The sequence below is a fragment of the Shinella sp. H4-D48 genome (assembly GCF_022637395.1).
Lineage (GTDB): Bacteria > Pseudomonadota > Alphaproteobacteria > Rhizobiales > Rhizobiaceae > Shinella > Shinella sedimenti.
The window spans coordinates 1,494,473-1,721,512 of record NZ_CP093337.1 but is presented as its reverse complement, the minus strand read 5'-3'; the positions used below and the strand labels follow the sequence as shown (position 1 = coordinate 1,721,512).

At 63.3% G+C, this 227,040-nt stretch carries 214 protein-coding genes and 2 riboswitches (2 of these 216 only partly in view); of the genes, 100 read left to right on the top strand and 114 right to left on the bottom strand.

Annotation, left to right across the window (positions count from 1 at the left end):
* From trkA to dusB, 6 genes are all read right to left on the bottom strand, one after another.
* Nucleotides 1-422, bottom strand: the 5' end (the start) of a protein-coding gene (gene trkA / locus MNR02_RS08305) for a Trk system potassium transporter TrkA (protein ID WP_241948783.1). The gene continues 955 nt to the left of window position 1, outside the view; only the first 422 of its 1,377 coding nucleotides appear in the window; it begins with the start codon at nucleotides 420-422; the stop codon falls past the left edge of the window.
* 29 nt (nucleotides 423-451) lie between these two features.
* Complete coding sequence (locus MNR02_RS08300; RefSeq protein ID WP_134652132.1) at nucleotides 452-1,816, bottom strand: sigma-54 dependent transcriptional regulator; 1,365 nt, start codon at nucleotides 1,814-1,816, stop codon at nucleotides 452-454.
* The gene (locus MNR02_RS08295) at nucleotides 1,806-4,079 is read right to left on the bottom strand and encodes a PAS domain-containing sensor histidine kinase (protein WP_241595583.1); all 2,274 of its coding nucleotides are present in this window, start codon (nucleotides 4,077-4,079) and stop codon (nucleotides 1,806-1,808) included. Before MNR02_RS08295 ends, MNR02_RS08300 begins: the two co-directional genes overlap by 11 nt.
* Before the next feature lie 200 nt (nucleotides 4,080-4,279).
* On the bottom strand, nucleotides 4,280-5,734 hold the full coding sequence (ntrC, locus tag MNR02_RS08290; RefSeq protein WP_134652136.1) for a nitrogen regulation protein NR(I): 1,455 nt from the start codon (nucleotides 5,732-5,734) through the stop codon (nucleotides 4,280-4,282).
* Complete coding sequence (locus MNR02_RS08285) at nucleotides 5,734-6,873, bottom strand: nitrogen regulation protein NR(II) (protein WP_241595580.1); 1,140 nt, start codon at nucleotides 6,871-6,873, stop codon at nucleotides 5,734-5,736. The genes ntrC and MNR02_RS08285 overlap by 1 nt, the downstream gene beginning before the upstream one ends.
* The gene (gene dusB / locus MNR02_RS08280) at nucleotides 6,870-7,895 is read right to left on the bottom strand and encodes a tRNA dihydrouridine synthase DusB (RefSeq protein WP_241948782.1); all 1,026 of its coding nucleotides are present in this window, start codon (nucleotides 7,893-7,895) and stop codon (nucleotides 6,870-6,872) included. The genes MNR02_RS08285 and dusB overlap by 4 nt, the downstream gene beginning before the upstream one ends.
* On the opposite strand from dusB, the gene MNR02_RS22905 reads away from it, so the two are divergent.
* From MNR02_RS22905 to MNR02_RS08270, 3 genes are read left to right on the top strand one after another with little or no spacing between them, the layout of a single operon-like run.
* On the top strand, nucleotides 7,872-8,000 hold the full coding sequence (locus MNR02_RS22905) for a hypothetical protein (RefSeq protein WP_256464532.1): 129 nt from the start codon (nucleotides 7,872-7,874) through the stop codon (nucleotides 7,998-8,000). The genes dusB and MNR02_RS22905 overlap by 24 nt on opposite strands.
* 40 nt (nucleotides 8,001-8,040) lie before the next feature.
* Entirely contained in the window at nucleotides 8,041-9,252 is a 1,212-nt protein-coding gene (locus MNR02_RS08275) for a bifunctional 2-C-methyl-D-erythritol 4-phosphate cytidylyltransferase/2-C-methyl-D-erythritol 2,4-cyclodiphosphate synthase (protein ID WP_241948781.1), read from the top strand.
* 2 nt (nucleotides 9,253-9,254) lie between these two features.
* Complete coding sequence (locus tag MNR02_RS08270; RefSeq protein WP_241948845.1) at nucleotides 9,255-9,749, top strand: CinA family protein; 495 nt, start codon at nucleotides 9,255-9,257, stop codon at nucleotides 9,747-9,749.
* Here the strand turns inward: MNR02_RS08270 and MNR02_RS08265 are convergent.
* From MNR02_RS08265 to MNR02_RS08205, 13 genes are all read right to left on the bottom strand, one after another.
* Nucleotides 9,738-10,202, bottom strand: coding sequence for a type II toxin-antitoxin system RatA family toxin (locus tag MNR02_RS08265; protein ID WP_241595570.1), 465 nt, complete (start codon nucleotides 10,200-10,202; stop codon nucleotides 9,738-9,740). The two genes, MNR02_RS08270 and MNR02_RS08265, sit on opposite strands and share 12 nt — an antisense overlap.
* 9 nt (nucleotides 10,203-10,211) lie before the next feature.
* Complete coding sequence (locus MNR02_RS08260; RefSeq protein WP_241948780.1) at nucleotides 10,212-10,772, bottom strand: AAA family ATPase; 561 nt, start codon at nucleotides 10,770-10,772, stop codon at nucleotides 10,212-10,214.
* A gap of 72 nt (nucleotides 10,773-10,844) precedes the next feature.
* A complete protein-coding gene (gene lipA, locus MNR02_RS08255; RefSeq protein WP_241948779.1) occupies nucleotides 10,845-11,822 on the bottom strand; it encodes a lipoyl synthase in 978 nt (325 codons plus the stop codon).
* Nucleotides 11,823-11,911: 89 nt separating this feature from the next.
* The gene (lpdA, locus tag MNR02_RS08250; protein ID WP_241948778.1) at nucleotides 11,912-13,357 is read right to left on the bottom strand and encodes a dihydrolipoyl dehydrogenase; all 1,446 of its coding nucleotides are present in this window, start codon (nucleotides 13,355-13,357) and stop codon (nucleotides 11,912-11,914) included.
* An 82-nt stretch (nucleotides 13,358-13,439) separates the two neighbouring features.
* On the bottom strand, nucleotides 13,440-13,700 hold the full coding sequence (locus MNR02_RS08245) for a YdcH family protein (protein WP_241948777.1): 261 nt from the start codon (nucleotides 13,698-13,700) through the stop codon (nucleotides 13,440-13,442).
* Between the two features lie 85 nt (nucleotides 13,701-13,785).
* Nucleotides 13,786-14,427: an SGNH/GDSL hydrolase family protein gene (locus MNR02_RS08240; RefSeq protein WP_241948776.1), complete on the bottom strand. Its 642-nt coding sequence runs from the start codon at nucleotides 14,425-14,427 to the stop codon at nucleotides 13,786-13,788.
* Between the two features lie 16 nt (nucleotides 14,428-14,443).
* Nucleotides 14,444-15,793 (bottom strand): pyruvate dehydrogenase complex dihydrolipoamide acetyltransferase, encoded by a 1,350-nt coding sequence (locus MNR02_RS08235; protein ID WP_241948775.1) that lies wholly within the window; start codon nucleotides 15,791-15,793, stop codon nucleotides 14,444-14,446.
* 14 nt (nucleotides 15,794-15,807) lie between these two features.
* Complete coding sequence (locus tag MNR02_RS08230) at nucleotides 15,808-17,202, bottom strand: pyruvate dehydrogenase complex E1 component subunit beta (protein WP_241948774.1); 1,395 nt, start codon at nucleotides 17,200-17,202, stop codon at nucleotides 15,808-15,810.
* A 16-nt stretch (nucleotides 17,203-17,218) separates the two neighbouring features.
* Nucleotides 17,219-18,265 carry a pyruvate dehydrogenase (acetyl-transferring) E1 component subunit alpha gene (gene pdhA / locus MNR02_RS08225; RefSeq protein WP_241595548.1) on the bottom strand — a complete coding sequence of 349 codons (1,047 nt, stop codon included), beginning with the start codon at nucleotides 18,263-18,265 and terminating at the stop codon, nucleotides 17,219-17,221.
* 148 nt (nucleotides 18,266-18,413) lie between these two features.
* Nucleotides 18,414-18,722: a septum formation initiator family protein gene (locus MNR02_RS08220; RefSeq protein WP_160872407.1), complete on the bottom strand. Its 309-nt coding sequence runs from the start codon at nucleotides 18,720-18,722 to the stop codon at nucleotides 18,414-18,416.
* Nucleotides 18,723-18,860: 138 nt separating this feature from the next.
* A complete protein-coding gene (eno, locus tag MNR02_RS08215; protein WP_241948773.1) occupies nucleotides 18,861-20,135 on the bottom strand; it encodes a phosphopyruvate hydratase in 1,275 nt (424 codons plus the stop codon).
* 127 nt (nucleotides 20,136-20,262) lie between these two features.
* On the bottom strand, nucleotides 20,263-21,102 hold the full coding sequence (gene kdsA, locus MNR02_RS08210; RefSeq protein ID WP_241595544.1) for a 3-deoxy-8-phosphooctulonate synthase: 840 nt from the start codon (nucleotides 21,100-21,102) through the stop codon (nucleotides 20,263-20,265).
* Nucleotide 21,103: 1 nt separating this feature from the next.
* Nucleotides 21,104-21,997, bottom strand: a complete 894-nt coding sequence (locus MNR02_RS08205; protein ID WP_241948772.1) for a VOC family protein — start codon at nucleotides 21,995-21,997, stop codon at nucleotides 21,104-21,106.
* A gap of 58 nt (nucleotides 21,998-22,055) precedes the next feature.
* Here MNR02_RS08205 and MNR02_RS08200 point away from each other — a divergent pair, with 58 nt between their 5' ends.
* Entirely contained in the window at nucleotides 22,056-23,387 is a 1,332-nt protein-coding gene (locus MNR02_RS08200; protein ID WP_241948771.1) for an FAD-binding oxidoreductase, read from the top strand.
* Between the two features lie 200 nt (nucleotides 23,388-23,587).
* Nucleotides 23,588-24,739: a ceramide glucosyltransferase gene (locus tag MNR02_RS08195; RefSeq protein WP_241948770.1), complete on the top strand. Its 1,152-nt coding sequence runs from the start codon at nucleotides 23,588-23,590 to the stop codon at nucleotides 24,737-24,739.
* A 6-nt stretch (nucleotides 24,740-24,745) separates the two neighbouring features.
* Here MNR02_RS08195 and MNR02_RS08190 read toward each other — a convergent pair whose 3' ends face one another.
* Nucleotides 24,746-25,339 (bottom strand): TetR/AcrR family transcriptional regulator, encoded by a 594-nt coding sequence (locus MNR02_RS08190; protein ID WP_241948769.1) that lies wholly within the window; start codon nucleotides 25,337-25,339, stop codon nucleotides 24,746-24,748.
* A 115-nt stretch (nucleotides 25,340-25,454) separates the two neighbouring features.
* Between MNR02_RS08190 and MNR02_RS08185 the strand changes: the two genes are divergently transcribed.
* Complete coding sequence (locus tag MNR02_RS08185; RefSeq protein ID WP_241948768.1) at nucleotides 25,455-26,678, top strand: MFS transporter; 1,224 nt, start codon at nucleotides 25,455-25,457, stop codon at nucleotides 26,676-26,678.
* A 45-nt stretch (nucleotides 26,679-26,723) separates the two neighbouring features.
* Here MNR02_RS08185 and MNR02_RS08180 read toward each other — a convergent pair whose 3' ends face one another.
* The 4 genes from MNR02_RS08180 to MNR02_RS08165 form a co-directional block, all read right to left on the bottom strand.
* Nucleotides 26,724-28,352 (bottom strand): CTP synthase, encoded by a 1,629-nt coding sequence (locus MNR02_RS08180; protein WP_134652182.1) that lies wholly within the window; start codon nucleotides 28,350-28,352, stop codon nucleotides 26,724-26,726.
* Nucleotides 28,353-28,497: 145 nt separating this feature from the next.
* Complete coding sequence (gene secG / locus MNR02_RS08175; RefSeq protein WP_241595523.1) at nucleotides 28,498-29,019, bottom strand: preprotein translocase subunit SecG; 522 nt, start codon at nucleotides 29,017-29,019, stop codon at nucleotides 28,498-28,500.
* Between the two features lie 131 nt (nucleotides 29,020-29,150).
* Entirely contained in the window at nucleotides 29,151-29,921 is a 771-nt protein-coding gene (gene tpiA, locus MNR02_RS08170) for a triose-phosphate isomerase (RefSeq protein WP_241948767.1), read from the bottom strand.
* A gap of 98 nt (nucleotides 29,922-30,019) precedes the next feature.
* The gene (locus tag MNR02_RS08165; RefSeq protein WP_241948766.1) at nucleotides 30,020-30,904 is read right to left on the bottom strand and encodes an alpha/beta hydrolase; all 885 of its coding nucleotides are present in this window, start codon (nucleotides 30,902-30,904) and stop codon (nucleotides 30,020-30,022) included.
* A 208-nt stretch (nucleotides 30,905-31,112) separates the two neighbouring features.
* Here MNR02_RS08165 and parE point away from each other — a divergent pair, with 208 nt between their 5' ends.
* Together parE and MNR02_RS08155 are read left to right on the top strand one after the other, a co-directional pair.
* Nucleotides 31,113-33,170 (top strand): DNA topoisomerase IV subunit B, encoded by a 2,058-nt coding sequence (gene parE, locus MNR02_RS08160; protein ID WP_241595514.1) that lies wholly within the window; start codon nucleotides 31,113-31,115, stop codon nucleotides 33,168-33,170.
* A 69-nt stretch (nucleotides 33,171-33,239) separates the two neighbouring features.
* Nucleotides 33,240-33,668 carry a hypothetical protein gene (locus MNR02_RS08155; protein WP_241948765.1) on the top strand — a complete coding sequence of 143 codons (429 nt, stop codon included), beginning with the start codon at nucleotides 33,240-33,242 and terminating at the stop codon, nucleotides 33,666-33,668.
* 48 nt (nucleotides 33,669-33,716) lie between these two features.
* Here MNR02_RS08155 and MNR02_RS08150 read toward each other — a convergent pair whose 3' ends face one another.
* Nucleotides 33,717-34,844 (bottom strand): DUF2336 domain-containing protein, encoded by a 1,128-nt coding sequence (locus MNR02_RS08150; protein WP_241948764.1) that lies wholly within the window; start codon nucleotides 34,842-34,844, stop codon nucleotides 33,717-33,719.
* Nucleotides 34,845-34,971: 127 nt separating this feature from the next.
* Between MNR02_RS08150 and MNR02_RS08145 the strand changes: the two genes are divergently transcribed.
* Nucleotides 34,972-35,595: a hypothetical protein gene (locus tag MNR02_RS08145; protein ID WP_241948763.1), complete on the top strand. Its 624-nt coding sequence runs from the start codon at nucleotides 34,972-34,974 to the stop codon at nucleotides 35,593-35,595.
* A gap of 7 nt (nucleotides 35,596-35,602) precedes the next feature.
* Here the strand turns inward: MNR02_RS08145 and MNR02_RS08140 are convergent, their stop codons facing one another.
* Nucleotides 35,603-36,211 (bottom strand): flavin reductase family protein, encoded by a 609-nt coding sequence (locus tag MNR02_RS08140; RefSeq protein ID WP_241948844.1) that lies wholly within the window; start codon nucleotides 36,209-36,211, stop codon nucleotides 35,603-35,605.
* 4 nt (nucleotides 36,212-36,215) lie between these two features.
* Entirely contained in the window at nucleotides 36,216-36,800 is a 585-nt protein-coding gene (locus MNR02_RS08135; protein WP_241948762.1) for a nitroreductase, read from the bottom strand.
* A gap of 241 nt (nucleotides 36,801-37,041) precedes the next feature.
* Here MNR02_RS08135 and MNR02_RS08130 point away from each other — a divergent pair, with 241 nt between their 5' ends.
* A complete protein-coding gene (locus MNR02_RS08130) occupies nucleotides 37,042-38,037 on the top strand; it encodes a hypothetical protein (RefSeq protein ID WP_241948761.1) in 996 nt (331 codons plus the stop codon).
* Here the strand turns inward: MNR02_RS08130 and MNR02_RS08125 are convergent, their stop codons facing one another.
* The 4 genes from MNR02_RS08125 to prmB form a co-directional block, all read right to left on the bottom strand.
* On the bottom strand, nucleotides 38,038-38,874 hold the full coding sequence (locus MNR02_RS08125) for a lysophospholipid acyltransferase family protein (protein ID WP_241948760.1): 837 nt from the start codon (nucleotides 38,872-38,874) through the stop codon (nucleotides 38,038-38,040).
* A gap of 74 nt (nucleotides 38,875-38,948) precedes the next feature.
* Complete coding sequence (gene thrS, locus MNR02_RS08120) at nucleotides 38,949-40,922, bottom strand: threonine--tRNA ligase (RefSeq protein ID WP_241948759.1); 1,974 nt, start codon at nucleotides 40,920-40,922, stop codon at nucleotides 38,949-38,951.
* A gap of 615 nt (nucleotides 40,923-41,537) precedes the next feature.
* A complete protein-coding gene (locus MNR02_RS08115; protein ID WP_241948758.1) occupies nucleotides 41,538-42,794 on the bottom strand; it encodes an AAA family ATPase in 1,257 nt (418 codons plus the stop codon).
* A gap of 1,261 nt (nucleotides 42,795-44,055) precedes the next feature.
* Entirely contained in the window at nucleotides 44,056-44,973 is a 918-nt protein-coding gene (gene prmB / locus MNR02_RS08110) for a 50S ribosomal protein L3 N(5)-glutamine methyltransferase (RefSeq protein ID WP_241948757.1), read from the bottom strand.
* 98 nt (nucleotides 44,974-45,071) lie between these two features.
* On the opposite strand from prmB, the gene MNR02_RS08105 reads away from it, so the two are divergent.
* Entirely contained in the window at nucleotides 45,072-45,926 is an 855-nt protein-coding gene (locus MNR02_RS08105; RefSeq protein WP_241948756.1) for a pseudouridine synthase, read from the top strand.
* On the opposite strand, the gene MNR02_RS08100 is transcribed toward MNR02_RS08105, so the two are convergent.
* Genes MNR02_RS08100 through MNR02_RS08090 form a run of 3 tightly spaced genes read right to left on the bottom strand, consistent with a single transcriptional unit; the run spans nucleotide 45,910 to nucleotide 47,280 of the window.
* On the bottom strand, nucleotides 45,910-46,455 hold the full coding sequence (locus tag MNR02_RS08100) for a DUF1697 domain-containing protein (protein ID WP_241948755.1): 546 nt from the start codon (nucleotides 46,453-46,455) through the stop codon (nucleotides 45,910-45,912). The two genes, MNR02_RS08105 and MNR02_RS08100, sit on opposite strands and share 17 nt — an antisense overlap.
* A 3-nt stretch (nucleotides 46,456-46,458) precedes the next feature.
* The gene (yidD, locus tag MNR02_RS08095) at nucleotides 46,459-46,827 is read right to left on the bottom strand and encodes a membrane protein insertion efficiency factor YidD (RefSeq protein WP_241948754.1); all 369 of its coding nucleotides are present in this window, start codon (nucleotides 46,825-46,827) and stop codon (nucleotides 46,459-46,461) included.
* A 6-nt stretch (nucleotides 46,828-46,833) separates the two neighbouring features.
* Complete coding sequence (locus MNR02_RS08090; protein WP_241948753.1) at nucleotides 46,834-47,280, bottom strand: iron-sulfur cluster assembly scaffold protein; 447 nt, start codon at nucleotides 47,278-47,280, stop codon at nucleotides 46,834-46,836.
* 344 nt (nucleotides 47,281-47,624) lie between these two features.
* Between MNR02_RS08090 and folE the strand changes: the two genes are divergently transcribed.
* The 3 genes from folE to MNR02_RS08075 all read left to right on the top strand — a co-directional run bounded on the left by folE (nucleotide 47,625) and on the right by MNR02_RS08075 (nucleotide 50,040).
* Nucleotides 47,625-48,236 carry a GTP cyclohydrolase I FolE gene (gene folE / locus MNR02_RS08085; RefSeq protein WP_241948752.1) on the top strand — a complete coding sequence of 204 codons (612 nt, stop codon included), beginning with the start codon at nucleotides 47,625-47,627 and terminating at the stop codon, nucleotides 48,234-48,236.
* Between the two features lie 36 nt (nucleotides 48,237-48,272).
* Nucleotides 48,273-48,725 carry a phosphoribosyl-AMP cyclohydrolase gene (gene hisI, locus MNR02_RS08080; RefSeq protein WP_241599226.1) on the top strand — a complete coding sequence of 151 codons (453 nt, stop codon included), beginning with the start codon at nucleotides 48,273-48,275 and terminating at the stop codon, nucleotides 48,723-48,725.
* A 349-nt stretch (nucleotides 48,726-49,074) separates the two neighbouring features.
* Nucleotides 49,075-50,040, top strand: coding sequence for a patatin-like phospholipase family protein (locus MNR02_RS08075; protein WP_241599214.1), 966 nt, complete (start codon nucleotides 49,075-49,077; stop codon nucleotides 50,038-50,040).
* A 105-nt stretch (nucleotides 50,041-50,145) separates the two neighbouring features.
* On the opposite strand, the gene MNR02_RS08070 is transcribed toward MNR02_RS08075, so the two are convergent.
* Nucleotides 50,146-50,574 carry a CBS domain-containing protein gene (locus MNR02_RS08070; RefSeq protein WP_241599212.1) on the bottom strand — a complete coding sequence of 143 codons (429 nt, stop codon included), beginning with the start codon at nucleotides 50,572-50,574 and terminating at the stop codon, nucleotides 50,146-50,148.
* A gap of 188 nt (nucleotides 50,575-50,762) precedes the next feature.
* Nucleotides 50,763-51,503, bottom strand: a complete 741-nt coding sequence (locus MNR02_RS08065; RefSeq protein WP_241948751.1) for a rhomboid family intramembrane serine protease — start codon at nucleotides 51,501-51,503, stop codon at nucleotides 50,763-50,765.
* A 292-nt stretch (nucleotides 51,504-51,795) separates the two neighbouring features.
* On the opposite strand from MNR02_RS08065, the gene MNR02_RS08060 reads away from it, so the two are divergent.
* From MNR02_RS08060 to MNR02_RS08030, 7 genes are all read left to right on the top strand, one after another.
* A complete protein-coding gene (locus MNR02_RS08060; RefSeq protein WP_241948750.1) occupies nucleotides 51,796-52,425 on the top strand; it encodes a PAS domain-containing protein in 630 nt (209 codons plus the stop codon).
* Between the two features lie 149 nt (nucleotides 52,426-52,574).
* Nucleotides 52,575-53,186 carry a PilZ domain-containing protein gene (locus tag MNR02_RS08055; RefSeq protein WP_241948749.1) on the top strand — a complete coding sequence of 204 codons (612 nt, stop codon included), beginning with the start codon at nucleotides 52,575-52,577 and terminating at the stop codon, nucleotides 53,184-53,186.
* Nucleotides 53,187-53,665: 479 nt separating this feature from the next.
* Nucleotides 53,666-54,265, top strand: a complete 600-nt coding sequence (locus MNR02_RS08050; RefSeq protein WP_241599190.1) for a transglutaminase-like cysteine peptidase — start codon at nucleotides 53,666-53,668, stop codon at nucleotides 54,263-54,265.
* A gap of 236 nt (nucleotides 54,266-54,501) precedes the next feature.
* Nucleotides 54,502-55,263 (top strand): hypothetical protein, encoded by a 762-nt coding sequence (locus tag MNR02_RS08045; RefSeq protein ID WP_241948748.1) that lies wholly within the window; start codon nucleotides 54,502-54,504, stop codon nucleotides 55,261-55,263.
* 105 nt (nucleotides 55,264-55,368) lie between these two features.
* The gene (locus MNR02_RS08040) at nucleotides 55,369-56,835 is read left to right on the top strand and encodes a D-alanyl-D-alanine carboxypeptidase (protein ID WP_241948747.1); all 1,467 of its coding nucleotides are present in this window, start codon (nucleotides 55,369-55,371) and stop codon (nucleotides 56,833-56,835) included.
* Nucleotides 56,836-56,994: 159 nt separating this feature from the next.
* On the top strand, nucleotides 56,995-57,267 hold the full coding sequence (locus tag MNR02_RS08035; RefSeq protein ID WP_134650758.1) for a hypothetical protein: 273 nt from the start codon (nucleotides 56,995-56,997) through the stop codon (nucleotides 57,265-57,267).
* 59 nt (nucleotides 57,268-57,326) lie between these two features.
* Nucleotides 57,327-58,358, top strand: coding sequence for an AraC family transcriptional regulator (locus MNR02_RS08030; RefSeq protein WP_241948843.1), 1,032 nt, complete (start codon nucleotides 57,327-57,329; stop codon nucleotides 58,356-58,358).
* Here the strand turns inward: MNR02_RS08030 and MNR02_RS08025 are convergent.
* From MNR02_RS08025 to MNR02_RS08015, 3 genes are all read right to left on the bottom strand, one after another.
* On the bottom strand, nucleotides 58,330-59,388 hold the full coding sequence (locus MNR02_RS08025; protein WP_241948746.1) for an alpha/beta fold hydrolase: 1,059 nt from the start codon (nucleotides 59,386-59,388) through the stop codon (nucleotides 58,330-58,332). The genes MNR02_RS08030 and MNR02_RS08025 overlap by 29 nt on opposite strands.
* A gap of 60 nt (nucleotides 59,389-59,448) precedes the next feature.
* Complete coding sequence (locus MNR02_RS08020; RefSeq protein ID WP_241948745.1) at nucleotides 59,449-59,886, bottom strand: DUF1489 family protein; 438 nt, start codon at nucleotides 59,884-59,886, stop codon at nucleotides 59,449-59,451.
* Between the two features lie 73 nt (nucleotides 59,887-59,959).
* On the bottom strand, nucleotides 59,960-61,360 hold the full coding sequence (locus MNR02_RS08015) for an L-serine ammonia-lyase (protein ID WP_241948744.1): 1,401 nt from the start codon (nucleotides 61,358-61,360) through the stop codon (nucleotides 59,960-59,962).
* 562 nt (nucleotides 61,361-61,922) lie between these two features.
* Between MNR02_RS08015 and MNR02_RS08010 the strand changes: the two genes are divergently transcribed.
* The 3 genes from MNR02_RS08010 to MNR02_RS08000 all read left to right on the top strand — a co-directional run bounded on the left by MNR02_RS08010 (nucleotide 61,923) and on the right by MNR02_RS08000 (nucleotide 64,211).
* On the top strand, nucleotides 61,923-62,612 hold the full coding sequence (locus tag MNR02_RS08010) for a DUF599 domain-containing protein (protein ID WP_241948743.1): 690 nt from the start codon (nucleotides 61,923-61,925) through the stop codon (nucleotides 62,610-62,612).
* Between the two features lie 101 nt (nucleotides 62,613-62,713).
* The gene (locus MNR02_RS08005) at nucleotides 62,714-63,733 is read left to right on the top strand and encodes a heparan-alpha-glucosaminide N-acetyltransferase (RefSeq protein ID WP_241948742.1); all 1,020 of its coding nucleotides are present in this window, start codon (nucleotides 62,714-62,716) and stop codon (nucleotides 63,731-63,733) included.
* A gap of 4 nt (nucleotides 63,734-63,737) precedes the next feature.
* Complete coding sequence (locus MNR02_RS08000; protein WP_241948741.1) at nucleotides 63,738-64,211, top strand: isoprenylcysteine carboxylmethyltransferase family protein; 474 nt, start codon at nucleotides 63,738-63,740, stop codon at nucleotides 64,209-64,211.
* A 52-nt stretch (nucleotides 64,212-64,263) separates the two neighbouring features.
* On the opposite strand, the gene MNR02_RS07995 is transcribed toward MNR02_RS08000, so the two are convergent.
* On the bottom strand, nucleotides 64,264-64,650 hold the full coding sequence (locus MNR02_RS07995) for a MerR family DNA-binding transcriptional regulator (RefSeq protein ID WP_134650764.1): 387 nt from the start codon (nucleotides 64,648-64,650) through the stop codon (nucleotides 64,264-64,266).
* Between the two features lie 86 nt (nucleotides 64,651-64,736).
* Nucleotides 64,737-66,167, bottom strand: a complete 1,431-nt coding sequence (gene mgtE / locus MNR02_RS07990; RefSeq protein ID WP_241948740.1) for a magnesium transporter — start codon at nucleotides 66,165-66,167, stop codon at nucleotides 64,737-64,739.
* Between the two features lie 302 nt (nucleotides 66,168-66,469).
* On the opposite strand from mgtE, the gene MNR02_RS07985 reads away from it, so the two are divergent.
* The 5 genes from MNR02_RS07985 (at nucleotide 66,470) to gcvP (ending at nucleotide 72,098) form a co-directional block, all read left to right on the top strand.
* Nucleotides 66,470-66,964 (top strand): peptide deformylase, encoded by a 495-nt coding sequence (locus MNR02_RS07985; RefSeq protein WP_241948739.1) that lies wholly within the window; start codon nucleotides 66,470-66,472, stop codon nucleotides 66,962-66,964.
* Between the two features lie 75 nt (nucleotides 66,965-67,039).
* Nucleotides 67,040-67,273 (top strand): DUF2171 domain-containing protein, encoded by a 234-nt coding sequence (locus tag MNR02_RS07980; protein ID WP_241948738.1) that lies wholly within the window; start codon nucleotides 67,040-67,042, stop codon nucleotides 67,271-67,273.
* Nucleotides 67,274-67,442: 169 nt separating this feature from the next.
* A riboswitch (glycine riboswitch) is annotated at nucleotides 67,443-67,545 on the top strand.
* Nucleotides 67,546-67,763: 218 nt separating this feature from the next.
* Nucleotides 67,764-68,837, top strand: coding sequence for a glycine cleavage system aminomethyltransferase GcvT (gene gcvT / locus MNR02_RS07975; RefSeq protein ID WP_371746741.1), 1,074 nt, complete (start codon nucleotides 67,764-67,766; stop codon nucleotides 68,835-68,837).
* 37 nt (nucleotides 68,838-68,874) lie between these two features.
* Nucleotides 68,875-69,237, top strand: a complete 363-nt coding sequence (gcvH, locus tag MNR02_RS07970) for a glycine cleavage system protein GcvH (protein WP_241599154.1) — start codon at nucleotides 68,875-68,877, stop codon at nucleotides 69,235-69,237.
* Nucleotides 69,237-72,098: an aminomethyl-transferring glycine dehydrogenase gene (gene gcvP, locus MNR02_RS07965; protein ID WP_241948736.1), complete on the top strand. Its 2,862-nt coding sequence runs from the start codon at nucleotides 69,237-69,239 to the stop codon at nucleotides 72,096-72,098. The genes gcvH and gcvP overlap by 1 nt, the downstream gene beginning before the upstream one ends.
* A gap of 68 nt (nucleotides 72,099-72,166) precedes the next feature.
* On the opposite strand, the gene MNR02_RS07960 is transcribed toward gcvP, so the two are convergent.
* The 9 genes from MNR02_RS07960 to MNR02_RS07920 form a co-directional block, all read right to left on the bottom strand.
* The gene (locus tag MNR02_RS07960) at nucleotides 72,167-72,574 is read right to left on the bottom strand and encodes a response regulator (protein ID WP_241948735.1); all 408 of its coding nucleotides are present in this window, start codon (nucleotides 72,572-72,574) and stop codon (nucleotides 72,167-72,169) included.
* Nucleotides 72,540-74,423, bottom strand: a complete 1,884-nt coding sequence (locus MNR02_RS07955) for an ATP-binding protein (protein ID WP_241948734.1) — start codon at nucleotides 74,421-74,423, stop codon at nucleotides 72,540-72,542. Before MNR02_RS07955 ends, MNR02_RS07960 begins: the two co-directional genes overlap by 35 nt.
* A gap of 106 nt (nucleotides 74,424-74,529) precedes the next feature.
* On the bottom strand, nucleotides 74,530-74,919 hold the full coding sequence (sufA, locus tag MNR02_RS07950; protein ID WP_241599145.1) for a Fe-S cluster assembly scaffold SufA: 390 nt from the start codon (nucleotides 74,917-74,919) through the stop codon (nucleotides 74,530-74,532).
* 107 nt (nucleotides 74,920-75,026) lie between these two features.
* The gene (locus tag MNR02_RS07945; RefSeq protein WP_241948733.1) at nucleotides 75,027-75,407 is read right to left on the bottom strand and encodes an SUF system Fe-S cluster assembly protein; all 381 of its coding nucleotides are present in this window, start codon (nucleotides 75,405-75,407) and stop codon (nucleotides 75,027-75,029) included.
* Between the two features lie 11 nt (nucleotides 75,408-75,418).
* Entirely contained in the window at nucleotides 75,419-76,657 is a 1,239-nt protein-coding gene (locus MNR02_RS07940) for a cysteine desulfurase (RefSeq protein WP_241948732.1), read from the bottom strand.
* A 66-nt stretch (nucleotides 76,658-76,723) separates the two neighbouring features.
* The gene (gene sufD / locus MNR02_RS07935; RefSeq protein WP_241948731.1) at nucleotides 76,724-77,998 is read right to left on the bottom strand and encodes a Fe-S cluster assembly protein SufD; all 1,275 of its coding nucleotides are present in this window, start codon (nucleotides 77,996-77,998) and stop codon (nucleotides 76,724-76,726) included.
* 22 nt (nucleotides 77,999-78,020) lie between these two features.
* Entirely contained in the window at nucleotides 78,021-78,776 is a 756-nt protein-coding gene (sufC, locus tag MNR02_RS07930; protein WP_241599137.1) for a Fe-S cluster assembly ATPase SufC, read from the bottom strand.
* 74 nt (nucleotides 78,777-78,850) lie between these two features.
* Complete coding sequence (sufB, locus tag MNR02_RS07925) at nucleotides 78,851-80,320, bottom strand: Fe-S cluster assembly protein SufB (RefSeq protein WP_241948730.1); 1,470 nt, start codon at nucleotides 80,318-80,320, stop codon at nucleotides 78,851-78,853.
* A gap of 137 nt (nucleotides 80,321-80,457) precedes the next feature.
* Nucleotides 80,458-81,615, bottom strand: a complete 1,158-nt coding sequence (locus MNR02_RS07920) for a cysteine desulfurase family protein (RefSeq protein ID WP_241948729.1) — start codon at nucleotides 81,613-81,615, stop codon at nucleotides 80,458-80,460.
* A gap of 212 nt (nucleotides 81,616-81,827) precedes the next feature.
* Between MNR02_RS07920 and MNR02_RS07915 the strand changes: the two genes are divergently transcribed.
* A complete protein-coding gene (locus MNR02_RS07915) occupies nucleotides 81,828-82,505 on the top strand; it encodes an alpha/beta hydrolase (protein ID WP_134650779.1) in 678 nt (225 codons plus the stop codon).
* A 63-nt stretch (nucleotides 82,506-82,568) separates the two neighbouring features.
* Here the strand turns inward: MNR02_RS07915 and MNR02_RS07910 are convergent, their stop codons facing one another.
* On the bottom strand, nucleotides 82,569-83,747 hold the full coding sequence (locus tag MNR02_RS07910) for a diguanylate cyclase (RefSeq protein WP_241948728.1): 1,179 nt from the start codon (nucleotides 83,745-83,747) through the stop codon (nucleotides 82,569-82,571).
* Between the two features lie 90 nt (nucleotides 83,748-83,837).
* Complete coding sequence (locus MNR02_RS07905) at nucleotides 83,838-84,971, bottom strand: anhydro-N-acetylmuramic acid kinase (protein WP_241948727.1); 1,134 nt, start codon at nucleotides 84,969-84,971, stop codon at nucleotides 83,838-83,840.
* Between the two features lie 114 nt (nucleotides 84,972-85,085).
* Between MNR02_RS07905 and tyrS the strand changes: the two genes are divergently transcribed.
* Both tyrS and MNR02_RS07895 read left to right on the top strand, forming a co-directional pair.
* Complete coding sequence (tyrS, locus tag MNR02_RS07900; RefSeq protein WP_241599126.1) at nucleotides 85,086-86,339, top strand: tyrosine--tRNA ligase; 1,254 nt, start codon at nucleotides 85,086-85,088, stop codon at nucleotides 86,337-86,339.
* Between the two features lie 10 nt (nucleotides 86,340-86,349).
* On the top strand, nucleotides 86,350-86,841 hold the full coding sequence (locus MNR02_RS07895) for a hypothetical protein (protein ID WP_241948726.1): 492 nt from the start codon (nucleotides 86,350-86,352) through the stop codon (nucleotides 86,839-86,841).
* Between the two features lie 43 nt (nucleotides 86,842-86,884).
* Here MNR02_RS07895 and MNR02_RS07890 read toward each other — a convergent pair whose 3' ends face one another.
* Entirely contained in the window at nucleotides 86,885-90,274 is a 3,390-nt protein-coding gene (locus MNR02_RS07890; protein ID WP_241948725.1) for a DUF3971 domain-containing protein, read from the bottom strand.
* 151 nt (nucleotides 90,275-90,425) lie between these two features.
* Between MNR02_RS07890 and MNR02_RS07885 the strand changes: the two genes are divergently transcribed.
* The 5 genes from MNR02_RS07885 (at nucleotide 90,426) to MNR02_RS07865 (ending at nucleotide 95,325) form a co-directional block, all read left to right on the top strand.
* Nucleotides 90,426-90,893 carry a peroxiredoxin gene (locus tag MNR02_RS07885; protein ID WP_241948724.1) on the top strand — a complete coding sequence of 156 codons (468 nt, stop codon included), beginning with the start codon at nucleotides 90,426-90,428 and terminating at the stop codon, nucleotides 90,891-90,893.
* A gap of 22 nt (nucleotides 90,894-90,915) precedes the next feature.
* Nucleotides 90,916-91,743: a ferritin-like domain-containing protein gene (locus tag MNR02_RS07880; RefSeq protein WP_241948723.1), complete on the top strand. Its 828-nt coding sequence runs from the start codon at nucleotides 90,916-90,918 to the stop codon at nucleotides 91,741-91,743.
* A gap of 132 nt (nucleotides 91,744-91,875) precedes the next feature.
* A complete protein-coding gene (locus tag MNR02_RS07875) occupies nucleotides 91,876-93,150 on the top strand; it encodes a M23 family metallopeptidase (RefSeq protein WP_241948722.1) in 1,275 nt (424 codons plus the stop codon).
* Between the two features lie 193 nt (nucleotides 93,151-93,343).
* The gene (locus MNR02_RS07870) at nucleotides 93,344-94,834 is read left to right on the top strand and encodes a DEAD/DEAH box helicase (RefSeq protein ID WP_241948721.1); all 1,491 of its coding nucleotides are present in this window, start codon (nucleotides 93,344-93,346) and stop codon (nucleotides 94,832-94,834) included.
* Nucleotides 94,835-94,887: 53 nt separating this feature from the next.
* Entirely contained in the window at nucleotides 94,888-95,325 is a 438-nt protein-coding gene (locus MNR02_RS07865; protein WP_241948720.1) for an NUDIX domain-containing protein, read from the top strand.
* Here MNR02_RS07865 and MNR02_RS07860 read toward each other — a convergent pair.
* Both MNR02_RS07860 and MNR02_RS07855 read right to left on the bottom strand, forming a co-directional pair.
* Nucleotides 95,298-95,615 carry a TfoX/Sxy family protein gene (locus MNR02_RS07860; RefSeq protein WP_241948719.1) on the bottom strand — a complete coding sequence of 106 codons (318 nt, stop codon included), beginning with the start codon at nucleotides 95,613-95,615 and terminating at the stop codon, nucleotides 95,298-95,300. The two genes, MNR02_RS07865 and MNR02_RS07860, sit on opposite strands and share 28 nt — an antisense overlap.
* Nucleotides 95,616-95,646: 31 nt before the next feature.
* Nucleotides 95,647-96,129, bottom strand: a complete 483-nt coding sequence (locus MNR02_RS07855; protein WP_241948842.1) for a flavin reductase family protein — start codon at nucleotides 96,127-96,129, stop codon at nucleotides 95,647-95,649.
* 185 nt (nucleotides 96,130-96,314) lie between these two features.
* Here MNR02_RS07855 and MNR02_RS07850 point away from each other — a divergent pair, with 185 nt between their 5' ends.
* The 8 genes from MNR02_RS07850 to MNR02_RS07815 all read left to right on the top strand — a co-directional run bounded on the left by MNR02_RS07850 (nucleotide 96,315) and on the right by MNR02_RS07815 (nucleotide 105,104).
* Entirely contained in the window at nucleotides 96,315-97,391 is a 1,077-nt protein-coding gene (locus MNR02_RS07850; protein WP_241948718.1) for an ABC transporter substrate-binding protein, read from the top strand.
* Nucleotides 97,392-98,393: a P1 family peptidase gene (locus tag MNR02_RS07845; RefSeq protein ID WP_241948717.1), complete on the top strand. Its 1,002-nt coding sequence runs from the start codon at nucleotides 97,392-97,394 to the stop codon at nucleotides 98,391-98,393.
* Between the two features lie 78 nt (nucleotides 98,394-98,471).
* Entirely contained in the window at nucleotides 98,472-99,149 is a 678-nt protein-coding gene (gene rpe / locus MNR02_RS07840; RefSeq protein WP_241948716.1) for a ribulose-phosphate 3-epimerase, read from the top strand.
* The gene (locus tag MNR02_RS07835; RefSeq protein WP_241948715.1) at nucleotides 99,146-99,880 is read left to right on the top strand and encodes a DUF2259 domain-containing protein; all 735 of its coding nucleotides are present in this window, start codon (nucleotides 99,146-99,148) and stop codon (nucleotides 99,878-99,880) included. Before rpe ends, MNR02_RS07835 begins: the two co-directional genes overlap by 4 nt.
* A 118-nt stretch (nucleotides 99,881-99,998) precedes the next feature.
* Nucleotides 99,999-100,424 (top strand): hypothetical protein, encoded by a 426-nt coding sequence (locus tag MNR02_RS07830; RefSeq protein ID WP_371746740.1) that lies wholly within the window; start codon nucleotides 99,999-100,001, stop codon nucleotides 100,422-100,424.
* A 64-nt stretch (nucleotides 100,425-100,488) separates the two neighbouring features.
* A complete protein-coding gene (gene purB / locus MNR02_RS07825) occupies nucleotides 100,489-101,796 on the top strand; it encodes an adenylosuccinate lyase (protein WP_241948713.1) in 1,308 nt (435 codons plus the stop codon).
* Nucleotides 101,797-101,887: 91 nt separating this feature from the next.
* On the top strand, nucleotides 101,888-102,442 hold the full coding sequence (locus MNR02_RS07820; protein WP_241948712.1) for an alpha/beta hydrolase: 555 nt from the start codon (nucleotides 101,888-101,890) through the stop codon (nucleotides 102,440-102,442).
* Between the two features lie 73 nt (nucleotides 102,443-102,515).
* On the top strand, nucleotides 102,516-105,104 hold the full coding sequence (locus tag MNR02_RS07815; protein WP_241948711.1) for a bifunctional diguanylate cyclase/phosphodiesterase: 2,589 nt from the start codon (nucleotides 102,516-102,518) through the stop codon (nucleotides 105,102-105,104).
* Nucleotides 105,105-105,169: 65 nt separating this feature from the next.
* On the opposite strand, the gene MNR02_RS07810 is transcribed toward MNR02_RS07815, so the two are convergent.
* The gene (locus MNR02_RS07810) at nucleotides 105,170-105,490 is read right to left on the bottom strand and encodes a DUF1476 domain-containing protein (protein ID WP_241599071.1); all 321 of its coding nucleotides are present in this window, start codon (nucleotides 105,488-105,490) and stop codon (nucleotides 105,170-105,172) included.
* Nucleotides 105,491-105,717: 227 nt separating this feature from the next.
* On the opposite strand from MNR02_RS07810, the gene purC reads away from it, so the two are divergent.
* From purC to MNR02_RS07785, 5 genes are read left to right on the top strand one after another with little or no spacing between them, the layout of a single operon-like run.
* Nucleotides 105,718-106,482 carry a phosphoribosylaminoimidazolesuccinocarboxamide synthase gene (gene purC, locus MNR02_RS07805; protein WP_134650796.1) on the top strand — a complete coding sequence of 255 codons (765 nt, stop codon included), beginning with the start codon at nucleotides 105,718-105,720 and terminating at the stop codon, nucleotides 106,480-106,482.
* Nucleotides 106,483-106,509: 27 nt separating this feature from the next.
* On the top strand, nucleotides 106,510-106,752 hold the full coding sequence (purS, locus tag MNR02_RS07800) for a phosphoribosylformylglycinamidine synthase subunit PurS (protein WP_160872458.1): 243 nt from the start codon (nucleotides 106,510-106,512) through the stop codon (nucleotides 106,750-106,752).
* 19 nt (nucleotides 106,753-106,771) lie between these two features.
* Complete coding sequence (locus MNR02_RS07795; protein ID WP_241599069.1) at nucleotides 106,772-107,029, top strand: hypothetical protein; 258 nt, start codon at nucleotides 106,772-106,774, stop codon at nucleotides 107,027-107,029.
* Nucleotides 107,026-107,697, top strand: coding sequence for a phosphoribosylformylglycinamidine synthase subunit PurQ (purQ, locus tag MNR02_RS07790; RefSeq protein ID WP_241599067.1), 672 nt, complete (start codon nucleotides 107,026-107,028; stop codon nucleotides 107,695-107,697). Before MNR02_RS07795 ends, purQ begins: the two co-directional genes overlap by 4 nt.
* Before the next feature lie 47 nt (nucleotides 107,698-107,744).
* Nucleotides 107,745-108,137: a hypothetical protein gene (locus MNR02_RS07785; protein WP_241948710.1), complete on the top strand. Its 393-nt coding sequence runs from the start codon at nucleotides 107,745-107,747 to the stop codon at nucleotides 108,135-108,137.
* A gap of 5 nt (nucleotides 108,138-108,142) precedes the next feature.
* Here MNR02_RS07785 and MNR02_RS07780 read toward each other — a convergent pair whose 3' ends face one another.
* A complete protein-coding gene (locus tag MNR02_RS07780) occupies nucleotides 108,143-108,358 on the bottom strand; it encodes a DUF1127 domain-containing protein (RefSeq protein WP_241599063.1) in 216 nt (71 codons plus the stop codon).
* A gap of 95 nt (nucleotides 108,359-108,453) precedes the next feature.
* Between MNR02_RS07780 and MNR02_RS07775 the strand changes: the two genes are divergently transcribed.
* From MNR02_RS07775 to MNR02_RS07745, 7 genes are all read left to right on the top strand, one after another.
* The gene (locus MNR02_RS07775) at nucleotides 108,454-109,872 is read left to right on the top strand and encodes a PLP-dependent aminotransferase family protein (RefSeq protein ID WP_241948709.1); all 1,419 of its coding nucleotides are present in this window, start codon (nucleotides 108,454-108,456) and stop codon (nucleotides 109,870-109,872) included.
* Between the two features lie 103 nt (nucleotides 109,873-109,975).
* Nucleotides 109,976-112,213, top strand: coding sequence for a phosphoribosylformylglycinamidine synthase subunit PurL (gene purL / locus MNR02_RS07770; RefSeq protein ID WP_241948708.1), 2,238 nt, complete (start codon nucleotides 109,976-109,978; stop codon nucleotides 112,211-112,213).
* Nucleotides 112,214-112,229: 16 nt separating this feature from the next.
* Nucleotides 112,230-112,463, top strand: a complete 234-nt coding sequence (locus MNR02_RS07765) for a BolA/IbaG family iron-sulfur metabolism protein (RefSeq protein ID WP_117366205.1) — start codon at nucleotides 112,230-112,232, stop codon at nucleotides 112,461-112,463.
* Nucleotides 112,464-112,468: 5 nt separating this feature from the next.
* Entirely contained in the window at nucleotides 112,469-112,732 is a 264-nt protein-coding gene (locus tag MNR02_RS07760) for a hypothetical protein (RefSeq protein WP_241599057.1), read from the top strand.
* A 39-nt stretch (nucleotides 112,733-112,771) separates the two neighbouring features.
* Nucleotides 112,772-113,179, top strand: coding sequence for a hypothetical protein (locus tag MNR02_RS07755; RefSeq protein ID WP_241948707.1), 408 nt, complete (start codon nucleotides 112,772-112,774; stop codon nucleotides 113,177-113,179).
* Between the two features lie 117 nt (nucleotides 113,180-113,296).
* The gene (grxD, locus tag MNR02_RS07750) at nucleotides 113,297-113,632 is read left to right on the top strand and encodes a Grx4 family monothiol glutaredoxin (RefSeq protein WP_241599052.1); all 336 of its coding nucleotides are present in this window, start codon (nucleotides 113,297-113,299) and stop codon (nucleotides 113,630-113,632) included.
* 124 nt (nucleotides 113,633-113,756) lie between these two features.
* Nucleotides 113,757-114,962 (top strand): multidrug effflux MFS transporter, encoded by a 1,206-nt coding sequence (locus MNR02_RS07745; RefSeq protein ID WP_241948841.1) that lies wholly within the window; start codon nucleotides 113,757-113,759, stop codon nucleotides 114,960-114,962.
* An 80-nt stretch (nucleotides 114,963-115,042) separates the two neighbouring features.
* Here MNR02_RS07745 and MNR02_RS07740 read toward each other — a convergent pair whose 3' ends face one another.
* The 8 genes from MNR02_RS07740 to MNR02_RS07705 all read right to left on the bottom strand — a co-directional run bounded on the left by MNR02_RS07740 (nucleotide 115,043) and on the right by MNR02_RS07705 (nucleotide 122,453).
* Complete coding sequence (locus tag MNR02_RS07740) at nucleotides 115,043-115,864, bottom strand: inositol monophosphatase (protein ID WP_241948706.1); 822 nt, start codon at nucleotides 115,862-115,864, stop codon at nucleotides 115,043-115,045.
* Entirely contained in the window at nucleotides 115,861-116,721 is an 861-nt protein-coding gene (gene ttcA / locus MNR02_RS07735) for a tRNA 2-thiocytidine(32) synthetase TtcA (RefSeq protein WP_241948705.1), read from the bottom strand. Before ttcA ends, MNR02_RS07740 begins: the two co-directional genes overlap by 4 nt.
* Before the next feature lie 31 nt (nucleotides 116,722-116,752).
* Nucleotides 116,753-117,679: a glutaminase gene (locus tag MNR02_RS07730; protein ID WP_241948704.1), complete on the bottom strand. Its 927-nt coding sequence runs from the start codon at nucleotides 117,677-117,679 to the stop codon at nucleotides 116,753-116,755.
* 75 nt (nucleotides 117,680-117,754) lie between these two features.
* Entirely contained in the window at nucleotides 117,755-118,372 is a 618-nt protein-coding gene (gene rpsD / locus MNR02_RS07725; RefSeq protein ID WP_241599036.1) for a 30S ribosomal protein S4, read from the bottom strand.
* Between the two features lie 219 nt (nucleotides 118,373-118,591).
* Entirely contained in the window at nucleotides 118,592-120,103 is a 1,512-nt protein-coding gene (locus MNR02_RS07720) for an ATP-binding protein (RefSeq protein WP_241948703.1), read from the bottom strand.
* Between the two features lie 121 nt (nucleotides 120,104-120,224).
* Nucleotides 120,225-121,016: a glutamate racemase gene (gene murI, locus MNR02_RS07715; protein ID WP_241948702.1), complete on the bottom strand. Its 792-nt coding sequence runs from the start codon at nucleotides 121,014-121,016 to the stop codon at nucleotides 120,225-120,227.
* The gene (locus MNR02_RS07710) at nucleotides 121,003-121,836 is read right to left on the bottom strand and encodes an RNA methyltransferase (protein WP_241948701.1); all 834 of its coding nucleotides are present in this window, start codon (nucleotides 121,834-121,836) and stop codon (nucleotides 121,003-121,005) included. The genes murI and MNR02_RS07710 overlap by 14 nt, the downstream gene beginning before the upstream one ends.
* 59 nt (nucleotides 121,837-121,895) lie before the next feature.
* Nucleotides 121,896-122,453 (bottom strand): hypothetical protein, encoded by a 558-nt coding sequence (locus MNR02_RS07705; RefSeq protein WP_241948700.1) that lies wholly within the window; start codon nucleotides 122,451-122,453, stop codon nucleotides 121,896-121,898.
* A 212-nt stretch (nucleotides 122,454-122,665) separates the two neighbouring features.
* Between MNR02_RS07705 and MNR02_RS07700 the strand changes: the two genes are divergently transcribed.
* The gene (locus MNR02_RS07700; RefSeq protein WP_241948699.1) at nucleotides 122,666-123,880 is read left to right on the top strand and encodes an NADP-dependent isocitrate dehydrogenase; all 1,215 of its coding nucleotides are present in this window, start codon (nucleotides 122,666-122,668) and stop codon (nucleotides 123,878-123,880) included.
* 78 nt (nucleotides 123,881-123,958) lie between these two features.
* Here MNR02_RS07700 and MNR02_RS07695 read toward each other — a convergent pair whose 3' ends face one another.
* The 4 genes from MNR02_RS07695 to recA all read right to left on the bottom strand — a co-directional run bounded on the left by MNR02_RS07695 (nucleotide 123,959) and on the right by recA (nucleotide 130,380).
* Entirely contained in the window at nucleotides 123,959-124,831 is an 873-nt protein-coding gene (locus tag MNR02_RS07695; protein ID WP_241948698.1) for a GyrI-like domain-containing protein, read from the bottom strand.
* Nucleotides 124,832-124,964: 133 nt separating this feature from the next.
* Nucleotides 124,965-126,200 carry a GGDEF domain-containing protein gene (locus MNR02_RS07690; RefSeq protein WP_241948697.1) on the bottom strand — a complete coding sequence of 412 codons (1,236 nt, stop codon included), beginning with the start codon at nucleotides 126,198-126,200 and terminating at the stop codon, nucleotides 124,965-124,967.
* Nucleotides 126,201-126,320: 120 nt separating this feature from the next.
* On the bottom strand, nucleotides 126,321-128,981 hold the full coding sequence (gene alaS, locus MNR02_RS07685) for an alanine--tRNA ligase (protein ID WP_241948696.1): 2,661 nt from the start codon (nucleotides 128,979-128,981) through the stop codon (nucleotides 126,321-126,323).
* Between the two features lie 310 nt (nucleotides 128,982-129,291).
* A complete protein-coding gene (gene recA / locus MNR02_RS07680) occupies nucleotides 129,292-130,380 on the bottom strand; it encodes a recombinase RecA (RefSeq protein WP_241599010.1) in 1,089 nt (362 codons plus the stop codon).
* A 234-nt stretch (nucleotides 130,381-130,614) separates the two neighbouring features.
* Here recA and MNR02_RS07675 point away from each other — a divergent pair, with 234 nt between their 5' ends.
* Both MNR02_RS07675 and MNR02_RS07670 read left to right on the top strand, forming a co-directional pair.
* A complete protein-coding gene (locus MNR02_RS07675) occupies nucleotides 130,615-131,562 on the top strand; it encodes a carbohydrate kinase family protein (RefSeq protein WP_241948695.1) in 948 nt (315 codons plus the stop codon).
* Nucleotides 131,563-131,596: 34 nt separating this feature from the next.
* Nucleotides 131,597-132,523, top strand: coding sequence for a pseudouridine-5'-phosphate glycosidase (locus tag MNR02_RS07670; RefSeq protein WP_241948694.1), 927 nt, complete (start codon nucleotides 131,597-131,599; stop codon nucleotides 132,521-132,523).
* A gap of 512 nt (nucleotides 132,524-133,035) precedes the next feature.
* Here MNR02_RS07670 and cckA read toward each other — a convergent pair.
* Nucleotides 133,036-135,648, bottom strand: coding sequence for a cell cycle histidine kinase CckA (gene cckA, locus MNR02_RS07665; RefSeq protein WP_241948693.1), 2,613 nt, complete (start codon nucleotides 135,646-135,648; stop codon nucleotides 133,036-133,038).
* Nucleotides 135,649-135,943: 295 nt separating this feature from the next.
* Between cckA and MNR02_RS07660 the strand changes: the two genes are divergently transcribed.
* Nucleotides 135,944-136,960, top strand: coding sequence for a flagellar biosynthetic protein FliO (locus MNR02_RS07660; protein ID WP_241948692.1), 1,017 nt, complete (start codon nucleotides 135,944-135,946; stop codon nucleotides 136,958-136,960).
* Nucleotides 136,961-137,107: 147 nt separating this feature from the next.
* Here MNR02_RS07660 and dksA read toward each other — a convergent pair whose 3' ends face one another.
* The gene (dksA, locus tag MNR02_RS07655; protein ID WP_241948691.1) at nucleotides 137,108-137,527 is read right to left on the bottom strand and encodes an RNA polymerase-binding protein DksA; all 420 of its coding nucleotides are present in this window, start codon (nucleotides 137,525-137,527) and stop codon (nucleotides 137,108-137,110) included.
* 425 nt (nucleotides 137,528-137,952) lie between these two features.
* On the opposite strand from dksA, the gene MNR02_RS07650 reads away from it, so the two are divergent.
* From MNR02_RS07650 to MNR02_RS07635, 4 genes are all read left to right on the top strand, one after another.
* Nucleotides 137,953-138,477 (top strand): histidine phosphatase family protein, encoded by a 525-nt coding sequence (locus MNR02_RS07650; RefSeq protein ID WP_241948690.1) that lies wholly within the window; start codon nucleotides 137,953-137,955, stop codon nucleotides 138,475-138,477.
* Between the two features lie 78 nt (nucleotides 138,478-138,555).
* Nucleotides 138,556-140,025, top strand: coding sequence for a YcjX family protein (locus MNR02_RS07645; RefSeq protein ID WP_241948689.1), 1,470 nt, complete (start codon nucleotides 138,556-138,558; stop codon nucleotides 140,023-140,025).
* A complete protein-coding gene (locus MNR02_RS07640) occupies nucleotides 140,022-141,086 on the top strand; it encodes a YcjF family protein (RefSeq protein WP_241948688.1) in 1,065 nt (354 codons plus the stop codon). Before MNR02_RS07645 ends, MNR02_RS07640 begins: the two co-directional genes overlap by 4 nt.
* A 145-nt stretch (nucleotides 141,087-141,231) precedes the next feature.
* Nucleotides 141,232-141,780, top strand: a complete 549-nt coding sequence (locus MNR02_RS07635; RefSeq protein WP_241598983.1) for a hypothetical protein — start codon at nucleotides 141,232-141,234, stop codon at nucleotides 141,778-141,780.
* On the opposite strand, the gene folK is transcribed toward MNR02_RS07635, so the two are convergent.
* The 3 genes from folK to folP are packed head-to-tail and all read right to left on the bottom strand — an operon-like array spanning nucleotide 141,773 to nucleotide 143,548.
* Entirely contained in the window at nucleotides 141,773-142,291 is a 519-nt protein-coding gene (gene folK / locus MNR02_RS07630) for a 2-amino-4-hydroxy-6-hydroxymethyldihydropteridine diphosphokinase (RefSeq protein WP_241948687.1), read from the bottom strand. The genes MNR02_RS07635 and folK overlap by 8 nt on opposite strands.
* Entirely contained in the window at nucleotides 142,281-142,649 is a 369-nt protein-coding gene (gene folB / locus MNR02_RS07625; RefSeq protein WP_134649952.1) for a dihydroneopterin aldolase, read from the bottom strand. The genes folK and folB overlap by 11 nt, the downstream gene beginning before the upstream one ends.
* Nucleotides 142,646-143,548: a dihydropteroate synthase gene (folP, locus tag MNR02_RS07620; RefSeq protein WP_241948686.1), complete on the bottom strand. Its 903-nt coding sequence runs from the start codon at nucleotides 143,546-143,548 to the stop codon at nucleotides 142,646-142,648. The genes folB and folP overlap by 4 nt, the downstream gene beginning before the upstream one ends.
* A 147-nt stretch (nucleotides 143,549-143,695) precedes the next feature.
* Between folP and MNR02_RS07615 the strand changes: the two genes are divergently transcribed.
* The gene (locus tag MNR02_RS07615; protein ID WP_241598977.1) at nucleotides 143,696-144,304 is read left to right on the top strand and encodes a DUF922 domain-containing Zn-dependent protease; all 609 of its coding nucleotides are present in this window, start codon (nucleotides 143,696-143,698) and stop codon (nucleotides 144,302-144,304) included.
* Nucleotides 144,305-144,732: 428 nt separating this feature from the next.
* On the opposite strand, the gene MNR02_RS07610 is transcribed toward MNR02_RS07615, so the two are convergent.
* Entirely contained in the window at nucleotides 144,733-145,053 is a 321-nt protein-coding gene (locus tag MNR02_RS07610) for a 2Fe-2S iron-sulfur cluster-binding protein (RefSeq protein WP_134649955.1), read from the bottom strand.
* Between the two features lie 173 nt (nucleotides 145,054-145,226).
* Nucleotides 145,227-145,595, bottom strand: a complete 369-nt coding sequence (locus MNR02_RS07605) for an Hpt domain-containing protein (protein WP_241598975.1) — start codon at nucleotides 145,593-145,595, stop codon at nucleotides 145,227-145,229.
* Nucleotides 145,596-146,125: 530 nt separating this feature from the next.
* Between MNR02_RS07605 and MNR02_RS07600 the strand changes: the two genes are divergently transcribed.
* Nucleotides 146,126-151,831, top strand: a complete 5,706-nt coding sequence (locus MNR02_RS07600; protein ID WP_241948685.1) for a kinesin — start codon at nucleotides 146,126-146,128, stop codon at nucleotides 151,829-151,831.
* Nucleotides 151,832-152,010: 179 nt separating this feature from the next.
* On the top strand, nucleotides 152,011-152,985 hold the full coding sequence (locus tag MNR02_RS07595; RefSeq protein ID WP_241948684.1) for a Tim44 domain-containing protein: 975 nt from the start codon (nucleotides 152,011-152,013) through the stop codon (nucleotides 152,983-152,985).
* Between the two features lie 61 nt (nucleotides 152,986-153,046).
* Here MNR02_RS07595 and MNR02_RS07590 read toward each other — a convergent pair whose 3' ends face one another.
* From MNR02_RS07590 to MNR02_RS07575, 4 genes are all read right to left on the bottom strand, one after another.
* Nucleotides 153,047-153,664: an ABC-type transport auxiliary lipoprotein family protein gene (locus MNR02_RS07590; RefSeq protein ID WP_241948683.1), complete on the bottom strand. Its 618-nt coding sequence runs from the start codon at nucleotides 153,662-153,664 to the stop codon at nucleotides 153,047-153,049.
* Between the two features lie 133 nt (nucleotides 153,665-153,797).
* The gene (locus tag MNR02_RS07585) at nucleotides 153,798-155,168 is read right to left on the bottom strand and encodes an MlaD family protein (protein ID WP_241598966.1); all 1,371 of its coding nucleotides are present in this window, start codon (nucleotides 155,166-155,168) and stop codon (nucleotides 153,798-153,800) included.
* A 61-nt stretch (nucleotides 155,169-155,229) separates the two neighbouring features.
* Nucleotides 155,230-156,009: an ABC transporter ATP-binding protein gene (locus MNR02_RS07580; RefSeq protein ID WP_241598965.1), complete on the bottom strand. Its 780-nt coding sequence runs from the start codon at nucleotides 156,007-156,009 to the stop codon at nucleotides 155,230-155,232.
* 8 nt (nucleotides 156,010-156,017) lie between these two features.
* A complete protein-coding gene (locus MNR02_RS07575) occupies nucleotides 156,018-157,205 on the bottom strand; it encodes an ABC transporter permease (RefSeq protein WP_241948682.1) in 1,188 nt (395 codons plus the stop codon).
* A gap of 94 nt (nucleotides 157,206-157,299) precedes the next feature.
* Here MNR02_RS07575 and dgcA point away from each other — a divergent pair, with 94 nt between their 5' ends.
* Entirely contained in the window at nucleotides 157,300-158,283 is a 984-nt protein-coding gene (dgcA, locus tag MNR02_RS07570) for an N-acetyl-D-Glu racemase DgcA (RefSeq protein ID WP_241948681.1), read from the top strand.
* Here the strand turns inward: dgcA and MNR02_RS07565 are convergent.
* Both MNR02_RS07565 and MNR02_RS07560 read right to left on the bottom strand, forming a co-directional pair.
* The gene (locus MNR02_RS07565; RefSeq protein WP_241948680.1) at nucleotides 158,253-159,470 is read right to left on the bottom strand and encodes an MFS transporter; all 1,218 of its coding nucleotides are present in this window, start codon (nucleotides 159,468-159,470) and stop codon (nucleotides 158,253-158,255) included. The genes dgcA and MNR02_RS07565 overlap by 31 nt on opposite strands.
* A gap of 143 nt (nucleotides 159,471-159,613) precedes the next feature.
* Entirely contained in the window at nucleotides 159,614-160,459 is an 846-nt protein-coding gene (locus tag MNR02_RS07560) for a UDP-2,3-diacylglucosamine diphosphatase (protein ID WP_241948679.1), read from the bottom strand.
* Between the two features lie 232 nt (nucleotides 160,460-160,691).
* Here MNR02_RS07560 and MNR02_RS07555 point away from each other — a divergent pair, with 232 nt between their 5' ends.
* Nucleotides 160,692-163,004 carry an NADP-dependent malic enzyme gene (locus tag MNR02_RS07555; protein ID WP_241948678.1) on the top strand — a complete coding sequence of 771 codons (2,313 nt, stop codon included), beginning with the start codon at nucleotides 160,692-160,694 and terminating at the stop codon, nucleotides 163,002-163,004.
* 59 nt (nucleotides 163,005-163,063) lie between these two features.
* On the opposite strand, the gene MNR02_RS07550 is transcribed toward MNR02_RS07555, so the two are convergent.
* Nucleotides 163,064-164,653: an ABC-F family ATP-binding cassette domain-containing protein gene (locus MNR02_RS07550; RefSeq protein WP_241948677.1), complete on the bottom strand. Its 1,590-nt coding sequence runs from the start codon at nucleotides 164,651-164,653 to the stop codon at nucleotides 163,064-163,066.
* A 258-nt stretch (nucleotides 164,654-164,911) separates the two neighbouring features.
* Between MNR02_RS07550 and MNR02_RS07545 the strand changes: the two genes are divergently transcribed.
* Complete coding sequence (locus MNR02_RS07545) at nucleotides 164,912-166,000, top strand: DUF2865 domain-containing protein (RefSeq protein ID WP_241948676.1); 1,089 nt, start codon at nucleotides 164,912-164,914, stop codon at nucleotides 165,998-166,000.
* On the opposite strand, the gene bluB is transcribed toward MNR02_RS07545, so the two are convergent.
* The 3 genes from bluB to MNR02_RS07530 all read right to left on the bottom strand — a co-directional run bounded on the left by bluB (nucleotide 165,993) and on the right by MNR02_RS07530 (nucleotide 169,538).
* On the bottom strand, nucleotides 165,993-166,679 hold the full coding sequence (bluB, locus tag MNR02_RS07540) for a 5,6-dimethylbenzimidazole synthase (protein WP_241948675.1): 687 nt from the start codon (nucleotides 166,677-166,679) through the stop codon (nucleotides 165,993-165,995). The genes MNR02_RS07545 and bluB overlap by 8 nt on opposite strands.
* Nucleotides 166,680-166,723: 44 nt before the next feature.
* A riboswitch (cobalamin riboswitch) is annotated at nucleotides 166,724-166,939 on the bottom strand.
* Between the two features lie 48 nt (nucleotides 166,940-166,987).
* The gene (locus tag MNR02_RS07535) at nucleotides 166,988-167,731 is read right to left on the bottom strand and encodes an NYN domain-containing protein (RefSeq protein ID WP_241948674.1); all 744 of its coding nucleotides are present in this window, start codon (nucleotides 167,729-167,731) and stop codon (nucleotides 166,988-166,990) included.
* 127 nt (nucleotides 167,732-167,858) lie between these two features.
* Nucleotides 167,859-169,538: an NAD+ synthase gene (locus tag MNR02_RS07530; RefSeq protein WP_241598927.1), complete on the bottom strand. Its 1,680-nt coding sequence runs from the start codon at nucleotides 169,536-169,538 to the stop codon at nucleotides 167,859-167,861.
* Between the two features lie 305 nt (nucleotides 169,539-169,843).
* On the opposite strand from MNR02_RS07530, the gene MNR02_RS07525 reads away from it, so the two are divergent.
* The 4 genes from MNR02_RS07525 (at nucleotide 169,844) to MNR02_RS07510 (ending at nucleotide 174,613) form a co-directional block, all read left to right on the top strand.
* Nucleotides 169,844-171,748, top strand: a complete 1,905-nt coding sequence (locus MNR02_RS07525; protein WP_241948840.1) for an LTA synthase family protein — start codon at nucleotides 169,844-169,846, stop codon at nucleotides 171,746-171,748.
* A 55-nt stretch (nucleotides 171,749-171,803) separates the two neighbouring features.
* On the top strand, nucleotides 171,804-172,334 hold the full coding sequence (locus tag MNR02_RS07520) for a DUF1003 domain-containing protein (protein WP_241598924.1): 531 nt from the start codon (nucleotides 171,804-171,806) through the stop codon (nucleotides 172,332-172,334).
* A 139-nt stretch (nucleotides 172,335-172,473) separates the two neighbouring features.
* A complete protein-coding gene (locus MNR02_RS07515) occupies nucleotides 172,474-172,896 on the top strand; it encodes a TadE/TadG family type IV pilus assembly protein (protein WP_241598922.1) in 423 nt (140 codons plus the stop codon).
* 1 nt (nucleotide 172,897) lies between these two features.
* On the top strand, nucleotides 172,898-174,613 hold the full coding sequence (locus MNR02_RS07510; protein ID WP_241948673.1) for a pilus assembly protein TadG-related protein: 1,716 nt from the start codon (nucleotides 172,898-172,900) through the stop codon (nucleotides 174,611-174,613).
* 14 nt (nucleotides 174,614-174,627) lie between these two features.
* On the opposite strand, the gene MNR02_RS07505 is transcribed toward MNR02_RS07510, so the two are convergent.
* The 3 genes from MNR02_RS07505 to MNR02_RS07495 all read right to left on the bottom strand — a co-directional run bounded on the left by MNR02_RS07505 (nucleotide 174,628) and on the right by MNR02_RS07495 (nucleotide 176,952).
* Nucleotides 174,628-175,023 carry a GFA family protein gene (locus tag MNR02_RS07505; protein ID WP_241948672.1) on the bottom strand — a complete coding sequence of 132 codons (396 nt, stop codon included), beginning with the start codon at nucleotides 175,021-175,023 and terminating at the stop codon, nucleotides 174,628-174,630.
* A 144-nt stretch (nucleotides 175,024-175,167) separates the two neighbouring features.
* Nucleotides 175,168-176,541: a class II 3-deoxy-7-phosphoheptulonate synthase gene (locus MNR02_RS07500; RefSeq protein ID WP_241948671.1), complete on the bottom strand. Its 1,374-nt coding sequence runs from the start codon at nucleotides 176,539-176,541 to the stop codon at nucleotides 175,168-175,170.
* 183 nt (nucleotides 176,542-176,724) lie between these two features.
* The gene (locus MNR02_RS07495) at nucleotides 176,725-176,952 is read right to left on the bottom strand and encodes a hypothetical protein (RefSeq protein ID WP_241948670.1); all 228 of its coding nucleotides are present in this window, start codon (nucleotides 176,950-176,952) and stop codon (nucleotides 176,725-176,727) included.
* Between the two features lie 147 nt (nucleotides 176,953-177,099).
* Here MNR02_RS07495 and MNR02_RS07490 point away from each other — a divergent pair, with 147 nt between their 5' ends.
* The gene (locus MNR02_RS07490) at nucleotides 177,100-178,002 is read left to right on the top strand and encodes a LysR family transcriptional regulator (protein WP_241948839.1); all 903 of its coding nucleotides are present in this window, start codon (nucleotides 177,100-177,102) and stop codon (nucleotides 178,000-178,002) included.
* Here MNR02_RS07490 and gor read toward each other — a convergent pair.
* Nucleotides 177,980-179,368 (bottom strand): glutathione-disulfide reductase, encoded by a 1,389-nt coding sequence (gor, locus tag MNR02_RS07485; RefSeq protein ID WP_241948669.1) that lies wholly within the window; start codon nucleotides 179,366-179,368, stop codon nucleotides 177,980-177,982. The two genes, MNR02_RS07490 and gor, sit on opposite strands and share 23 nt — an antisense overlap.
* A gap of 248 nt (nucleotides 179,369-179,616) precedes the next feature.
* Between gor and MNR02_RS07480 the strand changes: the two genes are divergently transcribed.
* Nucleotides 179,617-179,952, top strand: coding sequence for a hypothetical protein (locus MNR02_RS07480; RefSeq protein ID WP_241598911.1), 336 nt, complete (start codon nucleotides 179,617-179,619; stop codon nucleotides 179,950-179,952).
* Nucleotides 179,953-180,022: 70 nt separating this feature from the next.
* Here MNR02_RS07480 and MNR02_RS07475 read toward each other — a convergent pair whose 3' ends face one another.
* The gene (locus tag MNR02_RS07475) at nucleotides 180,023-180,562 is read right to left on the bottom strand and encodes a DUF2059 domain-containing protein (RefSeq protein WP_241948668.1); all 540 of its coding nucleotides are present in this window, start codon (nucleotides 180,560-180,562) and stop codon (nucleotides 180,023-180,025) included.
* A gap of 17 nt (nucleotides 180,563-180,579) precedes the next feature.
* Nucleotides 180,580-181,278 (bottom strand): ribose-5-phosphate isomerase RpiA, encoded by a 699-nt coding sequence (gene rpiA, locus MNR02_RS07470; protein WP_241598907.1) that lies wholly within the window; start codon nucleotides 181,276-181,278, stop codon nucleotides 180,580-180,582.
* 191 nt (nucleotides 181,279-181,469) lie between these two features.
* Between rpiA and MNR02_RS07465 the strand changes: the two genes are divergently transcribed.
* Nucleotides 181,470-182,144 carry an HAD family hydrolase gene (locus tag MNR02_RS07465; protein ID WP_241948667.1) on the top strand — a complete coding sequence of 225 codons (675 nt, stop codon included), beginning with the start codon at nucleotides 181,470-181,472 and terminating at the stop codon, nucleotides 182,142-182,144.
* A gap of 77 nt (nucleotides 182,145-182,221) precedes the next feature.
* On the opposite strand, the gene MNR02_RS07460 is transcribed toward MNR02_RS07465, so the two are convergent.
* Complete coding sequence (locus MNR02_RS07460; protein WP_241948666.1) at nucleotides 182,222-184,111, bottom strand: murein L,D-transpeptidase; 1,890 nt, start codon at nucleotides 184,109-184,111, stop codon at nucleotides 182,222-182,224.
* A 477-nt stretch (nucleotides 184,112-184,588) separates the two neighbouring features.
* Between MNR02_RS07460 and fumC the strand changes: the two genes are divergently transcribed.
* The 3 genes from fumC (at nucleotide 184,589) to MNR02_RS07445 (ending at nucleotide 188,238) form a co-directional block, all read left to right on the top strand.
* Complete coding sequence (gene fumC, locus MNR02_RS07455) at nucleotides 184,589-186,040, top strand: class II fumarate hydratase (RefSeq protein WP_371746739.1); 1,452 nt, start codon at nucleotides 184,589-184,591, stop codon at nucleotides 186,038-186,040.
* 162 nt (nucleotides 186,041-186,202) lie between these two features.
* On the top strand, nucleotides 186,203-187,273 hold the full coding sequence (locus MNR02_RS07450; protein WP_241598899.1) for a GGDEF domain-containing protein: 1,071 nt from the start codon (nucleotides 186,203-186,205) through the stop codon (nucleotides 187,271-187,273).
* A gap of 320 nt (nucleotides 187,274-187,593) precedes the next feature.
* Nucleotides 187,594-188,238, top strand: a complete 645-nt coding sequence (locus MNR02_RS07445) for a L,D-transpeptidase (protein WP_241948664.1) — start codon at nucleotides 187,594-187,596, stop codon at nucleotides 188,236-188,238.
* Between the two features lie 6 nt (nucleotides 188,239-188,244).
* On the opposite strand, the gene MNR02_RS07440 is transcribed toward MNR02_RS07445, so the two are convergent.
* From MNR02_RS07440 to MNR02_RS07425, 4 genes are all read right to left on the bottom strand, one after another.
* Complete coding sequence (locus tag MNR02_RS07440; protein WP_241948663.1) at nucleotides 188,245-189,042, bottom strand: M15 family metallopeptidase; 798 nt, start codon at nucleotides 189,040-189,042, stop codon at nucleotides 188,245-188,247.
* Nucleotides 189,032-189,418 (bottom strand): hypothetical protein, encoded by a 387-nt coding sequence (locus MNR02_RS07435; protein WP_241948662.1) that lies wholly within the window; start codon nucleotides 189,416-189,418, stop codon nucleotides 189,032-189,034. Before MNR02_RS07435 ends, MNR02_RS07440 begins: the two co-directional genes overlap by 11 nt.
* A 78-nt stretch (nucleotides 189,419-189,496) precedes the next feature.
* Nucleotides 189,497-190,105 (bottom strand): pyridoxamine 5'-phosphate oxidase family protein, encoded by a 609-nt coding sequence (locus MNR02_RS07430; protein ID WP_241598893.1) that lies wholly within the window; start codon nucleotides 190,103-190,105, stop codon nucleotides 189,497-189,499.
* A 71-nt stretch (nucleotides 190,106-190,176) separates the two neighbouring features.
* Nucleotides 190,177-191,085, bottom strand: coding sequence for an alpha/beta hydrolase (locus MNR02_RS07425; protein WP_241948661.1), 909 nt, complete (start codon nucleotides 191,083-191,085; stop codon nucleotides 190,177-190,179).
* A gap of 47 nt (nucleotides 191,086-191,132) precedes the next feature.
* Between MNR02_RS07425 and MNR02_RS07420 the strand changes: the two genes are divergently transcribed.
* Nucleotides 191,133-191,603 (top strand): MarR family winged helix-turn-helix transcriptional regulator, encoded by a 471-nt coding sequence (locus tag MNR02_RS07420; RefSeq protein ID WP_241948660.1) that lies wholly within the window; start codon nucleotides 191,133-191,135, stop codon nucleotides 191,601-191,603.
* Nucleotides 191,604-191,648: 45 nt separating this feature from the next.
* Here MNR02_RS07420 and MNR02_RS07415 read toward each other — a convergent pair whose 3' ends face one another.
* Entirely contained in the window at nucleotides 191,649-193,475 is a 1,827-nt protein-coding gene (locus tag MNR02_RS07415) for a monovalent cation:proton antiporter-2 (CPA2) family protein (protein ID WP_241948659.1), read from the bottom strand.
* 49 nt (nucleotides 193,476-193,524) lie between these two features.
* On the bottom strand, nucleotides 193,525-193,899 hold the full coding sequence (locus MNR02_RS07410) for a gamma-butyrobetaine hydroxylase-like domain-containing protein (RefSeq protein ID WP_241598885.1): 375 nt from the start codon (nucleotides 193,897-193,899) through the stop codon (nucleotides 193,525-193,527).
* Nucleotides 193,900-194,099: 200 nt separating this feature from the next.
* Between MNR02_RS07410 and moaA the strand changes: the two genes are divergently transcribed.
* The gene (moaA, locus tag MNR02_RS07405; RefSeq protein WP_241948838.1) at nucleotides 194,100-195,086 is read left to right on the top strand and encodes a GTP 3',8-cyclase MoaA; all 987 of its coding nucleotides are present in this window, start codon (nucleotides 194,100-194,102) and stop codon (nucleotides 195,084-195,086) included.
* 4 nt (nucleotides 195,087-195,090) lie between these two features.
* On the opposite strand, the gene mobB is transcribed toward moaA, so the two are convergent.
* From mobB to MNR02_RS07390, 3 genes are read right to left on the bottom strand one after another with little or no spacing between them, the layout of a single operon-like run.
* Nucleotides 195,091-195,603, bottom strand: coding sequence for a molybdopterin-guanine dinucleotide biosynthesis protein B (mobB, locus tag MNR02_RS07400; protein ID WP_241948658.1), 513 nt, complete (start codon nucleotides 195,601-195,603; stop codon nucleotides 195,091-195,093).
* Complete coding sequence (mobA, locus tag MNR02_RS07395) at nucleotides 195,600-196,235, bottom strand: molybdenum cofactor guanylyltransferase MobA (RefSeq protein WP_241948657.1); 636 nt, start codon at nucleotides 196,233-196,235, stop codon at nucleotides 195,600-195,602. Before mobA ends, mobB begins: the two co-directional genes overlap by 4 nt.
* 54 nt (nucleotides 196,236-196,289) lie before the next feature.
* Nucleotides 196,290-197,195, bottom strand: coding sequence for a DMT family transporter (locus MNR02_RS07390; RefSeq protein WP_241948656.1), 906 nt, complete (start codon nucleotides 197,193-197,195; stop codon nucleotides 196,290-196,292).
* Between the two features lie 385 nt (nucleotides 197,196-197,580).
* On the opposite strand from MNR02_RS07390, the gene MNR02_RS07385 reads away from it, so the two are divergent.
* The gene (locus MNR02_RS07385) at nucleotides 197,581-200,124 is read left to right on the top strand and encodes a methyl-accepting chemotaxis protein (protein ID WP_241948655.1); all 2,544 of its coding nucleotides are present in this window, start codon (nucleotides 197,581-197,583) and stop codon (nucleotides 200,122-200,124) included.
* Between the two features lie 85 nt (nucleotides 200,125-200,209).
* On the opposite strand, the gene MNR02_RS07380 is transcribed toward MNR02_RS07385, so the two are convergent.
* Entirely contained in the window at nucleotides 200,210-202,351 is a 2,142-nt protein-coding gene (locus MNR02_RS07380) for an OmpA family protein (RefSeq protein ID WP_241948654.1), read from the bottom strand.
* Between the two features lie 340 nt (nucleotides 202,352-202,691).
* Here MNR02_RS07380 and MNR02_RS07375 point away from each other — a divergent pair, with 340 nt between their 5' ends.
* From MNR02_RS07375 to MNR02_RS07345, 7 genes are all read left to right on the top strand, one after another.
* On the top strand, nucleotides 202,692-203,471 hold the full coding sequence (locus tag MNR02_RS07375) for an ABC transporter substrate-binding protein (protein ID WP_241598873.1): 780 nt from the start codon (nucleotides 202,692-202,694) through the stop codon (nucleotides 203,469-203,471).
* Between the two features lie 165 nt (nucleotides 203,472-203,636).
* Nucleotides 203,637-204,440, top strand: coding sequence for an ABC transporter permease (locus MNR02_RS07370; RefSeq protein ID WP_241598871.1), 804 nt, complete (start codon nucleotides 203,637-203,639; stop codon nucleotides 204,438-204,440).
* On the top strand, nucleotides 204,437-205,270 hold the full coding sequence (locus MNR02_RS07365) for an ABC transporter permease (RefSeq protein ID WP_241948653.1): 834 nt from the start codon (nucleotides 204,437-204,439) through the stop codon (nucleotides 205,268-205,270). The genes MNR02_RS07370 and MNR02_RS07365 overlap by 4 nt, the downstream gene beginning before the upstream one ends.
* Nucleotides 205,271-205,416: 146 nt before the next feature.
* The gene (locus MNR02_RS07360) at nucleotides 205,417-205,683 is read left to right on the top strand and encodes an usg protein (protein WP_241948652.1); all 267 of its coding nucleotides are present in this window, start codon (nucleotides 205,417-205,419) and stop codon (nucleotides 205,681-205,683) included.
* A 51-nt stretch (nucleotides 205,684-205,734) separates the two neighbouring features.
* A complete protein-coding gene (locus tag MNR02_RS07355) occupies nucleotides 205,735-206,550 on the top strand; it encodes a class I SAM-dependent methyltransferase (protein WP_241948651.1) in 816 nt (271 codons plus the stop codon).
* A gap of 68 nt (nucleotides 206,551-206,618) precedes the next feature.
* Nucleotides 206,619-207,491, top strand: a complete 873-nt coding sequence (locus MNR02_RS07350; protein ID WP_241948650.1) for an NAD(P)-dependent oxidoreductase — start codon at nucleotides 206,619-206,621, stop codon at nucleotides 207,489-207,491.
* Between the two features lies 1 nt (nucleotide 207,492).
* Nucleotides 207,493-207,867 (top strand): hypothetical protein, encoded by a 375-nt coding sequence (locus MNR02_RS07345; protein ID WP_241948649.1) that lies wholly within the window; start codon nucleotides 207,493-207,495, stop codon nucleotides 207,865-207,867.
* A 6-nt stretch (nucleotides 207,868-207,873) separates the two neighbouring features.
* Here the strand turns inward: MNR02_RS07345 and MNR02_RS07340 are convergent, their stop codons facing one another.
* Genes MNR02_RS07340 through MNR02_RS07330 form a run of 3 tightly spaced genes read right to left on the bottom strand, consistent with a single transcriptional unit; the run spans nucleotide 207,874 to nucleotide 209,644 of the window.
* Nucleotides 207,874-208,362 carry an Lrp/AsnC family transcriptional regulator gene (locus MNR02_RS07340; protein WP_134650010.1) on the bottom strand — a complete coding sequence of 163 codons (489 nt, stop codon included), beginning with the start codon at nucleotides 208,360-208,362 and terminating at the stop codon, nucleotides 207,874-207,876.
* Between the two features lie 59 nt (nucleotides 208,363-208,421).
* Nucleotides 208,422-209,066, bottom strand: coding sequence for a uracil-DNA glycosylase family protein (locus MNR02_RS07335; protein ID WP_241948648.1), 645 nt, complete (start codon nucleotides 209,064-209,066; stop codon nucleotides 208,422-208,424).
* An 11-nt stretch (nucleotides 209,067-209,077) separates the two neighbouring features.
* Complete coding sequence (locus MNR02_RS07330; RefSeq protein ID WP_241948647.1) at nucleotides 209,078-209,644, bottom strand: thermonuclease family protein; 567 nt, start codon at nucleotides 209,642-209,644, stop codon at nucleotides 209,078-209,080.
* A 168-nt stretch (nucleotides 209,645-209,812) separates the two neighbouring features.
* On the opposite strand from MNR02_RS07330, the gene MNR02_RS07325 reads away from it, so the two are divergent.
* Entirely contained in the window at nucleotides 209,813-211,348 is a 1,536-nt protein-coding gene (locus tag MNR02_RS07325) for a HAMP domain-containing sensor histidine kinase (RefSeq protein ID WP_241948837.1), read from the top strand.
* 3 nt (nucleotides 211,349-211,351) lie between these two features.
* Here the strand turns inward: MNR02_RS07325 and MNR02_RS07320 are convergent, their stop codons facing one another.
* Both MNR02_RS07320 and cobT read right to left on the bottom strand, forming a co-directional pair.
* Entirely contained in the window at nucleotides 211,352-211,729 is a 378-nt protein-coding gene (locus MNR02_RS07320; protein WP_241948646.1) for a diacylglycerol kinase, read from the bottom strand.
* Between the two features lie 85 nt (nucleotides 211,730-211,814).
* The gene (cobT, locus tag MNR02_RS07315; protein ID WP_134650015.1) at nucleotides 211,815-212,831 is read right to left on the bottom strand and encodes a nicotinate-nucleotide--dimethylbenzimidazole phosphoribosyltransferase; all 1,017 of its coding nucleotides are present in this window, start codon (nucleotides 212,829-212,831) and stop codon (nucleotides 211,815-211,817) included.
* Nucleotides 212,832-212,961: 130 nt separating this feature from the next.
* Here cobT and MNR02_RS07310 point away from each other — a divergent pair, with 130 nt between their 5' ends.
* From MNR02_RS07310 to MNR02_RS07300, 3 genes are read left to right on the top strand one after another with little or no spacing between them, the layout of a single operon-like run.
* The gene (locus MNR02_RS07310; RefSeq protein ID WP_241948645.1) at nucleotides 212,962-213,744 is read left to right on the top strand and encodes an adenosylcobinamide-GDP ribazoletransferase; all 783 of its coding nucleotides are present in this window, start codon (nucleotides 212,962-212,964) and stop codon (nucleotides 213,742-213,744) included.
* Between the two features lie 36 nt (nucleotides 213,745-213,780).
* Nucleotides 213,781-214,002 carry a DUF1289 domain-containing protein gene (locus MNR02_RS07305; RefSeq protein ID WP_134650017.1) on the top strand — a complete coding sequence of 74 codons (222 nt, stop codon included), beginning with the start codon at nucleotides 213,781-213,783 and terminating at the stop codon, nucleotides 214,000-214,002.
* Entirely contained in the window at nucleotides 213,999-214,697 is a 699-nt protein-coding gene (locus MNR02_RS07300; RefSeq protein WP_241948644.1) for a TIGR02281 family clan AA aspartic protease, read from the top strand. The genes MNR02_RS07305 and MNR02_RS07300 overlap by 4 nt, the downstream gene beginning before the upstream one ends.
* A gap of 50 nt (nucleotides 214,698-214,747) precedes the next feature.
* On the opposite strand, the gene MNR02_RS07295 is transcribed toward MNR02_RS07300, so the two are convergent.
* From MNR02_RS07295 to MNR02_RS07275, 5 genes are all read right to left on the bottom strand, one after another.
* Nucleotides 214,748-215,125, bottom strand: coding sequence for a VOC family protein (locus MNR02_RS07295; RefSeq protein ID WP_241948643.1), 378 nt, complete (start codon nucleotides 215,123-215,125; stop codon nucleotides 214,748-214,750).
* Between the two features lie 131 nt (nucleotides 215,126-215,256).
* On the bottom strand, nucleotides 215,257-216,018 hold the full coding sequence (locus tag MNR02_RS07290; RefSeq protein WP_241948642.1) for an ABC transporter permease: 762 nt from the start codon (nucleotides 216,016-216,018) through the stop codon (nucleotides 215,257-215,259).
* On the bottom strand, nucleotides 216,015-216,941 hold the full coding sequence (locus MNR02_RS07285; protein WP_241948641.1) for an ABC transporter ATP-binding protein: 927 nt from the start codon (nucleotides 216,939-216,941) through the stop codon (nucleotides 216,015-216,017). Before MNR02_RS07285 ends, MNR02_RS07290 begins: the two co-directional genes overlap by 4 nt.
* Nucleotides 216,942-217,033: 92 nt before the next feature.
* On the bottom strand, nucleotides 217,034-217,855 hold the full coding sequence (locus tag MNR02_RS07280) for a sulfite exporter TauE/SafE family protein (RefSeq protein ID WP_241598844.1): 822 nt from the start codon (nucleotides 217,853-217,855) through the stop codon (nucleotides 217,034-217,036).
* A gap of 318 nt (nucleotides 217,856-218,173) precedes the next feature.
* A complete protein-coding gene (locus MNR02_RS07275) occupies nucleotides 218,174-219,361 on the bottom strand; it encodes an extensin family protein (protein ID WP_371746738.1) in 1,188 nt (395 codons plus the stop codon).
* A gap of 290 nt (nucleotides 219,362-219,651) precedes the next feature.
* Between MNR02_RS07275 and MNR02_RS07270 the strand changes: the two genes are divergently transcribed.
* From MNR02_RS07270 to MNR02_RS07260, 3 genes are all read left to right on the top strand, one after another.
* Entirely contained in the window at nucleotides 219,652-220,038 is a 387-nt protein-coding gene (locus MNR02_RS07270) for an acyl-CoA thioesterase (protein ID WP_134650024.1), read from the top strand.
* Nucleotides 220,039-220,058: 20 nt separating this feature from the next.
* Nucleotides 220,059-220,652 (top strand): hypothetical protein, encoded by a 594-nt coding sequence (locus MNR02_RS07265; protein WP_241598840.1) that lies wholly within the window; start codon nucleotides 220,059-220,061, stop codon nucleotides 220,650-220,652.
* Between the two features lie 108 nt (nucleotides 220,653-220,760).
* On the top strand, nucleotides 220,761-222,761 hold the full coding sequence (locus MNR02_RS07260) for a bifunctional diguanylate cyclase/phosphodiesterase (protein WP_241948639.1): 2,001 nt from the start codon (nucleotides 220,761-220,763) through the stop codon (nucleotides 222,759-222,761).
* A 61-nt stretch (nucleotides 222,762-222,822) separates the two neighbouring features.
* Here the strand turns inward: MNR02_RS07260 and MNR02_RS07255 are convergent, their stop codons facing one another.
* The gene (locus tag MNR02_RS07255; protein ID WP_241948638.1) at nucleotides 222,823-223,395 is read right to left on the bottom strand and encodes an NAD(P)H-dependent oxidoreductase; all 573 of its coding nucleotides are present in this window, start codon (nucleotides 223,393-223,395) and stop codon (nucleotides 222,823-222,825) included.
* Nucleotides 223,396-223,483: 88 nt separating this feature from the next.
* On the opposite strand from MNR02_RS07255, the gene MNR02_RS07250 reads away from it, so the two are divergent.
* Both MNR02_RS07250 and uvrB read left to right on the top strand, forming a co-directional pair.
* Nucleotides 223,484-224,392, top strand: coding sequence for a LysR family transcriptional regulator (locus MNR02_RS07250; RefSeq protein WP_241948637.1), 909 nt, complete (start codon nucleotides 223,484-223,486; stop codon nucleotides 224,390-224,392).
* An 89-nt stretch (nucleotides 224,393-224,481) separates the two neighbouring features.
* On the top strand, nucleotides 224,482-227,040 hold the 5' portion of the coding sequence (uvrB, locus tag MNR02_RS07245; protein WP_241948636.1) for an excinuclease ABC subunit UvrB. It continues 612 nt past the right edge of the window; the window shows 2,559 of its 3,171 coding nt (coding positions 1-2,559); it begins with the start codon at nucleotides 224,482-224,484; its stop codon lies off the right edge, out of view.

The following is a 227,040-nucleotide window of genomic DNA, read 5'->3' as shown; positions in this document are numbered from 1 at the left end:
GGAAACGAGATGCGCCGCAGCACCATCTTGCCCACCTCCACCTCCGGCGAGATGGTCACGTCGATGGGCATGTTCTCGCGCGAGAAGAGGTCGGAATATTCCGGCGCAAGATAGCTCTGAGAGCGGATGCGGGCGATCTTGGTCGGCACGTTAAACAGAGAATGCGCCACCTGGCAGGCGACCATGTTGATCTCGTCGTACAGCGTGACGGCGATGATCATGTCGGCCTGGTCGGCGCCGGCCTTGGCCAGCACCTCCGGATGCGCGCCGTGTCCCACGACACCGCTGACATCGAGCGTCTCGGTGATGGCGGAGATCAGCGAGGCCTTGTTGTCAATGACCGAGACATCGTTGCCCTCCTGCGAGAGGCGTTCCGCGATACCGTAGCCGACGCGTCCGGCGCCGCAGATGATGACCTTCATGCCCTGAACCCCAGAATCGCCTTAAGGCCTTATACGCCAAGCGATTTCAGTTTGCGATGGAGCGCCGAGCGCTCCATGCCGACGAATTCAGCCGTGCGGGAGATGTTGCCGCCGAAGCGGTTGATCTGGGCGATTAGGTAATCGCGCTCGAACATTTCGCGGGCCTCGCGTAGCGGCAGCGTCATGATGTGCTGGTCGCCCTGCGTGGAAATCTTCGGCAGCATGTCGCCCACTTCGGTTGGCAGCATGTCGGCCGAAATCGGGGTATCCGGGCCGTCGCTGCGGGCGAGAATCATCAGACGCTCGATATTGTTACGCAGCTGGCGGATGTTGCCCGGCCAGTCATGCGCCTGGAGCACCGCCAGCGCATCGTCACCGATCTTGCGCGCGCGGATACCGGCCTGCTCGCTGACCTGGCGCATGAACATGTCGACGAGGAAGGGAATATCCTCGCGCCGCTCGGCAAGCGGCGGCACGCGCAGCGGCACCACGGCAAGCCGGTGGTAGAGGTCCTCGCGGAAACCACCTTCGGCGATCAGACTTTCGAGATTGTAAGCGGTGGATGAGATGATGCGCACATCCACCTTGACCCGCTTGGAGCCGCCGACGCGCTCGAATTGCTGATCGACAAGCACGCGCAGGATCTTGTTCTGCGTCTCGCGCGGCATTTCGCCAATCTCGTCGAGATAAAGGATACCGCCATGCGCCTCTTCGAGCACACCGGTCCGTCGCGGTTGGCCGGGCGTTCCCTCGGTCCCGAACAGCGCGATCTCCATGCGCTCCGGCGTGATCGCCGCTGCATTCAGTACGACGAAGGGCCCGTTTGCGCGGCTCGACTTGCGGTGGATCATGCGCGCCACCAGTTCCTTGCCGGAACCGGAGGGGCCAAGGATCATGATGCGGCTGTTGGTCGGCGAAACCTTCTCGATGTTCTGGCGCAGCTGCGAGACGGCGACAGACGTGCCGATCAACTCGACGGGGTCACCCGACCGCTTCTTCAGCTCCGTCACCTCGCGGCGCAGCTTGGAATTTTCGAGCGCGCGCTCCGCGATCAGGATCAGCCGGTCCGCCTTGAACGGCTTTTCGATGAAATCATAAGCGCCGCGCCTGATGGCGGAGACGGCGGTCTCGATATTGCCGTGGCCGGAAATCATCACGACCGGCAGGTCGGGGTGGCGGCTCTTGATCTCGTCGAGAAGCGCAAGACCGTCGAGCTTGCTGCCCTGCATCCAGATGTCGAGGAAGACGAGGCGCGGCACGCGGTCGCTGATGGCGGCAAGCGCGCTGTCGCTGTCGAAGGCGGTGCGTGTCTCGTGCCCCTCGTCCGAAAGGATGCCGGAAACGATTTCGCGGATGTCCTCTTCATCGTCCACTACGAGAATATCAGACGCCATGGCTTACTTCCTTGCTCTTATTCTTGTCCGCATCGATGGCCACCGTTTCCTCGTAGGGCAGGATCACGCGGATCATCGCCCCATGGCCTTGATCGAAATCCGAGGGGGCATCGTGCAATTCCAGCTGCCCCCCATGGTCTTCGATGATCTTCTTCACGATGGCGAGGCCCAGGCCCGTGCCCTTCTCGCGCATCGTCATATAGGGCTCGAGAATCCGATGCCGGTTTTCGGTCGGCAGGCCCTTGCCGTTATCGATCACGTCGACGACGAAACGCCGGCCCGGATCGTCTGCGATCGCACGAACGAACACCTTCGGCTGCGCACGTCCGGCATCCGGCGGCACGGCCTCGATGGCCTCGACGGCGTTCTTGATGAGGTTGCCGAAGGCCTGTCCGAGCATGCGCTGATCGAAGAGCCCCGTGAGCGGCACCTCGCCAAAATCCTTCTCGAAAGAGACATGGTTGTTACCCATCTCGCGCAGGAATACGGCGTCCTTGAGGATGGTGCGCAGGTCCGAGCGCTCCTTGGTCGGCTTGGGCATGCGCGCAAAGGACGAGAATTCGTCCACCATGCGCCCGATATCCTCGACCTGCCGCACGATGGTATCCGTACACTGATCGAACACCGCGCGGTCTTCCTGGTCGATCTGCTTGCCGTAACGGCGGCGGATGCGCTCGGCCGAAAGCTGGATCGGCGTCAGCGGGTTCTTGATTTCGTGCGCGATGCGGCGCGCCACATCCGCCCAGGCAGTCGAGCGCTGAGCGATGACGAGATCGGTGATGTCGTCGATGGTGACGACGTGCGAGTCCTGCGCGTCCTTGGTTTCCTCGCGCGTCACTTGAACGTTCAGCGTCCGCTCCTTGCCGCCATGCATGATGTTGATCTGCCGCCGGTGGTCGTTGCGATAGCGCGTGGCGCCCTCGGCCAGCACCGCCGCGATTTCCGGCGCCACCTCCGACAGCGGCTTGCCGATGAGGTCGGCCGCGTCCCGTCCGAGCAGGATTTCGGCCGACGTGTTGACGATGGTCACCCGGCCGTCGCCCTCCACGCCGATGACCGCCGCCGTCACGCCCGACAGCACGGCCTCGATGAAGCGGCGGCGGTCGTCGACCTCGTCCTTCGCATCGAGAATCTGCTCCTGCTGGATGCGGATTTCCGAAATCATCTTGTTGAAGGTGCGCGAGAGATTACCGACGTCGCCGTCGGCCGTGCGGACCGGAACGGACACGTCGAGATTGCCCGAGGCAACGCTGTCGGCCGCGCCGATAAGCTGGCGGATGGGTCGAACGATACGGTCGGCAATCGCGATGGCGGTCCAGATCGCGGCGAGCAGCACGATCAGCGCGAAGCCGAGATAGAGCAGCCCGAAGGCGACCTGAAGCGGTGTGCGGCCGGATTCCAGTGCGCGGTACTCCGCGGTGTTCTCCTCCATCAGCCGCATGGAGCGCATCACCTCGGGGTCGACGGTGCGGATCGTATAGAGAAACGCATCCGAGATGTTTTCCAGCTTGATGATCGCGCCGACCAGATTGGTCATGCCCGGCGGGATCAGCGTCGGCTGGCCGGCGGCAGACGCGCGCAGCGCATCTGAGGGAACCGGCGGAAGCTCGCCCTCCACCTGGATATTGGCCTGCAGGATCGGGGAGCCATCGGCCCTGAGCAGAAAGGCGCCCAGCATGCCGCGCCCCCGCGCCTGCCGCGTCATGAGTTCGATGAAGCCGGAGCGGTCTAGGCTGTAGAGCTGGCGATTGCGGTCGAGGTCGTTCGCCATCGAGACGGTCTGGCCCTGCAGATAGCTGGCATTTTCCAGCATATACGCCTGCGCCACATTGAGCGAGGAACTGACGATCGACTGCGTGCGGATGGAGAACCAGCGGTCGAGGCCGACATCCAGCGTGATCGAGGCGAAGATCGCGACCAGCACAGCCGGCGTGATCGCCACGATGGAGAACAGCGCGACGATGCGCACATGCAGGCGCGCCGCCGCGCGGCCACGCCGGCGTGCGCGCAACAGGCGGGCGATTTCCCGGCCGATCAGGAACATCAGGCCGACGATGAAGATGGCATTGATCGCCGCCGAGGCGATGACGACGTTTGGTTCCGGCCGGATCGGCGTCAGGCCGAGCAGAATGAAGAGCGAGATCGTGGCGGCAACGAGTGCGCCGCCTGCAAGCAGAAGCCCCGGCAGCGCGAACGAAGCCCGGCGATCCGCGATGACCGTTCCGGTCTCGCCCTGCGAAAGCACGTCAACGTCTTCCGTCATCTGCCGCATCGCTTCCCCGGCCACGCGCCTGTTCGGCGCGACGGCTTTATCTCGTGTTTTCCGGGATGTACCGACCGCATGTCAGGCGCCCGCCCGCGCCCGTGTCATGACGGGCGGGCGCGCGAGCCTGTTCGACCGCCTCCCTCTGTTACCCTCAAGCAACAGATTGTGGCCAAAATGCAACGCCTTCGTCAGACAAGTCAAGCCGAGCGGGAGCTTCTGTAGACGGAAACACCGAGTTCGCGGATTTTCTTGCGCAAGGTATTGCGATTGAGGCCGAGCAGGTCGGCGGCCTTGATCTGGTTGCCGCGGGTCGCGGTCAATGCGGCGAGAATCAGCGGATACTCCACCTCGGCCAGCACGCGGTCGTAAAGGCCCGATGGCGGCAGGCCGTCGCCGAAACTCGCAAAATACTGCCGCATGTTCTCCTCGACCGCCTGCGAAATCGACAGCGGGCCGGAGCGCACAACAGCCTTTTCCATGGGGCTGTCGGGAATATCGGCCCTGAGCTCCGTCTCGATGATCTCACGCGTTATCACGTCCTGCGGATAGAGCGCGGTCAGCCGGCGCACGACGTTTTCCAGCTCGCGCACGTTGCCGGGCCAGGGATGCGCCTTCATCAGCTCCAGCGCCTCCTGGTCGAAGCGCTTGGCGTCGAGCCCTTCCTTCTCGGCCTGCTGCACGAAATGGCGAACGAGATCGGGAATGTCCTCCGCCCGGTCGCGCAGCGGCGGCAGGCGCAGCGGCACGACATTGAGACGATAATAGAGGTCCTCGCGGAACAGGCCCTGGTTGATGGACTGTTTCAGATCCTTGTTGGTCGCCGCAACGATGCGTACATCGGTGCGGATCGGTGTCCGGCCGCCGACGGTGGTGTATTCGCCCTGCTGGAGCACGCGCAGGAGGCGCGTCTGCGCATCCATCGGCATGTCGCCGATCTCGTCGAGGAACAGCGTGCCGCCCTCGGCCTGCTCGAAGCGGCCGGTCGAGCGGTTCTGCGCACCGGTAAAGGCACCCTTCTCGTGGCCGAAGAGTTCGGATTCGATAAGGTCACGCGGGATCGCCGCCATGTTGATGGCGACGAAGGGGCCGTTGCGGCGTTTGCCGTAGTCATGCAGCGCGCGGGCGACCAGTTCCTTGCCGGTGCCCGACTCGCCGGTGATCATCAGCGTCAGGTCCGTCTGCATGAGGCGAGCAAGTACGCGGTAGATTTCCTGCATGGCCGCCGAACGGCCTACAAGCGGCATACCGTCCTGCGTATCGTCGTCGAGCCGCGCGGGCTTGCGCTTCGGTTCGGCCAGCGCCCGGCCGATGATGGCGATGAGCTCGGTCAGATCGAACGGCTTCGGCAGATAGTCGTAAGCACCCTTCTCCGAGGCCTTGATGGCCGTCATGAACGTGTTCTGCGCGCTCATCACGAGCACCGGAAGATCGGGCCTTGCCTTCTTGATGCGCGGCAGGAGGTCGAAGGCGTTCTCGTCCGGCATCACGACATCGGTCACGACGATGTCGCCCTCGCCGGCGGCGACCCAGCGCCACAGCGTTGCCGCATTGGAGGTGATGCGCACGTCGTAGCCGGCGCGGCTCAGCGCCTGGTTGAGCACGGTGCGGATTGCGGCATCGTCATCGGCAACGAGGACTGTGGCGCCTGTCATCAATCATGTCCTTTGGTCTTGGAAAAGTCGTCGTCTTCGCTGACGCCGCGCGAGGCGGGCATCAGCACGCGAAAGGTGGTGCGGTTGGCCTGGCTGTCGCATTCCACGATGCCGCCATGCCCCCCGATGATCTTGGCGACCAGCGCAAGGCCCAGGCCTGATCCGTTGGTCTTGGTGGTGATGAAGGGATCGAACAGGTGCGGCAGCAGGTCCGCCGGTACGCCGGGCCCGTTGTCGTGCACGCAGAATTCCAGCGGCAGCGAAATCTTTTCGCGTGTTCCCGCGACAGAAAGGCGGATGCCCGGCCGGTACGCGGTCGTTAGCTGGATTTCGCCGTCGCCCCGGTCGCCTACGGCCTCGGACGCGTTCTTGATGAGGTTCAGGAACACCTGCACCAGCTGGTCGCGATTGGCAAAGACCGGCGGCAGCGACGGGTCGTAGAGTTCCGTGATCTTGATGTTACGCGCAAAGCCAGCCTTGGCGACAGCCTTCACATGGTCGAGCACGGAATGGATGTTGATCGGCAAGCGATCGACCGGCCGCTCGTCCGAAAACACCTCCATGCGGTCGACCAGCGAGACGATGCGGTCCGTCTCGTCACAGATCAGCCGTGTCAGAGCGCGATCCTCATCGATGACGGAGGTTTCCAGCAGCTGTGCGGCGCCGCGGATGCCCGACAGCGGGTTCTTGATTTCATGCGCCAGCATCGAGGCAAGGCCGGTCACGGAGCGCGCGGCAGCGCGGTGCGTCAGCTGGCGGTCGATCTTGTCCGCCATCGAGCGCTCCTGGATCACCACGACCACGGAGCCCGGATCGGTCGTGACGGGCGCAACATAGAGGTCGACGAGCTTGTCGGCGCCCAGCCGTGGTGAACTGAGGTCCACACGGTATTCACTGACTGGCGCCCGGCGTTCGCGCACCTGGTCGATCAGCGTCAGCAGGGGGCTGCCGAAGGGAATGACGCTCGCCACATTGTGACGGGCGAGATAACCTGCACTTGCCCCAAAAAAGGATTCCGCCTCCCAGTTGGCGAAGGCGATGAGCCCGGCGCCATCGACCATTATCACCGGGTTCTGGATGGCGTTCAGCACGGCAAGTGCCAGGTCCGGCGCATTCGGGTTTGCGGCCTTCTCCGTCATGCGGCCTCTCCGAGTTTGACCACGGGACCGTTCAGGATAGCCGACGCCAGCCTGTCGGCAACGAAAGAGCTATCACGCGCGGTCATGATCGCTGCCTTGTCCGCACCGGCGAGACCCGGTGCAAAGCGCTCCAGATACCAGCCGACATGCTTGCGCGCATGGCGCAGGCCCGCCTCGACGCCGTAGAAATCCAGCATCATGCGATAATGCTCGACCGCAACAGACGCGCATTCTTCCACGCCCGGATGCGGGCATGCGCCAGCCAGCACCGCAGGATGCCATGGGCGACCCTGTGCGGAACGGCCGACCATGACGGCGTCTGCGCCGGAACGCCGCAGGATTTCCCGCGCATCATCCGTTGTATCGACATCGCCATTGGCAACGAGCGGGATGGAAAGCACGTCACGCACGGCGCGGATGGCGTCCCAGTCGGCGCGTCCTTCGTAGAATTGCATGCGCGTGCGGCCATGCACGGTGATCATCGCGACACCGGCGGCCTCGGCGCGCGAGGCGATATGCGGCGCATTCAGCGAATCGTGGTCCCAGCCGAGCCGCATCTTCACCGTCACCGGCACCTTCACGGCGTTGACGGTCGCCTCGATGAGGGCCAGCGCATGATCGGGATCGCGCATCAGCGCAGAGCCGGAATAGCCGCCGATCACCTTCTTGGCGGGGCAGCCCATATTGATGTCGATGATGTCGGCGCCCTCGCCTTCGGCGATCTTCGCCGCTTCCGCCATCCAGTGCGCCTCGCGCCCGGCAAGCTGCACCATATGCGGGCGGATACCGCAATTGCGGATGCGCGACCAGCTTTCGCGCGCGTTCAGCGCCAGTTCGCGGCTTGCCACCATCTCCGTCACGACCAGCCCGGCCCCGAAACGCCAGGCAAGATCGCGGAACGGTAAATCCGTCACGCCGGACATCGGCGCAAGGACAACCCGGTTCCTCAGGGTCTGGCCACCGACCGCAAGCGGCGCTGACAGGGCTGGAAGTACCAAATGCTCATCTTTCAAGCAGGTCATATCTCTGCATCATTTTTAGCCATTATTGTCGTTCTTGCCAAGCCGCAATCACGGTCGGCGGCATTTTTCCTGTCAGCGCTGGAATTGCGGCATCCTTCCGGCTAAACCACCCCAAAACGCTTTGAAACGGGAGGCAAGGAGCCGAATGCAGGCGGAAAATACCCTATCCTGCGGTGTGGTGATCGTTGCCGCCGGTCGCGGCGAGCGGGCCGGCAGCCATGCCGAAGGCCCCAAGCAGTACCGTCGCATCGGCGGAAGGCCGGTGATCTCCCACACGCTCGATCTGTTTGTCAATTGGCAGCCCGCCAAGCATATAGTGGTCGTGATACATCCCGATGACGCAGCACTCTTCGAGATGGCGCGCGCGGCGGCATCGCCGGCCGGCAGCCGGCTGAGTGTTGTTCACGGCGGCGCCACGCGCCAGCAGTCGGTGTTGGCCGGGCTTGATGTCCTGGCAGACCACGCCGTCAGCCATGTTCTCATCCAGGATGCCGTGCGCCCCTTCGTCGAGCCCGCCATCCTGGACCGCACGCTCACCGCCTTCAGCCATGGCGCGCGCGCCGTTCTGCCCGCCGTCGCGGTCGCCGACACGTTGAAGCGGGCCGATGCTAACGGCAATGTCGCCGAGACGGTCTCCCGCTCGGGCCTGTTTGCCGCCCAGACACCGCAGTCCTTCCATTTCGAAACGATCCTGGAGGCGCATCGCCGCGCGGCCGCATCGGGACGCACCGATTTCACCGACGATGCCTCGATTGCCGAATGGGCCGGGGTCCGGGTGCACCTCGTCGAAGGCAGCGCCGGTAACGTCAAGCTTACATTGCAGAAGGATATCGCCATGGCCGACCAGCGCCTTTCACACGCTCTACCGGACGTGCGCACCGGAAACGGCTACGACGTGCACCAGCTCGTCGAGGGCGACGGCGTGACGCTGTGCGGCCTGTTCATCCCGCACGACCAGACGCTGTCGGGCCATTCCGATGCCGACGTCGCGCTGCACGCGCTGACCGACGCCCTGCTCGCCACCTGCGGCGCCGGCGATATCGGCGATCATTTCCCGCCATCGGATCCGCAGTGGAAGGGAGCTGCCTCGCGCATCTTCCTCGAACACGCCGCTGAAATCGTGCGCAAGGCCGGCGGCACCATCATGAATGCCGATGTCTCGCTGATCGCCGAAGCGCCCAAGGTCGGCCCCCATCGCGATGCGATGCGCCGCAATCTCTCGGAATTCCTCGGCATTTCCCTGGAGCGCTGCTCGGTGAAGGCGACGACCAACGAAAAGATCGGCTTCATCGGCCGCCGCGAGGGCATCGCCGCCATCGCCACCGCAACGGTCGTCTACAGTGGAAGCGAAGCATGAGAATCTGGCCTCAGGACATCGAAGACGCCGCCCGCGCCATCGTCGCGGATTTCGGGCCGAAGAACCTGCTCATCGCCACGGCCGAATCCTGCACCGCCGGCCTGATCGCCGGCGCCATCACCGAGATCGCGGGCTCCTCCACGGTCTTCGACCGCGGCTTCGTCACCTATTCGAATGAAGCCAAGCGCGAGATGATCGGCGTCGCCAACGCCACGCTCAAGGCGCATGGCGCGGTGTCGCGCGAGACGGCGCTGGAGATGGCCGAAGGCGCCATCGGCAATTCCGGCGCCAACATCTCGGTCGCCGTGACGGGCATAGCCGGCCCGGGCGGCGGCTCGGATGAAAAACCCGTCGGCCTTGTGCATCTCGCCGCCGCCCGCACCGGCCGCAAGACGCTGCACCGCGAGATGCGTTACGGCGATATCGGCCGCAGCGCCGTCAGGCTCGCCACGGTGCGCACCGCACTCGAAATGCTGGTGGAAATCTCAGCCGACTGAGGAGGCGCCGCCATAGATGGTCGCGGCGCGTTTTTCGAAGGCGTCCGTGAACATGCGGAAGGCCCGGTCGAACATCGAGCCCATCAGCGCGCCGAGAATGCGACTTTTGAACTCGTAGTCGATGTAGAAATGCACCGAGCAGCCGCCTTCCGGCAGTGCATCGAAGCGCCAGCGGTTGTCGAGATAGCGGAACGGCCCGTCGATATATTTGACGTCGATCGCCCGTTCGGCCGCATTCAGCAGCACCTGTGTGGTGAACGTCTCGCGGATCGCCTTGTAGCCTACCGTCATGTCCGCCACGAGCAGTTCCTTGCCGTCGCGCTCCTTGCGCGAGCGCACCGAAAGGGCTTCGCAAAGCGGCAGGAATTCCGGATAGCGCTCGACATCGGCGACGAGCGCATACATCTCTTCAGGCGTGTGAGGAACCGGGCGACGGGTTTCGAACTGAGGCATGGCCGAGAGCTAATGAACCCCGCGAACTCTTGCAAGTAGGCGGTCATTCTCGCGCCGCGATTTCAACACGCAAACAGGCACGTCGCGGCCATAAGCCGCAAGGTTCTCTTCGATCTCCGGGCTCTCGGTCTTCTCGAAATTCCAGATGTAGCGAAGGAAATCCGCATCGATCCGCTCGGGGCAACCGTCGGCCATCTCGGGCCGCGACCGACCGCGGTAGCGTAGCCAGCGCGAGATCACGCCGTAGAGCGAAACGAGCCGCGGCGGACGCAACCAAAGAACGAGCTGCGTGCGCGGCAGCCGCAGCGGCAGCGTACCGGGGCTGGTGCCGTCCATGATCCAGCGCTCCTTCGCCACGAACGCCTTGAGCCTGTCCAGCGCTTCGGCCCGCGGCCGCTGCTGCCAGCCGGGCATCCAGAAGATTTCCCGGTCCATGGGAATATGCGGCAGCGAAAGATGATCCGAAAGCTGCCGCGCCAGCGTGCTCTTGCCGCTGCCCGAGCAGCCGATGACCAGCACGCGCTCCGCGGTTTTCAGCCGTCCGGCCGCCTCTTCCAGCGCAATCGTCATCTCAGCCTCCTGAAACCAAAAACCCCGCCGTCGAGCAGGACGGCGGGGCTTAAAGCATGGAGGCGGAAAAGTCTATTCGGCTGCGGCCAGCAGCTTCTTCTCCCGCGCGGCGCGCAGGCGGGCGAAATCGTCTCCGGCATGGTGCGAGGAGCGCGTCAGCGGGCTCGAGGAGACCATCAGGAAGCCCTTGGAATAGGCTACCGTCTCATAGGACTTGAACTCGTCGGGCGTTACGAAACTCATGACGGCATGATGCTTGCGGGTCGGCTGGAGATACTGCCCGATGGTCAGGAAGTCGACATCGGCCGTGCGCAGGTCGTCCATCAGCTGGAGCACTTCGTTGCGCTCCTCGCCGAGCCCCACCATGATGCCCGACTTGGTGAACATGGTCGGGTCCAGCTCCTTCACGCGCTGCAAAAGCCGCACGGAGTGGAAGTAGCGCGCGCCCGGACGCACCGTCAGATAGTTGCCCGGCACGGTCTCCATATTGTGGTTGAACACATCGGGCTTGGCAGCGACGACACGCTCCAGCGCGCCCGGCTTCTTGAGAAAGTCGGGGGTGAGGATCTCGATGGTCGTTGCGGGGGAAGCCGCGCGAATGGCCCAGATCACCTTCTCGAAATGCTCGGCGCCACCGTCGTCCAGATCATCGCGGTCGACCGAGGTGATGACGACGTGGGAAAGCCCCATCTGGCGCACGGCCTTGGCGACATTCTCCGGCTCGGCCATGTCGAGCGCGTTCGGCTTGCCGGTCGCGACATTGCAGAAGGCGCAGGCGCGGGTGCAGATCTCGCCCATGATCATGAAGGTGGCGTGTTTCTTGTCCCAGCACTCGCCGATATTCGGGCAGCCGGCTTCCTCGCACACCGTCACCAGCTTGTGGGAGCGCACCAGCTCGCGCGTCTCCTGGTAGCCCTTGGAGACCGGCGCCTTGACGCGGATCCATTCCGGCTTGCGCAGCACTTCCGTATCCGGCTTGTGAGCCTTTTCCGGATGGCGCACGCGCGGCGCGTTCGGATCGAGATTGGTGCGGTCGAGAATGGTGACCATGTCTTTTCCACTTTCCTGGCCGGCGTCCGTGCCTGCCCTTGAGCTCGAAAAGGTGAGCCCGCCTCATGTGGAGGCGGGCTTTAGCACGTTCAAGCGTTCAGCGCACGCCCATAGGCATCCAGAACGCTTTCCTTCAAAGTTTCGGAAATCGTCGGGTGCGGGAAGATGGTGTGCATCAACTCTTCCTCGGTCGTTTCGAGGTTCATGGCGATGACGAAGCCCTGGATCAGTTCCGTCACTTCCGCACCGACGAGATGGGCGCCCAGGAGTTCGCCGGTCTTCTTGTCGAAGATCGTCTTGACGAGACCCTGGTCTTCACCCAGCGCAATGGCCTTGCCGTTGGCGACGAAGGGGAACCGACCGACGCGGATGTCGCGGCCCTGTTCCTTGGCTTTCGCTTCCGTCAGACCGACGGAGGCCACCTGCGGGTGGCAATAGGTGCAGCCCGGGATCTTGGCCTTGTCCATGGGGTGGACGTTCGGCAGGCCGGCGATCTTCTCGATGCAGATGACGGCCTCGTGCTCCGCCTTGTGGGCGAGCATCGGCGGGCCGGCCACGTCGCCGATGGCGTAGATGCCGGGCACGTTGGTCTTGCCGTAGCCATCGATTGCGATGAAGCCGCGGTCGGTCTTCACGCCCAGCGCCTCAAGACCGATATTCTCGATATTGGCCTGCACGCCGACGGCGGAGATCATGCGGTCGGCGGTGATCTTCTCGACCTTGCCGTCCTTCATCTCGACATGCGCGGTGATCGAATTAGCACCCTTCTCCACCTTGGCGACCTTGGCCTCCAGATGGATCTTCATGCCCTGCTTTTCGAACTGCTTCTTGGCGAGCGCGGAGATTTCCGCGTCCTCGACCGGCATCACCGTCTTCATTACCTCGACAACAGTCACATCGACGCCGAGCGTGCGATAGAAGGAGGCGAATTCGATGCCGATGGCGCCCGAGCCCATGACGAGCAGCGACTTGGGCATTTCCGCAGGCTTCATTGCTTCAAAGTACGTCCAGATCAGCTTGCCGTCCGGCTCGATGCCGGGCAGCGCGCGCGGGCGTGCACCGGTGGCGATGACGATGTGCTTGGCGGTATAGGTGCCTTCGGGCAGCACGTTCTTCGGCACAGGCGCCTGCGGCTGCTGGATCGCCTTGGTCGTCGTGGACACCACGATCTCGCCCGGCTTGGTGAGCTTGGCCTCGCCCCAGATGATGTCGACCTTGTTCTTCTTCATCAGGAAGCCGACGCCGCCATTCATGCGCTGGGCGATGCCGCGCGAGCGCGCGACGATGGCCGGAAGGTCCGGCGTCACCGTACCCTCGATCTTCACGCCATAGTCACCCGGATGCTGGGCATAGTGGAAAATTTCGGCAGAGCGCAGCAGCGCCTTGGTCGGGATGCAGCCCCAGTTGGAGCAGATGCCGGCGAGATGCTCGCGCTCCACGATGGCCGTCTTCAGGCCGAGCTGGGCGGCACGGATAGCGGCAATGTAGCCACCCGGACCCGACCCGATAACGATGACGTCGTAAGCATTCGACATGAGCGCTTCCACTCCTCTGTTGTTCTTCTGCGCCGCGCGGTTTTTCCGCTGCGGCATGACGAGAAGCGGAAGCAACCGCTCCTCAGGGATTGTCCGCCACCTTTTCCGGCCGCGTCAGCATCCCGTAGATTTCATCCTTGAGCCGCATCCGCTCCTTGCGCATGTCGATCATGCTGAGGTCGGCGACGGGCTCGATATCCGTTTCTGCGCGATGAATGGCGAGATTCACCGCCTGATAGTCTTCGCAGATCCGGTGAAAGTGACCGTCGACCTCGCGCAGGTGGCGAATCTTGGCCAGATGCTCCGGAAATTCCTCTGCAAGCTGGTGCGGGGTGTTCGACATGTCCATCTCCTTTTCGGTTGATGGTGTCAGCCTAGCCTGCCCGCCCCTTCACTCCTTGATCCCTGTCAAACCCGCCGCGATACTGTCAAAGCCCGAGCATCATACGCACGACCGGCTCGAGGCCTTTGCCGATCGCCCGGGTGTTTTCGGCATCGAGATGCACGCCGTCGAGCGGTGTCGTTTCGGCGACAGAGCCCGCATCGAAGAAACCGCAGCCACGCTCGTCGGCGAGGTCTGCATAAAGCGTCGCCAGCATGGCCGATTGCTCGACCCCGCCGGCGAACATCGCCGCAAACGCGGTGTTCGCTGTCTCGCAGAGCGGCGGCGGCGAAACGATCAGCACATCCGGCCCCTCGTCGGTCTCGAAGGACCAGGCGTGATGCCGCACCAGCTCCACCAGCCGCTCCATGCCCTGCACGGCGCCGAAGGCCGTGCCGCAGATCGCCGGCTTCATGTCGTTGGCGCCGAGGAACAGGATGACGAGGTCGATCGGGTCGTGACTGTGCAGGATGGTCGGCAGGATGCGCGCGCCGTTGCGATCGCAATCCGCCAGATGATCGTCATAGGCGGTGGTGCGGCCGTTGAGACCCTCCGCGATCACGTTGACATCGGGCCCCAGCGCCTTGGCTAGCACGCTCGGCCAGCGATCCCCGAAGGCATGCCGGTCGAGCGTTTCCGCGTTGTAACCCCAGGTCAGGCTGTCGCCGTAGCAGAGAACCGTCTTCATGGCCGCACCCCGCTTGTCAGACGAGCATCCCCATCGGGTTCTCGATATAGCGCTTGAAGGCACCGAGCAGTTCGGCGCCGAGCGCGCCGTCCACGCAGCGATGATCGGTGGAAAGCGTGACCGTCATCGCATTGACGATGACCATCTGCTTGTTCTTCACCACCACGCGCTCCTCGCCTGCGCCGACCGCAAGGATCGTCGCATGCGGCGGGTTGACGACGGCGGCGAAGTTCTTGACGCCCATCATACCCATGTTGGAGACCGCAGTCGTGCCGCCCTGGTACTCCTCGGGCTTCAGCTTGCGTTCCTTGGCGCGCTTGCCGAGGTCCTTCATCTCGTTGGAGATGGTCGACAGGCTCTTGGTTTCCGCCTTGCGGATGATCGGCGTGATCAGCCCGCCCGGGATGGAAACGGCGACGCCGACATCCGCGTGCTTGTGCTTGACCATGTTCGTTTCCGTCCAGGAAACGTTGGCATCCGGCACATCACGCAGCGCGAGCGCCAGAGCCTTGATCACCATGTCGTTGACCGAGAGCTTGTAGGCCGGACGGTCGTCCTTGCGCGGCGCGCTGTCGTTGATCTGCGCACGCAGCGCCAGAAGCGCGTCGAGCTCGACATCGACGGAGACATAGAAATGCGGAATCGTCTGCTTGGATTCCTGCAGGCGCTTGGCGATGGTCTTGCGCATGCCGTCATGCTGCACAAGCTCGTAGGAGCCTTCGTCGAAGAGCTTGAGCACGGCATCGTCGGACATGCCCTTGGGCGCAGCGGACGCGGCGGCAGCCGGTGCAGCGGCCGCAGGCTTCGCACCACCGGTCGCAACGGCCTTTTCGACGTCGCTTTTGACGACACGGCCATGTGGCCCGGAACCGGAAACGGCGGAAATGTCGATACCGGCTTCCTTGGCGATACGGCGGGCCAGCGGCGATGAAAACACGCGGTTGCCGTCGCGGGCAGGTACTGGACCAGCCGATGCGGTGGCAGCAGGTGCCGGAGCGGCCGCGGCGGCAGCCGGCTTTTCGGCTTCCTTCGGCGCCTCAGCCTTCGCTTCGGAAGGCTTGCTTTCGGCCGGCTTGGCGTCTGCCTTCGGGGCGGAGCCGGCGGCGGCAGCCGCAACATCCTCGCCATCAGCGGCGAGAATGGCGATCAGGCTGTTGACCTTCACGCCTTCCGTACCGGCCGCCACGACGATCTTGGCGACAACGCCCTCGTCGACGGCTTCGACCTCCATCGTCGCCTTATCGGTCTCGATCTCGGCGATCACGTCACCGGATTTCACGGTGTCGCCTTCCTTCACCAGCCACTTGGCGAGGTTGCCCTCTTCCATGGTGGGGGAAAGGGCGGGCATCGTAATGTTGATCGGCATTTCGCGCCCTCCCGTTACTTGTAGCAGACGGCCTTCACCGCCTCGACGACTTCACCCACATTCGGCAGCGCCAGCTTTTCGAGATTGGCGGCGTAGGGCATGGGAACGTCCTTGCCGGCAATCGTGACGACAGGCGCATCGAGATAGTCGAAGGCTTCGCGCTGGATGCGGTTGGCGATGTAATCGCCGACCGACGACTGCGGGAAACCTTCCTCGACAGTCACGAGGCGGCCGGTCTTCTTGACCGATTCGATGACGGTCGGCAGGTCCATCGGACGAATGGTCCTGAGGTCGATCAGCTCGACGTCGATGCCCTGCTTCTCCAGTTCCGCCACGGCCTTGACCGCATAGGTCATGCCGATGCCGAAGGACACCAGCGTCACATCCTTGCCCTGGCGGTGGATGCGCGCCTTGCCGATCGGCAGCACGAAATCGTCGAGCTTGGGAACCTCGAAGCTGTGGCCGTACAAGATCTCGTTCTCGAGGAAGATGACCGGGTTCGGATCGCGGATCGCCGCTTTCAGCAGGCCCTTCGCGTCGGCTGCCGTATAGGGCATGACGACCTTGAGGCCCGGAATATGGCTGTACCACGCCGCGTAGCACTGCGAGTGCTGGGCGCCAACGCGCGCCGCAGCGCCGCTCGGGCCGCGGAAGACGATCGGCGCGCCCATCTGGCCGCCGGACATGTAAAGCGTCTTGGCGGCCGAGTTGACGATATGGTCGATCGCCTGCATGGCGAAGTTGAACGTCATGAACTCGACGATGGGCTTAAGGCCGGACATGGCCGCGCCGACGCCGATGCCGGTAAAGCCGTGCTCGGTAATGGGCGTGTCGATCACGCGCTTGTCGCCGAATTCCTGCAGAAGGCCCTGGGTGATCTTGTAGGCGCCCTGATATTCGGCGACTTCCTCACCCATGATGAAAACGTCTCCATCGCGGCGCATTTCTTCCGCCATGGCGTCACGCAGCGCTTCACGCACCGTCATGCTCACCATCTCGGTGCCTTCAGGGACATCGGGATCGGCAGCCACTTCCGTCTTCGGTGCGGCCGGGACCGGCGCGGAGGCGGAACCCTGTTCCGTTGGCTTCTCGGCTTCCTCGACCTTCGGTGCGGCCGCTTCCGGCTTGTCGGCCGCCTTGGGCGCGGACATCGCATCGGCGCTTTCGCCATCCTGCAGCAGAACGGCGATGACGGAGTTGACCTTGACGCCTTCCGAGCCGGCCGGAACGACGATCTTGCCGATCACGCCCTCGTCGACGGCTTCGACTTCCATCGTCGCCTTGTCGGTCTCGATCTCGGCGATCACGTCACCGGACTTCACGGTGTCGCCTTCGTTCTTGATCCACTTGGAAAGCGTACCCTCTTCCATCGTCGGAGAGAGCGCGGGCATAAGAATATCTACGGGCATATAAGTCTCCCCCGGATCAAAGCAGAATGTCGGTGTAGAGCTCGGATACATCCGGCTCTGCATCGTTCTGGGCGAATTCGGCGCTGTCGGCGACGATGTCGCGGACGTCCTTGTCGATCTGCTTCAGATCGTCCTCGCTTGCCCAGCCCTGCTCGAGAAGACGGGCCTTCACCTGCTCCAGCGGGTCGTGCTCGGAGCGCATCTTCTGCACTTCGTCCTTGGAGCGATACTTCGCCGGGTCCGACATGGAGTGACCGCGATAGCGATAGGTCAGCATTTCAAGGATGTAGGGGCCCTTGCCGGCGCGGCAATGGGCGATGGCCTCGTCGGCTGCGGCCTTGACCGCGCGCACATCCATGCCGTCGACCTGCACGCCGGGAATGCCGAAGCCTTCGCCGCGCTTGGAGAAATTCGACTGCGCGGTGGAGCGCACCGTCGAAGTGCCCATCGCATAGCGGTTGTTTTCGATGATGTAGACGACCGGCAGCTTCCAGAGCGCGGCCATGTTGAAGCTCTCGTAGACCTGGCCCTGGTTGGCCGCGCCGTCACCGAAATAGGTGACCGACACCTGGTCGTTGCCGCGATACTTGTTGGCGAAGGCGAGACCCGTGCCGAGCGACACCTGGCCGCCGACGATGCCGTGGCCGCCGTAGAAGCCCTTCTCCTTGGAGAACATGTGCATCGAGCCGCCCTTGCCCTTCGACAGGCCGCCGCGACGGCCAGTCAGCTCGGCCATGACGCCGCGCGCGCTCATGCCGAGCGCGATCATGTGGCCGTGATCGCGGTAGGAGGTGATGACCTGATCGCCATCCTTCTGGGCCATCTGCATTCCGACGACGACCGCTTCCTGACCGATATAGAGATGACAGAAGCCGCCGATGACGCCCATGCCGTAAAGCTGGCCGGCCTTTTCCTCGAAGCGACGGATCATGAGCATCTCGCGATAGGCGTGAAGCTCTTCTTCCTTGGTGAATGTCAGACTGTTGGAACCAATTGAGTCGTTCCGTGCAGGCTTTGCCGTCGTTTTGCGGCTGGACGTGGACGCGGTCTTACGCGGAGCCATTCGATCCTCCCTATGTTTGCCTTTTGCCGAAAACATAGGGGAGAAAGGCCGCGTCAGCAATGCCATAATTGCATGGCTTATATTCCTTACAAGCTACTGACAAGTAAGCAATATTTACGATTAACCAGATTTCGGTTAATCGCATTTCTCAGTGGAAAATCACGATCTCGTCGGCACGCGACATGTTGAGGTAGGAGCGCGCCTTCTCGTCGAGCATGTCGCGCTCGAGCGAGCCGTCGCTCATCAGGGCCACTTCTTTTTCCAGGATCTGGCGCTGCCGCACGAGCACGTCCAGACGCGCCTGCCGTTCCATTCGTTGCCGCTCGAAATCCTCCATTCCGCGCAGACCGAAGTCGCCATGGACGGAATGATAACCGAAATAGGAAAGGAAAGCGACCGTAATCACCGGCAGAGCCAGCCGGCCGAATTTCCGCTTCTTATGATGCTTGGTCCACATGCAGGTGCCCCGATACGCAGTACAGCCAGACACTATCGGGAAGCGGTTAACCGACCATTGACCATGACCGATGGGCCAAGAAAAAACCCGCATCTTGCGATGCGGGTTTCATTATTCTGGAAAACTGTCTTTCCCGGCTCAGCCGCGCAGGATGCCGCGGCCGGCATATTTCGCCGCCGCACCCAGCTGCTCCTCGATGCGGATGAGCTGGTTGTACTTGGCGGTACGGTCGGAGCGGGCCAGCGAGCCGGTCTTGATCTGGCCGCAGTTGGTGGCGACCGCGAGATCGGCGATGGTGGAATCTTCCGTCTCGCCCGAGCGGTGCGACATGACGGCCGTATAGCTCGCCTTGTGTGCGGTCTCGACGGCGTCGAGCGTTTCGGAGAGCGAACCGATCTGGTTGACCTTGACGAGGATCGAGTTGGCGACGCCCATCTTGATGCCGTCGCGCAGGCGGGCCGAGTTGGTGACGAACAGGTCGTCGCCGACGAGCTGCACCGACTTGCCGATCTTGTCGGTCAGCGCCTTCCAGCCATCCCAGTCGTCTTCGGCCATGCCGTCCTCGATCGAGAAGATCGGGTACTTGGCGGCCAGTTCTGCAAGGTAATCGGCCATGGCGCCGGGCTCGAGCGTGCGGCCCTCGCCTTCCAGCACGTACTTGCCGTCCTTGAAGAATTCCGTCGAGGCGCAGTCGAGCGCGATATACATGTCTTCGCCCGGACGGTAGCCAGCCTTCTCGATCGACTTCATGATGAAGTCGAGCGCGGCGGGCGCCGAGGCGAGGCCCGGCGCAAAGCCGCCTTCGTCACCGACATTGGTGTTGTGGCCGTCGGCGGCTAGCTGCTTCTTCAGCGTGTGGAACACTTCCGAGCCCATGCGCACGGCATCGCGGATGTTGTCGGCGCCGACGGGAACGATCATGAACTCCTGGAAGTCGATCGGGTTGTCGGCATGCGCGCCGCCATTGATGATGTTCATCATCGGCACCGGCAGGATGCGGGCGTTCGGGCCTCCGACATAGCGGTAAAGCGGCAGGTTTGCGGCTTCGGCGGCAGCCTTGGCGACGGCCAGCGAAACGCCGAGGATGGCATTGGCGCCGAGGCGCGCCTTGTTCGGCGTGCCGTCCAGTTCGATCATCGTCTGGTCGACGGCGATCTGGTCTTCCGCGTCGAGGCCGCCAATGGCTTCGAAGATTTCACCGTTCACGGCAGCAACGGCGTTTTCCACGCCCTTGCCGAGGTAGCGGGTGCCACCGTCGCGCAGTTCGACGGCTTCATGCGCGCCCGTCGAGGCGCCCGACGGGACCGCGGCGCGGCCGAAACTGCCATCCTCGAGATAGACGTCCACTTCAACGGTGGGATTGCCGCGGCTGTCGAGGATCTCGCGGCCGATGATGTCGATGATAGCAGTCATGATATCGTCCTGGTTCGGGTTTATTAATCGATTAAAATCCACTTTTAATCGACCATGCGGAAATTACAATGGCGCTCTGCGCCGGAAGAACGGATGGCACATCTTCGTGTCATCCGTTTGATGGCGCTTACGCCTTGGCGATGTCGTCGAAGGCCAGAAGCTTTTCAAGAAGCCGCGGCATGTCCTTCAGGTAAACCATGTTCGGGCCGTCGGACGGCGCGTTGTCGGGGTCTTCATGCGTCTCTACGAACAGGCCGGCGACACCGACGGCAAGCGCTGCCCGCGCCAGGGTCTCGACGAATTCGCGCTGGCCGCCGGAGGAACCGCCCTGCCCGCCCGGCTGCTGCACCGAATGGGTTGCGTCAAAGACGACGGGCGCGCCAAGCGAGGCCATGATCGGCAGCGAGCGCATGTCGGAAACGAGCGTGTTGTAGCCGAAGGAGGCACCGCGCTCGCACAGAAGCACGTTCGGATTGCCGCTCTCGGTGAACTTCGCGAGCACGTTCTTCATGTCCCAGGGTGCAAGAAACTGGCCCTTCTTGACATTGATCGTGCGCCCTGTCTTCGCGGCGGCGACCAGAAGGTCGGTCTGGCGCGACAGGAAAGCCGGGATCTGCAGGATATCGACCGTCTCGGCGACAACCGCACACTGCTCTTCCGTGTGAATGTCGGTCAGTACGGGAAAGCCGAAATCCTTCTTCAGGTCGGCGAAGATTTCCATGGCGCTGTCCAGCCCGATGCCGCGCTTGCCGGAAATCGAGGTGCGGTTGGCCTTGTCGAAGGACGACTTGTAGACGAGACCGATGCCCAGCTTGTCGGTCAGTTCGACGAGCGTTCCGGCGATCATGTAGGCGTGGTCGCGGCTTTCCATCTGGCAGGGGCCGGCAATCAGCGAGAAGCGCTTGTCCTGCGCGAAGGTAACCTTTTTGGCGCCTTCGCCGACGACGACGGTGGAATTCGTTTTCATGTCATTCTCCAAAGACGAAGAGAGCACCCTGGCCCGGCGCCGGCGGCACCATGAGCCGGCCATCGCGCTCCGTAAAGACGACGCCCCGCTCGGTCAGCAGTTGGCGGCAGTCCGACAGGCTGGCAACCGTGAAGACGACCGCGCGGCCCTTCAGCCCACGATCCGTGCCGGCTTCGGGCGCGATCCCGTAAAACCCCTCCAGCCCGGCATCGTTGAGCACGGTAATGCGGCCGCGCGGTGTCGAGACCGACATGCCGAAGGACAGGGCCTCGATCTCACGCTCATCGGCGGCTTCCTGCACCAGATACTGGAAGTCTGTGGGATTCTGTTCGGACAGCACCACCTCGGAAAGCGCGGTTACGCCGTTCGCGTGCGCCTCGAGCGCCTTGCGGTCGGCGGGCAGCGGCAGGATGCGCTGCGAGGCGAGGAAGAGGAAGTCGGGGCTGCGCAGATCGGCCGCGAAAGCCAGCCGGAAGCTGCCGGTCGCGGACGTCCCGTCGGGCAGAACCATTTCGCGGGAGAATTCCAGCATAGCGCCGCCGGAAAGGCCGGCCGCGGAGTAGCGCCGGTCGTCGTCGCGCGCGTCGCTGGTCGCCATGGCAATGCCGGAAAAGCCATCCAGCCCGCGGCGGAAGCGGAAAGTCTGATCGCGCGCGACGAAGGCATTGCCCTCGCGCGCCGCTTCTTCGCATTCCTCGCGATTGGCAATGCCGAGCGGTTCCAGATAGCTGCCGTCCGACAGGAACACGCAACAGTTTTCGGTGCCGAAGGGGTGGCGCGCATCCTGGGCCACGGTAAATCCCAGCGCCGTCAGTCTTTCGCGGGCAATTGCGAGTTCGGACACCGGCAGCACCAGATGGTCGATCGGGCGGGGCGTTCTCGAACTCACGGTCATGGGCAGATAATCCGGTCGTGTTTCAGGCGCCCCGTGCTTTGCATGCTTTCGGCCCGCAATGCAAGCGCCGGCACAAGCGCGGCGCCGCATCGGGAACTTTTCCGCCACACCGACATTCCAACCGCGCATTTCAGCATCGGAGCCCGTCATTTCCAGTTCCCGCGACATTACCCAACAGCGCCAGCTGCACGAATCCCGGCCGCTCTGGGCCGACACGCCGCGCATCGGCATTCGCGCCGCACACACCCCGTCGAAGAGCGAGTATGACGTGATCGTGGTCGGCGCCGGCATTTCCGGTGCGCTCGCCGCACATGCGCTCACGGACGGGAGGCGTTCGGTTCTGGTCGTGGATCGCCGCACACCCGTTCGCGGCAGCACGCTTGCCAGCACGGCCATGATCCAGCACGAGATCGACATCCCCCTGCACAAGCTTGCCGGCATGATCGGCGTGGAGAAGGCCAATCGTGCCTGGCGCCGGTCGGCCCGCGCCGTCGAGCAATTGACGCGCATCGTCGCCGATCTTGGCATTTCCTGCGCCTTCGAGCGCAAGAAGACGCTGTTCCTGGCGGGCGACGAATATGGCAGCCGCGCGCTGCGCAGCGAGGTGGAGGCGCGGCATGTGGCAGGCATCGAAGCCGATTTCGTCGACGCCGCCGCGCTCGGCCAGCAATTCGGGCTCGACCGCACCGGCGCTATCCTCAGCGACATCTCCGCATCCGCGAACCCGGCCCAGATGGCCGCGGGCATTCTGCGCGCTGCGGTCGCACGCGGTGCCGAGCTGGTGAGCCCGCTCGAGATAACCGATCTGCGAACCACCGGCGACAGCGTCTTTCTCGCGACGGCGGAGGGCAAGATCCTGTCTGCCGGCCACGTCGTCTTCTGTTCGGGCTACGAATTTCTCAAATCGCTCGCTCAGGAGGACCATTCCGTCGTGTCCACCTGGGCGCTCGCCACTCCGCCCGGCACGGATGCGCCCGGCTGGCTGAAGGACTGCATCGTCTGGGAAGGTGCCGACCCCTATCTCTATCTTCGCAGTTCACGCGACGGTCGCCTGATCGTCGGCGGCGAGGACGAGGAGAGCGAAACCGCCTACGCGTCGCCCCAAAAGCTCGCGAGCAAGGCAAAGGTCATCCGCCGAAAGGCAGAAGCCATGCTCGGCACGGCCCTGCCCGATCCCGAATTCGTCTGGGCCGCCCCCTTCGGCACCACCCGCACGGGCCTGCCGCTCATCGGCGCCGTGCCCGGTCTCGACCGGGTCTTCGCCGTCATGGGCTTCGGCGGCAACGGCATCACCTTCAGCCAGATAGCCGCCGAAATCGTCTCCTCTGCCATCAGCGGCCACGGCGATACCGACGCCGACCTTTTCGCTTTCGGAAACGGCGCGCGCTGAAGAGCGATTCGCTGCAGTAGGTTGCCGGCAGGCAAGAGCCTGCACCAACCTACGCGCAACGCTGAGCGGCCTGTGATTTTCAGCGGATGACGGCCGGGAGATAGAACCGTCATTCCCGTGTCATGTGACAGTGATGTTTCTTCACGCGTAACCAACCCGGCGTCCGCCAGCCAGTGCGGCGCTCACAGGAGTTTGCGTGAATGGACATGGCTCAGGCCTTCGCCCTTGCCTCGGGCGCCCTCGTTGCGACCAATCTTGCCAGCATTCTCATCGCCGGCAGGCGGCTCAAGGCGACAGGCTTCCCACCACCGGACCTGCGCAAGAAACCGTCCGTCTCCATCGTCATTCCCGTTCGCGGCATCGAGAACTTCACGTCCGAGACGCTGTCGCGCGCCTTTCGCCTGAACTGGCCGAATTACGAGCTCCTCTTCTGCGTCGCCCACGGCAATGACCCGGTCATTGCCGAAATCGAGAAGACGGCAGCGGATTACCCGGCCGTTGCCGCGCGCATCCTCATCGGCGACGACCGCATCAGCGCCAATCCCAAACTCAACAATTGCGTGAAGGGCTGGCAGGCGGCGCGGCACGACTGGGTGATTCTTGCCGATTCCAACGTGCTCATGCCGGAGGATTACGTGCAGCACCTGATGGGCGGCTGGCGCAGCGATTCGGGCCTTGTCTGCTCGACGCCGCTCGGCTCGCGGGCGGATGGCTTCTGGGCGGAGGTGGAATGCACCTTCCTCAACACCCAGCAGGCCCGCTGGCAATATGCCGGCGAAGCGCTCGGGCTCGGCTTCGCACAGGGCAAGAGCATGCTGTGGTACAAGCCGATGCTGGATGCGAATGGCGGCATCCACGCGCTCAATGCCGAGATCGCCGAGGACGCCGCCTCCACCAAGCTGGTCAACCGCCTCGGCCTCAAGGTGCATCTGGTGTCCTCGCCTTTCGAACAGCCGCTCGGCCGCCGCACGGGCCACGACATCTGGTCGCGCCAGTGCCGCTGGTCACGCCTGCGCCGCGTCACCTTCCCCGGCTTTTTCGCACCGGAAATCCTGCTCGGCGTCCTGCCGCCGCTCTCTCTCGCCCTGATCGCCGTGGCGCTGGGCTACGGCACCCTGCCCTCTGCGATGCTGCTGGTGCTTGCGGGCATTTACCTGCCAGAACTCGCGCTCGCCTTCGCCAAGGGCTGGCGCCTGTCGCGCTGGTCGGTGCCGGCCATGATCGTTCGCGACGTCATGCTGCCGGCCATCTGGCTGCGCGCCTGGCTTGGCGGTTCCATCGACTGGCGCGGCAACACCATGACCATCGGCACCACTGCCTGCGAACTGGAGGAAGCGCCCGCAAGCCCTTGAGCGGGGTCACCCCTTGCCGGCGCGCAGTCCATCCAGCACCGTTCTGAACGCGTCGACGGCTTGCCGCGACGTCTCCTCGGGTGTCTGCGAATTGGCGATCCAAAGGGCGGCGTGACTGCTTGCGCCATTGATCAGCCGCGCCGCCGCTTCCGTATCGATCCCCACCATAAGGCCATCGGCCTTCAATTGCTCGATGCTGGAACTGAGCGCGGCAATGCAGCCGTTGCTGGTCGGCCACTGCGAGATGTCGCCCAGCACCGCCGGACCGTCGCGGAACATGATGCGCTGGATTTCCGGCTCCAGCGCCATTTCGATATAGGCGACGCATTCGTCCACGAAGCCTTGCCAGCGGTTCGGCGCGGCGGCGGAGATGCGGTTGAGGCGCGCCGTCATCTCCGCGTCGATCTGCCGGATGACAGCCTGGAGAAGCCCCTTCTTATCGCCGAAATGGTGGTACAGCGCGCCCCGTGTCAGGCCCGCCGCCGCCGTGAAGTCATCCATGGACGCGCCCGCATAGCCGACCGTCCCGAAGGCGTGGCGGCCGGCGGCGACGAGCTTTGCCCGTGTTTCCGCGATCATTTCCTCGCGCGGCTTGCGCATGGCATCTCCCTTCCACATACGCCTCGTATTTTATTTGACATACGTGGCGTATGCAATTACCCATTCACATACGCCTCGTATGTAGGTAATAATCATCAATAGGCAGGAGCAGGCCATGGCCAACCCCTACAAAGAAATTTTCAGCGTGCCCGGCACCAAAGGTTTTTCCGCAGCAGGCTTTTTCGCGCGTCTTCCCATCGCCATGGCGCCGATCGGCATCGTCGCCATGCTGTCGCAGGCGCATGGCGAATATTGGCTTGCCGGCGCCGTGTCGGCCACCTTCGCGCTCACCAATGCGCTGATCGCCCCGCAAGTCTCCCGGCTTGTCGATCGCTACGGACAGTCTGCGGTACTCACGCCCGCAACGGCCATCTCCGTGCTCGCCTTCCTGACGCTGATTGCAGCCACCAACCAGGGCTGGCCGGTCTGGACGCTCTTCGCCTCCGCATTTTTCGCTGCAACCATGCCCAGCATGCCGGCCATGCTGCGCGCGCGCTGGACCGGGCTTTTCCGCGACCGGCCGGAGATGAACACCGCTTTCGCCTTCGAATCGGCGGCCGATGAACTGGTCTATATCGCCGGCGCCTCGCTTTCGGTCGGTCTCGCCGTTGCGCTCTTTCCGGAAGCCGGCATGCTGGTCAGCACCGTGTGCCTCGCGCTCGGCACCCTCGCCTTCGTCCTGCAACGCGCGACGGAGCCTGCGATCCGCACGGCAAGTGGCAGCAGCCCGCAGACGTCGGCGATCCGCCTGCCCGCGGTACAGATCATCACGCTCGCGCTGGTCTTTGTCGGCGCCACCTTTGCCACGGCCGAGGTGAGTGCGGTGGCGATCACCAAGGATCTCGGGCAGCCCAACGCCGCCAGCCTCGTCATCGGCGTCTATGGCGTCGGCTCCTTCATCGTCGGCCTCCTGCTCGGCGCGATCAACCCGTCCATGCCGTTGCAAAAGCAGATGATGATTGCCGTGACAGTGCTCGGCCTCACCGCCCTGCCGCTGCCCTTTGCCGGTACGGTACCGGTGCTGGCAATCGCGTTGTTCATCAGCGGCATCGCGATTTCGCCCACCTTCATAACCGCCTTCGGGCTGGTTGAGCGCCGCGTGCCGGCAGCGATGCTGACGGAAGGTGTCACATGGGTCACGACGGGTATCGGCATCGGCATGGCGCTGGGCGCCTTCGTGGCCGGCTGGGCCGTCGATACGTTCGGCCCGCAAAACGGATTCTGGGTGTCCATCGCCGCCTGCGTCGGTGCCGTGCTGACGGTCGCACTCGGCCAGCGCACGCTCGCCGGAGGGGATTGTAACGATGGTGCCTGCCCGCTGCCGCAAGCAGCAGAATGACAAAAAGCCCGGCAGAAATGCCGGGCTTTTTTTTGAAATCCTACCTCAGACGAGGCGGCTCTGTTCCAGGGCCGCTTCGATGAAGCTGGCAAACAGCGGATGCGGATCGAGCGGGCGGCTCTTCAATTCCGGGTGGTACTGAACGCCGATGAACCACGGATGATCGGGGTATTCCACCGTTTCCGGCAGCACGCCATCTGGCGACATGCCGGAGAACACGAGGCCGCAGCTCTCCAGCTTGTCCTTGTAGTCGACATTCACCTCGTAGCGGTGACGGTGACGCTCGGAAATATCCGTCGAGCCGTAGATATCGGCAATCTTGGTGCCGCCCTTCAGCGATGCGCGATAGGCGCCAAGCCGCATCGTGCCGCCGAGGTCGCCCGACGCCGAACGCTTCTCAAGCTCGTTGCCCTTCACCCATTCCGTCATCAGGCCGACGACCGGCTCCGCCGTCTTGCCGAATTCGGTCGAGGAGGCCTTCTCGATGCCGGCGAGGTTGCGCGCGGCTTCCACGACGGCCATCTGCATGCCGAAGCAGATGCCGAAATACGGCACCTTGCGCTCGCGGGCGAAGCGCGCCGCGTTGATCTTGCCTTCCGAGCCGCGCTCGCCAAAGCCGCCGGGCACGAGAATGCCGTGCACCTTCTCCAGATACGGCGCCGGATCTTCCTTCTCGAAGACCTCCGACTCGATCCATTCGAGCTTGACCTTGATGTGGTTGGCGATGCCGCCGTGATAAAGCGCCTCGATCAGCGATTTATAGGCGTCCTTCAGGCCGGTATACTTGCCGACGATGGCGATCGTCACTTCGCCTTCCGGCGTGCTGATGCGGTCGGAAACGGTCTGCCAGGCTTCCAGGCGCGGCTTCGGTGCCGGCTCGATGCCGAAAGCGGCCAGAACCTCGTCGTCGAGGCCTTCCTTGTGATAGGCAAGCGGCACGTCGTAGATCGAGGCCACGTCGAGCGCCTGGATGACGGCGGTCGGACGCACATTGCAGAACAAAGAGAGCTTGCGACGCTCGGCTTCCGGAATTTCGCGGTCGGCACGCACCAGCAGGATATCGGGATGGATGCCCATGGCCTGCAATTCCTTGACGGAATGCTGTGTCGGCTTGGTCTTCAGCTCGCCGGCGGCCGGGATATAGGGCATCAGCGTCAGGTGAACATAAACGGCCGTGCCGCGCGGCAGGTCGTTGCCGAGCTGGCGGATCGCCTCCATGAAGGGCATCGCCTCGATATCGCCCACCGTGCCGCCGATCTCGCAAAGCACGAAGTCGTAATCGTCATTGCCTTCGGTGACGAAGTTCTTGATCTCGTTGGTGACGTGCGGGATGACCTGCACGGTCGCGCCGAGATAGTCGCCGCGGCGTTCCTTGTCGATGATGTTCTTGTAGATGCGACCGGTGGTGATGTTGTCGGTCTTGGTGGCCGAGCGGCCGGTGAAGCGCTCGTAGTGGCCGAGGTCGAGGTCGGTTTCCGCACCGTCGTCGGTGACGAACACCTCGCCGTGCTGCGTCGGGCTCATGGTGCCCGGGTCAACGTTGAGATAGGGGTCAAGCTTCCGAAGGCGAACGCGGTAACCGCGGGCCTGAAGGAGAGCTCCCAGTGCTGCTGCAGCGATGCCTTTTCCGAGGGAAGAAACCACGCCGCCTGTGATGAATACATATCGCGCCATGGGAGTCACCGGATACCTTTTCAAAATCGATTCCGCCACCGAAAAATCACCTTGGGTGTGATTTCGGAAGTCGCAATCGGCGTTTTACACAGAAGAAGGCCGGTTGGTTTTGCCAACCGGCCGGATTGTTTTTGCTTGCTTCGGCTTACTGGCCGCTCGGGACGCCGGTGTTGCCGCCGGTCTCCGCTGCGCCGCCCGTCGTGGCGGGCGTTTCGCCCGCGCCGGTGGTGGCGTTGCCGCCTTCGGTCGGAACGGCGTCGGTGCCGGTCGTTGCGGGCGTCTGGTTGGTGGTGTTGCCCGTGCCCTGGCCCTGAGTGCCCTGGTTCTGAGTGCCCTGGTTCTGCTGGGCGCCGCCGTCCTGCTGGCTCTGGCCGCCACCGAGCGCGTCGAGGACGCCGCCGGTGCCCGTCGTGCCGGGAATACGATCGAGAATGTCGGTCGGGCGCGTCTCGTAACGGGAGTAGATGCCCATGCCGAGCGCCAGAACGAAGAACAGCGTCGCGAGGATCGCCGTCGTGCGCGTCAGGGCATTGGCCGTGCCGCGCGCCGACATGAAGCCGGAGCCGCCGCCAATGCCGAGGCCGCCGCCTTCCGAGCGCTGGATCAGCACGACGCCGATCAGCGCGACGACGACCATGAGATAAATGACGAGCAAGATGGTCTGCATGTTTAGCTATCCCGGCCAAGCGGCCAAATTTCAGGTTTGCGGCTCAATATACCAAGCCGTGCGCCATTCCAAGCCCCAGCGGTCAATCCGCCTGCCCTTTTGCAGGCAGACGGAAGAGGCTGCAAAAGGGCTTATGCCGTCAGCGCTTCATAGGCGCGGTAGATGGCAAGGAAATCGTCCGATTTCAAGCTCGCCCCGCCGATCAGCGCGCCGTCGACATTGGCGACGCCCATCAATTCCCCAGCATTGCCCGGCTTGACGGAACCGCCATAGAGAATGCGCATCTTGGCGCCTTCGCCGGCAAAGCGTGTCGAAAGTTCCGCACGCATGAAGGCATGCGCCTCTTCCACGTCCCGTGCCGTCGGCGTCAGTCCCGTGCCGATCGCCCAGACCGGCTCGTAGGCGATCACGGTGTTTTCGGCCGTCGCCCCGTCCGGCACCGAGGCTGCCAGCTGGCTTTTCAGCACGTCCAGCGTCTTGCCCGCCTTGCGCTCGTCGCCCGTCTCGCCGATGCAGATGATGGCGACGAGGTCGTTGGCATGAGCGATTTCCGCCTTGGCGCGCACCAGCGCATCGCTTTCCTTGTGGTCGGTGCGGCGCTCGGAATGGCCGACGATCACATGGGTGCCGAAGCAGTCTGCGATCATTTCGGCGGAAATATCGCCGGTATGCGCACCGGATGCCTTTTCATGGCAATCCTGCGCGCCGATCAGCAGCGGGCTGTCGTCGCAAAGCGCCGTCGCCACATAAAGCAGCGTCGCCGGCGGGCAGATCAGCGTTTCCACCTTCTCGGAAAGCGGCCCCTTCACGCCTTCGGCCATCGCCTTGATCTGGTCGAGCGATGCGCGCGTGCCGTTCATCTTCCAGTTCCCGGCGACGAGCGGTGTTACATCCGGTGTCATGAGGCCTCCCTGTCCTTGAATTCTCGGGTCGCATGGGGCGTAGCAAATCGGCGTGGCCAAGGAAAGGCATGGCGCGAGCCTTCGCCCCCTATCCCGATTCAGCGTGCCAGCAGGAAATTCAGCGTTTCGCGCCAGTCGGTCATGCGCACCGGCGTGCCGTGGCCGCCGGTCTGGAACAGCACGAAGCGTGTCGGAATGCCGGCCTTGCGCAGCTTGCGGAACACCGCGATCTGGTCGTTGGCCGCATAGACCTTGTCGCTGTCGCCATGGGTGAAATAGACCGGCAGCTTGGCCTTGAAGGCCGGCGTCTTGGCATAGTCGCCATCCGCCGCCCCGCCCATCAGCACCATGCCGGACAGGCTTTTCACCGCCGTGGCGTCGCGCACCACACGCGCGCAGATGAAACTGCCCATGGAGGCGCAGGCGAGAATGACGGGCGCATCGGGCGAGAGCGCCTTGGCCCGCAGGATAAGGCCGGAAATGCGCGCCGCTCCGGCATCGTCGAACGACGGCACGCTCGGCGCGTAATAGACGCCACCGTTCTGCACCGCGAGGTTCTTCAGGCGGTTGAAGTTGCCGCCGAAGGTCCAGTCGTTGTTGCCGAGCCGCCGGTCGCCGCCGCGGCCGTGGATGAAGATCACGGTGAAGGCCGCCCCCTCGCCCTTGCCGGTCATGGCGACATCGAGCTTGCCGACCGGCGTATCGACCGTCACCGCCTGCGTCGCCTTCTTCACCGCCGTCGAGACATAGGCGGATTTCACGCGCCGCTCCGGCACCTGGTCGCGCCCGTTGATGTCGCGCATTTCCTGATAATCGACGACGCGCAGCGCCCCGTCATCGGCCGTTTCCACCACAGTGCCGTAGCCGAACAGCTCGTCCTTCCAAGGCTTGAGCGTGAGTGCCGACGCCTGATGGGCCGCCAGCCCGGTGAAAACGGCGGCCAGAACGAACCGACGAAGGCAATCAACTGTGGACTGAGCCATGAACACGCACTCCCTTGGGGTGGCGATACTTGCCATTCGCCCGGATGCAAAGCAATCCTCGTGGCGCGGACGGTGCAGCCCGAGTTCGCGAAAACCCGCAGAATCTGGCAGAGTCGCAAGTGATTCGCCGCCCACCTCACTCCGCCACGCCTCGCTCCGCAGGGATCGACGGCTGAAAGCGGCAGACGGAACAAACTCTGAACGGCCCATGCAAGACGACAGCAACGACCTTTTCGCCAGCCTGCCATCCCAGCCCGCCCCGGAACCCGTGGCGCGGGAGGAAAAGCCCATGCCGCGCGCCGTCGCGGTACCAGTGCCGGCCCCGCCGGCTGTCGGCGGCGATTACGACGCCTCGGCGATCCGCGTGCTGGAAGGGCTGGAGCCGGTGCGCATGCGTCCCGGCATGTATATCGGCGGCACGGACGAGAAGGCGCTGCACCACCTCTTCGCCGAAGTCATCGACAACTCGATGGACGAGGCCGTCGCCGGCCACGCCAATTTCATCGAGGTCCATCTCGATGCCGAGGGCTTCCTGACCGTCACCGACAACGGCCGCGGCATCCCGGTCGAGAACCATCCGCAGATGCCGGGCAAGTCGACGCTCGAGGTCATCCTCACCGTGCTGCATGCCGGCGGCAAGTTCGACGGCAAGGCCTATGAGACATCCGGCGGCCTGCACGGCGTCGGCGTGTCCGTCGTCAACGCGCTGTCGGATCAGCTCGAGGTCGAGGTCGCCCGCAACAAGAAGCTCTATCGCCAGCGCTTTTCGCGCGGCAAGCCGGTCGGCGGGCTGGAAGAGCTCGGCGACGTGCACAACCGCCGTGGCACGAAGGTTCGCTTCCACCCGGATCCGGAGATTTTCGGCGCGCATGCCCGCTTCGATCCCGGCCGTGTCTTCCGCATGGCACGCTCCAAGGCCTATCTCTTCGGCGGCGTCGAAATCCGCTGGAGCTGCGATCCCGCGCTCCTGCCCGAGGGATCCGAGACGCCCGAAAAGGCGGTCTTCCACTTCCCCGGCGGCCTGAAGGATTATCTGCAGGCCACGCTTGGCAAGGACTACACCGTCACGCGCGAAATCTTCGCCGGCAAGAGCGAGAAGTCGGGCGGCCACGGCTCGCTGGAATGGGCCGTCACCTGGTACGGTGGCGATTCGCTCATCCACTCCTATTGCAACACCATCCCCACGGCCGATGGCGGCACGCACGAGGCGGGCTTGCGCATCGCGCTCACCAAGGGCCTCAAGAACTACGCCGAGCTGACCCAGAACAAACGCGCCAAGGACGTCACCACCGACGATGTGATGATTTCGGCGGTCGGCATGCTCTCCGTCTTCATCCGTGAGCCGGAATTCGTCGGCCAGACCAAGGACAAGCTGGCTACCGTCGAGGCCCAGCGCATTGTCGAGAACGCGCTGCGCGACCCGTTCGACCACTATCTTGCCGATAACCCGGCCGAAGCCGCCAAGCTACTCGAATGGGTGATCGAGCGCGCCGAAGAGCGCATGCGCCGCCGCAAGGAAAAGGAAGTTTCGCGCAAGACCGCCGTGCGCAAGCTGCGCCTGCCCGGCAAGCTCGCCGACTGCTCGCAGAGCTCCGCCGAGGGTGCGGAACTCTTCATCGTCGAGGGCGATTCGGCCGGCGGCTCCGCCAAGCAGGCGCGCAACCGCGCCAACCAGGCCATCCTGCCGTTGCGCGGAAAAATCCTCAACGTCGCCAGCGCCGGCCGCGAAAAGCTCGGTGCCAACCAGCAGATTTCCGATCTGGTTCAGGCGCTCGGCTGCGGTACGCGCTCGAAATACCGCGACGAGGACCTGCGTTACGACCGCGTCATCGTCATGACCGATGCCGATGTCGACGGCGCGCATATCGCCTCGCTGCTCATCACTTTCTTCTATCAGGAGATGCCGGATCTGATCCGTGGCGGCCACCTCTACCTTGCGGTCCCGCCGCTCTACCGCCTCACACAAGGCGGCAAGACGCTCTATGCCCGCGACGATGCGCACCGCGAGGAGCTAATGCGCACCGAGTTCAACGGACGCGGCAAGGTCGAGATCGGACGCTTCAAGGGTCTGGGTGAAATGCTGCCGGCCCAGCTCAAGGAAACGACGATGGATCCGAAGAAGCGCACGCTTCTCAAGGTCGCCATCGATGACGTCGATTTCGAGGGCACCCGCACCGCCGTTGACGACCTGATGGGCACGAAGCCCGAGGCACGTTTCCGCTTCATCCAGGAGCGTGCGGTCTTTGCCGACAACCTCGATATCTGAGTCGGAAATGCCTTACTTTTGCGCGATTGCCGGCCTCTAACCGGCAGCACCGATCCCGGAGAAACGGCCATGAAAGCTGCGCTCATCGTCATGACGCTCATGGGCTGCGACGACAGCGCAACCCAGTGCCATTATATCGATACGGTCGACCGTTCCTGGCAGAGCGTGGCGCTCTGCGATGCGCAGGCGGAAACCTATATCAACCGCCATCAGGACAAGAACTATCCGGTCATCGTGGCAGTGTGTGAAACCGCCAGCGACCGCATGACGGCGGAAGTCACGCCGACACCCGATCCCACGCCCGCCGACACGACCGTCCAGACCCCGCTGCCAGTGCCGGCAGAAACGGTCGAGGCTCGTCAGGGCCTTGCGGCACGCACGCTGAGTTTCCTGAAGAAGGCCATTCCCGATCGCCAGTCCCTGAAGGCTGCCGTCACCACGCCGATACGCTATGCCGAGGACGGCTATTCCTGGGTCGCCAAACGCTTCGCCGACTGATTGCCTAAAAAACGATGTGCTGACGGCTGGATCGGACGAATCCTGTCGTCAGGCAGCCTCTCGCGTGGCGATCAGCGCATAGCTGCGCGCCGTCTGGCGCTGTTCGGCAATGGCAAGGCGCTCGACCAGTTCGAGCATCGCCTGGCAGGCGGCATTGCCCATGGCGCGGCTGCGCACCAAAAGCATCTCTGAAACGGAATGCAGCCCGTCCCCGCCCTTGGCCTCGCGCCGCCAGAGCATTGTCGCCTCGGCAAAGAGCGCGCTGACATCGGCGCCGAGCCCGGTGGTTTCGTAGAGCGCCCGCACGGCCGCCTCTCGGCCATCGGACAGGATGGAGCGAACCCGTCGTTCCTCCTGGCCGGACAGGTTGGCAATGGCGGCAACGAAGAATTCCGCACGGCCGGTGCACAGCGCATGCATCAGGAAAACCGGCGTCAGCCGGCCCGTGACGCGAAGATGTTCGACCAGCGCCGGCATTTCCGCGGCAGCAACTTCGGCCACTATGCCGATCGTCGCAACATCGCACGCTTCACGCGTGATACGCTCGACCCGGCCCGTTCCCACCGCCGCCTGGATGAGACCGAAGCCCGCAAGCGCCGTGCCGACCTTCTCGACAAGCCCATGTCGTGCATCGCTCGGCAGGTCATCGCGGTCGAGCAGCAGCGCGCGGATATCCGCGTCATGACCCAGCCGCTCGGCAATGCGCGTCAGGCTGCGACGCGATAGCATGGCGCCTTCGTTTTCCAGAAGCGCCAGCACGTCCTCGACGCCCCCCACCTCGGCAAGGGCGGCGGAGACCGCCCGCGAGACATGGCTGCGATTGGCGATCAGCATGCGCGTCACGTCGCTGCCCTTGGCGGCAAGATCGACCAGATCGGCATCCGTCAGCAGGCACGAACACAGAATGATATGGGCCGCGATCTCGGGCTGGTCCTCGGCAAGCGGCAGGATCACGGCACGCGGCGCGTCGGCGCAGGACGCAAGTGCCTCGGCCAACGCCAGCCGCACCTTGGGCGCGGGATCGTCGAGCAGGAAGATCATCGCCATCTCGGCGGCGCGCCGGTCACCGGGTGCAATGCGCGCCTTCGCATAGGCCCGCGCCAGAACGCTGGCAGCCTTGGCCCTGTCGGCTGCCCGCGCGGTCTCGATCCAACGGAGGAATGCATGAACGATCAATGGACGCCCCAAACGCCTGCGACTTCTAGTAAAATGACCCTATCGGCAAAGTGTTTAAGATTGGTTCACCATATCCGTTAACGCCCCGGTCATTGCCAGACAGAGGTCCCGCCCCTTAAGAAGAGGCATGAAAACGCTGCCCCGCGCCCTCTTCTTCATGCCCCTCGCCGCGCGCGCGGCAACGGCCAGCCGTGACCCCGGCCCAATAGAGACCGGGCACACCTTTCCCATCGTGGATAGCGAATCGACCGTGGAAGACCTGCGCACGATCCTTGCCGCCGGCACGCCGATGATCGGTCTTGCCGGCTGCCGGAATGGGGCCGACATCCAGCGCGTCGCAACCCTGCTTTCGGTGGCAGAAGCGCAACTGGAGCATGCGGATGGCACCACGCTCATCCTCGCCCTGACGAACGGAATCCTGCCTGCCCCGATAGCCCCCGACAGCCTCTCCGGAAAGTCGACACGGCTGGCCGCGCTGGTCTGGGATCGTTTCGCGCTGGAAAACGCACTCCCAACTGCAACGCCGCACACTGAAAACGGCGAGTGGACAGTTGCCTTCGCAGCGGCGCGCGGGGGAGTATTGCTCGCCGCAGCGGCCGCCGGCGTTCCCGCCTATGACGGCGCTATCGATCTCGAAGGCGGCGCCCTTCAGCGGAACTGTGAAATCTCGCAGGACGAGGGCTTCTACGGCCGGGTCGCACACAACGCAGCCCAGGCCGCCATTATCGAAGCGACCTATCACCGCGGCTGACGCGCCATCAGTCCGCCTTGGGGCGAACCATGGCGAAAACGCCCGTGCCGCCATCGGTGTAATCCATATAGCCCATGCGCCCGAGCGGCCGCGCCACGGCCATGTCGACCATGCCGTCGCGCAGGATTTCCGCGCTGATATGGATACCCACCACCTGGCCGAACACGACCCAGTTGTCCGTCTCGCGCCCCTCGAGATCGAGCGGCCGCAGGATCTGCGTCATGCGGCATTCGAGTGCCGCATAGGCCTCACCCACATGGGGGGCATCGACGAGCCGCGCGCTGACCGGCGTCAGCCCCGCGATCTCGAATTCGTCGACCCCGCGCGGCACGGCGATCGAGCTTGCATTCATCTCCTTCGCCAGATGATGGCTGGCGAGCGAGCAGGTGAAGACGCCCGTCTCTTCGATATTCGTCACGCTGTCCTTGTGGCCGCTGGAGGAGAACATCACCAGCTTTGGCCGGTCGGCCACCGCATTGAAGAACGAATAGGGCGAAAGATTCACCCGTCCGTCCGCGGCCTTGGTGCCGATCCAGCCGATCGGGCGCGGCGCGACGATCGCCTTGAAGGGATCGTGCCGCAGCCCGTGCGCGTTTTGCGCCGCCTCGTAGAACAGCGCGTCAGGCGTCATCGCCCACCCATGTCACGATATCCGAAAGCTCGGGACGCGGCCGCTCCGTCGGCGGCACGGTCGCCGTGCCGATATGGATGAAACCGGCGACCTTTTCACCTTCGTTGATGCCGAGGATCGGATAGGCGCGGGCGTCGAAGGCGTACCATTCGGTCAGCCAGTTGGAAGCATAACCGTGTGCGTTAGCCGCCATGACGAGGTTGAGGCAGACCGCGCCGGCAGACATGACCTGCTCCCATTCCGGGATCTTGAAATGCGGCGCGGCACGGCTGACGACGGCAACCACGACGGGCGCCCGGGTCAGCCGCGTCTTCTCCACCTTCACCATCTCCTCCGAGAGATCGGGCTTGTCGCCCATCGCGATCGTCGCCAGCGCCTCGCTGATGCGCTTGCGCTCCGCACCACGGTAGACGATGAAACGCCATGGCGCGAGCTTGCCGTGGTCGGGCACGCGCGAAGCAAGCGTCAGCATCGCCTCGACCTCCTCTTTGGAGGGGCCGGGCTCGCCCATCTGGAAGGCGGGAATGGACCGGCGGGTCGAAAGGTAGTCGATCAGCTTGATTTCGGTTTTCATCGGGAGAGAGTTCCAATACCTTGGCGCGCGAAAGCGGCCTTGAAAATGCCATTCGGGACTGTTTGGAAATGCGTCAGGGTCCGGCGAAATTGGGGATGCCGAGCATCGGAGCGAAGCGTACGAAAGTCCGCCCGCACCGGAAGCGCGGAAATCGCCATTTGCAGCCCGTCATCAAGCATTCACAACAGTCCCTGTGCCGGCTCCTCAAGTGGAGCCTTACAGTCAGGAAGTCAACCAGTCCATGCGCATGCCTCTCCATCCTGTCGCTGTCGTAAGTCTCGCCCTTGCGAGCCTTGCCTCCTCCCTCGCGCCGGTTTACGCGCAGGACACGGTCGAGAGCTTTTCCCAGATTTCCAAGCCCGCCGTGAAGGGTGGCAAGCTCACTTCCTTCAACCCCATCGTGACGGGAGAAGCGACGCCGAACAATCTGCGTGACGTCACCTGCGAGGCGCTGCTGACCAAGGACGGCCAGCCGATGCGCAGCGGCCTGACCTGGCGCGTCTTCTCGCCCATTCCGGCGGCCGACGGCAAATTGCCGCTGCTCGCGACCTCCGAAGGCGGCACGGCGGCTTTCCAACTCGTGCCGGGCGAATATTTCGTCAACGTCGCCTTCGGCCGCGCCGGCGCCACCAAGAAGCTTGTCGTTCCCGATCAGGGCAAGGTCGACAAGCAGGTGATGGTGCTCGATGCCGGCGGCATCATGCTGAATGCCGTCTCCGGCTCGGACGTCCGCATACCGCCGAAGGAACTGAGCTTTTCCGTCTATTCGTCGGAGGTCCGCGAGGATGGCGAACGCAACCTCGTCGTCGCCGATGTGAAGCCGAATTCCGTCGTGCGGCTCAACGCCGGCACCTACCATGTCGTCTCCGATTACGGCACGGTCAACGCGGTCATCCGCGCCGATATCCAGGTGGAGGCCGGCAAGCTGACGCGCGCCACCATCCAGCACCGCGCCGCCAAGCTGACGCTCAAGCTCGTCGCCGAGCCGGGCGGCGAGGCGATCGCGGATACCGCCTGGTCGATCCTCACCTCCTCGGGCGACACCGTGTCGGAAAGCGTCGGCGCCTTCCCGACGCTCGTTCTGGCGGAAGGCAGCTATATCGCCGTCGCCCGCAACAAGAATCACATCTACCAGCGCGATTTCAACGTGCAGGCCGGCGTCAACACGGATGTCGAGGTGCTGCTCGACGAGAAGGACAACGACCAGAAGGCCGCCGCCCAGGACGTCGTCGACTGATCAGCCGGCCCGCCTCAGGAACGACCGGCGCGCCGGCGCCATGACAAAGACCGCATCGTGCAGCCGCGCCATGATGCCCTTGCGGTCGCCTGCCGCAAGCGCGGCCCAGGGAATGGTCGCACCGATGCGCGCCGTGATCGTCGACCCGGATAGCCTGCGGAACTCACGGATCAACAGCGACAATCTCAGCGTCATCGATACCTTGCTGGCGAGATGGAAGAGCGGCCCGTTCTGCCCCTCGAAATAGACCGGAATGACATTGGCCTCTGCCGCCTGCACCAGCTTGGCCGGAAACATCTTCCACGGCAGGTCCTGCGCGCGGCCGAACACGTTTTTCGCCGTCGCCACGCCGCCCGCCGGAAACACCACGACCGTGGTGCCGGCCTTCAGCAGCCGCACCGCCTCGGTGCGTGTCGCCATGTTGAGCGCCAGCGCCGCTTTTGTCTCCTCGAAGGAGACCGGCAGCGCATAGGGCTGCATTTCCGGCACCTTGAGCAGATCGTTGTGGATCATCACACGGAAGGGACGGCCGAGCTGTTCGGCAAGCGCCAGCACCGCGATGCCGTCACCGATGCCGAAGGGATGGTTGGCGACGATTACCAGCGGCCCTTCCGGCAGGTCGACCGGCGGCCAGACACCGCGCACGGCCAGCCGCACGTCGATGAGGTCGAGCATGTCGCCGAAGACGCGTGCGCTGGTGCCGACGATGGATGTGCGCCAGATGTCGTAGAGCCGCGCATAGCGGTCGCGCCCGGCGAGCCCCTCCATGGAGCGGATGAACCAACGCTTGAGCCGCGGATCGTTCTCGTTGGCGTAGGACAGCTGCCTGAAACGCACGGGCATTCCCCAAAAAAATGATCCCGCACCACTAGCACGGGATCATGAAGGTTTTCAGACAGATGGCCGGGCGCTCACGCCCTGTCGCGCTTGCGCTTGAGATCCGGCGGCATCGCCTCGTCGGCAAGCGAGGCAATCGCCTCGTCGAGCGTCATCGACGTCTGGTTCTGCGAGCCGAGGCGGCGGATGTTGACCGTGCGCTCTTCCGCCTCCCGCTTGCCGCAGACGACGATAACTGGAACCTTGGTCACGGAATGCTCGCGGACCTTGTAGTTGATCTTCTCGTTGCGGAAGTCGGTCTCGACCGTCAGCCCTGCCTCGCGCAGCGCCTCGGCCACCTCGCGGCCGTAGTCGTCGGCCTCGGAGGTGATGGTCGCGACCACCACCTGCTGCGGGGCGATCCACAGCGGCATGTGGCCGGCAAAGTTCTCGATCAGGATGCCGAGGAAGCGTTCCATCGAGCCGCAGATGGCGCGGTGGATCATCACCGGCTGCTTCTTGTCGGAGTTCTGGTCGATATAGAAGGCACCGAAGCGTTCCGGCAGGTTGAAATCGACCTGCGTGGTCCCGCACTGCCATTCGCGGCCGATGGCGTCCTTCAGCGTATATTCGAACTTCGGTCCGTAGAACGCGCCCTCGCCCGGCAGGATGCCGGTCTTGATGCGTCCGCCGGACTGCGCCTCGATCTGCTTCAAGACATCCATCATGACGCTTTCGGCCCGGTCCCACAGTTCGTCGGAACCGACGCGCTTTTCCGGACGGGTGGACAGTTTCACCACGACCTCGTCGAAGCCGAAGTCCTTGTAGACCGAGAGGATCAGATCGTTGATGCGCAGGCATTCCGCCGCCATCTGCTCGTCGGTGCAGAAGACATGCGCATCGTCCTGCGTGAAGCCGCGCACGCGCATCAGCCCGTGCAGCGCGCCCGAAGGCTCGTAACGATGCACGTTTCCGAATTCTGCAAGGCGTACAGGCAGTTCGCGGTAAGACTTCAAGCCATGCTTGAAGATCTGCACATGGCCCGGGCAGTTCATCGGCTTCAGCGCAAAGACGCGCTCGTCGTCGGTCTCGTCGCCGGCGACGGTCACCTTGAACATGTTGTCGCGATACCAGCCCCAGTGGCCGGAGGTTTCCCACAGCGACTTGTCGAGCACCTGCGGCGCGTTCACCTCTTCATAGGTGCCCGCCAGACGCCGACGCATATAGGCGACGAGCGTCTGGAACATGCGCCAGCCCTTGCCGTGCCAGAACACGACGCCCGGCCCTTCCTCCTGGAAATGGAACAGGTCCATTTCGCGGCCGAGGCGACGGTGGTCGCGCTTTTCGGCTTCGGCGAGGATGTTGAGATAGGTGTCGAGCTCCTCCTGCGTGCGCCAGGCGGTGCCGTAGATGCGGGTCAGCATCGGGTTGTTGCTGTCGCCGCGCCAGTAGGCGCCGGCCACCTTCATCAGCTTGAAGGCCGTGCCGATCTGGCCGGTGGCGGCCATGTGCGGGCCGCGGCACAGATCGAACCAGTCGCCCTGGTAATAGATCTTGAGGTCCTGCCCCGCCGGGATCGCATCGACCAGCTCGACCTTGTAGGCCTCGCCCTTGTCGGCAAACACCTGACGCGCCTTCTCGCGCGACCACACTTCCTTGGTGAAAGGCTTGTTGCGCTGGATGATCTCCTTCATGCGCTTCTCGATCTTGGGCAGATCGTCCGGCGTAAAGGGCTCGTTCTTGGCGAAGTCGTAATAGAAGCCGTTGTCGATGACCGGGCCGATGGTCACCTGCGTGCCGGGCCAGAGCTCCTGCACGGCCTCGGCCATGACGTGCGCGGCATCGTGACGGATCAGCTCCAGCGCGCGGTCGTCCTCGCGGGTGACGATCTCGATCCGCCCGTTCGAAACGGGATCGGAGAGATCGCGCAACTCGCCGTCGAGCGCAATGGCAACCGCCTTCTTGGCCAGCGACTTGGAAATCGCCTCCGCCACATCACGCCCCGTCGAGCCCGCGGGATATTCGCGAACGGAGCCATCGGGAAATGTCAGGGAAACAGGTGCAGACATGAAATTCTCCTATCCAGTCCCGCCAACGAATGCGGGTGGTATGCGAAGGGAAATAGCCGGATGCCCCGGCGCGTGCGTCGCGCGGTATACGGGGATTTTAGCGGGATTGGAAGGTGGATACGCTGTCAAATTACCTTCAGCCCTGCCGTTAAAAAATCCGGTTATTTAAGTATGTTCTGTTTATGCTCGATATATGTGGCCTCTCGCGTGATCAAAATAAAGTCGCAATACCTATTTTCGACAACCTTATTTATACAGTCACGACAACGGGCGATCCGCTGATCAGCAGAGAATACATATTTAGTAGGCTTCTCGTATATCAGGGCGAATATATGTGGATCATCACATGCACCTTCATCCTGCCAATTTTTTAGTGAGGTCAACTTCTCGACGTGAACATCAGAACTCTCGGCAGAGACGTTATCTGTCCGGCCTTGGTCACTTAATCTTTTCATTAAGAGACCGAACCTCTTTGCATTTTCGTGCTCCTCGGCCAGTTTTCCGAATTTCGAATACGTAAAGCGTACAGCTCTGTTCTGAACAAGCTCAGTTAGAACTCGAGCTTTAAACCAGTCTTGAGACACAATCGAAACATCGACAAACACTCTCGCCATATCAGAACATTGTCCTCAATATCTCGTTCACGAAAAACTGGTTGTAGTTTTCCGGCGGATCGACCAACGTTCCATCGCGAGCAATATCTATAGAAGAGGCATGATTTCCAATTTTATCGCTGTAACAGTAAACAATACTCGCCTCATGCTCGCCAGAGTTTTCACGAATCCTAGCTCTATATCGATCTATCAGAAAATCACTATGAGTTTCTACAATAGAAACCAGACCACCAAGGCGCATCTCAAACAAAAAATCACCTACAGCTGCCTGCGCCACAGGGTGCAAATGCAACTCCGGCTGCTGAAGAAGCATTATAGGCTTATTTTTCTCGAAAGAGCCAAATATGCATTCTACAAGAATTGGAACAACTTGAGATACGCCAACACCCACCTGATTAAGAGAAAAATCTTTTCCGTTTCTTTTAACAATGACAGTTAGTGGAGATTCTTGGATTTTTTTAGATATAGGCGTGACATCTATGTCATCAAACAATCCGCTTGCTTTACCGAATTTTTGAATTGATTTATTAAGGTCAGAGGAATGATCAGCCTTCAAATCATGCCACATAGAAGCAAAATGCGTACCACTAGCCTTGTACTTGCGTTCAAAGCTATAATATCTCTCGGGCTGCGCACGAAGAGGTGCGCAATGCCTGGAAGTTTGATAATCAGAGGCAAATAGAGCGCGGTTTATATTATGATTTTTGCCGATTTCCGGATCAATTTGCATTATTGCCATGTAAGCAGTAACGGGAAAATTTACTGACTGATCGGGAAAATCAACGACCTCAAATCGAGTAAATCCTTTATCATCGCCAAATATTTCTTTTATATCATCTATACTATATTTTTTATTATTATTTCTTATTTTGCAGAAAAAGTATTGACCAGATTTCTTAAGAACAACACATAGACCCTCGTGGCAGAATAGAGCTCTCTTCACGTCCGGAGCTCCCTTTTTATCACGATGAAGTTCTACGAGTCGGGACGTAGTCTCGCCATCCTTGTTCGTGCTGCTAAAACCGATAGTGACCGGAGCGTAATTAAAATAAGGAGAAAAAAAGTCGTAAGGTCCAATCCCCATACTATCATCGAGAGTTGGGATACCATACAATCTTGATCCCATGACGTAATTAACCAAGTGCAGTATAGAGCTCTTACCTGAGCTATTATCACCTACCAAAAAAGTAGTTGCGCTTACGTCAATCTCGATTGACGGAAACCCCCGGTAGTTTGTCGCAAATATTGTTGTTGGCATTTCTCGCCCCAATTGATTTACAATTTTCTATTGCGATTCCAGGTTGAGGTCAACGAAATCGGCAAGGTCACACACACACCGGTTTGAGCTCAGAAAACCCCATCACAAATTCCAGGCACGTCGGGCGTGTGTGTATCTCCAATATGACGTGGTAGGTATGGCAAAATTGGCATCATCGCTACCAAACCCGGGGACGCCGTCACCGGAAAAACCCAATCATTCCAGTCCCAGCCGCCCTTTTCATCCGTAAATCATCCCCGCTCCCAACACCGCGCCTATCCTGAACCTCCTTCCGCCGCCGGACGGATCGCGTAACGTGTCGATGCGGGCGGGAGGAGGCGCTTTCGTTGTCTGCCGTAACGTGCGGCAGGGGCGAGAGAGGTTTGGAGCGACGAAGGGGTGACGCCCGTCGTCGTGCGGGGCTTCCCCCTTCCCCGGGTCACGGGGTCGGTTTGGGTCCGCCATGCAGGCAGAGTGGCAGCGCATATCCCCGAAAAGTGCGGAACGCGGTTTTCGGAAAAGGCATATGCGCCAACAAACTGCGCAGCGAAGCCCTGCCATGCCTGAAGGAGGACAAGACCGCCTCCGAAGAACGCCTGGGCCGCGCGAAAGCGAAGCCACCCATATCACCCATTCCCGAGGCAACGCTTTCGCGCGGTTCTCCGGTCCAGACATTTTTCAACCCGATGGGAAACCTGCGGGCCGTTCCGGCTGCCCGCAATCCGCCAGAGACCCCAGGAGAGAGACCCCAGGAGAGATCGATGACACCAGACAGGAATAGCGCCACCGCACCGCCCGAGGGCGACGATGCCGAAACGCTGGTCATCCGTCAGTTCGGGGCGACCGAGGCCGGCTTCTTCCGCACCTGCCGCCTGCCGCGTTGCCGGCGGGCGCGGCGCTGCGCCGGCAGCCCGCGGCCGGTCGGTGAAGCGGCCGATTTGCCAGACAGCACAACACTTCCGCCCTGCATCGTCACCGACGCGGATATCCGGCGCCTGATCGACGGCATCATGGACGTCCATCGCATATACCGCGAGGCCTGGGGGCTGGTTCCGGGCGAAGAAGACGACGATGTGGAAGACGATGCAGCGGCGGATGGTGCAGGCGATGGAGAACCCCTCGCCTTTCCGCCACCCGAAGGCCTGCCGCGCGCCCGCAAGCCGGGCCGGCACAATGGCCGGCGTGCCCGGCGCGGCCGGGCGAAGGCTCAGGAGACGTACAACGCTCAGGAGACGCGTTGCGCTCAGGAGACGCCGAGCGCTCAGGAGACGCCGAGCGCTTCGGCAGAAATCCAGAACACGGCGTCCTGCGACTCGGCCGTTTCCAGCCAGACGAAATCGAGATGCGGGAATTCCTCTTCCAGGATTTCCCGACCCGAGCCGATCTCGCAGATCATGCCGCCCTCGGGGTTGAGATAAACAGGCGCGTCGGCAAGGATGCGGCGCACCAGATCCAGCCCGTCCACGCCGCCGTCATGGGCCATTTCCGGCTCGGCGCGGAATTCCGGCGGGTAGCCCTCCAGAGCCTCATGGTCGACATAGGGCGGATTGGTGATGATGAGATCGTAGGTGCGGCCTTCGAGCGGTTCGAACAGATCGCCCTCGAAAAGCGTCACCTGATCCTCGACATCGTGTTCATCGAGATTGATCTTCGCCACCTCCAGCGCGTCAGCAGAGAGATCGACGGCATCGACCGTGGCATGCGGGAAGAATTTTGCCGCCAGCACCGCAAGGCAGCCCGAGCCGGTGCAGATGTCGACGGCGCTCGTCACCGTCATCGGATCGGGCAGGAAGGCCGAGCCGTTTTCGCCGAGATATTCGGCAAACAGGATCTCGCCGATATGCGAACGCGGCACGATCACCCGTTCGTCGACATGAAAGCGCACGCCCTGAATATAGGCGCGGCCGGTAATGTAGGACGAGGGCTTGCGCGTCGTCACCCGCGTCTCGATGCGCTCGGCGAGCAGCCGGCGCTCGTCGGGCAGCAGGCGGGCGTCGAGGAAGGGATCGAGCGCGTCGATCGGCAGTTCCAGACTGTCCAGCAGCAGATAGGCCGCATCGTCGCTCGCCGTCGTCGTGCCGTGGCCGTAGCTGAGATCGGCGGCGTTGAAGCGGGAGATCGCGTAGCGCCAATAGTCGCGCAGCGTCGTGAGTTCGCTCGTGATATCGTCCTTCGTCAACGGCAGCCTCGCTTGGCACTAGAATAAACTGGACGGATTGGGCTTTAGAATGGCAAGGGCTGGACGGTCAACCGACGTTCACCCGTTTTGAGGCAAGCATGGCGAAGGACACGCGCAAACGGCCAGCAAAGGCGCCCGCCCGCCGGGCCTCCGCCGCGCCGCGCCCGGCCGCGAAGGCGAAGCCCCAGCCGGCGGTGAAGTCCGCGCCGAAGCCTGGCGCCGATGGCAAACGCGTCACCCTGCCCCGCGCGCTTTCCAAGCTCGGCTTCTGCTCGCGCACGCAGGCGCAAGCCCTGATCGCCGAAGGCCGCGTGACGGTGGCCGGCCGCGTCGTCACCGATCCCGAGACATGGATCGACCTTGCGGAAACGGCGCTCGCCGTCGACGGCCGGCCGGTGGTCGCCGAGGCGCCGGTCTATCTCATGCTCAACAAGCCGCGCGGCCTCGTCACCACCCGCCACGATCCGGAGGGGCGCCCGACGGTCTACGATTGCCTCTCGGCGTTTGAGCACGCCCATCTCTCGCCCGTCGGCCGCCTCGACAAGGCAAGCGAGGGCCTGCTGCTCTTCACAAACGACACGCAGTTTGCCAACGCCCTGCTTGATCCCGAAACCCATGTCGCCAAGACCTATCACGTCCAGATCGACCGTCAGGCCGATGCCGCATTGCTCGAGGCGATGACGCGCGGCGTTATCCATGACGGCGACGTCCTCAAGGCCCGCCGGGTGCGGCAGCTGAGGGCGGGCGAAAAGAATGCCTGGCTGGAAATCGAGCTCGACGAGGGCCGCAACCGTCATATCCGCCGCATGCTGGAAACGCTCGGCGTGGAATGCCTGCGCCTCGTGCGCGTCTCCATCGGCGGCCTGCCGCTCGGCGATCTCGAAAAGGGCGCCGCGCGCCCGCTGAGCGAGACGGAAGTGCGCAACCTGCGCAGCCTCACCCGCCGCCGCTGACCAACGCGACCAACTTGGCGAGACCGTTGACGGTGTTGGCATTGCGCAGGGTGCCGATGCCGAGCTTGCGGGTCGTCAGATGCGAGAGCAGCCTCGTCTCGGAAGGCTTGCCGCCGAAGTTGACCCACAGGTCGCCGTTGACGATCTGCATGCGAACCTGCGGCCCGGCGAAGGCCTCCAGCATGGACAGGGCCTCGGGACCAAGCGGCCGGCGCATGATGCGAACGCCGACATCCTGGCCATTGCCGTCGTCAAAGGGATTTTGCGCCGCGACCTTCCTCCACGCCTGCGCCGTGCGCAGGATGATATCGACATGCTTGCCGAACCGCGCCTGAAACGCCGCCTCCAGGCGGGCCTCGATATCCGCAAGCGACGCGTCATCGGCCTCAAAGACGAGATTGCCGGTGGCGACGTAGGTTCGCGGCGCGTTAAAGCCGAGATCCCCGGCCATGGCCTTGAGATCCGCCATCACAAGCCGCCGGCCCGGCGCGAGCACGATGGAATGCAGCAGCGCGACATAGGTCGTCACGGCTCAGCCCCTGCCGGCGCGCGACACGCGCCAAAGCCGCCACGGCGCCCACCAGGCGAACCGGCGCTCCAGCGCCTCAGGCACAGGATCGAAGCCGTGCGTGCCCCCCGGGCCGCAGCGCGCGACGCGAAACAGCGTCATGAAACCGCCCCGCCACAGGCCGTGGCGTGCGATGGACTCATAGCCGTATTCCGAGCAGGTCGGCAGATGCCGGCAGGAATTGCCGATGAAGCCGGAAAGCGTCAGCTGGTAGAAGCGGATAAGGCCCATGCCGAAAAGCCGGCCCGGTGTCTTGCGGAACGGTCCCGACCAGTTGCGGCCCCTGGAAACAGAAGCCGGCGCGGCATGCCGGCACTCCGGGCCATCGCACATCGCCTCTCACCCGGCCGTTTCGAGCCGCTTCGCCTCGATCTGGCCGATGGCGTCCACCACCGCATCGAAGGTCAGCATGGTAGAGGCGTGACGTGCCTTGTAGTCCTTGACGGGCTTGAGGAAGCGCATTTCCTCGAAACGTCCGCTCGGGCCGTCGCCGTCCGCCTTCAGCATGGCAAGCATGTCCTCGCGCGCCCGGCGAATGTCCTCAACGGTCGTGCCGATAACATGGCGCGCCATGATGGAGGACGACGCCTGTCCCAGCGCGCAGGCCTTCACCTCATGCGCGAAATCACTGACGCGGTCGCCGTCGAGCTTGAGATAGACCTTCACGCGCGAGCCGCAGAGCTTGGAATGGGCGCCCGCCTCGGCATCCGCGTCGTCAAGCGTTCCGATCCGCGGAATGTTGCCGGCAAATTCGAGAATACGGCTGTTATAGATATCGTCCATCATGACCCTGCTTTTCGCACTTTTTGCGAAATCTTCAATGATCCGGGGATATTATTCCGGTCGGGTCGGGAAAAAAGCACGACGTGTCGCCTCACGCCTCTTTCGCGACCAGTGATCCATACTATATGATAGCTCGTATTGGGGTGAGTGTTTTGCAAGAAGCGAATTGGCGGAAAGCGGACACCACCTGTTGTTTGGGAAACCGTGCCGGACGGTCAGCGCACTGTTAAGCGAAGACCTGAAAGCCCCGGAGCCCGCCAACGGAACCCAAGCCTGCAGGGTTAGGCGAATGGCCAGTGGCGAGTCCGAATACACGTCAGATAACCTGCAGAAAGGTCTCCACGACCATGGACGCCATCGTAACGAATTTTCCGCGCTCCGAAGACCAGACGGATCGCCCCTCCCAGAAAGAAGCGGAGGATGCCGTTCGCGTCCTGCTTCGCTGGGCCGGTGACGACCCGGAACGCGAAGGCCTGCTGGACACGCCCAAGCGCGTGGCCAAGGCGTATCGCGAACTCTTCTCCGGTTACGAACTCGCCGCAGAGGACGTGCTGGGCCGCACCTTTGAAGAAGTCGCCGGCTACAACGACATGGTGCTGGTGCGCGACATCCCGTTCTTCTCGCATTGCGAACACCATATGGTGCCGATCATCGGCAAGGCGCATGTCGCCTATCTGCCGAACGGCCGGGTGCTTGGCCTCTCCAAGATCGCCCGTGTGGTGGAAATCTACGGCCGCCGCCTGCAGACGCAGGAAACCATGACGGCGCAGATTGCCAGATCGATCGACGAGACGCTCAATCCGCGCGGCGTGGCCGTGATGATCGAAGCCGAGCATATGTGCATGGCGATGCGAGGCATCCAGAAACAGGGCTCGACAACGCTGACCACCACCTTTACCGGTGCCTTCAAGACCGAACCGACCGAACAGGTCCGGTTCATGACCATGATACGAAGCTAGGCGAAACGGCCGGCTTCGCGAGACGGAGCCGCCGCCATGCCGATCACCTTCGACGCCCCCTCGAAAGACAAGGCCGAACTCGAGACCGGAGCCGCGTTTACACCGCGTTTCGACGAAAGCGGGCTTGTCACCGCCGTGGTGACGGATGCGAAGGACGGTGAGCTGCTGATGGTGGCGCACATGAACGCCCAGGCGCTGGCGTTGACCATCGAAACCGGCATCGCCCACTACTGGAGCCGCTCGCGCAACGCGCTCTGGAAGAAGGGCGAGACCTCGGGCAATCTCCAGACGGTGGTGGAACTGCGCACGGATTGCGATCAGGACGCCGTGTGGCTGAAAGTGTCGGTAGCCGGCCATGATGCCACCTGCCACACCGGCCGCCGCTCCTGCTTCTACCGCACGGTCTCGAACGGCCCGGACGGCGCTGTGCTGACCATCACCGGCGGTGAACCGCAGTTCGACCCGGCTGCCGTCTACAGCAAAAATTAAGCATCTGCGCGATTTTCGTTCAGCTTCGGGACGGATTCACCAATTGGAAACCGTTCGAACTGCCTAATGGATCACATGGCGGCTTTTGCCCCCGCCATGCGGATCATGAGATGGAAGCGCATCGCACTCTTGCGTCAAGACCGGTCTTAAGCGCCACTCCGTGGACGGCGGCATCCCTGCGGCGCCAGGCAAGCCCCCTTAAAATCGCGCATTCGCATCTTTTTTTCACGTTGAAAGTTCCCCGCGATACGCATCGCTCTTATCCTGCCCTATATCCTGTTGTTGCAGGTGTCGAAGCGGCGGAACCGTTTGCCTCACCGCGAATTCCTATAGGGAATGGAGGTCCGGAATGCTGAACTGGAGTTTCAACCGCAGCCTGATGCCATCGGACGCATCCAATCCCGGCGGCCCCTCCCTCGACACGCTCCCGCCCATGCCCGCACCGACCCCGCCGCGCAAGTCCAAGATCGCACTCGCGCTCGGCGGCGGTGCTGCACGTGGCTGGGCCCATATCGGCGTCCTGCGGGCGCTGGAAGAAGAAGGCATTGAAGTGGGCATGATCGCCGGCACCTCGATCGGCGCCCTAGTCGGCGGCTGCTACCTCGCCGGCAAGCTCGATGAGCTTGAAAGTTTCGCACGCTCGCTCACCATGCGCCGTATCGCCAGCCTGCTGGATTTCACCATTCGCGGCTCCGGCCTGTTCGGCGGCATGCGGCTGACCAAGCGCATGCAGGAACATCTCGAAAACCTCGCGATCGAAGATCTCGACCGTCCCTTCGTCGCGGTGGCGACGGAGGTCAATAGCGGCCATGAGGTGTGGATCAACGGCGGCTCGCTGATAACCGCCCTGCGCGCGTCCTACGCCCTGCCCGGCATTTTCGAACCGATCAAATGCAACAACCGCACGCTGGTCGATGGCGCCCTCGTCAATCCCGTCCCCGTCTCGGTCTGCCGCGCCTATGAGGAGCCGCTCGTCGTTGCGGTCAATCTCAACTACGATCTCTATGGCCGCTCGGCGGTGATCAAGCACAGCGCAAGCCAACAGAAGATCGACGAAAACAGGCAGGAGGACAGCGCCGCGCGGCTCGGCCTGACCGGCGTGATGGTACAATCGTTCAACATCATTCAGGACCGCATTTCCCGCGCGCGCCTTGCCGGCGACCCTCCGGATCTTGCACTGCATCCCAAGCTTTCCGATATCGGCCTTTCGGAATTTCACCGGGCCGGCGAAGCCATCGACCGGGGCTACCAGGAAGCCAAGGCGCGCATTGCCGAAATCCAGCGCATGCAGGAGGTGGCGCTCGCGGTGCGGTGAAGCCATGCGTTACGCGAGAAAGCTCAAGAGGATAAAGGCGGGCGGAACGGCTAGGATCGTTCCGCCCGAAATCGTCTCAAGGGCCGCGACCGGTTCGCGAGCGGGTCAGCTCGCGATATAGGCCTTGATCGCCTCGGCCTCGTGCTTGATCGCGCGCATATGGGCTTTCACCACGTCGCCGATGGAGATGATGCCGACCAGCCGCCCGTCCTTTTCGACAGGGATATGTCGCGCGCGCAACTTGCTCATCATTTCCATGATGTCTTCGACGGATTGCGCCTCACCGCAGCGGTGAACGTTACCCCACATGATGGAGGAAATCGGCTTTTCCAGGCATTCCGCCCCGTTCCGAGCCACGGCGGCCACGATGTCGCGCTCGGTCAGAATGCCGGCGATGCGGTCGTTCCGATCCACGATGACGATGGCACCAATGTGATTTTCATGAAGGTAGACGGCAGCCTGCCTGACGGTGAGCTGCGGACCGCCGGTCACGACGTTGCGGCCTTTTTCGTCCAGTATCGACTTTACATACATGCGTACCTCCCGTGTGCGTCATGACAGAGAGGCGGGGCACCCGTGCAGGAATGCCCTGCCAGTATGGTCAGACAGGCATCGCTTTCCTCCGTGCGTGTGCCAGTCCCTTCCGGTCTGCATGTGCGAACCGGAACTGTCTTATGGTGCGCCACGAAAACGGCGAATGCAAGACCGCGAATGCGGCCGCATCAATCCCGCCGATCCTCGCCGTCCAGCCGGTCGAAGATCGGGAAGAACAGGAACCCGAAAAGGAAGCCGCCGATATGAGCTTCCCAGGCAATGGCCCCGCCGCCGACCGAGCCGAAGACCTGACCGACGCCGACAAGGAAATTGGTGAGGAACCAGATGCCCGAGAAGACGAGCACCGAACGGTTCGACAGCGCCTCAGGGATCGAAAGGCGCCTGTTGAGATGGGCGAACTGCCGGCTGATGCGGCCGCTCGGCGAGAAGACGAAACGCGCCGCGGCCCCCATCAGGCCGGACACGACACCGGAAGCACCGACGACGAGGATCATCTCGCCCCAATGCAGCGCCGTGTGAAAGGCGACCGCCGCCACGGCGGAGAGGCACCAGAACATGAAAAAGCGCACCACGCCGATACGCCGTACGACCGGCGCGCCGAAGGCGACCATCCAGAAGCCGTTGAACAGCAGATGCTCCCAGCTGCCGTGCAGCAACGAATAGGTGATCGGGCTCCACAGCCAGCTCAGGTCCTGATCGGCCAGCGGAACGGCGTAGCGCGCAGGAATGAAGGCGAAGCGCAGCAGCACGCTCTCGTCGGCGGGCACCGACAGCACATAGGTGCGCACGGCGTGGATGAGCGTCAGCAGGCCGAGCACGAAGACGAGACTTCCGGGAAGGTTGAAGGCGGGCTCGTGCCTGCGCACGCCATTCTCCTCATCACGCATTTCAACGCCGTCGTCACGCATTGCCGAACCACCAACTCATACAAAGGGAATCGCGCTTATACAGATAAAAGAAAGGCCGTGCAGCTTTCGCCGACGGCCCGCGCCCCCAATCCCCGGGGCTTGAAAGATGTGCACTTAAACCACCCCTCGTAGAGGGATGTCCGGACTTTCCCCGAAGCCGGCCGGCCGCGCAATCGAAACCATTTATTAACCTTAATCGCGCGGTGGCACGAAACTCGCTCCTCTCACCTCAGACGCCCCGTCAGCCCCGGAATCCGATCCGGAACGGGACAGAACTGATTGGATGACGTGCATGCAGACCAAGGCCGCGACAACACTCTACGATTACTGGACGCGCCAGCGCGGCCGGCAGGCCTTGCCCCTGCGCAGCGCAATCGAACCGGCCGATATCGCCGGCATCCTGCCCGACGTCTTCATCCTGGAGCATGCCGAGGCGCAGGCCCCGCTGTTCCGGCTTGCGGGAACGCGCATCTGCGCGCAGTTCGCCCGCGAACTGAAAGGCACCGGCTTCGACCGGCTCTTCGCGCCGGACCTGCGCGACCGCGTCGCCCGGATCGCCGAGAATGTCATGGCCCAGACCGCTCCCGCCATCCTGCGCATCCAGCTCGTCGACGGTGCGCTGGAGACAACGCAGGCCGAGATCGTTCTGCTGCCGCTCGCCACCCAGGGCAGGACGGCCGACCGGATCATCGGCGCCTTCGCGCCCCTGCCCGGCCAGCGCCAGCCGCTTTCGGCCTTTCGCTACGCGACGATCGATACGCTCACGGTCATCGAACCCGACCGCACAGACACGCTCGCCGCCCCGCGCCCGTCGATTCCCGTGCCGACATCGATCATGACGATGCGGCCAGCCGGGATCGGCCAGGCGATGAGCCGCGTCATGCATCTGCGCATCTTCGAAGGCGGGCGCAAGACAGAGTGATGAAGGGCTGCGCGGGCAATACAACCTGAGACGCCCATAAGTTGTCGAAACACCTAACGAATACGAGATTTCCGGGGCGCGGCAAACCTTCTGTTAACCCAGAAAGATTAAACGTTGGAAAGAGATAGGATCATCAGGCACCCGCGCTCATGTACTCTTTCCAACAGGCATCGCCTGCCGCCCGGCAGCCCCAGAGCGACCAGCGCAACTTCCAGCGCGTCTCGGTCAACCTGTCCGGCCGGCTGATGACCGCCAATCACGACGAGTATGAATGCACGGTGCTCGACATGTCGCCGGGCGACGCGCATTTTACATGCGCGGCACGACCGCGCATGGGCGAGCGCATCATCGCCTATATCGATCATCTCGGCCGCATCGAAGGCAATGTCGCACTGCTCAACGACAGCGGCTTTGCCATCCAGCTGACCGCAACCGACAGGAAGCGCGAGAAACTGGCGGCACAGCTGACCTGGATCGCCAACAAGCACGAGCTCGGCCTGCCGGAAGACCGGCGCCATGATCGCCTGACGCCACGCAACACCCGCACGGAACTGACCCTCGACGATGGCCGGCGCTACCCCTGCCGGATCATCGACCTGTCGCTGTCGGGCGCTGCGGTGGATATCGAAGTGCGCCCTGCCCTCGGCACGCCGGTGCAGCTCGGCAGCATGAAGGGCCGTGTGGTCCGTCACTTCCAGGAGGGCGTCGCCATCGAGTTTTCCTCGGTGCAATCGAAGGAAGCGCTCACGTCGTTCCTGTAGCATTCCGCGACACCACACGACATAGACTGTACGAAAAAGGGCCCATCGGGCCCTTTTCTGTTTCAGAACGATGCACCTCTTCACAAGAAAAAACGCAAAAAAATTTTGGGCGGATGTCGGCGCAAAGTGCAAGTCGACGCCGCGCACCACGGCCGCGAGTGAAAATCCGGCGGCCGAAGCCTGGCATGAAGTGACCCATCGGATGGCGTAATGACCGGCTTGCCGAACCATTTCCGTTGAAAACAGCCCGGAAAATTCGAATGAAATCAGATAATTATTGCGGAATAGCCGGAAGCCGGCGAGCGCCGGATTCGTTACAATTTTAATCAAATTCGCCTCAAATACAGATAAAACAAAGCTCAAATTTTGTTTTCATTTTATACTTATGCAATCTTGATTTGAACTAACTTATACTTCGAGTTTTCGCGCAAGATCAAAACATGCCTGTCATTGTGACCCCATCAAACGGGGACGACACAATGACAAGAACACTCAAGACAGGGACATTTGCATTCCTCTTCTCGCTGGCCGCTGCGCAGGTCGCACTGGCCTTGCCGGCCAACATTCCGCTGGCCGGCGCCACCAACCAGCCGATCGGCCATTACGAGTTCTGCAAGCAGTACAGCAATGAATGCGGCCCGACCGGCAGGGACGCCGGCCCGCTGAAGCTGACGCCGGAGAACTGGAAGACGATCCTCAACGTCAACTACACGGCCAACACCGAATTCGTGCCGATGACCGACATGGAGATCTATGGTGTCGAAGAGCGGTGGGCCTATCCTGAAGCTGCGGCGGATTGCGAAGACTATGTGCTGATCAAGCGCAAGCGCCTGATGGAAGCCGGCATCGCGCCCTCCAACCTGCTCATCACCGTCGTTCTCCAGCCAAACGGCGAAGGCCATGCGGTACTGACCGTGCGTACCGACCGCGGCGACTTCGTGCTCGACAACATGCGCAACAAGGTCATGCTCTGGTCCGAAACCGAATACCGCTTCCTCAAGCGCCAGTCGTCGGTCCATGCCGGCAAGTGGGTCAAGCTGCAGGACGGCCGCGCCGAGGCTGTCGGTAGCGTCAAGTAACGCCGCCGGCGCCGGAAACGGCACGGCATGATAACAAGCTTGGCAATTCTGCCGGGCGCAGGAAAGGGCCCGGTCCGTCCCCCAATCCCCGTCACGACCATGGCCCTGCGGCCGGTTCCGTTGTCCCCGGAACCGGCCGCTTTCTTTTCACGACCAGAGTAAACGCCATCAACCAAAAATTAACCCTGTTCGCAGACGCTCCCGGAAGGTTCGACCCGATGAATCGCGAGGGAAAGATGGCTGCGGCAACGACCGGCGAGGAAACGCATGCGCCGCTGATTTCCAATCGCCTGCTGACGCGCCTTACCATCGGCGTTGCAGCGCTTGCGGCACTGACGGTCGCGATCAGCCTGGGCGGTCGCCTGATGGGCGAACGCATCGCACTGGCTGGCCACACCGAAAACACCGAAGTCCTTGATATCATCGTCGGCCAAGACCACGTTCGCCTGCCCGCGAACACCATCCGCTTCGAGGAACAGCGCAGGATCGGCCGCGCCGAGCGGATAGACCTTTACCTGACCTGGCCGGAAATGGCCGGTTATTCGAATACTGAGCGGCTTCGTTTCAACGATGCCAGCCGGCCGGAAGGTCTGGTCTTCCTCAACCTGTCGCAAAGCACGATGTCGAAGGACATGTCGGGGCGGCTCGGCCCGATCTACAGCCAGCTTTTCGATGAGCGCGCGGAGCCAGGCCCCGCCGGCCTCCTGCTGCGCCGCCTCAAGGGCGATTCCGCCTACGGCGACGAGGTTTTCTTTACAGGCACCCTGCCCGACGGCGCGGACTACGCGGTGCGCTGCATGATGCCGACGGACGAAAAGCAGTCGACCAGCGCCGATTGCCAGCGCGATATCCACATCGGCCGCGATCTTTCTGTGCTTTATCGCTTCTCGAGCAGACTTTTGCCGCAGTGGCAGGCCATCGAGGCCCGCATGCGCGATTATCTCGGCCGCGCCCTCGTCGAGGACGGTCGCGTCACCACCACCGCCAAAGCCCGATAAAAAAGTACAGGCATCAGCAACCAATGATTCATCATAAACCGATTGGTAACGCTGTGCCGCTACTGTGCCGGGATCAGTCGTCCGGAAACCTCCCATCCGGGCCACATGTGCAATCCGAGAATGAAGAGTAGCCTAGTGTCCCCTACCGTGTTCCTCGATTTTCTGCCTCGCTCTGTCCAGGCAATTGCCAATGCGGCGAAAAGTCTGGTGATGGTCGGAATAGTCGCCGCCACTGCGACCGTCGCTACGCCCGCTCAGGCCAATCCGAAATATGCCGGCATCGTCATCGACGCCAAGACGGGCAAGGTGCTCTACAGCGACAGCGCGGACGAACTGCGCTTTCCCGCGTCTCTCACCAAGATGATGACGCTGTACCTGACCTTCGAAGCCCTCGAAGCCGGCAAGATCAAGCTTAACACCCGCGTTCCGTTCTCCAAGAACGCCGCAAGCGAGCCGCCGACCAAGCTCGGCGTCGGCGTCGGCAACTCCATCACGGTCGAACAGGCCATGCTCGGCCTCATCACCCGCTCCGCCAACGATGCCTCCACGGCACTGGCCGAGATGCTGGGCGGTTCGGAAGAGCGCTTCGCACGCATGATGACACAGAAGGCTCGCGCGCTCGGCATGACGCGGACCGTCTACCGCAATGCCAACGGCCTTCCGAATTCGGCGCAGGTGACCACCGCCCGCGACCAGGCACGCCTCGGCATCGCACTGCGTCAGCACTTCCCGCAGTATTACGACTATTTCTCGGTCCGCAGCTTTCGCTTCGGAAAGCAGACCATCAATGGCCATAACCGCCTGCTCGGCAGCGTGCGTGGCGTCGACGGCATCAAGACCGGCTATACCCGCGCTTCCGGCTACAACCTCGTCACGTCCGCTCAGGCCGACGGCCGCAGCGTCGTCGGCGTGGTGATCGGTGGCCGTTCGGGCGCTGCCCGCGACCAGCAGATGCGTAAGCTCATCGCCACCTACATGCCGCAGGCCTCCCGTCGCGGCAATGGCGAGCTGATCGCCCAGACCAAGGCCGCGCCGACACTGACCGCGGAAGTGGCCTCCACCGCTGCAACGGCGTCCGTCGCGGGTGGCCTGGATCTGCCGGAAAACGGCCCCGTGCCGTCATACCGCTACCAGGAAAGCCGCATCGAGACGGCCTATGCCGCCACGACGGAGAGCAGTGCTGAAGTCGTCGGAAAGCGCGCACTGGCTGCCACGTTGAAGGTCCAGCGCGACGCCGTGTTGCCGCCTGAAGACCTGACCGAACAGGGCGGCGGCGTCGACCAGCTGACGACCTCGGCCGTCGCCAAGGCGACGCAGGCGCTGCCCGCAGGCTGGGTCATCCAGATCGGCGCCACGCCGGACCAGGACCAGGCCCAGAAGCTTCTGGCGAAGGCCAAGGACCAGGGCGGTCGCGCACTCTCTGCTGCAACCCCGTTCACGGTGGCCGTCAACAGCGGCAGCGCACAGCTCTACCGCGCACGCTTCGGCGGCTTCGACAATCAGGACCGTGCGGCAGCCGCCTGCAAGGCCTTGAAAAGGAAGGGCTTCGCCTGCTGGGCAAGCCAACAGTAACGAACAGGGGCCGCATCCCCGCGATGCGACCCACGAATAAAGCATTCATGCCGCACCAGCCCCGGACAGGTATTGCGTACCGGTGGCTGCGGATGAAGGCAGGTCGAAGCCGCGTACCGGCCCGGCCATCCTCGATAGGTATTGCGTACGAGGCAGATCATGGCGATGAACGAAAACCTCTTCGATGTCCCCTCCGCAGCGCGTGACGGAAAGCGCCGGCCGCTGAAGGGCACGCTCCACCCGCTGCACGAGGCAGCGATGCGGATCGCGGATATCGGGCTCGGCCGTTCCCGCAACAAGACGAAGGACCTGGTCGGGATGCTGCTGGCGCATGGTGCGCGGGCCTGGCGCTCCGGCCAGCCCTCCGCCGGCATCCACCTGCATGTCGGCGTCAACGAGCGACGTCATCCGGTGCGCCTGCGGCTTCGCTGATCCTTGGCGTCCCACCCCTCGGTCCACCCTAGAGGCGGGCCGAAATCTCCGTGCAGACTATGCCTGCCATTCCCCTTCCCTTCGTCATCGCGCTTCTGCTTGCCGTTCTTCTGATGCGGCTCGTGCTCACGCGCGAAACGGGGTTGCGCCCGGCCATCGGCTTCGTGACGGCCTGCATGATCGTCGCCGTCGCGGTCGGTCTGCGATGGACAGTGGACCTGCCGGTCGTGCGCTTCCTCCAGCCGGTTCTCGCCGCGATGCCGCCGCCGATCGCCTGGCTTTGCTTCACGCGAAGCCGGTCCCCGCTTCGCGCGGCCCGGTGGCGGCATTTCCTGCCGGTCGCAGTCGTCTTCGCGCTCTCCGCGGGCTGGCGCGTCTGGCAGTCGCCTCTCGATCTCGTTCTTGCCGGTCTCTATGTCGGCTATGGCATCGCGCTGCTTCGGCTTGCGCGCAGCGGACCGGATGGCTTTGCCGCAACGCGGCTGAGCGACGCGCCCGCAGCACGGATGGCGACGCTCGCCGCCGGTGCCATGCTGATCGTATCCGCAGTCGTGGACCTTTCGATCGCGGTCGACTTCGGCCTCTTCAGCGGCGGCCACGCCGCAGCCATCGTCACCATTGGCAACATCCTTCTGCTGCCGGTTCTGGCTTACGCCGTCGCGGTGATCGGCGGCAGCGTGCCTGGCGAAGACGCCCCCGAAGCCGCAGGGGCCGAACCGGCCAGGGCGGCGAACGAGGACGACGGGCGCATCGTCGCGGCGGTCGACCGGGTAGTGCGCGAGAGGATGCTGTTTCGCGATCCCGACCTCACCCTCATCAGGCTCGCACGGCGCGCGGGCATCCCCGCACGCCAGATTTCCAGCGCCGTCAACCGGCAACAGGGATGCAACGTTTCGCAGTTCATCAATGTCTACCGGCTCGAAGAGGCCAGGCGGCTTCTGGCGGAGACGGACATGCCCGTCACCTCGGTCATGTTTGAGGCCGGTTTCCAGACGAAGTCCAACTTCAATCGCGAATTCCTGAAAGCTACCGGCCTCACGCCGTCGGATTATCGCCGCTCCGTCACGGCAGGGCCTTCCCGAGAAAACTGACGACGCGGTCCGTCACCTCGCTGTGGATTTCCGCCCGCGTTCTTTTTCCGTGATCCTCGCAGACGATACCGTCTCCCGGCGTGTCGGCTTCAATCGGCGCCGCAGCACCCGGCTTGCAGATCTGCAGGAAACTGAAATGCATGGCGTCGGGAATGAGAACATAGTCGCTGCTGGCCTTGGGCAGGCCACGGGCCAGTGTGCCCGATTCAAGATCGGCCGGCATGTCACCGATATCGATGCCCGCGGCAATGACGAGGACGGGAGAATGAAGCGCCGCAAGACTTTCCGGCGTGAAGCTGCGTGCGAGGCCGAGATCGAGGGACACGACAGCGCTGATGCGCGGATCGTGAAGATCGCCTTCGATCCGGTCACGCTCCGCACTCGTTGGATCAAGGCCAAGCTCACCCGAGAGTTCGCAGGCGCGCGGGCTCGTGTTCACCTTGCAGTCTGCGGCGAAGCGTTCCGTATCGACACGAGCGCCGGCAAGCGCCATCACCGTCCAGCCACCCAGCGAATGACCGATGGCTGCGATGCGCCCGGTATCGATGCCGGCACCGACCTCCCTGTCGGCCACCAGCGCGTCGATAAGACGGCTGAGATCGTGCGGACGCTCGGAAAGCCGCGCAGCCTGCGCGGAGCTATGATCGAAGGTCGTGGTGCCGGGATGGTCTACCGCGGCGACGACGTAGCCGCGCGCAGCCAGTTCGCCCGCGAGCCAGCCGAGATTGCGCCAGTTTCCGCGATAACCGTGCGACAGCACGACCAGAGGATGGCGCTTGCCGTCCAGTGCAGCATTACGAACGGCCGACGTGCCGAGAAAGACGACATTTTCGCCGACAGATTCTCCCTTCCCGTCATCGTTGGTCGGATACCAGAGCACGGCGGAAAGTGGTCGGTCGGTGCCGGGCACCGCGATCTCACGGAAGCCGGTCGCGCCGGCATGAGAGGCTGTCGTCGCGGCCGAAAACAATGCGGCCGTCAAAAGAAGCGTCTTGAGCATGATATCCTCGTTGTTGAACGGGATCGTCATGCCGCAACGCGCCGGCTGCCGAGACCTGAAACGCGATCGAGGACGTGCGGTTCGGCGATTTCAGAGGAGGCCGAGTTCGGCGAGTTCGCGCCGCAGCTCCATCGGCAGGTCGGCGGTGCCTTCGCCCATGTTCCCGAGATCGCGCGGGGCGTCTTCGGCGGTCAGGTAGCGCCAGCCCTGAAAGGCGCGGCGCGGCTGAAACTCGGTCTCGATCACTTCGGAACCCAGCACCAGCTCACAGCGCGAGATACCGTCGACATCGGTGAAGGTCTTGATGTCGAGGAGGCGCTGGCGCGCCTGGACCTGTCCCTTGATGACCCAGTAGAGCGAGCCGCCGTCGAGCAGCTCCTGGTCCCGCTTTGGGATCATGCGGGTTATGTGGCTGGAATGAGCCTCCATGCCCGCCGCCATCGCGATCAGCGAGCGTTCGGACACCCATTCGCGCAGGTCGTCGATCGTATCGGCACCGACACAGAGTTTTATGAGATGAAGCGCCATGATGTCTTGAACGCCCTTGCGGCGGCCGGGTCAAGGGGCCGCCGTGTCGCATTCCACAGGCAAAGGTGGAGGCTCAGCACTCCACGACATTGACGGCAAGACCGCCGGTCGAGGTTTCCTTGTACTTCTCGTTCATGTCGACGCCGGTCTGGCGCATCGTCTCGATACAGGCGTCGAGCGGCACGAAATGCGTACCGTCGCCCTTGATGGCGAGCGATGCGGCCGTCACGGCCTTGACAGCACCAAGCGCGTTGCGCTCGATGCACGGCACCTGCACAAGGCCGCCAATCGGATCGCAGGTCATGCCCAGATGATGCTCGAGCGCGATCTCCGCGGCATTCTCGACCTGCTCGGGCGTGCCGCCCATGACGGCGGCGAGGCCTGCGGCGGCCATGGCGGACGCGGAGCCCACCTCGCCCTGACAGCCGACTTCGGCGCCCGAGATCGAGGCATTGTGCTTGATGATGCCGCCGATGGCGGCGGCCGTCAGCAGATAATCGCGAATGCCGTCCTGATCGGCATCCTCATGGAAATGCAGGTAATAGCGGATGGTGGCTGGCACGACGCCGGCAGCACCGTTCGTCGGCGAGGTGACGACGCGGCCGCCGGCGGCGTTCTCCTCGTTGACGGCCATGGCGTAGACGGACAGCCAGTCATTGGCCAGAAGCGGGTTCACCTTGTTGGAGCGCCACTCCTCCTGCAGCTTGTCATGGATCGAGCGCGCGCGACGGCGGACCTTGAGCCCGCCCGGCATGATACCCTCGTTCTTCAAGCCGCGGTCGATGCAGTTCTTCATCGCCTCCCAGATGCGGTCGAGGCCGGCATTCAGCTCCTCGCGCGACATCGCGGTTTCCTCGTTCGCGCGTTTCATCTGCGCGATCGTCATGTTGGCGCGTTCAGCCATTTCGAGCATTTGCTTTGCGGACGCGAAGGGGAACGGCACCTTCCTGTCGCTGGAGCGCGCCTTGCTGGCGCGCATCTGCTCCAGTTCCGTATCCGTCACGACGAAGCCGCCGCCAACGGAATAATAGACCCGCTTGAGAAGCAGCCGGTCGTCGCGGTCATAGGCTGAAAAGGTCATGCCGTTGGCGTGGCCCGGTAGCGGGTTCTTCTTGTCGAAGACCAGGTCGGTCTTCGGCTGGAAAGCGTAACCGGGATGGCCGGGCGGAGTCACGCGGCCGGTGCGCTCGACCTCTTCCACGATGGCATCCATACGGTCGGGATCGACCGTGTCAGGCTTTTCGCCCATCAGCCCCAGAATGACCGCGCGGTCAGAACCGTGGCCGACGCCGGTATAGGCGAGCGAGCCGTGCAGGCTCATGCGGACAGCCGCGACCTGCGCGCCGGACGGGCGCGGCCAGTCGCTGGAGAGAAGCAGATCCAGAAAACGGTTCGCCGCGGACATCGGCCCCATCGTGTGGGAGCTCGACGGACCGATACCGATCTTGAAGACATCAAAAACCGAAAGGAACATTCCCGGACTTCTCCTTGCCGCGGCAGGCTATGCTGTGACCGCCGAAGCTACGTTATCACGCGTTGCGTTCATGGCGATCGCCCGACATTGGGTTTTACGGGTGCGACATGCCCCAAAACAAAAGCAGCGCGTCTTGGAAGAGCGCGCTGCTTTATATAGGGGCTGTGGCCCGGTCTTTTCAGATGCCGCCAAACAGATGGGCGATGACCAGAATGATGCCAAAACCGAGAACTGCACGGACGGTGATGCCCCAGCAGGACTTCTGAACGGTACTTTCCATGATTTCCCCAAGTGGAAGATGTCGAGCGGCAGCCGTCATCGGCGCCGACGGGGTGCTTTTTAATGAAGATTTGATGAAGACGCAATCGGCAAAGATGGCCAAAGCAAGGCGCGATGAGCATAAGAGACCCGCGCCAGACGCATGACCTGTCGCAAAATCAGACGCTTGAGTGCGACGGGGCACATTATGCATCCGCCTCAATCCCGCCCCAGGTCTGAACGGCGCAAACGCGGCTTTCGCAGCCGCTTGCAAAATGCAAAAACCGTGGCACAACGCTTTAACATGAACACCCCGGATCTCGTCGCCCTCGCCATCTTCATCGTCCTGTGGATCGGGTATTCCTCGATCACCGACCGAAAGCGTCTGTTCAACCGCGTAAGCCTCACCCGCGCGATGAGTTCGCAGCGTGCGCGCTGGATCCGCAACGCCATGCAGCGCGACCTGCGCATGATCGATACGCAGATCATGGCGGGGCTTCAGAACGGCACGGCCTTCTTCGCGTCGACGTCGCTGCTGGCGCTCGGCAGCTGCTTTGCGTTGCTCGGTGCCACCGAACAGGTCTTTGCGATCTTCAACGACCTGCCTGGCGTGTTCCGCGCCAGCCGGGCCGGCTTCGAGATGAAGGTCGGCGGGCTCGCCGTGATCTTCGGTTACGCCTTCTTCAAATTCGGCTGGTCCTACCGGCTGTTCAACTACTGCACCATCCTCCTGGGCGCCATTCCGATGAGCGGCGAGATCCACAAGGATCCGGCCGGCGCCGATCTCGCCGCCGACCGCGTCATCCGCATGAACATCCTCGCGGCCAAGCACTTCAACATGGGGCTTCGGGCGATTTTTCTGTCAATCGGATATCTCGGCTGGTTCGTCAGCCCCTACCTCTTCATCGCGACGACCATCGGCATCATCATCGTGCTCGTGCGCCGGCAGTTCTATTCGGAAGCCCGCCTGGCTGTCCTTGAAAGTCTCGACTGAGGCTTTGTCATCTCCCGATTTGCCACCTTTCGGCCATCCGCCCGGCGCAAGCTTGGCGTGACATTCTATAATGGATCCATGCAATGCGGCGACCCCGACCCATGACGACGACGGTGATTGACGGAGATGCGCAGGAAACAGGCACGGCAAGCCGGCCGCTGCCGCGCATACCACTAATCGACCAGGCGCGCGGCGTCGCGCTGATCGCCATGGCGATCTACCATTTCACCTGGGACCTCGGCTATTTCGGCTATATCGACGCGGAAACGGCAACGACGGGCGGCTGGCGCATCTTCGCGCGCCTCATTGCCGGTAGCTTCCTCTTCCTGGTCGGCTTCAGCCTGGTACTTGGCCACGCCCGAGGGTTCCGGCCGAGGCCGTATTTCATCCGCCTTGGCAAAATCGCCCTTGCCGCAGCCGCCATCAGCGTGGCGACGTGGTTCGCCTTCCCGGACACCTTCATCTTCTTCGGTATCCTGCACGCCATCGTGGCAGCGAGCCTGATCGGCCTTGTCTTCGTGCGGCTGCCGGTCGTCGTGACGCTGCTGGCGGCGGCGGCCGCCGTGGTCGCACCGCTTTACCTGCGCGCGCCGCTGTTCGACCATCCCGCGCTATGGTGGGTCGGGCTCTCGATCGATATTCCGCGCTCGAACGACTATGTGCCGCTCCTGCCATGGATCGCGCCCGTGCTGCTCGGCATCGCGCTCGCCAGACTGTTCGTTGCAAGCGCGCTTCCCGCGCGTCTTGCCGGTTTCGGCCACACCACAAAACGCTGGTGGAAAACCCTTCTGGAGCAGGCCGGCCGCCACAGTCTCGCCATCTACCTTGTGCATCAGCCCCTGCTGATCGCGCTCGTCTATGGTGCCTTTCTCGTCATTCCGCCTGTTGCGGCGAATCCGATGGAAGCGTATACCAAGAGTTGCACGAAAACCTGCGAAAGCGAGCGCAGCCCCGGCTTCTGCCAGAGCTTCTGCAGCTGCACGCTGGACAGTCTTGTAAATGAGAACCTGTTCGCCGACCTCAACCGGGGCGCGATCAACGTGGCGACGGACGAGCGGATCACCCGCATGTCATCGCAGTGCACGGCGGCTGCAGAGGCGACGACCGACCTGAAGGAGTAGGATCATGAATGCCTATCGCATGAAACCGCTCGCCTTTCCCTGGCCGCCCTTCATCTATGGCGCGGCCATTGCGGCAGCCTTCCTGCTTCAGGCCTATTTCCCGCTGTCGGTGGCGGAAACCAATATCTGGATCGCGCGGGCGGCCGGCGGCGTGCTGATCGCCACGGCAGTCATTCTCGATGTCTGGGCGATGCGCACGCTGGTCGACTGCCACACGACGATCCTGCCGAACCGCTGCTCCACCCACCTCGTGACGTCAGGCCCCTATCGATTCACCCGCAATCCGATCTATCTCGGCTATACGCTGGCGACGGCCGGCATCGGTCTTGCGATGCTCAATCCCTGGTGCATCATGACGGCCATGGCCGCCGCGGCCCTGACCAGCCTCGTCGCCATCAAGCGCGAGGAACTGCACCTGCTCTCCCGCTTCGGCGTGGATTTCGAGCGCTACTGCCACCATACGACGCGCTGGATCTGAGCCGCGCGGTAAGCCGGCGACCGGTTTATAATCGTCGTCGTGAAGGCAAAGATTACGTGCCTACGCCGATCTCGGCGAGGCGCGTGAGACAGGCTTCCTCGACATTGTCGAGTTCGGCCAGTGTTTCCTCGATGTCGCGCCGCTTCTGGCGCAGCTCTTCCCGCTTTTCGCTGACCTTCGTCATCAGCAACTCGAGCTGCCCGATCTCGCCCGGCGGATCCTTGTAGACGCGAATGATGTCGCGGATTTCGGCGATCGTGAAGCCGATGCGCCGGCCGCGCAGGATTTCCTGAATGAGGCGGCGGTCAGCGGGGCGGAAAAGACGGGTCCGACCACGACGCTCGGGATTGATCAGCCCCTCGTCCTCGTAGAAGCGCAAGGTCCGGGTGGAGACGCCGAATTCACGCGTCAACTCGGTTATGGTATAGTATTTGTCCACGCCTGCTCCGATCCTCTATGGACCGGCATTCTATTGACTTTTACGTATAAGTCAATTTTTCCGTCTTCCCAACACCTTCGCGTCCCTTAGCGGACGGCAAACCACCAGGTCGCCAGCCCCAGAAAGGCGAGGAAGCCCACAATGTCGGTAACGGCGGTCACGAAGACGCTTGAGGAGACCGCGGGGTCGGCACCCGCGCGGTCGAGAAGCATGGGGATCATGATACCGGCAAGGGCGGCCGCGCACATATTGATCAGCATGGCGGCGGCGATCACGCCGCCGATATTCAGATCGTGGAACCAGAAGGCCGCGACCGAGCCGATGGCAAGTCCGAACGCCAGGCCGTGCAGGACGCCGACGCCCGCCTCACGCCGCACGACGCGCCAGGCGTTGTGAATGTCGAGGTCGCGCGTGGCGAGCGCCCGCACCGTGACCGTCATTGTCTGGGAAGCCGCATTGCCACCCATGCCGGCGACGATCGGCATCAGCACGGCAAGTGCCACAATCTCCTCGATGGTCGCCTCGAACATGGAAATGACGGAAGCGGCAAGGAAGGCAGTGAGCAGGTTGACCAGAAGCCAGGGTGCGCGCGACCGGACAGTGTCGATGGTGGTATCCGACAGCTCCTCGTCGCCGACACCGCCGAGGCGCATGAGGTCTTCCTCGGCCTCTTCCTGAATAACGTCCACCACGTCGTCGATGGTCAGAACGCCGACAAGGCGGCCGTTTTCGTCCACAACGGCGGCGGAGAGAAGGTCATACTGTTCGAAAAGCTGTGCTGCCTCTTCCTGGTCCATGTCGGCAGGGATGGGGTGGTTCGTCTCGCGCATGACCGTTTCGATCTTCGCGCTGCGCGCCGTGCGCAGAATGCGGTCGAGATCGATGGCGCCGAGCAGGCGGAAGGTCGGATCGATGACGAATATCTGCGAGAAGCTCTCCGGCAAGTCGGCATCTTCGCGCAGGTAATCGATGGTCTGGCCGATTGTCCAGAACGGCGGCACGGCGACGAATTCCGTCTGCATGCGCCGGCCCGCGGTGCTCTCCGGGTAATCCAGCGAGCGGCGCAGGCGGATGCGCTCGGTAAACGGCAGCTTGGACAGGATTTCGTCCTGATCGGCCTCGTCGAGGTCTTCCAGAATGTAGACGGCGTCGTCCGAATCCATCTCGCCGATGGCCGCGGCGATCTGCTCGTTGGGCATGTGCTCGACGATGTCGAGACGGATCGCCTCATCGACCTCCGTCAGCGCGGACAGGTCGAAATCGTCGCCCAGAAGCGAAACGAGCTGGTGACGCTGCTCCGGCTGGATGGCCTCGAGAAGGTCGCCCAGTTCCGATTCATGCAGCCGCAGCACATGTCGGCGCAGGAACAGGAGGTCTCGGTCGGCAATCGCCGCACCGACATGCATGAGGAAATCCGAGCGGATCGAGCCGTCCTCGGCATAGATATCCTCGGCCGGAAAATTGGCCTGCTCGGCCTGCCCATCGCGGATACGGTCGTCGTCACCGGTGTTTTCCATCGGGGCGCTCCTTGTATCGGCTCGTCCCGCGCGGCACTTCGGCGAAGCGGGAACGATTGGGATTGCTGGGCAGGGCTCGGCGCGAAGCCCCGGTCGGAAGAGCCTTGCTTTCCATCGTGCTAAAGCAAAGCGCCCGGCCGGTCCATTGCCGAACAAGGCAAATGGTAGGGCGGCAAAAGAATTTAACAAGCTGTTGCAAATCAACGCTATTCGCGTCGCATCGGCCGTCGGCGAGCGGCGCGCATTCCCCACATGGCGCAAACACGCTAGGAACGCGCCAGCAACACACGAGCGGAGCAATCATGGCGATCCTGCCCATCCTTCGTTTTCCTGATCCGGGCCTGCGTATTGCCTGCCGGCCTGTCACAGTCTTCGATAGCCGCCTGGCCACACTTGCCGGCGATCTTGCCGACACGATGCGCGCGGCACCCGGCATCGGGATCACCGCCGCCCATGTCGGCATTTACGAACGCCTCACGGTCATCGAGCTCGACGGCCCGGCCTCGCAACGGGTCTATGTCAACCCGCAGGTAACATGGTCATCGCCGGGCATGCAGCGCCACACGGAGGGAAGCGTCTCCATGCCCGGCGTGACCGACGAGGTGGAGCGCCCTGCCCGCATCCGCGTTTCCTGGCAGGATCTCCAGGGCCGAAGCCATGAGGAGGAAGCGGATGGCCTTCTGGCCGTGTGCCTGCAGCACGAGATCGACCAGCTCGACGGCATCTTCTGGATCGACCGCCTCTCTCGGCTGAAGCGGGAGCGCATCGTCAGGAAGTTCAGGAAGACCGGCGCCTAAAGCGCAAAAAGGTCGGAACCACGCGCGGGGCAACACGTTTCTGCTCTATCAATCCCCGTGAAAAGGAGAAGACCGATGGTCACTGCAAATCAGATTCGCGAACACATGGAAGTCAAGGCTGCCGATGGCCGCCATGTCGGCACGGTCGACCATATGGAAGGCGACAGCCGCATCAAGCTGACCCGCAACGATTCCGACGACGGCCAGCACCACCTCATTCCGCTCGACTGGGTCGATCACGTCGATTCCCATGTGCATCTCAACAAGGACGCCGAGGATGTGAAGCGCGAATGGTCGTCGATGAACTGACCACGCAGCTCGCAAAAGACCAGGGAAGCCCGCCGCAAGGCGGGTTTTCCGTATGTGGATGACGGAACGATCCTCGCCCGCATTGCCGCCGCTTCCCCTCAACGACAAAAAATTGCTCGACAGCGACGTGGCGCTCTTGCCAAAACACAGGCAAGGCCGTTATCTGGGATCGACCTCGCTGGGAGAAACCGGCTGCCTCGATGAAGGGTAGCGCCGGTGCCGAAGGAGCAACCGCCCCGGAAACTCTCAGGCAAAAGGACCAGCAAGGTGCCGTCGAAACTCTGGAGAGAAGCGCGTGAGCGCTCGCCGAAGGGATAACAATCTCAGGCGAAGGGACAGAGGGGGCTCAGGAGAACGGCGCAGCTGCGCCTGAATTGTGAGCCGGCGCCTGGAGGATCAGGCGCCCAACGACTGGAGGGCGCCTTTGGACGGATCGTCTGAACTCAAGAAAACCCCGCTTCACGCGCTGAACGTTTCGCTCGGCGGTCGTATGGTGCCGTTTGCCGGCTATGACATGCCGGTACAGTACCCCGCCGGCGTGATGAAGGAACATCTGCACACCCGCGCCGCGGCCGGCCTGTTCGACGTGTCCCATATGGGCCAGGTCACGGTACGCGCCCGCTCAGGCGATAATACGGATGCGGCCCGCGCGCTGGAAACGCTGGTGCCGGTCGATATTGTCGGCCTTGCCGAAGGCCGCCAGCGCTATGCACTCTTCACCAATGACGAAGGCGGCATCCGCGACGACCTGATGATCGCCAACCGCGGCGACCACTTTTACGTGGTCGTCAACGCCGCCTGCAAGGACGCCGACTTCGCCTATATGCAGGAGAAGATCGGCGACATTTGCGAACTCACGCTGCACGACGACCGCGCGCTGGTCGCATTGCAGGGACCGCATGCGGAGGCGGTGCTGGCGGAACTGTGGGGCGACGTGTCGGCCATGCGGTTCATGGACGTGCGCGCCTGCGACCTGCACGACGCCCACTGCATCGTCTCGCGTTCGGGCTATACCGGCGAAGACGGTTTCGAAATCTCCATTCCCGCCGATCTCGCCGAGACCGTTTGTCGGCGCCTGCTCGATCATCCCGACGTGCTGCCCATCGGGCTCGGTGCGCGTGATTCACTGCGTCTCGAAGCCGGCCTGTGCCTCTACGGCAACGACATCGACACCGTCACGACGCCCGTCGAAGCCGGGCTGGAATGGGCGATACAGAAGGTCCGCCGCACAGGCGGGGAGCGTGCCGGTGGCTTTCCGGGCGCCGGTGTCATTCTCGACCAACTCGAAAATGGCGCTGCGCGCCGCCGCGTCGGCCTGCGCGCCGAGGGCCGTGCACCGGTTCGCGCCGACGCGGTGCTTGCGACCGACCCGGAGGGGCAGGATATCGTGGGTACCGTCACATCAGGCGGCTTCGGCCCCACAATCGATGGTCCGGTCGCCATGGGATACGTCGCCGGCAAGGCAACGGCGCCCGGAACCCATCTCTATGCCGGCGTGCGCGGCAAATTCCTGCCCGTCACCGTTGTCGCCATGCCCTTCGTCAAGAACACCTTCAAGCGCTGAACGGCGCACACCATCCCCATTCGAGAGAGGAACAAACATGCTGAAATTCACCGAAGAACATGAATGGCTGAAGATCGAGAACGGTGTCGCCACCGTCGGCATCACGACGCATGCCGCCGAACAGCTCGGCGACCTCGTCTTCGTCGAACTGCCGGAAGTGGGCGCGACTTTCTCCAAGGGCGGCGATGCGGCGACAGTCGAATCCGTGAAGGCGGCTTCCGACGTCTATTGTCCGCTCGATGGAGAGATCGTCGAAATCAACGAAGCGATCACCGCCGACCCCTCGCTCGTCAACAGCGACCCACAGGGTGCCGGCTGGTTCTTCAAGCTGAAGCTTGCCAATGCCGCCGACGCCGAGAGCCTGATGGACGAAGCCGCCTACAAGGAGCTTGTCGGCTGATGAACCTTCCCAAGGATTTTGCCTTTACCGATTACCAGCCCTACGACTTCGCCAACCGTCGCCACATCGGCCCCTCACCGACGGAGATGGAAGCGATGCTGAAGGTGATCGGCTATGACAGCCTCGATGCGCTGATCGACGACACCGTGCCCAAATCGATCCGCCAGACGAAGGCGCTCGAATGGGGCGCGCCGATGACCGAGCGCGAGGCGCTCGACAAGCTGCGCGAGACCGCCAACCGCAACAGGAAATTCGTCTCGCTGATCGGCCAAGGCTATTACGGCACCATCACGCCGCCGGTCATCCAGCGCAACATCCTGGAAAACCCGGCCTGGTACACCGCGTATACGCCCTACCAGCCGGAAATCAGCCAGGGCCGCCTCGAGGCGCTCCTGAACTACCAGACCATGGTCTGCGACCTGACCGGCCTCGATGTGGCGAATGCCTCGCTGCTCGACGAGGCGACGGCGGCGGCCGAAGCCATGGCGATGGCGCAGCGCGTGGCGAAATCCAAGGCGACCGCCTTCTTCGTGGACGAGAACTGCCATCCGCAGACGATCGCGCTGCTCAAGACGCGTTCCGAGCCGCTCGGCTGGCAGATCATCGTCGGCGACCCCTTCACCGATCTCGATCCGGTCGATGTCTTTGGCGCGATCTTCCAGTATCCCGGCACCTATGGCCATGTGCGCGACTTCACCGGCCTGAATGCGCGGCTGCACCAGACTGGTGCCATCGCCATCATGGCGGCCGATCCACTGGCACTGGCGCTGCTCAAGTCGCCCGGCGACATGGATGCAGACATCGCCATCGGCTGCACCCAGCGCTTTGGCGTGCCGGTCGGCTATGGTGGACCGCATGCCGCCTACATGGCCGTCAAGGATGCCTACAAGCGCTCCATGCCGGGCCGCCTCGTCGGCGTCTCCATCGACGCACGCGGCAACCGTGCCTACCGCCTCTCCCTCCAGACCCGCGAACAGCATATCCGCCGCGAAAAGGCGACATCGAACATCTGCACCGCGCAGGTGCTGCTCGCCGTCATGGCCTCGATGTATGCTGTCTTCCATGGTCCGCAGGGCCTCAAGGCGATTGCCCAGAGCATTCACCAGAAGACAGTGCGCCTCGCCAAGGGCCTCGAAAAACTCGGCTTCACGGTCGAGCCGGACGTGTTTTTTGACACGATAACCTTCCATGTCGGCAAGCTGCAGGGCATCATCCTCAAGACCGCTGTCGCGGAAGAGGTGAACCTGCGGAAGATCGGCAACGACCGCATCGGCATCAGCCTCGACGAGCGCTCACGCCCCGTCACGCTGGAGGCCGTCTGGCGTGCCTTCGGCGGCGACTTCGAGGTCTCGGAGTTCGAGCCGGATTACCGCCTGCCGGGCGATCTGTTGCGCACCAGTGAATACCTGACGCATCCGATCTTCCACATGAACCGCGCAGAAACCGAGATGACGCGCTATATCCGTCGTCTGTCCGACCGCGACCTCGCGCTCGACCGGGCAATGATCCCGCTCGGCTCCTGCACGATGAAGCTCAATGCGACGGCGGAAATGCTGCCGATCACATGGCCGGAATTCGCCGAGATCCACCCCTTCGTGCCGGCCGACCAGGCGCAGGGCTACCGGCATCTCATCGAAGACCTGTCGCAGAAGCTCTGCGATATCACCGGCTATGACGCCGTCTCCATGCAGCCGAATTCCGGCGCGCAGGGCGAATATGCCGGACTGCTGACGATCCGCGCCTATCACCTCGCCAATGGAGACACGCATCGCGACGTCTGCCTCATCCCGACCTCCGCGCATGGCACCAACCCGGCTTCCGCCCAGATGGCCGGCATGAAGGTCGTCGTCGTGAAAGTGTCCGAGAACGGCGACATCGACATGGAGGATTTCCGAGCGAAAGCAGAGCAGTACGCGGAAAACCTCTCGTGCTGCATGATCACCTACCCGTCGACGCATGGCGTATTCGAGGAGAATGTGCGCGAGATCTGCGAAATCGTGCACAGCCATGGCGGCCAGGTCTATATCGACGGCGCCAACATGAACGCCATGGTGGGCCTTGCCCGCCCGGGCGATATCGGCGGTGACGTTTCCCATCTCAACCTGCACAAGACCTTCTGCATTCCGCATGGCGGCGGCGGCCCGGGCATGGGACCGATCGGCGTGAAGGCGCATCTGGCGCCCCACCTTCCGGAAAGCCCGCTGACGGGCGAGGCTGGCGCGGTTTCGGCAGCGCCTTTCGGCTCGGCCTCCATCCTGCCGATCTCCTGGAGCTACTGCCTCATGATGGGCGGAGCAGGCCTGACGCAGGCGACGAAGGTCGCGATCCTCAATGCGAACTACATCGCCGCCCGCCTGAAGGGCGCCTATGATGTGCTCTACAAGTCCGCCAAGGGCCGTGTGGCGCATGAATGCATCATCGACACGCGCCCCCTGGTCGACAGCGCCGGCGTGACCGTCGACGACATCGCAAAGCGCCTGATCGACTGCGGCTTCCACGCACCGACCATGAGCTGGCCGGTCGCAGGCACGCTGATGATCGAACCGACAGAATCGGAGACCAAGGCGGAGATCGACCGTTTCTGCGATGCGATGCTGGCAATCCGCGAGGAGGCTCGCGCCATCGAGGAGGGCCGGATGGACCGGGCCAACAACCCGCTGAAGAACGCGCCGCACACGGTGGAAGACCTCGTCGGCGAATGGGATCGCCCCTATTCGCGCGAGCAGGCCTGCTATCCACCGGGCGCCTTCCGCGTCGACAAGTACTGGTCACCGGTCAACCGTGTCGACAACGTTTATGGCGACCGCAACCTCGTATGCTCCTGCCCGCCGCTGGAGGACTACGCGGACGCGGCGGAATAGACTGCGACAAGCATTCGAACCCCGGCCGATCGATCGGCCGGGGTTTTTCCATTTCGGGCAGGGAAAGGTCAGGGCGAGACGGCGACGTCCACCCAGAAACGCGTGAAGCCCTCCGCGAATTCGCGGTAGCCGCTCAACGTCGAAGGTTTCACGGCATAGGCATTGGCGCCGCTCTCATAGGCGCGGTTGATATCGTTCATACTCGACGAAGAGGACAACATGATGACGGGCGTCACCGCCGTGCGCGGCTGGCTGCGCAGCCGCTTCAGGAGATCCACACCGCTGATGCCTGGCATGTTGATGTCGAGAAGGATGTAATCGAAGACCTCGGCGTCGAGGCGGTCGCTTGCGGCTTTCGCATCGGCGACATGGGTGATGTCGAGCGTGCTGCCGGCATCGCTGAAGGCGCGCAGGACGAAACGCACATCCACGGGATCGTCATCAACGACGATCAGTTTCCTCGCCAGACTTCCCACGATCGTTCCCCCTTGGCTTCGCAGTTTGCGGAAACGTCACGACGAAGCGTGCGCCCGGACCATAGCTCGTGTCAAGGGTGATCAAGCCATTGTGGCTCTCCGCGATCCGGCGTGCCAGAGCGAGGCCGATGCCCGTGCCCTGATAGACGGTTTCGTTGCGGTGCAACCGCTGGAACACTTCGAAGATGCGATCGACATGCTGCGGATCGATGCCGATGCCCTCGTCCTCCACGACGAAATCGAGCCCCGCCTCGTTTTCCCGGCAGTAGACACGCACGACCGGCGCGCATTCGGGGCGGCGGTATTTCAATGCATTGCCGATGAGGTTCTGCGCGAGGCGCTTCAGGAGTTCGCGGTCACCCATGACCGCGGGCATGGCGGCGACCTCGACGGTTCCGCCGCTTTCCTGCACGTGGCTTTCGAGCAGCGCCAGCGCATCGTGCACCACGCCGGACAGGTCCACCGGCTTGGGCGCGGCGATGCGGTAGGCGATCTGCGAATATTCCAGCAGGCTGTCGATGATGCGCCGCATGCGCGCCGCGCTCTTGCGCACATGATCGGCATAATTGGGCAGTTCGGCGAATTCCCCACGATGCAGGTCCTCCGAAATCATCTCGGCGAACATGGAGAGATGCCGCAGCGGCGCCTTGAGGTCGTGTGAGACGGTGGCGGTGAACTGGTCGAGCGCTTCATTCTTGCGGCGCAGCTCGTCGGCCTGCGCCTCCACACGGGCCTGTTGCCGCTTCGTCTCGGTAATGTCGCGGCCGATCGCCACCACCTCGCAGACGCCATCGTCATCGAAGGTCGCCACTGCCGTCCAGAGCATCCAGTCCTGCTCGCCATCCGCGCCCTGCGTAGAGATTTCCCGCGTCTTGACCGGCCGCTCCGGCGTGTAACCCGCGATATCGATCAAGGCGGCCGTCTGCTCGGGCGCACAGGCGACATCGCGCAGGCAGACCCCGATCAGCGCATCGGCGGTCGAGCCGACATGGTGTGCGTAGCTGTCATTGGCGAACAGGATGGAAAGGTTGCGGTCGAACCGCACGATCATGTCGGGCAGGATTTGCAGCAGCGAGAAGTACTCGCGCCGCTTCTCCTCCAGCGCCGCCTCGGTGCGCTTGAGCTCCGTTACATCGATGCGCAGCGCCACGATATCGCCGGTCTCGGCCACATGGCTTTCGGCGCGAAGCCAGCGGTCGTCACCGAAGCTGAAGACATCGCCGCCGCTGCCTGCGGTGCGATGGCTGGCCAGACGCGCACGCACGATGGCCTCGGCCTCCGACGTGCCCTCGCGAATGTCCGGAAACATGCCTGCGCGGATATTGGCGCGCACGATGCTCTCGAAGGTCGCACCGACACGCACCGCGTCCCGCGCCCTGCCACAGCGCTCGCGATAGGAGCGATTGAACAGGACGAGCCGCTCGTTCCGGTCGAAAATGGCAAAACCCTCTTCCATCGTGTCGAGGGCGGAGGCGATGCGCTGGCCGAGCAGGATCTGCTCGCCATGGCTGCCGCCACTGAGAAGGCTGCGCAGGAGAAGCGCGTAACGCGGCCCGTCCGCCTCGCCGGGCAGTGCGATGACATGAGCCGTGGCCTCGAGCCCGGCATTCGGGCCGACCTTGAAGAGGAAGGGATGGGCATTCTCCCGCCCGCCGGCGGCATGACGTGCGAAGATATCGGCAATTGCGGGGTCGTCGATGACGGGCGAGCCCGGTGCGCTTGCATCGCCCGCAACCCGGCCGAAGACGCGGGCGGCCGCGTCGTTGCAGGAGAGGATGCACGCCTGCGCATCAACGATCAGAACGGGAAACGGCAGATCCTGGTAAAGTGCGGCGGTAAAACCTGTCATTGCCCGCCCTCCTTCGCGCTCAAGCCGGCATCAAGCCCTTCGCCGGCTGCGGGAGCCTAGGCAAAACGGCTGGCGAAGGAAAGATGCCGGAAAGGCTTTTCGCAGCTCAGGCGCGCACGGTCGGCTGACCGGCAGCAGCCAGCGCGGCAAGGTCGGCAGGCTTCAGCTCGACCGATTCGCCGCATCCGCAGGCGGAAGTCTGGTTGGGATTGTGGAAAGTGAAGCCGGAGCGCAGCGTCGTCACCTCGAAATCCATCTCTGTGCCGAGCAGGTAAAGCACGGCTTCCGGCGCCACCCAGACACGGGCCCCGTTCTTTTCGATCAGGTCGTCCTTGGCATTGGCTTCGGTCACGAGGTCGATGGAATACTCCATGCCCGCGCAACCGCCCTTCTTGATGCCGACGCGGATGCCCGACGCGCCATCGCCGGCATTGTCGACGATGGCCTTTACCCGGTCCGCCGCCGCATCCGTGAGCTTCATAACTGCAAAGGCCATGGTCATTTCTCCTTCGCCGACCGGGTTCAAGGCCCGATGGTTCCGACTCTGAATCTAGTGCCGCCGGGTGCCGCGATCAATAGCGTAACGCCGCCGGGCGTTCGGCCTCAGTACCAGCCGACGGCGACCTGCGCCTCTTCCGACATGCGGTCGGGCGTCCACGGCGGATCGAAGGTCATGGAAACCTCCACGCCCGATACGCCTTCGACGGCGCCCACGGCGTTTTCCACCCAACCCGGCATTTCGCCGGCGACGGGGCAGCCCGGCGCCGTCAGCGTCATGTCGATCTTGACCATGCGGTCGTCTTCGATGTCGATCTTGTAGATCAGGCCGAGTTCGAAGATATCGGCCGGGATTTCCGGGTCATAGACCGTCTTGAGGGCGGCGATGACATCATCTGAAAGACGCGCCAGCTCGTCGGCCGGAATGGCCGAACGCACGATGCCTTCACGGACGTCGATCTTGTCTTCGGTTGTGTCGAGGGACATGTTCCACCTCCTCAGGCGAAGAATTTGCGAGCATGGTCGAGCGCGTCGGCCAGGGCATCGACTTCGGCGCGCGTGTTGTAAAGGCCGAACGATGCCCGGCATGTGGAGGTCACGCCGAAGCGTTTCAAGAGCGGCTGCGCACAATGGGTGCCGGCGCGCACCGCAACCCCTGCCCGATCGATGACCATCGAGACGTCATGGGCATGGATGCCTTCCAGTTCAAAGGAAAAGATCGAGCCCTTGCCGGGCGCCGTGCCGAAGATCTTCAACGAATTGATCGCCGACAGACGCTCATGGGCATAGTCACGCAGATCGGCTTCATGGGCCGAAATCGCCGCACGGCCGATGTTTTCCATATAGTCGAGCGCATAGCCAAGGCCGATCGCCTGCACGATGGGCGGCGTGCCGGCCTCGAACCGGTGCGGCGGGTCGTTGTAGGTGACGATGTCCTCGGTAACGTCGACGATCATCTCGCCACCGCCCTGGAAGGGACGCATCTCCTTCAGCCGATCCATCTTTCCGTAGAGCACGCCGATGCCCGAGGGGCCGTAGAGCTTGTGGCCGGTCATGACATACCAGTCGCAGTCAATGTCGCGCACATCCACCGGCATGTGCACCGCGCCCTGCGAGCCGTCCACCAGAACCGGAATGCCGCGCTCGCGGGCGATGCGGCAGATTTCCTTCACGGGAACGATGGTGCCGAGCGCATTCGACATATGCGTGATGGCAATGAGCTTGGTGCGCTCGCTGAGGCACTTCTCGAATTCTTCGATATGGAAGGCGCCCGCCTCGTCCACCGGCGCCCAGACGAGCTTGGCGCCCTGCCGCTCGCGGATAAAGTGCCACGGCACGATGTTGGAGTGATGCTCCATGATCGACAGCACGATCTCGTCGCCCTCGCCGATCTTCGGCATGCCGTAGCCATAGGCGACCGTGTTGATCGCCTCGGTCGAGGACTTCGTGAAGACGATCTCATCGACCGAAGAGGCGTTCAGGAAACGGCGCACCTTCTCGCGCGCCGCCTCATAGGCATCGGTCGCCGCATTCGACAGGAAGTGAAGGCCGCGATGCACATTGGCATATTCGTTCGAATAGGCGTGCGAGATCGCGTCGATTACCGACTGCGGCTTCTGTGCTGAGGCACCGTTGTCGAGATAGACCAGCGGCTTGCCATAGACTGTCTTCGACAGGATCGGGAAATCCTTGCGGATCGCCTCGACATCATAGGTCTTTGCCGGAACGTGTTCCATCTCGATGGTCCTTGCTTGCGCAATCCCGCAGGCAAGGGAGGGCCTGCCTGCCGGGATTGCTCAGGGTTACGCGTGCTTCTCGAGCCAGTCGGCGATCACGCCTTCCAGTGCTTCGACCAGCGGCTCGTCTTCCAGCTCCTCGACGATCTCGGCGACGAAGGCATTGACAAGCATGGCGCGTGCCTTGTTTTCCGGAATGCCGCGCGCCATCAGGTAATAGAGCTGCGTGTGGTCGATGTCGATCACGGTCGCGCCGTGGCCGCACTGCACATCATCGGCGAAGATTTCCAGTTCCGGCTTGGCGGAGAAGTCTGCCTCGTCGGAGAGCAGCAGCGTGTTGCACGACATCTTCGCGTCGGTCTTCTGGGCGTCTGGGGCCACACGGATCTGGCCCTGGAAGACGCCGCGAGCGCGATCGAAGATCACGTTGCGGATGACTTCCGTAGACGTCGTGTTCGGCACGTTGTGGCCGACGGTGAAGGTCACGTCGTTGTGCGTCTCGCCGCCGAGCAGGTTGATACCGCGCAGCACGAGATCAGAGCCCTCGCCCGACACCACGACGTGAATTTCCTGCCGCACGAGCTTGCCGCCCGCATTGATGACGTAGAGACGAAGCTTCGCATCGGTGCCCAGCGTGATGCGGATCTGGCCGAGATGCGTATCGGCACCGCCCTGCGCCTGGAAGATGATCCAGGTGATTTCTGCGCCATCGGACAGCGTGATGTCGCTGACGGTCGTGACGAAAGCGGCGTTCTCGCCGGTCGACACATGGCGCTCGATGACGGTTGCCTTCGACTGTGCGCCGAAGGTCGCCGGGAAACGCGTATGCGTCTGGCCGGCATTCTGCGTCGTCTGGATTTCAACGGGCGTCGTGAGTTCCGTGCCGGCGGGAATGTCGAGCACGAATCCATCGCGCACGAAGGCGCCGTTGAGGCGTCCGATCGTATCGTCAGCGTCGCGGGCAACGAGGCCCGCGGCTGCTGTGCCGTCCAGCAGCGCATCCGCAAAGCGGGTCACCGTCACGCCGTCGGCGGACGCCCGCTTGTCGGCAACGCCGTTGACGACCGACAGCACGCTTGCACCCTCGACGAGCGGCTCGATCCTGTCGGCGGAAGCCGCCGGATCGAAGGCCGGAACGGCGCGCAAAAGAGCCTTGAGATCGGTATAATGCCACGCCTCGACGCGACGTGTCGGAAGGCCAGCTTCCTTGAAATCGCTGATCAGCACATCGCGCGCCGCCAGCACGGCGCCATCGCCCGGCAATTCGCCGATGGCCTGGTCATAGGCGTCGCACAGCGCCGTTTCGGCGACAGAAAGCGTCTTGCCTGTCTGCATGTTCATGAGATCACTCCTTCGCGATGCTTCAGGCAGCAGCCCCGATGATGTCGGCATAGCCGTTTGCTTCCAGCTCATGTGCCAGCGTCTTGTCGCCGGACTTGATGACCTGGCCCTTGTAGAGAACGTGGACCGTATCGGGCACGATATAGTCGAGCAGGCGCTGGTAGTGGGTGATGACGATGACCGCACGGTCGGGCGAACGCAGCGCGTTGACACCATCGGCCACGATCTTCAGCGCATCGATGTCGAGACCGGAATCGGTTTCGTCGAGAACGCACAGCTTCGGCTCAAGCAGGGACATCTGCAGGATTTCGGCACGCTTCTTCTCACCGCCGGAGAAGCCGACATTGAGCGGACGGCGCAGCATTTCCGGCGCGATCTTGAGTTCGGCGGCCGCTTCCTTGACGCGGCGCATGAAGTCCGGCGTCGTCAGCTCGCCCTCGCCGCGCGCCTTGCGCTGCTCATTCATCGCGACCTTGAGGAACTGCATGGTGGCAACGCCGGGGATTTCGACCGGATACTGGAAGGCGAGGAAGATGCCCTTGGAGGCACGCTCGGCCGGGTCCAGTTCCAGGATGCTCTCGCCGTTATAGAGAATGTCGCCTTCGGTGACTTCGTAGTCTTCGCGGCCGGACAGGATGTAGGAGAGCGTCGACTTGCCGGAGCCGTTCGGGCCCATGATGGCGGCGACTTCGCCGGCCTTCACGGTGAGGTTCAGGCCGCGGATGATCTCGGTGCCGTCTTCGGCGATGCGGGCGTGCAGGTTCTTGATTTCAAGCATGGACATATCCTTCTCGGACGAATTCGTGGTGTGGCGCGCGGATTTTCGCGCGCCTGAACTTCAATGAATGGAGGTCAGCCGACCGAGCCTTCCAGCGAGATGCCGATGAGCTTCTGCGCCTCGACGGCGAATTCCATCGGCAGTTCCTGGATGACTTCCTTGACGAAGCCGTTGACGATGAGGGCAATGGCCGCTTCCGTCGGAATACCGCGCTGCAGGCAGTAGAACAGCTGGTCCTCGGAGATCTTCGAGGTGGTCGCTTCGTGCTCGAACTGGGCCGTCGCGTTCTTCGCCTCGATATAGGGCACGGTATGCGCGCCGCACTTGTCACCGATCAGAAGCGAGTCGCACTGGGTGAAGTTGCGCGCGTTCTCCGCCTTGCGGTGGGCCGAGACCTGGCCGCGATAGGTGTTGTTGGAGAAACCGGCGGAAATGCCCTTCGAGACGATACGGCTCGACGTGTTCTTGCCGAGATGGATCATCTTGGTGCCGCTGTCGATCTGCTGATGACCGTTGGAAACGGCAATCGAGTAGAACTCGCCGCGCGAACCATCGCCGCGCAGGATGCAGGACGGATACTTCCAGGTGATCGCGGAGCCGGTCTCGACCTGCGTCCACGAGATCTTGGAATTCTTGCCCCGGCAATCGCCGCGCTTGGTGACGAAGTTGTAGATGCCGCCCTTGCCTTCCTTGTCGCCCGGATACCAGTTCTGGACGGTGGAATACTTGATTTCGGCATCATCGAGCGCAACCAGCTCGACGACGGCGGCGTGCAACTGGTTTTCGTCGCGTTGCGGCGCGGTGCAGCCTTCGAGATAGGACACGTAGGCGCCCTCTTCCGCAATGATCAGCGTGCGCTCGAACTGGCCGGTGTTTTTCTCGTTGATACGGAAGTAGGTCGACAGTTCCATCGGGCAACGAACGCCCTTCGGCACGAAAACGAAGGAACCGTCCGTGAAGACGGCCGAGTTCAGCGTCGCGTAGAAGTTGTCGGTCGTCGGAACGACGGTGCCGAGATACTTCTTCACGAGGTCGGGATACTCGCGGATGGCTTCTGAGATCGACATGAAGATCACGCCGGCCTTTTTCAGCTCTTCCTTGAAGGTCGTGACGACCGAAACCGAATCGAACACCGCATCGACAGCGATCTTCGAGGTCTGCACGCCAGCAAGGATTTCCTGCTCGCGCAGCGGGATGCCAAGCTTCTCGTACATCTTCAGAAGCTCGGGATCGACTTCGTCGATGGACTTCGGGCCGCTCTGGTTCTTCGGCGCTGCATAGTAATAGAGATCGTTGAAGTCGACCTTCGGATACTCGACGCGCGCCCAGGTGGGCTCTTCCAGCGTCAGCCAGCGGCGATAGGCCTCAAGACGCCATTCGAGCATCCACTCGGGCTCGTCCTTCTTGGCCGAGATGAAACGGATGATCTCCTCGGAAAGACCCTTCGGGGCCTTCTCCATTTCGATGTTCGTTTCGAAACCGTATTTGTACTGGTCGACGTCAATCTGACGGACCTGATCGATCGTTTCCTGCACCGCAGGCATATCGTTCTCCAATCTTGCCGGATCCAAGGTCCGGCAGTTTGTCAACGTGTGGCGGTCTACCGCCGGTTATGTAAGGGCCAAAGGGCGCTTTTCACACCTTTTGGCAAGCAAAAACTTGCGTTCCCGCAAGTTTTGCATCAGGCGGCACGCCGGCGCGATACGACGCGCGAGAATGCAGCCAGAAAGCGTTCCACATCCGCCTCCGTCGAACCCGGTCCGAGCGAGACGCGAAGCCCGCCGAGCGCGGCATCGAAGCCCATCGCCGTCAGCACGTGGCTCTGCCCGACCTTGCCGGACGAGCAGGCCGAACCGGCCGAAAGCGCGATACCCTCCAGATCAAAGGCGATCTGGCCGGTCTCGGACTTCAGGCCCGGCAGGCTGAAGAACGAGGTGTTGGCGACACGCTCGACCTCGGCGCCATGAATGACCACGTCGTTGGTTGCCGCGCGCATGCCCTTTTCAAGCGCATCGCGAAGACCGGCAATGCGACTGTTGCGCGCGGCCGGCTCCTCGGTCGCACTTCGGGCGGCAGCGCCGAAGCCGGCGAGTGCTGCCGGGTTTTCCGTGCCGGAACGATGCCCCTTCTCCTGCCCGCCGCCGCGGATCAGCGGCACCGGCATCAGCACTTCGCCGCGCGAGACGAGCGCGCCAGCCCCCTTGGGGCCGCCGAGCTTGTGCGACGTCAGGATCAGGAAATCGGCGTCAAGCGCCTCGATGTCGACCGGTACGCGGCCGACAGCCTGAACCGCGTCAACGACGAGAAGGCCACCGTGGCGCCGCACGATCTCGGCCACCGCCTTCACAGGCTGGACGATGCCGGTCTCGTTGTTGGCAAGCATGACGGCGACCATCGGCAGGCCGGTCGCCTCGTCGTGGTTGTGCAGCAAGGTCTCGAGCGCGTCGAAGTCAACGACACCGGCACGCGTGACCGGAATGGTCGTCACGTTCTCGCGGGCAAAGCGGCCACCTTCGCGGATGGCCGGATGCTCGATTTCGCTGGCGTAGAGGTGCCCGATCGCGAGCGGCGTGCGTCCCATGCGATAATTTGGCGTGAGAACGAGGTTCGCTGCCTCGGTCGCACCGCTGGTGAAAATGACATTGGCGGGCGCGGCATTGACGAGCACAGCCACATCACGGCGCGCGGCCTCCACCAGCATGCGCAATGCACGGCCCTCGCCATGCACCGAAGACGGATTACCCACCATGTCGAGCGCCGCGACAAAGGCGTCACGCGCCGCCGGCAGCAAGGGCGCCGTCGCGTTCCAGTCCAGATATGTGCGCTCGGTTTTGGTCATTCTTTATCCGTGCCCGGCCGATCGAGATCGATGCGCGTGCATTTTTCTTGAAATTTCCGTCGGGCTTGCCTTATGACACCAAACTCACGGCGCCAACCTGGCGCCTCACAGTTTCGAATGGTTCTAAACTAGGTTCTAGAAAAGCTGACTGCTTTCGTCAAGACTTCAGTTGACAAGAATCCGTTTTCGGACCCGAGCTTGCCGGAGTAAGAATGCCCGAAATCATCTTCAACGGACCCGCCGGTCGCCTTGAAGGCCGTTACCAGCCGTCCAAGCAGAAGAACGCCCCGATCGCCATCGTGCTGCACCCACATCCGCAGTTCGGCGGCACGATGAACAACCAGATCGTCTACCAGCTCTTCTACATGTTCCAGAAGCGCGGTTTCACGACACTGCGCTTCAATTTCCGCGGCATCGGCCGCAGCCAGGGCGAGTTCGACCACGGTGCGGGCGAACTGTCGGACGCGGCCTCCGCGCTCGACTGGGTGCAGAGCCTGCATCCCGATTCCAAGAGCTGCTGGGTCGCCGGCTATTCCTTCGGTGCGTGGATCGGTATGCAGCTCCTGATGCGCCGCCCGGAGATCGAAGGCTTCATGTCGATCGCCCCGCAGCCGAACACCTATGACTTCTCGTTCCTCGCGCCCTGCCCTTCGTCCGGCCTCATCATCAACGGTGAAGCAGACAAGGTTGCGCCTGAAAAGGACGTCAACGGCCTCGTCGAAAAGCTGAAGACGCAGAAGGGCATCCTCATCACGCACAAGACCGTGCCGGGCGCCAACCACTTCTTCAACGGCCAGACGGAAACGCTGATGGCCGAGTGCGAGGATTACCTCGACCGCCGCCTCGCCGGTGAACTCACGCCGGAACCGGCCGCCAAGCGCATTCGCTAAGCGCCCGAAAGCATAAGAGAACAAAAAGCCCGATGGTTTTGCCATCGGGCTTTTTGTTTGCTGTCAGCTCGCCTGCTTGACGGCATGCAGCACCACAGCCGGCGGCTCAGCCTCGCGCACGCAGTCGCGCCCGGCATTCTTGGCGGCGTAGAGCGCGTCATCGGCGCGACGCATGGCAAAACGCAACGGCTCGTTCTGGCCGATTTCCGCCACGCCGAAGCTAGCGGTGACGCGAACGCCCTGCGGCAGGCCGGGCACCGGCGATACGGCCCGCGTCGCGCGCAATGCATGAGCAAACAACAGGGCCGCCTCCTTGCCGGTGCGCGGCAGGAAGAGCACGAACTCCTCGCCGCCAATGCGGGCGACGAGCGCACCTTCGGGAGAAGCGGCCTTCAGCATCTCGCCAAAGGCGCGGATCGCGGCGTCGCCACCCTCGTGGCCGTACGTATCGTTGACCGATTTAAAGCGATCCAGATCGCAGATCACGATGCTGTGCGGCCCCGATTGCGCCATCAGCGCATCGACGCGATTGTCGAAACCGCGACGGTTACACAAGCCGGAAAGCAGATCCACCTCGGCGTTCACCTTCTCGTCGGCAACGATTTCCAAGACGAGCACGCACAGCAGCATCAACCCGACGGCGACGATGAGAACAGCGCCCGTGCTCTGGGAGACGAGTGCAAACGGGCTGCTAAGATAGTCTTTCGCAGTCGCGCCCGCACCGGCAAACACGGCGGCAAAGCCTTTCAGGATAAAATGCAGGCTGGTGGCGACCAGCAACACGACAAGCGCCCGATCCACAAAGGATTTCACCGGTGCCCGCCATGCGGCCCAGGCACTCATGCCAAGCGCCACGGCAAAGGGCGCCTGATAGGGCAGCGCATGCTGAAGGGTGCCACGCGGCAGGTCATAGATCAAAGAACCAAGCGCCACGAAGCACAGATAGATCCCGGCGAGCGCGGTACGACTGGTCTTCAGATTGTAGAGATGGCCAATACCGATGCGCAACATGAACATGCCGGCGAGCATCGACGCGAAGGCAAGGAGCGCCCAAAGCCTCACCGGCGGGACATAGGCGATGAGGAATTCGAAGATTGCAGACAGCGAGGCGACCGCAAAGCTGCCAGCGAACCAGCGGGCGGCCACGCGATTGCGACTCCGGGCGGAGACCGCCAGGAAGAACATGAAGAAACATTGCGCGATGAGGAAATTCACCGCCAGCAGGAAGCCCGCGCCACTCATTGGCCACCTTACGCATTACACAGGAACCATTCCGTACATCGTACCCGGAATGACGGTTGACCATGCTAGGGACCGGCAGGAAAAATTGCGTTAACCGGAATTATCAGATTTCCGTAGCAGCCCGCCCGTCACCGGTGAATTGACGCCGGTGGTTCCCGGAAAGGTGAGTGGCAGGCCGGCGATCGATCGCACAGCCAGATAAGCCCAGGCCTCCGCCTCCATGCTGTCTCCGTCGAACCCCAGCGCCTCGGCGGTGACGACTTCGGCCTCTTCCCGTTCGGCAAGTGCGGCAAGATCCTCCATGATGACCGTATTCAGCCGGCCACCGCCGCAGATCACGTAGAGCGCGGGGCGTTCCGGCAGATGCCGGGCGGAACGCAGGATCGCGGCCGCCGTGACATGGGCGAGCGTGCGCGCACCATCCTCGAGGTTTGCGTCCGCTTGTGCCGGCGGGCGAAAATCGTTGCGGTCGAGCGAGCGGCGAACCGGATCGGTGAAGAAGGGAAGGTCGAGATAGCGTGCCGCCAGCGCGGGATCGATACGGCCCCTTGCCGCGATCCTGCCGCCTTCATCGAAGGCAATGCCTGCCCGTGCTTCGACCCATTGGTCGATCAACGTATTTCCCGGTCCCGTATCGTAGGCGACGATTTCTCCGCCGCTGCCGATGAAGGTGATGTTGGAGATGCCGCCGATATTGACGAAGACGACCGCCTTGCCGCGCGCATTGGCGTGGCTGGCCGCAAGCGCGGCGTGATAGGCCGGAACCAGTGGCGCGCCCTGCCCGCCATGCACCATGTCGTTGGCGCGCATGTCATAGACGACTGCAATGCCGGTCTCGGCGGCCAGCAGTCCGCCGTCACCGAGCTGTACGGTCAGCCCGTCATCCGGCCGGTGCAGCACGGTCTGGCCATGAAAGCCGATGACGTCGATATCGGCTGGAGACAGATTGTTCTGTGCGAGAAAGGCGTTGACGGCCTCGGCATGGCGCATCGTCAGCTCCCGCTCTATGGCGGCGAGATCGCCCGGCCGCTCGCTGCGGTCACGGATCGTCCTGGCGGTTTCCAGCGCGTCTTGCAGGCGCAGACGAAACGCAGCGTCATACGCCTGCGCCATGGCCGGACCACGTTCAACGCGCCCCTCACCATCTGTGCGCAGCAGAGCAACGTCTATGCCGTCGAGGCTCGTTCCGCTCATGAGGCCGATGGCCGTTTTCACTGCTGTCATGCGACATCTCCAGACTCACTTTTAAAGTGATTATGCCCGCAAACGATGTTAAACGCCCCGCTGTCCACCGGAAAACCATCTCCGGCCATCACGATTCCACCAGAGAGACAGGCCATGTCCGAATTCAAATCCGACTTCCTTCGCACGCTGAAAGAGCGCGGCTTCATTCATCAGATCTCCGATGAAACCGGCCTCGACGACCTTCTTGCCAAGGAAACCGTGACGGCCTATATCGGCTTCGATCCAACGGCGCCCAGTCTCCATGCCGGCGGACTCATCCAGATCATGATGCTGCACTGGTTCCAGAAGACCGGCCACCGTCCGGTTTCGCTGATGGGCGGTGGCACCGGCATGGTCGGCGATCCGTCCTTCAAGGACGAAGCGCGCCAGCTGATGACCCCGCAGACCATCAACGATAACATCGCCAGCATTAAAAAGGTCTTCTCGAACTACCTCACCTACGGGGACGGTCCGAAAGACGCATTGATGATCAACAATGCCGACTGGCTGCTGGGCATCAACTACCTCGAATTCCTGCGCGATGTCGGCCGGCATTTCTCGGTCAACCGCATGCTGGCCTTCGACAGCGTGAAGATGCGCCTGGAGCGCGAGCAGTCGCTGTCCTTCCTCGAATTCAACTACATGATCCTGCAGGCCTACGATTTCGTCGAGCTGAACAAGCGCTGCGACGTGCGCCTCCAGATGGGCGGTTCCGACCAGTGGGGCAACATCATCAACGGCATCGACCTCGGCCACCGCATGGGCTCGCCGCAGTTCTACGCGCTGACCTCGCCGCTTCTGACCACCGCATCGGGTGCCAAGATGGGCAAGTCGCTTTCGGGCGCCGTGTGGCTGAACCCGGACATGCTGTCGGCCTATGATTTCTGGCAGTACTGGCGCAACACGGAAGACGCCGACGTCTCGCGCTTCCTGAAGCTCTACACGACCCTGCCGATGGACGAGATTGCCCGCCTTTCGGCGCTTGGCGGTTCGGAAATCAACGAGGTCAAGAAGATCCTCGCCACCGAAGTCACGGCCATGCTGCATGGCCGCGAGAATGCCGAGCAGGCGGCCGAGACGGCGCGCAAGACCTTTGAGGAAGGCGCAATCGCCGAGAATCTGCCGTCCATCGACGTTGCCACGGGCGAACTCGAAGCCGGCATCGGCCTGCTCGCGCTGATCGTCAAGGCTGGCCTTGCCGCCTCCAACGGCGAGGCACGCCGTCACGTTCAGGGCGGCGCGGTGCGCATCAACGACACCGCGGTCTCCGACGAACGCCGCCTCGTCGGAACCGCGGATGTTTCGGCCGACGGCGTCATCAAGCTGTCGCTTGGCAAGAAGAAGCATATCCTCGTGCGCCCCGCCTAACGGCGCAACGATGGATCGCCGGGCAGACCTTTTCTTCGTCGCCTCGGCTACGAGGGCGTTCCTGAAACCCGCATGGGTTCGCTGGCAGCACGCGCGCGGCGAACCCATCGCGGAGGTGCTCTCGTCCAACACCTGCGGACGAAGCAGCCTGTTTCTGCGCAATGTGCTTCGCGCGGAGGGTTTTGCGGCGGAATGGGCGAATGGAACGCCCCGTTTGTCGGAAGACGGGCCGGACATCGGCCCCTTCGGTTTCTTTACCGGGCATCGCTGGGAGAGCCATGCCTGGGTGGTGAGCGGCGACCTTATTCTGGACATTACCGCAGACCAGTTCGGAGCGCCGCCCGTCATTGTCACCTCCGCTTCCGACGAACGCTATCGAACCGGGAGCGGAGACACCGCGCCGCCAAGCGCCATCGAGGCACGACGGGTGGCTGTGGAGACATTGTGGCCTGACTGGCTGTCTCATCGAGCGCAGCTCCAGCTCGGCCGGCTCGAAGATTGACCTTCAGACCCGCGTTCGTGATCTCAGCACCCGCTAATCGGTCCTACTGGAATTCGAAGATATTACGAAACACGCCCGGCGCGATGATCGAGAGCGGGTTGATGGTGAGATTGGGCTGTTCGACCGGCCCAGCAAGCTTGAAGGTGATGCCGATCAGACCGCGGTCGTTGCCGTTGCCGAGGATGATACCGATCAGCGGCAATTCGGCGAACAGCCGGTTGAGGCCATAGGCCGGCATGAAGGTGCCCGTCATGTCGATATTGCCATTGGCGTCGCGCACGATGCCCTGGAATGTCGCGCCCACGGTCTCGCCCCGCACGACGCCATTCGCCACACTGAGTGCGCCGCCGGCAGCGCGCACCTGGGCAAAGCCGCGGGAGAACTTCACAGCACTGACATCGATTTCCCGGCGGACCGCCTGGTTCAGGCTGCGGCCGTTTTCCCCGGCCGGTGTCGAGACGAGCGAACGCAGCCGCTCCTCGCCCACCAGCGCGAAATTGCGGACATCGACCGACCCCAGCCAGCCGTTCGCGCCCGTGTCACGCAGGCGGACATTGAGGAGCCCGCCCCTCATGTGACGGTAGACATCGGCAAAGCGTACGACGGCACCCGCATCGCCGCTGGTCAACTGGATCACGTCGACACCGTCGGTCTTTACAACCTGAGCCACGACAGGCGCGCCACCGGACGTGACGCCGGACAGGTTCAGCCCCGAAATGCGGCCGCCGGCCGTATCGTAGCGGAACTGAACGTTGGAAAGGCTCTCGCCGTTGAAACCCAACGCGCGCGACAGGCTCGCATCGACACTCACTGACTGCTTGTCGCCGCCACTGCCCCCGGTGGCGTTCTTGAGCCGGGCAAGCACCTGGCGTACATCCGCCGCTTCGCCATTGGCCGCCACCCGGTAGCCGGACTTGGAACGGTCGACCTTGATGCGGAAACTGTCATCGGCGGACAGGCGAACGGTTGATAAATTCGCCGAATCGAGCGAGGCACCGCGGAAATTCAGTGCGCCGGCGACATTGAAGCCGTCACCGACAAAACGGAAATCGGAAATCTTCGTCACACCATCGGCCGTATTGGCTGTGAGCGTCACCTTGCCGCCGATGCCTGCGCCCTTTGTCCAGCCAAGCCAAGGCACCGACACCGCCGCCTTGCCCATGTCGGCCTCTACGCTGCTTGGTCCGTTGCCCTCCTGCTCGACGCGTATGTCGACAGGCCCCTCGATGATCTCGTCCAGTCCAGGCAGCAGCGCGCGGCGATCCTTGTTGCCGATGGTCCCTGAAAGGGTCGTCTTGCGTTTGGCGCCGGTGGATTTGTCGACGGGTTCGAGCAACGCGATGTTGAGGCCTACGCCATCGATATCGGCTTTGGCATCGAGAGCAGCCAGCCGCGGATCGATCGCCAGCACGCCGCGCAAGTCCGTCACCTTGCGACCGGCGACCGGCTTGCGCACGTCCACGCCCTCTAGCGTCAGCGCCGCGTTCCATTCGGGCGGCGGCGGGCTATGCGCGGCGATCACGCCGAAATGCGCCTTGACCTTGGCCTTCACCGGCCCGGAGAAATCCTCGGGCACAAAGCCCGTCGCAGGCAAGGCGCGGATGGGGCGATAGGTGACGAGTTCGGCAATGGCGTCCGCGTCGCCCGAAACGTTGATATCCATGTCGGCCATCAGCGGCTTGGTATAGTTATCCGGGAGGATGAAGGTACCGCCGCTCAGGGCGACGGAACGGCCCGACGGGAAATAGGCCGTGCCGCCCTTGATGGAAATTTCGGTGCGCGGCCCGCGCAGGCGGAATTGGCCGGATGTATCGCGCAGTGGCGGGATTTCTCCTGCAACGTTCATGCGCGCGCCCTCGATATCGAAGTCGATTTTCAATTCGTCTTCGGTGAGGCGCATCGGCACGCCGGGCGTGCGTTCGCGTCCTTCGGCCAGGTAGAATTCAATGCGACCGTTCGTGACGGTACCGCCGAAGATGTTCTTGATCACCCAGCTTCGCGCGGTCTTGGCCATCCAGAACGGCCAAAACTGCTTGACCGCAGCCGATTCCAGTTCGCTGGCGATCATCACGAAGCTGACTTCCGGCTCCCGGTCGCCGAAGCGCATGGCAAGCGAACCCGCCACGTTGCCCTTGTCGCTCGACACCGCCATCTCGTCGAATTGCAGCTTCTTCGTCTTCGTCAGGAAGTAGCCGCTCGCCTTCGCATCGAAACGGATCGGCGCCTCGGTGGAATCGACCGGACGGCTGATCGCATTGCTGAAAACGAGATCAATGGCAAAGCCCTTGTCGGGCTTGTCGGACACGCGGTCGAGGTCGATGAGGCCTCCCGTAAAGGGGAAGTGCGACTGGCCGACGCTCGCATCCCTGGAGATGAGTTCGATGGAGCCCTTGTCGAAGTTGTAGCTTGCCTTGATCGTCGACGGGCGCAGCTCGGCCGGCACGCCGTCACCATAGACAGTACCGGCGGCGAGGCCGATATCCACCGTCAGCCTGGGCTTTGCGGTTTCGCCCTCGCGTCCGGCGCTGACGGTCACATCCATGGTGGTGGCCACACCCGCATGAACGTCGCCGTCCGGTGTGTGTGTCAGCAGGAGATTGCCGAAGGCGACGTTGCGGATGACGCCGTCGATCGTTCGTACCGATCCGCCTTCCGTCGCCGCGGTCAGGTCGATCTCGCCATCCTTCCCGTTCAGCAGGAACCGGCCGTCGATGGACATGGTGCCGCCGGCATCGCGCGAGAACTGGAGGTCGGCAATGGACAGCACGACGGGGCGTCCGCCCGGCCCCTGGAACGTCGCGCCGAAATCCGACAGATTGACGGCCTGCATGCCGCTCGAATCAAGCAGGCGGTCCATGCCGTCGAGCCGCTCAAACGCCGTTTCGAGATAATCGGGCACATCGGAAATGCGCAGATCGTCGAGATCGAGCGGCTTGCTTTCAGGCAGCAGCGCCGCATTGATCATGACGCCATCCACATCGAGCCGCGAAATGGCGACGCGTCCGACGACAAGGGCTGTGGGATCGAGCACCAGGCCGACAGCCTCGGTCGTCGCCATTTCCTTCTGCGAGTGCACATCGACGATGCGCACATTCTCTGCCTTCAGGACAAAGCCGCGCAGGCCGGCGACACGCAGCACCGTATGATCCACCGAGGCGCGGTATCGCGGTCCCAGGGCATCGTTGAGGGCGACGACGGCGCGCGCGTTCAGGGTGCTGTCGAAGACGCCCGCTTCCACAAGCGCGATAATGCCCGCGCCGATGAACAGGACGATGGCAACGACGACCGCAAGAATGCGGCACAAAAAGCCGGTTCGGCTGGTTTCCACGGCGTGCAGGACGATCGGCTCATGCGCCCGCGCAGACGGCAGTTCGTGCAGCGGAACGATATCCTGCTTGCGGAACACAACTTTCTCGCCGCGGATTTCTCCCATGAAGCGTTTGCTTTCCCCTGCCCTGGTCCGCCGTGCTATCCCGTGGAAAGGTAGCGTGCCGTCCGCTCTGCGCTGGACGATTCTGCCCGTCACTATATATGCGGAAAGCCCGGTCCCTGACTCAAAAAGCCGGCCAAAGAAAGGAAATCCCATGGCAGAACTGGCCCCAAGCATGAAAGCACCCGATTTCACGCTGCCGCGCGATGGTGGCGGCACCGTTTCCCTGCAGGATTTTCGCGGCAAGCCCGTCGTCCTGTTCTTCTATCCGAAGGACGACACGAGCGGTTGCACGACGGAGGCAAAGGACTTCACCGCCGCCCGGCCCGATTTCGACGCAGCCGGCGTCGCGCTGATCGGCATGTCGCCCGACCCGGTCAAGAAGCATGATTCGTTCGTCAAGAAGCACGGCCTCGACGTGCCGCTCGCCTCCGACGCAGGACTGGAGACCTTGCAGGCCTATGGCGTATGGAAGGAAAAGAGCATGTACGGCCGCGCCTATATGGGTGTGGAGCGCACCACTGTGCTCATCAATGCCGAGGGCAAGATTGCCGAGATCTGGAACAAGGTGAAGGTCCCGGGCCATGTCGCCGCCGTGCTGGACGCCGCCAAGAAGCTTTAAGCGACGCGATCAAGGCCCCGGAATGACTCATATTCCCCACATCGAAAGCCTGCGCGGCGGCGCTACCGCCGCCATCGCCTCCGCCGACCTCGATATGAAGGCGGATCTCGCGCAGGAAACCGCGCGCCGCTGGTTCGCCCGCACGCTCTCGATACGCTCGCCGCGCGATCCGGCCCTGCCCGCGCGGCCGGGTCGGCCGGACAAGCCGGATCTCGTGCCGCCGAGAAACATGGAGAAGCGTTCGCTGCACACCGAGAAGGGACGCATCGCGCTCCTGCATGCGCTCGCCCATATCGAACTCAACGCCATCGATCTCGCGCTCGACATCGTGGCGCGCTTCACGACCGAGCGGGTACCGCATTCCTTCTTCGACGGCTGGATGCAGGTGGCCTTCGAGGAGGCCAAGCATTTCCGGCTGATCCGCGACCGGTTGCGCGAACTCGGCGCCGACTACGGCGACCTGCCCGCCCATGACGGCCTGTGGCAGGCCGCGCACGACACACGCAACGACCTGACCGCGCGCCTCGCCGTCGTGCCGCTCATTCTGGAGGCGCGCGGCCTCGACGTGACGCCCACATTGCAGATGAAGATGCGCGAGACCGGCGACCACGCCAGCGCCGACATTCTCGACATCATCTACAACGACGAGAAAGGCCATGTCGCCGTCGGCGCGAAGTGGTTCCGCTTCCTCTGCGCGCGGGAAAAGAAGGACCCGTCGGCCACCTTCCAGGAGCTGGTGCGCACCAATTTCCGCAGTCCGCTCAAGGCGCCGTTCAACGATGTCGCACGCGCCGAAGCAGGTCTGACGCCGTCCTTCTACCGCTCCCTCGTTTCCGTGAGTCAGAGCTGATATTTCAGGCCGAAGCGGCCGCCGCGAAAGGCTTTATTAACCCTAACAGAGTGTAATCCCCGCCAAGAGTACAGCACCGCGAGTCACGGGTTGGCGCGATGGTGGCATGGCTGAAACGTCTGGGGGTCATCTGTGGCGGAGCGTCCTGAAAACCGCGTCTTCGGAAAACGCGCGCAGCAGCATGTCGTTATCCTGGCGAGCGGCGACAAGATCCGCCACATGACCATCCGTCCCTGGATGGCCGCCGTCACCTTCTGCTTTGCCGGCATGTTCACCGTCGGCTATCTCGCCGCCACTTCCTACCTCGTCCTGCGCGACGACCTGATCGGCGCCACGATGGCGCGGCAGGCGCGCATGCAGCACGACTACGAAGACCGCATTTCCGCGCTGCGCGCCCAGGTCGACCGTGTGACCAGCCGCCAGCTTCTCGATCAGCAGGTCGTGGAAGAGAAGGTCGAAAAGCTGATGCAGCAGCAGTTGGCGCTTTCCGCGCGCCACGGCAAGCTCGATGCCCTGCTCAATCGCGCCGAAACTGTTCCCCTGCCCGAAGAGAAGCCGGTGACGGACGGCCGCCGCGCCGATGCGGTCGGCGCGATCAACGCCATCATGGGCAACGTGGCCCCACAGAAGACAACGCAGCTCGCCTATGCCTCGACCGGCGAATCGGTCGCCGATCGGGCCGATCGCCTCTTTTCGCGCGTCACGCTGTCGCTGAAGGACCTCGAACACGACCAGCTGAACCGGATCCAGTCTCTGACGGCCGGCGCATCGGAAACCGCCGACGCCATCCAGACCATCCTGCGCCGCACCGGCTTCGATGTCACCGAGACGGCCGCCGCCGACGATCAGGCTGCCCAAGAGGGCGCGCAGACGGCCATCGGCGGTCCCTTCGTTGAGCCCGAGACCTTTTCCAATCCCTTCGAGGAATCCATCAACGACCTCGACGACGCGCTCGATCGTCTCGATGCAGCCCGCCGCACGGCGCGCAAGCTGCCTTTCGGCAACCCCTCGCCGGGCAGCAACATCACCAGCCGCTTCGGCAACCGCACAGATCCATTCCTCGGCAGGTTGGCGCTGCATGCCGGAATCGATTTCCGCGCGAGCACCGGCACGCAGATCCGATCCAGCGGCGCCGGCACCGTCACCGTTGCCGGCCGCAACGGCGGCTACGGCAACATGGTGGAAATCGATCACGGCGACGGCCTGACCACGCGCTACGCCCATCTTTCCCGCGTTCTCGTCAAGGTCGGCGATCACGTCGAGGCGTCCGATCCGGTGGGCCTGTCAGGCACCACGGGGCGTTCCACCGGCCCGCACCTGCACTACGAAGTGCGCCGTAACGGCAAGGCGATCGACCCGATGCGCTTCCTCACGGCGGGCATGAAGCTGACCACCTACATGGATTGACGAACGCCAGATCCGTTCCCCTTCGTATGACAAATTTGTCGTTCGGCAGCAGCAAATAGCCCGCCGGTTTTGTAGAAAAGCTGATTTCCTTGACTTTCCGGCACTTTCGGCATAAGTGCGCTGCATCCTAGCGGCGCATCGACCGCTACAACTCATTGTGTTCGCGAGAACCGGAACGGAAACTGTTTTTCCTTTGACCACTTTTGCTGATCTTGGCCTGAGCCAGAAAGTCCTGTCCGCCGTCACCGATTCGGGCTACACGATCCCGACCCCGATCCAGGCCGGCGCCATCCCGCCGGCGCTTGCGCGGCGCGACATTCTCGGCATTGCCCAGACAGGCACCGGCAAGACGGCCTCCTTCGTGCTGCCGATGCTGACGCTCCTCGAAAAGGGCCGTGCCCGCGCCCGCATGCCGCGCACGCTGATCCTCGAGCCGACACGCGAACTGGCGGCACAGGTTGCCGAGAACTTCGAAAAGTACGGCAAGAACCACAAGCTGAACGTGGCGCTTCTCATCGGCGGCGTCTCCTTCGATGAGCAGGACCGCAAGCTGGAGCGCGGCGCCGACGTGCTGATCTGCACACCCGGCCGTCTTCTCGACCATTGCGAACGCGGCAAGCTGTTGATGACCGGCGTCGAAATCCTCGTCATCGACGAGGCCGACCGCATGCTCGACATGGGCTTCATCCCTGATATCGAGCGCATCGCCAAGCTCATTCCGTTCACGCGCCAGACCCTGTTCTTCTCAGCCACCATGCCGCCGGAAATCCAGAAGCTGGCCGACCGCTTCCTGCAGAACCCCGAGCGCATCGAGGTGGCTCCGCCTTCCTCCACCGCCAAGACGGTGACGCAGCGCTTCGTCGCCACCCAAAGCAAGGATTACGAGAAGCGCGCCGTGCTGCGCGACCTCATCCGCGCCCAGGACGATCTCAAGAACGCGATCATCTTCTGCAACCGCAAGGTTGACGTCGCCGATCTCTTCCGCTCGCTCGATCGCCACGGCTTCTCCGTCGGCGCGCTGCATGGCGACATGGACCAGCGGTCCCGCACGACGATGCTGGCGAATTTCAAGGAAAACAAGCTCACGCTGCTCGTGGCCTCCGATGTCGCTGCCCGCGGCCTCGACATTCCCGATGTGAGCCACGTCTTCAACTTCGACGTCCCGATCCATGCCGAGGACTATGTCCACCGCATCGGCCGCACCGGCCGTGCCGGCCGCTCGGGCGCCGCCTTCACCCTCGTCTCCAAGCGCGACGGCAAGTTCGTCGACGCTATCGAAAAGCTGATCGATCAGAAGATCGAATGGCTGAACGGCTCGCTCGACGACCTGCCGCAGCAGGCCGAAAGCGAAGAGCGCGAACGCCCCCGCAACGGCCGCGATCGCGGCGGACGTGACCGCTCGCGTGGCCGTGGCAAGAGTGAAGCCCGTGCCCCGGAGCCCCGGGTCGAGGCAGTCGAGACCGAAGAAAAGGTGGACGTCGTGAAAGCTGAACGCAAGGCGGACGTACGGCCGCAGAATCCCGCACGCAATCCCCGCGCCGCAAACCATGCCGCGCCCCGCCCGGCCAACGATGACAGCCGTGACCGCCGCAACCGGTACCGCCGCGACGACGATGACGGCCCGACGCCGCTCGGCTTCGGCGACGAGGTGCCGGCGTTCATGCTGATTGCCGGCAAGGCCTGATCGAGCTGGTTTTGCGCAGACCCGCGCCAAACCATACTTGCTGGGATTCCTGAATGCCAATTCCTGGAATAGACGTGCCGGGCCTCGGTTGCGGCCTGGCTCTTTTGCGTGATGGAAAGCTGCTGCTCTATCGCCGCGCCAAAGCGCCGGAAGCAGGCTGCTGGAGCATCGTGGGCGGCAAGGTCGACCACATGGAGCACGCCATCGACGCCGCCCGCCGCGAGGCGGAGGAAGAGTCCGGCATCACCACGGACACCATCGACTTTCTCTGCATTTCCGAGCAGATCATCGCGCAGGAGCGCCAGCACTGGCTGTCGCTCATCTATGTGACCGATGATTTTTCCGGTGAGCCGCGCGTCATGGAGCCGGAAAAGCTGCCGGAATTCGGCTGGTTCGCGCTCGATGCGCTTCCGAGCCCGCTCTCGCGCTTTGCCGCGGATGCGGTTGAAGCGCTCATCCGCCGTCAGGCGGCGCGCAACGCAGCCTCATAGGCTCGCCGCACCCATATCGCCATCTCGTCGGGGTCGTCGAAGGCCGCCTCCGGCACCGACCAGTAAGGCATCTTCACCGGCGTGCCCTTCTTTCCTTCATACGTCCATTGCCGGCACCCGGCCGCCTCGAAATCGGGCGCGCTCACCGAATCGGCCTTGAGCAGGATCTCGTCGCGGAAATCGAGCGCCAGGATGCGGCCTTGATGGTAGATTCCCTTGCCGCCGAACATGCGCCGGATCGTCACCGGCCCGAGCACCTGGAACATTTCTTCAATCCCGTCGCGATCCAAGCTCCGCTCCTTTTTTCCCGTCCAGCACGCCCTACAGCGTGTGATAGCCCCGGTCCTTGTATATGAGCGCCGGGCGGTGTTCGCCGAAGGAGACGCCCATCACCTCGCCGATCAGCACCATATGGGTGGCCATTACCTGGAGTTCGACGAGCCGGCAATCGAACGCGGCCAGAGCATTCCTCAGCACCGGAGCCCCTGTTGCCAGCTCCTGCCAGTCGCCGAGAGCAAAACGCTGCTCCGACGTCATCAAGGGGTCTCGGCCCGAAAACGCGTTGGCGAGATCGATCTGGTCCGCCGACAACGCATTCAATGCAAAATGGCCGCTCTTTTCGAAGATCGCGTTCTTGGGGTTGGCAGCATTGACGCAGGCAAGCACCATGGCCGGGCTATCGGAAACCGAGCAGGCAGCGGTGATCGTAACACCGCGTTTCTCACCGTCATGCGCCGTCGTGACGATCTGAACATGGCCGGCATAACGGCTCATGGCATCGCGATATAGCGATGGATCCAGCATCGATCTGTCCAACACGGCATTCTCCTATGACACTGGAGATACATGGCGAAAATGAACGCAAATGTAACCCCCAAATGCCGAATTTTCCTGTCTCTTTCAGGACAAAGGCCAGGCTCGGGACTTTTCCCTTTGACGCCCGAAGCCCGATCCTTACAAAGGAAGCGATCGCGATCCATGGGTTGAAGATGAAGAGCGCCGTCCTTGCCAGCCTGTTTGCCGCCATCGGGGCCGTCCCCTCGCCTGCCCTTGCGGCCGGCCTGACTTTCGCCGTCGTGGCCCCGACGGAAGGACCGCTCGCCATTCTCGGCCAGCAGGTGCGCGATGGCGCGCGCTTTGCCGCCGCAGCCAATGGCGACACGGTGGTCGAGATTGCAGAGGCCTGCGACGAGACCGATGGCGAAGGCATCGCCGGGCAGATCATAGCCGCGGATGCGCGCTCCGCCATCGGGTTCCTCTGCACCGAGGGACTGGCCGCCGCCCTGCCGGCCCTTGCCGAAGCGAAGATCCCGTCCGTGACGCTCTCCGTGCGCTCCGGGATTCTGATGGAAGACGCGCTGAAGAAGGAATGGCCGCTGTTCCGGCTGGCACCCGGCCCGAAGGCGGAAGCGGACAAAGCGGTCGAGGTCATCACGCGCGACTGGAAATCGGAACCCTTCGCGCTCATCGACGACGGCACGATCCATGCGCGCGAACTGGTGGAGGCCGTGCGTCTCCAACTTGAGGAAGTCGGTATGAAGGCCGCCTTCGTCGACACGTTCCGCCCCGCCCAGGAACAGCAGCTGACCCTGGTTCGACGCCTTGCCAAGACCGGCGTCACCCGTGTCTTCGTCGGCGGCGACCGCACCGATATCGCCGTGATCGCACGCGACGCGAAGGCGGAGAAGGTCTCGCTCGCCCTGCTGGGCGGCGAAGCGCTCCTGGGCGCCGACCCGACCGTGCCGATGACGGACGGTGTGCAGGCGATCGCCCTGCCCGATTATCAGACCCTGCCGGATGGCAGCGCCGTGGCTGCAGCCATGCAGGCCAAGGGCATCGTGGCGGAAGGCTATGTGCTGCCGGCCCATGCCGCCGTGACCGCGGTGGCCGCTGCCGCGGCCGCAGGCGGCGACCTTATCGAAAAACTCTCCACCGGCACTTTCGCGACAGCGGTCGGCCCTGTCGCCTTTGGCAGCGACCATGAATTGCAGGACAATCCCTATCGACTGCTGGTGTGGCGCGGCGGCACCTTCATGCCGGCCGACACCGCACAGGAAGGCGAATAGATGCGCCCCGGCCTCAAGAACCGCATGACGGACGTGGCGGGCCTCACGGTTGGACATGCGACGGACCATGTCCTGCGCTCGGGCGTGACGGTCGTGCTGTGCGAGGAACCGACAATCGCTGCCGTCCAGGTGCTGGGCGGCGCGCCGGGCACGCGCGAAACGGACCTGCTTGAGCCGCACAACACGGTACAGACCGTCGATGCGGTAGTGCTTTCGGGCGGCTCGGCCTTCGGACTCGATGCCGCGTCCGGGGTACAGGCCGGACTGCGCGAGGCCGGACGCGGCTTTGCCGTCGGTCCGCACCGCATTCCCATCGTGCCGGCCGCCATATTGTTCGATCTCATGAACGGCGGCAACAAGGACTGGGGCCGCTACCCGCCCTATCGCGAGCTGGGTTATGCAGCGCTTGCGGCTGCGGCAGAAGATTTCGAGACGGGCAGCGTGGGAGCGGGAACGGGCGCGCTCACCGCGACCTTCAAGGGCGGACTCGGCTCCGCATCCAGCGTGCTCGATTCGGGGTTCACGGTCGGGGCGCTCGTCGCGGTGAATGCGCTCGGTTCGGCGACGGTCGGCGATAGCAGGCATTTCTGGGCGGCCCCGTTCGAGGAGGACGGCGAATTCGGTGGTCTCGGCCTGCCCGCTCCCTTGCCCTCGCAAGCACGGCTGCCGCGCACGAAAATGTCGCACCGCCCGACCGGCACGGAAAACACGACCATCGCCGTCATCGCCACCGACGCCGTCCTGACCAAGGCAGAGGCAAAGCGCCTTGCGATTGCCGCCCATGACGGCTTTGCCCGCGCACTGTGGCCTGCGCATACGCCTTACGACGGCGACCTCGTCTTCGCGCTTGCCACCGGCCGCAGCGGGCGCACGCCGGCACCGGAGGATTTCATCGAACTGGGCGCGGCCGCCGCGTCCACCATGGCACGCGCCATCGCGCGCGGCGTGAATGACGCCACGCCAATGGCGGGCGACATCATGCCGAGCTGGGCGACGGGCTAATTCGCCCGTTGTTCCCCCCTGCCGGGAATGATATGGCCACGCCGATATCCTGCCCCATCCTGTTCCGAGGAGCCTAACATGACCCTTCCCATCCGGATCGCGCCCTCCATTCTCGCCGCCGACTACGCCAAGCTCGGCGAGGAAGTGCGCGACGTCGTCGCCGCCGGCGCCGACTGGGTCCATCTCGACATCATGGATGGTCATTTCGTACCAAACATCTCTTTTGGCCCCGATGTCATCAAGGCGCTGCGTCCGCACACCGACGCATTCTTCGACTGCCACCTGATGATTTCACCGGCCGACCCGTATCTGGAGGCCTTCGCCAAGGCAGGCTGCGACAGCATCACCGTGCATGCCGAGGCCGGCCCGCATCTCGACCGCTCGCTGCAGGCGATCCGCGCGCTTGGCAAGCGCGCCGGCGTATCGATCAACCCGGCCACCTCCGAAAGCGTGCTCGACTACCTCCTGGACAAGATCGACCTCATCCTCGTCATGACGGTCAATCCCGGCTTCGGCGGCCAGAAGTTCATTCCGGCGATGCAGGAAAAGCTGCGCCGCGTGCGCAAAATGGTTGGCGAGCGGCCGATCGACATCCAGGTGGATGGCGGCATCGCCATCGACACCATCGCCATGCCCGCCGCGGCCGGCGCGAACGTCTTCGTTGCGGGCTCGGCCATCTTCGGCGGCGGCAACATTGACGCCTATCGCAAAACCATCGACACTCTGCGCGCCAATGCGGAGGGAGCCCGCGCTTGAGGATATTGCGGAACGCGGTGACGGCGCTTGCCGCCTGTCTTATGACGGCGACAGGCGCCACGGCCGGGGATTTCTCTACCTTCCAGTCCATCGGCTTCTCGCCCGACGGCAAGGTTTATGCCTTCGAGGAGTTCGGCGTTCAGGACGGCTCCGGCTTTCCCTATTCCACCATCTATTTCATCGACACGGAAAAGGACGCCTATCTGCCCGGCACGCCGGTGCGCGTGCGCATCGATGACGAACAGGCAGGACTTTCCAAGGCGCGAGCGGATGCGATGGCCAAGGCCGCGCCGATGATCGAAAAGAACAGGCTTCTCAACAATCCGGGCATCCTCGCCGCGTTCAATCCGATGGGCCAGCTCGGCGTAGACCGCAACCGCATCGATTATTACCCCTTCGCCATCGAGCCCATGCCGGGCGGAAGCTATGCGCTGGCGCTCGACGAGATCGCGCTGCCGCTGCCGGAAAAATGCCGGGCCATCACACCCTATGGCGGCAAGGGCTTCCGCCTGCGCCTCGTGCAGGATGATGGAAAGCCGGTGGACCGCATGGTCTATGAGGACAGAGAGGTTCCCGACAGCCGCAACTGCCCGCTCACCTATCAGCTTTCCGGGGCGCTCACCTTCCCCGTGCAGAATGGTGCGCGGGTTCATGTGGCGCTTGTGCTGGTCCGCAGCGTCGGTTTCGAGGGCGACAATGGCCGGTGGATCGCCGTGCCGTTCCGGCCCTGACATGAAGCAGGCGGCATCCGTGACGGGTTGGAACGATACAGGGCCCGACCATCCATTGCCGCCAGTTTTTCCATCGCTGGCACTCTGTCTTGGTGGCGCGCTCTGCTGGGGCGTCACGATGGCGTTGTGTGCCTATATCTCGCTGCTCACGCATGACCGGCTGCCGTCCTTTCACCTTCGGCAGCTTCTCTTGATCTATTTCGCCGGTGGCACCGTCGCCTGGCCGATCCTGCTTCCGATGGCACGCTTCCTGTCGCGCCGGCGCGGGATCGAGGCCCGCTTCGCAGCCCATTTCGCGCTGCTGAGCGTGGGAACCGTCGCAATCACGGCGCTCGCCTTCGCTCTGGATTACCGCCTGTTCTATGCCCAGTGGCACGAACCCTTCGGGACTGTCGTCTGGGCTTTCCAGTTCGCTTTCACCACGGCGGGCGCGGTCTACCAGTTCCTCGTCATGGGTCTCGGGCTTTATCTTCCGGTCGGCCTGCCGGTTCTTGCCGGTGCCAGCCTGTGGCTTGCCCGGTCCATGTCGCCCTCCATGCGTTGAGCTTGCCGCCCATCTTTGCTAAAGCGGCGGCAATTCCCACCTTCCCAAGGAAAGTCTAGAGCCGATGATCCCTCGCTATTCCCGACCGGACATGGTCGCCATCTGGTCGCCCGAAACGAAGTTCCGCATCTGGTTCGAGATCGAAGCCCATGCCTGCGATGCGCTGGCAGAACTCGGCGTCATCCCGAAATCGGCTGCCGAAACGATCTGGGAGAAGGGTGGCAAGGCCGAATTCGACGTCGCCCGCATCGACGAGATCGAGGCCGTCACCAAGCATGACGTCATCGCCTTCCTCACGCACCTTGCCGAATTCGTCGGTCCCGACAGCCGCTTCGTGCATCAGGGCATGACGTCCTCGGACGTGCTGGACACCACCTTCAACATCCAGCTCGTGCGCGCTGCCGATATCCTTCTGGCCGGCATGGACCGCGTTCTCGCGGCGCTGAAGGCCCGCGCCTTCGAGCACAAGGACACGATCCGCATCGGCCGCAGCCACGGCATCCACGCCGAGCCGACCACGATGGGCCTGACGCTCGCCCGCTTCTATGCCGAAATGGACCGCAACCGCGCCCGTCTCGTAGCGGCCCGCGCGGAAATCGCGACCGGCGCGATCTCCGGCGCCGTCGGCACCTTCGCCAATATCGACCCGCGCGTCGAGGAACATGTCTGCGCCAAGCTCGGCCTGGTGCCGGAGCCGGTCTCCACGCAGGTCATCCCGCGCGACCGCCATGCCATGTTCTTCGCTACGCTGGGCGTCATCGCCTCCTCCATCGAGAACGTCGCGATTGAAATCCGCCACATGCAACGCACGGAAGTCCTGGAAGCCGAAGAGTTCTTCTCGCCCGGCCAGAAGGGTTCCTCCGCCATGCCGCACAAGCGCAACCCGGTCCTGACGGAAAACCTGACGGGTCTCGCCCGCCTCGTGCGCATGGCCGTGACGCCCGCCATGGAGAACGTGGCGCTGTGGCATGAGCGCGACATCTCGCATTCCAGTGTCGAACGCGGCATCGGCCCGGACACGACCATCACCCTCGACTTCGCTCTGAACCGTCTGGCGGGCGTCATTGAGAAGCTGGTGATCTATCCGGACAACATGCTCAAGAATCTCAATAAGTTCCGCGGCCTTGTTCATTCGCAGCGCGTCCTGCTTGCCCTTACGCAAGCCGGAACCTCGCGCGAGGATGCCTATCGCCTCGTGCAGCGCAACGCCATGAAGGTCTGGGAACAGGGCAAGGACTTTCTCGAGGAGCTTCTGGCCGACGCGGAAGTGCGCGCAGCACTTTCCGAGGAGGACATCCGCGAGAAGTTCGACCTCGGCTATCACACCAAGCACGTCGATACGATCTTCCGTCGCGTTTTCGGCGCGGTCTGATCGATCCCGACAGATATGAAAAGGCGATGGCGCCGCACGTGCCATCGCCGCCCCCTTGAATTTCGCACGCACCGACAGCACATCCGCGCCCATGAAAGTTTCGGAAGCAGAAATACTCATCGTCCCCGGCTATACCAATTCGGGCCCCGACCACTGGCAGAGCCGCTGGGAGAACAAGCTCTCGACGGCGCGCCGTGTCGAACAGGCGGAGTGGGCAAAGCCGGTGCGCGAGGACTGGGTTCAGCGTGTGGTGGAAGAAGTTGCCGTGGCAACCAAACCCGTCGTGCTCGTTGGTCACTCGCTCGGCGTGACGGCAGCCGTCCATGCCGCGCCGCATTTCAAGAACAAGGTCGCTGGCGCGTTCTTTGTCGCACCGCCGGATGTCGCCAATCCCGATATCCGCCCCAAGCACTTCATGACGTTCGGGCCCTACCCGCGCGATCCGCTGCCATTTCCCTCCATCGTCGTGGCAAGCCGCAACGATCCCTTCGGCACCTATGAACACGCCGACGACATCGCCGCCGCCTGGGGATCCCTAGTCCTCGATGCCGGCGAAGCGGGACACATCAACGCACAGTCCGGCCACGGTCCCTGGCCGGAGGGAACGATGGTCTTCGCGCAGTTCCTGAGCAAGCTGAAAGCTTAGCAAGCCCTCATTAAGAGGAAATTCATAGAAATCCGCCAAGCTTGCGCCCTTGAGTTGAAAACAGGCGCATTTTATGGCCAAACCATCCGGTTCGCCCCACGAGGCCGTGCGAAAAACGGATCACATTCCGTTTTATCGCCGGCTTTTCGCGCGTTCCAGTTTCGCATTTGCCGCGCTCGACACAGAGCGGCGTGTCATCGACGCCAATGACGCTCTGCTGCGTGCCTTCGGTATATCGTCCATTGAAGAACTGCCGGCCTTCGATGTCTGCATCTCCCCAGCCCACCGCGCCATCCTGCCCTTCGCCACACGCCAGGAACTGACCGAGCAGGCACCGTGGGAAATCCGCCTGCAACGCCCTGGCGGCGATGAGTTCTGGGTACTTGCCTCCTTCATCGAGCCGCCCGCCCTTCCCGAAGACGATCTTGCGCCTGACATGATCGTGCAGTTCCTCGATGTGGATGAGCGCAAGCGCAATGCGCTGGAGCTCGCCGAGCGCGAGAGCCGCTGGAACCACGCGCTCGAATCCGCCGGCCAGGGCGTTTGGGATCACGATTTTGCGCGCGACCAGCGCTTCTACTCCCGACAATGGTGCACGATACGCGGCCGGCAGCCGCACGAGACCTACGATTCCGCGCTCGACGAATGGATCGGCAACGTGCATCCCGACGATCGAGAGCATGTGCTTGCGGCCATCGCCCGACAGGAAAGCGGCGAGGCGTCATTCAGCGTCTTCTGCTACCGCGAACGGCACAAACATGGTCACTGGGTCTGGATAGAAAGCCGCGGTGCCGTGGTGGAATATGGACCGGACGGCAAGCCGAGCCGCATCGCCGGCACCGACACCGACATCACCGATCGCAAGGAAGCAGAAGAGCGGCTGTCGCAAATGTCGCGCCGCCTGGAATTGGCACTCGACGTCTCGCGCGTTGGCGTGTTCGAGGTCAATCTCAGGAGCAATGAGGTGAACTGGGACGACCGCATGATCGAGATGTACGATCTGCGGGAGAAACCGGATATCGGCAGCTGGGAGCGATCACTGCATCCGGACGACAGGCATCTGGCGGAAAAGAAGGTCGCTGACGGGCTAGCGAACAATGCGGATTTCGCCAATGCATTCCGCATCATCAGGGGCGACGGGGAGATCCGGCATCTGCGCGGCCGCGCCGCCCCTTACACGGACATGGCCGGCGTGCCGCGGCTCATCGGCGCGAACTGGGATGTGACCGAGGATGTCCAGCTTCAGGAGGAACTGAAACACGCGAAAGACCTTGCGGAGGCGCGCAACGAGGCGCTGGAGGTCGCACGCGCACGTATAGAATACACGTCCCTGCATGACCACCTGACGGGACTGCCGAACCGGCGGTATCTCGATAGGGAGATTGAGGAGGCGGCCCGTCGCGCGGAACAGAACGGCAGTCGTCTGGCTGTCCTTCACATCGATCTGGACCGCTTCAAGGAGATCAATGACACGCTCGGCCACGACGCCGGCGACAGGATGCTGGTTCACGCCGCCAGCGTACTGGCCGAGCTCAAATCCGCCACGGACTTCGTCGCCCGCATCGGCGGGGACGAATTCGTCTTCCTTTCGGCGGGGCCGGCCGGACGCAACCTCGCGTCACTCGCCGAGGCGATCGTCACGGCCATGCGCAAGCCCGTCACCTTCAACGGGCATATCTGCCGGTTCGGCGCCAGTGTGGGCATTGCAAGCCAATCGGGCACGGCGATCGATGCGCGCCAATTGCTTATCAATGCCGACCTCGCGCTCTACCGGGCGAAGAACCGCGGCAGAAGCCGGCACGAATTCTTCACCAGCGATTTTCAGGCGCAGATCATCACCAACAAGCAGACGGCCGACGACATTCTCTCGAGTGTCGAACAGGGTCGCTTCCTGCCCTATTACCAGCCGAAATTCTGCGCCCGCACGCTCGACATTGTCGGCGTGGAAACGCTGGCGCGCTGGAACCACCCGACGCGTGGTATCCTGGCCCCGGACACCTTCCTGAAGATCGCGGAAGATCTGGACTGCGTGGCGATGATCGATCGTATCGTACTGGAAAAGTCCCTTGCCGACTTCGCGGAATGGCGGCGGCTCGGCATCAGTATCGACCAGATCTCGGTCAATGTGTCGTCCAAGCGTCTGCACGATCCCGAGCTCGGAAGGTCGCTTCGCACGCTGGATATTGCGCCGAAATCGCTGTCCTTCGAGTTGCTTGAATCGATCTTCCTGGATGATTGCGACCATGTCGTTCTGGAAAATCTCGCGGAAATCCGCAATCTCGGCATCGATATCGAAATCGACGATTTCGGCACGGGCCATGCCTCCATCGTCAGCCTGATGAAGCTGAGGCCGCGCCGTCTCAAGATCGACCGGCAGCTCGTCAAACCCGTCAGCCGATCGCCCGCGCAGCGCAAGCTTGTTGGCACGATCATCGAGATCGGCCGCTCGCTGGATATCGAGGTGATTGCGGAGGGTGTCGAAACACCTGCCCATGTCGCCATCATGCGCGATCTCGGCTGCGACAGTCTGCAAGGTTATGCGCTGGCGCGCCCCATGCCGGCTGAAGCGATCCCCGACTTCGTCCAGCAGCAGGAATGGCGCAAGGTGCCGGGCGGCATCCGCGACCCTCAGGACAGCAACCGTCGCACGACCATCAGCTAGGCCACAAAAAAGCCGCCGGGCGAAAGGCACGACGGCTTTCGAATACTCTTTGCAGTGTGTGTCGCTCAGCCGGCTTCGATCTGAGACACGGCGACGGCGAGAAGCTCGACCATCTGAAGGCGGATGTCGTCTTCGGTGCGAGCAACGCCGGCGGCGTCGAAATCGGCCTTTACCTTGCGCACGACATCCTCGTGGCCGGCTTCTTCGAAGTCCGCAGCCACCACTTCCTTGGCATAGGCGTCGGCCGCCTCGCCGCTCTTGCCCAGCAGGCCGGCAGCCCAGAGGCCGAGCAGCTTGTTGCGGCGTGCTTCCGCCTTGAAGCGAAGCTCCTCATCCAGCGCAAACTTGGCTTCGAAGGCCTTTTCCCGATCGTTGATGCTGGCCATAGATTACTCCCGTCGATTCTTTTGCCCCGTTTGGGCTTCCAAGCCCATAAATCAAAACGCCGGGAAAAGTGCAATGCGAACTTTTGTCCCGCCGTAACTTCACCGAAACGCCGGAAATCGGGGGATCGGGCGGAACGCCGATTGTTAAACTGCGGCATTTCGTTTATGGGAGCGCAAACGAACGACACCCGCGCAGCCCAAGAGCGCCAACAACCGAGATAAAAACCATGAACCGTCGCCGCCGTATCTACGAGGGCAAGGGCAAGATTCTTTATGAGGGTCCCGAGCCGGGCACACTGATCCAGTTTTTCAAGGACGACGCCACCGCCTTCAACAAGAAGAAGCATGACGTCATCGACGGCAAGGGCGTACTGAACAACCGGATCTGCGAATATCTCTTCACGCAGCTGAACAAGATGGGCATTCCGACCCATTTCATCCGCCGCCTCAACATGCGCGAGCAGCTGATCAAGGAAGTCGAGATCATCCCGCTCGAGGTTGTCGTGCGCAACGTCGCCGCCGGATCGCTGTCCAAGCGCCTCGGCATCGAGGAAGGCACCGTGCTGCCGCGCTCGATCATCGAATTCTATTTCAAGGCCGACGCGCTCGAAGATCCGATGGTCTCCGAGGAACACATCACGGCCTTCGGCTGGGCGAGCCCGCAGGAACTCGACGACATCATGGCGCTCGCCATCCGCGTCAACGACTTCCTGTCCGGTCTTTTCCTCGGCGTCGGCATCCAGCTCGTCGATTTCAAGATCGAATGCGGCCGTCTCTACGAAGGCGACATGATGCGCATAATCATCGCCGACGAGATTTCGCCCGACAGCTGCCGTCTCTGGGACATCGCGACCCAGGAAAAGATGGACAAGGACCGTTTTCGCCGCGACATGGGCGGACTTCTGGAAGCTTACCAGGAAGTTGCCCGCCGCCTCGGCGTCATCAATGAGAACGAACCCGTGCGCGGCACCGGCCCCGTTCTGGTGAAATAACACGCTCCCAAGGATGGAACGATAGACATGATCAAGGCACGCGTAACGGTTACGCTGAAGAACGGTGTTCTCGACCCGCAGGGCAAGGCGATTGAAGGCGCCCTCGGCAGCCTCGGTTTCGACGGCGTCGGCCAGGTCCGCCAGGGCAAGGTCTTCGACCTCGAGCTTGAGACCGCCGACCGCGCGAAGGCTGAGGCCGATCTCAAGGCCATGTGCGAGAAGCTGCTGGCCAACACGGTAATCGAGAACTATACTATCGCCCTCGCCTGACGGTTGAAGGGACGAAGCAATGACGGATATTTCGCAGGAGTTAATGTTCGAGCTCATGAAGCGTATCCAGTCTGACCTTACCACGCTTAAGGACGGACAGCGGGATATGCGGCAGGATATCGTGAGCCTGCGAAATCACATGCATGTCATGCAAGGGGACGTCAACAACCTACACAGCAGCATGGCTCAGGTGTTGACACGTCTCGACCGTATCGAAAACCGCCTCGAATTGCGTGAACTCGCCGAGGCCCAGGCAAGGTTTGAACCACACCCATGAAGTCCGCCGTCGTCCAGCTCCCCGGCCTTAACCGTGACCGCGACATGATCGCGGCGCTGACCAAGATTTCGGGCGTCGCGCCCGTCACCGTCTGGCAGACCGAAACGGACCTGCCGGATGTCGACCTGATCGTCATCCCCGGCGGCTTCTCCTATGGTGATTACCTGCGCTGCGGTGCCATTGCCGCGCGCATGCCCGTCATGCAGGCAATCAAGGCAAAGGCCGAGGCCGGCGTAAAGGTTCTCGGCGTCTGCAACGGCTTCCAGATCCTGCTCGAAGCGGGCCTCCTGCCGGGCGCGCTGATGCGCAATGCCTCGCTGAAATTCGTCTGCCGCGAGGTGAAGCTGGAAGTGGTGAATGCCGAAACGGATTTCACCCGCGCCTATGACAAGGGCCAGATCATACGCTGCCCGGTCGCTCACCATGACGGCAACTATTTCGCCGATGCCGAGACGCTCTCGACCATCGAAGGCAACGGCCAGGTCGTCTTCCGCTATGCAGACGGTACCAATCCGAACGGCTCCATCAACGACATTGCCGGCGTGATGAATGCCAAGGGCAACGTGCTCGGTTTGATGCCGCATCCGGAGAACCTCATCGAGGCCGCCCATGGCGGCTCGGACGGTCGCGCACTCTTCGCATCGGTCCTCGACGTAATCGCTGCTTAACCGGTCCTTGCTATCAAAGGCGCATGTTCGCTTCCGAAAGGCATCCCATGCGCCCTGTTCCGTCCGCAAAGCTCATCCTGCCGCTCGCCCTCGCTGCGGCTCTGGCCGGATGCCAGACGAAGACGCCGGCGCCGAAGCCGAACGGCGCGGCCCTGCCGACGATGGAGCGCGTCGCGCTCGGCGCCAATGCCTGCTGGTTCAAATCGGGTGATCCGGCCTTCAAGGCCTATAGCCTTGCGCCCGAACTGAATTCCTTCTCTGGCCGGCCGCGCATTCTTGTCGTCCACCGCAATTCGCCGGAATCGCGTCCACTGCTCGTCGTGCAGGCTGAAGGCAATCCCGCGAAGCTCGACGCATTCGGTCCGCTGATGAGCGAGCCGGTTGGCGCCCGCATTGCAACCGACGTCAGGCGTTGGGCGGCCGGCGGCAAGGGCTGCTGAGCCCCTCAGTTCCAGTAGAACGATTTTGCGACTTCCCGCCGCGCCTCGCTGCGCGAGATGCCGATATCCTCGAGCTGTGTATCCGTGAGTTCGAGGAGCGCATAGCGCGTGCGGCGCTTCATGGCCCAGTTCCGCAAGGCAAGCGATATCCGCACCAATAACGAGCGCACCGGGAACTCAGGCACCGTGGCGGCTTCCGATTGAATTGCATCGATTGTCATCGTCTAATCTCCTGAAATTCTCACAAGGAATGTGACAATTGGCGCATTCAGGAAATAATTGACTCCATCAGTGGTGCAACATATGAATTGGCACCATGACAAATTGGCTGCCCAATCTCCAGGCCACCGATGGCCCGCTCTATGTCCGCATTGCCGACCAGATCGAACAGGCGATCGGCATCGGTGCCCTTCCCGCCGGCAGCAAGCTGCCGCCGCAGCGCAATCTCGCCTATGACATCGGCGTCACCATCGGCACCGTCAGCCGCGCCTATGCGATGGTGCGCGAACGCGGTCTCGTCAGCGGCGAGGTTGGACGCGGAACCTATGTGCTAGGGTCGGGCGACAACGACAGCCCGGCCGTGGTCGATACGGTCAGCGCGCGCCTCAACGGCACTCGCGCGTCCAGCGCACCACCCGGCAAGCTGCGCTTCGACACGACGGCGGCGACCAATGTCGGTCAGTCCCTGGCGATCACGGATATCGTTGCAGCGATCTGCCGGGATCAGCCGAGCGAGATCGCGAGCTATACACGCAGTTTCCCGGCCGACTGGCTGGAGGCGGGGCGGCGCTGGTTGCAGCGCGGCGACTGGCAACCGGGCCATGACAGCATCGTTCCCACGCTTGGCGCCCACGCCGCCGTCATCGCTGCCGTTTCGGTCATCACCGCACCGGGGGACCGCATCGTCTTCGAACACGTCACCTATTCGCAGGTGAGCCGCGGCACGGCGCTGATCGGCCGTCAGAGCGTGCTGGTGGATTCCGATGCCGACGGCGTGCTCCCCGATGACTTCGAACGGGTCTGCGTCCAGCAGCATCCCAAGCTCGCCTTTCTCATGTCGTCGGCGCAGAACCCGACGCTCGCCACCATGCCGGAAGACCGGCGGCGAGCGATTGCCGCCATTGCCAAGCGGCACAATGTCTTTCTCGTGGAGGACAATCTCTATGGCGGGTCGACCGAAAACGGCCTGCCCCTTATCGCCGAGCTTGCGCCGGATCGCACGTTCCTCGTTGGCGGACTTTCAAAGAGCGTCGCCGCAGGTGTGCGCGGCGGTTGGATCGCCTGCCCGCCGCATCTCGCCCAGCGCGTGCGCATCGCCCACAAGATGGTGAGCGGCGGCCTGCCGTTCCTGCTCGCCGAACTTGCCGCACGGCTGGTGCTATCAGGCACCGCGGAAGCCATCCGCACGCAGGTTTCCGACGAGGTGATGGCGCGCGAGGCACTGGTCCGCGAGATTTTCGCCGGCCTCGAATTCAACTCGCATCCGCGCGTGCCTTTTGTCTGGCTCAAGCTGCCAGATCCCTGGCTTTCAGGCACCTTCCGGCAGGCTGCCTTCGCCGAGGACGTGCTCATCGACGACGAGGACGAGTTCAAGGCGGGTCGCTCCGAAAAGACCTTCCACCGTGTGCGGATCGGCATTTCCTCGCCGGAAAACCGGCAGGATGTGGTTGCCGGCCTCACAAGGCTGCGCAGACTCATCACTTCGGGACCAAGCGGCTATGACAGCCCGGCCTGAAAGCCGCGCCCGCCTGTGATTCCCGGTCATTTTCCTGTCGCGCTGCACGGCGGCATGCGGTAAAGAGACCGCAATCCTGCCCTCCACGACAAGACGAGCGACGATGACCATTTCGAACACCCGCCCGATCACTCCGGAGCTGATTGCCGCCCACGGGCTGAAGCCGGACGAATACGACCGCATCCTTTCGCTGATCGGCCGCGAACCCACCTTCACCGAGCTCGGCATCTTCTCCGCCATGTGGAACGAGCACTGCTCGTACAAATCCTCCAAGCGCTGGCTGCGCACGCTGCCGACCAAGGGTCCGCGTGTCCTGCAGGGCCCCGGCGAGAATGCGGGCGTGGTCGACATCGATGACGGCGACTGCGTCGTCTTCAAGATGGAGAGCCACAACCACCCGTCCTATATCGAGCCCTATCAGGGTGCGGCGACCGGCGTCGGCGGCATCCTGCGCGACGTCTTCACCATGGGTGCGCGACCGATCGCGGCCATGAACGCGCTGCGTTTCGGCGAGCCGGATCACCCGAAGACTCGCCACCTGGTTTCCGGCGTCGTCGCCGGTGTGGGCGGTTACGGCAATTCCTTCGGCGTGCCGACCGTCGGCGGCGAGGTCGAATTCGACCCGCGCTATAACGGCAACATCCTCGTCAACGCCTTTGCCGCCGGCCTTGCCAAGTCCAACGCCATCTTCCTGTCGGAAGCCAAGGGCGTCGGCCTGCCGGTCGTCTATCTCGGTGCCAAGACGGGCCGTGACGGCGTGGGCGGCGCGACCATGGCATCGGCCGAATTCGACGAAACGATCGAAGAGAAGCGCCCGACCGTGCAGGTCGGCGACCCCTTCACCGAAAAGTGCCTGCTGGAAGCCTGCCTCGAACTGATGCAGACCGGCGCCGTCATCGCCATTCAGGACATGGGTGCGGCCGGCCTTACCTGCTCGGCCGTGGAAATGGGCGCCAAGGGCGACCTCGGTATCGAGCTGAACCTCGATCTGGTTCCGGTCCGCGAAGAGCAGATGACCGCCTACGAGATGATGCTCTCGGAAAGCCAGGAGCGCATGCTCATGGTCCTGGAGCCCGCAAAGGAAGAGGTCGCCAAGGCGATCTTCGTCAAGTGGGGTCTGGCCTTCGCCATCGTCGGCCACACGACCGACGACCTGCGCTTCCGCATCCTGCACCAGGGCGAGGAAGTCGCAAACCTGCCGATCAAGGACCTCGGCGACCAGGCCCCGGAATACGACCGCCCGTGGCGCGAGCCGGGCAAGCCCGCACCGCTGCCGGCAAACCTCGTCGCTGAACCGGAAAACTACGGCGAGGCTGTGCTCAAGCTGGTCGGCTCGCCCAACCAGTCGAGCCGCCGCTGGGTCTACGAGCAGTACGACACGCTCATCCAGGGCAATTCGCTGCAGATCCCCGGCGGCGACGCCGGCGTGGTGCGCGTCGAAGGCCACGCCAGCAAGGCGCTCGCCTTCTCCTCAGACGTCACCCCGCGCTACGTCGAGGCCGATCCGTTCGAAGGCGGCAAGCAGGCCGTCGCCGAATGCTGGCGCAACATCACGGCGACCGGCGCCGAGCCGCTCGCCTCCACCGACAATCTGAATTTCGGCAACCCGGAAAAGCCGGAGATCATGGGCCAGTTCGTCAAGGCCATCGAAGGCATCGGCGAGGCCTGCCGCGCGCTCGACTTCCCGATCGTTTCCGGCAACGTCTCGCTTTACAACGAAACGAACGGCATCGCGATCCTGCCGACCCCCACCATTGCCGGCGTCGGCCTGCTGCCCGACTGGTCGGTCATGGCCAAGATCGGCGGCGCTAAGGACGGCGACCAGCTGATTCTCATCGGCACGGACGGCAGCCATCTCGGCCAGTCCGTCTATCTGCGCGATGTCGTCGGCCGGATCGACGGCCCGCCCCCCGAAGTGGACCTGCACGCCGAACGCCGCAACGGCGATTTCGTGCGCTCGGCCATCCGCAACGGCCAGGTCACCGCCTGCCACGACATTTCCTCCGGCGGCCTCGTCATCGCGCTTGCCGAAATGGTCATGGCCTCCGGCAAGGGCGCCAAGGTGGAAATTTCGGGTGCCAATGCCCCCGCACACGCCGTTCTGTTCGGCGAAGACCAGGCCCGATACGTGATCGCGGTTCCTGCCGACCTCGCAAACTTCATCTGCGCCAGCGCGGAAGGCGCAGGCATCCCGTTCCGCCGCCTCGGCACCGTGGGTGGCGATGCGCTTGCCGTGGATGGTCTGCTGTCGCTGTCGATTGAGCAATTGCGCAACACCCATGAATCGTGGTTCCCTGACTTCATGGATGGCAACGGCACCGCCGCTGCCGCCGCGGAATAAATAAGGGAGCATTTTCATGGCCATGTCACCGGGCGATATCGAAGACCTCATCAAATCCGGCATTCCGGGAGCGAAGGTGGTCATCCGCGATCTTGCCGGCGACGGCGACCATTATGCTGCCGAGGTCGTCGCGGAAGCCTTCCGCGGCAAGACCCGCGTGCAGCAGCACCAGATGGTCTATGACGCGCTGAAGGGCAATATGGGCGGCGTTCTGCACGCCCTTGCCCTCCAGACCTCCATTCCGGACTGACACCGATGGCCGGCCTTCTCAACGAACTCGTCAGCGGCGTTATCGATGCAGCCCTCAAGGAGGTGCTGAAGAAGACTGGCGTGCGCAAGGCCACGACGACCAAGCGCACGCGCCGCAAGACGACGACGCGCAAGAAGGCGTCCGGCGGGCTGCTCGGCGACATCATCGAAGCCGCCCTGAAACCGGCAAAGAAGCCGGCCAAGCGACCGCGCAAGCAGGTGAGCCGTCGTCGCACGGCCGCAAGCCGCAGCAGCCAGCGCAGCAGCTAGACGCGGCTTGCGCCGCTCTGCAAAGAAGGACGTCAGTACGTGACCGCAGACAACAGGTTGGCCGCAAGCGGGCAACCCAGCTTTCTTCTTGTTGCCCTCGGTTATATCGCCGCCGTTCTGACCGCGACAACCGTGGTGATTTTTCTGCTTTACTTCTGGGCGGGCGCGAGCGACGGCCTGTTTCAGATTTTCCTCGTCGGTCTTGCCTACACGTTCGGCTGCGCCCTTCCGGGCTTCATCGTCGCGGTCGTCCTTGCGCGTGTTCTCCAGATGAGAGCATGGCTGTTCTTCGTGATTGCCGGCGGCATCGACGGTCCGCTGTCGCTTGTCTTCTTCGATCGTTCGCTGCTGTACGACACCTTTGTTTTCATGATTCTTGCAGGCGGTCTGGCCGGTGGCCTCGCATACTGGCTGATCGCCTATCGCCGCACCGGCGCGTCTGCCTGAAAAGCACAGCAAGCATTTTTTGCATGCTACTTCTGGCAATTGTCACACGAGGTTGTTATCTAGGGCCCATGGTTCATCCCATCGGCCCTTGAAGCCGATCTGCTAGGGAATACGGAAATGAGCGGCATCCACGATTTCATCGACAACGAAGTCAAGACCAACGACGTCGTGCTCTTCATGAAGGGCACCCCGGAATTCCCGCAATGTGGGTTCTCCGGCCAGGTCGTGCAGGTGCTCGATTACGTCGGTGTTGACTACAAGGCCATCAACGTGCTTGCCGACGCCGATATCCGCCAGGGCATCAAGGACTATTCCAACTGGCCGACCATTCCCCAGCTCTATGTGAAGGGTGAGTTCCTTGGCGGTTGCGACATCGTGCGCGAGATGTTCCAGGCGGGCGAATTGCAGTCCCACCTTCAGGAACAGGGTGTTGCGATCAAGGGTGCTGCCTGACGGTATGCGGTCTTCAGACTGCCGATATTGCAAAGGCGCCGCATCCCAGCGGCGCCTTCTCTCATTTTTGGAATGAATTGATATGTCCGGACTTTCCCCCGACGCCGCCCAGCGCCTGAAAGGCATGGGCAAGATAGAATTCATCGCGCTCATGGCGCTGCTGATGGCGCTGAACGCGCTTGCCATCGACATCATGCTGCCGGGTCTGCAGGAGATCGGTGCGAGCCTCGGTGTCGAGAGCGAAAACCATCGGCAATATGTCATCTCGGCCTATCTGATCGGCTTTGCCTTCGCGCAGCTGCTGTACGGTCCGGTCTCCGACCGTTTCGGCCGGCGCATCCCCATGTTCGTGGGCCTTGCGATCTATGTCGTGTCGTCCCTTGCCGCGATCCTCGTTCCGAGCTTCACCGCCCTTCTCGTGCTGCGTTTCGTGCAGGGCATCGGCTCGGCGGCCATGCGCGTCATCACCGTGTCCATCGTGCGCGACATCTTCGGCGGCCGCGCGATGGCCGAGGTCATGTCGCTGATCATGATGGTGTTCATGGTCGTACCTGTCATGGCGCCCGGCATCGGCCAAGTGGTGATGATCTTCGGTGACTGGCACCTGATCTTCGTCTTCATGGCCGTGATGGCAGCGGCCGTCTGGGCGTGGATGTATTTCCGCCTGCCGGAAACGCTGCATGAAAACGATGTGCGCCCCTTCACGGTGCGCTCGGTGCTTGAAGGTTTCCGCATCGTGCTGACCGATCGCGTAGCGCTCTGTTACACCTTGGCGAGCACCTTCATCTTCGGGGCGCTCTTCGGCTTCATCAACTCAGCGCAGCAGATCTATGTCGGCATCTACGAACTCGGCGTCTGGTTCCCGGTGGCCTTTGCGGCGGTCGCGGCCTTCATGGCGCTCTCGTCCTTCGTCAATGCCCGCCTCGTCGGTCGCTTCGGCATGCGTCGCCTGTCACACGGCGCGCTCCTCGGCTTCCTCGGTGTGAATGCACTGTGGCTGGTGCTGACGCTGCTCTGGCCGACCCACCTGCCCTTTGCGCTGTTCATCACGCTGTTTGCGATCTCGATGTTCCAGTTCGGCTGGATCGGCTCGAACTTCAACTCGCTGGCGATGGAACCGCTCGGCCATGTCGCCGGCACCGCCTCCTCCGTGCTCGGCTTCATGGGCACGGCCGGCGGCACGGTGGTGGGCGCCGTCATCGGCCAGTCGTTCAACGGAACCGCCCTGCCGCTCGTGCTGGGATTCTTCTCGCTTTCCGTGATCGGCCTGGTCTTCGTGCTGATCGCGGAACGCGGCAAGCTCTTCCAGCCGCACAATCCGGCAACCTGACGACAAGCGAAAAGTTCACGAACAGGAAAGGCCCGGTGGCGAAAGCCACCGGGCCTTTTTTCATTCTGCCTGAAAACAGCTCAGTCGACGAAGACTTCGCGGCGCAGCAGTTCCCAGCTGTCCCTGTCCGGCGCGACCAGCAGGCCACCACCGACATGGTGCGGCTCATAGGGCTTGCCGTCGAAGCGCGCGGCATAAGCGCCGGCTTCCTGCGCGATCAGCGTGCCGGCCAGGTGATCCCAGGGCATCAGCTTGTTGTACATCAGGTAGTGCAGGTGCCCGCCGGCGAAGGTGCGATATTCGTGCGCCGCGCAGCGATAGTTCGAAACGAAAGCGACCTTGGCAAGATTGGACAGCACGCGGGCGCGCCGCTCGCGATCGAAGAAACTCGTCGAGGCCATGCCCGTCATCTCTTCCAGCGGCGCTGCGCCGCGGGCCTTGAGCTTGACGGCCGGCCGGTGGCCGCCGGTCTGCCAGGCGCCGCCACCCTTCTCCGCCATGACGAAATCGTCGCCCATCGGGTCGTAGATGATGCCGCCGACGGTCTGGCCACCGGAGACGATGGCCGCCATCACGCCGAACATCGGAACGCCGGCCGCGAAGTTGAACGTGCCGTCGATCGGATCGACCACGATGGCAAGATCGGCCTCGGCAAGCTTCGGCAGCAGCGCCGGATCGGCCGCAACCGATTCCTCGCCGACGAACAGCGCACCCGGAAACTGCGCCTCGACCTCGCGCTTGATAAAGCGCTCTGCCGCCTCGTCGGCAATGGTCACGAGGTCGTTCGCATCCGCCTTGGTGTGTACGTCGCCTTTTGCGAGCGCGCGGAAACGCGGACGGATTTCGGCTTCGGCCGCCTGTGCAAGCACGAGCGCGAGGGCATTGATATCAATGGTCGTCATTCTTGTCTTACCGTTTCGAGGGAGGAGAAATCGAAGAGCTTCGGATCGAGCAGATGGGAGGGATTGGTATGGCCGAGCGCACGCAGCATCGCTTCCTTGCGGCCCGGCATACGCGTTTCGATATCGGAAAGCATCGCTTTCATCGCATTGCGCTGGAGGCCGTCCTGCGAGCCGCAGAGGTCACAGGGAATGATCGGAAACTGCATGGCGGCCGCAAACTTCGCCAGGTCGTCCTCCGCCGCATAGGCGAGCGGGCGCAGCACCATGAGGTCACCCTCGTCATTGATGAGCTTCGGCGGCATGGTCGCCAACCGGCCGCCATGGAAGAAATTCATGAAGAAGGTCTCGAGAATGTCCTCCCGATGATGCCCGAGCACCAGCGCGTCGCAGCCCTCCTCGCGGGCGATGCGATAAAGGTTGCCGCGGCGCAGTCGCGAGCACAGCGAGCAATAGGTCGCCCCGGACGGCACCTTTTCCTTCACGATCGAATAGGTGTCACGATATTCGATGCGATGCGCAACGCCGATGGACTTCAGGTATTCCGGCAGGATTTGTTTGGGAAAATTCGGCTGGCCCTGATCGAGGTTGCAGGCGATCAGCTCGACCGGCAGCAGGCCGCGCCATTGCAGATCCATCAGGAGCGCCAGCAGGCCATAGCTGTCCTTGCCGCCGGAAAGGCCGATAAGCCAGCGTTTCTGGCCTTTAAGCATGGCAAAATCGTCCATCGCCTGCCGCACCTGACGCAGCAGGCGCTTGCGCAGCTTGTTGAAGGACACGCTGGACGGCGCATTCGAAAAGAGCGGATGGCGGCCTTCGTCCGGGGCGTCGTCTTCGGTTTCGGCGAGTGCGAGGGTCATGCGCCTGCAATGCCCCGAACCGCCCGCACAATCAAGCCCCGAAGATGGACCACCCGGTTCGCGCCGCCAGCATTTCGAGTGCCAGCGACCCGAGAAGCGAATTGCCGTTGTCGTTGAGACCGGGAGACCAGACGGCGACCGACGCCTTTCCCGGCGCGACGGCCAGGATACCGCCGCCCACACCGCTCTTGCCCGGCAGGCCGACGCGGTAGGCGAAGTCGCCGGAGCCGTCATAGTGACCACAGGTCAGCATCATCGCATTGATGCGCCGCGCCCGGAGGTGCGATACCACGCGGTGGCCGGTCAGCGGATTGACGCCGCTATTGGCGAGGAACAGCCCCGCCCGCGCCAGCTGGCGGCAGCTCATGGCCAGAGCGCACTGGTGGAAGTAGACACCGAGCACCAGTTCGGCTGCATGATCGAGCTTGCCAAAGGAGCGCAGGAAATTGGCGAGCGCGAAATTGCGAAACCCCGTCGCCTGCTCGGAGCGCGCCACATCCTGATCGACGATGATGTCTTCCTCGTCAGCGAGGTAGCGCATGAAGCGCACGACCTCACCGATCGCCTCCTTTGGCGTATGGCCGGCCAGCACGAGATCGGTGATGGCGATGGCGCCAGCATTGATGAAGGGATTGCGCGGAATGCCGCCTTCATATTCCAGCTGGACAATGGAGTTGAACGCGGATCCCGAAGGTTCCCGGCCGACGCGCTTCCAGATCGCCTCGCCATGCTTACCGAGCGCCAGCGTCAGCGTGAAGACCTTGGAGATGCTCTGGATGGAAAACGGCTCCTGCGCATCGCCGGCAAGATGCACGGCCCCGTCGACCGTGACGACCGCAATGCCGAACTTCTTCGGATCGACATGGGCAAGCTGGGGAATGTAATCGGCGACCCTGCCCTCGCCGCGCCGTGGCGACAGGCTGTCATGGATATCGTCAAGGATGGCCTGCAGATCCATCGTGCACTGTCCCCCAAAGAAAAAGCCGCCAATCTCTTGGCGGCTTTTCCGGATTTGGCAAGGTGCCGTTCGCGATTAACGCGAGTAGAATTCGACAACCAGGTGGGGTTCCATGACGACGGCGTAGGGCACGTCGGAGAGAACCGGAACGCGAACGAAGGTCGCGACCATCTTGTTGTGATCGACTTCGATGTAATCAGGAACGTCGCGTTCAGCCAGCGAAACGGATTCGAGAACCGTGACGAGCTGCTTGGACTTTTCCTTGACTTCGATGACGTCGCCCGGCTTGCAACGGTAGGAACCGATGTTGACGCGGACGCCGTTGACCTTGACGTGGCCGTGGTTCACGAACTGACGGGCAGCGAAGACCGTCGGAACGAACTTGGCGCGGTAGACGATCGCGTCGAGGCGCGATTCGAGCAGGCCGATCAGGTTTTCCGGGGTGTCGCCCTTGCGGCGTTCGGCTTCGGCGAAGATCGCGCGGAACTGCTTCTCGCGGATATCGCCATAGTAGCCCTTCAGCTTCTGCTTGGCGCGGAGCTGAACACCGAAGTCCGAAAGCTTGGACTTGCGGCGCTGGCCGTGCTGGCCCGGGCCGTATTCGCGGCGGTTGACCGGGGACTTCGGACGGCCCCAGATGTTTTCGCCCATGCGGCGGTCGATTTTGTACTTGGATGCAGCGCGCTTGCTCATCGCATTTCCTCTGGTCTTGTTATTGCCTGCCCGTTGCCGGACCGGCTGAAGGAAACACGCCCTCCTCTGAACCTTTTGGGTTCCGACAGGCTTCTCACGATCGCGACCGGAGAATCCACGGGACATGTCAAATGAAACACCGGACATTTCTGCCCGGCGCTGGCGGGGTCATTAGGGGAGTTTTACAAAACTGTCAACGAGCAAGCCCCGAAAATCGGCCTATTCCGCCGCATCGCGGTGGGAATCGGCAAGGTCCGGCCCGTTGGCATCGCCCGGCAGCGTTTCGCAGCCGAGATCCGGGAAGGCGACGATGCGGTGGCCGGCGAGATCGCTGTGCACCACGACCAGCCCCTGCTCCTCGAAGTAACCGAGAAGGCGGCGCGCCCGGCGCGCCGAATGCGTGCCATAGGCGCGTGCAATGCGCGCATCCGAGGGGCAGGCAAGGCCGCGCACGGCGGCCTGCGCGATGAGCAGGAACACGCCCTGAAGGTCTTCCGTGACGTTGCGCGACAGGTCGAGCGCCCTGCCCCATACCTCTGTTGCGGCCGTTTCGGCATCGACGCCGGAGCGCGCGACGGCCATCTTGCGGCGGAAGGCCGGCAGCGACAGCGGCGCGCCGGGCACGCGACGGATGCGGCAGCGCACGAGAAAGTCCTGGAAAAGCTCGGCATCTGCGCGGAATGCCGCTTCCGGATTGCCGAGGATTTCGGCCAGCGCCTGATCGAGCAGGCTTTCGCGCTCCTCAGGAGAGATTTCCGGCGCCGGTGCCTTGGTTTCGGTCTGGACCGGCTCTGGGCGTGCGCGGGAGAGTTCGGCCAGAATATCGGTGGTCGGACGCGGCGCCGGCGGCGCGCGGCGCACCAGCGGGCGGGAAAATTCGTCGGGGTCGGGCGTGAAGATAAGATCTTCCACATCCTGCGGCGCATCCGGCAGGGGCATCAGCTTGGGGCTGGTCGAGCGTGCGGAGGTCTCCACGGCGCCGATGGTCACCGGCAACGGGCGGCGCGACAACGCCGGCCCGAGCGCCACGAAGGAGCCGCGCGGCAGGTCGCGAAACATTTCCGCCTGGCGGCGATCGAGGCCAAGCAGATCGGCGGCACGCGCCATGTCGATATCGAGGAAGGTACGGCCCATCAGGAAGTTGGAGGCCTCCGCCGCAACATTCTTGGCAAGCTTCGCGAGACGCTGCGTGGCGATAACGCCGGCAAGACCGCGCTTACGACCGCGGCACATCAGGTTCGTCATCGCGCCGAGCGAGAGTTTCCGGGCTTCTTCGGAGACTTCCCCGCTGACCGCGGGCGCAAAGAGCTGTGCCTCGTCGACCACCACGAGCACCGGATACCAGTAGTCCCGGTCAGCATCGAACATCGCATTCAGGAAGATGCCGGCGGCACGCATCTGCTCGTCGGCCTCCAGGCCTTCGAGAGAGAGCACGCAGGACACGCGGTGCTGGCGGATACGGGTGGCGATGCCGACAAGCTCGGCCTCGGTGCGCTGCCCGTCTACGACCACATGGCCGAATCGGTCGGAAAGCGTGACGAAATCACCCTCGGGATCGATGATAACCTGCTGAACCCATTGCGCGGATTGTTCGAGCAGGCGGCGCAGAAGATGCGACTTGCCCGATCCCGAATTGCCCTGCACCAGCAGGCGCGTCGCCAAGAGTTCCTCGATATCGAGCTTGGCCGGTGCGCCGCCCTGCACCGTTCCCATGTCGATGCCGACCTTCATCCCGTTCCTCGTTTCTGAAATCTGCGATTCGCCCGGCCGCCACCGGGCAACCGGCAAGCCCTAACACGAAATGCCCACCCGTCTACCTACGGCTTTTGAAAAACCCACAGGGAAAGCCGCGTCACACCACGCGCAGGCCGAAACCCTGCATCAGGCGGCGGGTGGAAAAATCGGGATTGCCGGAAGTGAAGATGGCGATGTCCTCACCCGGTGCCAGCGTTTCAAGCGGCGGCACGAGGCGGCGGGCCTGCCGAGCGATGGCTTCGGCCGGATCGAGCCAATCCACCGGCCAGGGCGCCAGCTTCCGGAAGAGGTTCGCCATGAAGGGGTAGTGCGTGCAGGCCAGCACGACGATATCCGTCTTGCGGCCCATCTCGTCCACGAAGCAGGGAATGATTTCCGCGCGCACCGTCTCGTCCGACAGGGTCTCGCCCCGGATATAGGCCTCGGCCATTCGGGCAAGATTTTCCGAGCCGACGAGACGCACGTCGCATTGCGTGGCGAAGGACTGGATCAGGTCGCGGGTATAAGCGCGCTTGACCGTGCCGGGCGTGGCAAGCACCGAAACATGGCCCGAGCGGGTGCGCTCGGCCGCCGGCTTGATGGCCGGCACGGTGCCGACGAACTGCATGTGCGGGAACGAGGCGCGCAAATCCGCGCCGACGAGCGTGAAGGCGGTGTTGCAGGCGATGACGCAGATTTCCGGATCGTGCTCGTGCAGCAGCTTTCCGAAGAGGTCTACGATATGCGCCTTGAGCGCCGGCTCTTCCCAGCCGCCATAGGGAAAGCCCGCATCGTCAGCCACATAGGTGAAATGCCGCTCCGGCATCAGCACGCGCGCCTCGCGCAGCACCGTCAGGCCGCCGATGCCGCTGTCGAACATCAGGATCGGTTTCGGGCTAGTCGCTGTCACGAGGCACCTTGGGCCGGCGGTTGCGGGTTCGGTTCGGATTGGCCGCGCCGCGCGGTGATTCGCGGGTGAAGCGGTCCAGGCAGGAGATTACGCCGCGCAGCACCTGGATCTCCGTGCCGGTGAAGGAAGGACGCGTCAGAATGGCGCGCAGGTTCTCCACCAGTTTGGGCTTTTTTTCGGAAGGCCGGAAGTAGCCGCGCGCATCCAGCGTTTCCTCGACGTGATCGAACAGGCCCTGGAGTTCCTCCTTTTGCGCCGGACGCTGCGGCAGCGCGCTGAACGGCGTCACTTCGACGGACGAAAGGCCGCTCTTCATCCACTCATAGCTCATCAGAAGCACTGCCTGGGCGAGATTGAGCGATGCGAAGGCCGGATTGACCGGGAAGGTCACGAGTTCGTCGGCGAGCGCAATCTCCTCGTTCGTGAGGCCCGTACGCTCGCGCCCGAAGAGGATGCCGGTCTTCTGCCCTGCCCTGAAGCGCGTGCGCAGATCATCGGACGCCACGACGGGCGAGCGCACTTCCTTGTAGCCGTAGCGGTCGCGCGCCGTCGTCGCATAGACGAATTCAAGGTCGGCAATCGCCGCCTCCAGTGACGGGAAGACGGTGGCGGCCGCGATGACGTGATCGGCCTTGCTGGCGGCGGAAATCGCCTTCTCGCTCGGCCAGCCGTCGCGCGGATTGACCAGGCGCAGTTCGGCAAGCCCGAAATTCGCCATGGCGCGCGCCACCATGCCGATATTCTCGCCCAGTTGCGGATGAACGAGAATGATCGCCGGTCCTTCGGCGATCAGCGTCCGTTCGCTGTTCGTGCCTGCCATGCCCTATATCCCTAGAAAAACCGGGCCTCAGTCGCACAATTGACCGGAAATGAAAAGCGTTACTGGCCGCCGGCGGCCGCTTCCGCACCATAGCGTGCCAGTTCGCCCAGCTCTTCCTTGAGGGTCGATTCGTCCTCGCCTTCGCGCACCATCTCGTCGATGACCGGCCGCCCGTCCTCCTCGATCACCTTGAAAACCAGCGTCGTCTTGGCCTGCGAGGGATCGCGCTCGGGGAAACAATGGGTGTTGTCGAAGGTCACGGTCACGTCGTCCGTGCCGTCTTTCGGCGTACCCTCGGTGATCGTCAGGTCCTTCAGCGAACAGCCGTCCTGGCCGCTGACGATGGGATCGTAGCCGAAGGGCGAACCGCCGTCGTCATAGGCCGGGTACTTTGCCGCTTCCCGGTATTTGGCAACGAGATCCTTGCTATAGATCCGCTTCAGGAAATCCTCGTTGAAATAGTCGATGTAGTCGGGCGCGGTCTCGGTGTCCTCCTTCATCTCTTTCCAGTTGCTGGCAGTGGCCGCCATGAGCTCCTCGACGGGCGCCTTGAAGGCGGCGGCATGGGCGGAAATCGGGATCAGGACGGCAAGGGCGATGAGACCGAGGCGCGACATCACATTCTCCATTGGGTGGCGGCACGGCAAGGACGCATGCCCGCGACTCTTCTGAAACGGAATTCGGGCGAAACTTATTCCTCCCCGCAAGGAAAATAAACCGCCTCGGCCCGTGCCGCCTTTGCCTTCCCGGCCGTGAGTGCTATAGGGCCACTCGGTTCTTTAAAGTCCACGATCCGGGGCGTTCTGCCCCTACAAGCACGAGGCTCCCCATGGCAAAGATCAAGGTCGCCAATCCCGTCGTCGAACTCGATGGCGACGAGATGACGCGCATCATCTGGCAGTTCATCAAGGACAAGCTGATCCATCCCTACCTGGACATCGACCTTGAATACTACGATCTCGGCATGGAAAACCGCGACGCCACCGACGACCAGGTGACGATCGATGCCGCAAACGCCATCAAGAAGCACGGCGTCGGCGTCAAGTGCGCCACCATCACGCCGGATGAGGCCCGTGTCGAGGAATTCAAGCTGAAGAAGATGTGGAAGTCGCCGAACGGCACGATCCGCAACATCCTCGGCGGCGTTATCTTCCGCGAGCCGATCATCGCCAAGAACGTGCCGCGTCTGGTTCCTGGCTGGACCAAGCCGATCATCGTCGGCCGCCATGCGTTCGGCGACCAGTACCGCGCCACCGATTTCAAGTTTCCGGGCAAGGGCAAGCTGACGATGAAGTTCGTCGGCGAGGACGGCAAGGAAATCGAATACGACGTGTTCGACGCCCCCTCGGCCGGTGTCGCCATGGGCATGTACAACCTCGACGATTCGATCACCGAATTCGCCCGCGCGTCGTTCAACTACGGCCTGCAGCGCAAGGTGCCGGTCTATCTTTCGACCAAGAACACCATCCTCAAGGTCTATGACGGCCGCTTCAAGGATATCTTCCAGCAGGTCTTCGACGCCGAATTCGCCGAGAAGTTCAAGGAAGCCAAGCTCTGGTACGAGCATCGCCTGATCGACGACATGGTCGCTTCGGCGCTCAAGTGGTCCGGCGGCTACGTCTGGGCGTGCAAGAACTACGACGGCGACGTGCAGTCCGACATCGTGGCCCAGGGCTTCGGCTCGCTCGGCCTGATGACCTCGGTCCTGATGACGCCGGATGGCAAGACGGTCGAAGCCGAAGCCGCCCACGGCACGGTGACCCGTCACTACCGCCAGCACCAGAAGGGCGAGGAAACCTCGACCAACTCGATCGCCTCGATCTTCGCCTGGACGCGTGGCCTCGCCCACCGCGCCAAGCTCGACGGCAATGCGGAACTGGCAAAGTTCTCCGAAACGCTGGAAAAGGTTTGCGTCGAAACCGTCGAAGCCGGTTTCATGACGAAGGACCTGGCGCTGCTCATCGGTCCCGACCAGCCGTGGCTCTCCACCACCGGCTTCCTCGACAAGATCGACGAGAATCTCCGCAGGGCCATGGCTGCCTGATCGGATTTTATATGCATGAAAAAGCCCGGCCATCGCGCCGGGCTTTTTTGTTGGCGGGCGAGATCATCGCCGTCGGTCTCAGGCCGCCGTGTCGCCTTCCGGCTGGAGCGGCAGGCCGATTTCCGTCACCAGCGCCTCGGGCGCCACGTCGCGCGGGCTGTTGAGATAATGCTCGAACATCACCTCGTCGCGGATCGAGCGGCCCGATGCCGGCAGCCATGCCTCGAAGAGCCAGCGATAGGCGGCGCCCATATTCGCATATGGTCCCTGATGGCGCAGCACGGCATAGTCCCCGCCGGACAGCGTCCGCTGCTCCAGCGGCGGCTCGACCGCAGGAGCGGCGGCGACCGTCACACAGGCAAAGGAGCGCAGCTTGTCCTCGGCGACAAGATCGGGATCGTCGAGATAAAGGCCGATCATACGCATGTCAGGCTGAAAGAGGCCGCGCGAATAGAGCGTGCCATACAGTGCCTCGAAGGCCTTGCCGATGCCCATATAGGAGCCGGTATGCGGAATGCACAGCAGGTTTTGTGGCGGCAGAGAGCGGATGGTGACGTCGAACATGCCGATCGTTTCCTCTTGGTTTTCGATTGCGTAAGCGCGATGGGGGCCCTTCCGCCTGTAGCGGGCCGGCGGCATGCCGTAGGCAGCCGAAAATGCCCGCGTGAAGGATTGCAGGTTGGGATAGCCCCATCGCACGGCGATATCGCGAACGGGACGATCGCTGCGCACCAGATCACCTGCCGCCCGGTGAAGGCGCAGCCGCCGGACGGTCGTGGCCAGCGTCTCCTTGTGAACCGCGCGATAGACACGATGCCAGTGATGCGCGGACAGGCAGGCAATTTCGGACAGGCGGTTGAGATCCAGCTCTTCATCCAGGTGATCGTGGATATAGGCGGAGACGCGCGTCAGGCGCTTTTCATATGCCGCCCATATTTCACTGCTGTTCATGCCTCACCTCCCGTTCGCATGCCTCGAACCATGGCACGGTCCGACTTCGCAAATCTTGCTTATCTGCAGCGCCGCATTTCATTCGCGGCCGGGGTGGAGACTATATCGAAGAGGTTTTGGAAAAGCCGGGACGCTAGCCGGCTGCGGCCGCACCCGTATCGGGCGCGACAGAGGCCCGCATGCGGCTCGCGAAACCCGATAAGCCGACTGATGGAAGGGCCCGCTTCACACGGTCGCGGCCCTCGTCCTTCGCCGCGTAGAGCGCACGGTCGGCGGCGGAATACAGGCGATCGAAATCCATGCCGAACGTCTCGACATCCGCAAGCCCGATGCTCACCGAAAGGCCGATCTCGCGGCCCTCCGCATCATGGAGCGAAAGCCCGTTGATCTCGCGCCGCAGGGACTGGGCGAAAGCTTCCGCCCGATCGATGCCATGATGTGGGGCAAACAACGCGAATTCCTCCCCACCGAAGCGGCAGAATAGCATGCCCGGCTCAAGCCGCCCGGAGACCGCCTCCACGAAACGCCTGAGCACGACATCGCCGGCGGCATGGCCGTAGGTGTCGTTGATGCTCTTGAAACGGTCGAGATCGAAAACGAGCAGGCTGCCGCCGGTTCGCCCGGCAAGCCGCGCCTGCACATCATCAAGGAAGGAACCGCGATTGGCGATGCCGGTCAGCGCATCTGTGCGCGACGCCTGCCGATACAGCGCCTCGCCCCGCTCCTTGATCAGCACGAGCATGGCGACGGCCGCCAGGATCGTATGGGCGAACAGTTCCAGCGAGAAAATAGCGAACCACGCCGAATAGGCCGTGCCATGGCCGAAGGCAGACGGCGCCAGCAACGTCATCGGCACGCGCAGGAAATAGATGACACCATGCGACACGAAGAAGAGTGTGGCGAGAAATCGCGTCGGCAGAGGATCCTTACGGCGGCCGCGCCAGATATCCACCCCGGTCGCGACGGAATAGGCCATGATCAGCAGGGAGATGATGATGACGCGGTTGTTGACGTCCTGTGTCACCGCATCCACGCCGAGATAGGCGACAAACCATAAAACCGGTCCGGACAACACGACCATGCCATGGACCTTGCGCTCGTCGAAAACCCGGAAACCGGCCCACATCATTGCGTAGCCGAAGACGGCAAGCATATTGGCGAGCCCGACGGTCACGAGCGGGTAACCGTACGCACGGAAGGCGAAGAGCAACGTGCAGAGCGAGCCCACCCACATGGACAGGCACCAGTAACCGGCAGCCGCATGGCGTCGATCGGTCAGCCAGACCTGAAGCAGGAATATCCCGACGACGATGGTCGACAGGAACGTACACATCATCAGGGTCGAAATACTGACGAGATCTTCGATCAAAACAGAAACTCCGTGCGGCATCACGCTACGCGGAAACGTTGAAGACTTCGCAAACGAACGGCGGGCCAGGGCCCGCCGTGTCGTCTCAGATCGGGTCGATTTCTATCGGCAACAGTACCGTCAGCCGCCGATGGCAGCGGCCACGGCGTCGATCGCCTCGGCCGCCTTGCCGCCGTCAGGGCCGCCGGCCTGCGCCATGTCGGGACGCCCGCCACCGCCCTTGCCGCCGAGCGCCTCGGAGGCGACGCGCACGAGATCGACCGCGCTGACGCGGCCCGTCAGATCCTCGGTAACGGCGACGACCGCGCTCGCCTTGCCATCCGGCGACACACCGATGAAGGCGACGACACCGGAGCCGAGGCTCTTCTTGCCCTCGTCGGCCAGGCTCTTCAGGTCCTTCGGCTCGACGCCGGTCACGACCTTGCCGAGATACTTGATGCCGGCGACATCGCGCACGCCATCGTCACCACCGGCAGAGCCGCCGGACAGGGCCAGCTTCTTCTTGGCCTCGGTCAGTTCGCGTTCGAGCTTGCGGCGTTCGTCGGCCAGCGCCTCGACGCGGGCCAGAACCTCGCCCGGCTGCACCTTCAGCGCGGTGGCAAGCGACTTCACGCGCTCGTCCTGCTCGGCGAGGTAGGCGCGGGCCGATTCGCCCGTCAACGCTTCCAGGCGGCGCACGCCCGAGCCAACCGCGCTTTCCGACAGGATGCGCACGAGACCGATCTCACCGGTGGCGGCAACGTGCGTGCCGCCGCAAAGCTCGACCGAATAGGGCCGGTTTGCCTTCGCGCCATGCAGGCCCGTGCCCATGGAGACCACGCGGACCTCATCCCCGTATTTTTCGCCGAAGAGCGCCATGGCGCCTTCGGCAATGGCGTCGTCCACCGTCATCAGACGTGTGGTCACGGGTGCGTTTTGCACGATGATCTCGTTGGCCATGTCCTCGATGACCCGCAGTTCCTCGGCCGTCATCGGCTTGGGATGCGAAACGTCGAAGCGCAGGCGCTCTGGCGCCACGAGCGAGCCCTTCTGGGCGACATGGGTGCCCAGCACCTCGCGCAGCGCCTCGTGCAGCAGATGCGTGGCGGAATGGTTGGCGCGCAGGCGCGAACGGCGGGCGTGATCGACCGTGAGCACGACCGCGTCGTCGAGCTTCAGCGTGCCGCTCTCGACGACCGCGCTGTGCACGAACAGCCCCTCACCCTTCTTTTGCGTATCGGTAATCGTAAGGCGGGCATTGTCCGAGGTGATGACGCCCGTATCGCCCATCTGTCCGCCCGATTCGCCATAGAACGGGGTCTGATTGACGACGATCTGCACGCTGTCGCCGGAATTGGCGCTACCAACGGCCTTGCCGTCGATGACGATGGCCTGAACCACACCTTCGGCTGTTTCGGTATCATAGCCGAGGAATTCGGTCGCGCCGTGCTTTTCCTTCAGTTCGAACCACACGGCCTCGGTCGCCTTGTCGCCAGAGCCCGACCAGTTGGCGCGAGCCTCTGCCTTCTGGCGCTGCATCGCGTCGTTGAAACCGGAGAGATCGACATTGATCTCGCGGGCTCGCAGCGCGTCCTGCGTCAGGTCGAGCGGGAAGCCGTAGGTGTCATAGAGCTTGAAGGCGGTTTCGCCGTCCAGCATGTCGCCCTTCTCGAGCGTGACGGTGGCGTCCGACAGCAGCGAGAGGCCACGCTCCAACGTCTTGCGGAAACGGGTTTCCTCAAGCTTGAGCGTCTCGGAAATCAGCGCTTCGGCGCGCACGAGTTCGGGATAGGCACGGCCCATTTCGCCGACAAGCGCCGGCAGCAGCGACCACATCAGCGGTTCCTTGGCGCCGAGCAGCTGCATATGGCGCATGGCGCGGCGCATGATACGGCGCAGAACATAGCCACGGCCCTCGTTCGACGGCAGCACACCATCGGCGATGAGGAAGGCGGACGAGCGCAGGTGATCGGCGATCACGCGGCAGCTTGCAGCCGCCTCGCCCTGTGCCCTGATGCCGACCGTCTCCTCGACGGCGGCGATCAGCGTACGGAACAGGTCGGTCTCGAAAACGCTCTGAACGCCCTGCAGGATGCAGGCCATGCGCTCCAGGCCCATGCCGGTATCGATGGACGGACGCGGCAGCGGGCTGCGCTCGCCGGGTGCGGTCTGGTCGAACTGCATGAAGACGAGGTTCCAGAATTCCAGGAACCGGTCGCCATCCTCTTCCGGCGAGCCCGGAGGGCCGCCCCAGACATGTTCGCCCTGGTCGATGAAGATTTCAGAACAGGGACCGCAAGGGCCGGTATCACCCATCTGCCAGAAATTGTCGGAGGTCGGGATGCGGATGATACGATCGTCGGAAAAGCCGGCAATCTTCTTCCACAGAAGCGCCGCCTCGTCGTCATCGGCATAGACGGTGACCAGAAGACGGTCCTTCGGCAGATCGAAGCCCTTGGTGACAAGCGTCCAGGCATGCTCGATCGCCTGTTCCTTGAAGTAATCGCCGAAGGAGAAGTTGCCGAGCATCTCGAAGAAGGTCAGATGGCGTGCGGTATAACCGACATTGTCGAGATCGTTGTGCTTGCCGCCGGCGCGCACGACCTTTTGGGCCGTCGTCGCGGTGGTGTAGGGGCGCGTCTCCAGCCCGGTGAAGACGTTCTTGAACTGCACCATGCCGGCATTGGTAAACATGAGCGTCGGGTCGTTTCGCGGCACAAGGGGGCTGGAGGCAACGACCTCGTGCCCGTTCTTGCGGAAATAGTCGAGGAAAGTCGACCGGATGTCATTCACGCCGCTCATATCGCGTCCTTCATCTTAGCACTGTCTGCACCGGAACCGGCGCGTCATCCACCCAATTGCCCCACAGCGACGCGACACCGCCTCGCCGGCCGGAGTGCCCGCCCGGAAGGCCTTGTGGACCGTCCATCCGCGAATTCCGTCGAAACCGCGCCTGGCCCGACGCCTTCCCTGAGGAGGCCTGAAACCGCGGGCATGCGCGAGAACTGAAGGCTTTTATCGTCCGGCCCGGCACCTGTCCAGACACGAAGAAACCGGCCCTTCGCGAAGAAAGGCCGGTTTTCCGTCGTTTTCAGAAAGCGTTGCGGGAAGACTACATGTTCGCCGCGTCGTCGGCGTCGTTCGCATCGGGACCGCCATTTTCCAGGAAGCGGTCGGCGATGAGGCCGGCATTCTGCCGCAGCGACGTCTCGATCTCGCGAGCAAGGTCCGGGTTCTCGCGCAGGAACGTCTTAGCATTCTCGCGGCCCTGACCGAGACGCTGGCTGTTGTAGGAGAACCACGCGCCCGACTTCTCGACGATGCCGGCCTTGACGCCGAGATCGATCAGTTCACCCGTCTTGGAAACGCCCTCGCCATACATGATGTCGAATTCGACCTGCTTGAAGGGCGGCGCCATCTTGTTCTTGACGACCTTGACGCGCGTCTGGTTGCCGATCACCTCGTCGCGCTCCTTGACGGCGCCAATACGGCGGATGTCGAGGCGAACGGAAGCATAGAACTTCAAGGCGTTGCCGCCCGTCGTCACTTCCGGCGAACCGTAGACGACGCCGATCTTCATGCGGATCTGGTTGATGAAGATGACCATCGTGTTGGACTTGGAGATGGAGGCCGTCAGCTTGCGCAGCGCCTGGCTCATCAGGCGGGCCTGGAGGCCCGGCAGGCTTTCGCCCATCTCACCTTCGATTTCGGCGCGCGGCGTGAGTGCGGCGACCGAGTCGACGACCAGCACGTCGATTGCGCCGGAACGGACCAGCGTATCGGTGATCTCCAGCGCCTGCTCACCGGTATCGGGCTGCGAAATGAGAAGGTTTTCGAGATCCACGCCGAGCTTGCGGGCATAGATCGGGTCGAGTGCGTGCTCGGCGTCCACAAAGGCGCAGATTCCGCCCTTCTTCTGGGCTTCGGCAATGGTCTGCAGCGCCAGCGTCGTCTTGCCCGAGCTTTCCGGCCCGTAGATCTCGATGATGCGCCCCTTGGGCAGGCCGCCGATGCCGAGCGCGACGTCGAGGCTGAGAGAGCCCGTCGAAACCGTCTCGATCTCCACGACGCTATCCTTGCCGCCGAGCTTCATGATGGAGCCCTTGCCGAAGGAGCGCTCGATCTGGGAGAGAGCCGCTTCGAGTGCCTTGCTTTTATCCACTGTTTTATCCTCTACGAGCCGCAAACTGTTCTGTGCCATTTTGTCCACCTTTAGGTTATTGAAGCAAGACAGGCAACGAACCCGCCGACGAAAGCTATGTACACATTTTGTTCTCATTTTGCAAGGCTTGTTCATCCATTTGAACAAATTCAGAAATCGAGGGCATGTTCTACTTTCGTTTCAAGTGGATGATCGTGGATTGTAAACAACGGTTTGACCGCCCTGCAACCTGCCTCGGGCGGACGAATCGGCATGCGGATGCGAAGGAAGACGATGACGGACAGAACGATACTGGTGATGGGCGGCGCTCATGTGGACAGGCGTGGGCGCATTGCCGGCGAGACGGTGCCCGGCGCCAGCAATCCGGGCGGTTGGTTCGTGGAGGCAGGTGGCGGCGCCTTCAATGCGGCACGCAATCTCGCCCGGCTCGGCCACCGCGTGCGGCTGGTCTCGCCGCGCGGCGGCGACACGGACGGCGAGATCGTCGCAGCGGCGGCGCAGGCGGCAGGCATCGAGGATACGCCCTTCACCTTCCTCGACCGCGCAACGCCAAGCTACACGGCGATCATCGAGCGCGACGGCAACCTCGTGATCGCGCTGGCCGACATGGAACTCTACCGGCTGTTTTCGCCGCGGCGGCTGCAACAGCGCGCCATGCGCGAAGCGATCGCCGAGGCGGGTGTATTGCTGACCGACGCCAACCTGCCGGCGGAAACGCTCGCGGCGATGGCAGCGATGGCGCGGGAGGCCGGCATTCCCCTCGCCGCCATCGCCATTTCCCCGGCAAAGGTCGTGCGCCTTGAAAAGAGCCTGCCTGCCCTTGCCTTTCTCTTCATGAACGAGGCGGAAGCGCGCACGCTGACCGGCACCGAACCGGAAAACCCCGCCGACTGGCCCGATGCGCTGCGCGCCATCGGCCTTCGCGCCGGCGTGGTTACGCGCGGCGGCAGGGGCGTTATCGCCTTTGACGAGAACAGCGCCGCCATCGTGGTGCCGCCGGCCATACCGGCGCTTGGCGATGTCACCGGCGCGGGCGATTCGCTCGCCTCCGGCTTTCTCCACGCCCGGCTTCGCGGCGCGCGGATCGATGAAGCATTGCGCCAGGGCGTTGCCGCTGCCGTCATCACGGTGCGCTCGCCGCTTGCCGTCGCGGAAGAAATGTCGCAGCCGGCACTTGCCGATGCACTTTCTCTTGTACCGCCTGCCGAAATCCTGTCATGAGACTTTTTTGCCCAAAATCCTTCAAGGACATCGCATGACCAGACCCGTCTCCTCCCTCCTGCCGATGCAGTATTCGGACGAAGTCGCCGCCGCCAAGGCACGCGGCGCGCCGATCGTGGCCCTCGAATCGACGATCATCACGCACGGCATGCCCTATCCGGGCAATCTCGAGATGGCGCGCAGCGTGGAGACCATCATCCGCGACAACGGCGCCGTGCCGGCGACCATCGCCGTTATCGAAGGCGTGCTGCATATCGGCCTTGAAGCCGCCCAGCTCGCGGCCCTGGCGCAGACCAAGGGCGCAATGAAGGTGTCGCGCGCCGACATGGCGTTTGCCATCGCGGAACGTCGCACGGGTGCCACGACGGTCGCGGCCACCATGATCGGCGCCGCACGGGCCGGCATCAGGGTCTTCGCCACCGGTGGCATTGGCGGCGTGCATCGCGGCGCGGAAGAGACCTTCGACATCTCCGCCGACCTTGAGGAGCTCGCACGCACCGGCGTCATCGTCGTCTGCGCCGGCCCCAAGGCGATCCTCGACATTCCCAAGACGCTGGAAGTGCTGGAAACCCGCGGCGTGCCCGTCGTCACCTATGACAGCGCCACATTCCCGGCCTTCTGGTCGCGCGATTCGGGCCTGAAGAGCCCGCTGACGCTCAACAGCCCGGCGGCGATCGCCAACTTCCAGACGGTGCGCGACCAGCTCGGCGTCGATGGCGGCATGCTGATCGCCAACCCGGTGCCGCAGGCTGACGAGATCCCGCGCGAAGAGATGGAAATCTACATCACCCGCGCGCTCGACAATGCGGAGCGTGACGAGATCGCCGGCAAGGCCGTTACCCCCTACCTGCTCGACAGCCTGTTCCACCTGACAGACGGCCGCAGCCTCAAGACGAACATCGCGCTCGTCGAGAACAACGCCCGTCTTGCGGCCGAAATCGCCGTTGCAATGGTGGATTGATAATGACGTAGCGGCCGGTTTGATCCGGCCGCTCATTTTTTGGAAAAATCACGAACTTTCTACAAACCGGCGCGAGTAAATCACAAAGCAGTATAAGTAAAACATAATAAATAAGCCATTGTTTTATCGAGAATTAAAGCGCCAACTACACAACCCCTAACGATATCAATACCGCGGAGCAACACCCCAAGATTGCATCAGGTTGGTAGACAATTGCACGAATCAATGCAACCTTGAGTTATCAAGAGGAGTGGAGATCATGCTCTTAAGCTGTATCGATCCGAATGGTGACAGATGGGTGTTCTGGCGTGACGATGAGGGATGGCATTGGAGCCGACGCGCGTTCAATGGATATGAAGTTGGCCGGTCCTCACGCGCCTATGCTAATCGATACAGCTGCATCGTGAATGCCAAGCGCAACGGGATGCTTGGTCGTCCTTCGTTAAAGCTTACAAAAGCCGACGAAGAGGCAAAGCGGATGTGGCGCAATCCGGCATTGAAGCCCGTTTGACCTACCCTTCGTCCAGCATTTCCCGCACGGCTTCAGCAAGCTGCTTCAGCGAAAACGGCTTTGGCAGGAAGCCGAACTTGGCATCGGCGGGAAGATTGCGGGCAAAGGCGTCCTCGGCATAACCCGAGACGAAGATGAACTTGAGATCCGGATAGGACTTGCGCAGTTCGCGCAGCAGCGACGGACCGTCCATTTCGGGCATCACGACGTCGGACACGACGATATCGACGGCACCGTTCAATTCTTCCATGATGTCGAGCGCCTCGACGCCCGATCCGGCCTCGTGCACCGTATAGCCGCGGGTTTCCAGCATGCGCTTTCCGCCGCGGCGGACCGCCTCCTCATCCTCCACGAGAAGCACGACGGCCGAACCGCCGGTGAGGTCGCGCGGTTCCTTTTCGGCAATCTGCGCGACAGTGGCGACCGGCTGTGCACCGGCCTGTGCCGCAGCCGTCGCGATGTCGACGGGAACGGCCTCTTCCACATGGCGCGGCAGCAGGATGCGGAAGGTCGTGCCCTTGCCGACTTCCGAATCCAGATAGATATAGCCGCCTGTCTGCTTGACGATACCGTAGACCATCGAGAGGCCGAGACCCGTGCCCTTGCCGACGTCCTTGGTCGTGAAGAAGGGTTCGAAGATCTTGTCGATGATTTCGGGCGGTATGCCGGTGCCCTGGTCTGAGACCTCGACCTCGACGTAGTCGCCCGGCGGCAAGTCACGCAGGTTGCGGGCGGCGGCCTCTTCGGCTTCGACGTTCCTCGTGCGGAACGTGATGGTGCCGCCATCCGGCATGGCATCGCGCGCGTTGACGGCGAGGTTGATCAGCACCTGCTCGAACTGGCCGAGATCCGTCTTCACCGTCCACAGATCGCGGCCGTAATCGACATTGATCTTCACATTGGTGCCGGTCATCCGGTCGACCAGCATGCGCAGGTCGCCGATCACGTCGGTCAGGTTGAGCACCGTCGGGCGCATCGTCTGTTTGCGCGAGAAGGCAAGCAGCTGGCGCACCAGCACCGCGGCGCGGTTGGCATTGCGCTTGATCTCCATGAGATCGGCAAAGCTGGCGTCCGAGGGGCGCGCGGACAGCAGAAGATGGTCGGACGACAGCAGGATGGCCGTCAGCACGTTGTTGAAGTCGTGTGCAATGCCGCCAGCCAGCGTTCCCACGGCATTCATCTTCTGGGTCTGCGCCATCTGGGTCTCGAGCGCCTTTTGCTCGGTGATCTCCACGGCATAGACGATGGCGGCCTCTTCCGGCGCCTCGTCGCTCTGATCGATGACGGCGTTCACATAGAAACGGAAGTGCCGCCCGTCGTCGGCGGGATGGAGCGAGTCGATCGGCGGAATATCGCCCTGCCGGTCCTTGGCCGCGTCGAATGCCGACTGCAGGCGCAGCCGGTCCGTCTCGTGCACGATGGTCTCGAGCTTCGCGCCGCGGTCGATGTCGTCGCGCGAGACGACGCCGGAAAACAGCTTCAGGAACGGCGCATTGGTGCGCAGGATACGACCGTTGCCGTCGACAGATGCAATCGCCATCGGCGTGTTGTTGAAGAAGCGCGTGAAGCGCATGGACGCGATCGATGCGGACTGGTCGGCCTCACCGCCCTCCTCGCGCGCCAGCACGATGGTGCGGCTGTCGCCGGGTGCGCCGTCGCGCATGGAGGACACGCGGTGCACAATACGCACCGGCAGGCTCTGGCCGTTCGTCTTGCGCAGGTCGAGGTCGAGCGTCTCGGTGCGCTTCAGGCCCGGTTCCGCCTGCACGGATTGGATGAGCGCCAGCCCCTCGCCTGCCACCACATCGGCAATCGACAGCGAACCCGGGTGGAACTTCGTCAGATCTATGCCCAGCCATTCCGCAAGCGTCGCATTGAGATAGACGATCTCGCCCTTGCGGCCGGCGGAAAAGAAACCGGCCGGCGCATGGTCGAGATAGTCGATGGCGTTCTGCAACTCCTTGAAGAACCGTTCCTGGTCGTCGCGCTCCGAGGTGATGTCCGAAATCTGCCAGATATAAAGCGAGCGACCGGCTTTCTTGCCGTTGGGCAGCACCCTCGCCTTGAGCCTGTACCAGTGCGCACCGGAACCGCCGGAGGCGGAAGCGTCGAGAGATTTCTGAACGCGGAATTCCTCAGCCCCCTCCTTGCCCTCGTGCAGGCCGTTGGTAAGGCGGTAGACGGCTTCGGTGGCGTCGCGGTTGCGCGACAGCAACGTCTCGAGCGACTGCACTTCCGCATCGCCCCGCGCACCGGTCAGCGCACCATAGGCGGCATTGGCATAGACGATGCGCCCCTTGCGATCCGTAATGACGGTGCCGTCAGGGTGGCTGTCGAGAAAGGCATGTGCCAGATCGTCGGCCCCGGCCACCTGCGGCATGACCTCGATGAAGCCGATCAGCGCCGACACGACGAAGAAGATGCCCGCCATGGCGAGCACGCCCAGCACGCCGAGCACCAATTCGTTGTCCAGTTGGTTCTTGAAAACGATGAAAGCACCCGCGGAGGCCGCCAGCACGACGGCCAGCAGCACGACGCGAAGCGCCATCGCCGGCCGCAAGCCGCGGTCCACGATCGGCAGATTGTCGTCGCCCGGCCGTTTCATCGTCGTCATCAATCCCTCATATGCAACGCGCCGGCCATTCACGTGGCGCGGCAACGATGCGAGAATCATGTTTAGCTGCCCGAGGGAAGCGCAAAAAGCCGCCGAGGGGAAGCAAGGCCGCGAATTCACAGGGAATATTCCCGGTAAAACCCTCGTATTTTCCAGGCACTGCCATAGTTACGACGCAAGCGCGACGGCAATGGATGCTGGACAACCGTCGCCAAGCGCTTGTAGGACCTCGCAAAAGGCCGTCAGATGCCGCGATATGCGGCAGGGCCGATCGGACAGAAGGAGTGAACGCGCCATGTTGCCTGAGATCCTAGCAGACAACGGTCAGAAGTTCGTCATCGCCGTCGTCGTCGTGCTGCTTGGCCTTCTCTGCCTCGCGCTGGTTCTGTGGATCATCCGGGGCCGGCCCTCCTCCCCCTTCATCCGCGGCGGCCGCAACCGCACACCCCGCCTTGCGGTGCTGGATGCCGCCGCGATCGATACGCGGCGCCGCCTCGTTCTGGTGCGGCGCGACGACGTGGAACACCTCGTCATGATCGGCGGACCGACGGACATCGTCATCGAGTCGCGGATCGCGACGACTGTGGCCGAAAGCGCGCAGCCGGCGGAGAAACCCGCCGAGACGATCGAGCGGGGCGAGCCTACGCGGCGCGAACCCGCCGTCGCCGCCGTGGAGACACCCGTCGTTACCCGGCCGGTCGCAAACGTCACGACCTCAACTGTAACCGAACGGCGTCCGACCGCAGCGCAGGACGGCGTCTCGGCCATGGGAAAGGTGCTCTATGCCGGTGACGAAGACACCCGGCCCATTCCCGCACGTGCGGTCTCGCAGCCCGTTGCCGCCGTACAGCAGACGCAGCCGAGCCAGCAGCAACGCACACCAGAGCGGCGCGTCGAGGATCTGCTTGAGCAGAACCGCCAGCGCGTACTGACACCGCAGCCCGCATCGACTGCAACGGCCTCGTCAACCGGTACCGTTGGCCCTGTCAATGTTCCAGCCCAAAGCAATCAGGTAACCCAGCAGCGCCCGGCGACGGCCGCGACGGCAACGCCCGTAAGGCCGGAAGGGAGTGCGGCAGACAATCCGGCTCTCGTCAGCGAATTCGAAAAGCTGCTTGAAGCGGAGATGGCAAACAATCCCGCGCCGGCCGCCACTGCCGGACAGGTCCGCACGACCGCCCAGCCCACGCTAAACCCGACACAGACCGCCGCGATGGCAGGCCAGGCGCAGCCGGCCGGCAAGAGCCGCGAGGAGACCGAAGCCGAGATGGCCCGCCTCCTCGGTGAAATCGCCGCCAACCGCAAAGGCTGACCCGGCCATGAAAAAACCCCTGGAAGCAGAAGCTCCAGGGGTTTGAAGTGTTTCGCTCTCTTCGACCTGTCGGAAAGAACGATTATGATGCCCGAGCGCGATCATGGCCGGATTTCCGGCGCCTGTTCCCACCTATCAGGCAGACGCTTATTCGTCGCGATACACTTTTTCCCGGCGCTCGTGACGCTCTTGCGCCTCAATCGAAAGCGTTGCGATCGGACGGGCGTCGAGACGCTTGAGGCCGATCGGCTCGCCCGTTTCTTCGCAGTAACCGTAGGTACCCTCGTCGAGACGTTGCAGCGCCGCATCGATCTTGGAGATCAGCTTGCGCTGGCGGTCACGAGCCCGAAGCTCGATGGCGCGGTCGGTTTCAGAGGATGCCCGGTCTGCAAGATCCGGGTGGTTGGCGCTTTCTTCTGCCAGATGTTCTAGAGTTTCGCGCGCTTCGCGCAGAATGTCGTTTTTCCAGGCGTTAAGCTTAGCTCGAAAGTAAGCCCGCTGGTTGGTACTCATGAATTCATCGTCCTCGTTGAGGACGAAATTGCTAAGATCGATCTTCTCACTCAACGCGATTCTCCTGAAGAACATCTCAAGGCGCGCTGTATATCCCCACAATTACGCCGTTTCAAGCCTTCTGAGACTTACCCACGGTTTTCGAGCGTGCCTATGTTTTGGACCCTGCCAGAGTAATATTTCATCAAAATTACAACAGGATGGCAAAACAGTCGTTCGTTGCCTGCGCTCAAGACGGCATTCACAAGGTCAACGAAAGGAAGACCTGCGACCCCGTCTTGGGCGCGTGCCGAGAATATAGGCACGACTTTCCGTCCCCCAAGGGTGTGTCACGACGATTTTTATTCGGCGGGTCGTGCCGCCGTTGCCCGCAATAGTGAACGCGCACGCCTGCAAAAGCGGTTGATCTTTCCCGCCTGGAAAGACATGAAGTCGAAAAGCGGTCCTGATGGTCGGCCGCGGGCGGATGGAGCATCGATTTGACATCTCTCGGCACGCCGGCATTCCGGCTCTATATCCTTCGCCACGCTCGCGCCGCCTGGGCCCAGCCGGGCCAGTCCGATTTCGAGCGCGCACTTGATGACGAAGGCTTTGCGGAGGCGGAAATCATCGCCGAAGAGGCGGCCGACCAAGGATACAGGCCATCCCTTATCATCTCGTCCACGGCCCTGCGCTGCCGCCAGACGGCAGCGCCGTTCCGCCGGACGGTCAACGAGAACCTGCCGATCGAGTATGTCGATTCGCTCTATTCGGGCGGCATCGAGACCTATGCGGAGCTCGCCTTCGCAGCGCGTGCGGAAACATCGGTGATGATCGTGGGTCATAATCCGATGATCGAGGAGTTCTTCCACAGTCTCGTCGGCAGGGAGATCGCCGAGACGGCGGCGCCCTTCGGCTATCCGACCGCAGGCCTGGCCATCCTGGATTTCGACAACCGTCCGACGCACAAGGACCCTGGCAGCGCCTGCCTCGCCGGCTTCATGGCGCCGCGCCCCGTGCGCTGATAGAAGCACGGCATCCCGGTGCCTCTTTTTCAGCATCGTCGGGTTTCCTATATCGCCTTCGATGATGGAAGGAAAACCGTGCCCCCCAGCCTGACGACCCTGACCGATGAAGCCATGCTCGCGCTCGATGCGTTGACGGGCCGCGCCACCAATCTCGTCAACCCGTCGATCCGGCTCGGTGTGACGGGCCTGTCGCGTGCTGGAAAGACGGTCTTCATCTCATCGCTCGTGCACAATCTGCTGAACGGCGGGCGCCTGCCGCTGTTCGAGGCCGGGCGCTCGGGCCGGGTGTCGCAAATCCGCCTGGAGCCGCAGCCGGACGACGCCGTGCCCCGTTTCCAGTACGAGGACCACATCCGCGCACTGGTGGCCGACCGCGTCTGGCCGGATTCCACCCGCGCCATTTCTCAGCTCCGCCTCACGCTCGAATATGAAAGCGCCTCCGGCTGGGGCCGGCTATTCTCGCCCGGCAACCTGTCCATCGACATCGTCGATTATCCCGGCGAATGGCTGCTCGATCTTCCCCTGCTGGCGCAGGATTACCGGACCTTCAGCGAAAAGACCGTTGCACTCGCAAGCTCCGGTATCCGCGCCGAGCTTGCCCGCGACTGGCTGGCTTTATCCGCAACGGTCGATCCGGTCGCGACCGCATCGGAGGCGACGGCGCGAACGCTTTCGGAAGCTTTCACCGCCTATCTGCGCGCCTGCAAATCCGACGAGCGCTCGCTCTCCACCCTGCCGCCCGGCCGCTTCCTGATGCCGGGCGATCTGGAAGGCTCGCCTGCGCTTACGTTCGCGCCGCTGCCCAATCTCGCCAAGGGCAGCCCGGCACGCGGTTCGCTGCAAGCCATGATGGAGCGGCGCTACGAAGCCTATAAGTCCCATGTGGTGCGCCCGTTCTTTCGCGAGCACTTCGCCCGCCTTGACCGGCAGATCGTGCTGATCGATGCGCTCCAGGCGATCAATCGCGGCGCGGAGGCCGTGCACGACCTCGAACGCGCGCTGGGCGACGTGCTGGAGTGCTTCCGCGCCGGGTCCAACAGCTTTCTGTCCTCCTTCGTCACGCGGCGCATCGACCGCATCGTGATCGCTGCCACCAAGGCCGATCACCTGCACCATGAAAGCCATCCCCGGCTGGAGGCCGTCACCCGCCGTCTCGTCGAGCGCGCCATCGAGCGCATCGGCATGAGTGGCGCGGGCATCGAGGTGATGGCGCTCGCCTCCGTGCGCGCTACGCGCGAGGCCACCGTCAAGCATGGCGGCGAGGACCTGCCTGTCATCGTCGGCGTACCGATGGCAGGCGAAACGATCAACGGCGAAACCTTCGACGGCGAACGCAAAACCGCGATATTTCCCGGGGACTTGCCAAAGAATCCGGATTCACTTTTCGAAGCACTTGAATCGGCTCCTGAAGGCGAACATCTCCTCAATTTCGTGCGCTTTCGCCCGCCCCATATCGAGGAAACCGGCGGCGGGCTGAAACTGTCTGTGCCGCACATACGGCTCGACCGCGCGCTGCAATATCTGATCGGAGACAGGCTCGCATGAACGACCGACCACGCAAGCCCGCCGCCTTCTCCCTGCCGGCCGATGCCGCCGCCACCCGGCCGGAGAGCGAACGCGCCCGTCCGCCCGCCGCCTTCGATGCGCCCGTCAGGCTAACGCCGGACGCGGAGGACCCCTTTATCGCAACGACGGCGGACCTGCACGACCTTACGCCGCCCGTCGCCGCACCGCGTCCGCGCCGCATCACGCTCGGCCGCATCGTCTTCGGTGCGCTCGGCGTGCTGATATCGCTCGCCGTGGGCCTGTGGGTCGATGCGCTGATCCGCGACCTGTTCAGCCGCAACGACTGGCTGGGCTATCTTGCCCTCACGGCCGCCATCGTGGCGGTCCTCGCACTTCTCGGTGTCGTGCTGCGCGAGCTGATCGGCCTCCGCCGCCTCGCCGCCGTGCAGGATCTCAAGCACGATATCGAAGAGGCGGCCGCGTCGCCCACGCCGGCCGGCGGCCGCGCCATGGTTGCGCGCCTCGTCCAACTCCTCGCCGCACGCCCGCAGACGGCGCGCGGCCGTGCACGGCTCGCCGAAACCGATGGCGAGATCATCGATGCCGCGCACCTGATCGAACTTGCCGAGCGTGAACTAATGAGCCCGCTCGATCGCGAGGCCCGTGCCCTGATCCTCGGCGCTGCCAAGCGCGTCTCCATCGTCACTGCCGTCAGCCCGCGCGCGCTGGTAGACCTCGGCTATGTCGTCTACGAGAGCAGCCGGCTGGTGCGCAGCATGGCCGAACTCTACGGCGGACGCCCGGGCAAGATCGGCATGTTGCGGCTGATGCGCGATGTGATCGCCCATCTCGCCGTGACCGGATCCATTGCCATGGGCGACAGCCTCGTGCAGCAGGTTCTGGGCCACGGGCTCGCCTCCAAACTCTCCGCGAGGCTCGGCGAAGGCGTCATCAACGGCCTGATGACCGCCCGTATCGGCATCGCGGCCATGGACCTTTGCCGCCCCATGCCCTTCCGCGCACTGAAGCGTCCCGGCATCGGCGATTTCATTGGCGACCTGACGCCCGGCACGGCAGGCAACCGCCGCGACCAGGCGTGACCTTGCTGCAACACCCCGGTTTTCCGGGCCGTCATGCGCCATCAAAAGACGCGAGCGAGCCCGCCGGAAACCGTCCGTTAACCATTTTCGCGCAAATCTGAACGCTCAAAGCAGGCCAATGGCCATCGCCCATCAAGGATCGTTCATGTACTCGCGCACCTCTTTGATCGCCCGCGCCTCCGCAGCGGCCATTCTCGCAGCCAGCGCCATTGCGCTTCCCGCATCCGCCTCGCAGCGCGACAGAGCCTTTTTCGAACAGGTCGCCGGCAACTGGCAGGGCGCGGGTGAAATCGTTGCCGGAAAATACAAGGGCACCAAGTTCAACTGCGACCTGATGGGCAGCCCCGTCGCCGCCAAGGGCGCCGGCATCCAGCTCGACGGCTTCTGCCGGGTCGGCGTCTTCAAGCAGCCCATGTCCGCGCTGATCAGCAAGGCGGGCAGCACCTACAAGGGCAAATTCCTTGACGGAGCCGCCGGCAAGGGCATGGACATCGTCTCCGGTCAGGTCAACGGCAACAAGGTCGTGGTCGGCATCAACCGCCAGAAGCTGAACGGCGCCATGATCGCGCGCCTCGATGGCGACAAGAAGATGAATATCACCATTTCGGTGAAGGTCGAAGACAAGATGATCCCGGTCATCGGCCTGTCGCTCGACCGCAATCTCGACGACATCGCCGTCGGCTCGATCAAGTAGTCCGCCACCAGTCCGGGCCGGCGCTTGCCGGCTCTATGCCCGTGACATCCGCCGCCTCCAGCCATGCCGCGACCGGACGCCCCGCGACGTCCAGCGACGGCGCGACATCGGCAAGCGGCATGAGCACGAAACCGCGTTCCGTCATGCGCGGATGCGGCAACTCCAACCGCCCGCCGGCCTGTTCAACACCCTCATAGGTCAGAACATCGATATCGATGGTACGCGGCCCCCAGCGCTCGATGCGTTCGCGCTTCATGTCGCGCTCGATTCCCAGGCAGATGTCGAGCAGAGCCTCAGGCGCCAGCGTCGTTTCGATCAGCGCGCAAGCGTTGAAGAACCAGTCCTGGTCCGTCTTGCCCCAGGGCGGCGTGCGATAGAGCCGCGACACCGCAACCACACGACAATCCGCACGCGCATCGAGCGCGCGCAGCGCCTCGGCCATCGCACGAGCGGGATCGCCGATATTGCCGCCGAGGCCCAGCGTGGCCCGGCGGAACGCCTCAGACGACATGATCGACCGTGACCTGAACATAGTCCAGCACGCCCGGCACGGGGGCATTCGGCTTGCGCACTGTGATGCGGGCGCGCGAAATCTGCGGGAAACGCGCACAGAGAACCGTCGCGATCTCCTGCGCCAGCGCCTCGATCAGATAGCGGCGCTGGCCGGTCACGATCTTTTCGATTTCCTGGAAGGCCACGCCGTAATCGACCGTCGAATCGATGGCGTCGTCCGATAGCGGGCGAAGCGGCAGCACGTCGAGTTCCGCATCGACGAAAAAGCGCTGCCCGAGAAACTCTTCCGCATCATGCAGGCCGTGACGGGCGAAGAAGGCGCAGTTCTTGAGCGTGATCGTGTAGCTGGTGGTCATGGTGTATCCTGTCTCGCCGGCGTTTTGCCGTGCGCCTCGCGCGCAGCGACCGTGCGCCGCGCCGAGAGCATAGCATCGGCAACGGCCAGCGCGTCCCTGTTGATTGCGACATCGTGTACCCTGAAGACCGCCGCGCCGGCCATGCGTAGCAACGCAGTCGTGGCAGCCGTGCCCACATCGCGGTCTTCTGCTGCCTCGCGCCCCGTTAGCGCGCCGAGGAAACGCTTGCGCGACGTGCCGGCCAGGATGGGCAGCTCGAAACCATAGAGCTCGCCGAAACGCGCCATCAGCTCCAGGTTCTCGTCCGTGTCCTTGGCGAAGCCGAAGCCGGGATCGAGCACCATGGCCTCGCGCGGCACCCCGGCCGCACGGGCGATCTCAAGTGAACGCCCAAGGAAGAGATACTGGTCTTCCACCACGTCGGGTCGCTTCTCACGGTCGCGCCCGGTGTGCATGATGCAGAGCCCTGCCCCGCTTTGCGCCGCGACCTCGGCGATGTTAGGTTCGCGCTGCAGCCCATGCACATCGTTGACGATATGGGCGCCTGCGGCGACCGCAAGCCGCGCCGTCTGCGCGCGATAGGTGTCCACTGAGATGATGGCATCCGTGGTGCCGGCAAGTGCCTCGATGACCGGCAGGATCCGGTCCTGCTCCTCGGCCGCAGAAACAGATGCAGCGCCCGGCCGGGTTGATTCGCCACCGATATCGATGATCTCGGCGCCCTCTTCCAGACACAGGATCGCGCGCGCGACGGCCGCGTCCGCGCTGTCGAAGCGCCCACCGTCGGAAAAGGAGTCCGGCGTCACATTGACGATCGCCATGAGAATCCCGCGCGGGCCGAGGTCCAGATGCCGGCCATGGGCGAGCGCCCAGCGGAAGGGATCGAACGGCGAGAACATGGCGGTTTCCTTCGGCGGTTAACCAGCGATCCCGAATGGGTGTTGCGCTTGCCGAGCCTATGCCCCAAGCTTAGACGAAGTTCAACCGGCGCATTGCCGGCACACCGTCGGGCCCATCCCGCCGGCGCGAAAGGAATACGGATTCGAATGAAGACCATCGCCCGCCTGATGGCCCTTGCCGCCCTCGCCTCTCTCCCTTTCCAGCCAGCCGGTGCACAGACGATCACCACCAAGACCTTCTCCTACTTTCCCGTCGGCGGGCGCACGGCCGCCGAACTCGACGCGGAACTGTCGAAACGCGGACCGATGATGAAGCGTAGCGGCTCGCGGCATCCGGGCGCAACGAAGATCAAGTGGGGCGGCTCCGTGACTTATGTCCGCCGCAACGACCGCTGCGCGGTCGGCGAGGCCAAGGTCGTGCTCTCCACGCAGATCATCCTGCCGCGCTGGAAGAACCGCAATCGCGCGACCCCGTCGCTCGCCCTGATCTGGGATACGCTGTCGAGCGACATCAAGCGCCACGAGGAGCGGCATGCGGAGATCGCCCGCACCCATGCCCGCGAACTGGAACGCACGCTTCGGCGCCTGCCGTCAGAGCGCGACTGCGAGCGCATGCAGGCACGGGTGGACCGCGTCACCGCCGATGCCGTGGCACGCCACGATGCCGACCAGGCCCGTTTCGACCGCATCGAATCGAAGAACTTCAACGACCGCATGATGCGCCTGCTGACGCACCGCCTGAACAACGGGAAGTGAGTACAGTCGGCCTGGCCGCTCAGTATTGCCAGCACAGTCGCGGTCAAAACCCGCGATACGATGCAAGCTTTGTCGTTTTATGCGTAAAATGACTGGTGAATTCTTGCGATAGCGCAAATGCGCAAATCACCTTATGTTCATTTCAACAGTGACCGGGAGGATATGTTTCTCCCTGTGCAGCATGAAGCAGTTTGTAACAGGTTCTCCTGGCGCATCCACATCATAGCAGCAGGTTGTTTCCTCCCTTTCCTGGCTGCGATGCGCCCTCCTCGCCTCGCTTGTCCCATAGACCGGCGAGGCTTTTTTTGCCTTATCCCCCGACCTGATAACCGCGCAGGGCCAAGCCAGCGCTTTCTGCGCCCATGGCTACGGGTCCGGCCGCGCCTCAGCGCGCCGGCGAACCGAAATCCGTTTTCAGGAAGGTGATTTCAGGCCTGGCGCTCGGGGACGTGCACCACGAGACCATCAAGAGCATCAGACATCTTGATCTGACAGGAAAGCCGCGAGGTCGGCCGAACGTCATAGGCGAAGTCGAGCATGTCCTCTTCCATCGCTTCCGGCGGGCCGACAAGTGCCGTCCAGGTCTCGTCGACATAGACATGACAGGTTGCGCAGGCGCAGGCGCCGCCGCATTCGGCCTCGATGCCGGGCACGGAGTTGCGCACGGCATTTTCCATGACCGTGGAGCCGTTGGCGACATCCAGTTCGTGACGGGTGCCGTCGAAGGCGACGATGGTAAGTTTGCTCATGATGGCTTCCGAATTCTGTGAGCGGCCCCAGGGCCTCTGTCCGGCGCAGCGGGCAGCCGCCCGCCTGCCGGCGTTGCGGCCGAGGTTTCCAACAAAACCCCTCTACAGTCAACATCAGGCCCCGCCGCACGACCATCCGGGCGCATCGGGCTGCCGTTATGACACAGTGCCGCTCAGCGGCAGAGCTTCAGGATGAAGTTTTCGGCCTCGACGACGGCGGCGGTGATGGCGGCAAGTGCCACCGCATCGGACGGGTTTTCTTCCAGCGCCGCGGCAGCACGTGCGACGGCCGTCGCGCCGGCCGACTGCGCCGAGCCCTTGAGGCGATGTGCGATGGCCGCGCGCGCCTCACCTTCGAACTTGGCGAGTTCCTGCATGCTCTGGCGGGCATGCCGCGCGAACATCTGCAGCACTTCCAGCTCCAGCGCCTTGTCGCCCATGGTCTGGCGGCCAAGGTGTACCAAATCGATCGGCCGTCCATTCGAGGCACAGATGCCGCTGGCATTGTCGGGAGTATCGAAGGCGATGTTGAGCGCTGCCATTTGCCAATATCCTTGTTCGCGCCGCGCGCGCTTGTTTCGTTATGGAGCATGCCACGTTCACGGGCCTGCCCGTCCGTTCGCTCCGCCTAACGCGCGGAAAACGGATGCCATTGTGCGTGGCGGACGCCCCTATCGGATTAAAAGACGGCGCAAAATGGGCATGAATCGCAAACTATGGTTAATGCCTGAAAAAAGGCTTTTTTCTCAAGCTTTCCATTGCGATACAGAATCGGCTGAAATTAACTTCCTGTTAAGTTTCAGCCTAAGGGAGATGGCAATCAATTGTGTGATACAGGCTAATGTGTCACTACGATACGGCCGGATAGTCCCGGTGGATAAGCCGTTGGCGGATATACAAGCTTCCGTCATTTCGGTCTATCGAACGAATTGGGAATGAACGGCGGCCCGGACGCTGCGCAACCATGAGGGTTCGCGGCAAGACCGACCGCCAACCGGACGACTTCGAATACGCCCGAGCAGCGGCGGCGCGTATAGGGGTCGACCCGGACATGGTAACGAGGCGTACCCGCATGGCGACGAACAAGACCATTGAGTCGATCGACGACAAGGCATTTCAGGCTCTTGAAGAGGCCTTAAAAATCGATTTCGACGATCTGACTGCGGAGACGCCTTCGAAGACGGATTCGTCGGAGGCCCGTGTGTCTGAACCAGCAAGCCGAATTCAGGGAAAGACGCAGGCCCAGCAGGCGTCCGCCGAGGCTCCGCGCAACCTGAACCCCGAGCCCGGCCCGAAGACCCCGGTCTTTGCGCCCGCCAATGACGGTTCGCGCAAGACACCTGCTGCTATTCTGAAGTCGCTCGACATGCGCTCGTCGCGCGGCCCGATCCGCATGGCTGCGCTTGCCTCCGCGCTTTGGATCATCGGCGGCGTCGGCGTTGCCAATCTTCTTTATGCACCGCAGATCTGGCAGATCCGCTCCATCGCCGATCTGGTCGCCCTGCCCGGCGCCATCGGCATGCTGGTCGCGATCATCATGCCGATCATGCTGTTCTTCGCCTTCGCCATCATGATCGCGCGCGCTCACGAACTGCGCAGCGCGGCACGCTCCATGGCGGAAGTCGCCCTGCGCCTCTCCGAGCCGGAAACCGTCGCCGCCGACCGCATCATGTCCGTCGGCCAGGCCGTGCGTCGTGAAGTATCGGCGATGAACGAAGGCATCGAGCGCACCATCGCGCGCGCCACGGAACTCGAAACGCTGGTGCATTCCGAGGTCAACGCGCTCGAGCGCAGCTATTCCGACAATGAAATGCGCGTGCGCACGCTCGTGCAGGAACTCGGCACCGAACGCGAGGCGATCGTCAGCCATGCCGAACGCATCCGCTCGTCGATTTCGGGCGCGCACGACCAGCTGAAGGACGAACTCGCCAGCGCCGGCGAGAGCATCACCGCGCGGCTTGCCACCTCGGGCGAAGCCTTCGCCTCCATGCTCGACACGCGCGCCGCCATGCTGATGGAAAAGTCCGACAGTGCGACGCAAACCATCGGCGCCATGCTTGCCGCCCGCACCGACAACCTCCTGTCCACGCTAAGCTCCTCCGGCGTTGCTCTCGCCAACGAATTCGATACGCGCCTCGATCAGCTGACGCAGAGCCTCGACAGCCGCGGCCGCGATCTTCTCCAGCAGTTCGAAACGCGCGCGACCTCGCTCGATGCGAATACCGAAAAGCTCAATGCCGCACTCAACGAGCGCGCCAAGCAGCTCAATGAAACGCTGATCGCCCGTACCCGCGAGATCAGCGAGAGCCTTTCCATTGGCCAGCATGCCGTGACGAGCGGCCTTGATCACGTTCTCCAGTCGATGAATGCGGCTCTGGACGAAAAGGGCGCGCAGTTCCGCCAGAGCCTCAAGAACGCCGCAGACGATACGGTCATGGACCTCGACCTGCGTTCGGGCTTCTTCGACGAGCGCATGCAGGCAACCGTCGGCCAGATCGCCGGTGCCTTCGACCAGCGCGTGGAGGAATTCGCCCAGGCCTTCGACCAGCGTGCCGGCTCGCTCGATTCCAAGCTGATGGAGAGCCTTGCCCGCATCAACGAGACCGTCGCAAGCGGCCGCGAGGCGATCGACGGCATTCTCACCTCCAGCATCGACCGCCTGGGCAACACGCTGACGGACCAGTCCTTTGCGCTGGCGACCACCATCGCCACCAGCCAGGAAGTCTTCGAAAGCGCCGTTTCCGGCCATGCCGACGCCATCAGCAACGCCGTCGGCGGCGCGCATGAGCGCATGGGTGCTGTCCTGTCGGAAAAGTCGTCAGCCCTGCTCGGTGGCCTGGCCGATGTGCAGAACCGCATCGAAAGCGGCTTCGGCGCGCGCGCCGACGCGCTGGCCGAAAGCATCTCGGGCAGCGAACGCCGCCTGACGGAAGCGCTCGACAATCGCGGCACGGCGATTGCGACCGATATCCAGGCTGCACAGGCCCGCATGGAAGAAGCGCTCGGTGCCCGCGCCGACGAGATCACCTCCACCATCGCGGCGAGCCACAACCGCCTGGACAGCGCGCTCACGGAGCGCACGGCCGCCCTTTCTGCCATGCTGCACGAGACCGGCAGCCAGCTTGAGAATTCCGTGGGTTCGGCAGCCAACCGCGTCGAAACCGCCCTCACCGGCGCTGCCCGCCAGATCGACGAGGTCATTACCGGCCGCACCGCCAACCTCGCCTCCGTACTCTCCAACAGCGCCGGCTCCATGCAGACGGCCATCGACAACGCCGCCGACCGCGTCGAGTACGTACTATCGGAAGGCAGTCAGCAGCTTGGCGGCGTGCTCCACGGCCAGGCCACCGAATTCGCAGACGCCTTCTCGGGCCGCGCCGCGGAAATCGCCGAAGCCCTCTCGGGCCGCGCCTCGGAGCTTGCCGGCTCGCTCGTCTCGACGCATGAACAGATCCGCGCGACGCTCGACGACCGCATTCATGCGATCAATGTTGCCATCACCGAAGGCCGCGATCAGCTCACGGAGACGTTGAACGATCAGACCACCGCTATCGGCACGGCCATCGCGACCAGTGCCGGCATGCTGGAAATCTCGCTGGAGCAGCAGCAGGAATCGCTCCGCCGCACCATCGACACCAGCGCCGATCTCCTGAACGACCGCGTTCGCGAGAGCACCGACGCGGTTGCAGAACGCCTCGGCGAGACGACGTCCAAGATCGCGCAGGCCGCGGATGCCTTCGGTGCCCGTATGGAGCAGACCGTCGACAGCGTCGCCAACCGCTTCGACACCACCGGCAGCCGCCTGGAAGAAAACCTCGGCAAGCTGGAAGCCCGCATAGAGCACAGCGTCGACAACGTCTCCGGCATCGTCGATACGGCAGCATCGCGCATCTCCGACACGCTCGGCGAGCGCCTTGCCGACCTGGAGCGCGTGGGCAGCGATGTGTCGCTGCGCGTTTCCGACGCCCTCTCCCGCCCCATCGCCGAAGTCGACCGCATTGGCGACGAGACCACGGCGCGCATCGCCGCGACCCTCGCGGGCCATGTCGGCGATATCGAGCGCGTTGCCGGCGATGCTGCCCAGCGCATCGACAGCACGCTGTCGGAGCGCGCCGGCCAGATCGCGCAGGTCACAGACGAAGCCACCGGGCGCATCGACAGCACCCTCACCCAGCGCGCCAACCAGATTGCACAGGTCGCAGACGAAGCAACCGGACGCATCGACAGCACGCTTACCCAGCGCGCCAACCAGATTGCACAGGTGGTGGACGAAGCCGCCGGCCGTATCGACAGCACGCTGACTGAGCGCGCCAACCAGATCGCCCAGATCGCCGGTGAGGCCTCCGAACGCATCGCCACCACCATCGATGACAAGACCGGCCGGATCGAGGAACGCCTCGGCACCATGGACCGCGCGCTCACCATCGGTCTGGACAATGTAAACCGCACCATCGACGGCAAGGCCGCCGGTCTTGCCCAGACGCTGCGCGAAGCCGTCTCGCAGGCTGCGCAGGACATGGATGCCGAAGCCGTGCGCTCGGCCCAGTCGCTGGCAAAGACCGGCGAGGAATTCGTCAACATCAGCAGTTCGCTGCGCGGCGCGGTATCCCGTGCGGCCACGGATATGGGCACTGAAGCCCAGCGTGTTGCCGAAAACATCGCGCGCACCGGCGCTGAATTTGCCGAAAACCTTACCAGCCGCAACGAGGCTTTCGCTCGCACAATCGAGGAGACGGAAAGCCGACTGGCCGGTCAGGCGCAGGCCCTGCAGCAGGGCCTCGGCGATGTCCAGAAGGCGCTGGATACGCGCGGCGCCTCCATTCGCTCCACGCTTGATGAGCGCACCCGCGAGCTCAACTCCATGCTGGCGAGCCGCACGGAAGAGCTGTCGCGTCTCATCAACGAGGAAGCCCGCCCGGTCATCGACGATTATGCCGCCGTCGGCCGCGAGGCTGCCGAACGCATCACCGGCGTCGCCCGCGAAAGTGCCGACCGCCTGCGCAACGAGAACGCCGCGCTGATCAACGCGATCTCCGCCCGCACCGCCGACACGCTGGCCGCCATCACGGCCCGCACCGACGAAGCGGCCGGCGCGATGCGCGCGATCGAAGACGGCCTCCAGGCCAATGTCGACGGCCTGATCGCCCGCCTTTCGGAAAGCAACGGCGCCATCGCCGGCATGGTAGATGCCGCCAGCCAGACGCTGGGCGCCATAGACGGTCGCCTCAGCAGCACGGCGGAGCATTTCAGCTCGTCGGCCGAGCGCGCCTCCGAAATGGTCGCCACCACGTCGCGCCTGCTGGAAGGCAAGGTCGACCGCCTGTCGGACATCGCGGCCGGCACCCTCTCCCAGATCGGCGGCATCGTCGGTCGTTTCGAGGACCACTCGAAGATCCTGTCGCAGGCATCCGATCTCCTGGCCGCCGCCCAGTCCAACCTCGTCTCGACGCTCGAGGAACGTCAGGATGCGCTTCGTGCGCTCTCCGTCGGCCTCGTGCAGCGGTCCGAGGAAATCGAGGGTACCATGCGCTCGCTCGAGGGCATGGTGGAAGGCGCCTTCAGCCGCGCCGAGGAACGCTCCAGCCAGATCGCCGGCAACCTGCGCGGCGGCATCCAGGGCTCGTTCGCCGAAGTCGGTCGCATCCTGAGCGAGACCGAGAAGCGCGCCGAGACTGCGGCCGCCACGCTGCGCGACTCGCTCGTCAAGGCCGGCGAGGAAGCAGGCCAGTCCGTCGAGGGCGCCTTCGTACGCGCCGAAGAGCGCACCAAGGAAGTCGCAAACCGCCTGCGCGGCAGCGTCAGCGCCTCGCTTTCGGATGTCGATCGCCTGCTGAACGAATCCGGCAAGAAATCCGAGGCCGCGACGGCCGTCATGCGCGATGCAATGCGCGAGGCGGTCGAGGAAGCCATCGGCAAGTTCTCCGGCGCCACCGAGGAAATCCGCCGCGCCGCCGGCGAAATCCGGCGCGAACTCGACCAGACCCGTGGCGAGCTCAAGCGCGGCGCGTTCGACCTGCCGGAAGAAGCAAAGGAAAACGCCGCCCAGATGCGACGCGCCGTCAGCGAGCAGATCAAGGCGCTGCAGGACCTGTCCGACATTATCGGAAAGTCCTCGGCCGCGCTGGAAGTCTCGCGCCCGGCCGTTCAGGCAACGCCTGCCCAGCAGCCCGTTCAGCAGCAGGCCCGCGTCGAGCCACGCCGTGAGGAACAGCCGCAGCTTCGCGGCAGCCTCGGACTGGAGCGCGCAGCAGCAGCCACCGTTCCGCAGCGCGCGCAGCCCCTGCCCGCCGAAACCGATGCCAGAGCGGCAGGCGGCGAAGGCGGCTGGATGCGTGATCTTCTGCGCGGCGCCGTCTCGCGTGAGGAAGGCCAGTTCACCCAGCCCCGCAGCGAAGGCCAGGCGGCCCGTCCCGCCGACAGCCGCAACCCGCGCCATGTCGTCGAATCGCTGAACTCGCTGTCGGTCGACATTGCCCGCGCGATCGATCACGACGCCTCGGTCGACCTGTGGCGCCGCTACCAGCGCGGCGAGCGCGACGTCTTCACCCGTCGCCTCTACACGTTGAAGGGCCAGCAGACCTTCGACGAGATCAAGCGCAAATACGAGCGCGAGCCGGAGTTCCGCACCGCCGTCGACCGCTACATCTCCGATTTCGAGAAGCTGCTCGCCGACGTGGCCCGCAACGACCGCGACAAGACGATGACGCAGACCTACCTCACCTCGGACACCGGCAAGGTCTACACCATGCTGGCCCATGCCGCAGGCCGCTTCAGCTGAGCAAAGCGGATGTTATGAGACTTGACGGCCGTCCTTCGGGGCGGCCGTTTTGCGTTGATGGGCGATAACGCATTTGTGAGCCGCCCGTGTCGTTTCCACGCGCCTTTCTCTTATATTCGCAGCCGCCAGCCTCTATATCCCACGCCATGGGCCTTATGTCGTAAGGGAGAGAGACGAATATGATTGCAATACAGGGGTTTGGACGCCTTCTCGCGACGCTGGCCGTGGCGCTCGTCGTGATGATGACGGTTGTGGACGTCGCCGAAGCGCGTCGCGCCGGCGGTGGTTTTGGCAGCCGTGGCACCCGCACCTTCTCCACGCCCTCCACGACGCGCACCGCGCCGAACGAAGCCCAGCCGATCGACCGCACGATGACGCGCCAGCCGTCCACCCAGCAGGCCGCAGGTCGCAACAGCACGGCAACGAACCCGCGTCCGGGCCTGTTCGGTGGCTTCGCGGGCTCCATGCTCGGCGGCCTGATGCTCGGCGGCCTCGTCGGCATGCTGCTCGGTCACGGGCTCGGCGGCGGCATCGGCTTCCTCGGCCTGCTCCTCCAGGTGCTGCTGATCGCCGGCGCTTTCCTGTTCATCCGCCGTATGTTCGCGCAGAAGAACGCGCCTGCCTATGCGGGTGCTGGTTCGTCGCGCAGCGCGTATCAGGGCAGCAACGGCTCGGATTTCGAGATCCCGCGCATCGGCGGCGGCCAGCGCCAGGCGGCGGCGCAGCCGAAGTCCGGCGACGAGATCGGCATCCGCCAGGAAGACCTCGAACAGTTCGAGAGCATGCTGAAGGAATTGCAGGCGGCCTATGCGGCGGAAGATTTCCGCACGTTGCGCCAGATCACGACGCCGGAGGCGATGTCCTACCTCGCCGAGGAGATTGGCGACAACGCCACGCAAAGCCTGCGCAACGAGGTGCGTGACATCCACCTCGTGCAGGGCGATGTAGCAGAGGCTTGGCGCGAAGGCACCGACGACTATGCCACGGTCGCCATGCGCTATGAGAGCATCGACGTCATGCGCGACCGCACTTCAGGCAAACTGGTATCCGGCGATCCGGACAATCTCACGGAAACCGTCGAAATATGGACGTTCCTGCGCAGGAACGGCGGCGACTGGAAGGTCTCTGCCATCCAGGGCGTCGAAGCCGCCTGATGTGAAAAGGCCGCGCGCGACCCCAAGGGCAGCGCGCGGCCGAAACCAGCGGAAAGATCGATCAGATCGTTTTCAGCGTCCAGCCGATAATATCGGCAGTGACCGTGGCAAAGGCTGCATCGAGCGCCTTCACGAACGCAGTGTTGCCCGCTCCGCGAACCGGCGCCGTGGCACGGAACACCCTCTGCGCGCGCACCGAACCGTTACGATCATTGAGCAGCTTGGCGGAAATCTCGACGATCGCGGTGCCGGCGCCGGAGGTCTGAACCTCGAAGGCGCGAATCTCGGTCACGATCTGATAGTCGATGGCCAGCCCCTGGCCGGGCGTGCCGACACCGCCGAGACGGCCGGTGTTCTCGAACGCCTGTACGAGCTTTGCCTGCACCATCTTGGTGAGGCTGTCGCTCCACTGCGATTGCGAGAGGTACTGGATCTCCGACGGCGACGGACGGATGACGATCTGCTCGCTGTCGATCGCCTTCAGAGCGGTCGGCTGCGGCACGAGAATCTGCCGGTTCTTCGCGGACGGTCCCTCGACCGGCGCCGCCGATGTGAGGCTGAACGTATCGTTCTTGGCCGCTCCACCGCCGCAGGCGGCCAAGGATGCAGCCAGAACAGCCGAGAGTGCGATCCGCGCCGCAGGCCCTCTCCGCCACATCTCGATACCCGATACCGTCATATTATCCTCGAAACCCTTGATATCGATATGTAGCAGCGGCCTTGCAGGCTGTCACGGTGGTGCGGGCCAAGTCCTTGCACGCAAACGAGAGCTGAGCGGCCGTTGTGGAGATACGGCCACACTTCATGGGATATCAACGGCGTGTGCGGCCGTCATACTGTTTGACGGTGTCTCCGCCGAACAGCAGACGCTGCGGATTCCGCTCGAAACCGGAGATCGCGCTGTCGAGGTTCTGGATGGTGCGGCGCGTGTCGAGCACCAGCGCCTCGACATCGCGAAGACCGGAGCCGGAGAAGCGCTGAAGCCCGTCGGCAATGGGACCGATCCGGCCGTTGAGCGTATCCGCCGCCTGCTTGATCGACTGCAATGTCGCCTTGGCCTCGGCAAACAGCGATTCGGAATCGCCCTCGCCCAAGAAGCCGTCGAGCTTGGCAAGAACGCCATCCACGCGCGTGGACGCCGCGTTGAGCTTGCTGCTCATCTGCTGCACGTCGGTGATGATCTGGTCGATGTCTTCCTGACGGGCGCCGATCTTGTCGGCGACCCCTGTTACGGACGAGATCGCCTTGCGCGCATCCTGGGTCGCGACCGAGATGTTGTCGATGGCACCACTGACCTTCTGCGTATCGACGGACGCAATCAGGCTGTCCACCTTGTCCAGCGTGGCCGTCGCATTCCTGCCGAAGGTATCGAAGGTCTCGGCAGTCTTGCGGAAGCCCTCGACGGTTGCCTTCACGTTGCTGGATGCATCCGCGATGTCCCTGCTCACCTTGTCAACATTTCCGACGAAATCCTCGACCTTCTTCGGATCGACTGCCTTGATCAGCGAATCGACCGAGGCAAGCGTGGAATCCAGCCGGCCGGACAGGTTCTGGAACGTATCGGAAAGGCCGCCGACGCTCTTCAGGAACTCGTCGATATTCTCGCCATTGGCGGCAAGCGAATCGGAGAAGCGCTCGGCGTTCTGGATGGTCTTGGTGAGCGGGCCGCGCGCATCGGCAACAAAGCCCTGAACGTCGGTAATGGCTGCATCGGCGCGCTTGAGGATCTTGTCGGCCGTCGACAGGATGTTGGTCACGCTCGACTGCTCCGCCTCGAGAACGGCGGCCGTCTCGTTGTCGAAGGCGTCCCGCAGGATGTTCGGATCGCCAGCCGAACCACCGGAAAGCTCGATATAGGCAGCGCCCGTGAGACCCTGGACCTCAAGCACGGCGGAGGTGGATTTTTTCACAGGCGCGCTGGTCGCGACCTCCGTCATGGCGACGGAGAAGCGCGGATCGTCCTTGTCGATGGCAAGGCTTCGTACAGAGCCGACGGGTATGCCGTTGAAGCGCACGGGCGAGCCGATGGACAGGCCGTTGGCCGAACCCGGAATGCGGATCGCCAGCTGCGCCATCTCGCCACCACGACCGTATTGCGACATCCAGTAGACGAACACGAAGGCGGCCGCCATGACCAGCACGGTGAAGAAACCGACGAGGGCGTAATTGGCTTTCGTTTCCATTCTTCAGTCCTGCTCGCAGTTCCATCCGCCGGGACGGGATGCTCCCGGATGTCCTTCATGTCTATCGCACGATCGAGCGTGCACGCTTGCCCTGGAAATAGGACTGCACCCAAGGATCGTCAAAGGCCAGCATGTCCTCGATGGTGCCTTCGACGAGAACCTTCTTCTGCCCGAGCACGGCGATGCGGTCGCATACCGAAAACAGGCTGTCGAGGTCGTGAGTCACCATATACACGGTGAGGCCCAGAGTGTCGCGCAGTTTGGCGATCAGCGCGTCGAATTCGGCCGCACCGATGGGATCGAGACCCGAAGTCGGCTCGTCGAGGAAGACCAGCGCCGGATCGAGCGCAAGCGCACGGGCCAGTGCGGCGCGCTTGATCATGCCGCCGGAAAGCTCGGAGGGGAATTTCTCCGCGGCGTCAGGTGCCAGGCCGACAAGCTCGATCTTCAGCCGTGCCAGCTCGTCCATCATCGCCTGCGGAAGGTCGAGATATTCGCGCATCGGCACCTGAATATTTTCCCGCACCGTAAGCGACGAGAACAGCGCACCCTGCTGGAAGAGGACACCGAGCTTCATATCCAGCGCCATCCGCTCGGAATCCGTCGCCTTGTCGAAATCCGTGCCGAAGATCTGAATGTTGCCGCCGCGGCGCGGCAGAAGCCGCAGCACGGTGCGCATCAGAACGGACTTGCCGGTACCGGATGCGCCGACGAATCCGAGGATTTCGCCGCGGTAGATATCGAGATTGAGCTTGTCGAGAACGACCTTCGTGCCGAAACCAACGGTCAGATCCTTGACCGAGAGCACGACGTCCTTCTGATCTGCCGAAACCGGGTCCATCTGCATTCCTAGAAGTCGATTGCGGCGTAGAACATGGCGAAGAGCCCGTCCACGAGGATGACGACGAAGATCGACTTCACCACCGAGGCCGTCACGTGGCGGCCGAGCGATTCGGCGCTGCCGCCGACCTTGAGCCCCTCCACCGACGCGACGATGCCGATGATGAGCGCCATGAAGGGCGCCTTGATCATGCCGGAGACGATGGTCGACAGGTCGATTGCTTCGCGCAGGCGCGACAGGAAGGTATCGAAGGTAATGCCGGAATAGGCCCAGGCCACGAAGGCCGCCCCCGCTAGTGCGGCGAAGTTGGCGATGATCGTCAGAAGCGGCAGCGCGACTGTCAGCGCAACGAGCCGCGGAAAGACGAGGACACCGATGGGGCTCAGCCCCATCACCTTGAGCGCGTCGATCTCCTCGCGCATCTTCATCGAGCCGATCTCGGCGGTGATGGCACTGCCAGAGCGGCCGGCGATCATGATAGCCGTGAGCAGAACGCCGATTTCACGTAACTGCAGAATACCGACGAGGTCGACGACGAAGACTTCCGCACCGAAATAGCGCAACTGGAAGGCGCCCTGCTGCGCGATGATCGCGCCGATGAGGAACGACATCAGGAGAATGATCGGAACGGCGCGCACGCCCATATGGTCGATCTGGTGCACGATCGCGGCGGGCGAAACACCGCTCTTGCGGCCCAGCTTGAGCTGCGCACCGCGCACCGCCGATCCCAGAATGAACATGGCGGCGACCGTGTCGTTCCAGACGTCGATCACAACGCGACCGATGGGCGCGAAGATACGCTCGAAGCGGGAGCCGGCCGCGCCGCGCGCGTCTCCGGGCTCGGCCAGTTTTTCGGGCAGTGCCGCAATCAGGTCCGCATAACGTGCGCCCTGCCGGTCGGTGATGTTGACCTCACCGCCGCCCGACTGACGTTCGGTGATGGCGCGGCGCAGTAGCCATGCGCCGGCGGTATCCATTTCCTCGACGCCGCCGAGGTCGATCTCCAGCGGCCCCGCCGTATCGCCCTTCATGCCGTCGAGCTGCCTGGAGGCGGCGACAGTCGTCGTGTTGATCCAGCGGCCGGACAGACGCCAGATCTCGCCGGCTCCACCCGTCAGGCTCTCGGTCTTTATCTCGGCGGGGGTATTGGTGTTCGTGGCCAAGTCGCTTGCATCTTCCCGTGCGTGGGACAACATGCCCTGTCTTATCGACTCGCGCCTCGTCTGTCACCGAACGAAGGCGCAAAAGCCTGCCCACTTGCGCTTTTTTCAATACGGAGAAGCCGATCCGATGCGCAGAACACTCCTTGCCGCCGCCGAGAGCTTTCCGATTGCCGGCGCCTTCACCATTTCGCGCGGCGCAAAGACCACCGCCGAGGTCGTGACCTGCACGATTGGTGCCTCGGGCGGCGTGGGACGCGGCGAATGCGTGCCCTATGCACGCTATGGCGAATCGGTGCCGGGCGTGCTTGCCGCCATCGAGGATATGCGCGGCGCCATCGAGGGCGGCATCGGCCGCGAGGAGCTCGCAGACCGCATGCCGGTGGGGGCCGCACGCAATGCGCTCGACTGCGCGCTCTGGGACCTCGAGGCCAAGCTGTCCGGCGTGCCGACATGGCAGGTGCTGGATACAACGGCGCCGCAAAAGCTGGTGACGGCCTACACGCTCTCCCTCGGTGAGCCGGAGGCCATGCAGCGGCAGGCGGCCGAGCATGCCTGGCGTCCCTTGCTCAAGGTCAAGGTCGGTACGGCCGACGACGAGGCCCGTATTCGCGCCGTGCGGGCCGGTGCGCCGGACAGCGCCATCATTCTCGATGCCAATGAGGGCTGGACGCCCGACAACCTCGCCCGTCACTTCGCCCTCTGCGCCGAGGCGCGCATCGCCCTCGTCGAGCAGCCGCTCCCGGCGGACAACGATTCGGCGCTGCGCGGCATGGCGCGCCCCGTGCTCGTCTGCGCCGACGAAAGCGTGCATCGCACGAGCGATGTCGCCGGCCTCGCCGACCGTTACGACGCCATCAACATCAAGCTCGACAAGGCCGGCGGGCTGACGGAAGCGCTGGCGCTTCGGCAGGCGGCGCGAGCCGAGGGGCTGAAAATCATGGTGGGCTGCATGGTCGGCACGTCGCTGGGCATGGCGCCGGCCGTGCTTCTGGCGCAGGGCGCCGACTTCGTCGATCTCGACGGGCCGCTGCTGCTGGCCCGCGACCGGGAGCCAGCCCTGCGCTACGATGGCTCCGACGTTTATCCGCCGGAGCCGGCGCTCTGGGGCTGAGCGGACGGCGCAAGCAATCGACCCGCGACGATGGATATGAGACCGGCCGCAGCGACGAGCGACATCAGATAGAAGCCCTGAACACCGTACCAGCTGAAGGCATAGCCCGATACGAAGGTCGCCAGAGCCGTAAAGATGCCGGTGTAGAAGAAATAGAGCCCTTGCGCCGCCGCCTCCTGCTCTTCCGAAACGCGCTGCACGAGGCGGCTCTGCGCGCTCATATGGATGAGCGCATAGGTAAAGGCATGCAGGCACTGCAGCGCGAAGTAGCCGGTGAACGACATCTCCAGCGGAAAGACGATCCAGCGCACGACGGCGACCGACGCACCGACGATCATCATGGACCAGAGATTGAACCGCCGCCTGAGCTGGACGGCGAACAGGAAGAACACCACCTCCGCCAGAACGCCCGCACTCCAGAGGATCCCGACATCCACGCCGCTGAAACCCATCTTCTGCCAGTAGATCGCCGAGAAGGCGAACAGCATGGCATGGCTGGCATTGACGAGCGAAACGCCGATCAACATGAGCTGCACATCGCTTTGCCGAAGCGTGCTTTTGGTCGGCATGGTCGCGATGGCGGCAATCGGCGACGGCCGGCGCGGTTTGCCGATCTTCGGCGCGATCAGGGCGCCCACGACGGTCAGGACGAAAGCCGCCGCCATCGCCGGCAGCACCATGGCGCCACCATAGAGTCCGGCGAGCCAACCGCCCGCCATCGTCGCCACGATGAAGGCGAGCGATCCCCACAGGCGCATGCGGCCATAGTCGAAATTCCAGCGCCGCACGCCTGACAGCATGATTGCCTCGGTGATCGGCACATAGGGCGAATAGACCGCACCCTGAAGCGTGTAGAGCAGCAGGATGGGCCAGAACGAGCCGGTCGCAAACAGTGCCACGGCCGTCAAAAGCGAGAGCAGTGCCGACCACAGAAGTACGACCGAGCGCTCGCCGATCCGGTCGGCGATGACGCCCGCGACCGGCGCGGTGAAGACCCGCACGAACAGCGGCACCGCAAGCACGATGCCGATCTGGAAATCGGTAAGCGAAAGCGTTTCCAGCCAGACCGGGAAAAACGGCAGGGCGATGCCGTTGACCATCATGGGTGCGCAGAAAACAAGCGCGATCCGCACGGCGAAGAACGGCGGCGCGCCGGCGGTAACTCTGAACCCGGAAGGGGGCGTCATTGGCGGGAAACCTGCATTGAAACGCTTGCCGCTCTATCATGCCGGAGGGCACAGGCCAATCCACGATTTTTCAGGCGCTGACGCTCTCTCCGGGGCCACCCTCCAGCCATACCAGCCTTATCCCGGCCGCGCGCGAAAACGCGTCAGGCGGCCTCTGCGCCAACCCGTTCGCGCCTCTCAATGACAGGCATCTGGTGGGACACGGCAAGGATAGCTGCGGGCCTGGAGGCCATCGTCTGCCAAGTGATCAGCTCCATCTCGCCGTCGTGATGCTCTGCAATCGCCGTGCAGCTTTCCACCCAGTCGCCGCTATTGATGTAGCGGATGCCGTCGATTTCGGTGATGACGGCGTGGTGGATATGGCCGCAGATCACGCCATCGGCGTTGTTGCGGCGTGCCTCCTCGACGACGACCTTCTGGAACTCGCCGATGAAATTGACGGCCGACTTCACCTGTTGCTTCGCCCATGAAGAGAACGACCAGTACGGCAGGCCGAGCCGGCGGCGGATGGCGGCGAAGACCACGTTGATCGCGATGGCCGCGTCATAGGCCCAGTCGCCGAGATAGGCGACGACACGCGCATGACGCACGACCACGTCGAACTCGTCTCCGTGCAGCACCAGATAGCGCCGGCCGTCTGCACCTTCATGGATCATGCGCTCGGCCACCTCGACACCGCCGAAATGCGTGCCGGGGAAATCGCGCAGGAACTCGTCGTGATTGCCGGGGATGTAAACGATGCGTGTACCCTTGCGCGCCTTGCGCAGGATCTTCTGCGTGACATCGTTGAAGGCCTGCGGCCAGTACCAGTTGCGCTTGAGCCGCCAGCCGTCGACGATATCGCCGACGAGCACGATGGTCTCGGCCTCGTGATGCCGCAGGAAGTCGAGCAGGAAATCGGCCTTGGCGGCCTTCGATCCCAGATGCACATCCGAGATGAAGAGCGTGCGGAAGTGGCGGACATCAGGGTCGGCAGGGGTCACGGTCATGCGTTCGTCTCCGGTGGCCGGCCACCGCGGTCATCGTCATGACGGGCAGCTCTCGGTCTTCTGAAAACCAGACTCCTATTTCAGATTGATGACACACCTATGCATTTTCGGCAGGCAAATAGGCATTGCACCCGCCGTTGAATACGGCTTTATGGTACACCCGTTAAACTTCACGTCGCGGCGGTTTTGTGCCACGAAGCCCGCAACGAAAACAGAATATGGCAGGAGTATCATGAGCACCGGTGACAAACCGCGGACGCAGAACGGCCCCGCAAGTGGAGACATCGACCAGCAGGCGCTTTTCTTCCACCGTTATCCCCGCCCCGGAAAGCTCGAGATCACCGCCACCAAGCCGCTCGGCAACCAGCGCGACCTCGCGCTCGCCTATTCGCCGGGCGTCGCCGCCCCCTGTCTTGCCATCCGCGACGATCCGAGCACGGCGGCCGATTACACGGCGCGCTCCAATCTCGTGGCCGTGGTTTCCAACGGCACGGCCGTCCTCGGCCTCGGCAATATCGGGCCGCTCGCCTCTAAGCCCGTCATGGAAGGCAAGGCCGTCCTCTTCAAGAAATTCGCCGGCGTGGACGTCTTCGACATCGAGATCGACGCCCCGACCGTCGAGCAGATGGTCGATGTCATCTCCGCTCTCGAGCCGACCTTCGGCGGCATCAACCTTGAGGACATCAAGGCGCCCGAATGCTTCGAGGTCGAGCGCCAGTTGCGCGAGAAGATGGATATCCCCGTCTTCCACGACGATCAGCACGGTACGGCCATCATCGTTGCGGCCGCCGTCCTGAACGGCCTTGAGCTTGCCGGAAAATCCCTCGCCGACGCCAAGATCGTCGCCTCCGGGGCCGGTGCGGCTGCGCTCGCCTGCCTCAACCAGCTGGTTGTGCTCGGCGCCAAGGTCGAAAACATCTGGGTCCACGACATCGAAGGCCTCGTTTACAAGGGCCGCGAAGAGCTGATGGACCAGTGGAAGGCCGTTTACGCCCAGGAAACCGACAAGCGGGTGCTCGCCGAAACCATCGACGGTGCCGATGTCTTCCTCGGCCTTTCCGCCGCCGGCGTGCTGAAGCCCGAATTGCTCGTGCGCATGGCAGAAAAGCCGCTGATCATGGCGTTGGCCAATCCAAAGCCGGAAATCATGCCCGAGGAGGCGCGCGCTGCCCGCCCGGACGCAATGATCTGCACCGGCCGTTCGGATTTCCCGAACCAGGTCAACAACGTCATCTGCTTCCCCTACATCTTCCGCGGTGCGCTTGATTGCGGCGCCCGCACGATCAATGAGGAAATGAAGATGGCCGCCGTGCGCGCCATCGCTGCGCTCGCCCGCGAGGAAGTATCCGACGTGGCCGCCCGCGCCTATTCGGGTGAAACGCCGGTCTTCGGTCCCAACTACCTGATCCCCTCACCGTTCGATCAGCGCCTCATCCTGCGCATCGCGCCGGCCGTTGCGCGAGCGGCTGCCGAAACCGGCGTGGCAACGCGCCCGATTGCCGATTTCGACGCCTATCTCGACCAGCTGAATCGCTTCGTCTGGCGTTCGGGCTTCATCATGAAGCCGATCTTCGCGGCAGCGAAGAATGCCGAGAAGAAGCGCGTGATCTTCGCCGAAGGCGAAGACGAGCGCGTACTGCGCGCCGCTCAGGTGCTGCTGGAAGAGGAAATCGCCAAGCCCATCCTCATCGGACGCCCGCAGATCATCGAGACGCGCCTGAAGCGCTACGGCCTGCGTATCCGTCCCAATACCGATTTTGAAGTGATCAACCCGGAAGACGATCCGCGCTACCGCGACTATGTGGACGACTACTTCCGCATCGTCGGCCGCAAGGGCGTGATCCCGGAAGCCGCGCGCACCATCGTGCGCACCAACCAGACCGTGATCGGTGCGCTGGCCGTCAAGCGCGGCGAGGCCGATGCGCTGATCTGCGGCGTGGAAGGCCGCTATGCCAAGCACCTGCGCGATGTCAGCCAGATCATTGGCAAGAAGCCGGGCGTTCTCGACTTCTCCGGTCTGAGCCTGCTGATCTCGCAGCGCGGCGCGACCTTCTTTACCGATACCTATGTCACCTTCGATCCGACGCCCGAGGAAGTCGCGGAGATGACGGTGATGGCGGCAAAGGAAATCCGCCGGTTCGGCATCACGCCGCGCGCCGCCCTCGTTTCGCATTCGAACTTCGGTTCGCGCGATTCCGACAGCGCCTATAAGATGCGCCGCGCGATGGATATCGTGCGCGAGCTCGACCCGACGCTGGAAGCAGACGGCGAAATGCACGGCGATGCCGCCATTTCCGAAACGCTGCGCCAGCGCGTCATGCCGAACTCGACGCTGTCGGGCGAAGCCAACCTGCTGGTCTTCCCGAACCTCGACGCCGCCAACATCACGATGGGCGTCGTCAAGACCATGACGGACAGCCTGCATGTCGGCCCGATCCTGCTCGGTGCCGCTATGCCCGCCCATATCCTGTCGCCGTCGGCCACCTCGCGCGGCGTCGTCAACATGGCAGCGCTTGCCGTCGTGGAAGCCTCCTACCCGGATTGAGGCCGTCAGCGGCATCCCGAGATAAAAACGGCCGCCGGCAAACCCGGCGGTCGTTTGCGTTAGGGCTGCCCCGAGAGGGTAATCCTGCGCGTAATGCCGATCGCCTCCAGAAACGCTTCGTCGTGGCTGACGACGACAAGCGCACCGTCATAGGCCCGCAGGCCGGCCTCCACCGCCTCGATGGAATCGATATCGAGATGGTTCGTCGGCTCGTCCAGAACCAGCAGGGCCGGCGGCTGGCCGGCGCCGAGTACGCAGGCCAGCCCGGCCCGCAGCAACTGTCCGCCGCTGAGGTTGCCCGCCATCTGTAGAGCCGCATCGGCCCGAAACATGAAGCGCGCTAACGCCGCCCGGCACGCATTCTCGTCCGCCCCGGGATTGATCCGCCGGAAATTGTCGCGGATGGACAAGGCCGGATCGAGCAGGCTCACTCGCTGATCGAGCATGGCGATATCGGTCAAGCGGCGCACGCTCCTCTTAGCCGGTTGCAGATCGCCCGCCAAGAGAGACAGCAGAGTGGTCTTTCCCGAACCGTTCGGGCCGGTGATGGCGATGCGCTCCGGCCCTGTAACGACAAGGGAGAAATCACGAACGATCGGCTGTTCCGGGTTGTAACCGGCGGTGACATCCTCCATCCGCAGGACCACACGATTTGTCGGCAGATGTGTCGGCGGCACGCTCACCGTCAGGGGCTGGAGCACTTCCATACGTTCGCGCGCCTTGGCAATCGCCTCGCCCGCCTCGGCCTGCCGGCCCTCGGCAAGTCGCGCATTCGCACCGCCCGTCAGCTCGCTGCGCTCTTTCATGGCGCCGAGAACGATGCGCGGAGTGCCGCCCCGCGCTCGCTTGCGGCGGCCGGCACTGTCCCTGCGAGCCTGGCGCTCGGCGGTCGCCTGCATGGTGCGCGCCACTTCGCCGGCGTGCTTTTCCGCATCGGCGAGATCGCGGTGTGCCGCGGCCAGTTCGAGTGCCTTGCACCGCCGGTAGGCGCTCCAGTTTCCGCCGTAGCTTTTGGCGCCGAGTGATGTCAGCTCGACGATGACGTCCATCGTCTCCAGCAATTCGCGGTCATGGCTGACGATCACCGCGCCGGCCCGCCATCCGGAAAGCAGGTCAATCACCGCCTGCCGGCCTTCGCGATCGAGATTGTTCGTCGGCTCGTCGAGCAGCAGGAAATCCGGCTCACGGAACACCAGCGCCGCGAGGGCCGCCCGCGTGCGCTGCCCGCCGGACAGGGCCGAAAGTGGAGTTTTAGGCTCCACCTGGAGCCCAACGCGCGCAAGAGCGGCGGAGAACCGCGCCTCCACGGTCCAGTCGGCATCGGCAAGCTCGTCGGCTTCGGCCACGCCGCGTTCGGCGCGGGCGAGAAGATCGAGCATGTCAGCGATGCCGAAAAGATCGGCGACGGCTTCCCCCGCTGCAACCTGCACGGTCTGGCGCAGCAGACCGATCGCCCCGTCAACAGTCACGGTCCCGGATTGCGGTGCGAGCTCGCCCGTGACGAGCCTGAGCAACGTTGTCTTGCCGACGCCGTTGCGTCCGACAAGGCCGGTGCGCTCGGCACCGAAGGTCAGGTCGAGATTGGTAAGAAGCGTGTTCCCGTCAGGCGCGGACCACGAGATTTTGGAAAGCGTTATGGAGTGCGGCATGGATGTGGATATCCCCGATGACAAAACGAAGTCGGTTTGCGGTCGGGTTGAAATCCATGAAGCACCATCCGGTCGGTATTGAAGATGCCGCAATTTAGGGTGTGACTTGGGCCGTTGCAAGGCAGGCGCCCAGTGTGGCCCTTAAGCACGAATGCCGGTCGGCGTTGCACTCGCTCCGGCACGCCCTATGATAAGATAGGAAATGCCGGTTTTCGCCGGCCGTTTCGACATGCTCTAAGATCGATAGGGATCGTTACCGTGAAGGGACGCAGCCGCTTCCTGTTTGCCGTTGCAACCGGCCTGTCGCTTCTTTTTTCCGGCGGCACGGCGGCGGCGGACGTGTGCCAGCGCCTCAAGGCGGAACTGGCGAGCCTGCCCAAGGTCGTGGTCGATACCTCGAACGCCCGCAAATATGCGTCCGCCATCGCACGCCAGAACATCCAGCTGAGGCAAGCGAAAAGCGATCAGCGCCGCCTGCGCTGCTCCAGCGGCAGCATCATCGTGATCGGCGGCGCCAATGCCGATGCCTGCGCCACGCTCGCCACCGTCATCGGCAAGATGGAGCAGAACCTCCAGATCCTCGACAGCAAGCGGCGTGAGCTGTCGGGCGGCGGCGCGTCGAAGGCCAGACGCAACCGGCTGATCTCCTCGCTGGAGACCGAGGGCTGCAACGATGCGAAGGTGACGCCTGTTGCCGCAACCGAGCGTCTGCGCACGCTCGACGACACGCGCACCCTGCCGCTGGGAACCGCACCCGAAGGCAGCGACCGGCTGCAACTGCGCTCGCTGGGCGGAAATGCCGGCCACGGCAACCTGCGCACCGTCTGCGTGCGCACCTGTGACGGCGGTTTCTTCCCGATTTCCTCCAACGCCTCGCCGATGGACTTCCGCCGCGACCAGCAGGTCTGCGCGATGATGTGCCCACAGACCGAGACGGAACTGTTCTACCAGGCGATGGGGCGCGGGCAGGAAACCGAGCAGATGACCTCCACGGTCACCGGCCGCGCCTATGTCGAATTGCAGAACGCCTTCGCCTACCGCACGCGCGACCTTTCCAAGCCCGGCGCCTGCGGCTGCAACCTTTCGGCTTACTATCAGGAGATGATCAAGCGCGAAAAGGCGGCACGCGGCGAGATGACGACGGAAACCGCACCGGATGGCGGCTCCGGCTCCGTAACCACCATCCAGACGCAGCCACGTAAGGACGAGGCAAAGGTTCCGGTCAAGGCGGAGGAGCGCGATTACGACCCGTCCAAGCACAAGGTGCGCACGGTCGGCCCGGCCTTCCTGCCGGAAAATGAATCCGCAATCGACCTCGGCCGCACCGCAGGCGCCGACGTCAACTGACGTCTGGCCAGCGCTCGTCGAAGACCAACTCTTCCAGCGGCAGGCGCTGTCGCCACCCCTTCACGGCCAGCTCCGGTTCGCCATAGAGCTGATCGACGAAACCAACGCATAGCCAGGCGACGATCTCGATATGATTGGGTATGCCAAGGATCGCGCGGATATCGCTGTCGTGGAAGATGCTGACCCAGCCGACGCCCACCCCTTCCGCCCGTGCCGCAAGCCACAGGTTCTGCACGGCGCAAACGGTGGAATAGACGTCCATGCGCGGATTGTGCGTTCGCCCCAGCACGACGGACCCTGCCCGCGTCGGATCGCAGGTCACGCAGATGGAAAGCGGCGCCTTCAGAATGCCCTCGAGCTTCAGCGCACGATAGCGTTCTTGCTGCTCGCCCGAAAACATCGCCTCCGCCTCCGCATTGGCCTTGAGAAAGGCCGCATGCACCGTTTGGCGCGTCACCGGACTCCGCACGAGAAGGAAGTTCCATGGCTGCATGAAACCGACCGACGGCGCGTTGTGTGCCGCCTGCAGCAGCCGCCGGACCAGGTCCTCCGGCAAGGGATCAGGCAGGAACTGATCGCGCACGTCCCGGCGCGTTTCGATGGCGCGGTATACGGCCTGCTTTTCCTCATGCGGAAAAGCGCCCGCCCGGACCAGAAGGTCCAACGGTTTGGTTCGCATCGTCATCTCCCCAACAATGCGGAAAACCTGCCGCCGTCCGCGCGGTTCGGTCTATCTTGCCAGGCCGGTCTTCTGACTTCGGTTCGCACGACTTCGGCCTGCCTTCCCGGTTGAACAACCAGTGGCAAAACCCTGAATCGATTCAAGGTTTTAGAGCGAAGCCATCCCCGTCACAGCGTTGGGCACGTACCGGACCTGGGTTTCCCCGCACCGGTTTCCCGATTCTCCCGCAAGCGGGCACCTGACGGCCGGATTGTGCACGGCACGCCTGCGCGATCAAGTCCGCTTGTTCAAACGGCGTTGTCGCCTCAGCCGTTATCGACCACTTTCTTGAGGGGCTGTGCCTTCAGACGGGCCTTGCGGTTCTTGTCGGCGAGTTCGGCGCCGGAAAAGGCCAGAAGCTTGTAGAGCTGGTTGTGACCATACGACTTCAGATCGAAGTTCGGTTGACACGCGTTCAAGGTCTTCATGAGGTCCGGCAGCGCAACCCATGGACCATCCAGCGGCGGCGCCTCGACGAAAATGCGTTGCAGGAGTTCACTCTTTAACGCGCGGCGAACATCTGGCGCCTGTTTTGCAACAGTCTTTTCGGTGATTTTCACCGGCGCTGGACTTGGGTCGGGCTTTACAGCGCCGATGGTCCTGAAGACGTCAAAAGCCGTCTGAAACCGGCTCGAGGCCTTTGAGCACGCCATTCCAACGGCGATCTTGCCAGCGCGCCGAATTCGCATTGCCAACTGGGTGAAGTCGCTATCGGCGGTGGCGAGGCAGAACACATCCACTTGCCCCGAATGAAGTTCGTCCATGGCATCGATCACCATGGCGATATCAGCGCCGTTCTTGCCATTAGCCCCGGCCACGGTCTGCCGGGACGTGAGGGCGTGAAGTGCGGCGGCATCCAGCCACGGCTTGAGGGATGAATTCGAGAAGTCTCCATAGATACGGCGATCAAGCAGCAGGCCGTGCTTCGTCGCTTCTTCGACAAGCGTGGCGGCGGCGCGCGAAGGCACGTTCTCTGCATCGATAAAAAGGACAACCCTGCGCTGCGCCATACCCACTCCCCGAGAAGGAATGCATATTAGCACTGACCTCTCTGTCTGCAATCAGAGAGGTTACATTTCGATCGCACAGGTTAACGCACAACTACCAGACGCAGAAAGACCGCCAGTACCGCGCCCCTCATCCCCGGTCGCGGAAGCGGTTGGTGATGGGGTAGCGGCGGTCGCGGCCGAAATTCTTGCGGGTGATCTTGACGCCGGGCGCGGACTGGCGGCGCTTGTATTCAGCGATGTAGAGCAGGTGCTCGATCCGGTGGACGGTTGCCGCGTCGTGGCCGCGCGCCACAATCTCCTCCGTGCCCATCTCCAACTCGACGAGGCATTCGAGAATGTCGTCAAGAACAGGATAGGGCGGCAGGGAATCCTGGTCGGTCTGATTGGGCCGCAGCTCGGCCGACGGCGCCTTGTCGATGATATTGTGCGGGATTACCTCACCCGTCGGCCCCAGCGCGCCGGGCGGCACATACTGGTTGCGCCAGCGCGACAGCGCATAGACCTGCATTTTGTAGAGGTCCTTGATGGGGTTAAAACCGCCGTTCATGTCGCCGTAGAGCGTGGCATAGCCGACCGACATTTCCGACTTGTTGCCCGTCGTGACCACCATCGAGCCGAACTTGTTGGAAATCGCCATCAGGATCGTGCCGCGCGTGCGGCTCTGGAGGTTTTCCTCGGTGATGCCTTCCTCGGTGCCCTCGAAGGTCTCTGACAGCGCGGAAAGGAAGCCGGTCACGGGTGCCTCGATCGGCACGATGTCGTAACGGCAACCCAGCGCCTTGGCGCAATCGGCAGCATCCTTCAGAGAATCCTCCGAAGTGTAACGGTAGGGCAGCATCACACAGCGCACGCGCTCCTCGCCCAGCGCATCCACGGCGATGGCCGCGCATATCGCGGAATCGATGCCGCCGGACAGGCCGAGCACGACGTTCTTGAAGCCGTTCTTGTTAACGTAGTCACGGAAACCAAGCAGGCAGGCGCGGTAATCCGCCTCCTCACGCTCGGGAATGCGCGACATCGGGCCGCTGTCGCAGACCCATCCGCCGCCCTGCCGCTTCCAGGTCGTGAGCGCGATGGTTTCCTCGAACTGGCTCATCTGGAAGGCCAGCGTCTTGTCGGCGTTGAAGGCGAAGCTTGCGCCGTCGAAAACAAGCTCGTCCTGCCCGCCGAGCTGGTTGGCATAGAGCAGCGGAAGGCCGGTCTCGATGACCTGCTTCAGCACGACCTGGTGGCGGATATCGACCTTGCCGCGATAATAGGGCGAGCCGTTCGGCGACAGCAGGATTTCCGCGCCGCTTTCCGCCAGCGTCTCGCAGACGCCGAGTTCGCCCCAGATGTCCTCGCAGATCGGGATGCCAAGGCGCACGCCACGGAAATTCACCGGACCCGGCATCGCGCCCTGATCGAAGACGCGCTTCTCATCGAATTCGCCGTAGTTCGGCAGGTCCACCTTGTCGCGGACCGCGATGACCTTGCCGGCATCGAGAACGGCGACGGCATTGTAGCGGCCGGTCTCGTCCTGCCGCGGAAAGCCGATAATGACGCCCGGGCCGCCATCCGCAGTGTCTGTGGCAAGATCATCGATAGCGCGACGGCAGGCCTTCAGGAAGGCCGGCTTCAGCACGAGATCCTCCGGCGGATAGCCGGAGATGAAAAGTTCCGTCAGCAGAAGCAGGTCGGCGCCCTGCGTTGCGGCATCCGCGCGAGCGGCGCGCGCCTTGGCCAGATTGCCGGCCACGTCGCCAACCGTCGGGTTCAACTGCGCGACAGCAATGCGCAGCGTCGTCTTTTCAGTCTCGGAAGTCATCTCTGCGGACCCGTCTCCTCTTGTGTCCGGTCGTGCAGGCCACACGCTCGAACCGTCGCAAGCTCTTTAGAGCATCCTGCAAGCTTTGGGAATGAACAGCAGCGCCGATTGGAAATCCCTGTTGTGAAAGCCCGCAAGCGGGCATGCAGCCGACAACCATTGCTGCGCGGCAACAGACTGAACCAAAGCGTGTGGGCAACGTTAAGGGAAGCGTTCATCTCCTGTTCAAGATGACATCCATATGACAGAGAGACGAAAGTTTTGTGAAATCGGAGAAGGCCTTGGCCCTGTTCACGACCGCAGCGGTGGCAATCGAAGCCACGGGGAAACATCCTGACAGGGTGGGTTTTCTCGCGCGCCACGCCAAGACGCTGGCGGTTATGCGATCCCTGATCGTCTCCGGCATTCTGGCGCTCGCCACGGTGGTCGCAATCGAGCTTATCACGCGCGGCTCCATCCAGCAGACCTACGTCTATCTCACCAATCTCCAGCAGCCCGGCTGGACGACGACGGGCGTGTTCTTTCTACTCTATCTCGCGCTGGATGCGCTGATCGGGCGGCAGCACAAGGCCGTGCTGCTGGTCTCGCCCCTCGTTATCCTGATGGGCGTGATTTCGCAGCAGAAGCAGGTCTTTCTCACCGATCCGCTCTACCCGACCGACCTGCTTTTCGGCCGCCAGATCCTAGAACTGATGCCCGTGCTGGTGCAGGACCGTCCATGGACCGCGGCCGCGCTCGCGCTTGCCGTCGCCATGGGCGTCGCAGGCCTTATCGGCCTGTGGATCTTTGCCTGGCGCCGGTTCCGTCCGCTGACCCGCAAGGAACGTCTGGCGCGCCTTGCGCTTGCGGTGCCGCTGCTTGCCGGCTTCGCCTCCATCATGGACTACAATGAGTTCTCCTGGATGCGCGACCGCCTGAAGATTTTCCCGATCATGTGGGATCAGGCCGAGAACTACCGTCACAACGGCTTCATGATGGCCTTCGCCATCAACCTGCCCATGGCCAATGTGCAGGCCCCCTCGGGCTACATGGTTGATGCCATCGACAAGATTCCGTCCAAGCCTCTGCCTGCCGGCACCTCCCATCGCACCAAGCCCGACGTCATTGTCGTCATGAGCGAGTCGCTCTGGGATCCGACGCGGCTGGAGAGCGTGAAGCTTTCGCCCGACCCGATGCCGGTCATCCGCGAAAACGAGGGCGGCAACGTCTTCTCGCCGGAATTCGGCGGCCTCACCGCCAATGTCGAATTCGAGGCGCTGACGGGCTTCTCCAATGCCTTCCTGCCGACGGGCAGCATTCCCTACCAGCAGTATGTGCGCAAGCCGATCCCTTCGCTCGCCACCTTCTTCCGCGCGGAGGGTTATACGGCACGCGCCATCCACCCGTTCTCGGGCTGGTTCTGGAATCGCTCCAGCGTCTACAAGGCGTTCGGTTTCGAGACCTTCAAGGATGTCGACAAGATGCCGCCCCTGGCGAAGCGTGGCAACTTCACGTCTGACGAGGCGCTGACGAAGGAAATCATCCGCCAGGCCGACATGCAGGAAGATCCGTTCTTCTTCTTCACCGTCACGCTCCAGGGCCACGGCCCCTATGACGATGGCCGTTACGCCAAGACCGATATCGGTGTCGATGGCAAGCTCGATCCGCGCAGCGAGCGCATGCTGGCAAGTTATGCGCAGGGCGTGAAGGAAGCCGACGACAGCCTCAAGATGCTGATGGACTGGGCGAAGCAGCGCGACCGCGAGACGATCATCGTCGTCTTCGGCGATCATCTGCCGCCGCTCAACACGGTCTATCAGAATTCCGGCTACATGAAGGGCGTCACAGCCTCGCGCAAGGGTACGCCCGAGCAGATGAAGAAGGAACACGAGACCCCGCTCGTCGTCTGGTCCAACAAGACCGGCGCCCAGAAGGATATCGGCACGATCAGCCCGGCGTTCCTTTCCTACTACGTCCTCAAGGAAGCCGGCTTCGAACATCCCTACTACACGGGCTTCCTCGGCGCCGTGCACGACAAGTTGCGCGTCATCGACCGCTACATGCTGATCGACGCCAAGGGCAAGGCAACGACCGACTGGTCGCGCAAGAAGACGATCGACCCGCTGGTGCGCGATTTCCGCTTCCTGCAGCACGACATCATGTTCGGCAAACAATACGGCCTGGAACGGTTCTTCGATTCCCATGCGGAACTGATGAGCGCGGGCTACTGATTTTCGCCGGAAAAGCGCTAGGTTAGGCTCCGATTCGCTTTTTCGGAGCCCAACCATGAAATCTCTCGACGACGCCGCGCAGGTCCTTTTCGGCAAACCCGCCGAACATCTGGATGAGACCGAACGCCAGGTTCTTCTCAACTCGCGCGCCGGGCGTATTCTCGCCGAGGATACCAACGCGGCGTACGAGTCCAAGCAATCGGTCGGCGAGCGCGTGGCCGATACCATCGCCCGCGTTGGCGGTTCCTGGACCTTCATTATCGCCTTCATCATCTTCCTGCTTGTCTGGACGGTCCTCAATACCATCATCCTCACCCGCGAGGCGTTCGACCCCTACCCCTTCATCTTCCTCAATCTCGTTCTCTCCATGGTGGCGGCGTTACAGGCGCCGATCATCATGATGTCGCAGAACCGCCAGGCCATGCGCGACCGCTTCGAGGCGTCGAAGGACTACGAGGTGAACCTGAAAGCGGAGATCGAACTGATGGCGCTTCATCACAAGATCGACACGCACTTCCTCAACGAGATCGCCGCACTGAAGATGGAAGTGCTGCGCCTGCATGACGTCTTGCGGCAAAAGGAATGACTACCGGACGCAACCTAAGGCATGCGATAATCTCAAAAATCAATCTATAGAGGAAATTAAGACTTTCGATGCACGATAAACGTGCATCCCTCCCGGATGCGGAAATGCCTGACCGCGACCATCCAATGGAGGAGATGTCATGCACGCCCTCGCCCGTCTGTCGAAAGACCGCGCCGGCACCTCGGCGCTGGAATTCGCGATCATCGCGCCGCTGTTCTTCCTGGCGCTGTTTACGATGATCGCCTACGGCATCTATCTCAGCGTGACACACTCGGTACAGCAGATCGCGGCCGATGCGGCGCGCACTGCGGTGGCTGGCCTTAATCCGGCGGAGCGCGTCACGCTAGTCAACCGCTATCTCGACGCCTCGCGCTTCGACTATTCCTTCATCAACCGCGCGAAGATGCAGGTCGTGGTCGCGGACGATCCGGGCAATCCCGACCAGTTCACCGTGACCATCGCCTACGATTCAAGCGACCTGCCGATCTGGAAGCTCTTCACCTTCGCCCTGCCGCAGGAAGAGATCCGCCGCTATGCGACGGTGCGCGTGGGAGGCATGTGAGATGGAACGCCTTCCCTTCATCAAGGACCGCGCCGGCAATATCGGCACGCTCGCCGCCCTCAGCCTGCCGCTGATGGTGTTCTCGCTCGCGCTCGGCGTGGACTTCGGTTACCTCACGGTGCAGCAGCGTGCGCTTCAGGCCGATGCAGATCTGGCCGCCATCGCAGCCGCCTCGAACGTCGTGGAAGCCGAGAAGGCCGCGGCCGCCTTCTTCTCGCTCAATCGCGTGCCGGCCAATGTCACGGGAAGGAACGGCCTGTCCCTCCCCGCGGACCGGTCGCTTGACCTCGGCAAAGCAACCGTCGTCGAGGCCACGGTCGAGCGCGGCCGCTACGTCGCCGATCCCGACCTGCTGCCGCAGGACCGGTTCAAACCCGCAACGACAGACGCAGATGCCGCGCGTGTGCGGCTGACACGCCCGGCAGACCTCTTCGTCGCCTCGATCTTCATACCACGCTCGCCGGTGCTTTCGGCCACAGGTGCGGCCTCGCGCACCAAGACGGCGGCTTTCTCGGTCGGAACGCGGCTCGCAAGCCTGAACGACGGCATCCTGAACGCGCTGCTCGGCAAGCTTCTCGGCACCAACATATCGCTGAAGGTCATGGATTACCGGGCGCTCGTCGATACCGACATCGCCATTCAGCCGTTTCTCAAGGCCGTCGCGACAAAACTCAACCTGACGGCCGGGACCTATGAGGACGTGCTGAACGCTGGCATCACCATGCCGGACCTGCTGGCCTCCATGCGCGCCGTGCAAGGTCTGTCGAGCACCGTCAATTCGGCGCTGCGCTCCCTCGAGCAGGCAACGAGCAAGAGCAAGGTCAAGCTGCCGCTTGCCCGCATTCTCAACCTCGACCCGAAGAAGGGGATCGCAGTCGCAACGGGCGGCGACTGGGATATGTCGATCAACGCCATGCAGATCGTATCCGCCGGTGCGGCCCTCGCCAACGGCACGAACCAGGTAGCGCTCGATCTCGGCGCGGGCGTGCCGGGCCTTGCCGGCGTCAAGGTGGCTCTGGCCGTCGGTGAGCCGCCGGTGGAAACACCGGCCCATCGTCTCGGCGCGCCCGGCAGCGCGGTACGCAGCGCCCAGACGCGCCTTGCCATCGAGATTAGCGTCGATGGGCTTTCGGCACTTGCCGGCATCCGCATCAAGCTGCCGCTCTATGTGGAGGTTGCGGCCTCCGAGGCAAAACTTGCCGATATCCGCTGCCTTGGCGGCACCACGGCCAATGCAAACGTCACCATCGACGCCGTGCCGGGGCTCGCCGAAATCGCCATCGGCGCAGTCGACCCGTCCGTGCTCTCCAACTTCTCGACCGAACCGCGCGTCAAGAAGGCCCGCATCGTCGATTCCGGTCTGCTCAACATTGATGCGATCGCCCATGTCGAGGCCCAGAACCTGACCAGGAGCAAGCTCACCTTCTCGCCGACGGAGATCGCGGCGCGCACCACGAAAACCGCCTCAACGCGCGACGCCCTCACCTCAATCACGAAGTCCTTGCTCGAAAATCTCGACCTCGACATCCAGGTCCTTTTCCTCACGCTCGGCACGCCGAAGGTGATCACCGCCGCACTGGCCTCGACGCTCGGCGCGGTAACGCCGGCCATCGACGAGCTGATCTACAATCTTTTGCTGGTCGTCGGCGTTCGCATCGGCGAGGCCGATATCCGCGTGACGGGCGTTCGCTGTCAGCGGCCCGCTTTGGTGCAGTAGAACGGCGACAGAACTTACCGCGCAGCAGCAAAACGCGGCGCGTCGCCCTCGATCTCGTAATAATCGCCCTTGTCGGCGCAGAAGATATGCTTGCCAATGGCCAATCCCGTCGGCAGGTCGAAGGCGCCCACCATGATGGAGGTGTTGTTCGATCCGTCGGCCTTCCAGAACAGCGCGGAACCGCAGGTGCGACAGAAACCGCGGCTTGCCGCCTCGCTCGCCCTATACCAGGTGATGCCCTCTGCGCCCTCGACCTCAAGCCGGTCATCGGTGACGTTGGTTGCCGCGTAGAAATGCCCGGTCTGGCGGCGGCACTGGCTGCAATGGCACGCCGTCACCGCGCGCAGCGGACCGGAGGTACGAAACCGCACCGCGCCGCACAGACAGTGCCCCGAATGAACTTCGCTCATGATCCCTCTTTTCCTGGCATGCGCAAGCGCGCAAACGAAAACCGGGCCAGCTTGTCCAGCCGGCCCGGTCCTGTCAAATTCACATTCCTGAATGCTTGCATCAGCCCCGCTCATCGAGGGAACCGAAGCGTGAACGAAAGGCGATCAGCCGTTCACGACCATGCGCTTTTCATCGCGACCGCCCTTCATGCGCTCGGCAAGAAGGAAGGCGAGTTCGAGCGCCTGATCGGCATTGAGGCGCGGATCGCAATGCGTGTGGTAGCGATCGGCGAGATCGTCACCCGACAGCGCACGCGCGCCGCCGGTGCATTCTGTCACGTCATTACCGGTCATCTCGATATGGATGCCGCCTGGATGCGTGCCTTCCGAACGATGGATCTGGAAGAAGCTTTCGACTTCCGACAGGATGCGCTCGAACGGACGCGTCTTGTAGTTGTTGAGCGTGATCGTGTTGCCGTGCATCGGATCGCATGACCAGACGACCTTCTTGCCCTCACGCTCGACGGCGCGGATGAGCTTCGGCAGGTTGTCCGCGACCTTGTCATGGCCGAAGCGGCAGATCAGCGTCAGACGGCCGGCCTCGTTCGACGGGTTGAGCAGGTCGATCAACTCCAGCAGGCCATCGCCGGTCAGCGACGGGCCGCATTTGAGGCCGAGCGGGTTCTTGATGCCGCGGCAATATTCGATATGCGCGTGATCGGCCTGGCGCGTGCGGTCGCCGATCCAGATCATATGGCCGGAGGTCGCATACCAGTCGCCCGACGTGGAATCGACACGGGTCAGCGCCTGCTCGTAGCCGAGCAGCAGAGCCTCGTGGCTGGTGAAGAAATCCGTCTCGCGCAGGTTCGGATGGTTCTCCGAGGTAATGCCGATGGCCTTCATGAAGTCCATGGTCTCGGAAATCCGGTCGGCGAGCTTGCGGTAGCGCTCAGCCTGCGGGCTGTCCTTGACGAAGCCGAGCATCCACTGGTGCACGTTGTCGAGATTGGCGTAGCCGCCCATCGCGAAGGCGCGCAGCAGGTTCAGCGTCGCGGCCGATTGGCGGTAGGCCATGATCTGGCGTTCCGGGTTCGGAATGCGGGCTTCCTCGGTGAACTCGATGCCGTTGATGATATCGCCACGGTAGGACGGCAGCGACACGTCACCCTGCTTCTCGATGCCCGAGGAGCGCGGCTTGGCGAACTGGCCGGCGATGCGGCCGACCTTCACCACCGGCTGCTGGGCGCCGAAGGTCAGGACCACGGCCATCTGGAGGAAGGCGCGGAAGAAGTCGCGGATCGTATCGGCACCGTGTTCGGCGAAGCTCTCGGCGCAATCGCCGCCCTGCAGCAGGAAGCCCTTGCCTTCTGCGACATTGGCGAGCGATGCCTTGAGGCGACGTGCCTCACCGGCGAAGACGAGCGGCGGAAACTTCGCGAGGCGCTCTTCGGTCGCCGCCAATGCGGCGAGATCGGGATATTCCGGAACCTGCTGGATGGGCTTCTGCCGCCAGCTGGTCGGGGTCCAATTCTGTGCCATGATACTCACCTGTCCTGAAACGCCCGAAAACCGGGGGGCGCCTCTCCGTTTGAAGATGCGGGCTTATAAACCGTTAGATGGTTCTTGCATAGCCGCAGTTCCAGCGCCTGTAACGCAATTGCGACGGCTGCGCCATCCCGGTAACAGGCGGTAAAGCACAGGATAACGCAGCGCCGTTGCCTGTCAGCGACGCCGAGACACTTCGGAAGCGAATATCCATCTGGAAACAGTACTTTGTCTTGATTTCGCCGGCCGCTGCCCGCCGACAGCGACCATGCGGCTCAACAGAGCATTCACCCACTGGAAGCCCTGCCAATCCGTCCTCTCAAGCGGATCGGCCAAAGACGTGCGTTTCGTTCCATGCAACTTGGCCTCCTGTCTGTCGAAGGCGATCATCCATTCCGGGCTCATGGCAAACTCCTATCGTGGTGTCCGTCATGAGCTAGCGACTGGCGTCGAAACTTCGTAGATGCGCGAATGAAACGCCCGTTTCATCGGCGACCGATGCCGATCAGCTCATTTTGCGCTAAGAAGGATGGTGTGAACGAGGGACCGGAAATGTCGGAAGTCGACTGGAGCGATCTGCAGCTTTTCTTTCATGTCGCGGCGGAAGGCGGACTTGCGGGCGCCGCATCGATAACCGGCATCAGCGCACCGACGATCGGGCGCCGCATGCTGGCGCTGGAGCGCTCCATGGGCCGTACGCTGTTCATCCGCAGCCAGCAAGGCTACCGGCTGGCGCCCGACGGTACGGTGCTGTTCGAGCATGTGCAGACCATCCGCCGCACGACGGCCGATATCACACGCTGGCACGGCGATGCCTTCACGCTGCCCATCGTATCGGTCGCTGGCAACATCTGGCTGTCCGGCTTCATTGCCGACAATCTCGCCGAGCTCAGAACCAAGGATGACGACTTCCGGCTCTGCTGCAAGCTGCTTTCGGCCATCGGCGACCTTACCCATCGCCACAGCATGATCGCGCTTCTCCACGACGCGCCCAAGAGCGGCAATGTCGCCGTGCGCAAATCCGTCGACGTGGCCTACGCGGTCTATCGCGCGGCAGACAGCAATGGCGGAGCGGAGCAGCCTTGGGTGTCCATCGGCACAGAGGTTGCCACGGCGGAGCCCGAGAAATGGGTGTTCCGCCACCACGAGAACCAGATCCACACCTGGACGAATGCTCCCGACATTCTCCACCGGCTGATTGCCAGCGGCGCCGGGCGCGGCGTTTTGCCGACCTTTGTGGGAGATGCCTTACCGGCACTCGTACGCGACGGTGATCCGATCGAGGCGCTCACCCATCCGCTTTGGCTGGTTGTCAACGACGACGACCGCCATCGCCCGGAAATGCGCCTGGCGCTCGACAGGCTCGTGGCCCTCTTCAAGCGCCACGAGGATCGCTTCGCAGGCCGCCTGCCTTCGGAGATACCGGCGGTTCTCAGATCCGCTGGCCGTTCCTGACGCGGTAGCTCGGCTGGTACATCGTCACTAGCTCTTCCGATGCCGTCGGGTGAACCGCCATCGTGCGGTCGAAATCGTCCTTGGTCACGCCGGCCTTCAGCGAAATGCCGAGCAGCTGCGCCATCTCGCCCGCCTCATGGCCGAGGATATGAGCGCCGACCACCTTGCGGTCCGCGGCATTGACGACGAGCTTCATGATCATCTTTTCCTGCCGGCCCGACAGCGTCGCTTTCATCGGGCGGAACTCGGCGCGATAGATTTCGAGATCGTCGAATTTCTTCGCGGCTTCCTCTTCGCTCAGGCCCACCGTCCCGATCTCCGGTTGCGAGAAAACGGCGGTGGCGATGAGGTCGTGGTCCGGCGAGACCGGATTGCCGCGAAACTCCGTCTCGATGAAGCACATGGCCTCATGGATGGCGACGGGGGTGAGCTGCACACGGTCGGTAACGTCACCCAGCGCGAAGATGCCGGAAACATTGGTGCGCGAATACTCGTCGACGATGATGGCGCCGCGCTCGTTCGTCTGCACGCCCACCGTTTCCAGCCCCAGGCTGCCCGTGTTGGGCGCACGGCCCAGCGCCAGCATCACCTGGTCGACATGCAGCATTTCGCCGGCTTTCGTCGTGACCGTGCGGCGTCCGTCCGCCGCCTCGGCGACGTTGGTGATAATGTCCTCGCAGAGGATGCGGATGCCCTTGGCGATCATCGCCGACTGCGCGCCATGGCGCATATCCTGATCGAAGCGTGAGAGGATTTGCTTGCCACGATAGATGAGCGTCGTCTCGACGCCGAGCCCGTGGAAGATGTTGGCGAATTCGACCGCGATATAGCCACCGCCGGAAATGACGATGGATTTCGGCATTTCCGGCAAATCGAAAGCCTCGTTCGAGGTAATGCACAATTCATGTCCCGGCAGGTCGGGATGCGGCGTCGGATGTCCGCCGACGGCAATCAGGATGCGCTCGGCCGTGACCTCTTCGCCGGTGGCCGTCAGGCGAACGGTGTTCGGCCCGACGAGGATGGCGCGTGTGGCAAGGATCGTTGCGGCCGCATTGTCCAACCCCTTGCGGTAGAGGCCCTCGAGGCGGGTGATTTCCTTCTCTTTGGCCGCCACCAGCGCCTTCCAGTCGAAGCTGCTCTCGCCGACCGTCCAGCCGAAACCGGCGGCATCCTCGAAATGCTCGGGAAACTGCGAGGCATAGACATAGAGTTTCTTCGGCACGCAGCCGCGAATCACGCAGGTGCCGCCGAAGCGGAATTCTTCGGCGATCGCCACCTTCTTGCCCATGCTTGCGGCCAGACGCGCGCTGCGCACGCCGCCGGAGCCGCCGCCGATGACAAAGAGGTCGTAATCGAAAGCCGTCATGGGGATCTCCTGCGGGCGTGGCCTGACGATGGCGTTGGAACGGGCCGGCGAATCCGCGGCCTCGCGTGCTTCCCATATAGGTGCAGCAGGCGCAAAAGTGAAAGCCCGGCCTTCACCGCCCGATATATCGCCCGTCGCGGCGCATTTCTCACTGAACGGCTGGCTGTCCGCCGCTATTTCCATTTACCGAATGTGAGACACCGCTTAAAAGAAATCCCGCTCAATTGTGGGCTGAACGGATGACAAAAATGTCAAAATCGAAATTGATCGCAATCTCTACCGCCGCACTGTTGCTGGTTGCCGGCGCGGCCTCCGCCGAAGATCTCGTTTTCAACCTGAAGAACGGCACGAACTCCGTGCTCACCCGCTTCTACACGTCGCCCGTCGGCGTCGATAAATGGGAAGAGGATGTGTTCGGGCAGGACGTGCTCAACCCCGGCGAAACGATCGAGATCACGATCGCAGACGGCCGCGAAGTCTGCGAATACGACATGCGCTTCGAATTCTCCGATGATTCCGATCTCGACACGACAACCGATACGCAGAACCTTTGCGAACTCGGCGACTACACAATCCACGAATAGGTCGATCCGGGCCGTTAGGCCCGCAGATGGAATGAAATGAAAAAGGCGGCCCGTGGCCGCCTTTTTTGTCTTACTGCTGCGGCTGTTGCGCGCCGCCCTCGGCGGGAGCAGCACCGATCGTGGAGTCCAGCTTCTTGCCGCTTTCCGTCTGCAGGTCGCGGCTGACGCCGGCGGCCCAGATTTCCGCGGCCTTCATGACTTCGCGCGTCGCGATCGGGCCGTCCGTCAGGAGCTTCTTGCCGACAGGCGAGGCATAGAAGTCCGCGATGGCCTTCAGCTCGTCCTGCGTAAAGGTCTTGGCATAAATCGTGGCCGCTTCTTTTTCGAGATCGGCGCGGCGGGGAGCAAGGGCAATCGCCTGCTCGTCGACAACAGCGTTGATCTCGGCCTCGTAGTTGGGCGACGCCTGCACGAAGGTCGCCTTCACGCGGGCGGCGAGACCCGGCAGGATGTTGTCGAAACGGCTCGTCGCACCGATGGCGTCGATGGCAGCACGGGCGGCCTTGATCTGGTCGTCCGTGACGTCCTGCGCCTTGGCGATGCCGGCAAGGCTGGCCGAAACGATGAGGGTCACTGCGAGGGTGCGGCCGAAACCAGCAAATTTGGACATGTGGTCTTTGCTCCTGTCTATTCTTTCGCCGTCAGCGTGCGTGCTCCCGCGGGTCCCGCGATGACGGCCAGCGACGCTATATTGATGAAGAGGCCGTGTTCGACGACTCCGGGTATGTCATTGAGGTTTCTTGCGAGCGCATCTGCATCAGGAATGCGGCCAAAAGATGCGTCGAGAATATAGTGACCGCCGTCTGTCGTGAACGTTCCGTCGCCGGACGCGCGCAGGTCGATCGCGCCGGAAAGGCCAAGGCGGGTTGCAAGCTTCTCGATGGCGATGCGTGTGGCAACGAGACCGAACGGATTGACTTCGATCGGCAGCTTGAAGGCGCCGAGCGTCTCGACAACCTTGGTTTCGTCGGCGATAACGATCATGCGCTTGGAGGCACAGGCAACAATCTTCTCACGCAGCAGCGCGCCGCCGCCGCCCTTGATCAGACGCAGCCGGCTGTCGACTTCGTCGGCGCCGTCGATGGTCAGATCCAGTTCCGGCAGTTCATCAAGCGATTTCAAGGGAACGCCGAGTTCCAGGCAGAGCCGTGCCGTGCGCTCGGACGTGGGAACGCCCTCGACGCGCAGGCCGCCGGCCACCTTTTCGGCCAGCAGCCGCACAAACTCCTCGGCCGTCGACCCCGTGCCGATGCCCAGGCGCATGCCGTCTTCCACATGCGCCAGTGCGGCTTCCGCCGCCTTGATCTTCATTTCACGGGCGTCCATGCCCCCCAACTCCCTGAACGGTTGCACGCCGGCACGCGCGAAGCACCGGAATTCCGGTGAGACACTTACACGCCCCGCCCCGCAAACGAAAGTCAAAAACGCCGCAAGTCCCGGACCGAAAAGGCGATTGCAAAAGCGTCGGCCCTCGCTTACCGGAAAGACCTCCTCCGCTCTGTCCCGCAAGGCCTGCCATGACCTCTTCTCTCGTTGTCTTCGATCTCGACGGTACGCTCATCCACACCGCGCACGACCTCGTGGCCAGTCTCAACCACACGATCGGCCTGAGAGGGCTCGATCCCGTCACCTATGACGACCTGACCCATCTGGTCGGCCATGGCGGCGTGGTGATGATCAAGCGTGCCTTCGCGCTTCGCGGCCGCGCCGTTACTGACGACGAATTGCAGGAAATGCTCGGCGTCTTTGTCGATCATTACGGCAATGCCATGCCGGGTGTTTCCGCGCCCTATCCCGGCCTGATCGAGGCGATGGATCGCCTGACGGATGCGGGCTACCGGCTCGCGGTCTGCACGAACAAGATGGAAGGGCTCGCCCGCCGCCTCCTCGAAGGCCTCGGTCTGACCGATCGCTTCGCCGCCATCACAGGTGGCGACACTTTCGCCACGCGCAAGCCTGACGCCGAGCATCTGCTGGGCACCGTGCACCAGGCCGGTGGCGACCCGGCGCGCACCGTCATGATCGGCGACAGCCTCAACGATATCCTCGTCGCCCGCAATGCAGGCGTGCCGTCGATCGGCGTGCCCTTCGGCTATTCGGACGTGCCGGTGGACACGCTGGAGCCGACCCATGTCATCGCCCATTTCGACGAGCTGACGCCCGCACTGGTGGAGCGGCTGCTGGCGCGCTGAACCGGCGGAAAGCCATACGGTTCAACGAAAAAAGGCGCCCTTGCAGGCGCCTTTCTTTTTCGGAGCGATGGAGCCGCTCAGGCACCGGCCTGACGCGCCTTCTGCGTCGCCGCGAAGGCCTTGCGCATGTAGTCGTCGCGCCCGTAGACGTCGTCGAAATACTCGACCACGCCATCCTTGTTCGGCCACGCCGTGAAATAGGCGATGTAGATCGGAATATCCGCCTTGACGCTGAGCGCCTTGTTGCGGCCGGCGGCGATCTCCTTGCCGACCTCTTCCTCGCTCACGCCCAGCACGGCGGCCGCCATCTTGCGGGGCTCGGCGAGGCGCACGCAGCCATGGCTCAGCGCACGCATGTCCTTCTTGAAGAAGCTCTTCGACGGTGTGTCGTGCATGTAGATGGCGTGGCTGTTCGGGAAGAGGATTTTCAGTTCGCCGAGCGCATTGTCACCGCTCGGCGGCTGACGCACGGAAATGCCAGACGTCGAGCCGTACCAGTTGACCGAGGACGACGGAACCGCGCGCCCGCCGACGGCCACTTCATAGCCCATGCGGTCGAGATAGTTCGGATCGTTGCGCAGCTTCGGCAGCATCTCGTTGATGATGATCGACTGCGGCACGCCCCAATAGGGATTGACCTCGACGGTCTGCACCTTGTCCTCGAAGAAATAGGTCTGGTTCGACTTGGAGCCGACGACCGTGCGCATCGAGAACTTTTCCGAACCGCCTTCGTAGTAATAGACCTGGAAAGCCGGCTGGTTGATGAAGACATGCCGTGCACCGAGATCGACCGGCAGCCAGCGCGCCTGTTCGAGCGCCACCTCGACCTTCGCGATCTTGTCTGCAACCGAATCACCCCCCGTCAGCAGACGGATGGAGGCCTTGCCGACGATGCCGTCGGGCTTCAGGCCATGCTCCTTCTGGAAGGCCTCGACGAGCGACACCAGTTCCGGCGTGTATTCGGGCGTGCCAGCATAGGTGGCGATCGTCACGGAATGGTCGGTCTTCAGCGCGTCTGACCCGTGCTTGACGATGCCCTTCACGACATTGGCAAGCTCCGGATTGCTCTGGCCCGGTTTCAGCAGCGTACCGTCAGCGATCACGACGCGGTCTTCGCTGCTCGTCTCGGCCTTGAGGCGGGCAAGTTCATCCTTCAGCGCCTGGAAGTCCGCGCTCTGCGGCGAGCGGCTTTCCAGATAGGCCTTGACGTTGCTGCTCATCGAAACGTTCTTCAGCGCGGCGACGAGATTGACGTCCTTGCGCTTGAAGTCGTGGTAGCCGGAAATGCGGTTCGGATCGATGCGGCCGCGCACCGCGTCCTGCACGTAGCTGGCGACGGCCGAGGATAGCGCGATCTCGAAGGTGGCGAGTTCGGCATAGCGCGCGGTCATGTCGGCGCTGTCGAAATCGTTGGCCGGAATCTTCACGGCATAGTCCCACGGATCGAGTCCGACGGATGCGGCATCCGCCAGAACAGCAATGGCGGCCTTCGCCTTGTCGTTGATGCCGGTGCCGTCGATCCAGACGAATTTGCGGTTGTCGCTATAGAAGGTCTCGACTGCCTTTGCTGCATCCGGATTGGTGCGCACGTCGACATTCGTGAAGGCCGCGCGGATTCCTGCATCGCCGGCAGGCGCAACATCTGCGGAAATCGAGCTCGTGACAACCGGATCGGCCAGTTTGTCGACGCCGACACGCTTCAGGGCGTCGGCCTTGTAAGTATAATAACGCGGGCCGGTGACGCGCGGCAGCGGCTTGGCTTCCTGCTTCACCTGGGCGGAGGCACCAGGCAGCGCAGAGGTCGTCGTGACCCCGGGCAGGCCGGCTGCCTCTGCCTGCTTCTTTTCCTTGCGCTTCTGCAGCCACTCCATGAATGTCATTGCATTGGCGGGCGCTGCGTGGAGCGTGACGGTGGCACAGGAAAGAGCCAGCGCGGCTGCCAGCACGGCGGTTTTCGTAAGCTTCATGTGTTTTCCATTCCCCGTCTTAAACCGCGCTTCGCGGTCTCTGGTGGCGCCCGAACCAGCAGGCCGGTAAGTTATAGGAAAGGATGGTGAATGAAAAGGAAACGCCCTCCCCCCACATGCCTTCCTGGCCCTCACAAAACCGTTATGGCGAACCTTCACCGAGGGAACGGCTGGGCCGGCATAAAAATTTGAACCCGCACGCATTTTTGCCTTTGCAACGCCGCGCCGGACACCAATCAACACCGTGGTCAAAAAAAATCGATAGCGGGTTGTGATGCAAAAGGCACAGCCCGAACGCGCCTGGATCGATGGTCAAGCCCTGCGGCGCGGCCTAATCGATTTTAACCGAAAGTCTCGCTCCGCGAGAACCGGCCGCCCCTTGCAAGTGGGTCGCAGATGGGCCAGAGATTTGCGCGATTTTTTCGCGCCAGCGCGCACGCCGTTTCCGGCCCGCGCTCGCCCGGCCTGCCGCGTCCCATGCGGCGGCAACGCCGGCGGCAGACCTCATCGCATGGGCTCGGAGAAGCGGGAAGCACTATGACATCGACGCGCACGGAAACGGATACATTCGGCCCCATCGAAGTGGACAACAGCCGCTATTGGGGCGCGCAGGCCCAGCGCTCGCTCGGCAATTTCAAGATCGGCTGGGAAAAGCAGCCGCTTTCCGTCGTTCGTGCGCTCGGAATCGTCAAGCAGGCCGCCGCCCGCGCCAACATGGAGCTGGGCCGTCTCGATCCCGCCATCGGCAAGGCAATCATCGAAGCCGCGCAGGAAGTCATCGACGGCAAGCTCAACGATCACTTCCCGCTCGTCGTCTGGCAGACCGGCTCGGGCACGCAGTCCAACATGAACGCCAACGAGGTCATTTCCAACCGGGCCATCGAAATGCTCGGCGGCGTCATGGGCTCCAAGAAGCCGGTGCACCCCAACGACCACGTCAACATGAGCCAGTCGTCCAACGACACCTATCCGACGGCCATGCACATCGCCTGCGCCGAGCGCATCGTTCATGACCTGCTGCCGGCGCTCAAGCATCTGCATGCGGCGCTGGAAGCCAAGGTCAAGGCCTTCGATCACATCATCAAGATCGGCCGCACGCATACCCAGGACGCCACGCCGCTGACGCTCGGTCAGGAATTCTCCGGCTATGCCGCGCAGGTCGCCTCGTCGATCAAGCGCATCGAGATGACCCTGCCGGGCCTGTGCGAACTCGCCCAGGGCGGCACGGCCGTCGGCACCGGCCTCAACGCGCCGGTCGGCTTTGCCGAAAAGGTCGCCGATCACATCGCCGAGATCACCAGCATCGCCTTCAAGACGGCGCCGAACAAGTTCGAAGCGCTTGCCGCCCACGATTCCATGGTCTTCTCGCACGGCGCCATCAACTCCGCTGCCGCGGCTCTCTTCAAGATCGCCAACGACATCCGCTTCCTCGGCTCCGGCCCGCGCTCCGGCCTCGGCGAACTGTCGCTGCCGGAAAACGAGCCCGGCTCGTCGATCATGCCGGGCAAGGTCAATCCCACCCAGTGCGAAGCCCTCACCCAGGTCTGCGCCCAAGTCTTCGGCAACCATGCGTCGCTGACCTTCGCCGGCAGCCAGGGCCATTTCGAGCTGAACGTCTTCAACCCGCTGATGGCCTACAACTTCCTGCAGTCCGTCCAGCTTCTCTCGGATGCCGCGATCTCCTTCACCGACAATTGCGTCGTCGGCATCGAGGCGCGTGAAGACAACATCAAGGCAGCGCTCGACCGCTCGCTGATGCTCGTCACCGCGCTCGCCCCGAAGATCGGCTACGACAACGCCGCCAAGATCGCCAAGACGGCCCACAAGAACGGCACGACGCTGCGTGAGGAAGCCGTCGGTGGCGGCTACGTCACCAATGAGGAATTCGACGCGGTCGTTCGCCCGGAAAAGATGATCACGCCGGGCTGAGGCCAACGGTACGTCACGCTCAGCTAAAAGGCCGCAGATTCAACGATCTGCGGCCTTTTTTTGTGTGCCGCACGTAGCGGAGACGATAAACGTTAATCATTCCCAAAGCATTTTCACTTTATTTTACGGGCCTACATTCGAAATCGGTCGGGAGCAGCCGCAATGAACACGGCAGTCGCGCAGAAGGTCCAGGTCCCGGACATCGCCGCGCAGGTCACCTACGCCATGCGCATTATGGGCATCTCACCCATTCCGCGGAACTACGAGCTGTTCTACGAAGCCTATATCGGCTCGAACCCGAAGCTGACCCGCGAACTGGCGGCGCTTGGCAGCAAGGCCAACCAGGAAGAGCTGGACGAAATCGGCGCGCAGTATTTCGGCCATCACCATGGCGTCACTGCCATGGACGGCGTGCATTCGCGCATCGTCGGTGAACTGGAAGGACTGCTTCGCCTACTCAGGCAGGAGCAGACGTCGCTGGAAAGCTACAACCGGCTTCTTGACGAGACCGTCGTTCGCATCACCGGCAAGAACGCCACCAGCATGGACCTGATCAGAAGCGTCATCGGCGTGCTCACGGAGGCCACAGGCGACACGATCAGCCAAGGCAAGGTGATGGTGGAGAATGTCGCGCAAAAGTCGCTCGAAATGGAAAGCGTGCGCAAGGAACTGGACGAATACAAGCGCATTGCCTCGACCGATTCGCTGACCCAGCTCGCCAACCGCCGCGCCTTCGACGACAAGCTTTCGTCCATCTACAATTCCACGATGGCGCACAACGTCACCGGTCTCATCCTCGCCGATATCGATCATTTCAAGAAGATCAACGACACCTACGGCCATCCCGTCGGCGACAAGATCCTAGCGTCCGTCGGCAGCGTGATCCGCGCGAATGTGCGCAAGGACATCCTGGTTGCCCGCACCGGCGGCGAGGAATTCGCCATGATCATCGAGGGCAACAACGAGGAAGAGGTGATCGCTATCGCCGAGCGCGTCCGCACCGCGCTGGAGCACACGCCCTTCAAGAACTCCAAGACCGGCGTCAATTACGGCCCGATCACCATATCGCTCGGCCTGTGCATGGCGTCTTCGGCGGAAGGCCCCGGAGAACTCTATTCGAAGGCGGACATCGCGCTGTATTGCGCCAAGAACGGCGGCCGCAACCGCACGATGCCCTTCGAGGATGGCATGAAAAAGGACTTCGCCAAGAACTGGCTGATCTATCGGCGATAGCGCCAGCAACGGCACCCTCGCGGCGCCGTTTTTGCATTTTGGCAAGGAAATTTCGGCGCGCCGCACATCCGGCGGAACCGCGACGGAAATCGTGCGTTTGTGTGGCAAGCAAGGAGGATAGCGCCATGCAAACCGGATTTTTCGAAATGACAATGATCGCCGCCCTGATGCTGAGCAGCCTGGTCTGGATACAGCCCTTCTGATCCGTCGCTCATGCGGCTTTGTTCCGCGAGGAACAGCGCGGACGCCGAGCCGATCCTAGAACAGTCCCATCGAAAAGCCGGCCACGCCGGATGCTCCGACAGGGAAGGGACAGGACCATGAAAACGCTCGCCATCGCCCTCATCGCAGGGCTTGTCTCCACATCCAGCGCCTTCGCCGCCGGCCCGTCCGTGGATCCGATCGAGGTGTCGGCGCTCTCATCAGCAACACACAAGGCCGGCTGGCTTCAGGTGCTGTCGAGCGGCAAGCCGATCGCCTCGGAAAAGAAGATCGCCGCAGTATCCCGCGCGCCCATCGCCCGCGAACTCGTCGCCTTCGACGAAAAGGTCGCGCCCGGTACGATCATCGTCGTCAATTCGCAGCGCCGCCTCTATCACGTTCTCGGCTCCGGCCTTGCGATGAAATATGCCGTCAGCGTCGGTCGCGCTGGCTTTGTCTGGACTGGCTCAGAGAAGGTGACGCGCAAGGCCGAGTGGCCGACCTGGACACCGCCCCGGGACATGCGCGACCGTGAAGCCAAGAAGGGCAAAATCCTGCCGGTCTCGATGAAGGGTGGCCTCGACAATCCGCTCGGCTCCCGCGCAATCTATCTCGGCTCGACCATCTACCGCATCCACGGCACCAACCAGCCGTCCTCGCTCGGCAAGGCGCAATCCTCCGGTTGCATCCGCATGGCGAACGAGGATGTCGAGCACCTCTATGCGCAGGTCTCCGCCGGTGCCACGGTCATCGTGCGCGATTGACCGAAATCAGCGGCAGGCGGCAGCGCCTGCCGCTTTCGCGATGGCGATGAGTTCCGGCCGGTACTCAAAATGCATGGTGTCGTAGTGATACCAGCGCCCGCCCCAGACGAAGCCGTGCTGTTCGAAAATCTCGACGATTTCCAGCGGATACTTGTTGGCAAATGTCTTCACCCTGCCCGGCTTTCCGCCGGACCAGATCCAGTAATCCGCAAACTTCGTGTTGAGATCGATTGCGGCACCGAAACTGTGCACCGACATGTTCTTTGCGCCGGAGACCTTGCGCCAGTTGAACACGCCCGCCGAGGGCGACAGATAGCGCTTCAGTTCGGGCTTTGCCGCAAGCGCATCACGCACCTTTTCCAGCGCCGCTGCCGCGCCCTGCCGCTTCGTAACGCGCAAGGTTTCCCCGAACCAATCGACGGGCACGAGTTCAGCCCCGACCGCCTTGGCCGACGCGCCATAGAGGCGCATCATCAACGCATCGCTGCGGATACGGCCCGGGTCGAAGTCCACCTCCGGTTTACGCTCGCAGGGCCCGAGCGGATAGATTTGCCGCAAGCTGTCCTCGACATCGCCGGAGGATAGCGCCGCCGCATGATCCTTGGCCTTGCCATCATCTATTTCGAGTGGCGCGCCGCCATCCTTGAAGAGCAGCGTGGTGCCCTCCACGCCGGAAAGGCTATCCGGGTAGGCCTCCACCAGCAGCTCGAGGCGGGCCGCAAGATCCGGCTCTGCCGCCCCCGCCACCGGGCAGGCAGCGAGGAAAATCGCGGCCGCACCCGCAAGAAGGCGATTAATCGACATTGATGTTGACGTAGTCGCCCCGGGCGCCGCGCCATATCTGGACGTTGATGCGCACATCGCCTTGCAACAGCAGGCGCGCCGCGCTGCTGTCGATACGGCCGTGGCTGAGCATACGCTCGGCCAGTTCCCGGTTCCGTGCGGAGGCGAAGAAGCCGTCGGTCTCGTCGCCCGGCTGGCGGATGCCGAAGCGATGTACATTCGCCCGGTCCTGACGGATGACCTGCCAGGGCTGCGTCAGGCGCTCGTTGCTGGAATTGTAAAGATCGTCCTGGCCGATATACGCGTTGTAGCTCTCGATCAGTTCATCCGCCCTGGCAACCCCTATCGAGGCCGCAAGCATACCGGCGAGCGCCGCCGCAAAAAGTCCTGTCCGCATTTCCAACTCCAGATTTCGGCAAAAGCCATTCACGATCAGGGATAGGACGGTTCTGCATGGCGCGATATTCGCCTGCGTCTACCACATTGTTTTCGCGGCCCTGCCCGGCCATTCGCGGTCATAGGCGGCGCCATCAAAGCCCTGCTTGGCCGAAGCGAGCATCTGCCCGACGGTCGGCAGCTGGGATGTGTCACGGAATTTTTCGGGGTTCCAGAGGTCGGCGCGCAGAACCGCGCGGGCGCACTGTGAATAGACCTCCTCCACCGTGATCACCACAACCGAACGCGGATGTCGTCCATCCATCACGAAACGCTGAGTGATCGCCTCGTCGATGCGCACCACGGCGCGACCGTTGAGGCGCATCGTGGTGTTGGAGCCGGGAATGAGGAACATGAGCGCGACGCGCGGATCACGCACGATGTTTGAAAGCGAATCGATCCGGTTGTTGCCGCGCCAGTCCGGCAGCATAAGCGTGCGCTCGTCCTCGATATGGATGACGGCATCCGCATCGCCGCGCGGCGAGCAATCGAGCCCTTCCGGCCCCACGGTCGCCAGCGCCATGAACGGCGATGCCTCGATCATCGCGCGATATTCCGGCAGGAGATGATCCGTCACCTTGACGAGCGAAGCCTCGCCCGGCGCGCCATAAAGCGCGCTCAACTGTTCAACTGATGTCACGACGGTCATGTGCCTCTCCATTCTTTGCCCAAGCCGGGCGGATCGCACCTTTCCATGACAGTCGCGTGACGAAAAGCCCCTCAGGCGGCGATCCGTTGCTGATCTTCAGCGAAGAAGCCGACGATCCGGTCAATCACGGGTGCGGCCGAAACGATGCGCCGGTGGCCGAAGCCGTTTGCCCATTCGAGCGTGACGTTCGGGCCAGCCGTCGCGTAGCGGCGCGCATGGTGCGCGGGAACCTCCTTGTCGTCCTCCGCATGCAGTACAAGCATCGGCGTATCGAGCCGGCCCGCCCCGCTTGCTGCGTCGAAGGCGGACAGCGGCGCGCCGGCGATGCGCTCGACATGGCCTTCCAGCGCCGCCTGCGCCTGCGGCCCGAGTTTGAGGTAGCGCCCGAGATCCTTGAAAAGCCACGTCATCTCGCTCGGCGAGCCGATGGTCACGAGCCGGCGGGGCCGATGCGCGGGCACAGAGGGCACGAGGCCGCTCGCCGCACAGGCAAGGGCAGCACCGCCGAAGGAATGGCCGCAGAAATAGTCGAAGCCGCCGAAGCGCTGCCAGGCCGCATCGATTGCGCGCACCGCCATCGGCAGGGTGAGCGTGCGCCCGCGCGCTGCGCCGTGCCCCGGTAGGTCGAGTGCCACGACCTCATGGCCGGCAGCGACGAGTTCCTCCGTCAGCGCCGAAAGATAGGCCGCACGCGAGCCCCATCCATGCACGACCAGCACCCGGCCGGCGAAAGCCTCGCAAGGGCGGGCGGCAAAACGGTGGGCGACCGCGGTGCGTCCGCCGAATTCGAGCGTCACGCGCTGCGCCTGCCGCATCCAGCCCTCCGAGCGCGCGAAAAGCGCCTTCTCCTTGACCGTGCGCGGCCGGCGCGCCGGTGTCGTGGCAAAGATCCGGAAAGCGGCGCGGCCCGCCGCATCGGGAGAAACGGCGGCCATGCCCGAAAGCGCGAGCCGGATGACCTTCAAGCCAAAGGATGCCATAGTGAGAAACCATAAAAATGTTCAATGCTGAACAATAAAGTACAACGATGAACGAAAATCAAGCCTTCCCCTGGGATCATCCGCGCTTTCGCAGCTGGATCGGCGTGGCGCGAGCCTGCCAGCTCATGCAGCAGGCGATGACGCGTGCGATCGCCGACCTCGATATCAAGACGCCGCATCTCGACATCCTGATCAACCTCTATCGCTTCGACGGCATTTCGCAGCAGGAGCTTGCCCGCAAGCTCTTGGTCGGCCGTTCGAACATGAGCATGCTTCTACCGCAGCTCGAAAAGCGCGGCCTCATCGAGCGCCGGCCCGATGGCAAGGACAAGCGGATCCTGCGTCTTTCGCTGACAAAGAGCGGCCGGGACCTGACCATGCAGGCCATGGCCATTCAGACCGGTCTCATCGAGCGTACTCTGTCCCAGACGCCGGAGGACCGCTGCCTTCAGGTCGCCGAAGCCATGGAGGACATCATCCATATCCTCCAGACGATGGAGCCTGCCGAAGAGGCGTGAGCGTGGATCAGCGGTCGCTGCCAGCAGCGCTCCCGGGCGCTTAAATCAGTTCGCCTGTTCGTCCTCGCGGCGGTGGCGCTCCTCTTCCGCGGCGGCGCGCGCGCGGCCGGTGCGCGCCGCGATGATGTCGGCGGGCTGCGCATTGCCGCGAACGAGCTGACGGCCGGCATAGACGCCGCCGACCGTTTCGAGCGCAAAGCGCTCACGATCCACGTCGCGGAAGTCCTCCACCACGTCATCAGCGACGTCTTCGTCTTCACCGAGCGCCTTCAGCGTCTCGCGGCTGAAGGCCACGGCCGATTCGAAGGTCTCCCGTATCTGGAAGTCGACGCCGGCATGCACGAGGTCCAGCGCATGGCCGCGGTCGAAAGCGCGGGCCAAGAGCGGCACGAGCGGGAATTCCTCCTTCACCACCTCGGCGATCTTGACCGCAGCCTCCTTGTCGTCGACGCAGATCAGGATCGCCTTGGCCGTGCCGGCACCGGCGGCGTGCAGGATATCGATGCGCGCGCCGTCGCCGTAATAGACCTTGAAACCGAACTCGGACGCATCGCGCACGAATTCGGCGTCCCGGTCGATCAGCGACAGCGTGTAACCGCGCGCCAGCAGCGGCTGGCTCACGATCTGGCCGAACCGGCCGAAGCCGATGATGAGGACAGTGCCCTCGACATTCTCCGGCAGCGTCAGCCCTTCCGTCGACGGCGGCTTCTTCGGCACCAGCCGGTCGTGGGCGATCACCATCAAGGGCGTCAGGATCATAGAGATGATGATCGTCGCCGTCAGGATGGCATTCGACTGTGCATCGAAGATGCCGGCGGACACCGCGGCTGCATAGAGCACGAAGGCGAACTCGCCGCCCTGCGCCATCAGCACCGCGCGCTCGAGGCTCTCGGCGTGGCAGGTGCCGAGCACGCGCGCCACGACATAAATCAGCAGCATCTTGGCGACCATGTAGCCCGCCACGCTTGCCGCCACGAGCTGCCAGTTGGCCGCGATGACCGATAGATCGATCGCCATGCCCACGCCCAGGAAGAACAGGCCGAGCAGGATGCCGCGGAACGGCTCGATATCGGCCTCCAGCTGGTGGCGGAACGCGGATTCGGAGAGCAGCACGCCGGCCAGGAACGCGCCCATGGCCATGGAGAGGCCCGATACCTGCATGGAGAGCGCCGACCCGAGCACGACGAGCAGCGCCGCCGCGGTCATCACCTCGCGCGCGCCGGATGACGCCAGCACCCGAAACAGTGGATTGAGAAGGTAACGCCCGGCCAGAACCAGCGCGGCGACGGCGCCGATGGCGATGCCGACAGAAAGCCAGCGGTCGGATGCATCGGCCGCCGCAGCACCCGTGCCCAGCAGGGCGACGATGGCAAGCAGCGGCACGATGGCGAGATCCTCGAAGAGCAGGATGGCGATGATGCGCTGTCCCTTGAGCGTGGACATCGTTCCCCGTTCCTGCAGCATCTGCATGACGATGGCAGTCGAGGTCATCACGAAGCCGGTGCCGGCGACGAAGGAGGGAATGAGCGGAAAGCCGAAGGAAAGGCCTATAGAGGTCAGCGCGGCGATCGCGCCGATCACCTGAACCGCGCCCAGCCCGAAAATGTCCTTGCGCATGCCCCACAATCGCGACGGCTGCATTTCCAGGCCGATGATGAAGAGAAACATCACCACGCCGAGTTCGGCGACATGGATGATTGCCTGCGGATCCGCAAAGAAGCCAAAGCCGAACGGACCGACCACAAGGCCGGCGGCGAGATAGCCGAGCACCGAGCCTAGCCCGATCTTCTTGAAAATGGGAACCGCCGCGACGCCCGCCGCGAGGAGGACGACGACCTGCGCCAGATCGTTTGCATTCGCGTCTGCGGCCAAAGGCGTCTCCCGTCCGAGCTGGTTGGACGCCGCCCGGCGGACTGTCCGGTTATCGCGGCTTTTCCGATATATCGCGGCTCATGCCCTTCTCCGCAAGCTCGCGCTCGTAGTCGGCGAAGAGATCGGCCCCCTTTTCCCCGAGTTCCCGCAGATAGGACCATGTATAGATGCCGGTATCGTGACGGTCGTCGAAGCCGATGCGCACAGCATAATTGCCTGTGGGTGTCATGGACAGGATGGCGACATTGCGCTTGCCCGGAACCGTCACTTTCTGGCCCGGTCCATGGCCCTGCACTTCCGCCGAGGGGGAAAGCACGCGCAGCAACTCGGCGGAAAGGTCGAAGCTTGCGCCGTCGTTGAAGGTGACGACAAGGCGCTGGCGGTCCTTGGAGACACGCAGTTCGGTCGGCCAGACATCGCTCATGTCCATTCCTTTCTTCACGATTTCGCGAAGGACTATGCCGCAAGCCGGGGATGCGCAAGGCGCAAATTACTGCCATAATCGCCGCACCGGCTTGACGATGCGGCTTTGGCGCACGACATGTCAGTCATGGAGGACGTGTCTTGAACTCGCATATTGGCCCCTGGACCGGCGCCGACCCCGTCGCGCAATCCGCTGTCCCGATGATTGACCCCTTCGGACGGGCCGTCACCTATCTGCGCGTTTCGGTGACCGACCGCTGCGATTTCCGCTGCACCTATTGCATGGCGGAGAACATGACCTTCCTGCCCAAGAAGGACCTTCTCACGCTGGAAGAGCTGAACCGGCTCTGTTGCGCCTTCATCTCCAAGGGCGTTCGCAAGCTGAGATTGACCGGCGGCGAGCCCTTGGTGCGCAAGAACATCATGCATCTGGTGCGCGAACTCGGCCGTCACGTGCATGCCGGCACGCTCGACGAACTTACGCTCACCACGAACGGCTCGCAGCTCGCCAAACATGCGGCGGAACTCGCCGATTGTGGCGTGCGCCGCATAAACGTGTCGCTAGACACGCTCGATGCGGAGAAATTCAAGACCATTACCCGCTGGGGCGATCTCTCAAAGGTCATGGAGGGCATCGACGCCGCGCAGGCCGCGGGCCTTAAGATCAAGATCAACGCGGTCGCCCTCAACGACTTCAATGACCGCGAAATCCCCGAGCTGATGCGCTGGGCCCATGGCCGCGGCATGGACCTGACCCTCATCGAGACCATGCCGATGGGCGAAATCGAGGAAGATCGCACCGACCGCTACCTGCCGCTGTCGGAGATGCGCGCCCGCCTCGCTGAACAGTTCACCCTCACGGAGAATGCTTACCGCACCGGCGGCCCGGCACGCTACGTGACAGTCGAGGAGACCGGCGGACGCCTCGGCTTCATCACGCCGATGACGCATAATTTCTGCGAAAGCTGCAACCGCGTGCGTCTCACCTGCACCGGCACGCTCTATATGTGCCTCGGCCAGAACGACGCCGCCGACCTGCGCCTGCCGCTGCGTGCTTCCGATGACGACGCCCTGCTCTCGCAGGCTATCGACGAGGCTATCGGCCGCAAGCCGAAGGGCCACGATTTCATCATCGACCGTCGCAACCGCCCGGCCGTCGCACGCCACATGAGCGTAACCGGCGGCTGATCCTTCAGCCGTCGAGACCCGTCACCGCCACAACGAAATCCGCGATCCTCTTCGTGTCGTCCAACTCGAAGACCGGCAGCGCTGTATCCGCGACGGCATGGTCGGCCGCGATAGCCACGATATGCGGATCGGTCGGGGCAAGCGGCTCGCGGTTCGCCGATTCCAGCCGCCGGGCCTCGATTTTCGGGATAGGCTCGCGCTTGTAGCCTTCGATAAGCACCAGATCGCATGGTACCAAGCGGCCGAGGATTTCCTCGAATGAGGGTTCGGGCGCGCCGCGCAGCTCGTGCATGATGGCGTAACGCGTGCCCGAGACGATGGTGACCTCGTGCGCGCCGGCCTGTCGGTGCCTGTAACTGTCGGCCCCCACCTTGTCGATATCGAAGTCATGATGGGCGTGCTTGATCGTGGAGACACGGTAGCCGCGCCCGACGAGTTCCGTGACAAGGCGTACGGCAAGGCCCGTCTTGCCGGAATTCTTCCAGCCGGCAATGCCGAAGATCTTCGGTCGTGTCATCGTTGCAGCACCTCAAGCCAGCGTTCCGCCGCCTCCAGATCAGCAGGCGTATTGATGTTAAAGAAGGGATCGAGCAGCCCGATGGATGTCTCGACCGGTTGAAAGGCCACCTCCCGCGCGCCGTGGCGATCAAGGAAGCTGCGCACCCGCAGGACGGCACTACTCGCAAGCCACGCGGCAAGGTCGTCGGCAAGAGCAACGGGCCAGAGCGCAAAGACCGGATGCACGCCATCCGCCGACCGCGCCACGACGATCCGGTCCGGCGTATCGACAGCATCATGCAGGCGGGAAACGAGATCGCCGGGGAAGAACGGACTGTCGGTCGGCACCGTCGCGACATGGCGCGCGGCGGGATTATGACGTCGCGCGTAATCCAGCGCCGCCGCAACACCGCCGAGTGGGCCGGAGCGCGATGCATCGAGATCGGGAAAGATCGCCAGCCCCTCGCTCTCCTTACTCAAGACCGGCCCGTTCGCGTTGATGGCGATGGTGGAAACCTGCGGCCGCAGATACCGGATCGCGTGATCGAGCAGCGAGACACCGCCGAAACGGATGCGGGCCTTGTCTTGCCCCATGCGCGACGACAGCCCGCCCGCAAGCACGACGCCCGGTATCGGCACCTTGTCCGCCATATCGCCCGTTCCTCCTTCGCTCCCTGCCCTATTCGGCCGCAAACCATTGTGCCGTCAAGGCGATTCCGGCTTCGATTCCTGTGCGACCGGCGGCTGTTTTCGGATATTCTCGCGCGAGAAGGCGTAGAGGCCCGACGCCACGATGATCGCCACGCCCACCGCCATCCAGAAATCCGGTATTTCGCCGAAGGCCAGGAAGCCGATCGTCATGGCCCAGATGAGCGATGTGTAGCGGAACGGCGCGATGAACGATATTTCCCCGACGCGCATCGCATTGACGATAGTCTGGTAGCCGACGAGCAGCAGGACGCTCGCGCCCGCCAGGCGTGCGAGCGTCTCCAGCGTCATCGGCTGCCAGCCGCCGAGCGGCACCACCAGCGCGCCGCCGACGATGGTGATGGCGATGGCGGTCGCGGCGCTGATGAAGATCGACGGCACATCGCGGCTTATCCGTCGGGTGGAAAGATCGCGTGTCGCAGCCCCGACGACAGACGCGATGACATAGATCGCGGCAAGCGAGAACCCCTCCGGTCCGGGCCGGATGACGATCAGCACGCCGACGAAGCCGGCAAGGATCGCCGCCCAGCGCCGCCACCCCACGGTTTCGCCGAGGAAAAGCGCTGCTCCGAGTGTCACCGCAAGCGGCAACGACTGGAGGATGGCCGAGGTGTTGGCCAACGGCATGGCTCCAAGCGCCGAAACGTAGGCGAGCGAAGCGATGATCTCCGCCACCAGCCGCAGAAGAACCGCCGGCTGGACGAGCACGCGCCAGGAACAGATCGCCCCCATCCAGGCCGCAATGCCCAGAACCAGCACGCTGGTCATCATCCCGCGTATGAACAGGATCTGCCCAGCATTCATGCTGTGGGTGACGGATTTGACGAGCGCGTCGTTACAGGTGAAGCCGGCCATGGCGACGACCATGAAGAGCGCCCCCCTGGTATTTGCGGTAAGGCTCATGAAGAATGATTCCATGCATATCCGCTCAGTCATAAGCCGGATACCTGTCGGTTGCATCCCGATTCTACCGGATGAAGCATTGCCGTGACCAAAGAACAGGCTTTTGCTGCAGCCTTGGGCACGAAAGCAGCGTAATTCTCTGGAACAGCATGAGTTTCAGCCGCCTGTGGGAAGTATTTCATTAAACTTCCGCGCCTATCGTTACCGCACCCCAATGAACGATCGCATGAGGCGACGGGTGAAGGCATGCCGGCGGATGGACGATCGGTGATGCCCTGAACGACGGATGGCAGGCCGCGCCCGCAAAAGGGCATGAGTGGCCCTTTCCGTTTTTTTTGCGATCACCCTCGGGAATGTTGATCGTCATAAACATGCCGGGGAAGCCATGTCCTTCATCGATCGCCTGCTGCAACAGCGCCGCATCGTCACCAAGGTGCTGCTGTTCGTTATCCCTCTCATCGCGCTGATCGCGGGTATCGGCCTCGTGGGGTATTTCACTGCGAGCACGCTGAACGGCCACATGACGGTCACGCGCGAGACGATCAACAGCCTGTCGCACTTCCAGAACCTGCGCACCGCCTTGCAGGACTTTTCCGACAGGCCGAGCCAGGCGACGCGCGACACGCTCGCTGCGCGCATCGACGAGCAGGATGCCGGCATCCACGATCTGGAGGCCCTCCTTCCCGACGAAGCGGAAAAGGCCAAGATCGCCTCGGTCGTCGCGCTCGCCACCACCATGCGCAGCCAGACGGAAAACCTCTGGGCCATCGACCAGGAACGCAACGCCGTGACGGCCGACCTTGAGGGCGCGCTTGCGGCGATGACCAAGGACGGCGAGTTCGCCGAAAAGCAGATCGACGTCATCCGCGGCGAATCGGGCGAAAAGGAAGCCTTCGCCAAGGCCCTGCTGTTCGATGCCGCAGCCTATCAGGGCCTTGCAGAACGCATCGGCAAGTTCCGCAAGCCCGTCGCGCTGGCAATGAAGGCCGAGGATAAGGTGAAGGCCGCCGAGACCTACCTGCCGCAGCTCGTCAAGCAGCTGGGCGAATCCAAAGCGATCGCCTCGGAAAAGGCGCTTAGCCAGATTGTACCGTTCGAGGCTGAAATCGAGGCCGTGAAGGCCATTCTCGCCGGCAGCGACGATGCCGAAGCCAAGAAACTGAAATTCGTGCCAGTGCTCGGCAAACTCGCCAAATACGAGGCCGACTTCACCAAGGCCGCCGGCGCCAATTCCGATACCGCCGCCAAGCGCTTCGTCGGCATGGACGCCGAAATCGCGACGCTGAAGACGCTGATCTCCCTGATGAGCGATACGTTCAAGGCGATCGGCGAGACACGCCTGCATATCAGCGAACTCCACCGCAAGCTCGATCAGGCAAGCCGCGACGCGGTGCTGGCCGACGTGAAGAATGTTTCGGCAAGCGCTGCCGAACTCGCCAAGCTTGGCGCCAAGAACGCAGCCCTGCGTGATCTTGCCCAGAAGCTCGCGCCCTCGCTGGAACGCGTCGAGAACGGCACGCAGAACCTCATCTCCGTCGGCGAGACCTGGCAGGCCGCCCGCGCCAGCGCCTATGTGTCCGTCGCAGATGCCAGCCAGACGCTTGAGCAATTCGTCTCCAGCGCGCAGGAAGCCGGCAAGAAGGACAGCCAGCGCTCAGCCAATGTCTCCATCATCGCAATGGTCGCCGGCACGCTGATGGCCATCATCGGCGGCCTGATGCTGGTTGAAACGCTGCGTGGCCCGCTCAAGCGCGTTACGGAAGCCATGTCGCGCCTCGCCTCGGGCGATCTCGACATCTCCATCGACGGCCGCAACCGCGGCGACGAGATTGGCGACATGGTGCGCTCGGTCGCCGTCTTCCGCGACGCGGCACGCGAAAATATCCGTCTGGAGCAGGAAGCCGAAGCCCAGCGCCAGCTGACGGCCGAGGAACAGGCGCGCCGCGCCAGCGAGCGCGCCCGCATCGAGGCCGAACAGACCGAGGCGCTGACGGCGCTTTCCAACGTTCTCGGCCAGCTTGCCGCCGGCAATCTCGAGGAAAGCATGACGGAGGCGCTCGCCGCCGAATATGTCGCGATGGCGCGCACCTATAACAATGCCGTGGAGGCGCTGCGCGTCACCCTGTCCGACGTTCGCGCCACGACGGTCGAGATCAACAGCGGCACTGGCAATCTCGCCACCTCCGCAGACGACCTCGCCCGCCGCACCGAGCAGCAGGCCGCAGCCCTCGAGGAAAGCTCGCGGGCGCTTCGCCAGCTCACCGATATCGTCCGCTCGACGGCCGAAAGCGCACAGCAGACCGCCGTCTCCGTCGATGAGACCCAGAACTATGCCCGCCGCTCCGGCGATGTGGTGGCCAAGGCCGTCGACGCCATGGACCAGATCAACAAATCCTCGGAAAAGATCAGCACCATCATCAGCGTCATCGACGAGATCGCCTTCCAGACGAACCTTCTGGCGCTCAATGCCGGTGTCGAGGCGGCCCGCGCCGGCGAGGCCGGCCGCGGCTTCGCGGTCGTGGCGCAGGAAGTGCGTGAACTCGCCCAGCGGTGCGCGGGTGCCGCCCGCGAAATCAAGGGCCTCATCTCCGACAGCTCCGCCCAGGTGCGCAACGGCGTGTCCCTCGTCACCGAAACCGGTGAGGCCCTCACCGTCATCAACGAGCACATCTCGTCCATCCACTCGCTGGTCAGCAAGATCGAGCATGCCGCCGCCGCCCAGTACGAGGGTATCAACGAGGTGAACCAGGCCGTTCATCAGGTGGAGCTGATCACGCAGCAGAACGCCACCATGGTCGAGGAAAACACCGCCGAAATCCACGGCCTGCGCCGCCGCGTGCAGAACCTCAACGAGAAGATCGATCACTTCAAGACGCGCGATCTCGATCTGACACGCAACGACGGCTTTAGCCGCCACCACGCCGCCTGACACGAAGCAGTTTTTACAGGCCAAAGAAAAACCCGCCGGCTTCCACCGGCGGGTTTCTTGTTTTTTCAAGCGGCGCGAAGCCCGATCAGTTCGCGCTGGCGACCGGGCGAACCAGCGTCGTCACGCGGCGGATGGTCACGCGGCGGTTCTGCTGTTCGGCAGCCTGCGTGCGCACCTTCAGGAAGCGCTCGCCATAACCCTGCGTCTGGAGATTTTCCGGCGGAATGCCATAGACCTCGGTCAGCAGGCTCGCGACGGAGTCGGCCCGGCGGTCGGACAGGACAAGGTTCGACTTGTCCGAACCGACAGCGTCCGTATGGCCTTCGATCAGGAAGGTCTCGCCCGGATCCTTGTCGAGGACCTTCTGCATTGCGTCGGCGACCTTGCGCAGCGTGCGGGCCTGCGACATCGGGATCTCCGCGCTACCCGTCGCAAAGGTGACGGTATCGAGGTCGATGCGGCGCACCTTGTCACGCAGGCGGGCGGACTGCTTCACCTCGTTGATCGTGTAGACACGCTCCACGCGCTCGACGGGCGGCTCGGAAAGGAACTCGTAGTAATCGCGGTCCGGATCGCTCGACGTATCGACGATATAGTCGCGCAGCGGTATTCTCAGGCGCATCGGCGGCAGGTCGTAGCCGACATCGAAGAAGTCCGGACGCGGCGCATCGTCTTCCAGTTCCGGCGCGTAGACCAGGATGTATTCGCGGCCGTCGCGGCCGACGCGGGAGCGCTGGATGACGTCACCGTAGCGGTTGTAGATCGTGATGATCTGGACCCCGCCGGGACGAACGATCGTCTCACGCGTGCGGCCACGTGCGAGCTGGTCGTAATAAACCTCCTCGGAGTCGCGGCGAAGGCGGGGACGGTCGTCACCGCGTACGAACAACTGGTTGCCGACCGACAGAACGGTGCGGTTGTCGATCGTTTCGACCACGTTCACCTGCGTCACGTTGTTTTCCACCGTATTGTTGTTCACGGTGTTATTGACGGTGTTGTTGTTGATGACCGTGTTGTTGATCACGGTATTGTTGACGATGTTGGTCGTCTCAGGCACGGCGAAGACGGGCGCGGCATCGACGCGCTGGCCCTCTTCCTTTATGGCGGCCTCGATCTTCTGCGGCACGGCCTCGCGGACCTCCTGCGGGATTTCGGCCTGCGCCGAATCGTCCGAAGCCGGCAGCGGCACCTCTTCCTGGGCCCGCAGCTCCTCGCGCTGCTTGCGACGCTCCTCGCGGCTCATGCGGCCGCCGGAATTGTCCGCATCCTTGTCGCTGTCGAGCACGGCGGCACCGTTTTCGACCGGCAGCACGACCGTTTCGTCCGTCTTGCCCGGATCTTCGGCGATGGCCTGCTTCTCTTCCGTGGAAAGCGTGTCGACGACTTCCGGAACGGGCTCTGCGGCGGGCGTCTCGCCGGTTTCAGCCGTTGCCGGCTGCTCGGCGCCGCCTTCAGCGGGCTGCTCCGCGGTACCGCCTTCGGCAGGCTGCTGCTGCTCGACGGGCTGTTCTTCCGCCGGCTGCTGCTCTGTCTGCTGCTGTTCCTCGGCGGCCTTCTGCTCGTCGGCCTGGCGTTGCGCTTCTGCATCGGCAGCCTTCTGCTGTTCCTCGGCCGCACGCTGGGCCTCCTCGTCTGCGGCGTTCTGCTGCTCTTGAGCTGCACGCTGCGCTTCCTCGTCGGCAGCCTTCTGCTGTTCGGCGGCGGCACGCTGGGCTTCCTCGTCGGCAGCCTTCTGCTGTTCCGCGGCAGCGCGCTGGGCCTCTTCCTCGGCAGCCTTCTGCTGCTCCGCAGCCGCGCGTTGGGCTTCCTCATCGGCAGCCTTCTGCTGCTCTTCGGCAGCGCGCTGGGCTTCTTCATCAGCGGCACGCTGCTGTTCAGCGGCCTGGCGCTGCGCCTCTTCTTCGGCAGCGCGCTGCTGGTCTTCAGCCTGACGCTGGGCCTCCTGCTCGGCCGCACGCTGCTGCTCTTCAGCCGCGCGCTGGGCTTCTTCCTCAGCGGCACGCTGCTGTTCTTCGGCCTGACGCTGCGCCGCTTCTTCGGCGGCGCGTTGCTCTTCCTGCTGGCGCTGCAGCAGCAGCTCCTCTTCGGACGGCTGGGCCTGCTCGCCACTGTCCTGAGCGACTTCGAACGGTTTCATGAGGGCATCGGCAAGCGCCGGCGTCGCGATCAGCGAAGCGGAAAGCACCGGAAACGCCACGGTTGCGAAAAGTTTTGAGCGGAAAGTCATCGTTTTGTCCTCACGGTGTCCCGTCTTGTTAGCTTCGAGAGCTTGCCCCCGGCATTTTGCTGCTGGTCGGCGAGTCGCCCGTCTTCCTTGTAAGGCCTAGTCATGCCTGCCTGAACCGCGGCTGAACGACCAGCGGTGAGCGACGAGATAGGTCGCGCGACCGCCAAGACCAGAGGTGCGCGGAAATTGTCGGGGAAACGGGGCGGAATGACGGCGGAAAAGGAGTTGATTTTTACGCGCAAACAGTCCGATTATCACAACCAAGCGGGCACCCCGCCTGCTGTACATCAAGGCCCGGACAACAAGAAAAACCCGAGAGCCTTCAACAGAGAGGATCAACATGCGTATTTCCAAACGTTTCACGCTCGCAGCCTCGGCTGCGGTCATCGCCCTCTTCGCGTCCTCCGCGATGGCTGAAGGCGAGAAGATCGTGATCGGCACGGAAGGCGCCTACCCGCCCTTCAACAACCTCGAGTCGGACGGTACGCTGACCGGCTTCGACATCGACATCGCCAAGGCGCTCTGCGAGGAAATGAAGGCCGAGTGCACCTTCGTTACGCAGGACTGGGACGGCATCATTCCCGCCCTGATCGCCAAGAAGTTCGACGCCATCATCGCTTCCATGTCGATCACTGCCGAGCGCAAGCAGCAGGTGGACTTCTCCAAGAAGTACTACAACACGCCCCCGGCCATCGTCGTGCCGAAGGATTCCGACATCAAGGAAGCAACCGCCGAAGCGCTCGCTGGCAAGACGCTCGGCGCACAGGGTTCCACGACCCATTCCAACTATGCCGAAGCGCATATGAAGGACAGCGAAGTCAAGCTCTACCCGACGGCCGACGAGTACAAGCTCGATATCGCCAACGGCCGCATCGACGCCGTCATCGACGACGTGGTGGTGCTGTCGGAATGGCTGAAGACGGCTGACGGCGCCTGCTGCAAGCTGCTCGGCACGCTGCCGCTCGATCCGGTCATCAACGGCGAAGGCGCCGGCATTGCCGTTCGCAAGGGCGATCCGCTTGCCGACAAGTTCACCGCGGCGATCGCGGCCATCCGCAAGAGCGGCAAGTATCAGGAGATCAACGCCAAGTACTTCCCGTTCGATGTCTACGGCGACTGAGACGCGGGCACATTGGGTTGATGCCGGTTTTTTCTGACCCCATCACCGGATTGCAGAAGCGGGAGGGCTTGCCCTCCCGCTTCTTTTGCTTGAGAACTTGACGACAAAATGAAAGGCGTGCACAGCGTCTGACAACAAGCGCGAAACGCGCATCGGGGGTTTGGCATGAGCGGGTTCTTTACCGCCATCGTCGAGGCGGTAACCGCAGCATTGGGGATCGTGGATCCTCTGTGCGGACCGGTCGGCATCTTCACGCTGTTTGCAGGCGACACGCTTCTGGCCTGTGGAGACACCGGCTGGGGCGACGAGATCGCGCTCGGCTTTCTGGTCACCGGCAGCCTGGCGCTGGCCACGCTGCCCATCGGCCTGCTGTTCGGCTTCTTCATCGCGCTGGCCAAGCAGTCCGAGGAACGCTCGCTGCGCCTGTCGGCCAATATCTACACCACGCTCTTCCGGGGCCTGCCCGAACTGCTCACACTCTTCATCGTCTATTACGGCCTGCAGATCCTCGTGCAGAATGCCGCGACAGCCATCGGCTACCAGGGCAGCGTGGAGATCAACGCCTTCTTCGCCGGCATGATTGCGCTTGGCGTCGTTTTCTCGGCCTATTGTTCGGAAGTGCTGCTGTCGGCCTTCAAGGCCATTCCCCGCGGCCAGTACGAGGCCGGTGATGCACTCGGCCTGCACCGCGGCCGCACGATGCAGCGCATCATCCTGCCGCAGCTCATCCGCATCGCGCTGCCCGGCCTGGGCAACCTCTGGATGGCGCTGCTGAAGGACACTGCGCTGGTTTCGGTCATCGGCCTGCCGGACATCCTGCGCCAGACGGGCGTCGCCGCCCGCGTCACCAAGCAGGCGTTCGAATTCTACGCTATCGCCTGCCTGCTGTTCCTCATCCTCGCGTTCCTCTCCTCGCTGATCTTCTCCAGCATCGAGACCTGGGCAAAGCGCTCGGAGGCTGCGCGATGAGCCGCGTTTCCACCAGCCTCATTCCGCCGCAGGCACCGCCGCCCGCCCCGCCGCGCCCCTTTACAGCCGGCCGTTTCTTCGGAAACGTCTTCATGGGGGTCTGGCTCGCGCTGACCATCGGCATCTTCCTGATGATGGTCGAGGGATGGGATCCGGAGAAATTCACCCGCTACGGGCCGAACTACCTTTCCGGCCTCGGCGTAACCCTCACGCTCGTCGGCCTCTCCATCGTGCTTGGTGCCGTCCTGTCGCTGCCGCTCGCCTTTGCGCGCATGTCGAAGAACCCGGTGTTCTCGTGGTTCTCCTACGGCTACGTCTATTTCTTCCGCGGCACGCCGCTGCTCACCCAACTCTTCCTCATCTATTACGGCCTCGGCAGCTTCTCGACGGAGTTGAAGGCCTGGGGACTGTGGTGGTTCTTCCGTGATGCGTGGAACTGCGCGCTCTTGACCTTTACGCTCAACACCGCCGCCTACCAGGCCGAAATCCTGCGCGGCGCCATCGAAAGCGTACCGCGTGGCCAGCATGAAGGGGCTGCAGCCCTCGGCCTGCCGAAGAAGATCGCCTTCTTCAAGGTCATCCTGCCGCAGGCTCTGATCGTGGCGCTTCGCCCCTACGGCAACGAAATCATCCTGATGATCAAGGGCTCGGCCATCGTCGCCATCATCACGGTGTTCGACCTGATGGGTGAGACCCGCCGCGCCTTCTCGCGCACATTCGACTATCAGGCCTATTTGTGGGCGGCACTGCTTTACCTGCTCATCGTGGAACTGCTGCGCAATGTCTGGGCGTGGCTGGAAGCGCGCCTCACTCGCCACCTGAAACGGTGACAACGTTGGCAGCACTCGCTCACCGATGCTGCCAACAAATTGAATTGAAAGGATTATTTGTTTTCACGGGCAAAAATCAACACTTGCTTAACCATGGCGACGCTTCAATCATAAGGACCATCATTCGTGTGAAATGAGAGGTCCCTATGACGAACGACATGGCAATGCAGCTCAAGGGCTACGGCGTGACGACGGCCCAGATTCTCTATCGCATGCCCGATCACCCGACATTCCTGCAGACCTACATCTGGCAGCATTACGATCTCGCGCCGGACTTCCCGGAAATGAAGAGTTTTCTCAAGTTCTGGCAGGAGAAACTCGACGGCCCGCTGCACTCGATCCGCTACGTGCACCGCCACCTGATTTCGGCCAGCGAGTGGCGCGCGCTGAAGGGCGAATTCATCATCAACTGACGTCCTGCGACCTGCTTGCCAAGCCCGGCGGGCGGGCCTAAGAGACGCGGCATGAAGAAGATCGACGAAGACGCGCTCGCGGAAGCCTATAACCGCGCCCTCTCGCTGGAAAAATCCGGCGATTTCGATGCCGCCGCGAAGGCCTATGCCGAGGTGCTGGCACTCGATCCGGAGGACCATGGCGGCGCGGCCGTGCGCCTTGCCTCCATGGGCCGCGGCGAGACCCCGGAGAAGGCGCCCGACGCCTATGTGACCACGTTGTTCGACCAGCATGCCGAAGTCTTCGACAACGTGCTCGTCGACCAGCTCGGCTATTGCGTGCCGCTTCTCCTGCGCCAGAGGTTCCAGGCACTGGAACTCGGTCCGTTCAACCGCGTGCTCGATCTCGGCTGCGGCACGGGCCTGACCGGCGGCGCGCTGCGCGACATGGCTGAAGACATCACCGGTGTCGACCTCTCGGAAAACATGGTCGAAATCGCGCACGAGAAGGATCTCTACGAAACCCTCTATGTCGCCGAGGCCGTGGATTTCCTCGACGACAACGAGGACGAGCCCTTCGACCTCATCGCCGCCACCGATGTGCTGCCGTATCTTGGCGCGCTGGAGGCACTGTTCTTCGGCGCGGCCGACAATCTGCTTCCAGGCGGCCTCTTTGCCTTCTCGTCGGAAACGCTGCCGGACGACACCTTCGCCGGCCGCCCCTTCATGGTCGGCCCGCACCAGCGTTTCGCCCATGCCGAACCCTATGTGCGCCAGCGCCTCGACGAGACCGGATTCGACGTCGTGGAGATGTCCGACATCACCGTGCGCATGGAGGAAGGTGAGCCGATCGCCGGCCATCTGGTCATCGCCAAGTACCGCGGCTGACGGGAAACACTTTCACCCTGCCCGCTGATCCGCTAAACGTCCTGCCAGCAATTGCAGGAGAAGACGGCATGGCAAAGGTTGCATTCATCGGTCTCGGCGTCATGGGCTATCCCATGGCGGGCCATCTCAAGGTCAAGGGCGGCCACGAGGTCGCGGTCTATAACCGCACCTTCGCCAAGGCGGAAAAGTGGGCCGCCGAATTCGGCGGCGCGGCCTTCCGCACCCCGGCCGAGGCCGCCAAGGATGCCGATTTTGTCTTCACCTGCGTCGGCAATGACGACGACCTGCGCGCCGTCACGACGGGCAAGGACGGCGTGTTCGACGGCATGAAGCCCGGCGCCATCCTCATCGACAACACCACCGCCTCCGCCGAAGTCGCCCGCGAACTCGACGCGGCCGCCAGAGAGCGCGGCTTCGCCTTCATCGACGCGCCGGTGTCCGGCGGACAGGCCGGTGCCGAGAACGGCGTGCTCACCGTCATGTGCGGTGGCGACGAGGCGACCTTCGCGACGGCAAAGCCTATCATCGATGCCTATGCCCGCATGGTCGGCCTGATGGGCCCGGCGGGTGCCGGACAGTTGACCAAGATGGTCAACCAGATCTGCATTGCCGGTCTCGTTCAGGGCCTCGCCGAGGGTGTGCATTTCGGCAAGAAGGCGGGGCTCGACATGGAAGCGGTGATCGACGTCATCTCCAAGGGCGCCGCCGGCTCCTGGCAGATGGAAAACCGCCACAAGACGATGATCGCCGGCAAGTACGATTTCGGCTTCGCCATCGACTGGATGCGCAAGGACCTCGATATCGTGCTGTCGGAAGCCCGCCGCAACGGCGCCAAACTGCCCGTTACCGCGCTGGTCGATCAGTTCTACGGCGACGTGCAGGAGATGGGCGGTAACCGCTGGGACACGTCCTCGCTGCTCGCCCGGCTGGAGCGCAAGTAAGATGCGCGCATGCGCGTTCACCCTCGCTGCCCTGCTCGCCGCATCCGCCGTTCCGGCGGCTGCGGACGACGCGGCATCGCAGCAGGCGCTGGCGACAGCGCTGCACATGAAGATCGCCCAATGCTGGATGGTGCCGGCGGATCTGCCGGATCATGTCCAGTCCGTGCGCGTGAAATTCTCGCTCAACCACACCGGCGCGCTCGATGGCTCGCCGTCGGTGGAAGGAGCCGTCGCCGGCGATCCGGCGACGAAGGCCTTCGCCGCCAGCGCCGTGCGCGCGGTCGTTCGCTGCGCCCCCTTTTCAGGCCTGGCGCAGCTCGCTTCCTACGATACCTGGAAGACCGTGGTCGTCACCTTCCGGCGACCGGACTTCTGATGCGGCTCAGTCCTCGCCGCTCTTCTGGTTGTCCACGACCATATAGTCGAGCGGAAGCTCGGTCGTGTACTTGATCTGCTCCATCGCGAAGGCCGACGACACGTCGCGGATTTCGATCCGGGCGATCATGCGCTTATAGAAGGCGTCATAAGCGGCGATATCGGGCACGACGACGCGCAGCAGATAATCCACCTCGCCGCTCATGCGGTAGAATTCGACGACCTCAGGGAATTCGACGATCACTTCGGAGAAGCGCTTCAGCCATTCGGTCGAATGCGAATTGGTGCGGATCGAGACGAAGACCGTGACCTTGGTGTTGATCTTGACCGGATCGAGCAGCGCGACGCGCTTGCGGATCACACCATCCTCTTCCATCTTCTGGATACGGCGCCAGCAGGGTGTAGTCGAGAGGCCCACCTTCTTTGCGAGATCGGCAACTGCAAGCGTGGAATCCTCCTGCAAGAGGCGAAGGATTTTGCGGTCCAGACGGTCCATTGGTTTCCCCTACGAAAATTAATTCCCCTATATACCGATTTTACAATGAATAGGAAGAATTATATTTCAGCAGTTAGCCGTTTCACCCACCCTTGCAGTTCCGGCAGAATTTCTTCCTCGAACCACGGATTGCGTTTCAGCCAGCCGGTATTGCGCCAGGAGGGATGCGGCAGCGGCAGCACGGCAGGGCCCACATTGAGTCCGAGATGGCGGCGCCACTCGCGCACCGTCTCTGTCATGCTCCCTGCCCTGGCGGCGCCCAGATGCCAGGCCTGCGCATATTGCCCGATCGCCAGCACCAGTTCGACCTGCGGCATCGTCGCCATGATGCGCGCACGCCAGAGCGGGGCGCATTCCCGGCGCGGCGGCAGGTCGCTGCCATGGGCGTCGTAGCCGGGAAAACAGAGCCCCATGGGAACGATGGCGAAGCGGCCGGGATCGTAGAACGCCGCACGATCGACGCCGAGCCATGTGCGCAGCCTGTCGCCTGACGCATCGTTGAACGGCAGTCCGCTTTCGTGCACCCGCAGGCCTGGTGCCTGTCCGGCGATCAGGATACGCGCCGTCGGGGAAATGACGACGACCGGCCGCGGTTCGTGCGGCAGCACATCATCAGCCTTGGCCGGCGCGTCCCGACAGACCCGGCAGGCGGCAATAGCCGCGCGCAGGGCAGCCATGTCGTCGGGATGTGCGGTCCTGTCCATCGCCCGTTCCGTCAATCCAGCCCCAGCAGCCCCAGAATGCGCCCCACAAAGCCGGGTTCCGCCGTGTGAATGCCCTCCGGTTGCCGGCCGTTCATCCGCCGCCAGTCTTGCGGAACATCGAAGGTGGTGCCCCATAGGCCCTTCCGCTCGGCTTTAGCCAACTGCTCTTCATGTTCGTAGTCGCCATAGGCGACGGCAAGTCCCTCGCGCACCATGCGCTCGCCAAGGTCGACGCCGTTCGCCTCGCAGCGCGACAGCAGCCGGTCGTACTTGTCCTTGCCCTGCACGCGGCATGTCACGGGCCCCGCCCGCATCAACTCGGCCAGCCGCGAACGCGCCGCCACGCCGCAGCGCCATTCGCCGTCATCCCTCTTGCAGAGCTGCGACATTTCCGGTGCGTCCATGCCGATGAGCCGGATGCGGCGGCCGTCCAGCGTGATGGAATCGCCGTCCTTCGCCCGCGCCGCGCCGCCAATTGTCTCGACGCTGCCGTCGCCGAGCCGCACGATGATCAGCACGATCAGCACCATCATGGCGACCGCCACGCCGATATCGCGCATGCGCCTGGAAAAACTCATGGAACTCATTTCCCGGTTTAGAATCTGCCCAAGCGTCATAGGACGAATGGCACCGCATTTCACGTCACGAAAAATGCCGGAATGGTTCGCAAATGGTTTATGCGCGGCAGCATCTTCTTAAGGATTGCCACCTAGACTGCAACGCTGTCCGCAACAGTTGCAATCATGATGAGTACCGGCGTCAGCACCTCGACCGACAAGATCATTGTCGACAAGTCGCGCAGCCATCGAAACAAGGCTGTTTCGCGGGCTGTTCGCGCGACCCGTGATCGCTTGCAGATCGCCACGGGCGTGTCGCCGGGCTTCGAACGCGAGATGATGCAGCTGCATGTCGCCTCGGTGGCGCAGAGCGCGCTCGCCATTCCCGTCGTCGTCATGCTCATCGCCGCAGGCGGCGTCTATCTCACGCAGGAAATCGGCCTCGTCGCCTGGGCGGTTCTGGCGCTCACAATGCATGCCATCGGCATGATCGTCGCGCACCGCGCACGCGGGCACGAGATCACCGCCGAAAACGTGCGGCGCTGGCAGCGCGGCTTCCTCGTCGCGCAGGTCTTCATGGGGCTCGCCTGGGTCGCCTTTTCGCTCCAGACCTGCGGCACCTGCACCGGCGTGACCTTCGATTTCTACAAGGGCTCTGCGCTGCTCGTCGCGCTCGCCGTGACGGCGATGAGCACGCTGATGCTGCGGCACGCCATTCTCTGCGCCTTCCTGCCCACCGTCGCCGTGCTCATCGTTCTGGCCGGACTTGCGCCGGCGCCGGGCACCGTCGGCATGGCGGCGATCATTGCGGCGGCTATGCTCTTCCTCGTCTTCATGACGCACCGCCTGCGCTACACGAGCGCCCAACTCCTCTCTTCGCAATCGGAGAAGGACGACCTGATCGCGGAGCTGGAAGTCGCAAAATCCATGTCCGACGAGGCCCGCCGCCGGGCGGAAGAGGCCAATCTAGCCAAATCGCGTTTCCTCGCCTCCATGTCGCATGAACTGCGCACGCCGCTCAACGCCATCCTCGGTTTCTCCGAGGTCATGTCGACAGAAGTGCTCGGCCCCTTGAACAACCCGATCTACAAGGAATACACGTCGGATATTCACCGCTCCGGCCAGCATCTCCTCAATCTCATCAACGAGATCCTCGACCTCTCGCGCATCGAGGCCGGCAAATACGATCTGGCGGAAGATTCGGTGCATCTCGTCGATATCGCGGAGGATTGCATCGGCATGGTGCAGCTGCGCGCCCGAGCCAAGAACATCACTATTTCCGAGCAAGTGGAGAGCGGCATGCCGGCGGTCTGGGCCGACGAGAAGGCGCTGCGTCAGGTCATCCTGAACCTGCTCTCCAATGCCGTGAAATTCACGCCACAGGGTGGCGAAGTCGTCGTCAAGGCCGGCTGGACGGCCGGCGGCGGCCAGTATGTCTCCATCAAGGATAACGGCCCCGGCATTCCCGAAGAGGAAATCCCCGTCGTGCTCTCAGCCTTCGGCCAGGGCTCGATTGCCATCAAGAGCGCCGAACAGGGCACCGGGCTCGGCCTGCCGATCGTCCAGGCCATTCTCGCCAAGCACAACGGCGAATTCATCCTGAAATCGAAGCTGCGCGAAGGCACCGAAGCCATCGCCATCCTGCCGGCAAAGCGCGTGTTGGAAAGCCTGCCGGCCGTCAGCGAGACCCACGCGGTCGCCCCGCGTCGCAAGAGCTTCGCCTGATCTTCAGATAAACTTCGAAACCACCACATAGCCCGCGCAGGCGGCATTGGCGATGATGAGGCAGAAAACGGCGAAGGAACCGAGGTCCTTCGAGTGCTTGCCCATTTCGGAGATTTCCGGCGAGACGCGATCGACGATTTCCTCGATTGCCGTATTCAGCGCCTCGAAGGCGATCATCAGCAGGAAGAGGATGGTCATCGCCACGAATTCGAACAGCGTGGCGCCGACGACGATAAACAGCACCATGGCGACGACGAAGGCGATCAACTCGTGGCGGAAGGCGGATTCGCCGAGCAGGCGGCGTGCGCCGTCCGCCGAATAGGTCGCAGCCGCCAGGAGGTGGCTGAAGCCCGTCTTTTTCGTGATTGGTCCCTGACCCATTCCGTCATCCCCTTGCCGTCGGGCCCGTCGAGCGAAGCCCCACGGGTCCAATCCACGTCATTTTGGCTTTTTGCCGACCGTGCCGCTACGAACGGTTGCTGACACCCGCCTGAACGAAGGTCGCCATGCCGGAATGGCAGGCCGCCGCCGCCTTGACGATGCCGGCCGCAAGCGCCGCGCCAGTGCCTTCGCCAAGCCGCATGCCGAGTGCCAGAAGCGGCGTCTTGCCAAGCTTCTCGATCGACTTCATGTGCCCCGGCTCGGCCGAGACATGGCCGATCAGGCAATGGTCGAGCGCGGCGGGATTGGCGGCGCGCAGGATGGCGCCGGCCGCGGTCGCGACATAGCCGTCGAGGATGACCGGGATCTTCTGCATGCGTGCGGCAAGGATTGCGCCGGCCATCGCCGCGATCTCGCGACCGCCCAAGCGCCGCAGCACCTCCAGCGGATCGTTGAGATGTGCACGGTGCAGGTCGACCGCCTTCTTGACGGCCGCGACCTTGCGCTGCAGCACCTCGCCCTCGGATCCGGTGCCCGGGCCCACCCATTCCTCGGCAGTGCCGCCATAGAGCGCCATGTTGATCGCCGCGGCAATCGTCGTGTTGCCGATGCCCATCTCGCCGATACACAGCAGGTCGGTGCCGCCGGCGACGGCTTCCATGCCGAAGGCCATGGTCGCGGCACAGTCGCGCTCGGAAAGGGCGGCTTCCTCGGTGATGTCGGCGGTCGGATAGTCGAGCGCCAGATCGAACACCTTGAGGCCGAGGTCGTGCGTCACGCAGATCTGGTTGATCGCCGCACCGCCGGCGGCGAAATTCTCCACCATCTGCGCCGTGACCGAAGACGGATAGGGCGTGATGCCCTGCTTCGTCACACCGTGGTTGCCGGCGAAGATGGCGACGAGCGGGCGGGTGACGGCGGGCGGACGTCCCGTCCAGGCGGCGAGCCAGAAGGCGATTTCCTCGAGCCGGCCCAGCGCGCCCGGCGGCTTCGTCAGCTGCGAATCCCGCGTGCGCGCGGCCACCAGCGCGGCCGAATCGGGACCGGGCAGATTGCGCAGCAATTCACGAAAATCATCGAACGGCAGGCCGCTGGCACTCATCTTGGGGAATTCCTTGCTTTGGGCTTTCAAAGGCGGGGTTTTGGTGTCTCCTAATAGAGGCAGGGCGCGAATCCGACAACCGCATTTGCGGCTGTTCCCATCGTCGTTTCGCCGGGAGGGGCTTTTCCACATGAACATCCGCGACTTCATCGACGATACCGCGCGCTCCATAGCCTTCCTGTCGCGCGTGCCGGTGCCGCAGCGCCATTTTACGGACCATGACGGACGGCTGTCGCGCGCTGTCAGGGCCTTCCCGCTGGCCGGCGTGCTGATCGTGCTGCCGGCGGCGGCACTCGCGGCGGTCCTTTCGGCCCTGCACGCCCCGACGCTCCTGCTTGCCTTCGCCACGCTCGGGCTTCAGGTGATGATGACAGGTGCGCTGCATGAGGACGGCCTGTCCGACAGCGCCGACGGCATCGGCGGCGGGCGTGATCGCGACAGCGCGCTTGCGATCATGAAGGACAGCCGCGTCGGCTCCTACGGCGTCGTCGCCCTCGTTCTCTCCTTCGGTCTGCGCGCGGCCGCCATTGCCGCGCTTGCCGCCGCACTCACGCCCTCCGGCCTCGGCATGGCGCTGCTCGCCGTCGCGGCCGCAAGCCGCACCGCCATGGTCTGGCATTGGTCGCTCCTGCCGCCCGCCCGCCGCGATGGCGTCGCCGCTTCGGTGGGCGAGCCGGACCAGGGCGCCACCACGGTCGCGCTCGTCTCCGGTGTCCTGCTTGCGGCACTGCTCCTGCTGCTGCACGGCACCGTCCTGTCCTGGCTTCTGGCGCTTGCCGCCGCAGCGCTCTGCGTCCTCGTCTTCAACCGCATCGCCCTGCGCAAGATCGGCGGCCACACCGGCGATACGATCGGCGCCACCCAACAGCTCGCGGAAATGTCAGTGCTTTTCGCCCTTGCCTTGGCGCTTTGAGCTGCCGATATAGGAGCGGACATATCTGGAGTTTCGATGGAATCGCCCTGCATACTCGTCTGTTCGATCGACATGGTGACCGGCTACTGCTTCGGTTGCGGTCGCACGCGCGAGGAAATCGGCGCCTGGACGCTCTATACATCCGACGAGCGCCGCGCGATCATGGCCGCCCTTCCGGCGCGGCTTGAAACCGTCGAGCGCAAGCCGCGGCGCGAGACCCGCCGCGCCCGCATGGCAAGGGAGCGTGGCGACGCATGAGATTTTACGTCCTTCTGGCCATTCTCGGTGGCGGCCTTGCGCTGCTGATCCTCAACCATGACAGCGGCCGCACGCTCGGCATCGCCAATGACGATTTCGGTCGCCTCGTGACGCTCTCGGCCATCGGCACGATGATGGCGGCCGGCATTCTGGCCGGGCGCCGCCAATGGGGCGAAAGCCTGCGCCAGGCCGCCATCTGGCTCGTGCTCATCCTGGCGCTCGCGACAGCCTATCTTTACCGCTTCGACCTGCAGGACGTCGGCAACCGGCTGACGGCGGGCCTCATTCCCGGCCGCGCGGTCGTCACGACCAATGCCAGCGGCGAACAGATCCTCGTCATCCAGAAGGGCCTGTCGGGCCATTTCGAAACGGATGTCACCATCGATGGCACACCACTGCGCATGATGGTCGATACCGGAGCAAGCTCGGTTGTGCTGTCCTATGCGGATGCCATGCGCCTCGGCATCAACCCGGACAACCTGGTCTTCTCCATCGACGTTTCGACGGCCAACGGCCGCGCGCTCGCCGCCCCCGTCACGCTGCGCCAGGTCGCCATCGGGCCCATCCAGCGCGGGACGATCCGCGGCATGGTCGCGCAGGAGGGTCGCCTGGAGCAGAGCCTGCTCGGCATGAGCTTCCTCGAAACACTCGGGTCCATCGAGATCACCCGCGACGAACTGCGGCTGAAGGACTGATTGCCGCCGGGCAGGACGGAGCGGCCAAGGCCGCCCCGTGCCCACTGCTTTCAGATCGGCTGCCCGACATCGATGCGGTTGCCGTCCGGATCCTCGAAAACAAAGGCGCGCAGCCCGTAGTCCTTTTCCTGAAGGCTCTTGATGATGCGCAGGCCATGGGTCTGGCAAAGCGTATGCAACGCATCCACATCGTCCACAATAAGATGCGCCACGTTGAAGGCAGGTGCCTTGTATGTAGGCTGCAACGTGAGATGCACCTCGCCCGCATCCCGCTTCATGATCATGAAGCCGACGGGATCTCCGTTCTCGAAAACTTTCCTGAAACCGAGGACATTTGTGTAGAACGCCTCTGCCTCGGGCATGTTCTTGACCGGCAGCATGGCCGCTATTCGTCCGAACCGGACACCGTGATCGGCGATGTCATTCATCGCAGAACCTCCGCTTGCAACATCAGACCACTGCGCCGGGCGGTGCCGGCCGCGCGTGTCATTGTTGTTTGTGGTGAAGCAGGACGGTGCCTACGGACAAACTCTAGCCCGGCTTGCGCCGGGCCGTAAATTCAATTCTTCAGCTTGTACCCAGTCTTGAAGATCCAGGCCGTGATCGACAGGCAGACAATCAGGAATCCCAGCACCGTTACGAGGCTGACGAGCGGACTGACATCGGCGATCTCGTAGAAACTCCAGCGGAAGCCTGACACGAGGTAGAGCACCGGATTGAAATGGCTGACCGTCTGCCAGAAGGGCGGCAGCATGTCGATCGAATAGAAGCTACCGCCGAGGAAGACGAGCGGCGGCACGATCAGCATGGGGAACAGGTTCAGCTGCTCGAAATCCTTCGCCCATATGCCGATCATGAAGCCGAACAGGCTGAACGTAACCGCCGTCAGCACGAAGAACAGCACCATCATGAAGGGATGTTGTATGGAAATGTCGACGAAGAACGAGGCGGTGACGAGAATGATCGTACCGACGATCAGCCCCTTCGTCGCCGCGGCACCGACATAGCCGATAACGATCTCGATCATCGAGATCGGCGAGGACAGGATCTCGTAGATCGTGCCGGTGAACTTCGGGAAATAGATGCCGAAGGAGCCGTTGCCGATGCACTGGTTGAGCAGCGTCAGCATGATGAGGCCGGGCGCGATGAAGGCGCCGTAGGAAACGCCCTCCACTTCCTGCATGCGCGAGCCGATCGCCGCGCCGAACACGATGAAATAGAGCGATGTGGTGATGACGGGCGACACGATGCTCTGCAGCAGCGTGCGGCGGGTGCGCGCCATCTCGAACGCATAGATGGATTTGATCGCCTCGAAGTTCATTTACCCTCTCCCACCAGCTCCACGAAGATGTCTTCCAGCGAACTCTGCTCGGTGGAGATGTCCTTGACCCTCAGCCCGCAATGCGACAGGGCCGACAGCAGCGAGGAAATGCCGGTCCGCTCGCCGGAGGAATCGAATTCATAGACGAGGCGCGTGCCCTCACCCGACAGCGCCAGCCCGAAAGGCGACAGCGCGTCGGGAATGGCTGTCACCGGCTCGGCGAGCTCCACCGTCATCTGCTTGCGGCCGAGCTTGGCCATCAGCGCCTTCTTCTCCTCCACGAGCAGGATTTGGCCGTGGTTGATCACGCCGATCCGGTCGGCGATCTCCTCGGCCTCCTCGATATAGTGCGTGGTCAGGATGATGGTGACGCCGGAGGCGCGCAGCCGCTCGACGAGGTGCCACATGTCCTTGCGCAACGACACGTCGACGCCCGCGGTCGGCTCGTCGAGGAACAGCACCTTCGGCTCGTAGGACAGCGCCTTGGCGATTAGGACGCGCCTGCGCATGCCGCCCGAAAGGTGGCGCAGCATCGTGTCCTTCTTGTCGTAGAGCGAGAGGTCTTTCAGGATCCGCTCGATCAGCGCCGGGTCGGGCTTGCAGCCGTGCAGGCCACGCGAGAAGGCCACCGTGTTCCAGACCGTCTCGAAGGAATCGAGCGTCAGTTCCTGCGGCACGAGGCCGATGACGGAGCGTGTCTGGCGGAAATCGCGCAGGATGTCGTGTCCACCGACCGTGACCGTGCCGCCGCTCGGCGTGACGATGCCGCAGATGATCGAGATCATCGTCGTCTTGCCAGCACCGTTCGGTCCGAGCAGCGCGAGAATCTCGCCCTCCTCGATGTCGAGGTCGACGCCTTTCAGCGCCTGGAACCCTGAGGCATAGCTCTTGGTGAGATTGCGAATGGAAACGATGGGCGCCATGGGATGGTCCGGACAAGGGAAAATTCATGCGGAAGGACACCCTATATGGCGCGTCCTTAGCCGGTTTTCACCCGGCTTGGCGAAAAAATCTCTCAGCCGTAGATGCTGTAGAGGAAGCGAAGCGCAACGAGGATGAGGAAAATGCCGAAGCCCGTCTCGAGCTGCCGCTTGCTCATGGCATGCGCCAGCCGCACGCCCCACGGCGTAACGACGAGCGCGATCGGCACGATCAGCGCGACGGCGATCCAGTTGATGAAGCCGGTCGATCCGGGCGGCAGGCCGGGCACGCCCCAGCCAGCCCAGATATAGCCGAAGATGCCGGGAATGGAGATCAGCACGCCCACGCCCGAGGAGGTCGCGACCGCCTGATGGATCGGCCGGCCGAACGAAGTCATGTAGGTATTGTTGAGCACGCCGCCGCCGATGCCCATCAGGCCCGAAAGCGTGCCGATGACCACCCCGGCGATCTGCCGGGCGATGCCGCCCGGCAGCGTATCGCCGATCCGCCAGGTCTCGCGATTGAACAGCATGCGCAGCGCAACGAGCAGCGAGATGCCGACGAAGACGAAGCGCAGCCCGACGCTGGAAATGAAGGCAGCGATGATGGAGGCAAGGATCGCCCCGAGCGGCAGCGCAACGATCCAGCTCTTCAGGAGATCCATATCCACGGCGCTGCGCTTGCGGTGCGCCGTGAAAGACCGGATCGATGTCGGCACGATGATGGCGATGGAGGTGCCGACGGACAGGTGCATGCGCACCGCCTCCGGCACATCGAGATAGCCGAAAACCTGGTAGAAGACCGGCACCAGGATTGCCCCGCCGCCAACGCCGAAAATGCCGGCGAGAAGACCGGAGACGACGCCCGCCGCGGCAAGCGCCAGCGCGAACAGGACAAGATCGGCGATGGGGGGCATGCAATTCTCCCGGCGGGAATGAAAAGGGGCGACTCGCGAAACAATCGCGGCTGAGATGCGCCAACTGTCATCAAACCGTGACCGATTTCAACCATGGTCTGCACGAGGCCGACAGGAACGGTCAGCACCCCGCAACCCCACCGTTCCCGCTGTCAGACAGAGGCCTCGCTCCCGACCCTGAGGGAGCTTTTAGGCGGTCGATCCGCCCGCTTCCCCGCGGAAGCCCGCATGCGCCCTCGCCGGTCCCCGGCGCTGGCGATCGAAATGTGACATTCCTTTCAGACCGGCGCCCCGCCGGTCTTTTTTTGTCCGGCTATCCTACAGGCTGCAATGCCGGTAGCCCGATTTGCGCACCCTCAGATCGAAATGGAAATGATCCTTGTGGTAGCGGTCGCTGCCGGGGCCGAGCACGGTGGAGAAATACTTGCAGCTGTCGCCGCGCACCGATTTGAGCAGCCCCTTCTCACGGAAGGCGAAGAAGCCCTTCGGCTCGATGGCAATCGACTTGCCGCTCTTCAGCACGATCCTGCCGACATCGATGGCATTGCCCCGGGCGTGTTCGGACATGGCGGCGCCGCGGCGCGAATTCATCGTTCGGCAGGAATAGGACGACATCTGGTGGATGGCCGAGACGCCCGAGAGGTAGCGCATGCGCGCCGACGGCACGAGCTCCGCCTTCACCCAGCGCGCGAAGGCTTCGGTGATCTGGCAGTTGACCTGCGCCGCCGGCTTGATCTGGATTCCACCGGAAAGCCCTGAAAGCTCGACTGGCCAGTCGATGCCGCAGGAACGTCCGCGTGAGATGCGTGGCACGTCGCGGAATTTCACGCCGAGCTTCTGGAGCCGCTGCCGGCATGCCCTTTCGGAAGCCGGCATGCCGCCCATCGTCTCGGGAACCTGCATGGGATTGTTGAGCCGCGGCAGGAAGGCGACCTGTTCGCCCTGCATCGACTGCTGCTGGGACTGGCGCTTTCGCGTCGTCGCCTTGTCGGGCACGCGCAGATAGCCGTCGCCCTCGGCCTCCATGCCCGCCTCCGACATCGGGATCGCCTCGGGCTCGCCCACCTGCTGCGGCATGTCCGTGCCGATGCCGCCGACGACGACCTGGCTCGCATTGCCCTCAGCGATCTCGTTGGCCTGCGCCTCGGCAAGCCCCTCGACGCGGCCGACACCCAGCCCCTCGTCCATGCTCACCCCGCCCTCGGGAACGGTCAGCATGCCGGAAGACGCTTGCACCGGCTCGCCGATGCCCATCGCCTCGTCGCTGTCGATCTTTGGCAGATGCCGCGTCTGGCGCGCGGGCGCGGCCATGGCCATGTCAGGCGTTTCCATGCCGTAGGAAGATGAACCACCACCGGTGTCGCCGATCTCGGCCGTCGGCGTGACAGCGCTCACACCCACGCTGTCGACATCGTCGGGCGGCGTCAGGCCGCCCGAACAGGCGGCGAGAAACGCCGGGATCAGAAGCAGCCCCACCGGCCTGCGCAGACGTGATACAAACGCAATACCCATTGTCACTTCCGCCCGGCGTCCGTCGTCGCACGATGCGGTCCCGGTTACGCACATTCTTGTCCGGTCATGGTGCAGGTGGCGTTTGTCCAGATTCGGACCCCATTCCCGCAAAACCGGCTCGCAGGCCGACACGCCTGCATTTCCAGGGGATTTTCGCCGAACATGGTAAAGGAAAGGTTTGCGGCGCGAAGCCGCGCCGCTTGCGATGTCCGGCGAACCCGCCGCCCCTCTTTCGTACGCACACGCAATGGGTTAGACCGGAAGTCAGACGCAGAGGAGCCCGCATGACCGACACGCAGACCCCGAACGGCCAGCTCACCCTTCGCACGCTCGCCATGCCCGGCGACGCCAATGCAGCCGGCGATATCTTCGGCGGCTGGGTCATGGCGCAGATGGACCTTGCCTGCGGCATCCGCGCCGCCGAGCGCGCCCGCGGCCGCGTCGTCACCGCAGCGGTCAGGGAAATGGCCTTCGAACTGCCGGTCAAGATCGGCGATACGCTCAGCATCTACACGGATATCGCCCGCGTCGGACGCACCTCCATCACGCTGTCGGTCGAAGCATGGGCACAGCGCTATCTCACCACGCGACTGGAGAAGGTGACGGCCGCGACCTTCGTCATGGTCGCGCTCGACAGCCAGGGCCAGCCGACGCCGGTGCCCGGCGACTAGACAGCCTCGGGAGGGGCAGCATGGACCATAACATGCCACCGGACCCCGCCGTGTTCACGCATATCCGCGTGGTCATCGGCATGGTCGTCAGTCTCAGCCTCGCGCGTGTCCTGAGCGGCATCGCCCTCTTCATCCAGCATCCCGGCAAGACCAAGGCCTATCCCGTCCATCTCGCCTGGGCGGGTTTCCTGATCCTGTACCTCCTGCATTTCTGGTGGTGGGAGTTCCGGCTTCAGGTGCTGACGCCCATCGATTTCGGCGTCTACCTCTTCGTCGTCAGCTATTGCTGCCTGTTCTTCATGCTGGCGGTGCTGCTGTTTCCGACGACGCTCGACGACTACAAGGACTACGAGGACTATTTCTTCTCGCGGCGCAAATGGTTCTTTGGCGTTTTCACGATGGTCTTCGCGGTCGATCTGCTCGACACGGCGCTGAAGGGGATCGATTACTTCGAGTCCTTCGGCTACGAATATCCCATTCGCAACGTTACCTTCATCGTGCTCTGCCTGATCGCGGCATGGACGGCAAGCCGCCGCTTCCATGCCACCTTCGTCATCGCCGCCATCGCCTACCAGCTGAGCTGGATCTTCCGCGCCTTCGACCTCATCGAGTGAAAAGCCTAAGCTATCCTCGCTGATTCTGACCGTCTGGCGTTAAGACAATCTTATGTGGCCAGCCGCACCATCGCGGCGCGACGAAGTGCCTGTGGGCCGGGACCGAGAATGACGCATGCGAGCCGGCCGACGCCGATCGATGAAGCCACAAAACACCAGATTTTGTCCGCACAGGCTATGTCCGTGCTGGACGGCATCGTCGTGACTCTGCCGGCCAGTTGCTTCATCGCCGTCACGATCGTTGCCGTCCTGTGGCTTGATGCGCCGAACACCAGCGTCCTCTACTGGCTTGCCGCGATCTTCGCCGTAAACCTCGCCCGCTATATCGCGGTGCGGGTCATCCGACGCAACAACATCGCGATCGAAAGGCCGAAGCGGGCGCTCGACATCCTGTCGCTCGGAGCGCTCGCAGGCGGGCTGACATGGGCCCTGACGCCTTTCCTGGGAACGGTGATCGGTAAAGGCGGGCTCAACCCCTATGTGGTCTTCATCATCTGCGGCATCTGCGCCGGTGCCATGATGCAGAGCGCGGCCTATAGCCGAACCACAATGGTGTTCGCCGTTCCGCCTGTCCTTGCGACCTTTGCCACACTTCTTGCGATCGGCACCCCCTCGTCACTGGTCATCGCCGCCGACACGGCTTTGTTCGGCCTGGTGATGTTCCGCACAAGCCAGGTCAGCGAACGGGTGTTCATCCGCAGCCAGATGGACCGCCTGAATGCCATTGCGCTCGCCGCATCGCTGTCGGATGCCAATGCGGAAATCAAGCAGTCCAATCAGCAGCTTTCCTCTCTTGTGAACACGGACCCGCTGACGGGACTCGCCAACCGCACACTCTTCAACAACCGGCTGCGCAAGGCATTCACCGATCTCCGTCCAACCGATACGCTCGCCCTGCTGACCATCGACCTCGACCGCTTCAAGGCGATCAACGATACGATGGGCCATGGCGTGGGCGATGCAGTCCTGACCGAAATCGCCAGTCGTCTGACCGGCCTGACCGGCGCGCAAGACATGGTGGCACGTCTGGGCGGTGACGAGTTCACCGTCATCATCGAAGGTCCGGGTGCCGAAGCGCGCGCACGCTTGATCGGCAAGGAGATCATCCGGCTTGCCGGTGAGCCCATCGTCATCGGGGAGCGTTCAGTCACCGTCGGCGCCAGCGCCGGCCTGGCACTCTATCCGACACACGGCGAGACCGCCGAGGCGCTCTTTGCCAGCGCCGACATCGCGCTTTACGCCGCCAAGGCTGGCGGTCGCCGCAAGCTCAGCCTTTTCAACCCGCTGCTGAAAGCCCGTATCGAACGCCAGCGTCTCATCGAGGCGACGCTGGCCGAAGCCCTCGAAAAACAGATGCTGAAGGTGTTCTTCCAGCCGCAGGTGGAACTGGACGGCGGCCGTGTGACGGGCTTCGAGGCCCTGTTGCGCTGGACCCATGCCGAACTCGGCGCGGTCAGTCCGCCGGATATCGTGCGTGCCGCGCAGGCCCTACACATGTCGACCGCTCTCACCGCCTATGTCGCGACACGTGCCGCCCGCCTGCTCCAGGCCCTGCCCGGTTATGGCCTGCCGGACGCCGCCGTGGCGATCAACGTTTCGCCCCGCGAATTTTCCGGCGACACGCTTTCGCGTCTCCTCATCGACATTGCGCAGCAGCACGACGTGCCGCCGTCGCGCATGGAGATCGAGATCACCGAGGAAGCGACGCTCGACACGCAGGCCGCAGGCGCTGAGCTTGCCCGGCTGGAAGCCGCCGGTTTTCGCCTCGCCGTCGATGATTTCGGCATGGGCCATTCCTCCCTCGCCTACATCGTCAGCCTGCACATCGACCGGCTGAAGATCGACCGCAGCTTCGTGCGCGGCATCGAGACGAGCCGGCAGAACCAGACCCTCATCTCCGCCCTCATCGGCATCGGCAAGGCGCTCTCCATCGACATCGTCGTGGAGGGCGTGGAAAACGCCGCAGAGGCGCGCATGCTGCAAACCCTCGGCTGCCGCCAGGCCCAGGGCTATCACTATGCCCGGCCGATGGATGCGGCTGACATTCCCGGCTGGCTCGCAGAGCACGCCGAACGGTTCGCGCACCAGCCGAGGACGGACGCAACCTGACAGCCATTGCCACCCGCCTCGATGCCGGGCGGACGGCTGTGCCAGACCCTGACGCCATGGCTCAGCCCCAGGCTTCCGCGAGATAGCGGCGCTCGTCGTCCCTGCGCCATGTTTCGAGCAACGCCGCATAATCCCTGGCTGCACCGTGCAGCGCCAGATCGTCGAGCTTGTCTGCCCGGAACAGCAGGACCGGTGGCTGCCAATGCAGGCCGCAGCGATGGGCAGTCGCCTCGAGCGGACGCAGCAATTCATCCATGGTGAACCGGTTGGGGCCAGCAGGCGCATAGGCTTCCGGCACGTTCCCGGCCGTCGCCGCGACCAGCAGCGGCTTGCCCTCCAGCAGGCGGCCCTCGCTCTCATACGCCATGTAGAACATCCGCGTCAGCACCGCGTCCTGCCACGCCTTGAGCAACGGCGGCGTGGAATACCACTGGATTGGGAATTGCAGCACGATCCGGTCGGCGGCAAGCAGCCGGGCAACCTCCCGATCGGCGTCGATCCCGCCGTCCTTGCAGACCGCCTGCATATCGACCACCTCGACATGCGGCAAACGCGCCGCCGCGGTCGAAAGGGCCGCATTGGCACGCGACCGGTTGAGATCGGGGTGGAAGAGGAGGATCAAGGTCTTGCTCATGGCGTCGTCTCCTGTGTTGACAGGCAGACCATGCGGCAAGGCCGTAAATCATTCCAATGGATGATTTATATATGCTATTATTGATCTGATGAATTTAAGATCCGTAGACCTCAACCTCCTCGTCATCCTCGACGCCCTGCTGGACGAGGCCCATGTGTCGCGCGCGGCGGCCAGGCTGAACCTCTCGCAGTCGGCCACATCAAGCGCGCTCGACCGCTGCCGCCACCTCTTCGGCGACCCCCTGCTGGAACGCGGCAAAGGCGGTATGCGACTGACGGCGCGCGCGGAGGCGCTGCGCGATCCCCTGAAAAGCCTGCTCATCGGTATTGCCGCCGTGATCGATGCGCCGGAGGAACCGTTGGCCGAGATCCGCCAGACCGTGCGTATCATCACCGCCGATCATCCCGGCATCCTCATTGCCAGCCCGCTGCACCGCGCGCTGGCCCGTTCCGCGCCCGGCATCGACCTCGTCATCCAGCCGTGGCAGAGCGCGCCGGCGGCGCTCGAATCCCTCGCCCGGGGCGCCGGTGACATCGCGATCTCGGTCTTCCCCGCCATCGACGAAACCGCCTTCCACTGCGAGACGCTGCTGCACGAGCACTATGTCGTGGCCATGCGGCGCGACCATCCGGCCGCCACCGATTTCACGCTGGAGCGCTGGCTCGCTTACCCGCATGTCCTGGTTTCCGGGCGCGGCGACACGCGCAGCGGCCTCGACGACCAGCTCGCCGCGCTGGGCCGGTCGCGCCGCATCGGCATCGTCGTGCCGAGCTTCCTGATGGTCCCGCCGTTGCTAGAGGACAGCGACCTCCTGGCGATGATGCCGGCCCATACGGTGCCCGCCGATGCTGCCGGCCGCCTGCATATCGCCGCGCCGCCGCTGCCGGTAGAGGGCTTTCCGCTCCACCTCGCCTGGCACCGCCGCCGCGACAGGGACCGTGCCGTGCGGCACGTCGCGGATATCGTGCGCGACATCTTCGCCAGCCACCTGCCCTGACCCGCCGACACGGAAAACGACGCAAATTCGTTTCCCTTTTGTACTCGCCGCCCCTTTCTTTTCGCGGTGACTCTCTCCATATTCCCCGCATGGCCAGAACCCCGAAAAAATCCCCGCCCTCGAACCCCGGTTTCGAGGAAGCCCCGCAATCGCCTTTCGAGGGAGAGCCGCTGTCCGGCAGCGTCTCGGACTGGGTGAAGCAGCTGGAGGCCGAGGCCGAGGCGTCGGGCGTCGAGAGCCGCCGCGAGGTCGCCTCGAAGGCCGGCAAACACCGCAAGACCGTGGAGAACGCCGCCCGCCGCCACACGGAGAACGTTACTGTCTCCAAAACCTCCCGCGGCGTCTCGATCGGCGGTTCGTCGGATCCGAAGACGCGCGCCGCCGCCGGCCTCAACCCGGTCTCGGGCATGGATGTCTCGCTGGAGGACGCCGCGTCGCTCAATGCCGGCACGGCGGTCACCGCGACGGTGGAGGCACTGTCGGCGCTCATCGAGAGCGGAAACCCGCTGTTCAAGGACGGCAAGCTGTGGACGCCGCACCGCCCGGCCCGGCCGGCGAAGTCGGAAGGCGGCATCCCGATCCGCATGATCAGCGAATACCAGCCGGCCGGCGACCAGCCGACGGCGATCCGCGATCTCGTGGAGGGCCTGTCCTCGGGCGAGCGCAGCCAGGTGCTGCTTGGCGTCACCGGCTCGGGCAAGACCTTCACCATGGCCAAGGTCATCGAGGAAACGCAGCGCCCCGCCGTCATCCTCGCGCCGAACAAGACGCTGGCCGCCCAGCTCTACAGCGAGTTCAAGAACTTCTTCCCGGAAAACGCGGTCGAGTACTTCGTCTCCTACTACGACTACTACCAGCCGGAAGCCTATGTGCCGCGCTCCGATACCTTCATCGAGAAGGAATCGTCGATCAACGAGCAGATCGACCGCATGCGCCACTCCGCCACCCGCTCGCTGCTGGAGCGCGACGATTGCATCATCGTCGCTTCGGTCTCCTGCATCTACGGTATCGGCTCGGTCGAGACCTACACCGCCATGACCTTCCAGATGGAGGTCGGCGAACGGCTCGACCAGCGCCAGCTGCTCGCCGACCTCGTCGCCCAGCAGTACAAGCGCCGCGAGATGGATTTTCAGCGCGGCAGTTTCCGGGTTCGGGGCGACACGATCGAGATTTTCCCCGCCCACCTTGAGGATGCCGCCTGGCGCATCTCGATGTTCGGCGACGAGATCGACGCCATCACCGAGTTCGACCCGCTGACCGGCCAGAAGACCGGCGACCTGAAATCGGTCAAGATCTACGCCAACAGCCACTATGTCACGCCGCGCCCCACGCTGAACGGCGCCATCAAGGCGATCCGCGAGGAGCTGAAGCTGCGCCTCGCCGAGCTGGAAAAGGCCGGCCGCCTCCTGGAGGCGCAGCGCCTGGAGCAGCGCACGCGCTACGATATCGAGATGCTGGAGGCCACCGGCTCCTGCGCCGGCATCGAGAACTATTCGCGCTATCTCACCGGCCGCCGGCCCGGCGAGCCACCGCCGACGCTGTTCGAATACATCCCCGACAACGCGCTGATCTTCATCGACGAAAGCCACGTCACCATTCCGCAGATCGGCGGCATGTATCGCGGCGACTTCCGCCGCAAGGCGACGCTGGCCGAATACGGCTTCCGCCTGCCGTCCTGCATGGACAACCGCCCGCTGCGCTTCGAGGAATGGGATGCGATGCGCCCCGACACGATCGCCGTCTCAGCCACCCCCGGCAACTGGGAGATGGAGCAGTCCGGCGGCGTCTTCGCCGAGCAGGTCATCCGCCCGACCGGGCTGATCGACCCACCCGTCGAGGTGCGCCCGGCAAAAAGCCAGGTGGACGACGTGCTGGGCGAAATCCGCGAGACCAGCCAGGCCGGCTACCGCACGCTCGTCACCGTGCTCACCAAGCGCATGGCCGAAGACCTCACCGAATACCTGCACGAACAGGGTGTTCGCGTGCGCTACATGCACTCGGACATCGACACGCTGGAGCGCATCGAGATCATCCGCGACCTGCGGCTTGGCGCCTTCGACGTGCTCGTCGGCATCAACCTGCTGCGCGAGGGCCTGGACATTCCCGAATGCGGCTTCGTCGCCATCCTCGATGCCGACAAGGAAGGCTTTTTGCGCTCGGAAACGTCCCTGGTGCAGACCATCGGGCGTGCCGCGCGAAACGTCGATGGCAAGGTCATCCTCTATGCCGACCAGATCACCGGCTCCATGCAGCGCGCGATGGACGAGACGACCCGCCGCCGCGAAAAGCAGGTCGCTTATAACGAGGCGCACGGCATCACCCCGGAATCCGTGAAGGCGAAGATTTCCGATATCCTCGACTCCGTCTATGAGCGCGATCACGTCCGCGCCGATATCTCCGGCGTCTCCGGCAAGGGATTCGCGGACGGCGGCAACCTCGTCGGCAACAATCTCCAGGCCCATCTCAACGCGCTGGAAAAAGCCATGCGCGACGCCGCCGCCGATCTCGACTTCGAAAAGGCCGCCCGCCTGCGCGACGAGATCAAGCGCCTCAAGGCCGCCGAACTCGCCGTCATGGACGACCCGATGGCACGCGAAGAAGCGAAAAGTCAGGAAGGTGGCAGCGGTAAGCCAAAGGGCCCGGCAAAG

Coding starts and splice junctions, on each gene's coding strand:
- parE (WP_241595514.1), top strand. CDS start 31,113: ATGCAAGACGACAGCAACGACCTTTTCGCCAGCCTGCCATCCCAGCCC.
- MNR02_RS08040 (WP_241948747.1), top strand. CDS start 55,369: ATGTGCAATCCGAGAATGAAGAGTAGCCTAGTGTCCCCTACCGTGTTC.
- MNR02_RS08265 (WP_241595570.1), bottom strand. CDS start 10,202: ATGCCTCAGTTCGAAACCCGTCGCCCGGTTCCTCACACGCCTGAAGAG.
- gcvH (WP_241599154.1), top strand. CDS start 68,875: ATGCTGAAATTCACCGAAGAACATGAATGGCTGAAGATCGAGAACGGT.
- gcvT (WP_371746741.1), top strand. CDS start 67,764: ATGGTGCCGTTTGCCGGCTATGACATGCCGGTACAGTACCCCGCCGGC.
- MNR02_RS07285 (WP_241948641.1), bottom strand. CDS start 216,941: ATGGCGCCCATCGTTTCCATTCGCAATCTCACCAAGAGCTATGCCTCA.
- MNR02_RS07565 (WP_241948680.1), bottom strand. CDS start 159,470: ATGACGCCCCCTTCCGGGTTCAGAGTTACCGCCGGCGCGCCGCCGTTC.
- MNR02_RS07360 (WP_241948652.1), top strand. CDS start 205,417: ATGACGAACGACATGGCAATGCAGCTCAAGGGCTACGGCGTGACGACG.
- MNR02_RS07260 (WP_241948639.1), top strand. CDS start 220,761: ATGACGCATGCGAGCCGGCCGACGCCGATCGATGAAGCCACAAAACAC.
- MNR02_RS08050 (WP_241599190.1), top strand. CDS start 53,666: ATGACAAGAACACTCAAGACAGGGACATTTGCATTCCTCTTCTCGCTG.
- MNR02_RS07310 (WP_241948645.1), top strand. CDS start 212,962: ATGAACATCCGCGACTTCATCGACGATACCGCGCGCTCCATAGCCTTC.
- MNR02_RS08205 (WP_241948772.1), bottom strand. CDS start 21,997: ATGACCGTGAGTTCGAGAACGCCCCGCCCGATCGACCATCTGGTGCTG.
- MNR02_RS08185 (WP_241948768.1), top strand. CDS start 25,455: ATGGCCAACCCCTACAAAGAAATTTTCAGCGTGCCCGGCACCAAAGGT.
- MNR02_RS07885 (WP_241948724.1), top strand. CDS start 90,426: ATGGCAGAACTGGCCCCAAGCATGAAAGCACCCGATTTCACGCTGCCG.
- purL (WP_241948708.1), top strand. CDS start 109,976: ATGACCATTTCGAACACCCGCCCGATCACTCCGGAGCTGATTGCCGCC.
- MNR02_RS07810 (WP_241599071.1), bottom strand. CDS start 105,490: ATGGCCAGCATCAACGATCGGGAAAAGGCCTTCGAAGCCAAGTTTGCG.
- MNR02_RS08030 (WP_241948843.1), top strand. CDS start 57,327: ATGCCTGCCATTCCCCTTCCCTTCGTCATCGCGCTTCTGCTTGCCGTT.
- MNR02_RS07865 (WP_241948720.1), top strand. CDS start 94,888: ATGCCAATTCCTGGAATAGACGTGCCGGGCCTCGGTTGCGGCCTGGCT.
- purB (WP_241948713.1), top strand. CDS start 100,489: ATGATCCCTCGCTATTCCCGACCGGACATGGTCGCCATCTGGTCGCCC.
- rpe (WP_241948716.1), top strand. CDS start 98,472: ATGACCCTTCCCATCCGGATCGCGCCCTCCATTCTCGCCGCCGACTAC.
- MNR02_RS07575 (WP_241948682.1), bottom strand. CDS start 157,205: ATGTTGTCCCACGCACGGGAAGATGCAAGCGACTTGGCCACGAACACC.
- MNR02_RS07380 (WP_241948654.1), bottom strand. CDS start 202,351: ATGACTTTCCGCTCAAAACTTTTCGCAACCGTGGCGTTTCCGGTGCTT.
- MNR02_RS07890 (WP_241948725.1), bottom strand. CDS start 90,274: ATGGGAGAAATCCGCGGCGAGAAAGTTGTGTTCCGCAAGCAGGATATC.
- MNR02_RS07895 (WP_241948726.1), top strand. CDS start 86,350: ATGGATCGCCGGGCAGACCTTTTCTTCGTCGCCTCGGCTACGAGGGCG.
- MNR02_RS07435 (WP_241948662.1), bottom strand. CDS start 189,418: ATGCGGACAGGACTTTTTGCGGCGGCGCTCGCCGGTATGCTTGCGGCC.
- MNR02_RS08070 (WP_241599212.1), bottom strand. CDS start 50,574: ATGTATGTAAAGTCGATACTGGACGAAAAAGGCCGCAACGTCGTGACC.
- MNR02_RS07955 (WP_241948734.1), bottom strand. CDS start 74,423: ATGACAGGTTTTACCGCCGCACTTTACCAGGATCTGCCGTTTCCCGTT.
- gcvP (WP_241948736.1), top strand. CDS start 69,237: ATGAACCTTCCCAAGGATTTTGCCTTTACCGATTACCAGCCCTACGAC.
- dgcA (WP_241948681.1), top strand. CDS start 157,300: ATGCGCAGAACACTCCTTGCCGCCGCCGAGAGCTTTCCGATTGCCGGC.
- MNR02_RS07820 (WP_241948712.1), top strand. CDS start 101,888: ATGAAAGTTTCGGAAGCAGAAATACTCATCGTCCCCGGCTATACCAAT.
- bluB (WP_241948675.1), bottom strand. CDS start 166,679: ATGCGAACCAAACCGTTGGACCTTCTGGTCCGGGCGGGCGCTTTTCCG.
- MNR02_RS07385 (WP_241948655.1), top strand. CDS start 197,581: ATGTCCTTCATCGATCGCCTGCTGCAACAGCGCCGCATCGTCACCAAG.
- MNR02_RS07855 (WP_241948842.1), bottom strand. CDS start 96,129: ATGCTGGATCCATCGCTATATCGCGATGCCATGAGCCGTTATGCCGGC.
- moaA (WP_241948838.1), top strand. CDS start 194,100: ATGATTGACCCCTTCGGACGGGCCGTCACCTATCTGCGCGTTTCGGTG.
- MNR02_RS07495 (WP_241948670.1), bottom strand. CDS start 176,952: ATGAGCCCGGAATGGATGATCGCCTTCGACAGACAGGAGGCCAAGTTG.
- MNR02_RS07610 (WP_134649955.1), bottom strand. CDS start 145,053: ATGAGCAAACTTACCATCGTCGCCTTCGACGGCACCCGTCACGAACTG.
- MNR02_RS08135 (WP_241948762.1), bottom strand. CDS start 36,800: ATGAAAACCGAAATCAAGCTGATCGACTACCTTTCGACCCGCCGGTCC.
- rpsD (WP_241599036.1), bottom strand. CDS start 118,372: ATGAGCAAGCGCGCTGCATCCAAGTACAAAATCGACCGCCGCATGGGC.
- MNR02_RS07510 (WP_241948673.1), top strand. CDS start 172,898: ATGGAACGCCTTCCCTTCATCAAGGACCGCGCCGGCAATATCGGCACG.
- MNR02_RS08020 (WP_241948745.1), bottom strand. CDS start 59,886: ATGGCGCTTCATCTCATAAAACTCTGTGTCGGTGCCGATACGATCGAC.
- MNR02_RS07705 (WP_241948700.1), bottom strand. CDS start 122,453: ATGTCGCGCCTCGGTCTCATCGCCCTTGCCGTCCTGATCCCGATTTCC.
- MNR02_RS07265 (WP_241598840.1), top strand. CDS start 220,059: ATGGACCATAACATGCCACCGGACCCCGCCGTGTTCACGCATATCCGC.
- MNR02_RS08005 (WP_241948742.1), top strand. CDS start 62,714: ATGACGACGACGGTGATTGACGGAGATGCGCAGGAAACAGGCACGGCA.
- MNR02_RS07580 (WP_241598965.1), bottom strand. CDS start 156,009: ATGGACCCGGTTTCGGCAGATCAGAAGGACGTCGTGCTCTCGGTCAAG.
- MNR02_RS07390 (WP_241948656.1), bottom strand. CDS start 197,195: ATGAGCCTTACCGCAAATACCAGGGGGGCGCTCTTCATGGTCGTCGCC.
- MNR02_RS07490 (WP_241948839.1), top strand. CDS start 177,100: ATGTCGGAAGTCGACTGGAGCGATCTGCAGCTTTTCTTTCATGTCGCG.
- tpiA (WP_241948767.1), bottom strand. CDS start 29,921: ATGACACCGGATGTAACACCGCTCGTCGCCGGGAACTGGAAGATGAAC.
- MNR02_RS07250 (WP_241948637.1), top strand. CDS start 223,484: ATGAATTTAAGATCCGTAGACCTCAACCTCCTCGTCATCCTCGACGCC.
- MNR02_RS07675 (WP_241948695.1), top strand. CDS start 130,615: ATGACGGACAGAACGATACTGGTGATGGGCGGCGCTCATGTGGACAGG.
- MNR02_RS07905 (WP_241948727.1), bottom strand. CDS start 84,971: ATGACAGCAGTGAAAACGGCCATCGGCCTCATGAGCGGAACGAGCCTC.
- MNR02_RS07710 (WP_241948701.1), bottom strand. CDS start 121,836: ATGGCAGGCACGAACAGCGAACGGACGCTGATCGCCGAAGGACCGGCG.
- MNR02_RS07595 (WP_241948684.1), top strand. CDS start 152,011: ATGATTGCAATACAGGGGTTTGGACGCCTTCTCGCGACGCTGGCCGTG.
- MNR02_RS07775 (WP_241948709.1), top strand. CDS start 108,454: ATGACAAATTGGCTGCCCAATCTCCAGGCCACCGATGGCCCGCTCTAT.
- MNR02_RS07985 (WP_241948739.1), top strand. CDS start 66,470: ATGGCGATCCTGCCCATCCTTCGTTTTCCTGATCCGGGCCTGCGTATT.
- MNR02_RS07660 (WP_241948692.1), top strand. CDS start 135,944: ATGTTGCCTGAGATCCTAGCAGACAACGGTCAGAAGTTCGTCATCGCC.
- MNR02_RS08010 (WP_241948743.1), top strand. CDS start 61,923: ATGAACACCCCGGATCTCGTCGCCCTCGCCATCTTCATCGTCCTGTGG.
- MNR02_RS07745 (WP_241948841.1), top strand. CDS start 113,757: ATGGGCAAGATAGAATTCATCGCGCTCATGGCGCTGCTGATGGCGCTG.
- MNR02_RS08055 (WP_241948749.1), top strand. CDS start 52,575: ATGTACTCTTTCCAACAGGCATCGCCTGCCGCCCGGCAGCCCCAGAGC.
- sufC (WP_241599137.1), bottom strand. CDS start 78,776: ATGCTTGAAATCAAGAACCTGCACGCCCGCATCGCCGAAGACGGCACC.
- MNR02_RS07300 (WP_241948644.1), top strand. CDS start 213,999: ATGAGATTTTACGTCCTTCTGGCCATTCTCGGTGGCGGCCTTGCGCTG.
- MNR02_RS08155 (WP_241948765.1), top strand. CDS start 33,240: ATGAAAGCTGCGCTCATCGTCATGACGCTCATGGGCTGCGACGACAGC.
- MNR02_RS07365 (WP_241948653.1), top strand. CDS start 204,437: ATGAGCCGCGTTTCCACCAGCCTCATTCCGCCGCAGGCACCGCCGCCC.
- MNR02_RS07600 (WP_241948685.1), top strand. CDS start 146,126: ATGGCGACGAACAAGACCATTGAGTCGATCGACGACAAGGCATTTCAG.
- grxD (WP_241599052.1), top strand. CDS start 113,297: ATGAGCGGCATCCACGATTTCATCGACAACGAAGTCAAGACCAACGAC.
- lipA (WP_241948779.1), bottom strand. CDS start 11,822: ATGGTCACCATTCTCGACCGCACCAATCTCGATCCGAACGCGCCGCGC.
- MNR02_RS08190 (WP_241948769.1), bottom strand. CDS start 25,339: ATGCGCAAGCCGCGCGAGGAAATGATCGCGGAAACACGGGCAAAGCTC.
- MNR02_RS07515 (WP_241598922.1), top strand. CDS start 172,474: ATGCACGCCCTCGCCCGTCTGTCGAAAGACCGCGCCGGCACCTCGGCG.
- ttcA (WP_241948705.1), bottom strand. CDS start 116,721: ATGACCCTCGCACTCGCCGAAACCGAAGACGACGCCCCGGACGAAGGC.
- alaS (WP_241948696.1), bottom strand. CDS start 128,981: ATGAGCGGCGTGAATGACATCCGGTCGACTTTCCTCGACTATTTCCGC.
- MNR02_RS07325 (WP_241948837.1), top strand. CDS start 209,813: ATGAGTACCGGCGTCAGCACCTCGACCGACAAGATCATTGTCGACAAG.
- mgtE (WP_241948740.1), bottom strand. CDS start 66,167: ATGGAAAACACCGGTGACGACGACCGTATCCGCGATGGGCAGGCCGAG.
- recA (WP_241599010.1), bottom strand. CDS start 130,380: ATGGCACAGAACAGTTTGCGGCTCGTAGAGGATAAAACAGTGGATAAA.
- MNR02_RS08090 (WP_241948753.1), bottom strand. CDS start 47,280: ATGATGGACGATATCTATAACAGCCGTATTCTCGAATTTGCCGGCAAC.
- MNR02_RS08295 (WP_241595583.1), bottom strand. CDS start 4,079: ATGACGGAAGACGTTGACGTGCTTTCGCAGGGCGAGACCGGAACGGTC.
- fumC (WP_371746739.1), top strand. CDS start 184,589: ATGCGGCGGCAACGCCGGCGGCAGACCTCATCGCATGGGCTCGGAGAA.
- MNR02_RS08035 (WP_134650758.1), top strand. CDS start 56,995: ATGGCGATGAACGAAAACCTCTTCGATGTCCCCTCCGCAGCGCGTGAC.
- purS (WP_160872458.1), top strand. CDS start 106,510: ATGATCAAGGCACGCGTAACGGTTACGCTGAAGAACGGTGTTCTCGAC.
- MNR02_RS08130 (WP_241948761.1), top strand. CDS start 37,042: ATGCGCATGCCTCTCCATCCTGTCGCTGTCGTAAGTCTCGCCCTTGCG.
- mobA (WP_241948657.1), bottom strand. CDS start 196,235: ATGGCGGACAAGGTGCCGATACCGGGCGTCGTGCTTGCGGGCGGGCTG.
- MNR02_RS07760 (WP_241599057.1), top strand. CDS start 112,469: ATGGCCGGCCTTCTCAACGAACTCGTCAGCGGCGTTATCGATGCAGCC.
- MNR02_RS07880 (WP_241948723.1), top strand. CDS start 90,916: ATGACTCATATTCCCCACATCGAAAGCCTGCGCGGCGGCGCTACCGCC.
- folE (WP_241948752.1), top strand. CDS start 47,625: ATGGACGCCATCGTAACGAATTTTCCGCGCTCCGAAGACCAGACGGAT.
- MNR02_RS08060 (WP_241948750.1), top strand. CDS start 51,796: ATGCAGACCAAGGCCGCGACAACACTCTACGATTACTGGACGCGCCAG.
- MNR02_RS07320 (WP_241948646.1), bottom strand. CDS start 211,729: ATGGGTCAGGGACCAATCACGAAAAAGACGGGCTTCAGCCACCTCCTG.
- MNR02_RS08015 (WP_241948744.1), bottom strand. CDS start 61,360: ATGTTCCTTTCGGTTTTTGATGTCTTCAAGATCGGTATCGGTCCGTCG.
- MNR02_RS07720 (WP_241948703.1), bottom strand. CDS start 120,103: ATGAAGGTCGGCATCGACATGGGAACGGTGCAGGGCGGCGCACCGGCC.
- MNR02_RS08300 (WP_134652132.1), bottom strand. CDS start 1,816: ATGGCGTCTGATATTCTCGTAGTGGACGATGAAGAGGACATCCGCGAA.
- MNR02_RS07375 (WP_241598873.1), top strand. CDS start 202,692: ATGCGTATTTCCAAACGTTTCACGCTCGCAGCCTCGGCTGCGGTCATC.
- MNR02_RS07280 (WP_241598844.1), bottom strand. CDS start 217,855: ATGCCCCCCATCGCCGATCTTGTCCTGTTCGCGCTGGCGCTTGCCGCG.
- rpiA (WP_241598907.1), bottom strand. CDS start 181,278: ATGGACGCCCGTGAAATGAAGATCAAGGCGGCGGAAGCCGCACTGGCG.
- MNR02_RS07255 (WP_241948638.1), bottom strand. CDS start 223,395: ATGAGCAAGACCTTGATCCTCCTCTTCCACCCCGATCTCAACCGGTCG.
- eno (WP_241948773.1), bottom strand. CDS start 20,135: ATGACTGCTATCATCGACATCATCGGCCGCGAGATCCTCGACAGCCGC.
- sufA (WP_241599145.1), bottom strand. CDS start 74,919: ATGGCCTTTGCAGTTATGAAGCTCACGGATGCGGCGGCGGACCGGGTA.
- sufB (WP_241948730.1), bottom strand. CDS start 80,320: ATGCCTGCGGTGCAGGAAACGATCGATCAGGTCCGTCAGATTGACGTC.
- MNR02_RS08260 (WP_241948780.1), bottom strand. CDS start 10,772: ATGACGATTGCGCTGGAAGAGGCGGCCGGACGGCTGAAAACCGCGGAG.
- MNR02_RS07290 (WP_241948642.1), bottom strand. CDS start 216,018: ATGAACTTCGAGGCGATCAAATCCATCTATGCGTTCGAGATGGCGCGC.
- MNR02_RS07670 (WP_241948694.1), top strand. CDS start 131,597: ATGACCAGACCCGTCTCCTCCCTCCTGCCGATGCAGTATTCGGACGAA.
- mobB (WP_241948658.1), bottom strand. CDS start 195,603: ATGACACGACCGAAGATCTTCGGCATTGCCGGCTGGAAGAATTCCGGC.
- yidD (WP_241948754.1), bottom strand. CDS start 46,827: ATGTGCGATGGCCCGGAGTGCCGGCATGCCGCGCCGGCTTCTGTTTCC.
- MNR02_RS07830 (WP_371746740.1), top strand. CDS start 99,999: ATGGCGTTGTGTGCCTATATCTCGCTGCTCACGCATGACCGGCTGCCG.
- MNR02_RS07640 (WP_241948688.1), top strand. CDS start 140,022: ATGAACGACCGACCACGCAAGCCCGCCGCCTTCTCCCTGCCGGCCGAT.
- folK (WP_241948687.1), bottom strand. CDS start 142,291: ATGTCGTCTGAGGCGTTCCGCCGGGCCACGCTGGGCCTCGGCGGCAAT.
- MNR02_RS08285 (WP_241595580.1), bottom strand. CDS start 6,873: ATGACGGAGAAGGCCGCAAACCCGAATGCGCCGGACCTGGCACTTGCC.
- MNR02_RS07305 (WP_134650017.1), top strand. CDS start 213,781: ATGGAATCGCCCTGCATACTCGTCTGTTCGATCGACATGGTGACCGGC.
- MNR02_RS07465 (WP_241948667.1), top strand. CDS start 181,470: ATGACCTCTTCTCTCGTTGTCTTCGATCTCGACGGTACGCTCATCCAC.
- MNR02_RS07780 (WP_241599063.1), bottom strand. CDS start 108,358: ATGACAATCGATGCAATTCAATCGGAAGCCGCCACGGTGCCTGAGTTC.
- MNR02_RS07785 (WP_241948710.1), top strand. CDS start 107,745: ATGCGCCCTGTTCCGTCCGCAAAGCTCATCCTGCCGCTCGCCCTCGCT.
- MNR02_RS08230 (WP_241948774.1), bottom strand. CDS start 17,202: ATGCCCGTAGATATTCTTATGCCCGCGCTCTCTCCGACGATGGAAGAG.
- secG (WP_241595523.1), bottom strand. CDS start 29,019: ATGCAGACCATCTTGCTCGTCATTTATCTCATGGTCGTCGTCGCGCTG.
- MNR02_RS07440 (WP_241948663.1), bottom strand. CDS start 189,042: ATGTCGATTAATCGCCTTCTTGCGGGTGCGGCCGCGATTTTCCTCGCT.
- hisI (WP_241599226.1), top strand. CDS start 48,273: ATGCCGATCACCTTCGACGCCCCCTCGAAAGACAAGGCCGAACTCGAG.
- MNR02_RS07340 (WP_134650010.1), bottom strand. CDS start 208,362: ATGGACCGTCTGGACCGCAAAATCCTTCGCCTCTTGCAGGAGGATTCC.
- tyrS (WP_241599126.1), top strand. CDS start 85,086: ATGTCCGAATTCAAATCCGACTTCCTTCGCACGCTGAAAGAGCGCGGC.
- lpdA (WP_241948778.1), bottom strand. CDS start 13,357: ATGTCGAATGCTTACGACGTCATCGTTATCGGGTCGGGTCCGGGTGGC.
- MNR02_RS08115 (WP_241948758.1), bottom strand. CDS start 42,794: ATGCCAACAACAATATTTGCGACAAACTACCGGGGGTTTCCGTCAATC.
- MNR02_RS08200 (WP_241948771.1), top strand. CDS start 22,056: ATGCAAGCGCCGGCACAAGCGCGGCGCCGCATCGGGAACTTTTCCGCC.
- MNR02_RS07740 (WP_241948706.1), bottom strand. CDS start 115,864: ATGACGACCATTGATATCAATGCCCTCGCGCTCGTGCTTGCACAGGCG.
- MNR02_RS07480 (WP_241598911.1), top strand. CDS start 179,617: ATGTCAAAATCGAAATTGATCGCAATCTCTACCGCCGCACTGTTGCTG.
- MNR02_RS07295 (WP_241948643.1), bottom strand. CDS start 215,125: ATGAATGACATCGCCGATCACGGTGTCCGGTTCGGACGAATAGCGGCC.
- kdsA (WP_241595544.1), bottom strand. CDS start 21,102: ATGAAAACGAATTCCACCGTCGTCGTCGGCGAAGGCGCCAAAAAGGTT.
- MNR02_RS08045 (WP_241948748.1), top strand. CDS start 54,502: ATGGCTGCGGCAACGACCGGCGAGGAAACGCATGCGCCGCTGATTTCC.
- MNR02_RS07635 (WP_241598983.1), top strand. CDS start 141,232: ATGTACTCGCGCACCTCTTTGATCGCCCGCGCCTCCGCAGCGGCCATT.
- MNR02_RS07345 (WP_241948649.1), top strand. CDS start 207,493: ATGCGCGCATGCGCGTTCACCCTCGCTGCCCTGCTCGCCGCATCCGCC.
- dusB (WP_241948782.1), bottom strand. CDS start 7,895: ATGACCTGCTTGAAAGATGAGCATTTGGTACTTCCAGCCCTGTCAGCG.
- MNR02_RS07335 (WP_241948648.1), bottom strand. CDS start 209,066: ATGGACAGGACCGCACATCCCGACGACATGGCTGCCCTGCGCGCGGCT.
- MNR02_RS07555 (WP_241948678.1), top strand. CDS start 160,692: ATGAGCACCGGTGACAAACCGCGGACGCAGAACGGCCCCGCAAGTGGA.
- MNR02_RS08165 (WP_241948766.1), bottom strand. CDS start 30,904: ATGGCTCAGTCCACAGTTGATTGCCTTCGTCGGTTCGTTCTGGCCGCC.
- MNR02_RS07815 (WP_241948711.1), top strand. CDS start 102,516: ATGGCCAAACCATCCGGTTCGCCCCACGAGGCCGTGCGAAAAACGGAT.
- MNR02_RS07505 (WP_241948672.1), bottom strand. CDS start 175,023: ATGAGCGAAGTTCATTCGGGGCACTGTCTGTGCGGCGCGGTGCGGTTT.
- MNR02_RS07915 (WP_134650779.1), top strand. CDS start 81,828: ATGCCCGAAATCATCTTCAACGGACCCGCCGGTCGCCTTGAAGGCCGT.
- MNR02_RS07420 (WP_241948660.1), top strand. CDS start 191,133: ATGAACGAAAATCAAGCCTTCCCCTGGGATCATCCGCGCTTTCGCAGC.
- MNR02_RS07850 (WP_241948718.1), top strand. CDS start 96,315: ATGAAGAGCGCCGTCCTTGCCAGCCTGTTTGCCGCCATCGGGGCCGTC.
- MNR02_RS07730 (WP_241948704.1), bottom strand. CDS start 117,679: ATGGATCTGCAGGCCATCCTTGACGATATCCATGACAGCCTGTCGCCA.
- purQ (WP_241599067.1), top strand. CDS start 107,026: ATGAAGTCCGCCGTCGTCCAGCTCCCCGGCCTTAACCGTGACCGCGAC.
- folB (WP_134649952.1), bottom strand. CDS start 142,649: ATGACCACCAGCTACACGATCACGCTCAAGAACTGCGCCTTCTTCGCC.
- purC (WP_134650796.1), top strand. CDS start 105,718: ATGAACCGTCGCCGCCGTATCTACGAGGGCAAGGGCAAGATTCTTTAT.
- MNR02_RS08065 (WP_241948751.1), bottom strand. CDS start 51,503: ATGCGTGACGACGGCGTTGAAATGCGTGATGAGGAGAATGGCGTGCGC.
- MNR02_RS08235 (WP_241948775.1), bottom strand. CDS start 15,793: ATGCCGATCAACATTACGATGCCCGCCCTTTCCCCCACCATGGAAGAG.
- MNR02_RS07460 (WP_241948666.1), bottom strand. CDS start 184,111: ATGAAGCTTACGAAAACCGCCGTGCTGGCAGCCGCGCTGGCTCTTTCC.
- gor (WP_241948669.1), bottom strand. CDS start 179,368: ATGACGGCTTTCGATTACGACCTCTTTGTCATCGGCGGCGGCTCCGGC.
- ntrC (WP_134652136.1), bottom strand. CDS start 5,734: ATGACAGGCGCCACAGTCCTCGTTGCCGATGACGATGCCGCAATCCGC.
- sufD (WP_241948731.1), bottom strand. CDS start 77,998: ATGAACATGCAGACAGGCAAGACGCTTTCTGTCGCCGAAACGGCGCTG.
- MNR02_RS08145 (WP_241948763.1), top strand. CDS start 34,972: ATGAAAACGCTGCCCCGCGCCCTCTTCTTCATGCCCCTCGCCGCGCGC.
- MNR02_RS07845 (WP_241948717.1), top strand. CDS start 97,392: ATGCGCCCCGGCCTCAAGAACCGCATGACGGACGTGGCGGGCCTCACG.
- MNR02_RS07530 (WP_241598927.1), bottom strand. CDS start 169,538: ATGACTTCCGAGACTGAAAAGACGACGCTGCGCATTGCTGTCGCGCAG.
- MNR02_RS08180 (WP_134652182.1), bottom strand. CDS start 28,352: ATGGCGCGATATGTATTCATCACAGGCGGCGTGGTTTCTTCCCTCGGA.
- MNR02_RS07585 (WP_241598966.1), bottom strand. CDS start 155,168: ATGGAAACGAAAGCCAATTACGCCCTCGTCGGTTTCTTCACCGTGCTG.
- MNR02_RS07615 (WP_241598977.1), top strand. CDS start 143,696: ATGAAGACCATCGCCCGCCTGATGGCCCTTGCCGCCCTCGCCTCTCTC.
- MNR02_RS07700 (WP_241948699.1), top strand. CDS start 122,666: ATGGCAAAGATCAAGGTCGCCAATCCCGTCGTCGAACTCGATGGCGAC.
- thrS (WP_241948759.1), bottom strand. CDS start 40,922: ATGTCTGCACCTGTTTCCCTGACATTTCCCGATGGCTCCGTTCGCGAA.
- MNR02_RS07765 (WP_117366205.1), top strand. CDS start 112,230: ATGGCCATGTCACCGGGCGATATCGAAGACCTCATCAAATCCGGCATT.
- cobT (WP_134650015.1), bottom strand. CDS start 212,831: ATGAGTGCCAGCGGCCTGCCGTTCGATGATTTTCGTGAATTGCTGCGC.
- MNR02_RS07410 (WP_241598885.1), bottom strand. CDS start 193,899: ATGAGCGATGTCTGGCCGACCGAACTGCGTGTCTCCAAGGACCGCCAG.
- MNR02_RS08245 (WP_241948777.1), bottom strand. CDS start 13,700: ATGTCGAACACCCCGCACCAGCTTGCAGAGGAATTTCCGGAGCATCTG.
- MNR02_RS07535 (WP_241948674.1), bottom strand. CDS start 167,731: ATGGCGCAGCGCAGGGTTGTCCTTTTTATCGATGCAGAGAACGTGCCT.
- MNR02_RS07520 (WP_241598924.1), top strand. CDS start 171,804: ATGAAATCTCTCGACGACGCCGCGCAGGTCCTTTTCGGCAAACCCGCC.
- MNR02_RS08105 (WP_241948756.1), top strand. CDS start 45,072: ATGGCGAAGGACACGCGCAAACGGCCAGCAAAGGCGCCCGCCCGCCGG.
- MNR02_RS07500 (WP_241948671.1), bottom strand. CDS start 176,541: ATGGCACAGAATTGGACCCCGACCAGCTGGCGGCAGAAGCCCATCCAG.
- MNR02_RS07795 (WP_241599069.1), top strand. CDS start 106,772: ATGACGGATATTTCGCAGGAGTTAATGTTCGAGCTCATGAAGCGTATC.
- MNR02_RS08025 (WP_241948746.1), bottom strand. CDS start 59,388: ATGACGATCCCGTTCAACAACGAGGATATCATGCTCAAGACGCTTCTT.
- MNR02_RS08240 (WP_241948776.1), bottom strand. CDS start 14,427: ATGAAGACGGTTCTCTGCTACGGCGACAGCCTGACCTGGGGTTACAAC.
- MNR02_RS07450 (WP_241598899.1), top strand. CDS start 186,203: ATGAACACGGCAGTCGCGCAGAAGGTCCAGGTCCCGGACATCGCCGCG.
- folP (WP_241948686.1), bottom strand. CDS start 143,548: ATGTTCTCGCCGTTCGATCCCTTCCGCTGGGCGCTCGCCCATGGCCGG.
- MNR02_RS08075 (WP_241599214.1), top strand. CDS start 49,075: ATGCTGAACTGGAGTTTCAACCGCAGCCTGATGCCATCGGACGCATCC.
- MNR02_RS07945 (WP_241948733.1), bottom strand. CDS start 75,407: ATGTCCCTCGACACAACCGAAGACAAGATCGACGTCCGTGAAGGCATC.
- MNR02_RS07550 (WP_241948677.1), bottom strand. CDS start 164,653: ATGCCGCACTCCATAACGCTTTCCAAAATCTCGTGGTCCGCGCCTGAC.
- MNR02_RS08195 (WP_241948770.1), top strand. CDS start 23,588: ATGGACATGGCTCAGGCCTTCGCCCTTGCCTCGGGCGCCCTCGTTGCG.
- MNR02_RS07445 (WP_241948664.1), top strand. CDS start 187,594: ATGAAAACGCTCGCCATCGCCCTCATCGCAGGGCTTGTCTCCACATCC.
- MNR02_RS22905 (WP_256464532.1), top strand. CDS start 7,872: ATGCTCATCTTTCAAGCAGGTCATATCTCTGCATCATTTTTAGCCATT.
- MNR02_RS07425 (WP_241948661.1), bottom strand. CDS start 191,085: ATGGCATCCTTTGGCTTGAAGGTCATCCGGCTCGCGCTTTCGGGCATG.
- MNR02_RS07940 (WP_241948732.1), bottom strand. CDS start 76,657: ATGGAACACGTTCCGGCAAAGACCTATGATGTCGAGGCGATCCGCAAG.
- MNR02_RS07355 (WP_241948651.1), top strand. CDS start 205,735: ATGAAGAAGATCGACGAAGACGCGCTCGCGGAAGCCTATAACCGCGCC.
- MNR02_RS07695 (WP_241948698.1), bottom strand. CDS start 124,831: ATGAACAGCAGTGAAATATGGGCGGCATATGAAAAGCGCCTGACGCGC.
- MNR02_RS07430 (WP_241598893.1), bottom strand. CDS start 190,105: ATGACCGTCGTGACATCAGTTGAACAGTTGAGCGCGCTTTATGGCGCG.
- MNR02_RS07270 (WP_134650024.1), top strand. CDS start 219,652: ATGACCGACACGCAGACCCCGAACGGCCAGCTCACCCTTCGCACGCTC.
- cckA (WP_241948693.1), bottom strand. CDS start 135,648: ATGACGACGATGAAACGGCCGGGCGACGACAATCTGCCGATCGTGGAC.
- MNR02_RS07370 (WP_241598871.1), top strand. CDS start 203,637: ATGAGCGGGTTCTTTACCGCCATCGTCGAGGCGGTAACCGCAGCATTG.
- pdhA (WP_241595548.1), bottom strand. CDS start 18,265: ATGGCTCCGCGTAAGACCGCGTCCACGTCCAGCCGCAAAACGACGGCA.
- MNR02_RS07590 (WP_241948683.1), bottom strand. CDS start 153,664: ATGACGGTATCGGGTATCGAGATGTGGCGGAGAGGGCCTGCGGCGCGG.
- MNR02_RS07330 (WP_241948647.1), bottom strand. CDS start 209,644: ATGAGTTTTTCCAGGCGCATGCGCGATATCGGCGTGGCGGTCGCCATG.
- MNR02_RS08275 (WP_241948781.1), top strand. CDS start 8,041: ATGCAGGCGGAAAATACCCTATCCTGCGGTGTGGTGATCGTTGCCGCC.
- MNR02_RS08220 (WP_160872407.1), bottom strand. CDS start 18,722: ATGTGGACCAAGCATCATAAGAAGCGGAAATTCGGCCGGCTGGCTCTG.
- MNR02_RS07350 (WP_241948650.1), top strand. CDS start 206,619: ATGGCAAAGGTTGCATTCATCGGTCTCGGCGTCATGGGCTATCCCATG.
- MNR02_RS07980 (WP_241948738.1), top strand. CDS start 67,040: ATGGTCACTGCAAATCAGATTCGCGAACACATGGAAGTCAAGGCTGCC.
- MNR02_RS07920 (WP_241948729.1), bottom strand. CDS start 81,615: ATGACCAAAACCGAGCGCACATATCTGGACTGGAACGCGACGGCGCCC.
- MNR02_RS07560 (WP_241948679.1), bottom strand. CDS start 160,459: ATGACCGTGACCCCTGCCGACCCTGATGTCCGCCACTTCCGCACGCTC.
- MNR02_RS07910 (WP_241948728.1), bottom strand. CDS start 83,747: ATGAGTGGCGCGGGCTTCCTGCTGGCGGTGAATTTCCTCATCGCGCAA.
- MNR02_RS08000 (WP_241948741.1), top strand. CDS start 63,738: ATGAATGCCTATCGCATGAAACCGCTCGCCTTTCCCTGGCCGCCCTTC.
- MNR02_RS07605 (WP_241598975.1), bottom strand. CDS start 145,595: ATGGCAGCGCTCAACATCGCCTTCGATACTCCCGACAATGCCAGCGGC.
- MNR02_RS07475 (WP_241948668.1), bottom strand. CDS start 180,562: ATGTCCAAATTTGCTGGTTTCGGCCGCACCCTCGCAGTGACCCTCATC.